This window comes from Streptomyces sp. NPDC041129, from assembly GCF_055592265.1.
On the sequence record NZ_JBVIYV010000002.1, the window covers coordinates 224,039 to 449,007 of the forward strand.

Below are 224,969 nucleotides of genomic sequence, written 5' to 3' on the forward strand. Positions count from 1 at the left end.
CAGGCGGCGCTCCCCGAGTTCAGCCCGTACCAGACGTGCCCCCAGCAGTACCTGGAGCTCTTCAACCGGGGCCGCACGCCCTTCGACTACCACGTGCGGACCTCCGCGCCCTGGCTGGTGGTCGAACGCCCGCGGCCGGGTGGAGCGGCAGGTCCGGCTGGAGGTGCGGGTCGACTGGTCCCGGGCACCGCACGGACGCGCCGAGGCGTCGCTGGATGTGAGCGGGGCGGGGGTGACGGTCACGGTGGGGTGCGTGGCGTTCCAGCCGCCGCGGCGCGGCCTGCGGGGCTTCGTCGAGGCGGGCGGATACGTGGCGATCGACGCCGAGCACCACGACCGGGAGGTCGGGCAGTGGCGGCGCCCGGAGGACATCGGCCGCACCGGCGCCGGAATGACCCCGTGGCCGGTCACCGCACCGCGCCGCACGCCCGGCTCCCCCTCGTCCCCGCGCCTGGAGTACGAGGTGACCGTGCTGTCACCGGCCGACGAGGTGACGGTCTGGGCCTGGCTCTCGCCCAGCAACCCGGCCCTGCCGACCGGTGGCCTGCGCTACGCGGTCTCCTTCGACGACGCCGAGCCGCAGTCCGTGGACATCAACGAGGGCGCCGACGACGGTCTCCTCAACACGGTCTGGGCCCGCAACACGTCGGACAACGTCAACCGCACGGCGACCAGGCACCGCATCGGCGGGCCCGGTGCGCACCGCCTGAAGTTCTGGATGGTCGACCCGACGGTGGTCCTGCAGAGGCTGCTGATCGACACGGGCGGTCTGACACCCACGTATCTGGGACCGCTGGAGAGCCGGCGGATCCGAGGGCGGGGGACGACGTCAACGCGACGCGCGTGAAACCCCCCGTGACGAAGATCGACGTCCAGCGGTTGAAGGAGCGGTGGTGGACGTCGATACGGCGAGGGGCGAGCGGTGGACGGTCCGGCAGGAGGCTACGGCGGTCACGGCCACGGCGCCGGCGCGGGGAGACTGGCGTCCACCCCCGCCGAGAAGCGGGCGGCGGCCAAGGCGCTGAACGACCACATCGAGCCGGACATCCGCAGGGCCGGCGAGTGGGCGGACGACGAGACCGGGGCGGCTGTGAAGGCCTTCGGCGCCCGCGACGGACACGGCTGGCTCACCTCGGCGGCGCTGCGCAGGGCCCACGCGACCTGGGGTGACCAGGTGAGGAACCTGATGGACCGGCTGGGTGCCGAGAAGGACGCGCTGCGCAGCACGAACGTGGTCCTGACCGGCTCGGATCTGGCAGCCGGTTCGGCACTGCGGCGTACGTCCGCGCTCGACCTGTACTGACGGGGGAACGGCCGGGCATGCCGACGTACCACGAGATCATGAGCACCGACCTCGCCGCACTCACCGGCGCCGCGGAGCGCTGGGAGGGCATGGCGGCCGAGTTCGCGAAGCAGGAGCGGGCGTACCGCCGGGACGTCCACCGCATCACCACCGCCCCCGCCTGGAGCGGAATGAGCGCGGAGGCGGCCCACGGCCGCTTCGGCGTCACGCTCAAGGAGTTGCAGTACGCCCAGACGGAGGCGAAGGCGATCGCCTCTCTGCTGCGGGACGCCCACGCCCAGTTCACGGAGCTGAAGGGCAGGCTCACGGCGGCGCGCGAGGAGGCCAGGGCGGCCGGGATGCGGGTCTCGGACCGGGGCCGCGTCAGCGCCGACCCCGCCCACGCGAAGGAGCCGGACGAGTCGTCCGTACGGTCCTGGCAGGACCGTGTCGACGCGGCGGTGCGGGCCGTGACGGACGCGGACACGGGTGTCGAGACCGCCCTGGCGGGCGTGGTCGTCGACTCGGACCCGTTGGTCGGCGGCCGCGGCTTCAACGGCCGGGCACTGGGGGACGTCGAGAAGTACGAGGCGCTCGCCGCGGAGGAGACGCTCAGCAGACTCAGCCGGGGCGAGCACCTGTCACCACGCCAACTGAGCGAACTGCAACGGACGTTCCGCGACAACTCCGACGACGAGGCGTTCTCCCGAACGCTCCTGGACGACCTGGGCGCGGCGGGCACGATCACCCTGACGAACGAGCTCAACGACCTGATCCATGTGCGCGGCGGCCCGGGGGCGGGCACGTACTCGACGATCGAGTCCGGCCTCGCGGACACACTGGCGACGGCGACGAGGGACACGGACTCGCCCTGGTACAAGGACTGGCGGGCCTCCATGCGGCACGCCGGCATCGAGCACTACGCCACGGACGCGCAGGGCGAACGCACCGACAAGGCGGTGGGCTACCAGTCCCTCGTCACCCTGATGAACCAGGGGCACGGCTACGCGCCGAAGATGCTCGAGAACCTGACCGACGACATGGTCGCGGCGGAGCGCCGGGACCCGGGCATCTGGCAGTTGAAGCACGAGTACAGCGGCAAGCACGGCGGCTGGTTCGCGAACGACCCGGTCGACGGCGCGCTGGACATCATGAGCCGCGACCCCCGCGCGGCCGCGGACTACCTCGGCTCGGACGCCCGCATGAAGTACCTGGTCAAGGACCGGGACTGGAACGTGGTCCTGCACGAGCACGGGGGAGACAAGACCGGCACCTACGCGGCCGGCCTCGACGCGGACGACCGCGCGGGCTTCGGCAGGGCCCTCCAGGCGGCGACCACGGGGATCGACCCGTCCGACAGGCACGCCCACTACGTGCCCCACACCAAGCAGAACGAGGCGATCCTACGGTCGGCTGTCGGCCACCTGTCCGACAGCGGCGACGCATTCCCACCGTCCCTGCGGCAGCCGATGGCATCGATCCTGGTCAACCACGGCGACACCGTGCACGCGTCGATGAGCGAGATCGACATCTCCAGGTCCCCCTTGCCCCAGGACCAGCTCTTCGAGGTCACCAAACAGGTGTCAAAGGACAAGGACGCCTACGGCACGCTCAACGGGGGCTTGAACCAGGCGATGGTCTCCGGCATCCACGACGACCACTCCAAGTCCACGGAACCCCTGCTCCGCGCAGGCCGCACCGTCGGCTTCCTCGAAGAGGCCCGAATCCAGGCCCAGGGCGACCCCAAAACAGCCTCCTTCGAAGCGAAGCCGGTGTTCGACAAGGCGATCAGCTACATCCCGGTCGTCAGTAATGACGTGCAGCAGGGGTTTGATTACGTCACGGGGAAGTGGATGGCGGACGAGCAGAGGCGGTTGGATGAGCAGCAGACCGAGCGCAATTCCGAGGCATATGAGGCAAGGAACGGGCAACTGATGGCTCTTTCGGACGAATGGCAAAGGTCCAAGTCGGAGAGCGGACACGCCAGCTTCGCTACCCAGGCGATGGTCACCGAGGCATCCGAGAGTGGTGCAGCCCACGCAGTCGGGGTTTCAGGGAGGCAGGCCAAGTGATCAGGGGCCTACGAGCCGCCCTTCTTGTCCCCGTGGCCTTTGCGGTGACGACCCTCGCCACATCCTGCACTGATTCCGCCGAGGCAGCGCCTCCGGTGATTTGCGGAACACATGTCGACCCGAATATTACGAATCGACTCATTGAGTCGGGAAGCTTTCACGAGCAGAACAGAGTGAACCGCTCGGAGGCCACTTCGGCGCCATGCACGCTTCTGTCCGGGAAAGACCCAGTCATTAGGTTTCACTTCTGGTGGGCGGACGGTCAGGTCGACTTGAAATATATGGCGGAGCGGACCGGGGGCGTATCACGTGTCGCGAATGCCCGAAAGATTGACTTCCCATACGACACGCTCATCGGAAATGATGGCGCGCTAGCTGCGACTCGGTGCAGCAGCAAGGCCGGTGATCATTTCGCGCTCACCGTCCAGTTCCCCGAAATCAACTTGACCGACCACTCCCACCGCAACGACATCGAAAAGTTCATGCGGGCCTACTTCCCGGCCACGGTCAAAACGCTCGGCTGCGCATGACACCGGGGCCGTTGCCGTTCCGTCTCGCCGGGCGTGCCCGGTCCTCCCTGCCAGAGGTGTCGCCATCTGTTCCTGGGGCGTCTGAGCCGCCTACGATTCCGGGGGAGCGGGTAACTGCTCGACTGCGCGAAGGGGGCACCGTGCAGAGCGAGGTCGTGGTGACGCTGATCAGCACCCTGGGGACCGTCTGGGTGGCCTTTCTGACGGTTCGCGGCAGTGCGAGGAGGGACCACCGCCCCTACATCGGACCGCTCATGGGGCTGAGTGAGTTCTGCGGTTACGCGACAGGTGTGGCCCGAGCGGCGATGGCGGAGTGCGAAAAGGCGTTCCAGGAGCTGTCGGAGGGCGACCATCACGCACCCGCTGCGGGCGGGGACCGAGTCTCCGCCTTTCGCGTGGAGGCCGGACTCGACGATCCGGCGCCCGTGGGAGCGGAGGCGCACGACCTCGTGCGCAGCGAACTGGACACTTACGCGAAGGCAACCCGCGCGTTCCAGCAGAAGCTCCGCGTCACGGGCCGGATCATCGACGACCTAACCGGCGCCGTCCCCCTCGCGCCCGTGCGGGTCGAACGGGAACTCGGCCGGCATCTTCCCGGGCTGCGGGTGTCGCTGCAGGCACTGGACGCGGCGTTCGAGAACAGCGTCGACGGCTACTTCCAGCGGCACGACTCGTTCATGTCCATCCGGGCGCGGCGCTCGCTGCGGAAGAAGGCGGAGAACCGGTACGCCCGGTCCGTCATCGCCGGACAGAACGCCGTGTTCGAGGAGGCGCAGCGCTCGGCCGCCGACGGTTCCCGGGAGGACCGCGTGGATCGGACGGGGGCGGACGGTGGCCGGCCCGTCTGCGGATACTGCATCTGGCGCTGTCCGCATGCACCGGACCTGTCGTCCCTTCCCGCGCCGGCGCGGGAAGCCGGTGACTCCGCCCCTTCCGCGGGGACTCCCGTGTCCGTCGGCCCGCGTGCGGTCGGCGGTGGCAGTCGGGGGGTGGCGCTGCCCGCGGCGAGAGGGGTGAGCCGGTGAACGGCCGCAGGGCTTCGGTTTGACCTGCGTCACCCCCCGGGTAATCTCTTCGGCCCGATTGGCCAGGCCCCCGCCCCATATGGCAGACTGTCCGAGTTGCTCGGTCGAGTGTTGATGCTGCGCGCCTCCCGCCGGGAGGACCGGAAGCGAGTCCCACAGTACTCGTCGCCCTAACTGCCTACGGGCAGCACTGGGGCGGACGTACGGGAATCTTCCGGGAAGTGTGGGCGCGGCACCGGCCAGGCGCCCGGTGGGCCCGAGGTCCCCGGTCCGCGGTTCCGGAAGGGCCGTCGCATTCCCCCGCAGGGATGTTCGAACAAGGGGCATCTGTGTCAGCGGGAGCGCGACACGCCCGACCGCGTGGGTCGGAGGAACGAAGGCAGCAGAAGGAATCCACCGGGTTCCAGAGCGTTGAAGAGACAGGACTACTGAGTAGCCATGGCGGGACAGAAGATCCGCATCCGGCTCAAGGCCTACGACCACGAGGTCATCGACTCCTCGGCGAAGAAGATCGTCGAGACGGTGACCCGCACTGGTGCGTCGGTCGCGGGCCCGGTGCCGCTGCCCACTGAGAAGAACGTGTACTGCGTCATCAAGTCGCCGCACAAGTACAAGGACTCGCGCGAGCACTTCGAGATGCGCACGCACAAGCGCCTGATCGACATTCTCGACCCCACCCCCAAGACCGTTGACTCTCTGATGCGACTCGACCTCCCGGCCGGTGTCGACATCGAGATCAAGCTCTGAGGGTCGGTGAGCTGAGAATGGCTAAGCAGATCAAGGGCATCCTGGGCGAGAAGCTCGGCATGACGCAGGTGTGGGACGAGAACAACCGTGTTGTTCCGGTCACCGTCGTCAAGGCCGGCCCCAACGTCGTCACCCAGGTCCGTACGAACGATGTCGACGGCTACGAGTCCGTCCAGATCGCTTTCGGCGAGATCGACCCGCGCAAGGTGAACAAGCCCCTCAAGGGTCACTTCGCCAAGGCCGACGTCACCCCCCGCCGCCACCTCGTCGAGATCCGCACCGCGGACGCCTCCGAGTACACGCTGGGCCAGGAGATCTCCGCGGAGGTCTTCGAGGCCGGCGTCAAGGTGGACGTGACCGGCAAGAGCAAGGGCAAGGGCTTCGCCGGTGTCATGAAGCGTCACAACTTCAAGGGCCTCGGCGCCGGACACGGCACCCAGCGCAAGCACCGCTCGCCCGGTTCCATCGGTGGCTGCGCCACCCCGGGCCGCGTGTTCAAGGGCCTCCGCATGGCGGGTCGCATGGGCAACGAGCGGGTCACCACCCAGAACCTGACCGTCCACGCCGTTGACGCGGAGAAGGGTCTGCTGCTCATCAAGGGCGCGGTTCCCGGTCCGAACGGCGGCCTCGTCCTGGTCCGCACCGCGGCCAAGGGGGCCTGAGGTAACCGATGAGCACTGTTGACATCCTTTCGCCGGCGGGCGACAAGGCCGGTTCCGTCGAGCTCCCCGCGGAGATCTTCGACGTGGAAAAGATCAGCATCCCGCTGATCCACCAGGTCGTCGTCGCGCAGCTGGCCGCTGCCCGCCAGGGTACCCACAAGACCAAGACGCGTGGCGAGGTCCGCGGCGGTGGCAAGAAGCCGTACCGCCAGAAGGGCACCGGTCGCGCCCGTCAGGGTTCGACCCGCGCCCCGCAGTTCGCCGGTGGTGGCGTCGTCCACGGCCCGCAGCCGCGTGACTACTCGCAGCGCACCCCGAAGAAGATGAAGGCCGCGGCCCTGCGCCACGCCCTCACCGACCGGGCGCGTCACAACCGCATCCACGTCGTCTCCGGCGTGGTCGAGGGCGCGAACCCCAGCACCAAGGCCGCCAAGAGCCTGTTCGGCAAGATCTCGGAGCGCAAGAACCTGCTCCTGGTCGTCGACCGCTCCGACGAGGCCGCGTGGCTGTCCGCCCGCAACCTGCCCCAGGTCCACATCCTGGAGCCGGGCCAGCTGAACACGTACGACGTTCTCGTCTCGGACGACGTGGTCTTCACCCAGGCCGCGTTCGAGTCCTTCGTGTCTGGCCCCAAGGCCGCTGACACCGAAGGGAGCGAGGCCTGATGGCTACGCGTCACCCGAGCATCGCCTCGAAGGCCGCCAAGGCCGCCAAGGCCGCGCGCGTCGCCAAGGCGAAGCGCCACGCCACCGAGGGCAAGAACACCGTCGAGACCCCGCTGAGCAAGTCGTACACGGACCCCCGTGACGTCCTGCTGAAGCCGGTCGTCTCGGAGAAGAGCTACGCGCTCATCGACGAGAACAAGTACACGTTCATCGTCGACCCGAACGCCAACAAGACCCAGATCAAGCAGGCCGTCCAGGCGGTCTTCGACGTCAAGGTCACCGGGGTCAACACGATCAACCGCGCCGGCAAGCGCAAGCGGACCCGCACGGGCTTCGGCCAGCGTGCCGCCACCAAGCGCGCGATCGTGACCCTCGCCGAGGGCGACCGTATCGACATCTTCGGCGGTCCGACCGCGTAAGCGGGTCGGATCGTCCGATATCGGACGAGGACTGAGAAATGGGAATCCGCAAGTACAAGCCGACTACGCCGGGCCGTCGTGGCGCCAGCGTCGCCGACTTCGTCGAGGTCACGCGGTCCACGCCGGAGAAGTCGCTGGTCCGCCCCCTGCACAGCAAGGGCGGCCGTAACAACGCCGGTCGTGTGACCGTTCGCCACCAGGGTGGCGGACACAAGCGCGCCTACCGTGTGATCGACTTCCGTCGTCACGACAAGGACGGCGTGCCGGCGAAGGTCGCGCACATCGAGTACGACCCCAACCGCACCGCGCGCATCGCGCTGCTGCACTACGCCGACGGCGAGAAGCGCTACATCCTCGCCCCGCGCAACCTGCAGCAGGGTGACCGCGTCGAGAACGGTCCCGGGGCCGACATCAAGCCGGGCAACAACCTGGCCCTCCGCAACATCCCGGTCGGTACCACGATCCACGCGATCGAGCTCCGTCCCGGTGGCGGTGCCAAGTTCGCCCGCTCCGCCGGTGCCTCCGTGCAGCTGCTCGCGAAGGAGGGCTCGATGGCCCACCTCCGCATGCCGTCCGGTGAGATCCGCCTGGTCGACGTCCGCTGCCGCGCCACCATCGGTGAGGTCGGCAACGCCGAGCAGAGCAACATCAACTGGGGTAAGGCCGGCCGTAAGCGGTGGCTGGGCGTTCGCCCGACCGTCCGTGGTGTCGTCATGAACCCGGTCGACCACCCGCACGGTGGTGGTGAGGGCCGGACCTCCGGTGGTCGCCACCCTGTGTCCCCGTGGGGCAAGAAGGAAGGCCGTACTCGTTCGCCCAAGAAGGCGTCGAACAAGTACATCGTCCGCCGCCGCAAGACGAACAAGAAGCGCTAAGGACGGGTTGAGATGCCTCGTAGCCTGAAGAAGGGGCCCTTCGTCGACGACCACCTGATCAAGAAGGTGGACGCCCAGAACGAAGCCGGCACCAAGAACGTCATCAAGACCTGGTCCCGTCGCTCCATGATCGTCCCGGCCATGCTCGGCCACACGCTCGCGGTGCACAACGGCAAGACCCACATCCCGGTGTTCGTCACCGAGTCGATGGTCGGCCACAAGCTCGGCGAGTTCTCGCCGACGCGCACCTTCCGGGGTCACGTCAAGGACGACCGGAAGTCGAAGCGCCGCTAAAAGCGGATCGCATTCAGACACGTAAGTAACTGAGAGGGACAACCATGGAAGCCAGGGCCCAGGCGCGGTACATCCGCGTTACGCCCATGAAGGCCCGCCGCGTGGTGGACCTTATCCGTGGCATGGACGCCACGGAGGCTCAGGCGGTCCTGCGATTCGCTCCGCAGGCCGCCTCAGTGCCCGTCGGCAAGGTGCTCGACAGCGCCATCGCCAACGCCGCGCACAACTACGACCACACCGACGCCGACAGCCTCTTCATCTCTGAGGCGTACGTCGACGAAGGCCCGACCCTGAAGCGGTTCCGCCCGCGTGCCCAGGGCCGTGCCTACCGGATCCGCAAGCGGACCAGCCACATCACCGTGGTCGTCAGCAGCAAGGAAGGAACCCGGTAATGGGCCAGAAGGTTAACCCGCATGGGTTCCGGCTCGGTGTCACGACCGACTTCAAGTCGCGTTGGTACGCCGACAAGCTGTACAAGGACTACGTCAAGGAAGACGTCGCCATCCGTCGGATGATGACGTCCGGCATGGAGCGCGCCGGCATCTCGAAGGTTGAGATCGAGCGCACCCGTGACCGCGTGCGTGTGGACATCCACACCGCTCGTCCGGGCATCGTCATCGGCCGCCGTGGCGCCGAGGCCGACCGCATTCGCGGTGACCTCGAGAAGCTCACCGGCAAGCAGGTCCAGCTGAACATCCTCGAGGTCAAGAACCCCGAGACCGACGCTCAGCTGGTTGCCCAGGCCGTCGCCGAGCAGCTCTCCTCCCGCGTCTCCTTCCGCCGCGCCATGCGTAAGAGCATGCAGTCGGCGATGAAGGCCGGCGCCAAGGGCATCAAGATCCAGTGCGGCGGCCGCCTCGGCGGCGCCGAGATGTCCCGCTCGGAGTTCTACCGCGAGGGCCGCGTGCCCCTGCACACGCTCCGTGCGAACGTGGACTACGGCTTCTTCGAGGCCAAGACGACCTTCGGCCGCATCGGTGTGAAGGTCTGGATCTACAAGGGCGACGTCAAGAACATCGCCGAGGTCCGCGCCGAGAACGCTGCGGCCCGTGCGGGTAACCGCCCGGCCCGTGGCGGTGCCGACCGCCCGGCCCGTGGTGGCCGTGGTGGCGAGCGGCGCGGTCGCAAGCCGCAGCAGGCTGCCGGTGCCGAGGCCCCCAAGGCCGAGGCCCCCGCCGCCGCTCCGGCTGAGAGCACCGGAACGGAGGCCTGACCGAAATGCTGATCCCCCGTAGGGTCAAGCACCGCAAGCAGCACCACCCGAAGCGCAGCGGCGCTGCCAAGGGCGGCACGCAGGTTGCGTTCGGCGAGTACGGCATCCAGGCGCTCACCCCGGCGTATGTGACGAACCGCCAGATCGAGGCCGCTCGTATCGCCATGACGCGTCACATCAAGCGTGGTGGCAAGGTCTGGATCAACATCTACCCGGACCGTCCCCTCACCAAGAAGCCTGCCGAGACCCGCATGGGTTCCGGTAAGGGTTCTCCGGAGTGGTGGATCGCCAACGTCAAGCCCGGACGCGTGATGTTCGAGCTGTCGTACCCCAACGAGAAGATCGCCCGTGAGGCGCTGCTTCGTGCGGCCCACAAGCTGCCGATGAAGTGCCGGATCGTCAAGCGCGAGGCAGGTGAAGCGTGATGTCGGCCGGTACCAAGGCGTCCGAGCTGCGCGAGCTGGGCAACGAGGAGCTTCTGGGCAAGCTCCGCGAGGCCAAGGAAGAGCTGTTCAATCTCCGCTTCCAGGCGGCGACCGGTCAGCTCGAGAACCACGGTCGGCTCAAGGCCGTCCGTAAGGACATCGCGCGGATCTACACCCTGATGCGTGAGCGCGAGCTGGGCATCGAGACGGTGGAGAGCGCCTGATGAGTGAGAGCAACGTGACTGAGCAGACTGCAGAGGCCCGCGGCTTCCGCAAGACCCGTGAGGGTCTCGTCGTCAGCGACAAGATGGACAAGACCGTCGTCGTCGCTGTCGAGGACCGCGTCAAGCACGCGCTGTACGGCAAGGTCATCCGCCGTACCAACAAGCTCAAGGCGCACGACGAGCAGAACGCCGCGGGTGTCGGCGACCGCGTCCTCCTCATGGAGACCCGGCCGCTGTCCGCGACGAAGCGCTGGCGCGTCGTCGAGATCCTCGAGAAGGCCAAGTAGGTAGTTCCCGCAAGGGAATTTCCAAAGAGTACGTTCCTGCGGGGCATCCCTCGCAGGACAGTTCCGCCAGGCTCCGGGAGCCGCTCCGCTGAGCGGCTCCCGGGGAACCGGCAGACACACAGGAGATAGACGTGATCCAGCAGGAGTCGCGACTGCGCGTCGCCGACAACACTGGTGCGAAGGAAATCCTTTGCATCCGTGTGCTCGGTGGCTCCGGTCGCCGCTACGCGGGCATCGGTGACGTCATCGTCGCCACCGTCAAGGACGCGATCCCCGGCGGCAACGTGAAGAAGGGTGACGTCGTCAAGGCGGTCATCGTTCGCACCGTCAAGGAGCGCCGCCGTCCGGACGGCTCGTACATCCGCTTCGACGAGAACGCCGCCGTCATTCTGAAGAACGACGGCGACCCTCGCGGCACCCGTATCTTCGGCCCGGTCGGCCGTGAGCTGCGCGAGAAGAAGTTCATGAAGATCATCTCGCTCGCGCCGGAGGTGCTGTAAGCATGAAGATCAAGAAGGGCGACCTGGTCCAGGTCATCACCGGTAAGGACAAGGGCAAGCAGGGCAAGGTCATTGCCGCTTACCCGCGCGACGAGCGCGTCCTGGTCGAGGGTGTCAACCGGGTCAAGAAGCACACCAAGGCCGGTCCGACCGCTGGCGGTTCGCAGGCCGGCGGCATCGTCACCACCGAGGCGCCGATCCACGTCTCCAACGTCCAGCTGGTCGTTGAGAAGGACGGCAACAAGGTCGTCACGCGTGTCGGTTACCGCTTCGACGACGAGGGCAACAAGATCCGCGTTGCCAAGCGGACGGGTGAGGACATCTGATGGCTACCACCACCACTCCGCGTCTGAAGCAGAAGTACCGCGAGGAGATCGCGGGCAAGCTGCGTGACGAGTTCAAGTACGAGAACGTCATGCAGGTTCCCGGCCTCGTCAAGATCGTGGTCAACATGGGTGTCGGCGACGCCGCCCGTGACTCGAAGCTGATCGAGGGCGCGATCCGCGACCTGACCACCATCACCGGTCAGAAGCCGGCCGTCACCAAGGCCCGCAAGTCCATCGCGCAGTTCAAGCTGCGTGAGGGCCAGCCGATCGGTGCCCACGTCACGCTCCGTGGCGACCGCATGTGGGAGTTCCTGGACCGCACCCTGTCGCTCGCGCTGCCGCGCATCCGCGACTTCCGCGGCCTGTCCCCCAAGCAGTTCGACGGCCGTGGCAACTACACCTTCGGTCTCACGGAGCAGGTCATGTTCCACGAGATCGACCAGGACAAGATCGACCGCACCCGGGGTATGGACATCACCGTGGTGACCACGGCGACCAACGACGCTGAGGGCCGTGCGCTCCTTCGTCACCTCGGCTTCCCGTTCAAGGAGGCGTGAGCGAGATGGCGAAGAAGGCTCTGATCGCTAAGGCTGCTCGCAAGCCCAAGTTCGGTGTGCGTGGCTACACCCGCTGCCAGCGCTGCGGCCGCCCGCACTCCGTGTACCGCAAGTTCGGCCTCTGCCGCGTGTGCCTTCGTGAGATGGCTCACCGTGGCGAGCTGCCGGGCGTGACCAAGAGCTCCTGGTAATCCCTGTAAATAGGGATTCCTGAAGCTCTCGGTAAGCATCTGGGTCGGCAGGGGCCCTTCTCCGCATGCCTTAGGCTTGTGGGGTTGGGCGTCTGCCGCGCCCGTACGACTTACTACGCCGTAGGTCCACCGCGCCGCACCCGTCCCGTCTCGGATCGGGGAGAGGGATGGCGCACCAGGAAACCCCGGCGAGAGAGGCCGAAGGCCAATTCATGACCATGACTGATCCGATCGCAGACATGCTTACGCGTCTGCGGAACGCGAACTCGGCATACCACGACTCCGTGACGATGCCGGCATCGAAGATCAAGTCTCACATCGCGGAGATCCTCCAGCAGGAGGGCTTCATCACGGGCTGGAAGGTCGAGGACGCCGAGGTCGGCAAGAACCTCGTTCTCGAGCTGAAGTTCGGCCCGAACCGTGAGCGCTCCATCGCGGGCATCAAGCGGATCTCCAAGCCCGGTCTCCGGGTTTACGCGAAGTCCACCAACCTGCCGAAGGTGCTCGGCGGCCTGGGCGTGGCGATCATCTCCACGTCGCACGGTCTCCTCACCGACAAGCAGGCCGGCAAGAAGGGCGTGGGTGGGGAAGTCCTCGCCTACGTCTGGTAGCGGAAGGGAACGGAGGAAACAGCTATGTCGCGTATTGGCAAGCTCCCCATCACGGTTCCCGCCGGCGTGGACGTCACCATCGACGGCCGTACGGTCTCGGTCAAGGGCCCCAAGGGCACGCTGACCCACACCGTCGTCGCGCCGATCGACATCGTCAAGGGTGAGGACGGCGTGCTCAACGTCACCCGTCCGAACGACGAGCGTCAGAACAAGGCCCTGCACGGCCTGTCCCGCACGCTGGTGGCGAACATGATCACCGGCGTGACCCAGGGTTACGTGAAGAAGCTCGAGATCAGCGGTGTCGGTTACCGCGTCGCGGCCAAGGGTTCGAACCTCGAGTTCGCGCTCGGCTACAGCCACCCGATCGTCGTCGAGGCGCCCGAGGGAATCACCTTCAAGGTGGACTCCCCGACCCGCTTCCAGGTCGAGGGCATCGACAAGCAGAAGGTCGGCGAGGTTGCGGCCAACATCCGCAAGCTGCGCAAGCCTGACCCGTACAAGGCCAAGGGCGTCAAGTACGAGGGCGAAGTCATCCGCCGCAAGGTCGGAAAGGCGGGTAAGTAAGCCATGGCATACGGACAGAAGATCCTCAAGGGCGACGCCTACAAGCGCGCCGCGATCAAGCGCCGCCACATCCGGATTCGCAAGAACCTCTCCGGTACGGCGGAGCGTCCGCGTCTGGTCGTGACCCGCTCCAACCGCCACATCGTGGCGCAGGTGATCGACGACCTCAAGGGCCACACCCTGGCGTCCGCGTCCACCCTGGACGCGTCCGTCCGTGGCGGCGAGGGCGACAAGTCCTCGCAGGCCAAGCAGGTCGGCGCCCTGGTCGCCGAGCGTGCCAAGGCCGCCGGTGTCGAGGCTGTCGTGTTCGACCGTGGTGGCAACCAGTACGCCGGGCGCATCGCCGCCCTGGCGGACGCCGCCCGCGAAGCCGGGCTCAAGTTCTGAGCCTGCCGTAGCTAGCGGAAACGAAGAGAGGTAATTCCAATGGCTGGACCCCAGCGCCGCGGTGGCGGTGCCGGTGGCGGCGAGCGGCGGGACCGGAAGGGCCGTGACGGCGGCGCTGCTGCCGCCGAGAAGACCGCGTACGTTGAGCGCGTCGTCGCGATCAACCGCGTCGCCAAGGTTGTGAAGGGTGGTCGTCGCTTCAGCTTCACCGCGCTGGTCGTGGTGGGCGACGGTGACGGCACCGTGGGTGTCGGATACGGCAAGGCCAAGGAGGTGCCGGCCGCCATCGCCAAGGGTGTTGAGGAGGCCAAGAAGCACTTCTTCAAGGTCCCCCGCATCCAGGGCACCATCCCCCACCCGATCCAGGGTGAGAAGGCTGCCGGCGTCGTGCTGCTCAAGCCCGCGTCCCCCGGTACCGGTGTTATCGCCGGTGGTCCGGTGCGCGCCGTGCTCGAGTGCGCCGGTATCCACGACATCCTGTCGAAGTCGCTCGGCTCCGACAACGCGATCAACATCGTGCACGCCACCGTGGCGGCCCTCAAGGGCCTGCAGCGTCCCGAGGAGGTCGCGGCCCGCCGTGGCCTGCCGCTCGAGGACGTCGCTCCCGCGGCCCTGCTGCGTGCGCGTGCCGGGGCGGGTGCGTGATGGCTCAGCTCAAGATCACGCAGGTCAAGTCCTACATCGGCAGCAAGCAGAACCACCGTGACACCCTGCGCTCCCTTGGTCTCAAGGGCATCAACACGCAGGTCGTCAAGGAGGACCGCCCCGAGTTCCGCGGCATGGTGCACACCGTCCGCCACCTCGTGACGGTCGAGGAGGTCGACTGATCATGGCGGAGCAGAACCCGCTCAAGATCCACAACCTCCGTCCCGCCCCGGGCGCCAAGACCGCCAAGACCCGTGTGGGTCGTGGTGAGGCGTCGAAGGGTAAGACGGCCGGTCGTGGTACCAAGGGCACCAAGGCCCGTTACCAGGTTCCGGAGCGCTTCGAGGGTGGCCAGATGCCGCTCCACATGCGCCTCCCGAAGCTGAAGGGCTTCAAGAACCCGTTCAAGACCGAGTTCCAGGTCGTGAACCTCGACAAGCTGGCCGCGCTCTACCCCGAGGGTGGCGAGGTCACCGTCGAGGGTCTGGTGGCCAAGGGTGCCGTTCGCAAGAACAGCCTCGTCAAGGTCCTCGGCCAGGGCGAGATCTCGGTGGCGCTGCAGGTGACGGTCGACGCCGTCTCCGGTTCCGCCAAGGAGAAGATCACCGCCGCCGGCGGTACGGTCACCGAGCTGGTCTGAGTCCCTCAGGCTCCTCGATGACGTGAACGACCCGACCGGGGATACTCCACAAAAGGGGTATCCCCGGTTGGTCGTTCCAAGGGCAGTGGTCTCGCCGGTAAGGTGGCCTGCACTGTCCACTTTCACTGGGTGCCTCCCATGGGGCACCCTGAGCGGCAGTTGACCGTTATTCATTCGTCGAACCTCAAGACCGTCACCCTTGACGCAGTTGCGCGGGGGTCGCAGGAGGCACCGTGCTCACCGCGTTCGCCCGGGCGTTCAGGACGCCCGACCTGCGCAAGAAGCTGCTCTTCACGCTGGCAATCATCGTGGTCTACCGGGTCGGTACCCACATCCCGATCCCCGGCGTCAACTACAAGGCCGTCCAGACGTGTGTGAAAGAGGCGTCCGGCAACCAGGGCCTCTTCGGTCTCGTCAACATGTTCAGTGGTGGCGCGCTGCTCCAGATCACGATCTTCGCGCTCGGCATCATGCCGTACATCACGGCGAGCATCATTCTGCAGCTGCTGACCGTGGTCATCCCGCGTCTGGAGGCCCTGAAGAAGGAGGGTCAGGCGGGTACCGCGAAGATCACGCAGTACACCCGCTACCTGACCGTGGCGCTCGCCATCCTGCAGGGCACCGGTCTCGTGGCCACCGCGCGCAGCGGCGCTCTGTTCGGCAGCTGCTCCGTGTCCAGCCAGATCGTTCCCGACCAGGCCATCTTCACCACCATCACGATGGTCATCTGCATGACCGCCGGCACGGCCGTCGTCATGTGGCTCGGTGAGCTGATCACCGACCGCGGCATCGGCAACGGCATGTCGATCCTGATGTTCATCTCGATCGCCGCGACCTTCCCGTCCGCGCTGTGGGCCATCAAGAAGCAGGGCACCCTGGCGGGCGGCTGGATCGAGTTCAGCACCGTCATCCTGGTCGGCCTGGTGATGGTCGCGCTGGTGGTCTTCGTCGAGCAGGCCCAGCGCCGTATCCCGGTGCAGTACGCGAAGCGCATGATCGGGCGCCGTTCCTACGGCGGTACGTCCACGTACATCCCGCTCAAGGTGAACCAGGCGGGTGTGATTCCCGTCATCTTCGCCTCGTCGCTGCTCTACATTCCGGCGCTGATCGCTCAGTTCGCGGGGGGCAAGTCGGGCTGGAAGACCTGGGTCGAGCAGAACCTGACCAAGGGCGACCACCCGATTTACATCGCTTCGTACTTCTTGCTCATCGTATTCTTCGCGTTCTTCTACGTGGCGATCTCCTTCAACCCCGAGGAAGTCGCCGACAACATGAAGAAGTATGGTGGCTTCATCCCGGGCATCCGGGCTGGCCGACCGACCGCTGAGTACCTCAGCTACGTGCTCAACCGGATCACCTGGCCGGGTTCGCTGTATCTGGGTCTGATCGCTCTCGTACCGACAATGGCGTTGGTGGGCTTCGGGGCAAGCCAGAACTTCCCGTTCGGCGGGACCAGCATCCTCATCATCGTGGGTGTCGGCCTCGAGACGGTGAAGCAGATCGAGAGCCAGCTTCAGCAGCGCAATTACGAAGGGTTCCTCCGCTGATGCGTATCGTCCTCGTCGGGCCGCCGGGTGCCGGTAAGGGAACGCAAGCCGTCCGACTCGCCGAGAAGCTGGGTATCCCGCACATCTCGACGGGCGACCTGTTCCGCGCCAACATCAGCCAGCAGACCGAGCTGGGCAAGCTCGCGAAGTCCTACATGGACGCGGGGAACCTCGTACCCGACGAGGTCACCATCGCGATGGCCAAGGACCGCATGGAGCAGCCCGACGCGGAGAACGGCTTCCTGCTGGACGGCTTCCCGCGGAACGTCTCGCAGGCCGAGGCGCTGGACACGCTGCTGGAGTCCGAGGGCATCAAGCTGGACGCCGTCCTGGACCTCGAGGTCCCGGAGGAGGAGGTCGTGAAGCGGATCGCCGGCCGGCGCATCTGCCGCAACGACTCGTCCCACGTCTTCCACGTGACGTACAGCCCGGCCAAGCAGGAGGGCGTCTGCGACGTCTGCGGCGGTGAGCTGTACCAGCGCGACGACGACTCCGAGGAGACCGTCCGCACGCGGCTGGAGGTCTACCACACGCAGACCGAGCCGATCATCGACTACTACAAGTCGCAGGGCCTGGTCCGCACGATCTCCTCGCTGGGTCCGGTGGACGAGATCACCGAGCGGGCGCTGGAGGCGCTGAAGCGCGAGAAGGCCGAGAACAAGTAGATCGCGGTCCTTTCCGGCCGCGGCGCCCTCACGGGCGTCGCGGCCGTAGTGTTGTGTTCGTAACCAAGCCGACGTGAGTGACGGAGAGCGCAGGCCCCCATGGTGCAGATCAAGAGCCCCGAGCAGATCGCCAAGATGCGTGCGGCGGGGTTGGTCGTCGCCGCCATCCACGCGGCCACCCGCGAGGCCGCGGTGCCCGGTGCCAGCACCAGGGATCTGGACGAGGTCGCCCGCAAGGTGCTCGCCGAACACGGCGCGAAGTCGAACTTCCTCGGCTACGGCGGTTTCCCCGCGACCATCTGCACCTCGGTGAACGACGTGGTCGTCCACGGCATCCCGTCCGACGACGTCGTCCTCAAGGACGGCGACATCATCTCCATCGACTGCGGCGCGATCGTCGACGGCTGGCACGGTGACGCCGCCTACACGGCCTTCGTGGGTTCCGGTCACGCCCCGGAGCTGATCGAGCTCTCCCGGGTGACCGAGGAGTCGATGTGGGCCGGCATCGCGGCCATGAAGCAGGGCAACCGGCTCGTCGACGTCTCCCGTGCCATCGAGACGTACATCCGCCGCCAGCCGAAGCCCGGCGGCGGCAAGTACGGGATCATCGAGGACTACGGCGGCCACGGCATCGGCACCGAGATGCACATGGACCCGCACCTGCTGAACTACGTCGACCGCCGTCGCGGCAAGGGCCCCAAGCTGGTCCCCGGCTTCTGCCTCGCGATCGAGCCCATGGTCTCCCTCGGCACCCCGCGCACGGAGGTCCTGTCGGACGACTGGACCGTCATCACCACGGACGGCACCTGGTCCTCCCACTGGGAGCACTCGGTCGCCCTGACCGAGCAGGGCCCGCTGGTCCTGACGGCCCCCGACGGCGGCAAGGCCAAGCTCGCCGAGTACGGCATCACGGCCGCGCCCGACCCGCTGGCCTGACCGGTGCCCGGGGCACGCGGCCGCCGGTTCCTCCGATCCACCGGCGTAGCGATCACCGGCACGGGGCAGAACTTCCTCGATTCGTGTTTCCGGGTGCGCTGACGTAGACTGACTCGTCGGCTCTCGTGCACCCGCATGTCCGCATGCGCTCGCCACTCGCCCCTCGGGGTGAAGGAGAGAGTCGATCAAGGTAGTCGATTCGAAGGGCGAAGCGTGGCCAAGAAGCAAGGTGCCATCGAGATCGAGGGCACTGTCGTCGAGTCTCTGCCGAACGCCATGTTCAAGGTCGAGCTCCAGAACGGCCACCAGGTTCTGGCACACATCAGCGGCAAGATGCGTATGCACTACATCCGCATCCTCCCTGACGACCGGGTCGTGGTGGAGCTGTCTCCGTACGACCTGACGCGTGGCCGGATCGTCTACCGGTACAAGTAGATCTTGCCCGCGCTTCGGGCCTCCCGGAGCGATGGCACTGACCCGGAGAACCTCACCAATGAAGGTCAAGCCGAGCGTCAAGAAGATCTGCGACAAGTGCAGGGTGATCCGCCGTCACGGTCGGGTCATGGTCATCTGCGAGAACCCGCGCCACAAGCAGCGCCAGGGCTGACGCACGACCGATCCCTCTGCATCCATCGCAGAGATTCGCGCGACGCAAGCTGAATTGTTCATACGCAGAACCCGAGTCCCCTGGGGCTCGACACCCCCGGTTCGGAGGCCGGGGACCCGGTCCGTACCTGGTACGGCGGGCGGGGAGCCGGTTCTGTGGAAGACCTCCGAAGATTCACCAGGAGCCATTGAATGGCACGCGTTTCCGGTGTTGACATCCCGCGCGAAAAGCGCGTGGAGGTCGCCCTCACCTACGTGTTCGGCATCGGCCGGACCCTCTCCCAGCAGACGCTGGCCGAGACCGGTATCGACCCGAACACTCGCGTCCGTGACCTGACCGAAGAGCAGCTGGTCGCGATCCGCGAGTACGTCGACAACAACATCAAGACCGAGGGTGACCTCCGTCGCGAGATCCAGGCCGACATCCGCCGCAAGGTCGAGATCGGTTGCTACCAGGGTCTCCGTCACCGTCGCGGTCTGCCCGTCCGCGGTCAGCGCACCAGCACGAACGCTCGTACCCGCAAGGGCCCGCGTCGCGCCATCGCCGGCAAGAAGAAGCCGGGCAAGAAGTAGTCCTCAGCGGACAACGCTTCATCAGCGGTCTTCGCTGTAGGACCGACCACCTCCCCGTAGGAGTTTGTAGATGCCCCCCAAGGGTCGTCAGGGCGCTGCCAAGAAGGTGCGCCGCAAGGAAAAGAAGAACGTCGCTCACGGCCACGCGCACATCAAGAGCACGTTCAACAACACGATCGTCTCGATCACGGACCCGTCCGGCAACGTGATCTCCTGGGCCTCCGCCGGCCACGTCGGCTTCAAGGGCTCGCGCAAGTCCACCCCCTTCGCCGCGCAGATGGCCGCCGAGTCGGCCGCCCGTCGCGCGCAGGAGCACGGCATGCGCAAGGTCGACGTCTTCGTGAAGGGCCCGGGCTCCGGTCGCGAGACCGCGATCCGCTCCCTCCAGGCCACCGGCCTCGAGGTCGGCTCCATCCAGGACGTCACCCCCACCCCGCACAACGGCTGCCGTCCGCCGAAGCGCCGCCGCGTCTGAGGCCAGGCTGCTTTCAGGGTCCGGGCGGTACTGCTCCGTAAGGGGCGTACCGCCCGTACCCTTGCAGTACCCGCGCTTTTCACGGGCGCGGTTTCCGTCGGGCGTCAAATAGCGGGCGTCCACGAATGAAGGATCTGATCCACACATGCTGATCGCTCAGCGTCCCTCGTTGACCGAAGAGGTCGTCGACGAATTCCGCTCCCGGTTCGTGATCGAGCCGCTGGAGCCGGGCTTCGGCTACACCCTCGGCAACTCGCTCCGCCGCACCCTCCTGTCGTCGATCCCCGGTGCCGCTGTCACCAGCATCCGCATCGACGGCGTCCTGCACGAGTTCACCACCGTGCCGGGCGTCAAGGAGGACGTCACCGACCTGATCCTCAACATCAAGCAGCTGGTCGTCTCCTCGGAGCACGACGAGCCGGTCGTGATGTACCTGCGCAAGCAGGGCCCGGGTCTGGTGACCGCCGCCGACATCGCGCCCCCGGCCGGTGTCGAGGTGCACAACCCCGACCTCGTCCTCGCCACGCTCAACGGCAAGGGCAAGCTGGAGATGGAGCTGACCGTCGAGCGCGGTCGCGGCTACGTCTCCGCCGTGCAGAACAAGCAGGTGGGCCAGGAGATCGGCCGTATCCCGGTCGACTCCATCTACTCGCCGGTGCTCAAGGTCACGTACAAGGTCGAGGCCACCCGTGTCGAGCAGCGCACCGACTTCGACAAACTGATCGTCGACGTCGAGACCAAGCAGGCGATGCGTCCCCGTGACGCCATGGCCTCCGCCGGCAAGACCCTGGTCGAGCTGTTCGGTCTCGCGCGCGAGCTGAACATCGACGCCGAGGGCATCGACATGGGCCCGTCCCCGACGGACGCCGCCCTGGCCGCCGACCTGGCCCTGCCGATCGAGGAGCTCGAGCTCACCGTTCGGTCGTACAACTGCCTCAAGCGTGAGGGCATCCACTCCGTGGGTGAGCTCGTCGCCCGCTCCGAGGCCGACCTCCTGGACATCCGCAACTTCGGTGCGAAGTCCATCGACGAGGTCAAGGCGAAGCTGGCCGGCATGGGCCTGGCCCTGAAGGACAGCCCGCCCGGATTCGACCCGACCGCCGCCGCCGACGCCTTCGGCGCCGACGACGACGCGGACGCCGGATTCGTGGAGACCGAGCAGTACTGAGCGCTCCGCGAGGAGGCCGGTTCTGCGACTGCGCGGCCTGCCGTGGCCGGCCGCGCAGTTCCCCGCGCCCCTCTGGGGCGCGGGGTCTCCGACAGACAACCGTCTGCTCGGATACTGACCCCGGTACCTGATACGGCCGGGGCAGACACACAGGAGAAGAACAATGCCGAAGCCCACCAAGGGTGCCCGTCTGGGCGGCAGCGCCGCGCACGAGAAGCTGCTCCTCGCGAACCTCGCGAAGGCGCTCTTCGAGCACGGCCGCATCACCACCACCGAGGCGAAGGCCCGCCGCCTGCGCCCGTACGCCGAGCGTCTGGTCACCAAGGCGAAGAAGGGCGACCTTCACAACCGCCGTCAGGTGCTCCAGGTGATCACGGACAAGAGCGTCGTCCACACGCTCTTCACCGAGATCGGCCCGCGCTACGAGAACCGTCCGGGTGGCTACACCCGCATCACCAAGATCGGTAACCGCCGGGGCGACAACGCGCCCATGGCCGTCATCGAGCTGGTCGAGGCGCTGACGGTGCAGCAGAAGGCCGTGGGTGAGGCCGAGGCCGCCACCAAGCGTGCGGTCAAGGAGTCGGACGAGGCCAAGGCGCAGGAGACCACCGAGGCTCCGGCCGAGGCTCCCGCCGAGGAGTCGAAGGACGCCTGAGGCTCTGCCTGACGCGGGAAGCGGGTTCGCCCTCCGGGGCGGGCCCGCTTTCGCGTACTTGAGAGGATTCCTGTGTGAGTGACGAAGTACAGCCCGGACACGTACGCATCCGCCTCGACCTCTCCTACGACGGCGCCGACTTCCACGGCTGGGCCAAGCAGGCCGGTGGCAGGCGGACCGTGCAGGGGGAGATCGAGGACGCCCTGCGGACCGTGACGCGGTCGAAGGAGACGTACGAACTGACGGTGGCCGGGCGGACGGACGCCGGGGTGCACGCGCGCGGCCAGGTCGCGCACGTCGACCTGCCCGCCGAGCTGTGGGCGGAGCACCGCGAGAAGCTGCTGAAGCGGCTCGCCGGACGGCTGTCCAAGGACGTCCGGGTGTGGCGGCTCAGCGAGGCCCCGGCCGGTTTCAACGCCCGTTTCTCGGCCGTCTGGCGGCGCTACGCCTACCGCGTCACCGACAATCCCGGGGGAGTGGACCCCCTGCTGCGGGGCCACGTCCTCTGGCACGACTGGCCGCTCGACGTGGACGCGATGAACGAGGCCGCCCGGGCGCTCGTCGGCGAGCACGACTTCGCCGCCTACTGCAAGCGGCGCGAGGGCGCGACCACGATCCGCACCCTCCAGGAGCTGAGCCTGGTGCGCGGCGGGGACGGGGTCGTCACGGCCACGGTCCGGGCCGACGCCTTCTGCCACAACATGGTGCGCTCGCTGATCGGCGCGCTGCTGTTCGTGGGGGACGGGCACCGGGGGCCGGAGTGGCCCGGGAAGGTGCTGGCCGCAGGGGTGCGGGACAGCGCCGTGCACGTCGTACGGCCGCACGGGCTGACCCTGGAGGAGGTCGGTTATCCCGCCGACGAGCTGCTGGCCGCCCGGAACAAGGAGGCCCGGAACAAGCGGTCGCTGCCGTCGGCGGGGTGCTGCTGAGCTACCGGTTCGCCGCCGCGGAGGCCTGTGCCTGGCCGCGGCGGTGGATCTGGTTGACGGTGAACTGGGCCAGGTCGTCACCGGTGCGGAACACCTTGGTGTCCTTGGTGGTGACGTTCTTGCCGCTGGTGAAGCCGCTGATCGTGAAGTAGGCGTAGCGGCCGTAGGCGTTCGTGGTCGTCCGGCAGACCGCGGAGTCGCAGAAGTTCTTGATGCCCTCGCCGGCCAGGGAGTTCACCAGGCTCTTCTTGCTGCCCGCCTGTGACTTGACCTTGGTGGCCTGTGCCTCGTCGTCGAAGACCGCGACACCGACCGTGACGGCGATGCCGCCGTCGACGTAGCTCACCCGCATCAGCCGGGTGCAGCCGCCCGCCGTGAGGATCTTCGGCAGGTTGCCGCCGGTGGCCGAGGCGCAGTTCCTCGTATCGGCGGTGGCGCCCTTCTTGTACACCGTCTCGCCCATGGTGAGCCGCGTGCCCGGGAAGAGTGTCTCCGGGCTCAGCGGGGCGGTGTCCTTCTTGGCGCTGGCTATGAAGTCCTTCGGGTCCAGCGGCGGCGGGGCGCTGGTGGGCGCGAAGGACGGCGCCGTGGCCGAGCCGCTGGGCAGGGAGGCGCTGGCGGGCAGCTTGGTGGGCGTGCCGGAGGCGCCGTTGTCGCCGTTCGCGGAGACCACGGCCATGGCGACGGCCGTGCCGACGCCGATCGTGGCGAGCGCGCCACCGCCGATGAACAGCAGCCGGCGGCGCTTGTTCCGCGTCTCGGACGCCTCGGCGAGCGCGGCCCAGTCGGGAGTTCCGTCGTCACCCCCGCTGTTCCACGGCTGCTGGGAATTCGGTTTCCAGGGATCCCACTGAGACTGGGGTCCCCCCTGCCCGTAACTCATGGGGCGCATCTTAGACGGGGGGCGGGCGTTACTGGAGCGCGAGCGGCGGCATGCCACCTTTGTCCGTCGGCATGCCTCGTTTTGACCCGTCCGGGGGCGTCCAGGTAATCTGCTTCTTCGTTGTGTATTGGCTTGCTCATTCTCACGGGACGGGCCCTTACACCGGTCCACCAAACCGATGACCAGCAACCCCACGTACGCGGTATGCGTCGCCGCAGTGGCTCAGGCTGTCGTGATCGTTTCGGTGACCTGTTCAGGACCATTCACTCGAAGCGAAGGCTACGAACCGTGCGTACGTACAGCCCCAAGCCCGGCGATGTGACGCGCCAGTGGCACGTCATCGACGCTCAGGACGTTGTTCTGGGCCGTCTCGCCACCACCGCAGCGACCCTTCTCCGGGGCAAGCACAAGCCGATCTACGCGCCGCACGTCGACGCTGGTGACTTCGTCATCATCATCAACGCCGACAAGGTGCACCTGTCCGGCAACAAGCGGACCCAGAAGATGGCGTACCGCCACTCCGGCTACCCGGGTGGTCTGCGCTCCGTCCGCTACGACGAGCTGCTCGACAAGAACCCCGAGAAGGCCATCGAGAAGGCCGTCAAGGGCATGCTTCCCAAGAACACGCTGGGCCGTCAGATGCTCTCGAAGCTGAAGGTCTACAAGGGTGACGTGCACCCCCACGCTGCGCAGCAGCCGGTGCCGTTCGAGATCACCCAGGTCGCGCAGTAAGTCCGGCCACCCCCTAAGACTGACAGAGAATCTGAGGAGAATCGTGGCCGAGACCACTGCCGAGCAGCCGCTCGAAGAGCTTGACATCGACAGCTACACCACCGAGTCCGAGGTCCCCGTCGAGGGTGAGTACACCTCGGAGTCCATGGCCTCCCGCTTCGGCGAGCCCCAGCCGGCCGCCGGCCTGGGCCGTCGCAAGAACGCCATCGCCCGCGTCCGGATCGTCCCGGGCACCGGCAAGTGGAAGATCAACGGTCGCACCCTCGAGGACTACTTCCCGAACAAGGTGCACCAGCAGGAAGTCAACGAGCCCTTCAAGGTGCTCGAGCTCGAGGGCCGCTACGACGTCATCGCCCGTATCGCGGGTGGCGGCGTCTCCGGTCAGGCCGGTGCGCTCCGTCTCGGTGTCGCCCGTGCGCTGAACGAGGCCGACGTCGACAACAACCGCGGCCCGCTGAAGAAGGCCGGCTTCCTCAAGCGCGACGACCGTGCGGTCGAGCGCAAGAAGGCCGGTCTGAAGAAGGCCCGCAAGGCCCCGCAGTACAGCAAGCGCTAATCACGGCGGTCTGCTCGTACTCCGAACGCCCCGGCGGCACGCCTCTGTGCCGCCGGGGCGTTCGTTTATCCCAGCCCAAGGGCGTATAACGACACAAGACGCTCAAAGGCTTGTGTGATCGGGTGTCGTGGCGTCTGCCATGATTCCCGGCAGCATGGACGCTTCCTCAGGAGGACAAGTGGGACGACTCTTCGGTACGGACGGCGTGCGCGGTGTCGCCAACGCGGACCTGACGGCCGAGATGGCGCTCGGCCTGTCCGTGGCGGCGGCGCACGTGCTGGCCGAGGTGGGCACCTTCGAGGGCCACAGGCCGACGGCCGTGGTCGGACGGGACCCGCGGGCGTCCGGGGAGTTCCTGGAGGCGGCCGTGGTCGCGGGCCTGGCCAGCGCGGGCGTGGACGTCCTGCGGGTCGGCGTGCTGCCGACGCCGGCGGTGGCGTTCCTGACCGGTGCCCTCGGCGCCGACCTCGGCGTGATGCTCTCCGCCAGCCACAACGCCATGCCGGACAACGGCATCAAGTTCTTCGCCCGCGGCGGCCACAAGCTCGCCGACGAGCTCGAGGACCGGATCGAGTCGGTGTACGAGTCCCACCGCCACGGCGAGCCCTGGGAGCGGCCCACCGGTGCCGGGGTCGGGCGGGCGCGTTCGTACGACGAGGGGTTCGAGAAGTACATCGGCCACCTCCTCGGCGCGCTGCCGAACCGGCTCGACGGCCTGAAGATCGTCCTGGACGAGGCGCACGGCGCGGCCTCGGGGGTCTCGCCGGAGGTGTTCTCGCGGGCCGGCGCCCAGGTCGTCACGATCGGCGCCGAGCCGGACGGGCTCAACATCAACGACGGCTGCGGCTCCACCCACCTGGAGAAGCTGAAGGCGGCCGTCGTCGAGCAGGGCGCCGACCTCGGCATCGCGCACGACGGTGACGCCGACCGCTGCCTCGCCGTGGACCACACCGGCGAAGAGGTCGACGGCGACCAGATCCTCGCCGTGCTCGCACTGGCGATGCGGGAACGTTCCGAGCTGCGCTCCGACACCGTCGTCGCGACGGTCATGTCGAACCTGGGCTTCAAGCTGGCGATGGAGCGGGAGGGCATCCACCTCGTGCAGACCGCCGTCGGTGACCGGTACGTGCTGGAGGAGATGAAGGAGAAGGACTACGCCCTCGGCGGCGAGCAGTCCGGACACGTGATCATCCTCGACCACGCCACGACCGGGGACGGCACGCTGACCGGGCTGCTGCTGGCGGCGCGGGTCGCGCAGACCGGCCGGACGCTGCGCGAGCTGGCGTCGGTGATGGAGCGCCTGCCGCAGGTCCTGGTCAACGTCCCGGACGTGGACAAGTCCCGGGTGAAGACGTCGGCCGACCTGGCCGCCGCCGTCGCCGAGGCGGAGCGCGAGCTGGGCGAGACCGGGCGCGTGCTGCTGCGTCCCTCGGGGACCGAGCCGCTGGTGCGGGTGATGGTCGAGGCGGCCGACATCGACCAGGCCAGGTCCGTCGCCGGACGCCTCGCCGACGCGGTGAAGTCGGCCCTGGGCTAGGCCTTTTCGGCCGAGCCCTTTCGGCTCGGCCCTGCCGGCCAGGCCCCTTCGACGTTCGGCCGCTGCCGTCGCTGCCTGGCCCAGAACCACTTCTGGGTCAGGAGGGTCGCGATGCCGGCCAGGACGATGCCCAGCAGGTTCAGCAGGAGCTGGTTCGTCGAGCCGACCGTCTGGCCGGTGTCGCCGTAGGCGAGGGCGACGGCCGCGTTGGCGGCGGCGGGCACGGTCGTCACCGAGATGGCCACGCCGACCAGCGCGCCCGACTTGGCGGAGGTCAGGGACAGGGTGCCGGCGATCCCGGCCAGCACCGCCACGACGAACGAGAAGGCGTCGGGGGCGTAGACGAACGCCGTGTTGGGGCGCTCCCCCTCCAGCTCGGACCGGTGGAACAGTCCGATGGCGTCCATGAACAGGCTGAAGCCGACCGTCACCGCCATCGCCGCCGCGAAGCCCACGAGCAGCGCGGTCACCGAGCGCAGCGCCAGGCGCGGGCGGCGCTGCACCAGGGCCGTGCAGATGCCGGCCAGCGGACCGAACTCCGGGCCGACCGCCATCGCGCCCACGATCAGGACCGCGTTGTCCAGCACCACGCCGCAGGCCGCGATCATGGTGGCCAGGGTGAGGAACGCGACGTAGGTGACCGAGAGGGTCGACTCCTCGTGCGTCGCCTCCGTCAGGTGCTCCCACAGCACCGCGTCAGCGGCCTCGCCGGGCGCCTCGTCCTCGGCCCGGTCGGCCCGCCGGGACAGCGACAGGTCGATGTTCTCGACCGCGATGGAGCCCGTCCGCTCCAGGTCCAACCGCTGCAGGGCGCTGAGGAGTTCGTCGCCCGCCTCGCGTGCCACGTCGCACTGGACGACGTCCCCTGCGGGGTTGCGGGCGGCCCCCGGAAGCACGACGAGGTGGGCCGTGCCGACCGTCGTCTCGATCAGCCGCACCACCTCGTCCGTCTTGTCGGCCGGGGTGATCAGGCGCAGATGCAGCATGGCGCCTTTCTAACAGGCTTCCACGCACACGCCACACCTAGGGCCTGTCCGGCGGACAGACCCTAGAGCTTGCGCAGCCGCAGCCGCTGCACCTTGTGGTCGGCGCCCTTGCGGACGACGAGGGTGGCGCGGCCGCGGGTGGGCGCGATGTTCTCGACCAGGTTGGGCTTGTTGATCGTGCGCCACAGGGTGCGGGCGTAGTCGAGGGCCTCCTCCTCGGACACCTGGGTGTACTTGCGGAAGTACGAGTCCGGGTTCTGGAAGGCGGTCCGGCGCAGCTTCCTGAAGCGGTTGAGGTACCAGCTCTCGATGTCCTCGGCGCTCGCGTCGACGTACACGCTGAAGTCGAAGTAGTCGGCGAGGCCGACCCTGGTGCGGCCGTCCTTGCCGGGGAGGGCCGGCTGCAGCACGTTGAGTCCCTCGACGATCAGGATGTCCGGGCGGCGCACGGTGAGCCGGCTGTCCGGGACGATGTCGTAGATCAGGTGCGAGTAGACGGGGGCCGTCACCTCGTCCTTGCCCGCCTTGATGTCGGCGACGAAGCGGGTCAGGGCCCGGCGGTCGTACGACTCGGGGAAGCCCTTGCGCGACATCAGGCCGCGGGACTCCAGCTCCCTGGTGGGCAGCAGGAACCCGTCGGTCGTCACCAGCTCGACGCGCGGGTGCTCGGGCCAGCGGGACAGCAGGGCCTGCAGCAGCCGGGCGACGGTGGACTTGCCGACCGCCACCGAACCGGCGACTCCTATCACGAACGGGGTGCCGGACTGGGAACCCTGTTCGCCGAGGAAGGTGTTGAGCGCGCTTCGCAGGCCGTCCGTGGCGCCGACGTAGAGGTTGAGCAGGCGCGACAGCGGGAGGTAGATGTCCCGCACCTCGTCGAGGTCGATGACGTCACCGAGTCCGCGGAGCTTCTCCACCTCCTCGGCGGTGAGCGGCAGCGGCGTCTTGTCCCGCAGCGCACTCCATTCGGCACGCGTGAGGTCGACGTAGGGAGTCGCCTCCGGCCTGGACCGGTGGGCGCTCCTGGGCATCGGGGAGACCGGTGAGATCACAGTCCATTGTTAACGGAGTTTGAACGGGGCTGCGGGGTGGGGTGCGTCACGTGCGCGCACCGGCGCGGACCCGGGCTTGGCGGGTTCCTCCTGCCGCGGTGGGAATTTCTGATTTCGGGCACGCGGCGGCTCTTTCGGGGGGCCGGTCGCCCGTAGGCTGCGGCACATGTGCGGAATCGTGGGATACGTGGGGTCGCAGTCGGCGCTCGATGTCGTGATGGCCGGGCTGAAGCGGCTGGAGTACCGGGGTTACGACTCGGCGGGTGTCGCCGTGCTCGCGGACGGCGGGCTGGCCGCGGGGAAGAAGGCCGGGAAGCTGGTGAACCTGGAGAAGGAGCTCGTCGACCGGCCACTGCCGGCGGGTACGACGGGTATCGGCCACACGCGCTGGGCCACCCACGGCGGTCCCACGGACGCGAACGCGCACCCGCACCTCGACAACGCGGGCCGGGTCGCCGTCGTGCACAACGGCATCATCGAGAACTTCGCGGCGCTGCGCGCCGAGCTGGCCGAGCGCGGGCACGAGCTCGCGTCCGAGACGGACACCGAGGTCGTCGCGCACCTGCTGGCGGAGGAGTTCTCGTCCTGCGCCGATCTCGCCGAGGCCATGCGGCTGGTGTGCCGGCGCCTGGACGGCGCCTTCACTCTGGTCGCGGTGCACGCCGACGCGCCGGACGTGGTCGTGGGCGCCCGCCGCAACTCGCCGCTGGTGGTGGGTGTCGGCGAGGGCGAGGTGTTCCTGGCCTCCGACGTCGCCGCGTTCATCGAGCACACCCGCTCGGCGATCGAGCTGGGCCAGGACCAGGTGGTGGAGCTGCGCCGGGACGGTGTCACGGTGACGGGCTTCGACGGCCGTCCCGCCGAGGTGCGTTCGTACCACGTGGACTGGGACGCGTCGGCCGCGGAGAAGGGCGGCTACGACTACTTCATGCTCAAGGAGATCGCCGAGCAGCCCAAGGCGGTCGCCGACACACTGCTCGGGCGCATCGACGCGGCCGGTTCGCTGACGCTGGACGAGGTCCGGATCACGCCGTCGGAGCTGCGCGAGGTGGACAAGGTCGTCATCGTCGCCTGCGGTACGGCCTTCCACGCCGGCCTGATCGCCAAGTACGCCATCGAGCACTGGACGCGCATCCCGTGCGAGGTGGAGCTGGCGAGCGAGTTCCGCTACCGCGACCCCATCCTCGACGGGCGCTCCCTGGTCATCGCCATCTCGCAGTCCGGCGAGACCATGGACACCCTGATGGCGCTGCGGCACGCACGCGAGCAGGGCTCCAAGGTGCTGGCGATCTGCAACACCAACGGCTCGACGATCCCGCGTGAGTCGGACGCGGTGCTGTACACCCACGCCGGGCCGGAGGTGGCCGTCGCCTCCACCAAGGCGTTCCTGACCCAGCTCGTGGCGTGCTACCTGGTGGCCCTGTACCTGGGCCAGGTGCGCGGCACCAAGTGGGGCGACGAGATCAGCGCCGTCATCAAGGACCTGTCCCACATCGCCGGCGCGGTCGAGCAGGTGCTGGAGACCATGGAGCCGGTACGGGCGCTCGCCCGGTCGCTGGCCGGCAAGAACACGGTGCTGTTCCTGGGCCGGCACGTGGGCTATCCGGTCGCCCTGGAGGGGGCGCTCAAGCTCAAGGAACTCGCCTACATGCACGCCGAGGGCTTCGCGGCGGGCGAGCTGAAGCACGGCCCGATCGCCCTGATCGAGGAGGACCTGCCCGTGGTGGTGGTCGTTCCGTCGCCGCGCGGCCGGTCGGTGCTCTACGACAAGATCGTCTCCAACATCCAGGAGATCCGGGCGCGCGGGGCACGGACCATCGTGATCGCCGAGGAGGGCGACGAGGCCGTGGTGCCCTACGCCGACCACCTGATCCGCATCCCGGCCACGCCCACCCTGCTGCAGCCGCTGGTGGCCACGGTGCCGCTCCAGGTCTTCGCCTGCGAGCTGGCCACGGCCCGGGGCAACGAGGTCGACCAGCCGCGGAACCTGGCGAAGTCCGTCACGGTGGAGTGACCTGCCCACGGCCGCGCACCCGCGCGCCATAGGGTCTGCCCATGAGCATCATCGGGGTCGGTATCGACGTCGCCGAGATCGATCGGTTCCGGGCGTCGCTGGATCGGACGCCTGGGCTGGCCGATCGGCTGTTCGTCGACAGTGAGTTGCTGCTGCCCAGCGGGGAGCGGCGCGGCATCGCGTCCCTCGCGGCACGGTTCGCCGCCAAGGAGGCGCTGGCCAAGGCGCTGGGCGCGCCGCCGGGGCTGCACTGGACCGACGCCGAGGTGTACGTCGAGGACAGCGGGCAGCCGCGGCTGCGGGTGAAGGGGACCGTCGCCGCGAAGGCGGCGGAACTCGGCGTGCGCTCCTGGCATGTGTCGCTCAGCCACGACGCCGGGATCGCCTCGGCCGTGGTGGTCGCCGAGGGCTGAGCGCCGCGGGTGGCTCCGCCAGGCCCCGGGTGTGGCGGGTGGCCTTTCCGGGGCAGACTCGAAGCCATGCGTACTGCGTACAGCGTGGAGACGGTGAGGGCGGCCGAGCGGGAGCTGATGGCGCGGCTTCCGGAGGGCGCGCTGATGCAGCGGGCCGCCGCGGGGCTGGCCGCCGCCTGCGCCGACCTGCTCGGGCGGGTCTACGGCCGTCGGGTGGTGCTGCTGGTCGGGAGCGGGGACAACGGCGGGGACGCGTTGTACGCGGGTGCCCGGCTGGCACGGCGGGGCGCCGGCGTCACGGCCGTACTGCTGGCGCCGCCCGAGCGAACCCACCCGGGCGGTCTCGCGGCGCTGCGCAGGGCGGGCGGCTCCGTCACGGTGCCCGGCCGCGCCGAGGGCCTCATCGCGCGGGCCGACCTCGTGGTGGACGGCATCGTCGGCATCGGTGGCAAGGGCGGGCTGCGGCCGGAGGCCGGGGCACTGGCCGACGCGGTCGAGCGGTCGGGGGCCGCCGTCGTCGCGGTGGACCTGCCGAGCGGTGTGGAGGCCGACACCGGGGAGGTGCGGGGCGCGGCGGTCCGGGCCGACCTCACCGTCACCTTCGGCACGCACAAGCCGGGGCTGCTGATCGACCCGGCGCGCGAGTACGCCGGAACCGTGCGGCTGGTCGGCATCGGGCTCGGCCTGCCGCCCGTCGCCGAGCTGGAGGCGCTGCAACACGCGGACGTGGCCCGGCTGTTGCCGCGCCCGGCGGCGGAGAGCGACAAGTACCGGCGGGGCGTGGTCGGGATCGCCGCAGGGTCGGCACGCTATCCGGGGGCCGCCGTGCTGGCCGTCTCCGGGGCGCTGCGCGGCGGGGCCGGTGCCGTGCGGTACGTCGGGCCCGCCGCGGACGCGGTGATCGCCCGGTTCCCGGAGACGCTCGTGTCCGACCGGGGCCCGGCGAAGGCGGGCCGGGTGCAGGCGTGGGTCGTCGGGCCCGGTGCCGGGGACGACGCGGCGACCGTGGCGGAGGTGCTGGACGCCGATGTGCCGGTGCTGCTCGACGCCGACGGGCTGCGGCTGGCGGAGCGGGACGCGGTGCGCGGGCGTACGGCGCCGACGCTCATGACCCCGCACGCGGGGGAGGCGGCGGCGCTGCTCGGGGTGCGCCGGGAGGAGGTCGAGGGAGCCCGGCTGGCCGCGGTGCGGGAGCTGGCGGCGGTGTACCGGGCGACCGTGCTGCTGAAGGGGTCGACGACGCTGGTCGCCGACCCGCGGGGCGGCGCGGTGCGGGTGAACGCCACGGGCACGGGCTGGCTGGCCACCGCCGGGAGCGGTGATGTGCTGTCGGGGCTCGCCGGGTCGCTGCTTGCCTCCGGGCTGTCCGCACTGGACGCGGGGAGCGCGGCGGCGTATCTGCACGGGCTGGCCGGGCGGTTCGCCGCCTCCGGGGCGCCGGCCGGGGCGCACGACATCGCGGAGCGGCTGCCCGAGGCGTGGCGGGACGTCCGCGACGCCCTGGGCTGAGCACAGCCGGGCGGACGAGGGTCCGGCACACCGTGGGGGAGGCGGGCCGGGCCCCTCGCCGGCTGTGGGTCAACGCACTGTGAAAGCGGGTGACTTACCGGTGATCGGGGTGATGGTGCCGAGCAGGTTCCGCGCGTCGCCGTGGTACACGATCCGGTACGTGCCGGGGGTGGTGCCCTGCGGGATGTCCCAGGTGATGGTGACCTTGGAGGCGGCGACGCCGTAGCGCTCCCAGTGGAACCTGGTCGCCCAGTCGCCGTCGTCGGCGATCCGGTGCCAGGTCCCGCCGGAGTCCTGCCGCTGGATCTCCAGGTACGTGTCGCCCCGGTGCAGGTCGTTGCCCGGGTGGGCGCCGGCGAAGACGACCCGGGCCCGGTCGCCGGCCTGGTAGCCGTCCTGGGGTGTCTCCAGCACGTCCCCGAACGACTTGAGGACCGGCGGCGCGTCCAGCACCACGCCGGGCTGCAGGGACAGGGCCTTGCCGGACAGGTCCGGTGCCTTGGGGCCGGCGGGCACCTGGGCGCCGTCGCGGAGCGCGGTGGCGAGAGCGGCCGCCGTCTGCTGGAGCGCCGGGAGCTGCCAGCGGCCGAACAGGGTGCTGCCGCCCTCGTACTGCTGGGAGTCGTACTCCTCGGGGGTGGTCAGGTAGTGGAAGTACGAGTTGGCGTATCCGGCGACCAGCACGTCCTCGAGGTCGGCGCCGACGATCGCGGCGACCGTGCGCCGCAGCCGCAGCCCCGCGCAGATGGTGACCTCGCCCGGGATGCCGACGAGGTACAGCCGGCCGATGCGCACCAGCATCACCGGCACCCGCTCCTGCACCCACGGGTAGACGCGGTTCATCTCACCGATGGGCACGAGGACGTCCTTCGGCGCCTGTGCCTCCTTCAGCTCCGGCGAGACGGTGTAGACGACGGAGTCGGACACCGCGTCCCAGAAGGGGTTCTCGCCCTCCTCGAATCCGGGGAAGGCCGGCCCGTCCTCCATGCTCCCGGCGGCCATGGAGGCGCCGATGCAGGGCTTCGAGGTCCGGTGGGTCCGCCCGTCACCGGTGAACTCGGGGCCCACCGTGACGTCGGAGAGGTCGATGTGGACCAGCCGGGAGTCCACCGGGCCGGACAGTCTGACGCCCGGCTGGTGCAACTGCGCCGCGGCGGCCTCGTACTGCCGGAGCCCGCTGGCGTGGGTGTGGGCGAAGTCCTCCGGCGTGGTCGGGGGCTCCAGGTCGAGGTTGGGGGACATGTCGCCGCTGTTGGTCTGGGCGAATGCCGAGACGAACGCCGGGGAGCCGTCGGCCAGGTAGTCGACGCCGTTGACCTCCCGCTCCCAGTGGTAGGCGGCGAACCCCTTGTTGTCCGCGCTGATCAGGCGGTTGTCCCCGGACATGCTGGTGCCGTGCACCGGGAACCAGTTGATGGCGCCCACCGCCCGGCCGGCCCGCTCCACCCGCAGCAGCGTGGTGTGCGGGTCGACGGCGTCCGGGAAGTGGTCACGGTCGGCCTTCGGGTTGCGGTCGAAGGCCACCCGGGAGCGGTTGGCGCTGGCTCCGGTCAGGGTCCCGTGGCTGAGGACCAGGCCGGACGGTGCCAGATCGTCGTGGGCGCGCCGGGCGGCCTCGACGAGACCGTCCGCCACGGCGTCGAAGGTCTTGCGGTGGAACCCGAACGTGGTCGCGTTGTACAGCAGATGGTGCGAGTAGCCGCCGGGGCCGGCGTGGGTGTGGGTGGCGGTGATGAGCACGTTCTGCTCGGTGTAGAGGTCGCCGTACCTCGCGGCGAGACGCCGCAGCACCTCCTGGTGCACGCTCTCGAAGATCATCGGCGAGTCCGCGACGATCAGCATGACGCGCCGGCCGGTGGCCCGGTCCACCACCACGAACCCGCGGGCCCGCAACCGGGTGTGCAGCCCGGCGGCCTGCTGGTCGAACCGGCCGTAGCCCATCATGCCGACCTCGGCGACCTCGCCGGTGGCGTCGGCGACGCCCCGCCCGACGAGGTAGGCGGTGTCACCGCCGGACGGGGTGTCACCCGCGGACGAGGTGCCGTCGGCGGTCGCGGCGCCGGCCGGGCTCGGGCCGGCCAACTGGGCGCCCGCCAGGCCGAGGCCGGTCAGGGCTCCGGCCGCGAGGACGGTACGCCGGCTGCGGGCAGGGCGTTCCGTGGTCATCTGCTGCTCCTCGGCTCGGTGGGGGGTACGAACGCGAAGTGACGAACACGCCAGGAACTTGAACAATGTTCAAGTTTTCCGTGCGCCATTGCTACACCTGCCGCCGAGGTCGCCGCAAGACTCGTGCGGCGACCTCCACGCGGCCGCCGTGTCTTCGCCGCGGCGTCCGCGCGGGCACCCTGCGACGGTCCTTCGGCCGGTGCGCCCGGGGGCCGCCGCGGTCCTCTGAGACACTGGGGGCGCCATGAGTGAGACTGTTGCTGAGCCGACCGCGCCTCTGCGGGCCCGGGCCGAGATCGATCTGGCCGCCCTGCGTGCCAATGTGCGGGCCCTGCGCGCCCGTGCGGAGGGCGCGGCCCTGATGGCCGTCGTCAAGTCCGACGCGTACGGCCACGGGGCGCTGCCGTGTGCCCGCGCCGCCGTCGAGGCGGGCGCGACCTGGCTCGGCACGGCCACGCCGGAGGAGGCGCTCGCGCTGCGCGCCGCCGGTCTGGACGTCCGCGTCCTGTGCTGGCTCTGGGTGCCCGGCGGGCCCTGGCGGCAGGCGGTCGAGGCGGACATCGACGTCTCCCTCAGCGGGATGTGGGCGCTGCGCGAGGTCACCGAGGCCGCCCGGCAGGCGGGCCGGCCCGCGCGTGTCCAGCTCAAGGCCGACACCGGGCTCGGGCGCAACGGCTGCCAGCCCGATGACTGGCCCGAGCTGGTCGGCGAGGCCCTGCGGGCCGAACGCGAGGGCCTGCTCCGGGTCACCGGTCTGTGGTCGCACTTCGCCTGCGCCGACGAGCCCGGGCATCCGTCCATCGCCGCCCAGCTCACCCGGTTCCGGGAGATGGTGGCGTACGCCGAGGAACGGGGCGTGCGGCCCGAGGTGCGGCACATCGCCAACTCCCCGGCCACGCTGACCCTTCCGGAGACCCACTTCGACCTCGTCCGTCCGGGCATCGCCATGTACGGCATCTCGCCCAGCCCGGAGATCGGCACCCCGGCGGACTTCGGCCTGCGCCCGGTGATGACGCTGAGCGCGTCGCTGGCGCTGGTCAAGCACGTCCCGGCCGGACACGGCGTCAGCTACGGCCACCACTACGTCACCCCGGGCGCGACCACCCTCGGCCTGGTCCCCGTCGGCTACGCGGACGGCATCCCCCGGCACGCCTCCGGCACCGGACCGGTGCTGGTGGACGGCAAGTGGCGGACCGTCGCGGGGCGGGTGGCCATGGACCAGTTCGTGGTGGACCTCGGCGGGGACGAGCCCGAGGCCGGGGCGGAGGCGGTGCTGTTCGGTCCCGGAGACCGCGGTGAGCCCACCGCCGAGGACTGGGCGCAGGCCTGCGGCACGATCGCGTACGAGATCGTCACCCGGATCGGAACGCGTGTTCCCCGCGTCCATGTGAACGGGCACCAGGAGGGGTAATCCCTTGAGGGGGGCGGACATTCATGCCCGGTTACACCTGCCGCCACTGGTAACACGGACAACACCGGCACCACCCGTACCATCCCGGCACCACCCGTTTCACCCACCCAGCGAACTGCAGTCCGGCGAAGAGGAGCGGAAGTGAGCGAGAGCAGTGCGGAGGCCCTGGTGGACGCCGTCGCCTCGGCGGCCGTCGCCGCCTCCGCCGCGGGGGCGGCCGGCAACTGGCGCCGGACGACCGGCATCGCCGGTGCCGCGATAGGCGTCCTGGCCGCGGGCGCGGCCGCCGGGGTGGCCGTCGAGCGGATGACCGTGGGCCGCGGGATGCGCCGCCGGGCCCGGCTCGTGCTGGACTCGGCCGGCCCCTACGGCACCCTGCGCGGCACCCCGGGCAAGGCCTACGCCGACGACGGCACCGAGCTGTACTACGAGGTCGACGACGTGGACCCCGACCCGGGCCCGAACGTCTCCCCGCGCCGTCGCAGGCTCTTCGGCCGCAAGGCCCCCGCCCCCGTCACCGTCGTCTTCTGCCACGGCTACTGCCTCAGCCAGGACTCCTGGCACTTCCAGCGGGCGGCCCTGCGCGGGGTCGTGCGCACCGTGCACTGGGACCAGCGCAGCCACGGCCGGTCCGGACGCGGGGTGGCCCAGAGCCAGGACGGCGTACCTCTCACCATCGACCAGCTCGGCCGCGATCTGAAGGCGGTCCTCGACGCGGCCGTGCCGGACGGGCCCATCGTGCTGGTCGGGCACTCCATGGGCGGGATGACCATCATGGCGCTGGCCGCCCACTTCCCGGAGCTGATCCGCGACCGGGTCGTGGCCACCGCCCTCATCGGCACCTCCTCCGGGCGGCTCGGCGAGGTCAACTTCGGGCTGCCCGTGGCCGGCGTCAACGCGGTGCGCCGGATACTCCCCGGGGTGCTGAGGGCGCTCGGGCAGCAGGCGGAACTGGTGGAGAAGGGGCGTCGGGCCACCGCCGACCTGTTCGCCGGGGTCATCAAGCGGTACTCGTTCGCCTCCCGGGACGTCGACCCCGCTGTGGAGCGGTTCGCCGAACGGATGATCGAGTCGACGCCGATCGACGTGGTTGCCGAGTTCTATCCGGCCTTCACCGAGCACGACAAGGCCGAGGCGCTGCTCTGCTTCCGGGACCTCCCGGTGCTGGTGCTGGCCGGTGTGCAGGACCTGGTCACGCCCAGCGAGCACAGCGAGGCCATCGCCGACCTCCTCCCGGACGCCGAACTGGTGCTCGTGCCGGACGCCGGGCACCTGGTGATGCTGGAGCACCCGGAAGTGGTCACCGACCGCCTGGCCGACCTGCTCACCCGCGCGGGTGCCGTGCCCGCAGGGGCTACCGTAAGTGGCTATGGAACAGCCAGCAGCACCAGCAGTACCGCACGACCCCGCTGAGATCCGGCTGACCGTCACCTCTCCCGAGCAGATGCGGGAGCTGGGCCGCCGCCTGGCCAAGCTGCTGCGCTCGGGTGACCTGGTGATGCTCAGCGGCGAGCTGGGCGCGGGCAAGACGACGCTGACCCGCGGGCTCGGTGAGGGGCTCGACGTGCGCGGCGCGGTCACCTCGCCGACCTTCGTGATCGCCCGGGTGCACCCCTCCCTCGGCGACGGGCCGCCGCTCGTCCACGTGGACGCCTACCGGCTCTCCGGCGGCCTCGACGAGATGGAGGACCTCGACCTCGACGTCTCCCTGCCCGACTCGGTGATCGTCGTGGAGTGGGGTGAGGGCAAGGTCGAGGAGCTGACCGAGGACCGGCTCCAGGTCGTCATCCACCGGGCCGTCGGCGACACGACCGACGAGGTCCGGCAGGTGACGGTCACCGGGCTCGGGGAGCGGTGGGCGAGCGCGGATCTGGGCACGCTGGCGGCCTGACCGAGGCCACTTTCCGACAAGGCGTCGGTAACATATTGCGCAGGATGTCCCGGGCGTGGTCACATGGTGTCCCGCTCGCGGTTAGGCATACCTAACCGCGCCCGCCCCCGCACTTCAGGAGGCGTCCATGTCCGCTTCTCGGCCCACGGAGCAGCCGGTCGAGCCGCCCGTGTTCGGCGGGGTGTCGATGCGTGAACTGCTGGCGTCGTGCGAGGCCGCCCGCGCGGTCTCCCGGCCGCCGGGCGAGCCGGCGCCGTCCAGGCCGGAACACCCGGTGGGGCCGGAGCGGCGCCAGGCCGCCTAGCGGCAGCCTGCGGCGCGGCTTCGGGCGGGTCCCCGCGGGCGCCGGGCCGCGTGTCTCCCGGCCTCGGTACCGGTCGCCCCCGGCGGCGCCGTCAGCGGATCACCACCACCGGTACGCCGATCGTGGCGAATTTCCACATCGCGTCGCCGTCCTCGCGCCGCTCCCGGATGCCGCCGGTCTTCACCCCGTCACCGGTGAAGGCGGCCCCGCCGCGCACCGCCGCGCTGAAGCCGATCACCACCCCGTCCACGCTGGTGAACCGCACGACGTGCTCGATGGGCAGGCCGTCCGTCCCGGTGACCGCGTTCGAGCGGGACGTGACCCAGTACCTGCCCGCCGGCGGGTCCACGGTGCCGGGGTTCACCCCGAAGCTGCGCTGCACCCGGTTGTGGTCGTCGACCAGCCAGACCCGGTCGTCGTCCACCGAGTACACCACCCGTTCACCCGTTCCGGAACCGCCCGGCAGGGCGCCCGGGTGGAGCCGGTCGCGGGGTGCCTTCCCGGCCGTCCCGGCGGACGCCGCGTTCGGCCCCGGCCTGCCGCTCAGCTTCGGCGGAACGGTCGCCTGTGCCTGGTAGGCGAGGAATCCGACGACACCGATGGCCGCCGCGGTGAGGCCGGCCACGATCCCCGAGCTGGTCCCTGCCACGCGCGCCCACCTCTGTTTCGTGCCATATGTCGTACTTCGTACGAACCGTAGCAGTCGGTCACCGCCGCACCGGGACGGCGATGCGAGCGGCGCGGGCGCCGTAGGCTGTTCGCGTGCTCTTGCTCGCTCTGGATACCGCCACCCCCGCCGTCACCGTCGCGCTGCACGACGGAACGGACGTCATCGCGTCGTCGAGCCAGGTGGACGCCCGCCGGCACGGAGAGCTGCTGCTGCCGGCCGTCGACCGGGTGCTCGCCGAGGCCGGGTTCAAGCTGGAGGCCGTCACCGGGATCGTCGTCGGTACCGGACCCGGCCCCTACACCGGTCTGCGGGTCGGCCTGATGACCGCCGACACCTTCGGTCTCGCGATCGGCGTCCCGGTGTACGGCGTGTGCACCCTGGACGGCCTCGCCTACGCCGCCGACATCGAGAAGGGCCCCTTCGTGGTGGCGACCGACGCCCGGCGCAAGGAGGTCTACTGGGCGACCTACGCCGACTCCCGCACCCGCCTGACCGGCCCGGCCGTCGACCGCCCCGCCGACATCGCCGAGCGGGTCGCCGGGCTGCCCGCGGTCGGCGCCGGCGCGCTGCTCTACCCGGACACGTTCCCGAGCGCCCACGAACCGGAGCACGTGTCCGCCGCCGCCCTCGCCGCGCTGGCCGCCGAGAAGCTGGCAGCGGGCGAGGAACTGCCGGCGCCGCGCCCGCTGTACCTGCGCCGTCCCGACGCGCAGGTCCCCAAGAACTACAAGGTGGTCACCCCGAAGTGACGGAGCCTCGACTGCGTGAGATGCGCTGGTGGGACATCGACCCGGTCCTCGGGCTGGAGCGGGACCTGTTCCCCGACGACGCCTGGTCGAGGGGCATGTTCTGGTCCGAGCTGGCCCACTCCCGGGGCGCCGAGGCCAACCGGCGGTACCTCGTGGCCGAGGAGGACGGCCGGATCGTCGGGTACGCGGGCCTCGCGGCCTCGGGCGATCTCGGCGACGTCCAGACCATCGCCGTCGCCCGCTCCCACCAGGGCACCGGCCTCGGCGGCCGGCTGCTGACCGAGCTGCTGAAGGCGGCCACCGCCTTCGAGTGCGCCGAGGTCCTGCTCGAGTGCCGGGTCGACAACGTCCCCGCCCAGAAGCTCTACGAGCGCTTCGGCTTCGTGCCCATCGGCTTCAGACGCGGCTACTACCAGCCGGGGAACGTCGACGCCCTGGTGATGCGCCTGACCACAGCATCCGACAGCGGCCCCGCCGCGGACTCCCCCCCAGTACAAGGAACCGAGATCAATGGCTGACGAACCTCTCGTCCTCGGCATCGAGACATCCTGCGACGAGACCGGCGTCGGCATCGTCCGCGGCACCACCCTGCTGGCGGACGCCGTCGCCTCCAGCGTCGACGAGCACGCCCGCTTCGGCGGCGTCGTGCCCGAGGTGGCGTCCCGGGCGCACCTGGAGGCGATGGTCCCGACCATCGACCGCGCGCTGAAGGAGGCGGGCGTCACCGCGAAGGACCTCGACGGCATCGCGGTCACCGCGGGCCCGGGGCTCGCCGGCGCCCTGCTCGTCGGCGTCTCGGCGGCCAAGGCCTACGCCTACGCCCTGGGCAAGCCCCTGTACGGCGTCAACCACCTGGCCTCGCACATCTGTGTGGACCAGTTGGAGCACGGCCCGCTGCCCGAGCCGACCATGGCCCTGCTGGTCTCCGGCGGCCACTCCTCCCTGCTGCTGTCCGAGGACATCACCTCCGACGTCCGCCCCATGGGCGCCACCATCGACGACGCGGCCGGTGAGGCCTTCGACAAGATCGCCCGAGTGCTGAACCTGGGCTTCCCCGGCGGCCCGGTCATCGACCGCTACGCCCGTGAGGGCGACCCGGCGGCGATCGCCTTCCCGCGCGGTCTGACCGGCCCGCGCGACCCCGCGTACGACTTCTCCTTCTCCGGACTGAAGACCGCCGTGGCCCGCTGGATCGAGGCCAGGCGCGCGGCCGGCGAGGAGGTCCCGGTCCGTGACGTGGCCGCGTCCTTCCAGGAGGCCGTGGTCGACGTGCTGACCCGCAAGGCCGTCCGCGCCTGCAAGGACCAGGGGGTCGACCACCTGATGATCGGCGGCGGTGTCGCGGCCAACTCCCGGCTGCGCGTCCTCGCCCAGGAGCGCTGTGAGGCGGCCGGGATCCGGCTGCGCGTCCCGCGTCCCAAGCTGTGCACGGACAACGGCGCGATGGTCGCGGCCCTCGGCGCCGAGATGGTCTCCCGCAATCGCGCCGCCTCCGACTGGGACCTGTCCGCCGACTCCTCGCTGCCGGTGACCGACCCGCACGTGCCGGGGCAGAGCCACGCCCATGCGCACGAGGCCGGCACGGAGAACCTGTACTCGTGACGGTCGCCCTGATGTGGGAGGCCCGGGCCGCCGGCGGCCGGGGCGCGGAACTGCTGGAGTGGGTACGTGCGCAGGACCTCGCGCGGGAGCCGCTGCGCCGGGAGACCTTCCGGGCCCCGCAGGACCGGGTACTGGTCATCACCTGGTGGGACGCGCCGTACGACGCCGAGCTCCCGGAACTGCCCGAACCGGACGGCACCCTGGTGACGCGGGCGGTCCACCGGTGGCGGTTCGAGCCGGTGGACGGGGAAGCGGAACGCTGAGGTGGCGCGCGGGCCGCTTCTCGCGCTATGATCATCACACGCGAACGGCCGGAAACCCGGTCCGGACGCAGTGCGTTGGTGGTCCAAGGAAAGACGCCCCACTTCCTGTGGGGAGATGCAGGTGCAAGGCCTGCCCGGCGCTCCATCCGACACCCCGCCACCGGTCATCCGGTGGCGGGGTGTTCGCGTTCACTGCGTGCCGTCCACCTCCACCTCGCAGCGCAGCATCCGCTCGGGCCCGACCACCCGCACCGGACCGGTCAGCCGCAGCCGGGCGGTGTGCCGTACCTCCGCGCTGGACGGTCCGAGCCGCAACTCCAGCGCGCCGGGCTCCACCACGCGGGCGCCCGTGCGGTCGGTGAAGGACGACAGGTCGGCGTGGAAGCGGAAGGTCAGCCTGCGGGACTCGCCGGGTGACAGCTCCAGCCGCCGGTAGCCGGTCAGCCGGACGTCCGGGCGGGTCACCGACGCCACCGGGTCGTGCAGATAGAGCTGGACGACCTCGGCTCCCGTGCGGTCACCGGTGTTGCGGACGGTCAGCGAGAGGTCGTACGAGCCGTCCGTGCCGATCTCCGCGACATCGTCTCCGGTGAAGTCCTCCCAGGCGAACGTCGTGTACGAGCGGCCGTGGCCGAAGGGGTACAGCGGGGTCGGGTCCAGGTTGCTGACCTCGCCGGCCAGGCCCAGCGGGGGCTGGAGATAGGTCCAGGGCTGGCCGCCGGGCGCGCGCGGGACGCTCACCGGGAGCCGCCCCGAGGGGTTCACCCGGCCGGACAGGACGCCCGCGAGGGCCGGGCCGCCCTCCTCGCCGGGGAAGAAGGCCTGGACGGCCGCGCCGACCCGGCCGTGCCAGCGGCCCAGCGCGTACGGGCGGCCGGTGAGCAGGACCAGGACGACGGGTACGCCGGTGGCGACCAACGCGTCCAGCAACTCGCCCTGGACACCCGGCAGCCGCAGGTCCGCCACGTCGCAGCCCTCGCCGGAGGTGCCTCGGCCGAACAGGCCCGCGCGGTCGCCGAGGACCGCCACGCACACATCCGCCTCCGCCGCCCGGGCCACCGCCTCCGCGAAGCCCGCGGTGTCCGGATCGGAGACCCCGCAGCCCTCGGCGAACGTCACCTTGGCGTCCGGGAGTTCGGCGCGCAGGGCGTCCAGGACCGTCGGGATCGAGACGCCGAGCGGGACCTCGGGGTGGTGGGGGAGCACATGGGAGGGGAAGGAGTAGCAGCCGAGCATGGCCAGGGCGTCCGCCGCGCGGGGGCCCACCACCGCGATCCGGGTGTCGGGGGCCAGTGGAAGCAGCCCGTCGGGGTTGTCGAGCAGGACCACCGACTCCTCCGCCAGCCGGCCGGCCAGGGCCCGGTTGCGGGCCGAGTCCAGGTCGACGGGGCCGTCCGGCTCCGGCCGCCAGTCCTCGTCCAGCAGGCCCAGCTCGCACTTCTGCAGCAGGACCCGGCGGGCCGCGCGGTCCACCAGCGACTCCGGGACCCGGCCCGCCCGTACGGCCGTGACGAGCGGGGTGCCGTAGCACTTCAGGGTCGGCAGTTCGACGTCGATGCCCGCCGCGAGGGCCAGGTGCGCCGCGCCGGCCTCGTCCTCCGCGACCCGGTGCTGGCTCCGCAGGAAGCCGATGCCGAAGTAGTCGGCGACCACCGTGCCGGTGAACCCCCATTCGCCTCGCAGGAGTTCGTCGAGCAGTTGGGGGTCGGCGGAGACCGGGACGCCGTCGGTCTCGGTGTAGGAGGCCATCACCGAGCGCGCCCCGCCCTCGCGCAGCGCCATCTCGAACGGCGGCAGGGTCACGTCCGCGAACTCCCGTACGCCCGCCCGTACGGGGGCGAGGTTGCGGGCGCCCACCGAGGAGGCGTACCCGGCGAAGTGCTTGAGTGTGGCGACCACCCCGGCCGACTCCAGGCCGCGCACATAGGCCGCGCCGACCGTACCGACCAGGTAGGGGTCCTCGCCGATCGTCTCCTCCACCCGGCCCCAGCGCGGGTCGCGGACCACGTCCAGCACGGGGGCGAGGCCCTGGTGGACGCCGACCGAGCGCAGGTCGCGGCCGATGTGCCGGCCCAGCTCGGCGACGAGCGCCGGGTCGAAGGACGCACCCCAGGCCAGCGGTACCGGGTACGCGGTCGCGCCCCAGGCCGTGAAGCCCGCCAGGCACTCCTCGTGGGCGACCGCCGGGATGCCGAAGCGGCTCGCCCCGGCGATGCGGCGCTGGGCACGGGCCAGTGCCTGCGCGCCCAGCGCCGGGTCCACGGGGGCGGTGCCGAAGGAGCGGGTCAACTGGCCGAGGCCACGGGTGATCAGCTCGTCCCAGTCGTAGTCGGCGGTCATCTCGCGCTGCAGCGGGGCGACCCCGTCGCCGTCCGTGGCGGCGCCCACCCACACCCCGTAGAGCTGGGCGGTCTTCTCCTCCAGGGTCATGCGGGAGAGCAGGTCGTCGACGCGCGCGGCGGCGGGCAGGGCGGGGTCGCGCCAAGGAGCGGTGGTCATGGAACTCCCGTCGGAAGGGTCGGGACGCCGGGCGGTACCCCGTTCGTCGGCACACTCTCGGGCTCTCGGGCGGTCGGACTCTTGACTCCGCTGCCGAATGTTTCGGGCAATGCTTCGAATGTTCCGGAAACCTATGGCGGGAGAACACCTTCGTCAAGAGGTCCCGCAGGGATACGATCGCGGGCATGAAGCCTTCGAAGCCCGCAGAAACGCAGACGGCGACCCTCGCCGAAATCGCCCGGGAGGCCGGGGTCTCCGCTCCGACTGTTTCGAAGGTCCTCAACGGCCGCGCCGACGTGGCCCCGGCGACCCGCACCCGTGTCGAGGAGCTGCTGCGCGCCTACGGCTACCGGCGCCGGCGCGCCGAGGCCTCCCGTTCCCCCCTGATCGACCTCGTCTTCCACGAGCTGGAGAGCGCCTGGGCGATGGAGGTCATCCGGGGTGTGGAGAACGTGGCCCGGGACGCGGGCCTGAGCGTGGTGCTGTCCGAGTCGGCGGGGCGGCTCACCCCGGGCCGCACCTGGGCCGACCAGGTGGCCGCCCGCCGTCCGCACGGCGTGGTCCTGGTGCTGTCCGGCCTCGACGAGTCCCAGCGCGCGCTGCTGACCAGCCGGTCCATCCCGTTCGTGGTGATGGACCCGGCGGGCGACCCGGGTCCGGACGTGCCCTCGATCGGCGCCACCAACTGGCAGGGCGGCCTCGCCGCCACGCGCCACCTGGTGGAGCTCGGCCACAGCCGGATCGGCGCCATCAGCGGCCCCTCCCGGATGATGTGCAGCCGGGCCCGCGTCGACGGCTACCGGGCCGCGCTGGAGACGGCGGGGCTGCCGGTCGACCCCTCGCTCGTCGTGACCGGCGACTTCCACCACGACGCCGGCTACCGGCTGGGCCTGGAGCTGCTGCGCCGCCCGGACCGGCCCACCGCCGTCTTCGCGGGCAACGACCTGCAGGCGCTCGGTCTGTTCGAGGCCGCGCGCGAGCTGGGGCTGCGCATCCCGGAGGACCTCAGTGTGGTGGGCTTCGACGATCTGCCGGTGGCCCGCTGGGTGGGGCCGCCGCTGACGACCGTGCGCCAGCCGCTGACCGAGATGGCCGAGGCCGCGGCCCGGCTGGTGCTGGAGCTGGGCCGCGCGGAGGGCGAGCGGGCGGCGACCCGGGTGGAGCTGGCGACCAGCCTGGTGGTGCGCAGCAGTACCGCGGCCCCGGCCACAGGGTGACGTGAGTGGCCGGAAGTTGACGTATTGACGGGTGGGGCGTGCGCCCCCACACTCCTCCGAAGTCAATCGGTTGCACGACCGAAACTTTCGGAGGCCCCCCGCCATGAGAACCTCCAGAACTCCCTTACGCGCCTGTCTGGCCGCCCTGGTCGCCGCCGCGGCCCTGTTCACGGCCGGTACCGGTACCGCCCGCGCCGCCGACCCGCCGCTGCGCGACCTCGCCGCGGCGAAGGGCAAGGTCATCGGCACCGCGGTCACCGGCTCCAAGCTCACCGGCGCCTACGCGGACATCACCGGGACGCAGTTCGGCTCGCTCACCCCGGGCAACGCCATGAAGTGGGGCTCTGTCGAGCCCTCCCGGGGCAGCTTCGACTGGAGCGAGGCCGACCGGATCGTGGCCTTCGCCCAGGCCCACGGCCAGCAGGTGCGCGGCCACACCCTGGTCTGGCACAGCCAGAACCCAAGCTGGCTGACCAGCGGGAGCTGGACCCCGGCCCAGCTCGGCACCCTGCTGCAGAACCACATCAGCACCGAGGTCGGCCGCTACAAGGGCAAGGTGTCCGTCTGGGACGTGGTCAACGAGCCCTTCGACGAGGACGGCGGCTACCGCTCGACGATCTGGTACGACGGCCTCGGCTCCGGCTACATCGCCAACGCCCTGACCTGGGCGCACGCGGCCGACCCGGACGCGAAGCTGTACGTCAACGACTACAACGTCGAGGGCGTGAACGCGAAGTCCACCGCCCTGTACAACCTGGTCAGGAGCCTCAAGCAGCAGGGCGTGCCGATCGACGGCGTCGGCCTCCAGGCCCATCTGATCCTCGGCCAGGTGCCGGCCACGCTCCAGCAGAACATCCAGCGCTTCGCCGACCTCGGCGTGGACGTGGCCGTCACCGAACTGGACGTCCGGATGTCCCTGCCCGCCGACAGCGCGAAACTGGCCCAGCAGGCGGCCGACTTCAAGTCCGTGGTGGCCGCCTGCGCGGCCGTGACCCGGTGCGTCAACGTCACGGCGTGGGGCTTCACCGACTCCGACTCGTGGGTGCCGAGCACCTTCCCCGGCTACGGGGCGGCGACGCCGTACGACGAGAACTACCGGCCGAAACCGGCGTACTACGGCATCGCCGAGGCGCTGGGCGGGGGCGGCGGCACGAGCGAACCGCCACCGGCCGGTGCCTGCTCGGCCGCCTACAGCGTGACCAGCCAGTGGGACAGCGGCTTCACCGGCCAGGTGAGGGTCTCCTGCTCCGGTGCCTCGCTGCCCTCCTGGAAGGTGAACTGGACCTACGGCGCGGGCCAGCGGATCACCCAGGCCTGGAACGCCACCTGCACCCAGTCCGGCACGGCGGTGTCGTGCGCGAACGCCTCGTACAACGGCTCGGTGCCGGACGGAGGTTCGGTGACCTTCGGGTTCAACGCCTCCTGGAGCGGGAGCAATCCGGTGCCCACGGTGAGCCTCGGATGAGAATTTCCCCGGAGAACCGACTCTCACGGTTTCCGCTGACAGTCCGCTGACAATCCGGATCTACGTTCCTTCCGTGACCGGACAGGACGAGAACGGCGACGAAGGCGGACGAAGGGGCCGGCGGCCCGGCGCACTGAGGGCCGCCGGCCTGCTCCTCGCCGGCGCCCTGGTGCTCGGCTCGGCCACCGCGGCCTGGGCCCACTGGCATCTGAACCACAACAGACGGCCGGGAAAAAATTCTCCGGGAAATTTCCGCGCGGCTGTCGATCCGGCCGGCTCCCGTTCGACGCATGGGTGAGCGGCGGGGAACGGCCCCGTCGCCCGACCCGAGGAGTCACCATGCCCCGCTACCTGTCGCTCGTGCGCATCGACGAGGCCTCCGCCCCCGCCGAGGGCCCCAGCGAGGAACTGATGCAGCGGATGGGTGAGCTGATCGAGGAGATCACCAAGGCCGGCGTGATGCTCGACACCGCCGGACTCACCCCCTCCGCCCAGGGCGCCCGGGTGCGCTGGGAGGGCGGGAAGATCTCCGTCACCGACGGGCCCTTCACCGAGTCCAAGGAGGTCGTCGGCGGCTACGCGCTCATGCAGTGCAAGGACATGGCCGAGGCCCTGGAGTGGACCAAGCGCTTCCTGAAGACCCACGAGGAGTTCTGGACCGTCACCTGCGAGGTCCGCGAGATCGCCGAGGGCTGAGCCCCTTCTTGGCCCCGGACGGCCCGGGGGTGTTGCATGGTGGGCTGTGGAAGCACAGCCCACCGCGGCACACGCCATCGAGACCGTCTTCCGGCTGGAGTCCCCGCGCGTCGTCGCCGGCGTCGCCCGGATCGTGCGGGACATCGGCATCGCCGAGGAGCTCGCGCAGGACGCGCTGGTTGCCGCCCTGGAGCGGTGGCCCCGGGACGGCGTGCCCGACAACCCCGGCGCCTGGCTCATGGCCACCGCCCGGCACCGCGCCGTCGACCTGGTCCGGCGCCGCGAGACCTACGCCCGCAAGCTCGCGGAGATCGGCCGGAACCTCCCGGACACGGCCCCGCCGCCCGAGCCCGCCGACCCGGACGACATCGACGACGACCTGCTGCGGCTCGTCTTCACCACCTGCCATCCGGTGCTGTCCCCCGAGGCCCGCATCGCCCTCACCCTGCGCCTGCTGGGCGGCCTCACCACGGCGGAGATCGCCCGCGCCCATCTGGTCCCGGAGGCGACGGTCGCCCAGCGGATCGTCCGCGCCAAACGCACCCTCGCGGCACGGAACGTCGCCTTCGAGGTGCCGTACGGGCCCGACCGCGAGGCCCGCCTCGGCTCGGTCCTGGACGTCATCTACCTGATCTTCAACGAGGGTTACGCGGCCACCGCCGGCGACGATCTGGTGCGCCCCGGGCTGTGCGAGGACGCCCTGCGGCTGGCCCGGCTGCTGTCCGGGCTCATGCCGAAGGAACCGGAGGTGCACGGCCTGACCGCGCTGCTGGAGTTCCAGGCCTCGCGCACCGCCGCCCGCACCGCCCCCGACGGCACCGCGGTCCTGCTGAAGGACCAGAACCGGCGCCGCTGGAACCGCATGCTCATCGCCCGCGGCATCAGGGCCCTCGCCCGCGCCGACGCCACCGCCACCGGCGCACCCGGCCCCTACGCCCTCCAGGCGGCCATCGCCGCCTGCCACGCGCACGCGTACTCCTACGCGGAGACCGACTGGCGGACCATCGCCACCCTCTACACCCTGCTCGCCGCCCGCGCCCCGTCGCCGGTCGTCGAACTGAACCGCGCCGTGGCCGTGTCGATGGCCGACGGGCCGGCCGAAGCGCTCGCACTCGTCGACGCCCTGGCCGCCGAACCCGCCCTGCGCGACTACCACTTGCTGCCCAGCGTCCGCGCCGACCTGCTGTCCCGCCTCGGCCGCACCGCCGAGGCCCGCGCGGAGTTCGAACGCGCGGCCTCCCTCACCCGCAACGAACGCGAACGCGCCCTGCTGTTGCGCCGGGCCGCCGAGGCCGGCTGAGGGCCCGGACGGCGTTCAGCGCGCCGGGTGGCCGACCAGCATCGTCGGCGCCCCCGCCACCCGGGTCAGGAAGACCGTGGCGGAGTGCGGGCCCTGGGGCTTGACCTTCCTGCGCAGTTCCTCGGGTTCGACCGCCGAGCCCCGCTTCTTCACGGTCAGGATGCCGACCTCGCGCTCGCGCAGCAGGGCCTTCAGCTTCTTGACGTTGAAGGGGAGCCGGTCGGTGATCTCGTAGGCGGTGGCGTACGGCGTCGGGTGCAGGGCGTCGGCCGTGATGTACGCGATGGTCGGGTCGACGAGGCCGCCGCCGACCTCCTCGGCCACCTCGGCGACCAGATGGGCGCGGATCACGGCGCCGTCGGGCTCGTACACGTACCGTCCCACCGGGCGCACCTCGGGGTCGGGCAGGCCCCGGCCGGGCAGTGTGCGCGGGCCAGGCAGCAGCGTGGCCCGTACGGTGCCCGGCGCCCCGGTGCCGAACCAGAGCACCGCCTCCTTCACGTCCCCGCCGTCCGAGATCCACTCGGCCTCCGCCTCGGCCGGGATCGCCTCGTGCGGGATGCCGGGCGCGATCTTCAGGGCGGCCCGTGGTGCCTTCAGGGCCGCTCCGACGGCCCAGGACAGCGGCGGCGAGTAGGCCTCGGGGTCGAAGATTCGGCCGCGGCCGCCGCGCCGGGCGGGGTCCACGAAGACGGCGTCGTAGCCGTCCGTGTCCACCTCGGTCACGTCCGCCTCCCGAACCTCGATCAGCCGGGCGAGCCCCAGGGCCTCGGCGTTGGCCCGGGCCGCGGCCGCCGTCAGCGGGTCGCGGTCCACCGCCAGTACCCGGATCCCGGCCCGCGCCAGCGCGATCGCGTCGCCGCCGATCCCGCAGCACAGATCGGCGACCGAGGTCACCCCCAGCCCCCTCATCCGCTCCGCGCGGTACGCGGCCACGCTCGCGCGGGTCGACTGCTCGACCCCGTTCGGGGTGAAGAACATCCGCGCCGCGTCCTCGGCCCCGAACTTCGCCGCCGCCCGCTGCCGCAGCCGTGCCTGTCCCAGCGCCGCCGACACCAGCTCGGCGGGGTGGTCCCGGCGCAGCCGGGTGGCGACGGCCAGCTCGTGCGCGGGGTCGGTGTCGCGCACCTCGTCGAGCAGGGCGCGGCCTTCGGGGGTGAGGAGGGGGTCGAGGTCGTTCACCGGGTCATTGTGGGCCAGTCGGTGGATGGTGCGCCTCCGGCGGCGGTGTCGGGCCGGGTTCGGCGCCGGGGCCTGCGAGGATCCGACGCCATGCGAGAAGTAGTACAAAATGACAAAAAGTGCTCACTCGGCAGGTGTTCGTCCCTTCCGGGGATCGCCCTGCGCTGCGGGGTGGCCGCACTCGTCTCGGCCGCCTTCGTCTCCGGCTGCGGCTCCCCGGACCAGGGCTCCGGCGCCCACTCCGGCCCCGGCCACAACTCCGGCCGGGGCGGCCCCGCCCAGGCGCTGAGCCCCGAGGCCCGCCGCGCCGCCGAACAGGCCCGGCTGGTCGCCGCCGCCCGGCGCTGGAACCTGGCCCGGGTGCCGCTGGCGGCCCCGGCGCCGCCCGCAGTCAAGCCGAAGATCACCCCGCGTGACGGCTTCGAGGTGGACGGTCAGGAGGAGGAGAACCTGCCCCCGGTCTTCACCACCGTCCCCACCGGCAAGAAGGTCGTCTTCCTCACCATCGACGACGGCGCCGAGAAGGACCCGGCGTTCCTGCGCATGATGAGCGACCTGAAGATCCCCTACTCGGCCTTCCTCAGCAACTACCTGGTGAAGGACGACTACGGCTACTTCCGCCGGATGCAGTCCGAGGGCCACACCCTCAACAACCACACCCTCACCCACCCGTACCTGCCCGGCCTCTCCTACGAACAGCAGCGGGACGAGATCTGCGGCATGCAGGACATCATGAAGAAGCAGTTCGGCAAGGCGCCCACCGTCTTCCGGCCGCCCTACGGCAACTACAACGGCGACACCCTGCGCGCCGCCAAGTCATGCGGCATCAAGTACGCGCCGATCTGGGACGAGGAGGTCTTCGTCGACCACTGGGAGTACCGCGACTGGGACCGCAGCCTGCACCCCGGTGACATCGTGCTCACCCACTTCCGCGGCCGCGACGACTGGGACGGCACGATGGTCGACGACATGCGCAGGTTCCTCGACAAGGTCACGCGCGAGGGATACGCCGTGGCGCGCCTGGAGGACTACCTGTGAGGCGCCGGGGGCAGCCGGCGGGCGGCCCGCTCCGGGTGCGGACCGCTCCGGCGGCCGCGTTCGCCGCGGCCCTCCTGCTCGCCGGCTGCGCCCAGTCCGTCGACCCCATCGAGCGCCTGGGCAAGCGGGCGGCCCAGGGGGCCCGGCCACCGAGCCCGGCCGCCGGCGCGGCGCACCGCCGCTGGGGCCTGACCGCCCCGCTCGCCGCCCCGCCGAGCCACCCGGCCCGGCCCCTCGGTACCCGCCGGCCGGACACCTCCCCGCCCCCGGTCGTGGACCGTGTCGACACCACCGACCGGGTCGTCTTCCTCACCTACGGCGACGGTGTCGAGCGGGACCCGCGGTTCGCCGACATGGTCCGAGAACTCCGTCTGCCGGTCAGCCTCTTCCTCACCGACAGCGTCGTGGGCCCCGGCTACGGCCGCTTCGCCCGACTGCGCGCGGTCGGCGCCGCGATCGAGAACCACACCCTCGACCACCCGGCGCTGCCCGGCCTGCCGTACGCCGGGCAGCGCGCCGAGATCTGCGGCCAGCGGGACAAGCTCGGCTCCCGCTTCGGTGTCCGCCCCCGCCTCCTGCGGCCGCCCCACGGCGCCTACGACGCCACCACCCTGCGCGCCGCCGCCGACTGCGGCGTCTCCGCCGTCGTCCTGTGGCGAGCCGCCCTCGGCTCCGGGGGCATCGACTACCGCAGGGGCCCACGGCACCTGGCCCCGGGCGACATCGTCCTTGTGGGCCCCGGCCAGGAGGCCGGCACCAGCCTGACGGAACGCACCTCGCGCCTGCTGCGCCACGCCCAGAGCCAGGGCCTGACGGTGGCCCGCCTCGAGGACTACCTGGCCTGACCGCACCCACCTGGGGGGCTCTCCACCGCCCCGGGCCGGCCGACGCGCCGCACCGCCATTGGCACTCCGCTTGACCGAGTGCTAATCGCGGTCATAGTCTCGGCTCTGGCACTCGGCAGATGAGAGTGCCAACTACGCGACGGGCAGGTCCGGCACCCGCGACGACGGATCCACCTGGTCGCCACCTCAGACAGTTAACCCCGTGAGATCTCCGAAGGGGGAGGTCGGACCGTGACGACCACCAGCTCCAAGGTTGCCATCAAGCCGCTCGAGGACCGCATCGTGGTCCAGCCGCTCGACGCCGAGCAGACCACCGCCTCTGGCCTGGTCATCCCGGACACCGCGAAGGAGAAGCCCCAGGAGGGCGCCGTCCTCGCCGTGGGCCCGGGCCGCTTCGAGAACGGCGAGCGCCTGCCGCTCGACGTCAAGGTCGGCGACGTCGTCCTGTACAGCAAGTACGGCGGCACCGAGGTGAAGTACAACGGCGAGGAGTACCTCGTCCTCTCGGCTCGCGACGTCCTCGCGATCATCGAGAAGTAAGTCACCTCGAGCACTTTTGATGCTTGACGCTGCGCCCCTGGCCCCCGCGACCACACAAGAAGCCGGGCGCCCGGGGCGCAGTGCCTTTTTCACCCACAGATTTCCGAGAGGGCTCCCGCTGTCATGGCGAAGATCCTGAAGTTCGACGAGGACGCCCGTCGCGCCCTCGAGCGCGGCGTCAACAAGCTGGCCGACACGGTGAAGGTGACGATCGGCCCCAAGGGCCGCAACGTCGTCATCGACAAGAAGTTCGGCGCGCCCACCATCACCAACGACGGTGTCACGATCGCCCGTGAGGTCGAGATCGAGGACCCGTACGAGAACCTCGGCGCCCAGCTGGTGAAGGAGGTGGCGACCAAGACCAACGACATCGCTGGTGACGGCACCACCACCGCCACCGTGCTGGCCCAGGCCCTGGTGCGCGAGGGTCTGCGCAACGTCGCCGCCGGTGCCTCCCCGGCGCTGCTCAAGAAGGGCATCGACGCCGCGGTCAAGGCCGTCTCCGACGACCTGCTCGCCTCGGCCCGCCCGATCGACGAGAAGTCCGACATCGCCGCCGTCGCCGCGCTGTCCGCCCAGGACCAGCAGGTCGGCGAGCTGATCGCCGAGGCCATGGACAAGGTCGGCAAGGACGGTGTCATCACCGTCGAGGAGTCCAACACCTTCGGTCTGGAGCTGGACTTCACCGAGGGCATGGCCTTCGACAAGGGCTACCTGTCGCCGTACTTCGTCACCGACCAGGAGCGTATGGAGGCCGTCCTCGACGACCCGTACATCCTGATCAACCAGGGCAAGATCAGCTCCATCCAGGACCTGCTGCCGCTGCTGGAGAAGGTCATCCAGTCGGGTGCCTCCAAGCCGCTGCTGATCATCGCCGAGGACGTCGACGGCGAGGCCCTGTCGACCCTGGTCGTCAACAAGATCCGCGGCACCTTCAACGCCGTCGCGGTGAAGGCCCCGGGCTTCGGCGACCGCCGCAAGGCCATGCTCCAGGACATCGCCACCCTCACCGGCGGCACCGTCATCTCCGAGGAGGTCGGCCTCAAGATCGACCAGGTCGGTCTGGACGTGCTCGGCTCCGCCCGCCGCGTGACCGTCACCAAGGACGACACCACGATCGTCGACGGCGGCGGCAACTCGGCGGACGTCGCGGGCCGCGTCGCGCAGATCAAGGCCGAGATCGAGAACACCGACTCCGACTGGGACCGCGAGAAGCTCCAGGAGCGCCTCGCGAAGCTGGCCGGCGGCGTGTGCGTGATCAAGGTCGGCGCCGCCACCGAGGTGGAGCTGAAGGAGAAGAAGCACCGTCTGGAGGACGCCATCTCCGCGACCCGCGCCGCGGTCGAGGAGGGCATCGTCTCCGGTGGTGGCTCCGCGCTGGTCCACGCCGTCAAGGTCCTCGAGGGCAACCTCGACAAGACCGGCGACGAGGCCACCGGTGTCGCGGTCGTCCGCCGCGCCGCCGTCGAGCCGCTGCGCTGGATCGCCGAGAACGCCGGCCTCGAGGGCTACGTCATCGTCTCCAAGGTGGCCGAGCTCGAGAAGGGCAGCGGCTACAACGCCGCCTCCGGCGAGTACGGCGACCTGATCAAGGCCGGCGTCATCGACCCGGTCAAGGTCACCCGCTCCGCCCTGGAGAACGCCGCCTCCATCGCCTCCCTCCTGCTCACGACCGAGACCCTGGTCGTCGAGAAGAAGGAAGAGGAGGAGCCGGCCGCGGCGGGCCACGGCCACGGCCACTCCCACTGAGGCACCTCAGCGACGAGGCCCGGCACCCTTCGGGGTGCCGGGCCTCCCGCGTTTCTCGTCCCCCGCGTTTCTCGTCCCCCGCGTTTTTCGTCCCGGCGTTATCCGCCCCTCGGAACCGCCTGCCGGTCAGCTCGACATGTTGTCGAACATCCCCGGCTCGTACGAACCCCCCGGGTGGTGCACGATCACGTTCATCCGGGTGGCCGCGTTGATCAGGGAGACCACGCAGACCAGCGCACCGACCTCGTCGTCGTCGAAGTGCTTGCGCACCTCGGCCCAGGTCTCGTCGGTCACACCCCGCTCGCCGAGTCGGGTGCCCTCCTCGGCGAGCGCCAGCGCGGCCCGCTCGGCCTCGGTGAACACGGTGGAGTGGCGCCAGGCGGCGACCAGGTTCAGCCGCAGCGCGGACTCACCGGCGGCCGCGGCCTCCTTGGTGTGGATGTCGACGCAGAAGCCGCAGCCGTTGAGCTGACCGACCCTCAGCTCCACCAGCTCCCGCAGGGCCTTCGGCAGCGTCGACTCCTCCAGGGCCAGCGAGGTGCCGTAGAACCGCTTCGCGACCTTCGCGGCGGTCGGGCTGTCGAGCAGGTTGAATCGGGGTTCCATGACCTTGTCCTCACTCGTGCGGGTACCGCCGCGCGAATCGTCCGCGGCGTCCTGACGACCACGAGACGCCGCCCGCCCGAGCCGTGTGACAGCCCTGGTGTGTGACGCAGCCCACTCGATGTGGTGTCACACACCGCCCGTCGCGGGCGTCTTGTGCGTGACACGAACGGGAGCCGACAGGGGGAGCCGGCCATGACCGAGCACAGCGCGCACACGGACGACACCACCGAGCCGTCCGCCGTCCTGGACCCCGCCACGGAGACCTTCGTCGCCCACCGCAACCTGCTGTTCACCGTCGCCTACGAGATGCTCGGCTCGGCCGCCGACGCCGAGGACGTCCTCCAGGAGACCTGGCTGCGCTGGGCCGACGTCGACCTGGACGCGGTGCGGGACCGGCGTGCCTATCTCGTCCGCATCACCACCCGCCAGGCGCTGACCCGCCTGCGCACGCTCCGCCTCCGCAAGGAGTCCTACGTCGGCCCCTGGCTCCCCGAGCCACTGCTGACCACGCCCGACGTGGCCGAGGACGTCGAGCTGGCCGACAGCGTCTCCATGGCGATGCTGCTGGTACTGGAGACCCTGGCACCGACCGAGCGCGCGGTGTTCGTCCTGCGCGAGGTGTTCGACCTGGGGTACGACGAGATCGCGGAGGCCGTCGACAAGACCCCGGCCGCCGTCCGCCAGATCGCCCACCGGGCACGGACCCACGTGGCGGCCCGCCGCCCCCGCGAGGCCGTCTCCCCGGCCCGGGCCCGCGACGCGCTCGCCGCGTTCCGGCGGGCCGTCGAAACGGGGGACCCGCGGGGCCTGCTCGACCTGATCGCACCGGACGTCGTCCTGCTGACCGACGGTGGCGGAGTCGTCCGGGCCGCCCTGCGGCCGGTGGTGGGCGCCGCCGAGGTCATCCAGGTCCTGAGCAGGATCGACACCACGGTCTCCCTGCGACCGGCCCACATCAACGGCCACCCGGCCCTGCTGCTCCACCGCGGCCACGAACTCGACACCGTCATCGCCCTCCGCCTCGACGCCGGCCTCATCACGGGCCTCTACGCGGTCCGCAACCCGGAGAAGCTGTCCCGGATCGGCAGGGAGACGGCGATGAGCCGGTGAGCGGTGCCGGGCCGGGGATGAGTGCGGCTGACACCACAGCGGTTCCGGTTTGCCGATGCCGGCGAAGGGGTCGCGCTTGGATCTCGCCGGCGCGTGGCGTCGGCGCTGAGCCGGTGCCGCACGCCCGCTGTCAGGTCGTGCCTCTGCCCAGGCGGTGCGTGATGATGCCCTGGACGTCGGTGAGCCACTGGCGCAGTGAGACGCCCGCAGGCGGGGGCTCGCCAAGGCCGAGTGCTGCTGCCGCCTCACGGAGCTCGTGCTCTGATGGGTTCAGAGCCAGGAATTCCGTGATGTCGGACGCGGCTTGCCTCACGTCCTCGGCCGGCTCGCCGGAAAGGTAGTCATCCACGGCCTCGGCATGGGACTGGTACTCGATGTCCAGGCTGTCCTGGTAGAAGTACCCTCCGAGCAGATGGGCCAGTGCCGGAAATCGCTCTCGCCATTCCCAAGCGATCGTGGGGCGCACCGACGGGCGGGGGGCCGCTGGAGAGGCGACGAAGCCCTCCAGATGGTGCAGGACGACGCGAAGGCAGTCCTCCACACCGACGCCCGGGGGTGGCGCGATGTGCGGGAGCAGATCAACATCGTCCGCGATCTCTTCGTTGAAGAGCCCGAGTGCCAGAAGTTCCTCGATCTCCCGCGCTGCTTCAGCCGCACGCTCCGGTGCGTAGGCAGCCGCACGGAGATACGCGCTCAGAGCCGTACCGGTTGCCTCCAACGTGTCGTCGAAGGCATGACCGGGCTGTTCGTACGCCCGAAGAAGCTCACGTAGTTCCTGAAAGCGGTCGTCCACCGGTGTCATCGTCGCTGTCGGCCTGTCTGGTTCTAGGGGACGGGGTAGGAGGTGAGGACGCGGTAGCCCATCTCGGCCGATGGGTCCCGTTTGAGGATCACTCTGGCACCCTTCACCCACTCCGGCGGAGCCCCCTGGACGAAGTTCGCACGAGACAGGCTCAGGCCGGTGTGGTCGTCGAAGTGGGTCTCCAACTCGAGCTTCCGGCTCTTGTTCTTGGCGAGCCACGCCTCGATGTCCTTCTGTCGAGCGAGCACCACGTTGTCGGTCGCCCGCTGCGCGGACGCCTCGTCCACGTATCGCGAGACCGTGTCCCTCTCCGGCTCCGCTCGCAGCCGCGCACGCAGATCTCGAGTGGTCACCTCCACGTGCTTGGCCAGGGTGTGGGATCCGTTCTTCCCCTCGTCACCGACGACGTCCGCCCGGTACTTCGGCTTGACCGCGCCCTTGCGTTTGCTGCGCGGCCAGGCGTTCGGCTCGCCGTCGCCCTTCATCAGCAGGCCGAGGTCGTCCGCCGACGCCGTCACGCCGCCAGGCAGTGCGAACTCGGGGGAGAGGCCGGGCAGCCGGACTCCGCCCAGGAGTTCGCTCCAGCCGCCTGCCCTGCTCGCGGCCCTGACGGCTGCGCCCCCACCGCCGAAGCCACCGCCCAGGAGCGCGCCGTAAGCGGCGGCGTCGCGGGCCTCGTCGAGGCTGAGCCCCTTCTGCTCACCCAGTGCGATGGACATGGGCTGGGCGACAGCGAGGTCCACGGTGACGGACTCGATGCCCGCGATCGCGGCGGTGGCCAGGGTGGTGCCCGCGATGGTGGCGACCTCGGCCGTGACCGTGACACCCAGCCCGGCGGCGAGTTCGGCGACGGTCGCGGCGGCCGCGACGGCCGCTCCTTCGGAGAGACCCGCGGTGAAGACGGCCAGGAGGGTGCCCGCCACGAGGGTGGCGCCGACGATCTCCAGTTCGTGTTCGAGTTTCTTCTTCGCGGCGTGTACGGCGTCGGCGTAGGCGTCCAGGGCCTTGGCCATGTCGCGGGCGCCGTCGGACAGGTCCTTCAGCCAGCCGTGCCTGTCGTGGTAGTACCGGCGCCAGAAGGGGTCGTCGAAGGCGGAGATGGCCTCGCCCCTGTTGTGCTCGATCAGGGAGCGGGCGGCCCTGTTGGCGGCGGCGGTGACGTCCTCGACGTCGTCGGCGAAGTCCCGCCACGCCTTCGCGGCGTCCCGCAACCCGTCGACGTCGGCCGCCGGCCACCACATGCCCGTCAGGTCCTGGACGACCTTGCGAGCCTTGTCGGCGGTGCTCACTTGCCGTGGCCCCCGGTGTCGTGAGGGACGTCGACCCGGCTGAACATCGAGCGGATCAGCTGTTCGTTGTCGATGTGGCCGTCGGCCATGTCGGCCATCGCCGTGTGGATACTGGCCAGGCCGTCGGCGAGGATCCGGGCGGACTGTTCGATCCGCTTGACCAGGGGCCCGTAGGACTCGTGGAACTTGGTGCCCTGCTCGTCGTCGCCCCAGGGCGCTCCGGCCGCCGACAGCCCGGTCCTCAGCTTGGTCAGTGCGTGTGCGAGCGCAACGCTTTCGTGGCTGAAACGAGGCGCCGTCCTCTTGATGTCGGCGATCTTGATGTCGAGTATCTCGCCCTGTTCACCCATGACTTGGTGTCCTCCCCCTCCGTCGGTCGCCCGGACCGTTTCGACTCTAACCCGGAGACTTCGTGTGCAAGTTCGATTACCGCAAAGGGGGAGCAAAGGGTGTCGTCGGGTTCTGGGCGGCGCCGGCGATGCGGCTCGGAGATCCGTTTCGCCGTTGAGCTGCACGCCCATCTGAATCACGTGGTCGAGGGCCTCTTGCAGACGGAGGAGTACGGCCGTGCTGGTCCGTGACGCCGAGCGGCCGGGGAAGCCCCGTCGCCCGCCCGGCGCCGGGGCTTCCGACCGACCTCGCCTACTGCTCCAGCTCGTCCAGCGCCCCCAGCTGCTGCATCAGCCCCAGCTGGTCGTGCTGCCACCAGGTTTCGGTGATCTTGCCGTGGGGGCCGAAGCGGAAGAGGGTCATGCCGGTCATGGTGACCTGGCGGCCGGTCGCCGGGATGCCCAGGAAGTCGGCCTTGTGGGTCGCGTGCCAGGTCCAGCGCGCGCAGGCCTGGTCGCCCTGGGCCAGCACGTCGTCGACCGTGAAGGCGAAGTCGAAGGCGGCGCGCCACATCCGGTACTCGCTGCGGACGCTGTCCAGCCCGATGGTGTCCTGCGGGTTCACCGGGTCGTGGCTGTGGATGTCCTCGTCCAGCAGGTCGTTGAGCGGCGGCAGCTCGCCCTCGCTCTCCAGGGCCGCGAAGAGCCGCCGTACGGCATCGAGGCCCAGCTGCTCGTCCCTGACGACGTCCAGGTCCGTGAACGTCGGCGTCTCGTCGCACAGGGCGACCATGTCCCGGAAGATCCTGCCGGTCTCCGGGAGGTCCGAGTTCCGCATCGCCTCCTCGTACGACGGGAACTCCACCACCTCGACGATGTGCGACGCGTCCGAGCGGTCCTTGCCGACCACCGCGTGCGTCGCCGTGCGCCGTCCCTTGCTCTGGGTGACCCAGTCGTCCATGAGCCGGTTCATCTCGTCCAGCCGGCTCGTCCTGCACTCGATGAGCTGTACGAAGGTCATGTCACCGCCTCCGGCCCCCCTGGTCCGGTACCGACCCGACCATCTTCCCACCGGAACGGCGGCGTCACCCGTGCTACTGGGGCCCGTACTTGCGGCCCGTCCGCGAGCTGATCCCGCCCAGCAGGCCGCGCGGGGTGACCTTCACCAGTCCCATCAGCGCCTTGTAGCGCGGGTCCGGGATGGACAGCGACTTCCCGCGCGCGAGGTCGGCCAGCGCCGCCGCGACCAGCTTGTCCGCGTCCAGCCACATCCAGCCGGGGATGTTGTCCGTGCCCATCCCGGCCCGCTCGTGGAACTCGGTGCGCACGAAGCCGGGGCACAGCGCCATCAGCCGGACCCCGCTGCCCGCCAGGTCCTTCGCCGCGCCCTGGGTGAACTGCACGACCCACGCCTTCGAGGCGCCGTAGGTGCCCCGGGGCACGAAGGCGGCCACCGACGCCACGTTGACCACACCGCCCCGGCCGCGCTCCCGCATCGCCCCGGTGGCCGCCGAGGTCAGCCGCAGCACCGCCTCGCAGTGCACCTTGAGCATCCTCAGCTCGTCGGCCATGGACACCTCGAGGAAGCGGCCCTTGTTGCCGAAGCCGGCGTTGTTGATCAGCAGGTCGACCGGGTTGCGCCGGTCGCCGAGCCGGTCGGCCACCGTGTCGATGCCCTTGTCCTCGGCGAGGTCGGCGGTGAGCACCTCCACCTCGACACCGTGCCGGTCGTGCAGCTCGGTCGCCTGCTCGCGCAGCCGCTTGGTGTCCCGCGCCACCAGGACGAGGTCATGCCCGTCAGCCGCCAGGCGCCGCGCGAACGCGGCGCCGATCCCCGCGGTCGATCCCGTAATCAGAGCCGTTGTCATGGCCCAAGGGTAGTGACCCGGAGCGAGCGCGTCCGCCGGCGGTGACGGCCTCTCAGCGGGCCTGAGCGGCGACGTACTTGCGGGCCGCGGCCAGGGCCTCCGGGTGCAGCGCCTCGCCGGCCGCGAGCAGCCCGGGCAGCAGTTCCCGCTCGGTGGTGACCGCGCGGAACTCCATCGCCGCCGTCACTCCGTGGTCCGGCCGGTGGACGATCTCGATGGAGTCGCCCGCACGTATCTCCCCCGGTTCGATCACCCGCAGGTAGGCGCCGGTCGCGCCCTTCCGGGTGAATCTCCTCACCCAGCCCCGTTCGGCCAGATGGCCCTGGAAGGTGCGGCACGGGATCCGGCCGGAGGTGACCTCCAGTACGACCTCGGAACCGATCCGCCAGCGCTCGCCGATCAGCGCCCCGGACACGTCGAGACCGTCCGTCGTGAGGTTCTCGCCGAAGCAGCCGTTGGCCAGCGTCCGGCCGAGCTCGCGCTCCCAGTCGTCGAGGTCCTCGCGCGCGAAGGCGTACACCGCCTGGTCGTCACCGCCGTGGTGGCGGGTGTCGCACACCGTGTCCCCCGCGACACCGCTCGCGCCGATCCCCTTGGGACCGGGCGCCGCCACCCGCACCGGGCCCTCGGTGGGCCGCTTGTCGATGCCCGTCACACCCTGCGGCTGGTCCGTGTACGGCACCGGCTGCGCGCTGCCCAGGTTGACCGAGAGAAGCTTCATGCCCGCAAGGTACGGGACCGGACCCCAAAGCGTCGACGCAATATTGGGCGCCGCATCCAAGCCCGGCTTATGCTTCATCGGTGATCGAGGCCCGTCATCTCCGCGTCCTGCGCGCCGTCGCCACCACCGGATCCTTCTCCGCCGCTGGGCGCGAGCTGGGCTGCACCCAGCCCGCCGTCAGCCAGCAGATGAAGGCCCTGGAGGCCTCGGTGGGCACCCCGCTGCTGGTCCGCAGCGGCCGCGAGATGCGGCTGACCGAGGCCGGCGAGGCCCTGGTCCGGCACGCCTCCGGCATCCTCGCAGGGCTCACCGCGGCCGAGGAGGAGGTCGCCGCGATCGCGGGGCTGCGCGCCGGCCGGGTGCGGCTCGTCTCCTTCCCCAGCGGCAGCTCCACCCTCGTGCCCACCGCCCTGGCCGCACTCCGCGCCGCCCACCCCGGCACCCGCGTCTCCCTCGAGGAGGCCGAGCCCCCGAGGTCCGTGGAGCTGCTGCGCGAGGGCGACTGCGACCTGGCGCTCGCCTTCCGTTACGAGGGCGCGGCCGTCGCCGAGGAGTGGGACGACCTCGTCGTACGGCCCCTGCTGACGGACCGCCTGGTCGCCCTGGTGCCCGAACGTCATCCGCTCGCGCGCGCGGAGTCCGTCGCCATCGGTGAGCTGGCCCGGGAGCCCTGGATCGCGGGCTGCCCGCGCTGCCGCGGCCAGTTGGTGGAGGTGTGCGAGAGCGCCGGCTTCACGCCCCGCATCGACTTCGCCACCGACGACTACCCGGCGGTGGTCGGCCTGGTGGGCGCGGGACTCGGGGTCGCCGTGCTGCCGCAGCTCGCGGTGGAGTCGGTACGGCCGAGAGGGGTGCGTACGGTGGATCTGGAACCGGTGGTCCGGCGGCAGATCGTCGCCCTCACCCTGCCCGACCTGGCACAGGTGCCGGCCGTGGCGGCGACGCTGGAGCAGCTCGCCCGAGCGGCCGGGCGGGAGTACCGGGAGTAGCGGCCCGACGGCCTGGTCGCGGCACGCGCGGTACTGCGGCGAGGCGGCGCGCCGGCTCCGGTGGCGACGCCGCGGGCAGGGTGCGCGGTGGCAGAGTCGCGGGCACGCGGTCGGCGTGCCCGGCGGGGGATGGGAAGCACCCGGTGGTCTGTGGGTGCAGAAACGTTTCCTTCAGTGATGAGGGGCGGTGTCGCCACTGGTGGTCGAGGCCGTCACCAGGCGGTTGCGTGCCCGACCCATCAACTCCTCACGCTCGTCCTCGGTCAAGCCGCCCCAGACTCCGTACGGCTCGCGCACCGCCAGCGCGTGCGCGGCGCACTCCGCACGGACCGGGCACCTCATGCAGACCTCCTTGGCCGAGTTCTCTCGAGCGCTCCGAGCCGCCCCGCGCTCGCCCTCGGGGTGAAAGAAGAGCGAGCTGTCCACTCCGCGGCAGGCAGCCAGCAGCTGCCAGTCCCATAGGTCCGCGTTCGGTCCGGGAAGGCGGGAGAAATCTGCCATTACGTGACCCCTTGTAGCCGTTCTGGGCGGATCCGGTGCCATCGACCGTACATCTCCGGTCTAAGGAGATGAAAATATGACTCATTGCGAATCTAGCCCTAGACACTAAGAAACGGGAGCAAAAGCGACTAAATGGGGCATGGGTTGTGATGAAAAGTTGAGAGTCTGTTGGGCATGTCTGCACCGTGTCGAGACCCTCACGTAGAGTGCCGAAGACGGTATGTAGCCCCGTAACTCTTTCGAGTGACCGTCGTTGAGAGTGCGGAGGCGGTTGAAAACACAAGCGCTCGGGCAGGCGTCCGAAGCGGTCGACCGCACAGGTGACGATTCCGTACCAGCCTGGAGGCTCAAGGTGACGCGCATCAGCTGTGGAGGGCGGTCATGACTTCCGTCCTCGTCTGCGACGACTCCCCGCTTGCCCGAGAGGCGCTCCGCCGCGCGGTGGCGACCGTGCCCGGCGTCGAGCGCGTGACGACGGCGGCCAACGGCGAGGAAGTCCTCCGCCGCTGGGGTGCCGACCGCTCCGACCTCATCCTGATGGACGTACGCATGCCCGGCCTGGGCGGCGTCGAGACCGTGCGCCGCCTGCTGTCCGCGGACCCGGGCGCGCGCATCATCATGCTGACCGTCGCCGAGGACCTCGACGGTGTGGCCCTCGCGGTGGCCGCCGGCGCCCGGGGCTACCTGCACAAGGACGCCTCGCGCGCGGAGCTGCGCGCCACGGTGACGCAGGCCCTCGCCGACCCCACTTGGCGGCTGGCCCCGCGCCGTCTGCGCTCGGCGGAGATGGGCGCCGCGCCCACCCTCACGGCGCGCGAGATCCAGGTCCTCGAGGGCATGAGCCACGGACGTTCCAACGCCGAGATCGGCCGCGAGCTGTTCCTCTCCGAGGACACCGTCAAGACGCACGCCCGCCGGCTGTTCAAGAAGCTCGGCGCCTCGGACCGGGCCCACGCGGTGGCACTCGGCTTCCGCTGGGGACTGGTCCGGTAGGACATGCGCCGCGGCGCACGGCCGTGGCCGGCCCCTGGTGTCCCCGTCTGCCGCGTGGCGGACGGGGACCAGCGTGGCCGGGGGCGAGGCGGTCCGGTCGTGGGACGACGGGCGGGCGCGGGTGCTGCCCGGCGGTCTGTCGGCAGGTGTCGGCGACCGTCGGCCGCGGCCCGGGGCGACGACCCGTGGCCATGCGGCCGATCGGTGTACGCGCGTTCGAGCGGAGCCGCGGGCCGGTGGCGCGCATGGTGACTGTGGGTGACGATTCCCGCCCGCCCGGGAGCTTCGGTCATCCGGCTCTCCCGGTCACCTCCCCGGTGGTCCGCCGGTCGGCCGACGTCCGCCGCGAGGGCTCGGCCGTTCGCCCGCGAACCCGTCCATCGGGGAGCGAGGCGCTGCGGCACGTGCTGCCGGTGGGCGGTGGGAGGCACGCGGACGGGGCCGGGCGGGGCGGACCGCGGACGCCCGCTGCTCGTTTCGGCGCGGATGCCGCATCCTTGAGTTGTGGAGTCTCTCGGGGACGAGTCGGTCGAGCGGAAGGGGAGGGCGCAGGGGATGAGTGCCGGCGCACCTACTCATAACGCTTCGGTGCACAACCACGGGCACGATGCGACGGACCGGACGGCCGCAGGGCACCATGGACCGATGCGCGACGACGAGGCGGGCACGGCCCATGGGGCGTTCGGCACGCTCGTGCACCGCGCCGTCGACGGCGACGCGCAGGCCACGCACGACCTGCTCGCCCATGTCCACCCCCTCGCGCTGCGCTACTGCCGCACCCGGCTGTCCCGGCTCCCGGGCGACGCGCGCCACTTCGTGGAGGACCTCGCCCAGGAGGTCTGCGTGGCGGTGCTGCTCGCCCTGCCCCGCTACCGGGACACCGGCCGCCCCTTCGAGGCCTTCGTCTTCGCCATCGCCTCGCACAAGGTGGCCGACCTCCAGCGCGCCGCGATGCGCCACCCGGGCTCCACGGCCATCCCCTCGGACGAGATGCCGGAGCGCCCCGACGACTCCCTCGGCCCCGAGGAGCGCGCCCTGCTCAGCAGCGACGCCGAGTGGGCCAAGAAACTGCTGGCCAACCTGCCCGAGAACCAGCGGGAGCTGCTCCTGCTGCGCATCGCCGTGGGCTTGACCGCGGAGGAGACGGGGCAGATGTTGGGAATGTCACCCGGCGCGGTCCGGGTCGCCCAGCACCGGGCGCTGAGCCGCCTGCGCGCACTGGCCGAGCAGTAACCCTGCTGGACGGAGCCTCCGGGGCTCCCTCCGCTGAACGGGCACACGGTCGTTCCCGTACGAACATACGAAGCCTGAAGCGGCGCCCTGACGTGGAATTTGCTAGCGAAGCTTGCCGTTAGCATGGACATCCGCACCGATCAAGGCCATTTGGGGAAGGTGTCATGACTGCAAACGTCGACGGAGTGCCCGGAAAATTCGCGACACTCGGGCTGACCTACGACGACGTGCTGCTGCTGCCGGGCGCATCCGAGGTGCTCCCCAACGCGGTCGACACCTCGTCCCGCATCTCCCGCAACGTACGGGTGAACATCCCGATGCTCTCGGCGGCGATGGACAAGGTGACCGAGTCCCGCATGGCCATCGCGATGGCCCGGCTGGGCGGCGTCGGCGTGCTGCACCGCAACCTCTCCGTCGAGGACCAGGTCAACCAGGTCGACCTGGTGAAGCGGTCCGAGTCCGGCATGGTCACCGACCCGATCACGGTGCACCCCGAGGCCACGCTCGGCGAGGCGGACGCGCTGTGCGCCAAGTTCCGCATCAGCGGTGTCCCGGTCACCAACCCCGCCGGCAAGCTGCTCGGCATCGTGACCAACCGCGACATGGCCTTCGAGAGCGACCGCAGCCGCCGCGTGCACGAGGTCATGACCCCGATGCCGCTGGTCACCGGCAAGGTCGGCATCTCCGGCCCCGAGGCCATGGAGCTGCTGCGGAAGCACAAGATCGAGAAGCTGCCGCTGGTGGACGACGAGGGCGTCCTCAAGGGCCTGATCACGGTCAAGGACTTCGTCAAGGCCGAGAAGTACCCCAACGCCGCGAAGGACGCCGAGGGTCGGCTGCTCGTCGGTGCCGCGGTCGGCGCCAGCCCCGAGGCGCTGGAGCGGGCCCAGGCGCTCGCCGGGGCCGGTGTGGACTTCCTGGTCGTCGACACCTCGCACGGCCACAACAGCAACGCCCTGAGCTGGATGTCCAAGATCAAGTCGAGCGTGAACGTCGACGTGGTCGGCGGCAACGTCGCCACGCGCGACGGCGCCCAGGCGCTGATCGACGCCGGCGTGGACGGCATCAAGGTGGGCGTGGGCCCTGGCTCCATCTGCACCACCCGCGTCGTCGCCGGCATCGGCGTCCCGCAGGTCACCGCGATCTACGAGGCGTCCCTCGCGGCCCGTTCCGCCGGTGTCCCGCTGATCGGCGACGGCGGCCTGCAGTACTCCGGCGACATCGGCAAGGCGCTGGCCGCCGGCGCCGACACGGTGATGCTGGGCAGCCTCCTCGCCGGCTGTGAGGAGTCCCCTGGCGAGCTGCTCTTCATCAACGGCAAGCAGTTCAAGTCGTACCGCGGCATGGGCTCGCTCGGCGCCATGCAGTCCCGCGGCCAGGGCAGGTCGTACTCCAAGGACCGCTACTTCCAGGCCGACGTCACGGCCGACGAGAAGCTCGTGCCCGAGGGCGTCGAGGGCCAGGTGCCCTACCGCGGCCCGCTCGCCAACGTGCTGCACCAGCTCGTCGGTGGTCTGCGCCAGACCATGGGTTACGTGGGCGCCGCCACCATCGAGGAGATGGAGTCCAAGGGCCGCTTCGTGCGGATCACCTCGGCGGGCCTGAAGGAGAGCCACCCGCACGACATCCAGATGACGGTCGAGGCGCCGAACTACAGCAACAAGAAGTGACGCACGCGCGCGCGTGACGGGCATCGGCGGCGGCCCCGGAACCTCCGGGGCCGCCGTTGCCGTGCCCGTCGGCGATACTGGAAGACGCTGAACGCATCAGGGAAAGGCCAAGACGTGACTGAGATCGAGATCGGGCGCGGCAAGCGCGGCCGCCGGGCGTACGCCTTCGACGACATCGCCGTCGTCCCCAGCCGCCGTACGCGGGACCCGAAGGAGGTCTCGATCGCCTGGCAGATCGACGCCTACCGGTTCGAGCTGCCGTTCCTGGCCGCCCCCATGGACTCGGTCGTCTCCCCGGCCACCGCGATCCGCATCGGCGAGCTGGGCGGCCTGGGCGTACTGAACCTCGAGGGCCTGTGGACGCGGCACGAGGACCCGCAGCCGCTGCTCGACGAGATCGCCGAGCTGCCCGCCGAGCAGGCGACCCGCCGCCTCCAGGAGATCTACGCGGCGCCCATCAAGGAGGAGCTGATCGGCGCCCGCATCAAGGAGGTGCGCGACTCCGGCGTGGTCACGGCGGCCGCGCTCTCCCCGCAGCGCACCGCCCAGTTCTCCAAGGCGGTCGTGGACGCGGGCGTGGACATCTTCGTCATCCGCGGTACGACGGTCTCCGCGGAGCACGTGTCGTCCTCGCACGAGCCGCTGAACCTCAAGCAGTTCATCTACGAGCTCGACGTGCCGGTGATCGTGGGCGGCTGCGCCACCTACACCGCGGCCCTGCACCTGATGCGCACCGGCGCGGCGGGCGTGCTGGTGGGCTTCGGCGGCGGCGCCGCGCACACCACGCGCAACGTGCTCGGCATCCAGGTCCCGATGGCGACGGCGGTCGCCGACGTGGCCGCGGCCCGCCGCGACTACATGGACGAGTCCGGCGGCCGGTACGTGCACGTGATCGCGGACGGCGGTGTCGGCTGGTCCGGCGACCTGCCCAAGGCGATCGCCTGCGGCGCCGACTCCGTCATGATGGGCTCCCCGCTGGCCCGCGGCACGGACGCGCCCGGCAAGGGCCACCACTGGGGCATGGAGGCCGTCAACGAGGAGCTGCCCCGCGGCCAGAAGGTCGACCTGGGCACGGTCGGCACCATCGAGGAGATCCTCACCGGCCCGTCCCACACCCCTGACGGCTCCATGAACTTCTTCGGCGCCCTGCGCCGCGCCATGGCCACCACCGGCTACAGCGAGCTGAAGGAGTTCCAGCGGGTCGAGGTGACGGTCGCGGACAGCCAGCACCGCCGCTGAGCCTTCGGGACCCGGAAAGGGCCGGTCATCCAGCAGGATGACCGGCCCTTTCCGCGTGGAGCGTTCACGCGCCCCACTTCACAACCGGTGCGCCGCCCCCGTGGGCGTGGCTCCCCGCGTGTCCAGCAGGAGCTGGGCCTTCACCGACAGGCCCTGCAGGTCGTATGTGCGGTGGTGCTGGAGCAGGATCGTCAGGTCGGCGTCGGCGACCGCCTCGTACAGGGCGTCGGCTCGGGGGACCGGGCGGTCGAGGACGCTCCACGCGTGCACATACGGGTCGTGGAAGCTCACGGACGCGCCCAGCTCGGTCAGCCGCACCGCGATCTCGCGCGCGGGCGTGCCCTGGAGGTCGGCGATGTCGGGCTTGTAGGTGACGCCGAGCAGCAGGACGCGGGCCCCGCGCGCGGACTTGCCGTGCTCGTTGAGGAGGGTGGCGGCGCGCCGGACGACGTACTCGGGCATGCGGTGGTTGACCTGCTGGGCGAGTTCCACCATGCGCAGGGTGCGGGTCGCGTGGCCGGTCAGGTCCTGGGGGAGGCCGTGGCCGCCGACGCCCGGGCCCGGCCGGAAGGCCTGGAAGCCGAACGGCTTGGTCTCCGCGCAGCGGACGACGTCCCACAGGTCGACGCCCAGTTCGTGGCAGAGCACGGCCATCTCGTTGACCAGCGCGATGTTCACGTGCCGGTAGTTCGTCTCCAGCAGCTGCACCGTCTCCGCCTCGCGCAGCCCGCGCGCGCGGACCACCTTGTCGGTCAGCCGCCCGTAGAAGGCGGCGGCCGACTCGGTGCAGGCCGGGGTGAGGCCCCCGATGACCTTGGGCGTGTTGGCGGGGGTGCGGTCGCGGTTGCCGGGGTCGACCCGGCTGGGCGAGTAGGCGAGGTGGAAGTCGCGCCCGGCGCGGAGTCCGGAGCCCTCCTCCAGCAGGGTGCGCAGGAACCCTTCTGTGGTCCCGGGCAGCACGGGTGACTCCAGGATGACCGTGGTGTGCGGGCGGAGCCGTTCGGCGAGGGTGCGGGCGGCCGCCTCCACCTGGCCGAGGTCGATCCCACCGTCGGCGCCGCGCGGCGTGGGCGCGCAGATCACCGCGGTGCGCACCCGGCCGAGCTGGGCCGGGTCGGTGCCGGGCAGGAAGCCGGTGGAGCGCATCCGGCGCAGCTCGGCGGGGCTGAGCGAGCCGGCCTCGGGGCCGGTGGCGTACCCGATGGTCGGGATGCCTGCGGCGACGGCGGCCTGGGCGAGCGGCAGGCCGTACGGACCGAGTCCGATCACGGCGAGGTCTGCGGGCATGGGGCGTGGGCCGTCCTTCCCAGTAGCCGAAGCGGGGCAGGTGCGCAACCGCTGTGGGCAGCATGTACGAGCGCACTGTCACACTAGGAGTAAATATGACCGTTATGTGGGATTGTGTTCGTGTGTCTCCCGGGTGGTTGCGCGGACGTCGTCCACAGGCCGCGGGCGCGTGGTCGCCGGCACAGGGCGAGCCGGTCAGAATTTGGGCATGAGGAGGGGATGAACGGGCTTCGCCCACCGCGGGTGCGGCCGACGCGAGCGACACGTTCGACAGCGGGAGGCAGCGGTGAGGACAGCGACTCTGGGCCCGGAGCAGCGCGCCGAGGCACTGGCGGCGATGGCGGAGCGCGAGCTGGACGTGCTGGTGGTCGGCGGCGGAGTGGTGGGCGCCGGCACCGCACTGGACGCCGTCACCCGCGGTCTGTCCACCGGTCTGGTCGAGGCCCGTGACTGGGCGTCCGGCACCTCCAGCAGGTCCAGCAAGCTCATCCACGGCGGCCTGCGCTACCTGGAGATGCTCGACTTCGCCCTCGTCCGCGAGGCGCTCAAGGAGCGCGGCCTGCTGCTGGAGCGGATCGCCCCGCACCTGGTCAAACCGGTGCCGTTCCTCTACCCGCTCCAGCACAAGGGCTGGGAGCGGTGGTACGCCGGGTCGGGCGTCGCGCTCTACGACGCGATGTCGATGGCCCGCGGGCACGGCCGGGGCCTGCCCCTGCACCGGCACCTGACCCGCCGTCACGCCCTGCGCGTCGCGCCCTGCCTGAAGAAGGACGCCCTGGTCGGCGCGCTCCAGTACTACGACGCCCAGGTGGACGACGCCCGCTTCGTCACCAACCTGGTGCGCACGGCGGTGTCCTACGGCGCGCGGGTCGCCAACCGGGCGCGTGTGACGGGGTTCCTGCGCGAGGGCGAGCGGGTCGTGGGCGCGCGGGTGCAGGACGTGGAGGGCGGCGGGGAGTACGAGATCCGTGCCAAGCAGGTCGTCAACGCCACCGGTGTGTGGACCGACGACACCCAGGCCATGGTGGGGGAGCGGGGCCAGTTCCACGTCCGTGCCTCCAAGGGCATCCACCTCGTCGTGCCCAAGGACCGCATCCACTCCACCACCGGCCTGATCCTGCGCACCGAGAAGTCGGTCCTGTTCGTCATCCCCTGGGGCCGGCACTGGATCGTCGGCACCACGGACACCGGCTGGGACCTCGACAAGGCCCACCCGGCCGCCTCCAGCGCCGACATCGACTACCTGCTGGAGCGCGTGAACTCGGTGCTCGCCGTGCCGCTCGGCCGCGACGACGTGGAGGGCGTGTACGCGGGACTGCGCCCGCTGCTGGCCGGTGAGTCGGACGCCACCAGCAAGCTGTCCCGCGAGCACACCGTGGCGCATCCGGCGCCGGGTCTGGTGGTCGTGGCGGGCGGCAAGTACACGACGTACCGGGTGATGGCCAAGGACGCCGTCGACGAGGCGGTGCACGGGCTCGACATGCGCGTCGCCGACTGCGTCACCGAGGAGATCCCGCTGCTCGGCGCCGAGGGCTACCGGGCGATGTGGAACGCCCGGGCGCGGATCGCCGCCCGCACCGGCCTGCACGTGGTCCGGGTGGAGCACCTGCTGAACCGGTACGGCTCCATGGCTGAGGAGATCCTGGACCTCATCGCCGCCGACCCGACGCTGGGCGAGCCCCTGCAGGCAGCCGACGACTACCTGCGCGCCGAGGTCGTGTACGCCGCCTCGCACGAGGGCGCCCGGCACCTGGACGACGTGCTCACCCGCCGCACCCGCATCTCCATCGAGACCTTCGACCGGGGCACCCGCAGCGCCCGCGAGGCCGCCGAGCTGATGGCGCCCGTCCTCGGCTGGGACAAGGGCCAGATCGAGCGCGAGGTGGAGCACTACGAGAAGCGGGTGGAGGCCGAGCGGGAGTCCCAGCTCCAGCCGGACGACCTGACGGCCGACGCGGCCCGGCTGGGGGCGCCGGACATCGTGCCGCTGTAGCCGGAACCACCCGGACGAGTGACCCGGGCCGGGATCTCCGCCGGGAGCCCGGCCGTTGTACCCGGTGCGAGGGCGAATCCGGCGACGGACGGGGCGGGTTCCGGGCGGCTCGGGAGCCGCGTCCGGCGGGTATGCCGAGGAGCTGCCGGGGCGGGCCAGGAGGGGGAGTGGGGCGCATGGTCTGACGCGGACTCAAGGGGACGGTGCGGCGGGTGTTCCGGTGTGTGCGGCCCCCGGCGCGGCAGGGGGCACCCTGGTCCTCGGCCACTTGTCGGGTGAGAGACAATGGAGGCTCTGTCAGGGCGGGTTGCATGAGGGGACGCATGTCGGAGGCGGAGCGGGCGGGAACATCCCGTCAGGAGACTCGTCAGGGCAAGAACGAGCGGCGTCTCCTCGCCGGGCGGTACCGGCTGGGAGACGTGCTGGGCCGCGGCGGCATGGGTACGGTGTGGCGCGCCGAGGACGAGACCCTCGGCCGCACGGTCGCCGTCAAGGAGCTGCGGTTCCCGTCGAACATCGACGAGGAGGAGAAGCGGCGCCTGATCACGCGCACCCTGCGCGAGGCGAAGGCGATCGCCCGGATCCGCAACAACAGCGCGGTGACGGTCTTCGACGTGGTCGAGGAGGACGACCGGCCCTGGATCGTCATGGAGCTGGTCGAGGGCAAGTCCCTGGCCGAGGTCATCCGTGAGGACGGCCTGCTGGAGCCCAAGCGTGCCGCCGAGGTGGGCCTCGCCGTCCTCGACGTGCTGCGCTCCGCGCACCGCGAAGGCATCCTGCACCGGGACGTGAAGCCGTCCAACGTGCTGATCGCCGAGGACGGCCGGGTCGTGCTCACCGACTTCGGCATCGCGCAGGTCGAGGGCGACCCGTCCATCACCTCCACCGGCATGCTGGTCGGCGCCCCCTCCTACATCTCCCCGGAGCGCGCCCGCGGGCACAAGCCGGGTCCCGCGGCCGACCTGTGGTCCCTGGGCGGTCTGCTCTACGCGTCGGTCGAGGGTCTGCCGCCGTACGACAAGGGCTCGGCGATCGCCACGCTGACCGCGGTGATGACCGAGCCCCTGGAGGAGCCCAAGAACGCGGGCCCGCTCAAGGACGTCATCTACGGCCTGCTCACCAAGGACCCGGCGCAGCGCCTCGACGACGCCGGCGCCCGGACCATGCTCAACGCGGTGATCCACACGCCCGAGCCGGAGCCGATGGACTCCACCCGTGTCGTCCCGCTGCCGGCGCAGCCCGGTGGGCCGGAGGGCAGGCGGGGCGAGGATGCCGGGGAGAAGCTGCGCGGGGCGCTGCGCTCGGTCCGCAAGGCGGCCGGGGCGGCCACCGCGGCGGCGGCCGTGCGGGCGAAGAACAATGGCGGAAAGGCCACTTCGGGCGGCGGTCCGGGCACCGAGGGCGGTACGGGCGCGGCGGCCACGGCCGGTGCCGGTTCGCGCGGAAGGCAGGCGGGTCCTGCCCAGGGCTCCCCGTCCGTGCCGAACTCCGCTTCGAGCAAGCCGAGTTCCGGGTGGCCCGTGGTGCCGCCGCCGGACCTGGACCTGCCGTCGCGGCCGGTGCCCAGGGCGCCACTCACCGACGTCGTGCCCAGGCGGACCCTGGTGATCATCGCGCTCGTGGTCGCGCTGGCGGTGATCGGCACCGTGCTGGCCCTGGTCCTCGGCGGCGACGACAGCAAGGACGACGACCGCGGCAGCGGTGCCAAGGCCGCGCCGAGCGCAAGTGCCTCCGTCAAGGAGGACAAGGACACGGGCGGCAAGAGCAGCCCCGACGACGGCACGCGGACCGACGGGGACGCCTCGGCCTCCGCCTCGACGGGCTCGTCTTCGAACGACACGGCGAGTGCGGGCGCCTCCGGCGACGAGGACTCCGGCTCGTCCGGCTCGAAGAGCGGCGGCAGCGCGCCCGTCGAGTCGACCCGCAAGGGCGGCCAGGGGTACTCGATCGGGCTGCCCAAGGGCTGGAAGTACCAGTCGAACGGCGCCGCCGGCGACCGCTACACCGGGCCCGACGGACAGAAACTGCTCGTCGCCTGGACCAGTACGCCCAAGAACGACCCGGTGGCGGACTGGAAGAACCAGGAGCGCTACATGGTGCGTTCCCAGTACCACAAGATCCGCATAGAGCAGGTCGACTACCGCGGCTGGAACACCGCCGACTGGGAGTTCACCTACTCCGAGGGCGGCACCGGGTACCGCACGATCGACCGCGGATTCGTGGTGAACGGGCATCTCGGTTACGCGCTCATGTACACCGCCAAGGCCGAGAAGTGGCACGGCGACCTGCGCAAGGACACCTGGCGGACGCTCACGAAGTCCTTCGAGCCCAAGTCGTGACATGACCGAGCCCGGTTCGGATCCGTGAGAATCCGGCATCCCTTCGATGCGGGTTGCCTCCGGCACGTATCGTGAATGGTTGCGGACCGTACGGAGCCGGATGCGGATGCGGAACGGACCGTAGGGGAACGGATCTGAACGACCAGGCGGCCGGGGGAGGCAACGTGGACGACTACGCGGGCCGAGTACTCGCGGACCGCTACCGCCTGCCGCTGCCGCCGTCCGACGAGTACGAGCTGACCGAGACCCGGGCGTTCGACACCTACAGCGGCCAGGAGGTGCTGGTCCGCCAGGTGCCGCTGCCCGAGGTCGTCGAGGCGGAGGTGCTCGACTCGGAGGGGCTGCCCGAGGGCTTCACCGCCCGGGAGCGCGGCGCCCACCGATCGCCCGCCGCCCGTACGGCCACCCGCCGCCCGTCGGATCCCGCGGTGCGGCGCGCCGTCGAGGCCGCGCAGGCGGCGGCCCGCATCCCCGACCATCCGCGTCTGGACCAGATCTTCGACGTGTTCGCCGAGGGCGGTTCGCTGTGGATCGTCAGCGAGTGGGTGGCCGCCCGGCCGCTGGCCGCGCTGCTGGCCGAGCAGCCGCTGGCTCCGTACCGGGCGGCCGAGGTCGCCTCCGACGTCCTCATGGCGCTGCGTGTGCTGCACGCCCACGGCTGGACGCACCGCAACATCACCGCCCGCACGGTCCTCGTCTGCGACGACGGCCGGGTGATGCTGACCGGACTCGCGGTCGGCGCGGCGGAGGAGGCGCTGTGCGGGTACGACCCGGTACCGGCCCAGGACGGGCCGCAGGACCCGCACGGACCGGCCGGTGACGGCGGCGGCACCGACGCCCGGGCCGCCGGTCGACAACTTCCCGGCGCCATCGGTGCTCCCGGCGGACCCGGCGGCCCAGGTACCCCCGGCAGCTCGGGGAGCCAGGGGTTCGGCGGCGCGCTCGGGCCCGCGGAGCCGGTCCCGTCCCCCGACGCCGATCCCGAGGCCGCGCGGCGGGCCGCGATCCAGGCGCGGGCGGCCGGCGGGCTGCCGGCGCCGGGTGGTGCTCCCCCCGGGACTGTGCAGGTTCCGCCGTCCGGGCGCCGGGGCCTGGAGAGCGGGGACGACGTCCGTGCCGCCCGCGCCGGGGCCATCGCCGCCTACCGTGCGGGAACGCGTGCCGCGGCCCGGGTCCAGGAAGCCCAGCAGAACGGCCGCGCCGCCCTGCCCGGAGCCCGTCCGCCCGCCGAGGGCGACACCGGGGCCGAGGGTGCGGCGCACCCGTCGTACTCCGCCGGCCGGACCCCCGTCCCGCCCGGCCGGACGGCCGACCCCCACGGCGCGCCCGGCACCGCTTGGCACGGCGCCGCACCCCGCACCGGCCCGGCCGGCGACCCGCCGCGACCGGGACTGCCGCCCGGCGGCGACGACACGACCTCCGGGTCAGGGCGCCTGCCCTTGCCCGGCCAGTCGCCCGCACCCGGATACGGCGCTTCCGGCTTCGGCCATGGCGCCGTGGCCCCGGGCCGGACGTCCACTCCCGGTCAAGCGCCCGCGCCGGCGTATGGCAGTGCCGGCCCCGGCCAGTCGCCCGCACCGGGACACGGCGCTTCCGGCTTCGGCCACGGTGCCGTGGTCCCGGGCCAGGCATCCGGCCTCGGCGCCGCCCCCGGTGCACCCGCCGACCCCTCCGCCGGGGGCTCCCGTTGGGACGACCCCGGAGCCGGGGGTGGTGCGGTGCGCCGAGGCCCCGGTACCGCGCTCGCCGCCGAGCGGGCCCGGCAGGTGCGGATGACCGTGGTGGGGCCGGTCACCGAGCGCTGGGCGCCGGAGCAGGCGGGCCCCGTGCACGAGAACTGGCAGCTGGCCGCGCCGATCGGGCCCGCCACCGACCTCTGGGCGCTGGGCGCGCTGCTCTTCCGCGCCGTCCAGGGTCACGCCCCCTACCCCGAGGAGTCCACGGCCGAGCTGGTGCAGCTCGTGTGCGCGGAGCCGCCCGCCTTCGCCGAGGAGTGCGGCCCGCTGCGCCCGGTCGTGGAGTCGCTGCTGCGTCAGGACCCCACCGACCGGCCGGACTTCGAGGAGCTGAGCGGCTGGCTGCGTTCCCTGGTGCGCTCGGCGCCCGAGCCGGACGCCGGCGCCCATGTGGTGCCCGTCCCGCCCGCCGACCCCACCCGGCTCCCCATCGTCCGCCGGCGCGGCGAGCTGGTACGGCGGCGGCGTGCCCGGGTGCCCGCCACCCATCCGCACGGCCGGCACAAGCGCGCCCCGGAACAGGCCCGTTCGCCTCGCAGCCTCGGCCGGCTGCTGCTCCTGCTGATCCTGCTCCTGCTGGCCGGCGCGGTGGCGTACGCGATGCTGTTCATGCCGAAGCAGGGCGAGAGCGGCGCGGCGGGCGGCGACCGCACCGGCAGCGCCGGGGAGGCGAGCTCCGCGCCCTCGCCCTCCGAGCGGCCTTCTTCGGGGCGGCCGTCCGAACCCGGCGCCTCGGCGTCCGGGCCCGCCGCCGAGACCCAGACCGGCGGCGACCCCTCCGTCGCCGACGGGTTCACCCTGCGCAAGGACCCGGACGGCTTCCGCATCGCCGTCGCCAAGGGCTGGGACCGCACACCGAAGAACGGCAGCGGCCAAGTCGTGTACGCGCACGGGAACTTCGAGCTGCTCGTCGTACCCGGAAGGGACGGCACCGGCACCTACGGCAGCGATCCGATGGTCTACCAGCGGGACAAGGAGCGCGAACTCCAGCCGTACCGGGACTCGAGCTGGGCCACGGCCACCGGCCTGCGGACCATCGAGGTGGGCGGCCGGACCATGGCCGAGGGCCAGTTCACCTGGACCGACGGACAGGGCCGTGACCGGTACGTGCGCAACATGGCGATCCTGCTGAACGGCCGCTACCACATCGTCCAGGTCCGGGGCCCGGAGGCCGAACGCGACGAGGTGACACGGCTCTACGAGCAAGCTACCGCGACGTACCGCTACACGGGTTGAGCGCCCCGTATACCGCCTGTGTGAAACAGGGTTGGGTGCCGCCCGCGCGCCGGATACGGCAACCGTCACAGGACTGTCACCTTGGTACCCCTCGTGTTCCCAGGGGGAGGGCCGGTCCTTAGTCTGACCCTGTCAATAGCATTGCGGGGCAACGTGAATCAGATGCAGGGCCTGCTCATAGCGGGCCGCTACCGGCTCGCCGATTCCATCGGCAGCGGCGGCATGGGCCGGGTGTGGCGCGCCCACGACGAGGTGCTGCACCGGCAGGTGGCCGTCAAGGAGTTGACCGCGGCGCTCTACGTCTCCGACAGCGACCGGGCCGTTCTGCTGGCCCGGACCCGGGCCGAGGCGCGGGCCGCCGCACGCATCAACCACTCCGCCGTCGTCACCGTCCACGACGTGCTGGAGCACGACGGCCGCCCGTGGATCGTGATGGAGCTGGTCGAGGGCCACTCGCTGGCCGACGCGGTCAAGGAGCGCGGCCGCCTCGAAGCCGCCGAGGCCGCGCGGATCGGCCTGTGGGTCCTGCGGGCCCTGCGCGCCGCGCACTCGGCCGGCGTACTGCACCGGGACGTCAAGCCCGGCAACGTCCTCCTCGGCCGGGACGGCCGGGTCCTGCTCACCGACTTCGGCATCGCCCAGATCGAGGGCGACTCCACCATCACCCGCACGGGCGAGGTCGTCGGCTCGGTCGACTACCTCGCGCCCGAGCGGGTGCGCGGCCACGACCCGGGCCCGTCCTCCGACCTGTGGGCGCTCGGGGCCACGCTGTACACGGCGGTCGAGGGACGTTCGCCGTTCCGCCGCACCTCGCCGCTGAGCACCATGCAGGCGGTCGTCGAGGAAGAGGTGGAGGAGCCCCGCAACGCCGGGCCGCTCGGCCCCGTCATCGCCGCCCTGCTGCGTAAGGACCCGGCCCAGCGGCCGGGCGCGGAGGACGCGGAGCACCTGCTCGCCGAGGCGGCGCAGGGCCGCAGGCCGCACACCCCGCAGGCGTTCGTACCGGCACAGGGCTCGGGCACGCACGGTGGAGTGATGGGCAACACGGGCCGCGTGACTGCCGGTTACCCCTCCGGAGGGACCACACGCGGTCACGTCCCCGGCGCACCGGCGGCCGGGGGCCGTTCCATGACCGGGTCGACGGCCGTGGCCCCCGCACCCGCGGGCAGGCCGGCCCGGCCCCGGCGCCGGCTGCGCACCCTCGCGCTGGTCGTAGCCGCCGCGGCCGTGCTCGGTGGCGGCGCGGCCGTCGTCTTCCAGCAGTGGGGCGGATCGAAGCGGGACAGCGGTACGAGCGGGGGCACGAACCAGGTCACGCCATCGCCCTCCGGCAGCGGCAGCAGCGCCACACCCCGACCCGGCGGAGTCGTGCCCGCCTCGTGGCAGCCGTACCGCGACCCGTGGGGCTTCACCGTCTACCTGCCCAAGGGCTGGTCGCGCAGGGTAGTTGAAGCGCAGAGCGGCGCGGCCGACCCCGACCTCCGGCAGGTCGACTACACGCCCGACGGCGGCAAGCACTTCCTGCGCATCGCCATCGACACCAGCTCGGACTTCGCCAGCGCCCTGGAGCACCAGAAGGACCTGGAGCAGCAGCTCAAGTTCCACTCGCTGGTCAACTACCGCAGGGTCACCATGAAAGCGAACACCTACCGCGACCGCGAGGGCGCGCTGTGGGAGATGACCTGGGACGCGCTGGCGAAGGACCCGCCCTATGTGGCCGGGCCCCGGCACGCCGTCGAGGAGACGTACTTCTCGCGCGAGGGCACCGAGTACGTGATCTACATGTCGACGCCCGAGGCCGACTGGCCCCGGACGAGCAAGCAGTTCCAGTGGGTGCTGCGGAGCTGGCAGCCGCCGAGCGGCGGCTGACCGGCTCGGGCGCGGCACTTGGCCGATCACCGACCCGAACGGGTGCGGCCGGTGCGGCATGATGGGCCTCATGGGATCCGACGGGGACGACTTCCGCGTGATCGCGGGCCGTTACCGCCTCCAGGAGCGGATCGGACGCGGCGGCATGGGCGTCGTATGGCGGGCGAGCGACCAGGTGCTGGGGCGGCTGGTGGCGGTCAAGGAGCTGGCGGCCGACGACTCCCTCCCGGACGACGACGCCCGCCGCCGCCGCGACCGCACCTTCCGTGAGGCGCGGGCGGTCGCTCAGTTGCGGCACCCGCACATCATCGTCGTGCACGACGTCATCGAGCAGGACGAGCGTCCGTACCTCGTCATGGAGTTGATCGACGGCGGCTCCCTCGCCGACCGCATCGCCAGGCACGGACCGGTCGACGCCGCCGAGGCCGCCCGGATAGGCGCCGACCTGCTGAGCGCGCTGCGCGTCGCGCACGAGGCCGGCGTGCTGCACCGCGACATCAAGCCCGCGAACGTGCTGCTGGAGTCCGGCACCGGCCGGGTGGTGCTCACCGACTTCGGCATCGCGCAGGTCGCGGGCGCCACCACGCTCACCGAGACCGGCTCCTTCGTCGGCTCGCCCGAGTACACCGCCCCGGAGCGGATGGCCGGCACCCGGACCGGGCCCGAGTCCGACCTGTGGTCGCTCGGCGCGCTGCTGTGCACGGTGCTCAGCGGTGAGTCCCCGTTCCGGCGGGACTCGCTCGGCGGCATCCTGCACGCCGTAGTCGCCGCCGAGATCCGGCCACCCGCGCAGGCCGAGCCGCTGCTGCCCGTCGTGCGGGGCCTGCTGGAGCGCGACCCCGACCGCCGGCTGGACGCGGCGGACGCCGAACGGATGCTGCGGACGTTCCTGGAGACGGGCCGTACACCGGCCGCCCCGGAACCGCCCACGACGGGCCGCACCCCCAGGATCGTCGCCCTCGCGGCCCGTGCGGCCGGAGCCGGTCACCCGCCGACCGAGCCCGATGTGCCGCGGGCGCCCGCCGACACCCCGACGCCCGAACAGCCCCCGCCCGCACGGCAGTCCTCGCGCGGGGTGCTGATCGCCGCCCTGCTGGTCGCCGCGGTGGCCGGGGCGGGCGTCTCGGCCGCGGCACTGCTGCTGCACCAGGGCGAGGGCGGCGGCACGCCCGGCGGCACGACGAGCAGCCCGGCGGCGCCCACCAGCCACTCCGTCTCCCCGCCGGCCGGCAGCGCCTCGCCGTCCCCCGCGGGCACCACGAGCGGCGCGCCCGCGGCGTCCCGCCCGCACACCGCTCCCTCCGGTTACCGCACCGCCCGGGACCCGAACGGCTTCTCGCTCGCCGTGCCGGAGGACTTCGACCGCGAACAGCAGGGCGAGCGCGTCTTCTACCTCTCCCCGGGGCAGACCTTCCGCCTCGGCGTGAAGGTCTCCCCGCCCGATGCCGGCGGCCCCGCCGCGGTGATGAGCCGGGCGGCGGCGGAGGGGGCCGGCACCAACCCGGGCTATCACGACGGCCGGGTCATCGGGACCACGCACTCCGGACACCCCGCCGCGCTCTGGGAGTTCACCTGGGACGGCTTCAGCGCCGCCGAGGGTCCGCGCCACACGTACGACCTGTGCTGGGAGGAGGACGGCCGGATGTACGACATGTGGGTGTCGGCGCCGGTCGGACGGGTGCGGGAGGCCCGGGAGTACTTCGACGTGGCCGTGGACACCTTCTCGGTCACGGCACGTTGATTCCCGGTCGGTCACGGCTTCGTGACCGGTTCGTGTTCCCTGTGGTGGCGGACGCCGATGGCGCGATATGGATGGTCCATGAGCAGTGACGGGGGAGCCGGCCGTACGGCCGACGACACGACGAGTTTTGTTCTGCAACCGCCGAATCCGGTGCCGAACCAGGTGCCGGCTGCGCGGCCCGGTGCGGCGCCCCGGCAGGCGGCCCAGCAGAGCCCGGACCCGGGCCCGACCCCCGCCGCTCAGGATCCGGGCACCGGGCGGCTGATCGCAGGCCGGTACCGGCTGCTCGCCAAGCTCGGGCACGGCGGCATGGGCACCGTGTGGCGGGCCAAGGACGAGATGGTGGACCGCGAGGTCGCGGTGAAGGAACCCCGCGTGCCGGATCACCTTCCCGAGCGTGAACGCGCCAACGCCTTCGAGCGGATGCGCCGCGAGGCCCGCGCGGCGGCCCGGCTCGACCATCCCGCCGTGGTCAACGTGTACGACGTCGCGGTGGTGGACGGCCGGCCCTGGATCGTGATGGAGCTGGTGCACGGCCGCTCGCTGGGCGGCGCGCTCCAGGAGGGCACGCTGGACGCGCGCGAGGCGGCGCGGATCGGCCTGGAGGTGCTCGGCGCGCTGGAGGCCGCGCACGCGGCGGGCGTCCTGCACCGGGACGTCAAGCCGGACAACGTGCTGCTCGGCCGGTACGACCGGGTCGTCCTCACGGACTTCGGCATCGCGCAGATCGAGGGCGAGACGAACCTGACCGACACCGGCGGCTTCGTCGGCTCGCCCGAGTACATCGCGCCGGAACGGGTGCTGGGGCAGCGCCCCGGGCCGTCGAGCGACCTGTGGTCCCTGGGCGTCGTGCTCTACACCGCCACCGAGGGCGTCTCCCCGTTCCGCCGCAGCAACACCCCGGCCACCCTGCAGTCCGTTCTCAACGCCACCCCGGCCGCGCCCGCCGCCGCGCGCGGCCCGCTGGCGGAGGCCGTCAACAGCCTGCTCCAGAAGGACCCTTCCCGCCGTCCGACGGCGGCCCAGGTCCGGGTGCTGCTGGAGGCGGCCGCCGATCCTCCGGCGCCGGAGCCCACCCAGCGCGTGGCGGTCGCAGGGCCCACCGCGCCCGCCGGCCGCGTCCCGCGACCGGGCCGCAAGGCCTGGCTGGGCGTGGGCGCAGCCGCGGTCGCGGCGGCGGTGGCCGGGTACCTCGTCCTCGCCGATCCCTTCGCGGGACCGCTGCCGGACGGCTGGACGAAGCACACCGACGCCGGGCTGGGCGCCACCGTCGCCGTCCCCGCGTACTACCAGCGCGCCCTCCCGGCCAAGACCGACTCCGACCAGAGCTGGGTGTCGTACACGGACCCGAGCGGTGCCATCTCGGTCGTGCTGGACCTGACCCGGAAGTCGGAGGACTCGCTCAACACGATCAAGAGCAACGCGGTGGCCCAGATGCACGCCGACGACGAGAAGTTCAAGAACGAGGGCGAGTACAGCCTCGACATGCCCAAGGGTGCGAAGACGCATCCGGACGACGGCACCAAGTACCACGGCAGACAGGCCGCCACGAACACCGTCGGGTACACGACCGACGACTCCCAGAACCCGCGCCCGCGCGAGCTGCGGATCTTCTACTACCGCACCGGCGCCGGTGACCTGTACCGACTCACCATCGGCTACCCGCGCGAGGGCGACTTCGCCGCCCGGGGCCGGGAGGTCGCCAGGACCGCCATCGCCAACCTGGAGATCAAGAAGCCCTGAGCGACGGCTGATCGGGGCCTGCCGGGCCCGCCCCGCTTCGACAAGGACGCGGTGCGCACGGTACTGATGTGACATGAGTGGAGACGGCGAACACCCGCACGGCGCACGGCTGATCGGTGGGCGCTACCTGCTTCTCGAGCGCCTGGGCGCCGGGCCGTCCGGGATCGTCTGGCGGGCCCGGGACGAGCAGGAGCGGCGGGACGTCGCCGTCAAGGAGCCCGTACTGCCCGGGTGTCCGGCCGACGACGAGGAGAGCCGCCGGATCGCGCACCGGCTCCACCGGGAGGCACGGACCGCCGCCCGGGTACGGCATCCCTCGGCCGTCGCCCTGCACGATGTCGTCCTGGACGGCGAACTGCCCTGGATCGTCATGGAGTTGGTGAAGGGTGAGTCGCTCAGGGAGGCCGTGCGGCGCGGGCCGCTGCCGCCCGCCGAGGCTGCCCGCGTGGGGCTCGCCGTCCTCGGGGCGCTCAGGGCCGCGCACGCCGTGGGGATCGTGCACCGGGACCTCAAGCCCGCCAACGTCCTGATCGAGTCCGGCACCGGGCGGGTCGTCGTCACCGACTTCGGCATCGGGGACGGACCCGCCGCGGACGTCCCCGCCGGGTTCGCCGCCCCGGAGCGGGCCTCGGGGCCCGGCGCCGGGCCCGCCTCCGACCTGTGGTCCCTCGGCGCGCTGCTCGCCACCGCCGTGGAGGGCGGCGACGCCGGCCCGCTGCGACCGCTCCTGACCCGCCTGCACATGCCGGACCCGACCGCGAGGCCGACCGCGCAGGAGGTCGCGGCGGCCCTGGAGGCCTGCGCGACCGTGCCCGCCGCCCGCCCGGCGCCCCCGGAGCCACCGCGAACCCTGGCACCCGGACCACACCCCTGACCCGAGCCGCGCCGTCCTCTCGCCGACTTCGGCCCTCCCCGCGCCGGAAAATCCCGGCCCGCGGTGATCGTCACCCGACAACGCGCTGATCAGCGCATTTGCTGCCAGTGATCACTGGCGTCATGTGAGCACTCGGTGAATCCCCGTTACCGACGGGTACCCAAAGCCTCCGCCGCGGCATACCCTGCGCGTCATGACGGACTCGCAGGCCCCGGACATCACCGGTACCAACCCGCTCGCGCCCGCCCCCGAGGGCGTCCGCACCGCCGCCGACGTGGTCACCCCGACGCTGGTGGCCCAGCTCACCAAGGGTGTCGTCGGCTCCGGCCGTACCGCCAACCACACCCCCTTCACCGGCGAGAAGCTGGCCGACCTGCCCGAGTCCACGCCCGAGGACGTGCGAAAGGCCTTCGAGGCCGCCCGCGCCGCCCAGGCCGTGTGGGAGAGGACCCCGGTGCGGCAGCGCGCCGCCGTGCTGCTCCGCTTCCACGACCTGGTGCTCGAGCGCCAGGCCGAGGTGCTCGACCTGATCCAGCTCGAGACCGGCAAGGCCCGGCTGCACGCGCACGAGGAGGTGCAGGCCGTCGCCGTCGCGGCCCGCCACTACGGCCGCAAGGCCCCCGGCTACCTGCGGCCCAAGCGGCACACCGGCGCCGTGCCGACCCTGACGAAGGTCACCGAACTGCGCCACCCGCGCGGGGTCGTCGGCCAGATCGCCCCCTGGAACTACCCCCTCGAGCTGTCCGTGGGCGACGCGCTGCCCGCCTTCGCCGCCGGCAACGCGGTCGTCATGAAGCCGGACACCGAGACCTGCCTGACCGCGCTCTGGGCCCGTGACCTGCTCATCGAGGCGGGGCTGCCCGAGGACGTCTTCCAGGTCGTGCTCGGCGAGGGCCCGGTCGTCGGACCCGAGCTGGTCAAGCACGCCGACTACGTCTCCTTCACCGGCTCCACCCGCACCGGCCGCGAGGTCGCGCAGGGCGCCGCCGCCCGCCTGGTCGGCGTCTCCCTCGAACTCGGCGGCAAGAACGCCATGCTGGTCCTGGAGGACGCCGACATCGAGAAGGCCGCCGCGGGCGCCGTCCGGGCCTGCTTCTCCTCGGCAGGCCAGCTCTGCATCTCCATCGAGCGGCTGTACGTCCACGAGTCGGTCGCCGACGCCTTCCTGGAGCGCTTCGCCGCCCGCACCCGGGCCATGCGGCTCGGCAACTCCCTCGCCTACGGCGCCGACATGGGCTCGCTGGTCGGGGAGCGGCAGCTCAAGACCGTCGAACGGCACGTCCAGGAGGCCGTCGCCAAGGGAGCCGAGGTGGTCACGGGCGGCGTGGCGCGTCCGGACATCGGCCCGTACTTCTTCGAGCCGACCATCCTCGACGGCGTCGAGGAGTCCATGGCCGTCTGCGAGGAGGAGACCTTCGGTCCCGTCGTCTCCCTGTACCGCTTCAAGTCCGAGGACGAGGCGGTCGAGCGCGCCAACTCCACGCCGTACGGCCTGAACGCGTCCGTGTGGACCAGGTCCGCCCGGCGTGGCCTGGACGTCGCCTCCCGGCTGCGCACCGGCACGGTCAACGTCAACGAGGGCTACGCGCCCGCCTACGGCAGCGTCCAGTCCCCGATGGGCGGCATGAAGGACTCCGGCCTCGGCCGCCGCCACGGCTCCGAGGGCATCCTCAAGTACACCGAGGCCCAGACGGTGGCACGGCAGCGGCTGCTGCCGATGGCGCCGTCGCTGGGGATGGACGACGCGCAGTACGCCCAGTTCATGAGCCGCAGCCTCCGCCTGATGAAGGCCTTCCGCTTCCGCTAGTCCACCGCCGACCCCACAGCCACCAACCCCCGTTCTCGACGAGGAGAGCACGTGTCGCAGGAGAAGTCTGTCCAGATCCGGGACGAGGACGGGTACGACTACGACGTCGTCGTGATCGGTTCGGGGTTCGGTGGCTCGGTCTCCGCCCTGCGCCTCACCGAGAAGGGCTACCGGGTGGGCGTGCTGGAGGCCGGCCGCCGCTTCACCCGCGACTCCCTGCCCAGGAACTCCTGGGACCTGAAGAACTACCTCTGGGCCCCGCGGCTCGGCATGTACGGCATCCAGCGCATCCACCTGCTGGGCAACGTGATGGTGCTGGCCGGCGCGGGTGTGGGCGGCGGTTCGCTGAACTACGCCAACACCCTCTACGTGCCGCCGAAGGCCTTCTTCGACGACCCCCAGTGGCGCGGCATCACCGACTGGCAGCAGGAGCTGAAGCCGTACTACGACCAGGCGCAGCGCATGCTCGGCGTGCGGCTCAACCCGACCATGACCCCGTCCGACGTGCACCTGAAGGCGGCGGCCGAGCGGATGGGCGTCGGCGACACCTTCCATCTGGCGCCGGTCGGCGTGTTCTTCGGTGACGGCGAGGACGCCGACGGCACGGCGCAGGGCAGGCCCGGCGAGCAGGTGGACGACCCGTACTTCGGCGGCGCCGGGCCCGCCCGCAACGCCTGCACCGAGTGCGGCGAGTGCATGACCGGCTGCCGGCACGGCGCGAAGAACACCCTCAACGAGAACTACCTGTACCTCGCCGAGAAGGCCGGTGCGGTGGTCCACCCGATGACGACGGTCGTGTCCGTGACGGACGACTCGCGCGGCGGGTACGCGATCGCGACGCTGCCGACGGACGAGAAGAAGAAGGGCCGGGGGCGGCTGTTCACCGCGCGGAAGGTCGTGGTCGCGGCCGGTACGTACGGCACCCAGACCCTGCTGCACCGCATGAAGGCCGGCGGTCAGCTGCCCCGTCTCTCCGCCCGGCTGGGCGACCTGACCCGCACCAACTCCGAGGCACTGGTCGGCGCGCAGACCGACAACCGCCGCTACCGCAAGGCGACCGGGGAGCAGAAGGCCGACTTCACGCGCGGGGTCGCCATCACGTCCTCGATCCACCCCGACGACAGCACCCACATCGAACCCGTCCGCTACGGCAAGGGCTCCAACTCGATGGGCGGTCTGTCCATCCTCCAGGTCCCCTACGCCGAGGGTTCCTCGCGCGTCCTGGCCTGGCTGGCCAACGCCGCTCGCCATCCCCTGCTCGTCGCCCGCTCGCTGTCCAACCGGCGCTGGTCGGAGCGGACCATCATCGGGCTGGTGATGCAGTCGCTGGACAACTCGCTGACGACCTATCTGAAGCCCGGCGGGGTCGGCAAGGGCCTGCTCACCGCCCGGCAGGGGCACGGCGCCCCGAACCCCAAGCAGATCAAGGCCGCGTCCGAGGCCGCCACCGTGCTCGCCGAGGAGATCAACGGCTTCCCGGGCAGCAATGTCGGCGAGCTGATGGGCACCCCGCTGACCGCGCACTTCCTCGGCGGCTGCCCCATCGGCGACTCCCCGGAGACGGGCGTGATCGACCCCTACCACCGGCTCTACGGCCACTCCGGCATCTCGGTGGTGGACGGCGCCGCCGTCTCGGCCAACCTGGGCGTCAACCCGTCGCTGACGATCACCGCGCAGGCCGAGCGGGCCATGTCGTACTGGCCGAACAAGGGCGAGGAGGACCCGCGCCCGGCGCAGGGGGCGGCGTACGAGCGGCTGAAGCCGGTGGAGCCGCGCGAGCCGGCGGTCCCGGCGGACGCGTTCGGCGCGCTCAGGCTGCCGTTCCTCGGCATCCCGGCGGTGCCGCCGAAGAAGTAGCCGGACCGAAGACGCCGAGGGACCTGCATCCCCCTCCGAACGCAGGTCCCTCGCCTCTTACCGTCTTCTTGATCCGGCAGCAGGTTTGATCCGCGAGGGCGGTGAATGGTTGCTTCCGTATTCACCGGAATTTGTGTGGCGTGTATCACACCCGGCGTGGGCCGGGGATCGGGCGCGACGAAGGGCCCCGCGGGACTCGAACCGCGGGGCCCTCTTTCGCCGGCACCGGCGCAAGGGCGCGCCGGTGCCCGGGAGCGGCGCCGGGGGGTCGCGCCGCCTGCTCTGTGGTCCTGGACTTGTGTTTCCGCCGGCCGGCCCCGGGCGTCCCCGGAGCCGGCCGTTCTCTTGGATGACCGGGCTGCTGTCCCCTGCCGTCCGGTCACTTCTCCGGAGCGAGGTCCCACGGCGTACGGCACGACCCGTACGCCTCATCGCTCCGGTGAGCCACGCGTGGTTCTGTCGGGCCCGCCCCTGGCTGGCACGGACAACGGGTTCAACGAAGCGGCCCGGGGACCGTCACGCGCCGTACGGGTGAGACCCGGACCGAACTCAGATACGACCCCGGCACAGCTCCAGCATGGTCATCGCCAGCGCGGTGCCCGGCTTGCCGAGCGCCTCGCGGTAGCGGCCAAGGATCTCCATCTCGCGGGAGAGGTTCACACGCCGGCCGCCGGACGCGATCCGGGCCTCCTGGACGACGGTGGACACGGCCATCCGCTCCTGGATGAGCCCGATGATCCGGTCGTCCAGGGCGTCGATGCGGGTACGGGCGTCGTCGATGGTCTGTTCCGCGGTCAGGGTGGTCATGTCGAGGGCTCCTCGTGAAGGTGGCTGGTGGAGGCCCCGGAACGGCAGAACCCGGAGAAACGACAGGCGCCCCGGGCCTTGTCGGCCCGGGGCGCCTGGTAAGTCGCTTGGCGGTTCGCTCAAGCAGCACGACCATGGCAGCCGGCGGGCCGGGTGCCATAGGTAAAGAGGAAGGTCGAGTGCGCGAGCATGCGGCCAGTATGCCACGGTCCCGGCCGGGGGAGGCGTGCCCGCCCGCACCGTTAGACTCGTTAGCACAGACCCCGCCCGACCACCAGAAGGCACCCCGTGTCATCAGCGACTTCATCTGCCGCCTCCCCCGACACCGTCCTGGTCGTCGACTTCGGCGCGCAGTACGCCCAGCTCATCGCCCGTCGCGTCCGCGAGGCGCGGGTCTACAGCGAGATCGTGCCGAGCACCATGCCGGTCCAGGAGATGCTCGCCAAGAACCCCGCGGCGATCATCCTCTCCGGCGGCCCCTCGTCCGTGTACGAGGAGGGCGCCCCCCGGCTCGACGGCGCGCTCTTCGAGGCCGGCGTCCCCGTCTTCGGCATGTGCTACGGCTTCCAGCTCATGGCGCAGGTCCTCGGCGGCACCGTCGACAACACCGGCGCCCGTGAGTACGGCCGCACCGACCTGCACGTCTCCAAGTCGGGCTCCACCCTCTTCGAGGGCACCCCGGACGAGCAGCAGGTGTGGATGTCGCACGGCGACGCCTGCTCCGCCGCCCCCGAGGGCTTCGCCGTCACCGCGTCCACGGACGTCGTCCCGGTCGCCGCCTTCGAGAACGACGAGAAGAAGCTGTACGGCGTCCAGTACCACCCCGAGGTCATGCACTCCACGCACGGCCAGCAGGTGCTGGAGCACTTCCTGTACCGGGGTGCGGGCCTGACCCCGTCCTGGACCACCGGCAACGTGATCGAGGAGCAGGTCACCGCGATCCGCGAGCAGGTCGGCGACAAGCGCGCCATCTGCGGCCTGTCCGGCGGCGTGGACTCCGCCGTCGCCGCCGCGCTCGTCGCGCGGGCCATCGGTGACCAGCTGACCTGCGTCTACGTCGACCACGGCCTGATGCGCAAGGGTGAGACCGAGCAGGTCGAGAAGGACTTCGTGGCCGCGACCGGCGTCAAGCTGGTCGTCGTGGACGCCGAGGAGCGCTTCCTGACCGCCCTCAAGGGCGTCTCCGACCCGGAGGAGAAGCGCAAGATCATCGGCCGCGAGTTCATCCGCGTCTTCGAGCAGGCGCAGGCCGAGATCATCGCCGACGAGGGCCCGGCCGTGGAGTTCCTGGTCCAGGGCACCCTGTACCCGGACGTCGTCGAGTCCGGCGGCGGCACCGGCACCGCCAACATCAAGTCGCACCACAACGTCGGCGGCCTCCCCGAGGACCTGGAGTTCAAGCTCATCGAGCCGCTCCGCAAGCTCTTCAAGGACGAGGTCCGCATGGTCGGCCAGGAGCTGGGCCTGCCGGAGGAGATCGTCCAGCGCCAGCCCTTCCCGGGCCCCGGCCTCGGCATCCGCATCGTCGGCGAGGTCACCAAGGAGCGCCTGGACCTGCTCCGGGACGCCGACGCCATCGCCCGCGAGGAGCTGACCGCGGCCGGTCTGGACCGGGACATCTGGCAGTGCCCGGTGGTCCTGCTCGCGGACGTCCGCAGCGTGGGCGTCCAGGGCGACGGCCGCACCTACGGTCACCCGATCGTGCTGCGCCCGGTCTCCTCCGAGGACGCCATGACGGCCGACTGGTCGCGGCTGCCGTACGACGTGCTCGCCCGCATCTCGACCCGGATCACCAACGAGGTCCGGGACGTCAACCGCGTGGTCCTCGACGTGACCTCCAAGCCCCCGGGCACCATCGAGTGGGAGTGATCCTCTCCCGCTGAGGATCAGGTTCGCCTGAGCGTGCGCACCGGCGCGCCGGGCCGCCAGACCTGGACGACCAGATACGTGTCGTCCTCGACGAAGGTCCGTACGACCTCCGTCAACTCGGTGCGGAAGAGGTGGAACGGCTGCGGCGGTTCCACCTCTTTCACGTACGCGGCCCTGGTCTCGCCCTCCTCGACCTCGTACGCCCGCCCGGCGATCCGCACGTCCCCGCCACCCATCCCGGTTCCCTCGCCCGGGTTCGCCTGCAGCGCGAAGCGCGGATCGCGGCGCAGGTCGAGGGCCTTCAGCGAGCCGGCCATCATGCCCAGCCACAGCTCACCGCCCCGGAAGTCGGCCTCCAGGCCCGAGGTGCGCGGGGAGCCGTCCCGGCGCAGGGTGGCGAGGACATGGTGACGGAAGGCGCCGAAGCGCCGCTCGGTGATCGCCGCCAGCTCGGGCGCGGCGGTGGTGAAGGCTGCCCAGTTCATGCCGGCCAGTCTCACCGGCAAACCGGACACCTGCTGTCGGATATCCGCTGCGCACGTCATCTTTACCAACCAGCGCTGCCCTTTTGCGCCGACCGGCGGTAACTTCCCGCCCGTACCGCAAACCCCCACGCTGGAGGACCCATGCACGGGCCCACGCCGCCCCCTCCGCTGCCCACCGACCAGCTGAAGTTCGCCATGCCCCCCATGCACGACTCGGTCGAGGACGAACGCCGGCACCGCAAGGAGCGGCTCGCGGGTGCCCTGCGGATCTTCGGGCGCACCGGACTCGAGGACGGGGTGTCCGGGCACATCACCGCGCGCGACCCGGAGTACAGCGGCTGCTTCTGGGTCAACCCGTTCGGGATGCCGTTCAAGCACGTCACCGTCGGCGACCTCGTGCTCGTCAACCAGGACGGCCAGGTCGTCGAGGGCCGCTACCACGTCAACCAGGCCGCGTTCACCGTGCACGCCCAGGTGCACGCCGCCCGGCCCGACGTCGTCGCCGTCGCGCACTGCCACTCCGTGCACGGCCGGGCCGTCGCCGCGCTCGGCGACCTCATCGACCCCATCACCCAGGAGAGCTGCGCCTTCTACGAGGACCTGGCGCTGTACGACGCCTACACCGGCGTCAACGTCGACGCCGAGGAGGGCCGCCGCATCGCCGGGACACTGGGGTCCCGCAAGGCGCTGGTGCTGCGCAACCACGGGCTGCTGACCGTGGGGAACTCGGTGGACGCGGCGGCCTGGTGGTTCCTGTCCCTGGAACGGTCCTGTCAGGTGCAGCTGATGGCCAAGGCGGCCGGCCGGCCGGTCCTCATCGACCACAAGCTGGCCGTGGCCACCCGCGAACAGCTCGGCGGCGACCTGGTGGCCTGGATCAACTACCAGCCCCTGTGGCAGGACATCAGCCGCAGCGAACCCGACCTGCTCGGCTAGCTCCCGGAACGCGCGGGGGGCGCCGGGAGCCGCGTCAACACGGTGGCCCGGAGTTCACCCGCCGTGACCCGGACCGGCGGGCCCTGGCCGCCCGGGGTAAGGCACAATTCGCTTTCGTCGCAGGGGAGTTCCGCGGCCGGAAATGCGCACTATGGGTGGCTTCGGTCGTATCGAGAGGTAGTGCGGAAGGCGGGCGTGGGGCGTGGCGGTGCAGGAGGCCAGACAGAGCACGGGTGCCGACGGCATCCATGAGGGCGGCTGTGCGTGCGGGGACTGCCCGCACGGGGCCCGCCAGGGGCACCGGCGGGCCGTCGCGGCGTTCCTGCGCGTCCGCGACGAGTTCGCGGCCGGACAGGGGCTGCCGCCGGCGGTGGCCCACTCGGCCTCCGCCTCCCGCCAGTGGGTCTCCGAGGAGCTGACCCAGCGGGCCGAGGAGGTCGCCGAGCGCGGCCGCGCCGAAGGCCAGGCGTGGCTCGCGCGGCTGTGGCTGCGGACGGTGTGCGCGGTGGGCGGCGCGGTCCTCGCCCTGCTGCTCGCCGAGTCGCTCACCGCGATCGGCGCGGGCTGGAGCAGTACCCGGACCGCCGCCCTGCTCGCCGCCTTCGCCGTCGGGGGCGTGCTTGCCGCCGCCTCCTGGTGGCACCGGGCGCGCGGAGGGGTGCTCGCTCCGCTCATCGGCGAGGACAACCGCATGTCCACCTCCCGCAGCGTGGCCGCGAGCTGGATCCTCCTGGTGACCTACGCCGTCCTGCTGCTTGCGGGCCGGCTGGCCGCCGCATCCGGTCACACCGAACGCGACGCGCTGCTCACCGGCCTGGATCTCGCGCGCGGCGCGGGCCTGGTGACCGTCCTCGGCGTGCTGTGCGGCATCGCCGTACTGGTCCGCCGGGTGGTCGGTCTGCGCATCCTCGCCCAGCGGCTGCAGAAGGTACCGGCCCACCGGCCGCGCGCGGCCGACCTGCTGACCGACGACTCCGGCAGAGGTGCCTTCGCCGACATCCAATACGTCGCCGTGAACGCCGTCGCCCTGCTGTTCGCCGCCGTCCGGCTGGCCCGCCGCCCCGACCAGCTCCCCGACCTGCCCTGGGGGCTCGCGGTCCTGGTGATGGTCTCCGCCGCGACCTACCTGGCCGGCAAGTACGCGGAGGGCGGCCGCCCGGTGATCCTGTCCGTGGTCCGTGCCCGCGAGCCCGGCGACCTGGACGGCCCGATCCGCACCGGCGACGACATCGAGATCCGCGGCTCCGGCTTCGTCCCTCCCGGCGCCCACAGTGCCGACCGCCTCTCCCGCACGGTCGTCCGTATCGGTGCCGTCGACGTCCACGTCCCCCTGGTCCCCGTCACCGGCGGCTTCCGCAACCCCACCGACACCATCCTGACCGTCCCGGTACCGGTCGAGGTGGAACCCGGCGCGGTGGAGGTGCAGGTGATCACCGCGGGCGGCGCGGCGACCAACCGGTGCGTCGTCCAGATCACCGAATGAGGGACGGGCCGAGTGAGAAGCGGACCGCCGGGCAGGTCACTTCGTCCGGTCCGGCCGTCCGCTCGAATCCGAAGGTCGGAAGTCGGTAAAAGCGGTGAAAGCGTCTCGCAGAGGGTTGAACGGTTCCCGCTCGTCATACGTATCGTCCATTGAGGGGTCCGGCACGGGTGAGAGGCGGCTGGCAGCGATGACTCAGGGTATTCGGACGGACACCTACACCTCCGATCTCAACGGTGTGCGCGGCTGGCGGGAGACGGCCACCCGATACGCCCTCCTTCCGCTTCGCATCTTCCTCGGCGTGACCTTCGTCTACGCCGGCCTGAACAAGATCACCGACAGTGCCTTCCTCAAGTCCGGTGGCGCCGGGTCGATCGGCGACACCATGCGTGCGGCCCGCGGCTCCGCCGCCCTTCCGGCCCTGATCGACCTGGCCCTCAAGAACCCCGTCGGCTTCGGCTTCGTCATCGCCCTCGGCGAGCTGGCCGTCGGCATCGGCACCCTGCTCGGACTGCTCGGCCGGCTGGCCGCCCTGGGCGGCGCGCTGATCTCGCTCAGCCTGTGGCTGACCGTGAGCTGGGCCTCGACGCCGTACTACTACGGCAACGACCTCGCCTACCTGATGGCCTGGCTGCCCCTCGTCCTGGCCGGAGCGCCCTATCTCTCCCTGGATGCGGCCCTCAGGTCGCGCCGACGGGCCCGAGCGGGCGGCTACCGCTGACCGCTGCGCGCGGCCTGCCGTCTGCGTATGCCCCGCCCCGCCGCAGTGCTGGCTCCGGCGAGGCAGAGGCCGCCCACCACCAGCGGGATCATCAGGAACCACGGGACGTCCCACAGCCCGGCCGCGTCGCCGGCGTAGACCGCGCCGGCGGCGGTGAGGAAGAGACCGGCGACCAGCTTGCCCGGCTGGAACTCATGACGCAGCACGGCTGACCTCCACCTGTCCGACGCCCACCCGGAGATCCAGGCTGAGCGTGCCGGCCTTCCTCCCGGACCCGGCGGGTGCCAGGGTCACCTCCTGGTGCCTGCCCGGCTTCACGTCCACGTCCTTCCTGCTGTCACCGGGCAACCGGATGTCGCCCACGCCCACGTCGATGCTCATCCGCACGGTCGCGTCCCGAGGCACGATCACCTTCAACTGCCCCGCGCCCACCTCCGCGCCGGTGGTCACCGTCCGCCCGCTGCCGGGGTGCACCCGTGTCAGGTCCAGGGTGCCTACGCCGGTGCCCACGGAGTAGGCGGGCCGCACGTCCGCCGTCGCGGCCGGTCTCCAGGACATCCGGTTCCAGTGGGTCGCTATGTCCTTCGGCAGGGCCGTGGTGCCCGCCAGCAGCCCCGCGGTGACGATCGCCAGGAACACCGACCCGGCCCCCGTCCGGCCCAGGAACGCGCTGACCGCGATGCCGAGACCGAAGGCCACGAGCGCCCAGGCCAGTCCGGTCTGGAGACTGGTGCCCAGCGGGTGCGTGTCCCAGGTCAGCCCGGTGCCCAGTCCGCCGGCCAGCAGGGCGAATAGGAACACCCAGCCGCCGATCCAACGCGGGCCACGCGGTCCCGGCGGCGCCGTCCGCGTCGACTGTGCGGCCCCGGGGTGGGTCCAGGGGAGGTCGATGCCGAGGTCGACGGCCGGGGCGAGGTCCCGGTCCCGGGCGTCGGGAGGGCCCCACAGATACCCGGTGCCGCTGACATGGGTGCCGTCCCTGACGATCGGATCACGCCACCAGGAGGGGTGGTGAATGGTGATGACCGGCGGCGCCTTGGCCTCCGGCGGGGCGTCCGCGGCGGCCTGCGCGGCGAGCGGATCGGGGTCGGGGGCACCGCGGTGCCGTGACCAGTACCCGGCGCCGGCCAGCAGCAGGGAGAGCACCACGGCGAAGGCGAGTACCCCGCCGTTCTTCAGCATGGTCAGGAAGATCCCGCAACCGACCAGGGCGAACAGCACGGCGGCCAGCGCCTGCCCGTCGACGCGCCCGGTCAGCAGCTTGCGGACCTCGTTCTCCTCTTCCTCCTCGTACGGCACGAGCAGCCAGGCGAAGCCGTAGAAGATCAGACCGATGCCGCCGGTCGCGGCCAGCACTGCCAGGGTGATCCGGAAGATCACCGGGTCCATGTCGGCCCGCCGTCCGAGCCCCGCGCACACGCCCGCGATCATCTTGTGCCGGCGGTCGCGCCGGAAGCGGCCGGGGGCCTCCGCGGTGTCCTGCTCGTCCGTCCGCCGCTCCGCCGTCGTCCGCCCCGCGGTGCCGGTGCTCGCGGCTCCCTCCGCTTCGGGCGCTCCTGTCCCGCCCGCCGCGGCGGGCGCGGCATCCGTCGGCCCGGTGCCCGGGGTGGGGCGCGGGCCGGGGCCGGGTCCCGGACCCGTCGCGGCGTGCTCGTGATCGGTCATGTGTCCATGGTGACGGCCCGTCCGCCGCGAGGGGAGTCGGGATGACCCTGGGCGAACCCTGAGATCGGCCCGGAGAGACGGCGGAGAGGCGTTCGGCACGGGCCGGCCGGCCGCTGCGGACCCCCGGCCCGGAGATCAGGGGAGTCTAGGGGGCGGACCCTGATGCTCCGCCCCCGTGGCCGTGTGACCATCGATGGCATGCCGGAAGCCGCAGCACTGCCCCTCGACGACCCGCGGCCGCCGCGCAAGCTCTACCGCAGCAGCGACGGCCGCTGGCTCGGCGGGGTGGCGCGGGGCCTCGCCGGGCACCTCGGCCTGCCCGTCATCTGGGTCCGGCTCGCCTTCGTCGGCCTGTTCATGGCCAACGGACTGGGCGCGCTGCTGTACGCCGCGTTCTGGTTCTTCGTCCCGCTCGGCGTGGGCGGCGTCGACGGCCACAAGCCGCCGCTGGTCGGCACCGGGACCTCGCCGGAGGGCCGGCGCAGACTGGTGGCCCGTAAGCCGGACAAGGGGCAGATGGTCGCCCTGCTCCTCATGGTGATCGTGTCCATGGTCTTCGTGGGCAGTGTCAACCTGACCAACGGGGCCAAGGCGTATCTGCTGCCCGCCGTGCTGGTCGCGGCCGGTGTCGCCCTCGTCTGGCGCCAGGCGGACAACGCCCGGCGGGCCCGCTGGGTCGAGGTCGGCAGCCGCCGGCGCACGCTCACTCTGCTGCGCGCGGGCGTCGGGGTCCTGCTGGTCACCGCAGGCGTCTCCGCCATCTTCGTCATGCAGGGCTCGGCCGCCCAGCTCGGCGCGGTTCTCCAGGCGGCGCTCGCCGTCCTCGTCGGCATCACCCTGCTCGCCGGCCCCTATCTGGTCCGGATGACCCAGGACCTGTCCGAGGAACGCCTGATGCGCATCCGCGCCCAGGAACGCGCCGAGGTCGCCGCCCACGTGCACGACTCCGTGCTGCACACCCTCACCCTGATCCAGCGCAACGCCGACAACGCCGGCGAGGTGCGCCGCCTGGCCCGGGCCCAGGAGCGGGACCTGCGCACCTGGCTGTACAAGCCCGAGGGCACGGGCAAGGAGGAGGCGGACGAGCCCGACACCGTCGCCGAGGCGGTGCGGCGCAGCGCCGCCGAGGTGGAGGACAAGCACGGCGTGCCCATCGAGGTGGTCGCGGTCGGCGACTGCCCGCTCGACGAACGGACCGGGGCGCAGATGCAGGCCGCGCGCGAGGCGATGGTCAACGCCGCCAAGTACGGTGGCGAGGGCGGTGCCGTACAGGTCTACGCCGAGGTCGAGGGGAGGACGGTGTTCGTGTCGGTCCGCGACCGCGGCCCGGGCTTCGACCTCGACTCGATACCCGCCGACCGCATGGGTGTCAGAGAATCGATCATCGGCCGCATGGAGCGCAACGGCGGCACGGCCCGGCTGCGGGCGGTGCCGGGTGGCGGCACGGAGGTCGAACTGGAGATGGAGAGGGCGGAGAAGACGTCATGAGCGACGCGACCGAGGCGAACGGCACGGCGGGAGCGGCGGAGCCGGCCGGGTCCGGCACGGCCGGGAAACGGCATGTGCGCGTGGTGCTCGTGGACGACCACCGTATGTTCCGCACCGGCGTGCAGGCCGAGATCGGGCAGACCGCCGAGACCGGGGTCGAGGTGGTCGGCGAGGCCGCGGACGTCGACCAGGCGGTCTCGGTCATCACCGCGACCCGGCCCGAGGTGGTCCTGCTCGACGTCCACCTGCCAGGTGGCGGCGGCGTAGAAGTACTGCGCCGGTGTGCCGCGTTGACGGCGGACGCGGAGCGGCCGGTCCGCTTCCTCGCCCTGTCCGTCTCCGACGCCGCGGAGGACGTGATCGGTGTGATCCGCGGCGGTGCCCGCGGCTACGTCACCAAGACCATCACCGGCACCGACCTGGTCGACTCGGTCTTCCGGGTCCAGGAGGGCGACGCCGTCTTCTCGCCGCGCCTGGCCGGGTTCGTCCTGGACGCCTTCGCCTCCACCGACGCCCCGCCGGTCGACGAGGACCTGGACCGCCTCACCCAGCGCGAACGGGAGGTGCTGCGCCTGATCGCCCGCGGCTACGCCTACAAGGAGATCGCCAAGCAGCTCTTCATCTCCGTCAAGACGGTCGAGTCCCATGTCTCGGCGGTCCTGCGCAAACTCCAGCTCTCCAACCGCCACGAGCTGACCCGCTGGGCCACGGCACGCCGGCTGGTCTGAGCCGCCGTCACGCCACCCGTGTCGCCCCCGCGAACGGCATCTCGTCGACGGGGGCCACCCGGACCGGCGCCGACGGGTTCGGGGCGTGGATCATCCGGCCGTTGCCGATGTAGATGCCGACATGGCTGATGCCCGAGTAGAAGAAGACCAGGTCGCCGGGTTGGAGCTGGGAGCGGGGCACCCGCCGGCCCGCGTTGATCTGGGCGTAGGTGGTGCGGGGCAGGGAGATGCCCGCGGAGCGGTAGGCGGCCTGCACCAGTCCCGAGCAGTCGAAGGCGCTGGGCCCGGTCGCGCCCCACACATAGGGACTGCCGAGCTTCTGGTAGGCGTAGGCGACGGCCGCGGCCGCCCGGGAGTCGGAGGCGGCGACGGACCCCGCCTGCTCCAGGGCCGCCCGGGTGTCCGAGGCGGAGCGCGAGGCGTGCCCGGCGGTGGTGCCGTCGCCGGCGATCCGTGACCGCTCCGGGGGAGTGAGCCGTGCCAGCAGCCTGCGCGCCTCGCCGAGTTTCGCGGTGACGGTCTGCTTGTGACCTCGTGCCTCCGCCTGCCGCGACCGCAGTGACTTCAGCTCGACACGTGAGGCGCCGCGCAACTGCTCGATCTCGCGGAGCTGTTCCCGCACCCGCGCCACCGTCCCGGCCTGCCGGTCGCCCGCCCGCTCCGCGAACGCGGCCCCGTCCAGGTAGCGGTCCGGATCGCTGGACAGCGCGAGCTGCCAGGAGGGGTCGATCGCGCCGTCACGGTACTGCGCCGCCGCCAGTGAACCGAGCGCGTCACGTGCCGTGTTGAGCTTCTGCTGCCTGCGGGCGGCCTCGTCCCGCAGCGAGTTCAGCCGCCGCTGGGCGGCGTCCGCCTTCTCCTTCGACCCGTTGTACTTCTCGGTGGCGGCCTCCGCCTCCTGGTACAGCTTGTCGACCTTGGCCTTCACCTCGGCCGGCGTCAGCTGCGGCTCGGCGTTGCCCGTGCCCTCCAAGGCCGTCGCGGTGGCCGCGCCCGCCAGGGCGAGGGTGACGGCCGTGCGGGCCGTGTTACCGCCGAGCGAGCGCTGTCGGGGCTTGCGGTGCGCTGCCACCTGGACCGTCACGTCCTTCCATGGGACCTCTGCGGCCGAGCGGTAGGGGTGTCCGGCGGCCGCCCGCACAGGGGAACGGGCCGCCGCTGGACCTTTCTCGGCGGAGGTGGCCGGCGGCCGCCCCTGGCCCGGGCGGCGGTGGGAAGCCGGTCACCTGGGGGAGGACGCTAGGCCGGACTGTGACAGGTTGGTAACGCACTGTACGGAAGTGGCCGAGGCGGACCGAGCTGCACCTGTGCGTGATCGCATTGCCGGGCCATGGCTGTCGCCTTCACGCTGCGTAGTGACCGAAGCGCGGATTGAGGGGCCCACGGGGACCGTGTGGTGCTATGCGGCGCATATATGCAAGATCCCTCGCGTGGAGAGCGGCCGTCGACGGGCCCGGTGACCGGCCGTCCGGGACCCCCTCATAGGCTCCGGGTCATGGACGTACTCATCCATCTCCTCGTCGGCCTGCACATCATCGGCATCGCCGCGCTGCTCGGCGGTTTCCTCACCCAGATGAAGGCGATGGGCCGGGGCACGGCCCGGTTCGTCCCCGGGATGCTGCACGGCGCGTTCACCATGCTGGTCACCGGCGTGGCCCTGGTCGGGCTCAACGAGGCCGACGGCCACCACGTCAACACCTTCAAGATCGGGGTGAAGCTGGCCCTGCTGATCGTGATCCTCGGGCTGGTCTACGTCCAGCGCGACGAGGAGCAGGTGGACAAGCGCGTCTTCGGGCTCGTAGGCCTGCTGACCATGGCGAACATCTTCATCGCCGTGCTGTGGACGTGAGCCTCAGCGCGCCTTGACGAGGCCGGCGCGGGCGGCGAGCACCGCGCCGGCCGCGACCGCCAGCCACACCGCCACTGCCAGCCACAACAGCGCCTCGCCCAACCCCCGCAGCCACTCGATGCCCAGGACCGCCGCGACCGACAGGACCGACGCCGCCGTCATGCCCAGCGGGAAGACGGTCGACCACCGCCGCACGTCGAAGCGCAGCCGCGGCCGGGCCACCTCGGCGGCCAGCAGGACCAGGCAGCAGGCGAGGTCCAGGACCAGCAGCGCGGCGGTGACATTGCGCAGCACGCCCCGGTCGTCGTCGTTCCACAGGTACAGCCGCGCACTGTCGGCGGCCAGCAGCTTCGCCCCGGCCAGCGCCGAGATGGCGAGCGCCCCGCCCGCGATCCAGTGGTCGCCGGCACCCTCCAGCACCTGCCGCGGGTCGAAGCGCGCCAGCGCCAGGCCGTAGAGGACCAGGCCCAGCCAGAACAGCACCAGCGCGGCGTGCGCGAGCCATGCCGTGGTCTCGGCCGCGGCCAGTGTGGCCGCCAGCACCGCGAGCCCCTGTGTGGCCACACAACACAGGAAGACCGCACCCGGCATGCGCCGTCCCCAGTGCCGTACGACGAGAAGCAGCAGCGCCGGCCACATCAGTACCGCCAGCGCCAGGGCGGCCTCGGCCAGGGTCTGCCAACCGAGCAGCGAGAGCCGGGTGCCGAGCACCGCCGTGGCGGCGACGGCGGTGAGCGCGCCCGGGCTCTTCGCCTCGGCCAGCCACAGCGGCCGCTGCGTCACCAGCCGTACGGCGAAGTCGGCGGCGAGCGCCACCCAGGCGAGGCAGGCCAGCCACAGGAAGACCAGCGACACCGCCTCGGGACCGGTCAGGTGCAGACCCACCGACACGATGCCGCTCGCCATGACGGCGGCCCCCGCCGCCGGCGGTCGCCCCGCCCACCACGTACGCAGACAAGAGAAGCCGGGCATGGGCATGCGCCCGATGCTAGGGAGCGGCGACGCCCGCGCCCGCGGGGCACGCGCGCGCAGGGCCCGAAAAGAGCACCGTCAGGCCGGACGCACCACCCGGTGGACGACCGACTCGCCCGCAAGGTGGACCGGCTCCTCGCGCACGTACGCACCGGGGCGCGGGGCGTGGATCATCGTTCCGTCGCCCGTGCACAGACCCACATGGCTGTTGTCGTTGTGGAAGAAGACCAGATCACCGGGGCGCGCGTCGGCGAGCGGGACGGCGGTGCCCATGGCGGCCTGGTCACGCGCGGCACGCGGCAGGGTCACGCCGGCGGCCTTCCATGCGGCCTGGGTGAGGCCCGAGCAGTCGTAGGAGCCGGGCCCGCTGGCACCTGAGACGTACGGCTTGCCGATCTGGGCGCGGGCGAAGGCGATCGCCTTCTCGGCCTTGGTGACGGGGGCCGGCGGGGTGACGGCCGGCACGCTCACCGGCCGCGCCGCGGACCGCGGCCGCTCCGGGGCACGGACCGGGACCGAAGGCGGAGCCAGGACCGAGGTGAGAGCCGGATCCGGAGCGGGGATCGAGCCGAGAGCGGGGTCCGGAGCCGGGACCGCAGGAGGAGCCGGAGCCGGGACCGCAGGAGGAGCTGGAGCCGGTTCCGGGACCGGAGCCGTCCGCCGGGACAGCAACTCGCGCGCGGTGGCGAGCTTGTGCTGGACGGCCGCCTTGGCCGCCTTCACGTCGTACGGCGCGGTGACCGGCGCCTCGGGGGCCCTGGGGGCCTTCCCGCGCTCGGCCGCGCCCTTCACCCGGGAGGCCAGCCGGTTCATCAGCCGGCTCTGGGCGAAATGGTCCTCCGGGTACTCCGCGAGCAGCGAGCCGGCCGCCTCGGGAGCCGCGGCGAACGGAGCCAGCCCCTCGCGGGCCTTCGTGAACAGGCCCGGCCGCCGGACGGTCTCCCCGCGTGGAGCCTCGGCGCGAGCCCGCTGCACGGCCGCGGGTTCCTCCTCCGGGTCCGCCCTGCGGTACAGCTCGTCGATCTTCTTCTCGATCTCCTCCACACTCGGCCTGCCGTCGCCCGTGGAGGAGGCGGAGGCCGAAGCGGCCCCGGCCGTCTGGGACAGGACGGCCACGGAGGTGAGGGCGGCGGTGGCCAGGACGGGGGTGCGGATGCCCGTCCCGCGGGTTCCCGGGGGACCCGGCTTGCGGTGCGACGCCAAGGGTGGCGACTCCTTCCAACGTGCCGCCTACCGGGTTAGCTGTCGGGTTCGGGCGGGTGGTTCGGAAGGGTTGCCCTACGGCGTCGTCCCGGGCGGGAGTCGGCCGATTCACCCCAGGATCGGTGGGTCCCCGGCTCCGGCCGCCGCGAAGGGGGGGCACCGGACTCGGCGGAGGCCGCGCGGCCCGGCGAGGTTCGCCGGTGGGGGTCGTGCGGCCTGACGGCAACCTAGCCAACTCGTGTGACTCCTGTGAAGGTTGCTGTGCCATATGTCCGATACATTTCCGTGACCCGGGGCCGGTTTCATACGCGCGTGACAAGGCGCTTTCGCTGTGTGAGGAGTTCGGCAGCCCCCTTCGCGCGATGGCCGACGCGCCGGCACGGCGTGCTGTCGCGGACCTCACGGGCTCCGACTTTCCGGTGCCGGGACCGGTTGTCGGTGCGGCCCCCTAGACTCGTAGAGCGATGAGCAGCCTCTTTGACGACAGCTTCCTGGCGGACCTCCAGGCCCCTCGCGGGCACGCGGAGGAGCCCCCGCCGCCGCCCGAGGACGATCACGCTCCGGAGCCCCTTCCGGACGATCTGTTCGGCGGGAAGTTCGACGTGCCGCCGGACCGGGACACCCACTACCGCGACGGCGCCCCGCGTCCCGTGATCGACCCGGACGCGCTGCTGCGGGGGCTGAACGACAACCAGCGCGCCGCGGTCGTACACGCCGGCTCGCCGCTGCTCATCGTGGCCGGCGCGGGCTCCGGCAAGACCCGTGTGCTCACCCACCGCATCGCGCATCTGCTCGCCGCGCGGAACGTGCACCCGGGCCAGATCCTCGCGATCACCTTCACCAACAAGGCCGCCGGCGAGATGAAGGAGCGGGTCGAGCAGCTCGTCGGCCCGCGCGCCGGCGCGATGTGGGTGATGACCTTCCACAGCGCGTGCGTGCGCATCCTGCGGCGCGAGTCGAAGAGGCTCGGCTTCACATCGTCCTTCTCGATCTACGACGCCGCCGACTCCAAGCGCCTGATGGCCCTGGTCTGCCGCGACCTCGACCTCGACCCCAAGCGCTACCCGCCGAAGTCCTTCAGCGCCAAGATCAGCAACCTGAAGAACGAGCTGATCGACGAGGAGGACTTCGCCGCCCAGGCCACCGACGGCTTCGAGAAGACCCTCGCCCAGGCCTACGCGCTCTACCAGTCACGGCTGCGCGAGGCCAACGCGCTGGACTTCGACGACCTGATCATGACGACGGTCAACCTGCTGCGCGCCTTCCCGGACGTCGCCGAGCACTACCGCCGCCGCTTCCGGCACGTCATGGTCGACGAGTACCAGGACACCAACCACGCCCAGTACGCCCTCGTACGGGAGCTGGTGGGCACCGGGCAGCACGACGAGGACGTACCGCCCGGCGAGTTCGACCTGCCGCCCGCCGAACTCTGCGTGGTGGGCGACGCGGACCAGTCGATCTACGCCTTCCGGGGTGCGACGATCCGCAACATCCTCCAGTTCGAGGAGGACTACCCGGACGCGACGACGATCCTGCTGGAGCAGAACTACCGCTCCACGCAGACCATCCTGTCCGCCGCCAACGCGGTCATCGAGCGCAACGAGTCCCGCCGCCCGAAGAACCTGTGGACCAACGCCGGCCAGGGCGCGCGGATCACCGGCTACGTCGCCGACACCGAGCACGACGAGGCCCAGTTCGTCGCCGACGAGATAGACCGCCTCACCGACGCGGGCGAGGCGAAGGCCGGGGACGTCGCCGTCTTCTACCGCACCAACGCCCAGTCCCGTGTCTTCGAAGAGGTCTTCATCCGCGTCGGCCTGCCCTACAAGGTCGTCGGCGGCGTCCGCTTCTACGAGCGCAAGGAGGTCCGGGACGTCCTCGCCTACCTGCGTGTCCTCGCCAACCCCGAGGACTCGGTGCCGCTGCGCCGCATCCTCAACGTGCCCAAGCGCGGCATCGGCGAGCGGGCCGAGGCGATGATCGACGCCCTCTCCCAGCGCGAGAAGATCAGCTTCCCGCAGGCGCTCAAGCGGGTGGACGAGGCCTACGGCATGGCCGCGCGCTCCACCAACGCGGTCAAGCGGTTCAACACGCTGATGGAGGACCTGCGGACCGTCGTGGAGTCCGGCGCCGGACCGGCGACCGTGCTGGAGGCCATACTCGAACGCACCGGCTACCTGGCCGAGTTGCAGAGCTCCACCGACCCGCAGGACGAGACCCGTATCGAGAACCTCCAGGAACTCGCGGCGGTGGCCCTGGAGTTCGAGCAGGAGCACGCCGAGGGAGAGACGGGCACGCTCGCCGACTTCCTGGAGCGGGTCGCGCTGGTCGCCGACTCGGACCAGATCCCGGACGAGGAGGACGGCGACGGCGTCATCACCCTGATGACCCTGCACACCGCCAAGGGCCTGGAGTTCCCGGTCGTCTTCCTGACCGGCATGGAGGACGGCGTCTTCCCGCACATGCGCGCCCTCGGCCAGACCAAGGAACTGGAGGAGGAACGGCGCCTGGCGTACGTGGGCATCACCCGCGCGCGGGAGCGGCTGTACCTCACCCGGTCGGCAGTGCGCAGCGCCTGGGGCCAGCCGTCGTACAACCCGCCCTCCCGCTTCCTGGAGGAGATTCCGGCCGCCCACATGGAGTGGAAGCGGACCGGAGGGGCCTCACCGGTGTCCTCCGGTCCTGCCGCCGGGGTCGCCGCGTCGCTGTCCTCCTCCCGTTCCCGCTCCTCGGCGTCGGGCGCGTCCGGGTTCGCCACCCGGCGGTCGGCCGAGAAGCCGGTGGTCGCCCTGGCCGTCGGGGACCGGGTCACGCACGACCAGTTCGGTCTGGGCACGGTCGTCGGGGTCAAGGGCACCGGTGGCAACGCCGAGGCGACGATCGACTTCGGGGACACCAAGCCGAAGCGGCTGCTGCTGCGGTACGCGCCCGTCGAGAAGCTCTAGACGACCCGTCGGGCAGCGCCGGACGACAGGAGCCCCGCCGGTCGGCGGGGCTCACGTCATTCGTCCGTCTCTCCGAGGCTCGGCCCGGACGTCTCTCCGAGGCTCAGCTCGGGTCAAGTCCGTGGCTCCGCAGCCACGGCAGCGGGTCTATGGCCGCCCCGCCGGCCGGCCGGACCTCGAAGTGCAGGTGCGGGCCGGTGGAGTTGCCGGAGTTGCCGGAGTAGGCGACCGGCTGGCCGGCCTTGACGGCCGTACCGGAGGCGACGCGGTAGCTGGAGAGGTGGCAGTACCAGGTCTCCGTGCCGTCCTTCGCCGTCACGATCATCATGTTGCCGTAGGCGCTGTTCCACTTGGTGGAGACGACGCCGTCGGTCGCGGCCATCACCGTCGTGCCGTACGAGACCGGGAAGTCGATGCCCGTGTGCACGGACATCCAGTTCACACCGGCCTGGCCGAAGTAGGCGCTGAGCCCCTTCTGGGTGACCGGGATCGCGAACTTGGGCCGCAGCCGCTCCTTGAGCGCGGCCTCGGCGGCGGCCTTCTTCTTCTGCAGTTCCTGCTGGTTCTTGAGGTCGATGCGTTCCTGCGTACGGCTGGCCCGGTCGGCGAAGTCGTCCGCGCCGGCGGAGAGCGTCCGGAGCTGGGTGTCCAGCTTGCTGTTGGCGACGGACGGCTTCACCGACTGCGCGTCCGAGGCGGTGGCGGAGGTTTCCTTGCCGTCGTCGGTCAGGCCGCCGACGGAGGCGGCGGCGATGCCGGCGACCCCCATCACACAGGCCGAGGGGACGGCGATGGTCAGCAGCGCGGAGCGCTTGGGAGGAGTGCGGCGACGGGAACGCCCCGCGCCGCGGGAGGCCGCCCGGGGGGCCGGGACCGGAGCGGACTCCTCCTGGTCGTCGAGCAGCACCGGTACGGCGGGCAGCTCGCCCGTGTCGCCCGGCTCGCCGTCCCCGGCGGCCGCTTCCCCGAACTCGCCGGCCTCGGCGTATTCACCGAACTCGGCGGCGCCGGTGTACTCCCCGGTGTCCGCGTACTCGCCGGCCTCGGTGTAATCGACACCCTCGGCGTACTCGCCGAACTCGCCCGTCTCGGCGACCTGGTCGAACGGCTCGGCAAGCTGGTCGTGCGGTGCCCTGAACTGATCGTGCGGAGCTGCGAGCCGGTCGTGCTGCACGGGTGTGCCGTCGGAGTTCCACTGGGTGGCGTCGTACACGCCGGTGTCATAGGTCTGGGTGCCCCACTGCCACTGCTGGGTGGGGTCGGCGCCGGCGGACTGGTCGTGCTGCAGCCAGGTGTTCGCGTCCCACTGGCCGCTGACGTCGTTGCCCGTGGCCTGCCCCGGGATCGTCCAGGCGGTGGTGTCGTACGCGCCCGTCTCGTAGGCCGTGTGGTGCTGGGCCGCATACGGGTCGTACTGCGTGAACTGGCCCGTACCGGTCTGCCACTGCGTGCTGTCGTAGGCGCCCGTGTGCTGCTCGTCGCCCGGGAGGCTGCCGAAGAGCGGGTCGGCCGCGAAGGCGCCGGTACCGCCGTTGCCGGCCGCGAAACCGGTGGCGTCGTAGCCGCCGTACGTGGTGAGGTCGTCGTACTGGGCTTCCTGCGTTCCGTACGCGTAGTGCCCTGTGGAGGCGTCGGAAGCCGGGGTCGGGGTGGTCATGGTCCCCGACGGGTGACGGTCGTTCACCAACTTCTCTTTCGCCTCGACAACGGTGGCTGCCAGAGCAGTGCGGCGACTGTACCCGGCGGTACGCGGGCGCGACAATCGTCGGCCGGTTTCGGGTGGGCCGGAAACGGGCATTCGGCCGTGATTCGGGGGACTGTGAACGCGAGTTTGGCTTTGTGTTCGAGAAACGTTCGATGCTGGATGACGCTCTGTCACCTGTGGACCGGCTGTGTCACGCCCGTGCGCGGCCCCCGCTCACCCCTCCGGGGGCCTCCCTCACGCCACCGTCACACCGCCGGCGACCGGGCTTTCGGCGGGCGTCTCCTCGAGGGCCTCGCGTATCCCGGACGCCACGGCGGGGTGCACCGGCAGGGCGAGATGCCCGATGCCCGTCACCCGGACGTTGCGCACCTCCAGGTCGGGGTGGTCGATACAGGCCGATTCCAGGGGGTCCATCACGGAGTCCAGGTCGCTCCAGAAGCTGACGAACCGCGTACGGCAGCCGGGCGCCGGCCTGGTCAGTTCCTCGATCACCTCGGAGCCGGGCCGCATCTGCCGCACGATCGGGTGCGCGCTCGCCAGGGGTACCGCCCGGGTTCCGGAGTGCGGGGTGCCGAGGGTGACGAGGGTGCGTACCCTGATGTCACCGCCCAGGCACTGTGTGTAGTAGCGAGCGATGAGGCCGCCGAGGCTGTGGCCCACGATGTCCACCTGGGTGCTGCCGGTGCGCTCGCAGATCTCCTCGACATGCCGGCCCAGCAGTTCGGCGGCGATGCGTATGTCGCAGGTCAACGGAGAGTAGTTGAGTGACTCCACGCGCAGCCTGCCGCTGCGCGCGAGGCTGCGGCGCAGCAGGACGAAGACCGAGCGGTTGTCGATGAAGCCGTGCAGCAACACGACCGGGGGGCCGGGCCGGTCCGGCAGCCGGGTGGTGCCGTCCTGGCCCTGCGAGGGCGCGGGGCCGCGACGCTCCTGGGTGAGGCCGGTCGGGTACAGCAGCAGATGCCCGGCCAGGATCGCCGCTTCCAGCGCTGTCGCCTTGAGCAGGGTGATAGAGAGATCGACCAGTCTGCCGGGCCACAGGCGCCGGTAGAGCGGGAGGACGAGCGGCAGTACCCCGGTGACCTTCATTGGCCGACCTCCAGTCGGCACGTGGGGGGCGGCTCCGTCCCCCGCGTACCCTCATGTCCCACCATGTGATTTCCCCCTCCCCGCGTGCCGTAAAACTGCCGGCTGCGGGATGCTGGAGATAACGTTCGTTCACTTCGCGACGGGTGGCGGAACGCGCCAAAAGTGCGGTACTTGTCGTTTACGGACGGAAGCGATCGCTTCCGGGGTCGTCTGATGGAGGCAGTGATGGGTGTGGCAGCCGGTCCGATCCGCGTGGTTGTGGCCAAGCCGGGGCTCGACGGCCACGATCGCGGGGCCAAGGTCATCGCGCGTGCGCTGCGCGACGCCGGCATGGAGGTCATCTACACCGGACTCCACCAGACGCCGGAGCAGATCGTCGACACCGCGATCCAGGAGGACGCCGACGCGATCGGCCTGTCGATCCTCTCGGGCGCCCACAACACCCTCTTCGCCGCCGTCATCGACCTCCTCAGGGAGCGCGACGCCGAGGACATCATCGTCTTCGGCGGCGGCATCATCCCGGAGGAGGACATCGCGCCGCTGAAGGAGAAGGGCGTCGCGGGGATCTTCACGCCGGGAGCGACCACCGGGGCGATCGTGGAGTGGGTACGGGAGAACGTGCGACAGCCGGCCGCTTCCTGAGCCCGAGCCGCCGCGGACGCGGGTGCCGCAGGGTTCGGGGGCGCCGTCTCCGCGGCCTTTCGCACATGAACGGCTCCTTGTCTCAGACCCCCGAGGGGCCGGGGGTTTCGTCCGGTGCCAGTTCCGCGGCCATCGCCGCCCGCAGCCGCAGGGTGGTGACGAGCCGCTGGAACGCCTCCGCCCAGTACCCCCCGGCGCCCGGTGAGGCGTCCTCCCGCTCGTCGGGCATCGCCAGCAGGCCGTCGAGGCGGGTGGCCTCCGCCGGGTCCAGGCACCGCTCGGCCAGCCCCATCACCCCGCTGAAACTCCAGGGGTAACTGCCCGCGTCCCGTGCGATGTCGAGGGCGTCCACCACGGCCCGGCCGAGCGGGGCGGCCCAGGGGACCGCGCACACCCCGAGCAGCTGGAACGCCTCCGACAGTCCGTGCGTCGCGATGAAACCCGCCACCCACTCGGCCCGTTCACCGGCGTCGAGCGCGGCCAGCAGCTTCGCCCGCTCCGCCAGGGACACCGCCCCGGGCCCGCCGGCCTCGGGCGCCGACGGCGAGCCGAGCAATACCCTCGACCACTCGGCGTCCCGCTGCCGCACCGCCGCCCGGCACCACGCGGCGTGCAGCTCGCCCTGCCAGCCGTCGGCCACCGGCAGCGCCACGATCTGCTCCGGGGTGCGGTCGCCGAGCCGTCTCGGCCAGGTCCCCAGCGGTGCCGCCTCCACCAGCTGCGCCAGCCACCACGACCGTTCCCCTCTGCCGGTGGGGGGCTTGGCCGCCACGCCGTCCCGCTCCATGCCCGGATCGCACTCGGGCGGCGCCTCCACGACGAGCGTGGGCGAGGCCGCCGTGCGGTCCACGGCCACACATGCCGTGGCGCGCGCCGCCATGCGCCCGGCGAGCGCCGAACCGGGCAGTGACGACAGCAGTTCGGCCGCCGTCGCCCGGACGTTGCGGCTGCGGTCGCCCAACGCCTGTTCGAGGAAAGGCTCGTCATCGGCCGACAGGCCCGCGCGCAGCGAGTCGAGGAACATCAGACGGTCCTCCGCCCGCTCCGTCGCCCAGGTCCCCTCCAGCAGTTCCCGTGCGACGGCGGGCGTACCGGCCCGCAGCGCGCCCAGCAGCGCGACCCGCTCGGCGAACAGCCCCTCCTGCCACAGCCGTCGTACCGCCTCGCCGTCCCCGGCGTCGGGCAGCGCCGTCCCACCGCCCGGCGCCGCGCGCAGGGCGAACCGCCAGTCGGGATTGAGCCGGGCCAGCCACAGCGCCCGCGGCCCGGCGAACGCCAGCGCCGCCGGCCGCAGGTCGGTACGGCCCCGGGCGGCGTCCAGCAGCGCGGGCAGCACCTGGGCGGGGGCCGCGTAGCCGTGGGCGCCCGCCGTCGCCAGCCACTGCGGGAGCAGTTCCATGAGGTCCGGCGAGCTGCCCCGCCGGCCGACGCCCGCGCCTCCTGAGCGGTCGGCCAGCAGCGTGGCGAGCCTGCGGGCCGCGGCCGCGGGCAGCGCCGGACGCGGGTCCTCCGGGGCGGGATCCGGCCGCCGCGCGGCCCGTCCGGGCCGCAGGCCCGCCCGCCGCCGCACGGTCGCCGCGGCGGCGGCGTCCAGGAGAGCCATGGGGGCCTCCCGACCGGCGGCTGCCGCCGGGGGGCGCCGGTCGGTGCCGAGCAGGGCGTTGGTGACCAGTTCCTCCCAGGGGGCCTCGCCGTTCCGCGTGTCCGGTGTTCCGTCCATGACGTTCCCTTCCCCTTCCATCGCTGAGGGCGCTGGCCCGTTCCTCCGCCGGCGGCCGGGTCCGGTCAGCACAGCATCACCGGGTCGCCCGGGCCCTCCGGCCACGCCGTCAGCGGGGTGAAGCCGCGGTGGCCGCACTCGCCGAAGACCCGCACGGGGGAGCCGCCGGACAGGGCGACCAGGCGCCACAGGCCCGGGCGGGAACGGAACGCCTCGGTGAGCGGCAGCGCCGAGTCCGCCTCCGCGTCGGCCAGTTGCCAGGCACCGCCAGCCTCCGCGTCCTGGGCGGGTACGACCCGGTCCAGCGTGACCGGGACGGAGTCCAGCCAGGGGTCCCCGCGCAGGGCCTCGCCGTAGCGCGCCGCGGCCTCGGTGGTGGTCCCGCCGGGCGGGCGCAGCGCGGCGGGCGCGGGCGGGGCGTACTGCTCGCCCAGGGCTGCCCGTACCCGACCGGTGCCGGGGAACACGGACAGGTCCGCGTCCAGCGCGAGACCGACCGGCAGCGACAGCTCCGGTGCCCGGCCGGCCGCGCCGTAGGAGAGGAGCAGCCGGGTCAGGCCCGAATCGGCGCCGTGCAGCCATATCCGGCGCGTCGTCAGTTTCGCGTCGGACGTGTCGTGCTGGGCGAGGACCAGCCAGCGGTCGCGCAGCGGCGGGCCGTCCGGCACTGCGGGCAGGCCGAGCCGGGAGCGGACCGTGGCCGCGAGGCCGTCGGGGAGCCGGTCGCGGCGCAGCCAGCCCTGGTCGAGGAGGTGCAGAAGGGCGATCTCCTCCAGCAGCCGCGCCGGCCAGCCCGGACCGGACGCCGGTATCGCGCCCAACTCCCGTACGCGCGCCGCGAGTCCCGGAGTCTGCGCGTCGACCATGCGGGCCGCCGTCTCGTCCCACAGGCCGTACCCCGCCTGTTCGGCCGCGGCCAGACCGGCGCGCAGCAGGTCCGCCAGGCGCTGCTCCAGCTCCGTCGCGCCCGCCGTGACCCGCTCCGCGCGGCGCTCCGCCCGCCGCCGCGCCGCCTCGGCACCGGCTGCCCCGGGCGCGGCGCTGCCGTCGCCCCCGGCGCGCCTGCTCTCCGCGCGCTCGCGCCGGGCCGAGAGCCACTGCCCGGCCCAGTCCGGCGGCTCGGCCGCCACCGGCACCGAGCCGTCCCCCTCCGCCCACAGCAGGAGCAGTCCGAGGGCGTGCTTGCACGGGAACTTACGGCTCGGACAACTGCACCTGTATCCGGGGCCGGTGACGTCCGCGAGGTCCACCACCGTCTGGTACGGCCTGCTGCCGCTGCCCTTGCACAGCCCCCACACCGTCCCCTCTCCGCTCCCCGCACCGGACCACGGCCCGGCCGTGCCGAGCCTGCTTCCCGCCTTGCGTGACGCGGCGTCAGGCGCCAGAGCCAGCACCTGGTCCGCGGTCCAGCGCACCCCCTGCTCAGTCATGGAAACGACGGTAGGTCCCACCACTGACAATCGGCCTCGCGGGCACGTTCGCGCAGGTCAGCGCGATTGTCAGTGGTGTGGTGCACGGTGGGTGCCAGATCCGAACCGGCCGAGCTGGAGGGGGCGTCAGCCATGTCTGTGTCCGTGGAACCGAAGTCCGTCGACGCGAGCGGGGACCAGGACGCGCAGGCGTTGCGACCGCACGCCGAGCACGCCTTCGCCGCCGAACTCGCCGCGCTCGCCGCGCAGGACGACCGCCCGCGCCCGGCCCGCTGGAAACTGTCGCCGTGGGCGGTGGCGACCTACCTGCTCGGCGGCACCCTGCCGGACGGCACGGTCATCACACCGAAGTACGTGGGTCCGCGGCGCATCGTCGAGGTCGCCGTCACCACCCTCGCCACCGACCGCGCCCTGCTCCTGCTCGGCGTGCCCGGCACGGCCAAGACCTGGGTGTCGGAACATCTGGCGGCGGCCGTGAGCGGCGACTCGACCCTCCTGGTGCAGGGCACGGCGGGCACGCCCGAGGAGGCGATCCGCTACGGCTGGAACTACGCGCGGCTCCTCGCCCACGGCCCCAGCCGGGACGCCCTCGTGCCCAGCCCCGTCATGCGGGCCATGGCCGAGGGCATGACGGCCCGGGTGGAGGAGCTGACCCGTATCCCGGCCGACGTCCAGGACACCCTGATCACCATCCTTTCCGAGAAGACGCTGCCGATCCCGGAGCTGGGCCAGGAGGTCCAGGCGGTCCGCGGCTTCAACCTCATCGCCACCGCCAACGACCGCGACCGCGGTGTCAACGACCTCTCGAGCGCCCTGCGCCGCCGCTTCAACACCGTGGTGCTGCCGCTGCCGGAGAGCGCCGACGCCGAGGTCGACATCGTCACCCGGCGCGTGGAGCAGATCGGCCGCTCTCTCGACCTGCCCGCGGCGCCCGACGGCATCGACGAGATCCGCCGGGTGGTGACCGTCTTCCGTGAGCTGCGCGACGGCCTGACCGCCGACGGCCGCACGAAGCTGAAGTCGCCGAGCGGCACGCTGTCCACGGCCGAGGCGATCTCCGTCGTGACCAACGGCCTGGCTCTGGCGGCCCACTTCGGTGACGGCGCGCTGCGCGCGGGCGATGTCGCCGCCGGCATCCTCGGCGCCGTGGTCCGCGACCCGGCGGCCGACCGAGTGATCTGGCAGGAGTACCTGGAGACGGTCGTGCGCGAGCGTGACGGCTGGAAGGACTTCTACCGGGCCTGCCGGGAGGTGAGCGCGTGAGCGACGCCTCCGTCCGGGACGGCGCGTACGGCTCCGGGCCGCTGCTGCTGGGCGTGCGGCACCACGGGCCCGGCTCGGCGCGCGCGGTGCGGGCCGCCCTGGACGCCGCCCGGCCCGGCGCGGTACTCGTCGAGGGGCCGCCCGAGGCCGACCCGCTGATCCCGCTGGCCGCCGACCCGGACATGCGGCCCCCGGTCGCCCTGCTCGCCCACGCCGTGGACGAGCCCGGCCGCTCGGCGTTCTGGCCCATGGCCGAGTTCAGCCCCGAATGGGTGGCGATCCGCTGGGCCGTCGAGCACGACGTACCGGTCCGCTTCATCGACCTGCCGGCCGCGCACACGCTGGCCTGGGACGCCGAGACGGAGACCCCGTCCGGCGCCGGGGACGGGGAGGGCCCGGGGCACGATCCGCGGGTCGACCCGCTCGCGGTGCTCGCCGGGGCCGCCGGCCACGACGATCCCGAGCGCTGGTGGGAGGACGTCGTCGAGCACCGGGGCGCCGGACCCCGGGACCCCTTCGCGCCGTTCGCCGCGCTGGAGGAGGCGATGGCCGCGCTGCGGGAGCGGTACGGCGCCGGGGGCAGACCGCGTGACCTGGTGCGGGAGGCCCATATGCGGCTCCAGGTGCGGGCCGCGCGCAGGGAGTCCGGCTCCGCGGTCGCCGTCGTGTGCGGCGCGTGGCACGTGCCCGCGCTGCGGGAGCGGACCACCGTCGCCGCCGACCGGGCGCTGCTCAAGGGGCTGCCCAGGGTCAGGGCAGACCTGACCTGGGTGCCGTGGACGCACCGCCGGCTGGGCAGGTCGAGCGGCTACGGCGCCGGGATCGACTCGCCGGGCTGGTACGGGCATCTGTTCCGGGCGCCGGACCGGCCGGTCGAGCGCTGGCTGACCAAGGTGGCCAGGCTGCTGCGCGAGGAGGACCGGATGGTGTCCTCCGCGCACGTCATCGAAGCGGTACGGCTCGCCGGCACCCTCGCGGCGATGCGCGGCCGCCCGCTGCCCGGCCTGAGCGAGACCACCGACGCCGTGCGCGCGGTGATGTGCGACGGGTCCGACGTACCGCTGGCGCTGGTGCACGACCGGCTGGTGGTCGGCGATCTGCTGGGCGAGGTGCCGGAGGCGGCGCCCGCGGTGCCCCTGCAGCGCGACCTGGCCCGGGAGCAGCGCCGGCTGCGGCTGAAGCCGGAGGCGCTGGAGCGGGAGCTGGAGCTCGACCTGCGCAAGGACACCGACGCCGGCCGCGGCAGGCTGCTGCACCGGCTGCGGCTGCTCGGCGTCGGCTGGGGCGAGCCGGCCGAGTCCCGGGGGAGCACCGGCACCTTCCGGGAGACCTGGCGGCTGCGCTGGGAGCCGGAGCTGTCGGTGCGGGTCGCCGAGGCGGGAGTGTGGGGGACGACCGTGCTCGCCGCGGCCACGGCGAAGGCAGAGGGGGACGCGCTCGCCGCGCGGGCCCTCGCCGACGTCACCGCCCTCGCCGAGCACTGCCTGCTCGCCGGGCTGCCGGACGCGCTGCCCGTGGTGATGCGGGTGCTCGCCGACCGGGCGGCCCTCGACACGGACGTCGGCCACCTCGCCCAGGCCCTGCCGGCCCTGGTCCGCTCCCTGCGCTACGGCGATGTGCGCGGCACCGGCACCGGAGCCCTGGCCGACGTCGCCGCGGGACTGGCAGAGCGGGTCTTCGTCGGCCTGCCACCGGCCTGCGCCGCCCTGGACGCGGACGCGGCGCGGGAGATGCGCGGCCATGTGGACGCCGTGCACACGGCCGTGGGCCTCCTCGCGGAGACCCTGGCCGGCGACCCGGCCGCCGGGCACGGGGACCTGCGCGGCCGGTGGCGCGCCGTGCAGCGGATCCTGGCCACGCGGGACACCGTGCCCGGCATCGTCCGCGGGCGGGCCGCGCGGCTGCTGCTGGACGACGGCGGGCTGGAGCCCGGGGAGGCGGCCCGGCTGATGGGCCTGATGCTCTCCCCGGGCACCCCGCCCGCCGACGCGGCGGCCTGGATCGAGGGCTTCGCCGGGGGCGGGGGAGGCATGCTGCTGGTCCACGACGAACGGCTGCTCGGTCTGGTCGACGCCTGGCTGACCGGGGTCCCCGCGGACGCCTTCACCGACGTACTCCCGCTGCTGCGGCGCACGTTCTCGGCGTACGAGCCCGGCGTGCGCAGAACCCTCGGGGAACTGGTGCGCCGCGGACCCGGTGCGGACACCGCGCGCACGGCCCGGACGGCGGCCGTCCCCGGCTTCGCCGCCGAGCCGGACACCGCGCGTGCCGACGCCGTGCTGCCGGTGCTGAGGCTGCTGCTCGGCCCGGCCCCGGACGGCGGCACCACGACGACCGACGACGACTGCCTGACGGGAGTGGGCGCATGACCGGCGAACCCCTGCTGACGGAATCCGCCGACCCGGCACGGGAGCGGCTGCGGCGCTGGCGGCTGGTGCTCGGCGGCGACCAGGCCGACGGCACCGGATGCGCGCTGTCCGGCCGGGACGCGGCGATGGACGGGACGCTCGCCGCGCTGTACGGCAAGGGCGACAAACCGCAGGGAGGGCGGGACCGTTCGGCGGGGCTGGGCGCCTCGGCGCCCTCCGTGGCCCGCTGGCTGGGCGACATCCGCACCTACTTCCCCTCCTCCGTCGTCCAGGTCATGCAACGTGACGCCATCGACCGGCTGGGGCTCGCGTCCCTGCTGCTGGAGCCGGAGATGCTGGAGGCGGTCGAGGCCGACGTGCATCTGGTCGGGACGCTGCTCTCGCTCAACAAGGCCATGCCGGAGACGACCAAGGAGACGGCACGGGCGGTGGTGCGCAAGGTGGTCGAGGATCTGGAGAAGCGGCTCGCCGCCCGGACCCGGGCCACCCTCACCGGCGCCCTCGACCGCAGCGCGCGCGTCAGCCGCCCGCGCCACCACGACATCGACTGGAACCGCACCATCGCGGCCAATCTCAAGCACTACCTGCCCGAGCACCGCACGATCGTGCCGGAACGGCTCATCGGATACGGGCGGGCCGCGCGGTCCGTGAAGAAGGAGGTCGTCCTCTGCATCGACCAGTCGGGCTCGATGGCGGCGTCCGTGGTCTACGCGTCCGTCTTCGGCGCGGTGCTGGCCTCGATGCGGTCGATCGACACCCGGCTCGTCGTGTTCGACACGGCGGTCGTGGACCTCACCGACCAGCTGGACGACCCGGTCGACGTGCTCTTCGGCACCCAGCTCGGCGGCGGAACGGACATCAACCGGGCGCTCGCGTACTGCCAGGAGCGGATCACCCGGCCCGCCGAGACGGTGGTGGTGCTGATCAGCGATCTGTACGAGGGCGGCATACGCGACGAGATGCTCAAGCGGGTCGCCGCGATGAAGGCGTCCGGGGTGCAGTTCGTCACCCTGCTCGCGCTGTCGGACGAGGGAGCGCCGGCGTACGACCGGGACCACGCCGCGGCGCTGGCGGCGCTCGGCGCACCGGCGTTCGCCTGCACGCCCGACCTGTTCCCCGAGGTCATGGCGGCCGCGATCGAGAAGCGGCCGCTGCCGATACCGGAAACTGCCTGACGTGGCGGGGAAAAAGGGACATGGCTACTCATTGGTAACAGGGGGCTTGCGCTACCTCGGGCCGTGCGTGCGAGTATCTACGCCGCCTTCTCCCCACCGACCCGAGGAAGCTCTCGCCTCTTGACCCTGACAGCAGCTCCGTTCGGGACGGCTGTGCGCGCGCTGCGTGCCACGGCCGGGCGGCGTGCGCTCCAACTGGCGCTGCTGCTCGGCGGACTGCTCGCACTCGGCTTCCTCTGCGGGGAGCAGGCCCACGCGGCCGAGGGCACGCCCGCGACCCCGGTGAGTTCGGTACTGCCGCGGACCGGGCACGAGGACGCGTCGACCACGCGGACGGGAACCGCCACCGAACGGGTCGTCACCTCCGTGCGAGGGGTCACCGACGGCGCCGTCGTCGAACGGGCCGTCACCTCGGCGGAGGCGGTCACCGAACGCGTCGTCACCCCCGTGCGCACCGTCGTGCGCGAGACGGCCGGCACCCTCGACAAGACACGGGCCACGGCGCTGCCCGGACCGTCCTCCCTGCCGGTGCCGGAACTCCCCGGAGTCTCCGAGCGGCTGCCCGAGCACCGGTCGCCCGCGCCGGTCACCCCCGAACCCCGGCCCGACCGGCACGTCGGTGCGGCACCGGCCGCCGGACAGGACGACCGGCCCGGCGCCGGGAACGCCAAGGACACCGGCGACCGAGCCGCGGCCACCGCGCGCCCGTCGGCGGCCACGTACGGACCTGACGCCGTGCCCGCCACCGCGCAGGCCCCGGTGCGCACCCCGGCCGGCCGTGTCACCGCCCCCGCCCAGCAGCCCACGCCGCCCGGAGACCCGGACGGCGCCCTCGGCAAGCAGGCGGCCGACGGCACCGCGTCCCGGCACGGCGACGCGCACGCCATCGCCCTCGACGGCCGGGCGCCCCTGCGGCTGCTGCCCGGCTCCACCGCGCGCGTCGACGCGCCAGGGACCCGGGAACGGCACCGGGACATCCCTCTCTTCCCCGGCTAGGCCCAGAGGCCGACCTCCCCGCCACCGACCTGTCGCGCGGGGCGCAACAGGTCTGCCCGCCCGTCCGGGCCCCCTTTCCCGATCCCCTCGGCGAACCCCGGACGGAACCCCTAGCCGTTTCCGAAGGACTGACGCACGCAATGAACAAGAACATCCGCCGCTCCATCGTGATCGCCGCCGGTGTCACCGGCGCCTGGGCCCTGGGCTCGGCCGCCGCCAGCGCCGACGAACTGTCCTCCCCCTCGGTCTCCGTACCGGACACCGGAAGCAGCACCGGCACCCTGACCGGCACGCTCACCGACACGGTCGACGGTGTCCTCACCGACGTCACCGATGTCGCCGGCGCCACCGGCGTCACCGGCACCGTCTCCCGGCTGACGGACACGGCCACCGACACCGCCCCGGGCACGGCGGCGGGGGCGCGGGGGCCGGCCGGGACCGCCACCGGCACCGCCGACCGGGCCCGCCACCACGCCGCCACCAGCACCCCGGCCGCCGAGCGGATCAAGGGCGACCAGGCCGTCGAGGGCGCGCAGGCCGCCCGTGCCGGCCGGCCCGGGGCCGAGGCGCACGCGCGGGCCGCACAGCACCCGCAGCACCTGAGGCAGGCGGGCGACGGGCTCCTCGGTGGGACCACCGCGCGGGCCGCCAGGGTGACCGAGGTGGTCACCCCCCTCTCGGCCCCCCGCCCCCAGGGCGAGATCGACTACCTCTTCGGCCCGCTCTCCTCCTTCGCCCCCGAGGTGGAGGAGGCGCTGGCCGCCGCCCGGACCGGGCTCCGGACCACGACGTCGGACGCCCGTCTGAGGGCCGAGACCACCGTCGCCGGCGTGCCCGCGCACGTCACCGGGACGGTCGCCGGTGCCCAGCGGCGGGTCGCGGGCACCGTGGGGGCGGTGCCGGGCACGGCCGCCCCGGTCGTGGACGAGACGACCGCCGCCGCGGTCCCGCCGGTGGCCACCGCCGCCGTGGACGGCGTGCTGCCGGTCGCCGGACAGGCCGTGGCGGGGGTCGTACCGGCCGCCGGGCACGCGGCCGAGGGCGTGCACGGCACCGCCTGGGGCGCGGTGACGGGCGTCCAGGGCACCGCCACGGGCGCGGTCTCGGGCGTACTGCCCACCGCCGGGTACGCGGTCGCCGGCGTCGGGGGCACCGCCGCGGACGCCGTGGCGCACGTACCCGGACTCGCCGCAGACGCCACGGCCGACGTGCACGGCGTCACCGGCGGTGCCGTGACCGGCGTCGACGGCACCGCCTCGGGCGCGGTGGGCGGCGTGCACGGTGCCGCCTGGTCCGCCGTCGCCGGAGCGGACCGCACCGCCACCGGTGGCCTGGCCGATGTGCTCCCCGTCGCCGGCGGTGCCGTCGAAGGCGTGCCGCCGTACGCCACCGGGCTGGCCGGCGAGGTCGTCCACGACACCGTGGACGCCGTGCTGCCGCCGGTCGCCGGGGCCGCCGTGCACGGCGTCGTGCCGGTCGCCGGGCAGGCCGTCACGGACGCGGGGACGCTCGCGTACGGAGTGACCGGTGCCGTGGCGCCCTTCGCGGCCGGTGTCGTGGGCGCCGTACCGCCGGCCGCCCAGCAGGTGACCGGGCAGGCGGGCGCCTTCGCGCAGGGCGTGACCGGTCAGGTCCCGCCGTTCGCGGCCGCAGTCACCGGGTCCGTGCGGCCGGTCGTAGACCAGGTCACCGGGACGGTACGGCCGGTCGTGGACGGTGTCGGCGGCAGCGCGAGCGGGCTGGCGTACGGCGTGGCCGGCGAGGCGGTGCCGTTCGCGGACGGCGTCGTCGGCGCGACCGGCCCCGTCACGCGGCAGGCGGGCCCCTTCGCCCAGGACCTCGGCTGGACCGCGCGGGTCACCGCCGGGCCGCTGGCCGCCCACGCCGTGGACGGTGCCGTGCAGGCCGCTGAGACCGTCACTCCGGGGTATGCGCACGGCCTGACGGACCAGTACGGCGTGCGGGCCTGACGGTCCGCGAACGACTCCGCGGAGCGGACCGGACCCGAACGGCCGAATCCCGTCGGCCCGTCCGGCCGGCCCTCCGCGGCACGGGGCGGGTGGTTCCCATTGGGGTGGGGGTCACCCGTCCAGGGCCCAAGCGGCCCGTTCGGGGGCCTCACCGGGTTCACCCCGGCCCGGTGAGGCCGCGCACATCCCCCCATCGTCGGCACGCCGTGCCAGCAAAACCGGCATCATGTGACAGGTATCACCGCTGAGGTGTGACCCTCGATTTAGGGACCCCCGGCAAGCGGCGATAACCTGCGAGACGGACATGCCGCGCGCTCGGACACCGTGTGCGCCCCCCTAGTGACAAGCGGACGTCACGTTGCCCTTCGCGGCACGCCCACGCATCCAACGAACCGCGAGATCACTGATAGGGACGGAAGCGCGTGGACCTGTTCGAGTACCAGGCGAGGGACCTCTTCGCCAAGCACGATGTACCGGTGCTGGCCGGTGAAGTCATCGACACGCCTGAGGCGGCGCGCGAGATCACCGAGCGGCTGGGCGGCAAGTCCGTCGTCAAGGCGCAGGTGAAGGTCGGTGGTCGCGGCAAGGCCGGTGGCGTCAAGCTGGCCGCCTCCGCGGACGAGGCCGTCGCCCGGGCGACGGACATTCTCGGCATGGACATCAAGGGCCACACGGTCCACAAGGTCATGATCGCCGAGACGGCTCCGGAGATCGTCGAGGAGTACTACGTCTCCTTCCTCCTCGACCGTGCCAACCGCACCTTCCTCTCCATCGCCTCCGTCGAGGGCGGCATGGAGATCGAGGAGGTCGCGGCCACCCGCCCGGAGGCCGTCGCCAAGATCGCGATCGACGCCATCGACGGCGTGGACGAGGCCAAGGCCCGCGAGATCGTCGAGGCCGCCAAGTTCCCGGCCGAGGTCGCGGACAAGGTCGTCAACGTCCTGATCAAGCTGTGGGACACCTTCATCAAGTCGGACGCCCTCCTGGTCGAGGTCAACCCCCTGGCGAAGGTCGCCTCCGGCGAGGTCATCGCCCTCGACGGCAAGGTGTCGCTCGACGAGAACGCCGAGTTCCGCCACCCCGAGTACGAGGAGCTCCACGACAAGGCCGCGGCCAACCCGCTCGAGGCCGCCGCCAAGGAGAAGAACCTCAACTACGTCAAGCTCGAGGGCGAGGTCGGCATCATCGGCAACGGCGCGGGTCTCGTCATGAGCACCCTGGACGTCGTCGCGTACGCCGGTGAGAAGCACGGCAACGTCAAGCCCGCCAACTTCCTGGACATCGGCGGTGGCGCCTCCGCCCAGGTGATGGCGAACGGCCTGGAGATCATCCTCGGCGACCCCGACGTCAAGTCGGTCTTCGTCAACGTCTTCGGCGGCATCACCGCCTGCGACGAGGTCGCCAACGGCATCGTGCAGGCCCTGAAGCTCCTCGAGGACCGCGGCGAGAACGTCAGCAAGCCGCTCGTCGTCCGTCTGGACGGCAACAACGCCGAGCTGGGCCGGCAGATCCTCACCGACGCCAACCACCCGCTGGTGCAGCGCGTCGACACCATGGACGGCGCGGCCGACAAGGCCGCCGAGCTGGCCCACGCCGCCAAGTAAGCACTCAGGACGAGGACACAACACACCATGGCTATCTGGCTCAACAAGGACAGCAAGGTCATCGTCCAGGGCATGACCGGCTCCACCGGCATGAAGCACACCAAGCTCATGCTCGGTGACGGCACCAACGTCGTGGGCGGCGTGAACCCGCGCAAGGCGGGTCAGTCCGTGGACTTCGAAGGCACCGAGGTACCGGTCTTCGGCACCGTAAAGGAAGCCATCGAGAAGACCGGCGCCAACGTCTCCGTCATCTTCGTGCCGGAGAAGTTCACCAAGGACGCGGTCGTCGAGGCCATCGACGCCGAGATCCCGCTGGCCGTCGTGATCACCGAGGGCATCGCCGTGCACGACACGGCCGCCTTCTGGGCGTACGCCGGCAAGAAGGGCAACAAGACCCGCATCATCGGCCCGAACTGCCCCGGCATCATCACCCCGGGCCAGTCGAACGTCGGCATCATCCCGGGCGACATCACCAAGCCGGGCCGCATCGGCCTGGTCTCGAAGTCCGGCACGCTGACGTACCAGATGATGTACGAGCTGCGTGACATCGGCTTCTCGACGGCCGTCGGCATCGGTGGCGACCCGATCATCGGCACCACCCACATCGACGCCCTGGCCGCGTTCCAGGACGACCCCGACACCGACCTGATCGTGATGATCGGTGAGATCGGTGGCGACGCCGAGGAGCGCGCGGCCGCGTTCATCGCGAAGAACGTGACCAAGCCGGTCGTCGGCTACGTCGCGGGCTTCACCGCGCCCGAGGGCAAGACCATGGGCCACGCCGGCGCCATCGTCTCCGGTTCGTCCGGCACCGCCCAGGCGAAGAAGGAGGCCCTCGAGGCCGCCGGCGTCAAGGTCGGCAAGACGCCGACCGAGACGGCGAAGCTGGCCCGGGAGATCCTGAGCGCCTGAGCTTCGTAGCCGCGTGCCGGTGGGCCCGTCCCCGTGTGGGGGCGGGCCCACCGCTTTTTCGCTCGCCATGCCGGTGGGCGCGACGGTGTCAGCGAGCCACGGGCGTCAGACGTTCCGGGCCGCTCGTCTGCGAGCGGCGGAGTTTGTCGCGCAGGGCCTGTTCCGCGCGGGACAGGGGGCCCATGGCGGCCGGTGGCGGCACCCCCTGCACCGCCTGGGCGGGGGAGATGGGCGGCTCGTAGTGGGTCGGTGCCGTGCGCAGGGTCAGTGCCGTGGAGCCGATGATCGCGACCGTGAAGGCGATGGCCGCGCGCGTCCAGAACACGTTCCGGCGTTCACCGGTCGTCCGCACCGTCGTCGGTCTCGGTGGCTGCAGCCGCTCCGTGGAGGCGAGCTCGGCCAGCCGCCGGTGCAGTGCGGCGGGGTCGGCCAGGTGCGGGACCTGCGCGGCCACGGCCTCCCGGGCGCGGGTCAGCCGGCCGGCCGTGGCGGGCGTGCTGGCCTCCGTCTCCGCCGCCGTCTCCGGCAGGTCGAGGCCGACGCCGTCGTACAGCACGAGGGTGCGCCGGTAGGAGGGCGGCAGCTCGAGCAGGGCGTTCAGCAGCGCGCGGTCGGCGGGGTCGGCGGGCGGGGGTTCGGGGGAGCGGTAACGGGGGCGGAAGCGGTGCCAGGGGGAGAGGGCCCACTCGTACGCCACCGCCCGCACCCAGCCCGCCGGGTCCCGGTCCTGGGCCACTTCCGGCCAGCGCTGCCAGGCGACCTGGAAGGCGTGCTCCACGGCCTCCCGGGCCAGTTCGCGGCGACCGGCGAGCAGGTAGGTCTGCCGGACGAGGGCGGGAGCACAGAACGCGTACAGCGCGTCGAAGGCCTGAGCGGGCGTCAGCGCGGGCGGTGACCCCGCCCGGCCGCCCGGGTCCGTCCGGCCGGCCGCGGCTTCGGCGAGGTCGGCCAGCAGACGGGCGTACGCCTCGCCCTCACGGCCGCCGGGAGTGCCGCGGCCGCGCTCCCAGGCGCGGACCGTGGCACGGCCGACGCCGATCCGCGCGGCGACCTGAGCCTGGGTCAGCGCCGCGGCCTCCCGCAGGCGTCGGCGTTCCTTCGGTGGTGGCAACTGGCTGGCCGGGCTTTCCGTCACAGAACACTCCTTCGGCCGAAAAAGTACATAAACATATATTGAGCGACACATCGGAGGTTCTGCTGTTACGACGGGAAAGCGCGTGTCGTTGGGAGCATGGCGGGCGTGACCCTGATGACCGATCGCCGACCGTCGTTGCCGCCCCTGCTGCACGGAATGCGCGACCGATCGCCCGGACTGGGCGCCGGCCTGCTGGGCGGCGCGGTCGCCGCCGCGCTCGGGCTCGGCTCCCTCGCCGTCCTCGTGCTGGGGCTGTGGATCAGCTCGCCGTACCCCGACAGCGGACCGGACGGCGCTCTGCACGTCGCCGCCGCGCTGTGGCTGCTGGGACACGGCGTCGAGCTGGTCCGCACCGACACGCTGTCCGGCGCGCCCCAACCGGTGGGCGTGACCCCGCTGCTCCTCCTCGCGCTGCCGGTGTGGCTCGTGTACCGGGCGGCGCGGGACGCCACCGACGCCTCCCCCGAGCCCGACGGGCCGCCACCCGTCCCGGCGCGTACGGCGTGGACGGGCGTGGTCCTCGGCTACCTCGGCGTCGGCGGCGCCGCCGCGCTGTACTGCTCCGGCGGCGCACTGCGACCCCAGTGGGGCTGGGTGACGGTGTGCCTGCCGCTGGCCGCCGCGGTGCCCGCGGCGGCCGGGGTGTGGACGGCGCACGGCTGCCCGCGCGGGCCCCTGCGCGCCCTGCTGCCCCGGCTGCCCGGCCCGGTGCGGCGGCTGCTGACCGGGCCGGACGCGTGGGCCCGGCTGGCCGCGGCGGTACGGGCCGCCGCGGCCGGGACGGCGGTGCTCGTCGGGGGCGGGGCGCTGCTGCTCGGGGTGTCGCTGGTGCTGCACGGCGATGTGGCGCGCGCGTCGTTCCTCCAGCTCACGGCGGGCTGGACCGGCCGGTTCGCCGTGCTGCTGCTCGGTGTCGCGCTGATCCCGAACGCCGCGGTGTGGTCGGCGTCCTACGCCCTCGGCCCCGGTTTCGTCCTGGGCACCGGGCACCTGGTGCACCCCTTCGCCTCCGGCCCCGCCCCGCTCCTGCCCCCGTTCCCGCTGCTCGCGGCGGTGCCGGACGCGGGCCCCGGGACCCGGCTGAACTGGGCCGCGGGTCTGGTGCCGGTGGCGGCCGGGGTGACGGTGGCCTGGTTCCTGGCGCGGGCGGCCGCCGGCGTGCGGGGAGGCGCGGGGGCCGGGGAGACCGGGCGGCGGGCGGCACCCTGGTCCGCCGTGCGGACGGCCGCGGCGCTGGTCCTGGCGGCGCTGCTGTGCGGGGCGTCCGTGGCGCTCCTCGCCGCGCTGTCCGGCGGCCGCCTGGGCGTGGCCGCGCTGGCGGACTTCGGCCCGGTGTGGTGGCAGAGCGGTCCGGTGGCCGCGCTGTGGATCACGGTGACCGGTCTGCCGGTGACGCTGACCTCGCGGGCCTGGCGGCTGTGGAGGGGCCCGGCGCGGGACGCGGAACCGGCCGGGCGGGCGGTGAAGGACACGGGGGCCGGGTTGACGGCACCCGGGACCGCCGCCCGAGAGGGCGCCGAGGAGGCGGCGCCGAAGCCGGGGAGGACCGGGCAGGCCGTGCGGACGACGAAGGTGCAGGGTGGGGGGCAGCTCGAGGACGAGCTGTACGACTTCCTGCCCACCGGAGACCCGTACCCCCCGGCCTGGCAGCACGACGACCTCTCCCGGGCCTCCCGCTGGGAAGCCCTGCGCGCGGCCGCCGCGCCCCCGAAGGCCCAGGAACAGCCCCCCCTGCCGCCCCCGTCACCGGCTACGGACTCGCCTCGGCCCACCGGCGGCCCGGCTCCCGCCGACCCGTCCGCTCAGGACGACGGGCCCGACCCGGCCTCGGCACCGGACGCCGGGACACCCACCCTGCCCGCCCGGCCACCCCTGCCGCATCCGGCGGACCCGACGGACGCCCCCGGCCCCTCCGAGCCGCCGGCCGACGCGTAGCCGCGTACCGCACCGCGAAGAGCGCCTCAGCCGTCGCCGACCCCGAGCACCCCGCGCAGCTCCTTCGGCAGGTGCTGCTCGCAGGACTGCTTGGCCTGGTGGGTCAGGGCGTCGCTGACACAGGTGTAGTAGTCGCTGTAGACGAGCTGGACCGTGAAGGTCGCGCCCACCAGGAGCAGGGCCAGGCCGGCCGTGACCAGGCCGCTGATCGCAGCCGTGGTCTGCGGGCGGGCGCCCGGCGCCGGGGCGGGGGTGTCCGGGCCCGGGTTGCGGGGCTTGGCGCGCAGGGCGCTGATGCCCCAGTACACGGCCAGCGCGCCCAGCAGCAGCGCCACGTACGGCCAGCTGAACAGCGCGAAGAAGACGGCCCACATGCCGGACAGCAGTGCGTAGCGCGCGCGGCGCTGGGCCGGGTCCGCCGGGTCCCAGCGCGTGCCGGGGCCGGTAGGGCCGCCCGGTCCGGGGCCCTCGGGCCGGCTGCCGGGACGCTCACCGAAGCCGCCGGCGGAGCGGCCGGGCTGGCGGTCGCTCCACTGGCTGCCCCACGGGGGCTCGTCCTGCGGGCCCGGGGAACCCTCGGGGTGACGTGGCCGCCACGGCTGGTCCGGGGTGCCCTCCGGCGGTGGCGCGAACGGGTTGTCGTCCTTCCGCTCGCCACCCTGCCCGTCGCCGTCCCGGCCGCCCGACGGTGCCTCGGGCGGCGAGGCCGGCCGCTCCCGGAGCAGCACGCCGGCACGCTCGCCTCGCTGGGCCCCGAGGGGCGGGAACGTGAGGAGTCGCAGGCTGCGATCGGGCATCAGAAGAGCGTCTTCCCCTAGGTGAGCGCGGCTGTCCGCGTTGAGCTTCCACCCCGTGAACGCGCCGCATGGCGACCGCGTTCCCGGGGCTGCTCCTTCGTGATTCCCTCCGAACGCTACCTTCCGGCCACGCCCCCGTCCCGAGGGGGCCTTCCGGAGTGCCGGTATCGTTGCTGACGGTCGGCCGCTTCGTAGACTTCCCCGTATCCCGGGGCGCGAAGCATTGGTACGAACGTACAAACCGCCGGCCGGACATGTCGCTCACCGAGAAAGGGCCCCGCCGTGGCCGCCACCCCCGCTGGCCGAGCGGTCAAGCGCCTCGTCGTGCTGGTCTCCGGATCCGGCACCAACCTCCAGGCGCTCCTGGACGAGATCGAGCGCACCGGAGCCGAGGAGTACGGCGCGCGGATCGTCGCCGTCGGGGCCGACCGCGCCGGTGTCGAGGGGCTCGCCCGCGCCGAGCGGGCCGGACTGCCGACCTTCGTGTGCCGGGTGAAGGACCACGCGACCAGGGAGGGGTGGGACGCGGCCCTCGCCGAGGCCGTGGCCGCGCACCGGCCCGACCTCGTGGTCTCCGCCGGCTTCATGAAGATCGTCGGCAAGGAGTTCCTCACGCGGTTCGGCGGGCGGTTCGTCAACACCCACCCGGCCCTGCTGCCCAGTTTTCCCGGGGCCCACGGCGTGCGCGACGCACTCGCGTACGGCGCCAGGGTCACCGGCTGCACCGTCCACTTCGTCGACGACGGCGTCGACACCGGGCCGATCATCGCCCAGGGCGTGGTCGAGGTCCGGGACGAGGACGACGAGAGCGCGCTGCACGAGCGCATCAAGGAAGTCGAGCGAAGGCTGCTCGTCGAGGTCGTGGGGCGGCTCGCCCGCAACGGCTATCGCATTGAGGGACGAAAGGTAGTTATCCAGTGACCGCCACCGCCGAGAGCACCAAGCGGCCCATTCGCCGGGCGCTCGTCAGCGTCTACGACAAGACCGGCCTGGAAGACCTCGCGCGCGGCCTGCACGAGGCCGGTGTCGAGCTGGTCTCCACCGGCTCCACGGCCGGCCGAATCGCCGCCGCCGGTGTCCCCGTCACCAAGGTCGAGGAGCTGACCGGGTTCCCCGAGTGCCTGGACGGCCGGGTCAAGACGCTGCACCCCAGGGTGCACGCGGGCATCCTCGCCGACCTGCGGCTGGACAGCCACCGCGAGCAGCTCGCCGAGCTGGGCGTGGAGCCGTTCGACCTGGTCGTCGTCAACCTCTACCCCTTCCGCGAGACCGTCGCCTCAGGTGCCTCGGACGACGAGTGCGTGGAGCAGATCGACATCGGCGGCCCGTCGATGGTCCGCGCCGCCGCCAAGAACCACCCGTCGGTGGCCGTGGTGACCAGCCCGGAGCGGTACGCCGACGTCCTCGCCGCCGCGGCGGCCGGCGGCTTCGACCTCGCCACCCGCAAGCGGCTCGCCGCCGAGGCCTTCCAGCACACGGCCGCCTACGACGTGGCCGTCGCCTCCTGGTTCGCCTCCTCCTACGCCCCCGTCGACGAGTCGTCGTTCCCGGACTTCCTCGGCGCGACCTGGGAGCGCGCGCACACCCTGCGCTACGGCGAGAACCCGCACCAGCCGGCCGCCCTCTACGTCGAGGCCGGCGGCGCCGGCCTCGCGCAGGCCGAGCAGCTCCACGGCAAGGAGATGTCGTACAACAACTACACGGACACGGACGCCGCCCGCCGTGCCGCGTACGACCACGACGAGCCCTGCGTCGCGATCATCAAGCACGCCAACCCCTGCGGCATCGCGGTCGGCGCGGACGTCGCCGAGGCGCACCGCAAGGCGCACGCCTGCGACCCGGTCTCCGCGTACGGCGGCGTCATCGCCGTGAACCGCCCGGTCAGCAAGGAGATGGCCGAGCAGGTCGCGGAGATCTTCACCGAGGTCATCGTCGCGCCCGGGTACGAGGAGGGGGCCCTGGAGGCCCTCGCCAAGAAGAAGAACATCCGGGTCCTGAAGGCCCCGAACGGCCCGGCCGACCCGGTCGAGGTCAAGGCGGTCGACGGCGGCGTGCTGCTGCAGGTGACCGACCGGCTGCAGGCCGAGGGCGACGACCCGGCCAACTGGACGCTCGCCAGCGGCGAGGCCCTGGGCGAGGCCGAGCTGGCCGAGCTGGCCTTCGCCTGGAAGGCCTGCCGCGCGGTGAAGTCCAACGCGATCCTGCTCGCCAGGGACGGCGCCTCGGTCGGCGTCGGCATGGGCCAGGTCAACCGCGTCGACTCCTGCAAGCTGGCGGTCGAGCGGGCCGGCGAGGAGCGGGCCCGCGGCGCCTACGCGGCCTCCGACGCCTTCTTCCCCTTCCCCGACGGCCCCGAGATCCTCATCGGCGCCGGTGTCCGGGCGATCGTCCAGCCGGGCGGCTCGATCCGTGACGAGCAGGTCGTGGAGGCGGCCAAGAAGGCGGGCGTGACCATGTACTTCACCGGTACGCGCCACTTCTTCCACTGAGCCCGCGGGGCGAACGCCGAAGCGGCCTCCGGCCCCCCTTGGTGGGGGCCGGAGGCCGCTTCGGCGTTCGGGGCCTCAGCTCACTTGACGCGGATCACGACCGAGCCGCAGACCTTGTCGGAGAACGTCTGGCTCTTGGCGTCCCACGCGGGCCAGAGGTAGCCGAGGTAGCAGGGCAGGCCGTCCAGGATGTGGGCGAGCTGGCGCACGAACGCCATGCCGCCGCCGAGCGGCTGGCCGGTCTCCTCCTTGAGCGTGCGGATGCCGACCGCCTTCTTGCCGACGGTCTGGCCGGTCCTGCCCTCCTGTATCACCTGCCAGACGAACAGGCCGGCCAGGCCGAGGAAGCCGATGATCGCCAGGACCGGGGTGTTCTTGCCCGCGAGCATGACGGCGTACGGCACCGCGTACAGCAGCGTGTCGAGCAGCCTGCTGAGGAACCGCTGACCCCAGTTCGCGTACTGCGGCTGCATCCCGTACCCGCCCTGCTGGGGGTAACCCGGGTAACCCGGCTGCTGGGGGTAGCCGTAGCCCTGCTGCGGCGGGACACCCTGCGGAGCCTGCGGGTAACCGGGCTGCTGGGGGTAGCCGTAGCCCTGCTGCGGCGGCACGCCCTGCGGAGCCTGCGGGTACCCGGGCTGCTGCGGTTGACCGTAACCCTGCTGCGGGTCCTGCGGCTGACCATAGGGGTTGGGCGAGCCGAAACTCATGGCGGATTTCCTCCGTTGAATCTGCGGGGACGACGCGGAAGGAACGGAGGTACGTCAGGATCTGAGCGGTTTTGCCCCCCAACCGGACCGCGATACTGCGCCGTTCATCGTCGTCGGGGAGACGAGTTCTTGTCCAGCCGGATTCGCGATGCGTTGTGCAAGTGCAACATCGTCGATCATGTCCGGACATCCGGGACCGGCACCAGGAGCCGTCCCAGGTGCCGGACGGCGGGGACCCGGATTGGATCCGGGAGCCGGTCATCCGCGAGGATGGGTGCATGACCGCCCAGATTCTCGATGGCAAGGCCACCGCAGCCGCGATCAAGTCCGATCTGACCGTCCGCGTGGCGGCGCTGAAGGAGAGGGGCGTCACGCCCGGCCTCGGCACGATCCTGGTCGGGGAGGACCCCGGCAGCCAGAAGTACGTCGCCGGCAAGCACCGCGACTGCGCCCAGGTCGGCATCGCCTCCATCCAGCGCGAGCTGCCCGCCACGGCCACCCAGGAGGAGATCGAGGCGGTCGTCCGGGAGCTGAACGAGGACCCGGCCTGCACCGGCTACATCGTGCAACTCCCGCTGCCCAAGGGCATCGACGAGAACCGCGTCCTGGAGCTGATGGACCCGGCCAAGGACGCCGACGGCCTGCACCCGATGAACCTCGGCCGTCTCGTGCTGAACGAGCCGGCGCCGCTGCCCTGCACCCCCAACGGCATCATCAGCCTGCTGCGGGCCCACGGCGTCGAGATCAAGGGCGCCGAGGTCGTGGTCGTCGGCCGCGGCGTCACCATCGGCCGCCCGATGCCGCTGCTGCTCACCCGGCGCAGCGAGAACGCCACCGTGACCCAGTGCCACACCGGCACCCGTGATCTGTCCGCCCACCTCAAGCGGGCCGACATCATCATCGCGGCGGCCGGCTTCCCGCACCTGATCCGCGCCGAGGACGTCAAGCCGGGCGCGGCCGTGCTGGACGTCGGCGTCTCGCGCAACGCCGAGGGCAAGATCGTCGGAGACGTCCACCCGGACGTGACCGGGGTGGCCGCCTGGATCTCCCCGAACCCGGGCGGTGTGGGCCCCATGACCCGGGCGCAGCTGCTGGTCAACGTGGTCGAGGCGGCGGAGCGCAGTGCCGGCTGAGGACGACCGCACGGTGGCCGGGCCGACGGCTCGCGACGCGATCAGCGCCCCCGACGCCGAGGGGCGCCCGCGGCGCGTCACGCGCCGCTTCCCGCTGTTCACCAGGGACACCGCGCGCCCCGAGGGCGGCGGCCGGGCCGCCCCGGGCGACGCCCCGGCGCCCGCCCGGCAGTGGCCGATGCTCGTCGTGCTGTCCACCGTCGCGCTCGGCCTGCTGCTGACCGCGCTCGACGTGTTCCGCTACGGCACCCTGCTGATCGGCGCCGCCCTGCTGGCCGGCGCCGCCCTGCGCTGGGCGCTGCCGAGCGTCGGCATGCTCGCCGTCCGCTCGCGGTTCACGGACATCGTCACCTACGGCGTCCTGGGTCTCGCGATCGTGCTGCTGGCGATGACGGTCCAGCCCAACCCCTGGCTGAGCATTCCGTTCCTCAAGGACGTACTGCACTTCACGCTGACCAAGTAGTGCCACCGGCGGGGCCCTTGACGGGCCGCCCGGCGGCCGGCGCCGTGGAACGGCGGCCCGTCCCCTCCCCCGAGCAAGGACGGACCGCCGTCAGGACGTAAGCCTTCCCTGCCGTGAACGGCCAGTTCAACGGCTGTCCGCACGCTGTGGCACGGAAGTGACCGTTCCGCTACGGTGTCCGCGCACTGCCACATGTGGGCGGGCCGTGTCGCTGTCCCGGTGAATCGGCGCTACGTTACGAAGGCTCCGTGGAGGCGGGTGCCCGGCCGGTGGAACCGGTGCTCCCGTGCGACCCCCCCTCCGGGAACTGGGATCCTTGGTCGGCGCATCCCTGTGGGTAGGCCAGAACGATGTCGCGCCGGGAACGGACCGGACCGGCGCGAGGGCCCCGCGCGGGGAACGGCGCGGGGAACCAACAGCACCAACCGGGGGGAAGAGGGGGAAGCACGATGCCTCGATGGAAAGCCTTGCCGGACGAGCTGGATCCGCAGATCAAGGAGTTCACGAGCCAGTTGCGGGCGCTCGTGGACCGCAGCGGCCTGAGCATCGCGGCGCTGGCGGACCGGACCGGCTACAGCAAGACGTCCTGGGAGCGTTATCTGGGCGGCCGGCTCCTCGCGCCCAAGGGCGCGATCGTGGCGCTCGCCGAGGTCACCGGCACCCACCCGGTCCACCTCACCACGATGTGGGAGCTGGCCGAGCGGGCCTGGAGCCGTGCGGAGATGCGGCACGACCGGACCATGGAGCAGATTCGTATCTCCCAGGCACGCGCCGCGCTCGGGGAGTTCGGGGCGGCCGAGGCGGAGGCCCAGGGGGCGGGCGGTACGCGGACGGCCCACCGGGGCGCCGGCACCACCGCGGTCCCGGGTGCCGCCGCCCCCGCCGGCACGCCGCCGCGGGTTCCGGCCCAGCCGACGGCGTCCGACGCCGACGACCGCGAGCGGGCGGGCCACGGCCCGGCCCCCGAGGTCAACTCCTGGGGTCTGGCGGGCTACGAGGGCCCGTCGCGGGCGAGCGGCCGCCCGGGTACGCGTCCCGTGCCCACGCCGGACGGCGCGGGCCAGCCGCCGGTTGCGCCGCCCCCGTACGGCGGGCAGCAGCCGCCGAGCCCCGCGGGCAATCGTTCCGCCAACGGGTCCGGCGGCAAGCGGCGGCTGACGATGTTCCTCGCGGGTGCCGGCGTCGTCCTCGTCGTCGTCGCGGCCGTGTCCCTGCTCACGCACCGGGGCGGCGCCAAGGGCGAGAGCGCCACGAAGTCGCCCTCCCCGACCGCCAGCACCCGCCCCAGCCTGCCCGCCGGGGTCAAGTGCGCCGGCTCGGCCTGCACCGGCAAGGACGCGGAGGCGATGGGCTGCAGCGGCAGCCTGGTGACCACCGCGAAGACGGCCACCGTCGGCACCACCACCCTCGAGGTCCGCTACAGCCGGACCTGCGGCGCGGCCTGGGGGCGGATAACCGGCGGCGTCCAGGGCGACCAGGTCCAGGTCTCGGCCGGCAAGGCGCGCCAGAAGGGCGACATCACCACCGCCGGGGACACCATCGCCTACACGCCGATGGTCGCCGTGAAGGACACGACCGAGGCCGAGGCCTGCGCGACCCTCGCCTCCGGGCAGACGGGCTGCACGAAGTAGCGGCTGCGCGAAGCGGCGGTCCGGCGGGCGGGACGGAAGCGGGGCCGGCGGGCGGGAGGTAAGCGGAAGGGCCCGTTCGGGTGGATTTCCCGGGCGGGGCGCATGAGCCCCGGGAACCTGGGCACGCGAACCGTACCCCCACGGGAGTCCGGCAGTCCGGTACCCCCACCGGCGGCCGCCCCCGTCCCCTCTCCCGGACGGGCGGCCGCCGCCCCGCGCCCCCCGTGACCCGCTCCCGCGACCCGGCGGCACGACTTGTGGGCTGGGCCACAGGGCCCCGGACGTCTCGCATGGCGGATGCGCGATAGCCTGACCGCTGGATTCTCTTGACGCCAAGAGATCGATCATCCGGGGCCGTGCCGCCCCACCGCCAGCTGTCATACGGAGAACGCCATGACCCGCACTCCCGTGAACGTCACCGTCACCGGCGCGGCCGGCCAGATCGGTTACGCCCTGCTCTTCCGCATCGCCTCCGGCCAGCTGCTCGGCGCGGACGTGCCGGTCAAGCTGCGCCTCCTGGAGATCACGCCGGCGCTGAAGGCCGCCGAGGGCACGGCCATGGAGCTGGACGACTGCGCCTTCCCGCTCCTTCAGGGCATCGAGATCAGCGACGACCCGAACGTCGCCTTCGACGGTGCCAACGTGGCCCTGCTCGTCGGCGCCCGCCCCCGCACCAAGGGCATGGAGCGCGGCGACCTGCTCGAGGCCAACGGCGGCATCTTCAAGCCGCAGGGCAAGGCCATCAACGACCATGCCGCGGACGACATCAAGGTCCTGGTCGTCGGCAACCCGGCCAACACCAACGCGCTGATCGCCCAGGCCGCCGCGCCGGACGTACCGGCCGAGCGCTTCACCGCGATGACCCGCCTCGACCACAACCGCGCGCTGACCCAGCTCGCGAAGAAGACGGGCTCGACGGTCGCCGACATCAAGCGCCTGACCATCTGGGGCAACCACTCCGCCACCCAGTACCCGGACATCTTCCACGCCACGGTCGCCGGCAAGAACGCCGCCGAGGTCGTGAACGACGAGAAGTGGCTGGCCGAGGACTTCATCCCGACCGTCGCCAAGCGCGGCGCCGCGATCATCGAGGCCCGTGGCGCCTCGTCCGCCGCCTCCGCCGCCAACGCCGCCATCGACCACGTGCACACGTGGGTCAACGGCACCGCCGAGGGCGACTGGACCTCCATGGGCATCCCGTCGGACGGCTCCTACGGCGTCCCGGAGGGCCTGATCTCCTCCTTCCCGGTCACCACCAAGGACGGCAAGTACGAGATCGTCCAGGGCCTGGACGTCAACGAGTTCTCCCGCGCCCGCATCGAGGCCTCCGTCAAGGAGCTCGAGGAGGAGCGCGAGGCGGTCCGCGGTCTCGGCCTCATCTGAGAACGGCCGCGGCGGTGACGCCGTGCACATGAGCGGGCCCCGCTCCGGTTCCTCCGGAGCGGGGCCCGCTCGTACGTGAACGCGGCCCGCCCGGTGTCACACCGTTGCCCTATGCTGATGGTTCGTCAACTCGTCTCTTCACTGAGTGACTCACCACGCCTCGGGGGAATCGCGTGAACACCGCATTCGTGCCGCAGCAACCGCAGCCGACGCCTGCGGCGGCACCGTCCGCAGCGCCGCCCACCCCACCGCACGCCAGCGAGGCCACCCGGCTGCTGTGCGCGGGCACGTACCTGGACCCCGGTTACCGGGACCGGGTGATCGACGAACTGCACCTCAACGAGCAGCGGTTCGTGGCGCCCTCGCTCGGTCACGACGCCGCCCGCGTCCTCGCGCACGCCCTGCGCGCCCGCCGGCAGGAACTCCAGTGGGCCGCGGCGGCCCTCGGCCTCTGGCTGGTGGGAGCGGCCCTGACCCAGGGTCTGCTGGCCCTCTATCTGCTGCCCAGCCTGTATCTCGCGATCGGCGTCTGGATCAGGGGCCGCTCGCCGGTGGCCCCTCTGTACCGCGTGCTGCCCGCCTTCCTCTTCCGCTGGTGGGGCCGCATCCTGTTCGCGCTGCTGCTGGGGTTCACCCTGATCACGGCGTTCGGCGGCGGGGACGACGGCACGTCGTACGACTCCTACGGCAGCTCGTACGACTCGTACGGCTCCTACGGGAGCTCCGACTCGGCGAGCCTGAGCGACATGTTCCTTCCGGGCTCCGGTGGTTCCGGTACCCATTTCAAGCCCTGGCAGGCCTGGGCCACCTTGGTCGTCCTCGCGCTCGTCGCCCTGTGTCTGGCGGGTCAGCGCGGCCAGTTCGCCCGTGTCCTGACCGCCGAGCTGTCCCCGCAGCGCTTCCCCGACGCCGCCGACGACCCCGCCGAGCAGGGCGAGAACCGTCGGTTCCAGTGGCTCAAACACCGCATCCGGACGGAGCAGCACGCACCGCTGATCATGTACCACGAGGCCCGTCCGTTCTGCGGGGCCGGGGAAGCACAGCCGGACTGGGTGCTGGCCGTCGAGCTGAAGCCCGACGCGCTGAAGAAGCGGCAGCAGCCGATCAGCAACCGGCTGGTGCTGGAGAAGATCCGGCCGCTGGTGGAGCGGCTCCGGCTGCCCGCCGAGCACGCGGGGGCCGGGGTGCGCGACCGTCTGCGCTGGCTGGAGATCGACGAGTGCGTGTTCCTGCCCGCGGAGGGCCTGCTGCGCCGCGAGGACGCGCCGTACCAGCCGCAGGCCTTCGAGGAGCACCGGGCGCACGCGGTCGAGGAGGGCGCCGAGAAGCGCCGGCACTTCCTGCGCATCCGCGTCGGCGGCTGGGAGGAGGAACTGGTCGTCACGGTGTTCGTGCGCGTCCACACCCAGGGCCGCATGCTCATGCTGGAGATCGCCCCGCACGTGCTGCCACCGGTGCGCCAGGTCTTCAAGGAGGCCGACCGTACGGCCCACCGGTACCGGCACAACAACCTGCTGGGCAAGGCGGTCTGGGCCATGACCCGGGTGCCGGGCTCGCCGGCCGGGTCGCTGATCGTCCTCGGCCGGGCCGTGGCGTACGGCTGGCGGCTGCTGACGGGCGGGTACGCGAACGCGTTGCCGGACGGGCCCGCGCTGTCCGTCCGGGAGCTGGGCTCGGCCGAGGCCGGTTCGCAGTTCCAGGAGATGGACGCCTCCCGCTACCTCACGAGCATCCAGGACCGGGTGGCGAACGGGGTGCGCGCCGCGCTCGCCGAAGCCGGCTACCAGACCGGTGAGTTCGTCCAGCAGGTCAACAACATCAGCAACGGAGGCGTGCACATCGGCAGTGTCGAGGGCAGCACCTTCGCCGTCGGTGACAACTCCTCCGCCTCCACGACGAACGGCGGCGGCGAGCCGCGGAAGGGAGCCGAAGCCCATGGCGACGAATGAGCCGAGGGTCAGCATCGGCGATGTCTCGCACAGCACCTTCGCCATCGGCGACCGCGCGCACGCCGAGAGCCACCACGGCACGGCCGCGCCACGCGACGCGGCGGCCGAGGAGCTGCTGCTGGCCGTGCGTGAGCTGCGCGCCGATCTGGCACGGGTACGGGCCGACGACCGGACGGCGGAACTCGACGCCGCCCTCGCGGACACGGAGGACGAGATCACTCGCACCGGCCAGGCCACCCCCTCCCGCCGCGAGCGCCTGCGCCGGCTGCTCGACGACTCCCAGGCGCTGGTCGGTCTGCTCGCCTCGGCGGGCACGCTGGCCGGCCTGGTGGGGCTGTGAGGCGGACGCCATGAGCGGGGGAGCGCGGTACTGGAACGAGGAGACGCAGCGCTGGGAGGACGGCGAGCGAGGTCAGGCCGGCGCACCGGTGACCTCGCCGCCGCCGGCCATGCCGGACCGGGCGCCCGTGTGGCCCCCGGCCGGACCTCCGACGGCCGCCGAGGGCGTGGCCGTCCCGCCGGACTCCGTCCGTCGGGAGTCCGCCCCTGCGGCGCCCGCGATGCCCGAGACGGCGCCGCCCGTGCCGCCGTCGCCCTGGCCGGACTCGCCCGCCGCCCCGCACGGCCCCTGGCCGGGCGCCTCCGCCGGCGCCCCGGGCGCACCGAGCGGCCCTGAGGCGGGCGGCGGCGGGGCGGGCTGGTCCTCGCCCGAGTGGCCCGTGCCGCCCGGGCCGGCGCCCGCGCGCACCGGTGGGCCGAGCCGGAGAACGGTCTGGACCGTCGTCGTGGGCGCCGCCGTGGTCGGTGTCGCCGCGAGCCTCGTGCTGACCCTCGTGGTCGGGTCCGGTGATCACGACCGGCGCGCACCGGCGGCCGGCTCGCCGAGCGCCTCCGCGGTCACGGACTCCCCGGAGCCGTCCGGCGACCCGTCCGGCTCCGCGTCCTCGACGGAGGACGTGGCCACGCCCGCCGCCTCCGCGAGCCCGCTGCCCGCCGACTGGGAGTCGTACGACGACGACGAGGGCTTCCGGATCGCACGCCCCAAGGGATGGTCGCGGTCCACGCTGCCCTCCTCGTACGGCATCAGGATCGTCAACTACCGCAGCCCGGACCAGAAGCACCGGCTGCAGATCTACCAGGTGGCGGAGGCGTCCCCGGACGAGTCGTTCGAGATCTACCTGTCCGACGGAACCGCCAAGCCGCCGGGGTTCCAGAAGCTCTCCCTGCTGAATCTCGACGAAGGCGACTTCATCGGCTCACGCATGGAGTACCTGGCCGACAGCATCAAGGGCGAACCGGACGTCGGCGCCTGGCACGTCTACGACGAGCGCTTCATGGCGGTGGACGGGCGGATCTACGCCGTCGCCGCCTACGGGCCCGACAAGGACGGCGGCGACGACGAGCTGAAGCTGCTCGACACCGCCCTGAGCGGGTTCTGCCCGCCCGATACGGGCTGTGACGCGCCTATGGACTGAGCGCACCGCGCTAAATAGCCTGTTTCTGTCCGTTTTCGCATGACTTTTCAGTGACGCCGCGCACTGCGCGCCACTGTTTTGGCATGCATGCCCGGGTTGCGGGAAGGCGGCGACGGTCTCTGAGCACGCCGCCTGCGTGACACATGGGAACCGAACAGGAACGGAAGGCAACACCGATCATGGCGGACACAACGGAACGACAGGACCAGGCGACCATCCACGCGGGAGGGGAATGGCTGGCAGCGGCCTCCGGCGCGACGCGCGAAATCCTCGACCCCGCGGACGCCCGGCGGTTCGCCCTGGTCGCGGAGGGTGACGAGAAGGACGCGGAACGGGCGGTGGCCGCCGCCCGGCAGGCCTTCGACCACGGCCCCTGGCCCGGCACGCCGGTCGCCGAGCGCGCCGCGCTCCTGCGCCGCGTCGCCGACCTCCTCGTGCGCGACCGCGAGGAGCTCGGCCTGCTGGAGAGCCGGGACGCCGGCAAGACCGTCGAGGAGGGCCGCGTCGACATCGACTGCGTCGCCGACGCCTTCCGCTACTTCGCCGACCTGGTCGCGGGCGAGGCGCCCGGCCGGGTGGTCGACGCCGGCTCGCCCGACATCCACAGCGTCGTCGTCCACGAACCGGTCGGCGTCTGCGCGCTCATCACCCCCTGGAACTACCCGCTGCTCCAGGCGAGCTGGAAGATCGCCCCCGCGCTCGCGGCCGGCAACACCTTCGTGATCAAGCCCAGCGAGATCACCCCGATGACGACCATCGCACTGATCGACCTGCTCCGCGAGGCCGGTCTGCCCGCCGGTGTCGCCAACCTGGTCACCGGCCCCGGCCACACCGTGGGCGCCCGGCTGGCCGAGCACCCCGACGTCGACCTGGTCTCCTTCACCGGTGGCCTGGTCAGCGGCACCAAGGTCGCCCAGGCCGCCGCCCCCACCGTCAAGAAGGTCGCCCTCGAACTCGGCGGCAAGAACCCCAACGTGGTCTTCGCCGACGCCTGCGCCACCGAGGAGGGCTTCGACACCGCCGTCGACCAGGCCCTCAACGCCGCCTTCATCCACAGCGGCCAGGTCTGCTCGGCGGGCGGCCGGCTGATCGTCGAGGAGTCCGTCCGGGACCGCTTCGTCGCCGAACTCGCCCGCCGCGCCCAGCGGATCAGGCTCGGCCGGGGCACCGAGGACGGCGTCGAGTGCGGCCCGCTCGTCTCCGCGCAGCAGCGCGCCAAGGTCGAGGCGTACGTCGCCTCCGCGCTCGAGGAGGGCGCGGTGCTGCGCTGCGGCGGCAAGCGTCCCGAGCCGTCCGAGACCCGGCCGGAGAGCGGCTACTTCTACGAGCCGACCGTCCTCGACGCCTGCCACCGCGAGATGCGGGTCGTCCGCGAGGAGGTCTTCGGCCCGGTCCTCACCGTCGAGACCTTCCGCACCGAGGACGACGCGGTGTTCCTCGCCAACGACACCGAGTACGGCCTCGCGGGAGCCGTCTGGACCGCCGACGCGGGCCGCGCCCGGCGCGTCGCGGGACGGCTGCGCCACGGCACCGTCTGGATCAACGACTTCCACCCCTACCTGCCGCAGGCGGAGTGGGGCGGCTTCGGCAAGAGCGGCACCGGACGTGAACTCGGCCCCGCCGGCCTCGCCGAGTACCGCGAGACCAAGCACGTCTACCAGAACCTGGCGCCGAAGCCGGTGCGCTGGTTCGCCGGCTGAGCCCCCACCAGCCCCGCCGGCGAACCGCATTCCGCACCCTGAACTTCCCACCCCCCAGGAGTAACCACCCGATGCCCGATCACACCCACGAATTCGACTACGTCGTCATCGGCGGCGGAACGGCCGGTTCCGTCATCGCCTCACGGCTGACAGAGAACCCGGACGTGACCGTCGCCGTCATCGAGGGCGGCCCGAGCGACGTCGGCCGCGACGACGTGCTGACGCTGCGCCGCTGGATGGGCCTGCTCGGCGGTGAACTCGACTACGACTACCCGACCACCGAACAGCCCCGCGGAAACTCGCACATCCGGCACAGCCGGGCCCGGGTGCTGGGCGGCTGCTCCTCCCACAACACCCTCATCTCCTTCAAGCCGCTCCCGTCCGACTGGGACGAGTGGGAGGAGGCCGGCGCCAAGGGCTGGGGGGCCGTACCCATGGAGGCGTACTTCGCCCGCCTGAAGAACAACATCGTCTCCGTCGACGAGAAGGACCGCAACGCCATCGCCCGCGACTTCGTCGACGCCGCGCAGACCGCGCTCGACGTCCCGCGCGTCGAGGGCTTCAACAAGAAGCCGTTCACCGAGGGCGTCGGCTTCTTCGACCTCGCCTACCACCCCGAGAACAACAAGCGCTCCTCCGCGTCGGTGGCGTATCTGCACCCCGTCATGGACGAACGCCCCAACCTCCACATCCTGCTGGAGACCTGGGCGTACCGGCTGGAGCTGGACGGCACCCGCGCCGAAGGCGTGCACGTGCGGACCAAGGACGGCGAGGAACTGCTGATACGGGCCCGCAACGAGGTCGTGCTGTGCGCGGGCGCCGTCGACTCGCCCCGCCTGCTGATGCACTCCGGCATCGGGCCGCGCGAGGACCTGGAGGCGCTCGGCATCCCCGTCGCGCACGACCTGCCCGGCGTCGGCGAGAACCTGCTCGACCACCCCGAGTCGGTGATCGTCTGGGAGACGAACGGGCCGATCCCGGAGAACTCCGCGATGGACTCGGACGCGGGCCTGTTCGTGCGCCGCGACCCCGAACACCAGGGCCCGGACCTGATGTTCCACTTCTACCAGATCCCGTTCACCGACAACCCGGAGCGACTGGGCTACCAGCGGCCGGAGTTCGGCGTCTCGATGACCCCGAACATCCCCAAGCCGAAGAGTCGCGGCCGCCTCTACCTCACCAGCGCCGACCCGTCCGTGAAGCCCGCACTGGACTTCCGCTACTTCACCGACGAGGACGACTACGACGCGCGGACCCTGGTCGACGGCATCCGCATCGCCCGTGAGATCGCCAAGGCCGAGCCGCTGGCCGGCTGGCTCAAGCGCGAGGTCTGCCCCGGCCCGGAGGTGCAGGACGACGCCGAACTGAGCGAGTACGCCCGCAAGGTCGCGCACACCGTCTACCACCCGGCCGGTACCTGCCGCATGGGCGCGGCCGAGGACCCGCTCGCCGTCGTCGACCCGGAGCTGCGCGTCCGCGGCCTCGACGGCATCCGTATCGCCGACGCCTCCGTCTTCCCGACCATGACGGCGGTCAATCCGATGATCGGGGTGCTCATGGTCGGGGAGAAGGCCGTCGATCTGATCGGAGGTGACGCGCGATGACGCTCACCGTTCCCACCCGTAAGCCGCCCACCACCGACGCCCCCGTCTTCTCGGTCGACGGACTGTGGAAGGTGTTCGGCGCCAAGGCCGGCCGCGTCCCGGGCGACCCGGAGCTGAACAACCTCAGCCCCGCCGACCTGCGCTCCCGCACCGGCTGCACGGCCGCCGTCCGGGACGTCTCCTTCGACGTGCGCCGGGGCGAGGTCTTCGTGGTGATGGGCCTGTCCGGCTCCGGCAAGTCCACCCTCGTGCGCTGTCTGACCCGGCTCATCGAGCCAACCGCCGGAACCATAGCCATCGACGGCGAGGACGTGCGCGCCATGGACCGGACGCGCCTGCGCGAACTGCGCCGCCACCGGGCCGCGATGGTCTTCCAGCACTTCGGCCTGCTCCCGCACCGCACGGTCCTCGACAACGTCGCCTACGGCCTGGAGATCCAGGGCGTCGGCCGGGCCGAGCGGCGCGAGCGGGCCGCCGAGGTGGTCGCCAAGGTCGGCCTCGAAGGCATGGAGAAGCGCCGCCCCGCCCAGCTCTCCGGGGGCCAGCGCCAGCGCGTCGGACTCGCCCGCGCGCTCGCCGTCGACCCCGAGGTCCTCCTCTTCGACGAGCCGTTCAGCGCCCTCGACCCGCTGATCCGGCGCGACATGCAGGAGGAGGTGGCCCGCCTGCACAGCGAGGAGGGCCGCACGATGGTCTTCATCACCCACGACCTCTCCGAGGCGCTGAAGCTCGGCGACCGCATCGCCCTGATGCGCGACGGCCGTGTCGTCCAGCTCGGCACCCCCGAGGAGATCGTCTCCGCCCCGGCCGACGACTACGTCCGCGAGTTCGTCCGGGACGTGCCGCGCGAGCAGGTGGTGACCTGCCGCAGCGCCATGCGCCCCGCATCCCTGGAGGAGGCGGGCAACGGCCCAGCCGTCCGCCCGGAGGCCACCGTCGCCGAGGCCATCGAGGCGGTGGCCCGTGCCGGCGCCCCGGCCCGCGTGATGGACGAGGGCAAGTGCGTCGGAGTGGTCGGCCACGAGCAACTGCTGAGCGTGGTCGCGGGCACCGGGTCCACGCCGGCCGCCGGCGACGGCGCGGACGCCGCCGCACCCTTCCCGGGCGGGGAGGCGTCCCCGCCCGCCCTGAGCACCGGCACGGAGGGCGTCTGATGGCAACGGTCACCGCGACAGCCCCCCGCACGCACCTCCCCGGCTTCCTGAGACACCGCGCGGCGGCCAAGCTCCTCCTGCTGGCCGTAGCCGCGGCGGTCCTCGTGCCCCTGGTCAACAGTCGCTGGGGCAGCGCGTCCTGGCCCGGCGCCCTCACCGTCGACCTCTCCAAGCCCCTGGCCGATGCCAGCGACTGGGTGATCGACAACCGCGACAGCCACCCGCTGTTCCTCTACTTCTTCGGCTACATCAGCAACGCGGTCGTCCTGTCCGTACGCGCCGTCTACCTCACCCTGCTCGCCGCGGGCTGGGCCGGCGTCACCGCCTTCGGGGCCCTGGTCGCCTGGCGCGTCGCCGGTGTCCGGCTGGCCGCAGGTACGGCCGCCGCCCTGCTGGCCTGCGGAGTGCTCGGCATGTGGGTGCCGACCATGCAGACCCTGGCCCTCATGGTGGTCGCGGTCCTCGCCTCCGTGGCCGTCGGCGCCCTGCTCGGTCTGGCCGCCGGCCTCTCCGACCGGATGAACCGCGCGCTGCGCCCGGTGCTGGACACCATGCAGGTGCTCCCGGCGTTCGCCTACCTCCTCCCCGTCGTCCTGGTCTTCGGCATCGGCGTGCCCGCGGCCGTGCTCGCCACCGTCGTCTACGCCGCCCCGCCGATGGCCCGGCTCACCGCGCTCGGTCTGCGCGGAGCCGACCCCGAGGTCCTGGAGGCCGTGGAGTCGCTCGGAGCCACCGCCCGCCAGCGGCTGCTGACGGCCCGTATCCCGCTGGCCCGCAAGGAACTCCTGCTCGGCCTCAACCAGACGATCATGATGGCCCTGTCCATGGCCGTCATCGCCTCCGTCATCGGCGCCGGCGGCCTCGGCGACCGCGTCTACCAGGCCCTCGCCTCCGTCGACGTGGGCGCGGCCCTCGCCGCGGGCATCCCGATCGTGCTGCTGGCGGTCGTCCTGGACCGCGTCACCGCGGCGGCCGGCAAGGGCACCACGGGGGCAGGCCGCCCCCGCACCATCGGCTGGCCCTACGCCCTCGCCGTCACCGTGGCCGTCGCCCTGGCCGCCCGGCTCCTCGGCGCCCTCGACTGGCCCGGCGGCTGGACCCTGCCGATCGCCGAGCCGGTCAACCGCGCCGTCGACTGGATGACGGCCCACCTGTACTCAGGTGTCCCGGTGGTCGGCGGCACCGCCGACTGGGCGGGCCACTTCACCACCTGGGTGCTCGACCCGGTCCGCGACGGACTGCAGTGGCTGCCCTGGTGGGCCGTGCTGCTGATCGTCGCCGCGCTGGCCTGGCTGATCGGCACCTGGCGCACCGCCCTGACCGCCGTCCTCGCCATGGCCGCGATCGGTGTGCTCGGGGTGTGGAAGCCGTCCCTCGACACCCTCTCCCAGGTGCTCGCCGCCGTCGCCGTCACCCTCGTCCTGGGCTTCGCCACCGGCATCGCCGCTGCCCGCAGCGACCGCGTGGAACGGGCGCTGCGTCCCGTGCTGGACGTCTTCCAGACGATGCCGCAGTTCGTGTACCTGATCCCGGTCGTCGCCCTGTTCGGCGTCGGCCGCGCCCCGGCCGTCGCCGCTGCCGTCGTGTACGCCCTGCCGGCCGTCGTCCGGATCACCGCCCAGGGTCTGCGCCAGGTCGATCCGGCCGCCCTGGAGTCCGCGCGCTCGCTCGGCGCGACCGGCCGCCAGCAGCTCTGGCAGGTGCAGTTGCCGCTGGCCCGCCGCTCGCTGCTGCTCGCCGTCAACCAGGGCGTGGTCCTGGTCCTCGCCGTCGTCATCATCGGCGGCCTGGTCGGCGGTGGCGCCCTCGGCTACGACGTCGCCTTCGGCCTCGCCCAGGGCGACCTGGCGACCGGTCTGGTGGCCGGCGCTGCCATCGTCTGCCTGGGCCTCATGCTCGACCGGGTGACCCAGCCCACCGAACGGCGCGCGAAGAAGGGAGCGTGACATGCGATTCCGTACGACTCTGACGGTGACCGCGGGTGTGTCCGCCCTCGCGCTGCTCACCGGGTGCGGTGCCGCCGACATGACCAAGCAGGCCAGCCCCTTCGCCAACGCGCGGGGCTCGAAGACGGTCACCCTGTCCGTGCAGTCCTGGGTGGGAGCCCAGTCCAACGTGGCCGTCGCCCAGTACCTGCTGGAGCACAAGCTGGGCTACCGCGTCGACACCGTCCAGGTCGACGAGGTGCCCGCCTGGGACGCGCTCAGCCAGGGCCGGGTCGACGCGATCCTGGAGGACTGGGGCCACCCGGACCAGGAGAAGCGGTACGTCGAGGAGAAGAAGACGATCGCCCCCGGCGGCGGCCTCGGGGTGACCGGGCACATCGGCTGGTACGTCCCCACCTACCTGGCCAAGCAGCACCCGGACATCACCGACTGGCACAACCTGAACAAGTACGCCCCCCTCTTCCGCACCGCGGAGAGCGGCGGCAAGGGCCAGCTCATGGACGGCTCCCCGTCCTACGTCACCAACGACAAGGCGCTGGTGCAGAACCTGAAGCTCGACTACCAGGTCGTCTTCGCCGGTTCCGAGGCGGCGCAGATCACCCAGATGAAACAGTTCGCCAAGGACAAGAAGCCCTTCCTGACGTACTGGTACGCGCCGCAGTGGCTGTTCAAGAAGGTCCCCATGACGGAGGTGAAGCTGCCGCCGTACAAGGAGGGCTGCGACGCGGACACGGCCAAGATCACCTGCGCCTACCCGCACACCCCGCTGCAGAAGTACCTCAACTCCGGCTTCGCGAAGACCGGTGGCGAGGCGGCGGCCTTCCTGAAGAAGTTCAAGTGGACGACCGAGGACCAGAACGAGGTCTCCCTGATGATCGCCGACCAGAAGCTGAGCCCGCAGGAGGCGGCGAAGAAGTGGGTGGACAGCCACCCGTCCGTCTGGAAGAAGTGGCTGTCCTGAGCCGGCTCAACGCAGTCCGGCGACGATCTCGCCCAGCGCGGCCGCGGCCCGTCGCTGGAGTCCCGGACCGAACGTGACGCGCGTGGCCCCGAGTTCGCCGAGCACGGCGGGCGAGGGGCCCTCGCCGTCCAGCCGGGCCACCATGTTGAGCGGGCCCTGGATGCCCGACCGCAGCAGCGGCAGCACATCGGCCGGCGCGAGGATCGGGTACACGCAGTCCGCGCCCGCCGCCACGTACAGCGCGGCACGGGCGATGGTCTGTTCGGGATCGCCGTCGCCGTGGACGAAGGTGTCGACCCGGGCGTTGACGAACAGCCGGTCGGCGGCGGCGGAGCGGACCTCGGCGAGGTACTCGGCGTGCTCGTGCGGGTCCTTGAGGACACCCCCCGCTCCCGAGTCCTCGATGTTGCAGCCCACCGCGCCCGCCTCCAGCAGCCGCTCCACCAGTTCCTTCGGCGCGAGCCCGTACCCGCCCTCGACGTCCGCCGACACCGGCACGTCCACCGCCCGGGTGATCCGGGCCACCGCCGCGAACATCTCGTCGGCGGGGGTGTCGCCGTCCTCGTAGCCGAGCGAGGCGGCGACCCCGGCACTGGGAGTGGCCAGCGCCGGGAACCCGGCCTCGACGCAACTGCGGGCGCTCGCCGCGTCCCACGGGCCGGGGAGCACCAGCGGGTCGCCCTGGGGGCGCCGGCGGTGCAGCGCGCGGAACAGGTCCGCCCCGCTCACGGCCGGCGACTGTTCGGCGGGGCGGCTCACGCGTGCTGTCCGGGCTGGTAGTGGCCCGGGGCCATCCGGGTCGTCACGCCGAAGCGGTTCCACGCGTTGATCACCGTGATCGCGGCGATCAGCCGCGCCAGCTCGCCCTCCTCGAACCGCTTGGCGGCCCGGTCGTACACCTCGTCCGGCACGAATCCCTCGGTCAGCACGGTGACCGCCTCGGTCAGCTCGATCGCTGCCAGCTCCTTCTCCGTGTAGAAGTGCCGGGACTCCTCCCAGGCGCTGAGCTGCACGATCCGCTCCACGCTCTCGCCCGCCGCGAGCGCGTCCTTGGTGTGCATGTCGAGGCAGAAGGCGCAGTGGTTGAGCTGTGAGGCGCGGATCTTCACCAGCTCGTACAGCTTGGGGTCCAGGCCCTGCCTGGCGGCGGTGTCCAGGCGGACCATCGCCTTGTAGACCTCGGGCGCGTGCCGGGCCCACTCCAGGCGCGGGGCGTGTTCGGTGGCGTACTCCACGGTTTCCTGTGCGCTGCTCATGGTTCGACCCTAGGAGCGGGGCAGCCCAGGAGTATGGTCCATTTACATGGCGAATTCCTGGGCCAATCTGGGCGTGGACCTCCATCTCGAACCGGCCGGGACCGGCGGGCTGCGCCGCGGTCTCACCGACGCGCTGCGGGACGCGGTCCGCACCGGCCGCCTCGCCCCCGGCACCCGGCTGCCGGCCTCCCGGTCCCTCGCCGGTGACCTCGGCATCGCCCGCAACACCGTCGCCGAGGCCTACGCCGACCTGGTCGCCGAGGGCTGGCTCACCGCCCGCCAGGGCTCCGGCACCCGGGTGGCGGAGCGGGCGGTGGTCCCGCCCGCGGCGCAGGCGCCCCGGCGCCGACCGCCGGGCCGCCCGGCGTACAGCCTCGTCCCCGGCACCCCCGACCTCGCCGCCTTCCCGCGCACCGAGTGGCTCAAGGCCGCCCGCCGCGCCCTGGCCACCGCCCCCTTCGACGCCCTCGGCTACGGCGACCCGCGCGGCCGCCCCGAACTGCGCGCCGCGCTCGCCGGTTACCTCGCCCGCGTCCGGGGCGTCCGCGCCGAGCCCGGGACGATCCTGATCACCGCCGGCTTCTCGCACGCCCTGCGCGTCCTCGGCACGCTGCTGCGGGCCCGCGGGGTGCGCTCGGTGGCGGTGGAGTCCTACGGGCTCGAGGCACACTGGGCCCTGCTGCGCGACGCGGGTCTCGCCACGCCCGCCCTGCCGTACGACGAACTGGGCACCGACACGGGCGCGTTGACCGGTGAGGGAGCCGTACTCCTCACGCCGGCCCACCAGTTCCCCATGGGCACGGCCCTGCACCCTGACCGGCGGACGGCGGTGGTGGAGTGGGCGCGGCGCACCGGCGCCCTGGTCCTGGAGGACGACTACGACGGCGAGTTCCGCTACGACCGCCAGCCCGTCGGCGCCCTCCAGGGCCTGGACCCCGGCCGGGTCGTCCACCTCGGCACCACCAGCAAGTCCCTCGCTCCCGGCCTCAGGCTGGGCTGGATGGTGCTGCCGCCCTCGCTGGTGGAGGAGGCGGCCGCGGCCAAGGGCCGGATCGACACCGTGGGCGTGCTGGACCAGCTCACCCTGGCCGAGTTCCTCACCTCCGGTGCCTACGACCGTCACGTCCGCTCCGCCCGGCTGCGCTACCGGCGCCGCCGTGACGCCCTCGCCGCCGCCGTCGCCGAGCGAGCGCCCGGCGTCCGGGTCACCGGGATCCCGGCCGGGCTGCACGCGGTGCTGCGGCTGCCGCCGGGCAGCGAACAGTCGGTGGTGCAGGCCGCGACGTGGCAGGGCCTGGCCCTGCACGGCCTGGCCTTCCACCGGCACCCCGAAGCCGTGGCCGAACCGGCCGACGCGCTGGTCGTCGGGTACGGAACGCCGCCGGACAGCGCCTGGGCGGGCGCGCTGGAGGCACTGTGCCGGGCACTGCCGTGAGGCGAGGACCTCTCCCTCCTCGGCGGGCTCACTCCGCTCCTGCTTGTGCTCCTGCTCCTGATCCGGAGCGGGCTCACCCCTCCTCCACCGCCACGGCCGGCGCCTCCCCGAACCGCGCCAGTGCCAGCGCCCCCGCCACCGCCACCGCGAACCCGAGCGCCGCCAGCCAGCCCAGGCCCTCCCGGGTGCGGTCGCCGAGCCAGACGACGCCCACCGCCGCCGGGCCGATCGTCTCGCCGATCACCATGCCCGCCGTCGCGGTCGTCACCGAGCCGCGTTGCAGGGCCGAGGTCAGCAGCACGAAGGCGGCGGCGCCGCCGATCAGCAGGGCGTAGAAGGCCGGATTCGTGAGCAGACCGGCCGGCCGCAGCGAGTCGATCAGCCGGACCGACACCTCCACCACCCCGAACCCGAAACCCGCGCCCAGACCCAGCACGAGGGCCCGCATCCGCCCCGAAAGACGCCCGCCCAGCAGGGCCAGCACCGCCATGCCCGCCGCCGTCGCGAGCATCGCCCACTTCAGGGCCTGCGAACCGCCCTCCTCGCCCTCCGGCCCGGACGCCAGGCCCAGCATCGCGAGCCCGGCGCACACCACGCCCACCGCGCCCCACTCGGTGCCGCTGAGCCGCACCCGCAGCAGGCGCGCCGCGACCACCGCCGTCACCGCCAGGCTGGAGGCCAGCGCCGCGCTCACCGCGTAGATCGGGATCGAGCGCAGCGCCGCGATCTGGAACAGGAAGCCCAGTCCGTCCAGCGCGAGACCGGCGAGGTACCGCCACTGCCGCAGGGCCCGCAGCAGCAGGGCGACCTCGCCGCCCCCGCCCGTACCGGCCTCCCGCGCGGCCATCGCCTGCAACACCGTCGCGGTACCGAAGCAGACCGCCGCGCCAAGGGCGCACACCATTCCAAACAGCACGAACCGACTCTAGGCGACGGGGAGATCGCGGGGCCCCTCGCGGGAGCCCGCGCATCCCCGCCTAGGCTGACCGCCGCACACCGCACAGCACACGGGGAGACACCACATGGCGAACACGCGCGCGCGACTGCGCTCCACCACGGTCGTCCTCGGCGGCATGGGACTGCTCGCCGCCGCCCTCACCGCCTGCTCCTCCGCCCCGGACAAGCGCTGCGTGGACCGGGACAGCTACCGCCTCGCCAAGGGCTACAAGGTGGTCTCCGACAAGAACTGCAAGTCCGCCAAGGCCCCGGTGAACGGTTCCTGGTACTACGGCGGCAAGAAGAAGGGCTCCTACGTCACCGGCGGCTCCTTCACCAAGCCGAGCAAGGGCTCGGGCGGCTCCTCGGGCGGCTCCTCAGGGGACGGCGGAGTGCACCGCGGCGGCTTCGGCGGCGGCAAGGGCGGCTCCGGCGGCTGACCGGCACACACCCATGGAACGCCGAACCATCACCCCCCGCCCCGACTGGCAGCGGACCGTCGAGGAACAGGGGCTCGTGTACCCGCTCACCCGCCACCCCGACGGCTCCCTGCGCCCCTACTGGGACGAGAGCGCCTACTACGTCCTCACCCTGGACGAGGTCGAGGCGCTGGAGGAGACCGTCGGGGAACTGCACCGCATGTGCCTGGCCGCCGCCGGGCACATCGTGGCGAAGGACCGATTCGCCGACCTCGGCATCACCGACCCGCGGGTCGTCGCGGCCGTCACCGAGGCCTGGCACCGCCGCGCCGAACTCCCCACGGTCTACGGCCGGTTCGACCTCCGCTACGACGGCACCGGCCCGGCGAAACTGCTGGAGTACAACGCGGACACCCCCACCTCGCTGGTGGAGGCCGCGTCCGCCCAGTGGTTCTGGATGGAGGAGCGCTTCCCCGGCGCCGACCAGTGGAACTCCCTGCACGAGCGTCTGGTCGACGCCTGGCGTGAGCAGGCCGCGCTGCTCCCGCCGGGCCGCCCGCTGCACTTCGCGCACTCCTCGGCCGACGAACTCGGCGAGGACCTGATGACGGTCGCCTATCTGAAGGAGACCGCCGAGCAGGCCGGACTCGCCACCGACTGGATCTCCATGGAGGAGATCGGCTGGGACACCCTCTCCGGCCGGTTCGTGGACAACGGACTGCGGTTCATCCGCGCCGTTTTCAAGCTCTACCCCTGGGAGTGGCTCACCACCGACGCGTTCGCCGGGCACGTCCTCGACACCCTCGACAACGGCGGCGGCAGCGGCACCACCCTGTGGATCGAGCCCGCCTGGAAGATGCTGCTGAGCAACAAGGCCCTGCTGGCCGTCCTCTGGGAGCTGTACCCCGGCCACCCGAACCTGCTCCCCGCCCGTCTCGACGGCCCGCGCGAACTGGCCCGGACCACCGGCTACGTGGCCAAGCCCCTGCTGGGCCGCGAGGGCGAGGGCGTCACCGTGCACGAGGCGGGCGCGCCGGCGGCCGTACGCGACGAGCCCTGCTGCTACCAGCAGCTGGCCCCGCTGCCCGCCTTCGACGGCAACCATGTCGTCCTCGGCGCCTGGACCGTCCGGGACGAACCGGCCGGTCTCGGCATCCGCGAGTCCTCGGGCCTGATCACCGACGGGTACGCCCGCTTCGTGCCCCACGTGGTCCTCTAGGGGCGGTCCCGGACGTTCCGCCGGACGGCCCCTAGCCTCCCAGCACGGCCTCCAGCTGTTCGACACCCCAGTCCAGGTCCTCCTCGGTGATGACCAGCGGCGGCGCGATCCGGACGGTCGAGCCGTGGGTGTCCTTCACCAGCACACCCCGCTCCATCAGCCGCTCCGAGACCTGACGCGCGGTGCCGGCCCGCGGCGCGATGTCCACGCCCGCCCACAGCCCGCGCCCCCGCACCGCCGTCACCGGGCCCGCGCCGAGCAGCCCGCGCAGCCGCCGGTGCAGCCGCTCGCCCAACTCGGCCGCCCGCGCCTGGTACTCGCCGGTCCGCAGCATCGCGATCACCTCCAGCGCCACCGCGCAGGCCAGCGGGTTCCCGCCGAACGTCGACCCGTGCTCGCCCGGCCGGAACACACCGAGCACCTCAGCGCTCGACACCACCGCCGACACCGGCAGGATCCCGCCGCCCAGCGCCTTGCCCAGCACGTACACGTCCGGCACCACCCCCTCGTGCTCGCACGCGAAGGTCCGCCCGGTCCGCCCGAGACCCGACTGGATCTCGTCGGCGACGAAGAGCACGTTCCGCTCCCGGGTCAGCTCCCGCACCCCGGCCAGATAGCCGGCCGGCGGCACGATCACCCCCGACTCGCCCTGGATCGGCTCCAGCAGCACGGCGACGGTGTTCTCGGTGAGTGCCCGCCGCATCGCGGTCAGGTCCCCGTATGGCACGATCTCGAACCCCGGCGTGTACGGCCCGAAGTCCGCCCGGGCCTCCGGATCGGTCGAGAAGCTGATCACCGTCGTCGTACGCCCGTGGAAGTTGCCGCCCGCGACCACCACCTTCGCCATCTCCGCGGGCACCCCCTTCACCCGGTAGCCCCACTTCCGGGCCGTCTTCACCGCGCTCTCCACGGCCTCCGTGCCGGTGTTCATGGGCAGCACCATCTCCATGCCGCACAGCTCGGCCAGCTCGGTGCAGAAGGCCGCGAACCGGTCGTGGTGGAAGGCGCGGGACGTCAGCGTCACCCGCGCGAGCTGCCGCTCGGCCGCCTCGACGAGGCGGCGGTTGCCGTGCCCGAAGTTCAGCGCGGAGTACCCGGCCAGCAGGTCCAGATACCGGCGCCCCGCCACGTCCGTCAGCCACGCACCCTCGGCCGTGGCCACGACGACCGGCAGCGGATGGTAGGTGGGCGCACTGTGCGCGTCGGCGGCGGCGATGAGGTCTTCAGCAGTGGGCACGGCCTCTCCCGGATACGACGGTGACTCTCCCGGACACGACGGTGGCCCCCTTCCTATCCTCGCTCGCATGGTGGACGCGGGATCTCCCCGTTCCGGCGCGCCCGGTAGGCTGATCAGCGGGTCGTGACTGGCGCGCAGGGATGGGACGGACCATCGGGGAGCGACCCGAACGGGAAAACAGTGCCGTGCGCCTGGGCCGAACGTGAACGCTGAACGCACGCCGTCCGGAGGTCCCCATGCCAGAGCAGAAGTCCCTCTCCACCGAGTCCACGGCCTTCCGCGCCGCACTCGACGTCATCCGCACGGTCGAACCCCGGGTCGCCGACGCGATCGGCCAGGAGGTCACCGACCAGCGCGCGATGCTCAAGCTGATCGCCTCCGAGAACTACGCCTCCCCGGCCACCCTGCTGGCGATGGGCAACTGGTTCAGCGACAAGTACGCCGAGGGCACCGTCGGCCGCCGCTTCTACGCCGGCTGCCGCAACGTCGACACCGTCGAGTCGCTGGCCGCCGAGCACGCCCGCGAGCTGTTCGGCGCCCGGCACGCCTACGTCCAGCCGCACTCCGGCATCGACGCCAACCTCGTCGCCTTCTGGGCCGTCCTCGCCGCGCGGGTCGAGGTGCCGTTCCTGGAGAAGACCGGCGCCCGCCAAGTCAACGACCTCACCGAGGCCGACTGGGCCGAGCTGCGCCAGGCCTTCGGCAACCAGCGCATGCTCGGCATGTCCCTGGACGCCGGCGGCCACCTCACCCACGGCTTCCGCCCGAACATCTCCGGCAAGATGTTCGACCAGCGCTCCTACGGCACCGACCCGGCCACCGGTCTCATCGACTACGAGGCGCTGCGCGCCCAGGCCCGCGAGTTCAAGCCGCTGATCATCGTGGCCGGCTACTCCGCCTACCCGCGCCTGGTGAACTTCCGGATCATGCGGGAGATCGCCGACGAGGTCGGGGCGACCCTCATGGTCGACATGGCGCACTTCGCGGGCCTCGTCGCCGGCAAGGTCCTGACCGGCGACTTCGACCCGGTCCCGCACGCCCAGATCGTCACCACGACCACCCACAAGTCCCTGCGCGGTCCGCGCGGCGGCATGGTCCTGTGCGACGACTCCCTCAAGGACCAGGTCGACCGCGGCTGCCCGATGGTGCTCGGCGGCCCGCTGCCGCACGTGATGGCCGCCAAGGCCGTCGCCCTCGCCGAGGCCAGGCAGCCCTCCTTCCAGGACTACGCCCGGCGCATCGTCGACAACTCCCGCGCCCTGGCCGAGGGCCTGACACGCCGCGGCGCCACCCTGGTGACCGGCGGCACGGACAACCACCTCAACCTGATCGACGTGGCCGGCTCCTACGGCCTCACCGGCCGCCAGGCCGAGGCGGCCCTGCTGGACTCCGGCATCGTCACCAACCGCAACGCCATCCCGGCCGACCCGAACGGCGCCTGGTACACCTCCGGCATCCGCATCGGCACCCCCGCCCTGACCACCCGGGGCCTCGGCACCGCCGAGATGGACGAGGTCGCCGGCCTCATCGACCGGGTGCTCACCACCACCGAGCCCGGCACCACCAAGTCCGGCGCCCCCTCCAAGGCCCAGCACGTCCTCGACCCCAAGATCGCGGACGAGATCTCCCACCGGGCGACCGACCTGGTCGCGGGCTTCCCGCTGTACCCGGAGGTCGACCTCGGCTGACCCCCACGGGTCGGTCAGCTCCTGACGAGGCTCCCCGCGCGGTCCGGCCGGCCGCGGACGTCCCGCCACGCCCGGTGCCCGGGTGGCGGCGTGCGCCCCCGCGGCCGCCCTCATCCCGGGGTGGCCGCTCCCGCCGGCGCCATGGCCCCGGCGCGCCCATCGACGCCCGCTCCCGGGGCTCACCCTCCGCCACACCTCGCGGAACGGATCTCGCCCCACCTGTTCCCCACCCGTACCGGATCGCCACCCGTTACCTGAGAGAATGGTGAACATGGCCATTGACCGACCTCGCGTGCTCTCCGGAATCCAGCCCACCGCGGGCTCGTTCCACCTCGGCAACTACCTCGGTGCCGTCCGCCAGTGGGTGGCCCTGCAGGAGACCCACGACGCGTTCTACATGGTCGTCGACCTGCACGCGATCACCGTTCCGCAGGACCCGGCCCAGCTGCGGGCCAACACCCGGCTGGCCGCCGCGCAGTTGCTGGCCGCCGGTCTCGACCCGGACCGGTGCACCCTCTTCGTGCAGAGCCACGTTCCCGAGCACGCCCAGCTCGCCTGGGTCATGAACTGCCTCACCGGCTTCGGCGAGGCCTCGCGCATGACCCAGTTCAAGGACAAGTCCGCCAAGCAGGGCGCCGACCGTGCCTCGGTCGGCCTGTTCACGTACCCGGTCCTGCAGGTCGCGGACATCCTGCTGTACCAGGCCAACGAGGTGCCGGTCGGCGAGGACCAGCGCCAGCACATCGAGCTGACCCGCGACCTCGCCGAGCGGTTCAACGGGCGGTTCGGCCAGACCTTCACCGTCCCGAGGCCGTACATCCTCAAGGAGACGGCGAAGATCTACGACCTGCAGGACCCGACGGTCAAGATGAGCAAGTCGGCCTCCACCCCCAAGGGCCTGATCAACCTGCTCGACGAGCCGAGGGCGACGGCGAAGAAGGTCAAGAGCGCGGTCACCGACACCGACACGGTGATCCGCTACGACACCGAGAACAAGCCGGGCGTCTCCAACCTCCTCACCATCTTCTCGACCCTCACCGGCCGCTCGATCGACGAGCTCGAGGAGGACTACGAGGGCAAGATGTACGGCGCGCTCAAGACGGACCTCGCCGACGCCATGGTGGAGTTCGTGACGCCGTTCCGGGAGCGCACCCAGCAGTACCTGGAGGACCCCGAGACGCTCGACTCGGTCCTGGCCAAGGGCGCGGAGAAGGCGCGGGCCGTGGCCGCGGAGACGCTCGCGCAGGCGTACGACCGCGTGGGCTTCCTGCCGGCGAAGCACTGAGCGGCAGCGAGGCGCACGACCGCACGCACACCCGAGCGGGCGGAGCGCTGCACATCACTGCCGCCGCGCCTGCCCACGGGACACCCGTGGCCGTACAGTCGATAACCGACGGGTGAGAAGAAAACAGACACGACGAGGGGAGACGACGTGGGGACCGTAACGATCGGCGTGTCGATCGCGGTCCCGGAGCCTCACGGCAGCCTGCTCCAGGAGCGGCGCGCGGGCTTCGGCGACGCCGCGGCTCACGGCATCCCCTCGCATGTCACCCTGCTGCCGCCGACCGAGGTGGCCGAGGCCGACCTGCCGGTGGTGGACGCCCACCTGAGGGTGGTCGCGGCGGCCGGGCGGCCGTTCCCGATGAGGCTGTCCGGGACCGGGACCTTCCGGCCGCTGTCGCCGGTCGTCTACGTGCGCGTCGTCCAGGGCGCCGAGGACTGCTCCTGGCTGCAGCAGCGGGTCCGCGACGCCTCCGGGCCCGTGCCGCGCGAGCTGCAGTTCCCTTACCACCCGCACGTCACGGTCGCGCACGGCATCGACGAGGCGGCGATGGACCGCGCCTTCGCCGAGCTGGCCGGCTTCGAGGCCGAGTGGCCGTGCACCGGGTTCGCGCTGCACGAGCAGGGCGCCGACGGTGTGTGGCGCAAGCTCCGGGAGTACCCGTTCGGCGGATCCGTGGTGCCGCCGCAGGCGGGCCACATGGACCGCGGCACGATCGCCAGCCGGTAGCCGCCGCCTCCTCCTTCCTCAGAGGGGCAGTCTGCGGAACACCGTCCGCGGCGTGTGCCGTAGCACCGCCATCACCAGGCGCAGGAAGCCCGGCACCCACACCGTCTCCGAGCGGCGGCGCAGGCCCAGTTCGACGGCCGTGGCGACCGCCTCGGGGGTGGTGGCGAACGGCGCCCTGGGCAGGCCGGCCGTCCTGCGTGTGACGACGAAGCCGGGGCGTACGACCATGACGTGCACGCCGGTGCCGTACAGCGCGTCGCCGAGGCCCTGCGCGAAGGTGTCGAGCCCGGCCTTGCTGGAGCCGTAGATGAAGTCCACCCGGCGGGCGCGTTCGCCTGCGACGGAGGAGAGGACCACCAGCGAGCCGTGGCCCTGGGTCTGCAGCGCTCGGGCCGCCACCAGGCCCGCCGACACGGCTCCGGTGTAGTTGGTCTGCGCGACCTGGACGGCGCGCAGCGGGTCGCGTTCGTCGTGGGCCTGGTCGCCGAGGACGCCGAAGGCCAGCAGCACCAGGTCGATGTCGCCCTCGGCGAACACCTTGCCGAGGACCGGCTCGTGGGACTCGGGGTCGAGGGCGTCGAAGGCGAGGGTGTGGACGTCGGCGCCCAGCGCGCGCAGGCTCTCGGCCGCCTGCTCCAGACCGGGCGAGGGGCGGCCCGCCAGCCGGACGGTCCGGGCGCCGCGGGCGATCAGGCGGCGCACGGTGGCCAGCGCGATCTCGGAGGTGCCGCCGAGGACGAGCAGGGACCGGGGGAGGGGTTCGAGGTCGGGCATGCCGGTGACCGTATCGTCCATTTATGGGCGATCGACCGGAGAACATAACTCCGCTCGCCGGAACGGGTGATTAATGGGATGTCACTCAATAGTGTCGCTGTCACCCGCACATCGGGTCCTGGAGGCGCGGGCAGAGACGCACCATGGACTGGCTGAAGAAGCTCCCCGGGATCGGGCCGATCGTCGCCCGGCTGATGACCACGCACGCCTGGCGTTCCTACGAGCGGCTGGACCGGGTGAAGTGGACGCGCCTGGCCGCCGCGATGACCTTCGTCAGCTTCGTCGCGCTGTTCCCGCTGCTGACGCTGGCCGCCACCGTCGCCGCCGCCACCCTCAGCCAGTCGCAGCAGAGGAACGTGCAGGACAAGATCGCCGAGCAGATCCCCGGCATCTCCGACCAGCTCGACATCAACTCCCTGGTGGAGAACGCCGGCACCGTCGGGGTCATCGCCGGAGCCCTGCTGCTGTTCACCGGCATGGGCTGGGTCGGCCAGGTGCGCGACTGCCTGCGCGCGGTGTGGGAGCTGCCCGACAGCGAGGAGAACCCGTTCCTCGCCAAGGCCAAGGACGCGGGCGTCCTGGTCGGTCTCGGCGGCGCCGTCGTCGCCACCCTGGCCATCTCCACCGTGGCCTCGGCGATGGTGGGCCGGCTCAGCGACAGCCTCGGCCTCGACCGGGCGGGCTGGGGGCACGTGCTGCTGCAGATCATCGCGTTCGCCGTGGCCGTGCTCGCCGACTTCCTGCTGCTGCTCTACGTGCTGACGCTGCTTCCCGGAGTCGAACCCTCGCGCCGCCGCCTGCTGGTGGCCGCGCTCACCGGCGCCGTCGGCTTCGAACTGCTGAAGTTGCTGCTCAGCGGCTACATCCAGGGAGTCGCCTCGAAGAGCATGTACGGCGCGTTCGGCGTGCCCGTGGCCCTGCTGCTGTGGATCAACTTCACCGCGAAACTCGTCCTGTTCTGCGCCGCCTGGACGGCGACGCCGAGCAAGGACGCCGAGATCACGAACGCGTCCGACGGCGCATCAGATCCGGCAGCGGCCAACGGCGGTTGATCAGGAACACCCCGGCCCCGAGCAGCACCAGCAGCCCGCCGGCGACGGCCAGGGCGGTCCCGACGCCGGTGGAGCCGATCCCACCGGAGGCGCTCGCCACCGGCCGCGTGCCGGACCCGCCGGTCCGGTGCGCCGGCCCCGCGGAGGCGGTGGTGCCCGGCTGGGCGGTGGACCGCACGCTCCTCGGAGGGACCAGCTCGCCCACCGGCCGCACCTTTCCGGCCGCCTTGAAGCCCCAGTCGAACAGCTTCGCGGTCTCCTTGTAGACCTCGTTGTGCTCGCGCTTCTGCGGATTCATCACCGTGACCAGCAGCACCCTGCCGTCGCGTTCGGCGACGCCGGTGAAGGTGGCGCCCGCCTCCGTGGTGTTGCCGTTCTTCACCCCGGCGATGCCCGGATAGACGGGCACGTCCGTGTCACCGCTCAGCAGCCGGTTGGTGTTGCGGATCTCGCCGGACCCGAACTTCGCCGACACGGTGGAGCAGTACTCGCGGAAGTCCTTCTTCTGCAGCCCGGACCGGGCGAACAGCGTCAGGTCGTACGCCGACGACCGCTGCTCCGGCGCGTCGTATCCGTCCGGGCTGGCCACGTGCGTGTCCAGGGCCTGCAGTTCGTCGGCGTGGTCCTGCATGTCCGCGACGGTCCGCTCGACCCCGCCGTTCATCGCGGACAGCACGTGCACGGCGTCATTGCCCGAGCGCAGGAAGACCCCGAGCCACAGGTCGTGCACGGAGTAGGTCTGGCTCTCCTTTATCCCGACCACGCTCGAACCGGCGCCCATGCCCGCGAGGTCGGACGGGACCACCTTGTGCTCCATCGTCTTCGGGAGCCGGGGCAGCAGGGTGTCCGCGAACAGCATCTTCAGGGTGCTCGCCGGGGGCAGCGGCCAGTGCGCGTCGTGCGCGGCGAGGACCTCGCCGGACTCCGCGTCGGAGACGATCCAGGACCGCGCGGTGAGGTCCTCGGGGAGCACGGGCACGCCGGCCGCGAGGTTCACCTGGGTCCCGGGCCGCCCGAGCCGGGCGCCGCCCACCTGCGACATGGCCGCCGGGGGAGTGGCCGCCGGGCTCGTGGAGGGCGTGGGGGCGGCGAGCGCAGCGGGCGCGGCGGCGGAGAGGGACAGCAGCGTGGCGGAGGTGACCAGCAGGGATCGCCGGAGGGCCTTGTTGGGAGCGGGCACGGTCGGAAACGTACCTGCCATGGACAGCGAAGTCCCGCCCGGCACCCCACCCCGGCCGGGGAACGGAACCCCGGACAGCGATACTGAACGCATGCCGTGCTCATCCGGGGGACAGCCCCCGGACCCCCGGCCGGTCGCCCGGGCCCGGCGTCGTGTCGAAAGGTCAGTCTCCGTGAAACTCAGCCGCCCGGTCTCCTGGTTCCTGCTCGCCTTCGGGGTGTGGAGCTGGGTCATCTGGATCACTTTCGTCAAGAACCTGGCCGCGGACGGCAGCGGACTCGCCTTCGACGACGGCCACCCGACCGCGTACTTCTGGGTGCATCTGCTGCTGGCGATCGTCTCCTTCGTATTGGGGACGGTCATCGGGGTCATCGGGTTGCGCGGACTGCGCGCTCTGCGCCGGAAGTCATAGCGGGAGACACTGCAGCGTGGTCATCGTCCTCGTCCTCCTCGCGGCGGCCGTCCTGGCCGTGCTGGTGCTCGGGCACTGGTACGTGTGGCGCCGTCTGGTCCGCGACACCACCCGCGGCCCGGGCCCGGCCCGCCGCGCCGGCACGGCGGTGTTCGTCGCCGGCCCGCTGCTGATGGTCGGCGCCCTGGTCGCCGAACGCTCCGGCGCCCCCTTCTGGCTCCAGCGCACCCTCGCCTGGCCCGGCTTCCTGTGGATGGCGCTGGCGCTGTACCTGCTGGTGGCGGTGGTGGCCGGCGAGGTCGTACGGCCACTGACGGCACTGCTCCTGGCGCGTCGGGCGCGGACCACCGAGACCCCCGTACGGGAGCCGGAGACCGTGCCTGCGGCACCGCGGCCGGTGCCGGAGGAGCCGGACGTGCCGGACGAGCCGGAGCCCGCCGGGCGGGCGCCGCGCGGGACGAGCGCCCCCTCCCGGCGGCTGTTCGTCTCCCGGGTCGTGGGTGGGGCCGCCGCGGCCGCCGCCGTCGGAACCGTCGGCCACGGCACCTACGGCGTGCTGCGCGGGCCGCGGGTCAAGCGCGTCACGGTGCCGCTCACCCGGCTGCCGCGCGCAGCGCACGGGTTCCGGATCGCCGTCGTCAGCGACATCCACCTCGGGCCCGTCCTCGGCCGCGGCTTCGCGCAGCGGGTCGTCGACACCGTGAACGCCACCCAGCCCGACCTGATCGCGGTCGTCGGCGACCTGGTGGACGGCAGCGTGAAGGACCTCGGGCCGGCCGCCGCGCCGCTGGCCCGGCTCAGGGCACGGCACGGGGCGTACTTCGTCACCGGCAACCACGAGTACTTCTCCGGTGCCGAGCAGTGGGTCGCCGAGGTGCGCACCCTCGGCCTGCACCCGCTGGAGAACGCCCGCACCGAGCTGCCGTACTTCGACCTGGCCGGGGTGAACGACCTCCAGGGCGAGAGCGAGGGCCGGGGCCCGGACTTCGCGAAGGCGCTCGGGGACCGGGACCCGGCCCGCGCCTGTGTGCTGCTCGCCCACCAGCCGGTGCAGATCCACGAGGCGGTCCGGCACGGCGTCGACCTCCAGCTCTCCGGCCACACCCACGGCGGCCAGCTCTGGCCCGGCAACCTGATCGCGGCCGCCGCCAACCCCACCGTGGCCGGCCTCGAACGCTACGGCGACACGCAGTTGTACGTCAGCCGGGGCGCCGGTGCCTGGGGACCGCCCACCCGGGTCGACGCGCCCTCGGACGTGACCGTGATCGAGCTGGCCGCCACGCGCGCCTGACCCGCCCTGCGGCACCCGTGGCGGAAACCGCTTCCACCTCCCTGTGAAGAGGCTGTGGAATTCGGCCGAAACAACGCCTCGGTAAGTTCTCTCTCATTCGGGCCGATAGCTCTTCCCCCCGCTGAAACAGGTGTGATTAGGTGAGCCGCGCCACTAGGGGAGTGGCCATTTTTTTGTGCTGGGCCAGGGGTAGGGCCCTGGCAGGCCTGGGAGGGGCACCACCATGCGATCTGTTCGCATGCGCATTCTCGTGACGCTGCTCGTGCTCGCCGTCGTGGGAATCGGCGGTTGGCAGTTGCTGCCGTCGCAGGGAGACAAGAACCGGACGATCACCGTCGGCACGACCGACGCCGTCACCTCACTGGACCCGGCCGGCGCCTACGACGCCGGTTCCTGGGCCTTGTTCAGCAATGTCTTCCAGACTCTGCTGACCTTCGAGCCGGGCGGGGTCGAACCCGTCCCCGACGCGGCGAAGAGCTGCACCTTCGAGGGCGGCGGGCTGAAGACGTACCGGTGCTCGCTGCGTGACGACATCACCTTCCCGAGCGGCCGCAAGCTCACCGCCGCGGACGTGAAGTACTCCTTCGAGCGGGTCAAGAAGATCAACTCGGATGTCGGCCCGGCGTCCCTGTTCTCCACCCTCGGCTCGGTGACCGCCGACAGCACGACGACCGTCACCTTCCATCTGTCGTCCCCGGACGCCACCTTCCCGCTGAAGGTGGCCACCGGTGCCGGCTCGATCGTGGACAAGGACGCGTACCCGGCCAAGGCGCTGCGCACCGACACCGGTGTCGACGGCACCGGCCCGTACACGCTGACCTCGTACACCAAGGACCAGAAAGCCGTCCTCGCGCCCTACGGGAACTACCAGGGCTACCTCGGCGGCACCGGCCGCCCCATCGAGCTGCGCTACTACGCCAACTCCCAGAAGCTGCAGAGCGCCTGGCGGCACAAGCAGGTCGACGTCGCCACCCGGACGCTGCCGCCGCAGGTGCTGTCCGAGCTGAACCCGAGCGACCCCACCCAGCGCGTCACCGAGTCCGACAGCTCCGAGACCCGCAACCTCTACCTCAACACCCGCGCCGGCTCACCGCTGCACGACGCCCGGGTGCGCCGCGCCATGGCCTGGCTGGTCAACCGCGAGCAACTGGCCGCCAAGGTGTACGACGGCACGGTCGACCCGCTGTACTCGCTGATCCCGACCGGCATCATCGGCCACACCACGTCCTTCTTCGACACCTACCCGACGCAGAGCACCGCGAAGGCGCGGGAGCTGCTCACCCAGGCCGGGGTGACCCTGCCGGTGCGCTTCACCTTCGGCTACGGCAAGGGCCGGGGCGCGGGCGCGGAGGAGGCCGCGGAGCTGAAGCAGCAGCTCGAGAAGGGCGGCCTGTTCAAGGTGGACGTCCGCGGTTACGAGTGGACCGACTTCCAGAAGCGCTGGGCCGCCGGGAAGATGGACGCCTGGGCTGTCGGCTGGGTGGCCGACTACCCCGACCCGGACACCTTCGGCTCCCCGCTGGTCGGCACCGGCTCCACCATGAGCACCGGCTACAGCAACAAGGCCGTCGACGCCCTCATCCGCAACAGCCAGCAGTACGCCGACCGCTCGCGGGCCTCGAACGACTTCCGCGACATCCAGGGGGACGTGGCGGCCGACGTGCCGCTGATCCCGCTGTGGCAGCGCAAGGAGTACGTGGTCAGCACCGAGGACGTCGGCGGCGGCCAGTACCTCTCGGACGGCACGGGCGTGTTCCGCCTGTGGCGCCTGCAGTGGATCTGACGCCCCGCGGGTGAGGGGTCAGCCCTCGGGCCCCTCCTCGTCCGTGCGGGCGCCCTCGCGTGCGGCCCTGGCCGCCGGGTCCGGCAGTGCCCTCGTCATCCCCGGCAGGAAGTCCGTGAACAGCTCGTGGACCTCCAGCACCAGGGGGCGCAGCACCCGGAACCGGGCCAGGGCCACCCCGCGGGCGGTCAGCCGTGCCCCGCGCCGCGCGAGCCGGTAGCTGCGCTCGCGGCCCTCGGTCCGGTCGAAGATCCAGTACAGGACGAGACCCATCTGGGACAGCCACATCAGCTCCGGCAGCACGTCCCGCAGTTCCGGCGCCACCTTGGACTTCGAGCCGGCCAGCAGCTCCCGGTGGACGCTCATGGCCTGCTCCCGCGCGTGCTCGCTCTCCGGGGAGAACGGGCTGAGCGGGCTGTCGGGGTCGGCGGCGTTCTTGAAGAACTGGACCGCGAACTCGTGGTAGGGCCTGGCGATGTCCAGCCATGCGGTCAGCACACCCGCGAGCCGGGCCTCCAGATCGGTCTCCCGGTCCAGGACCTCCCGGACCGCCACCTGGTGCTCGGCGGCGATCCGGTCGTAGAAGCCCTGGATCAGGTGCTCCTTGCCCTCGAAGTAGTAGTAGGCGTTGCCGACGGAGACGCCGGCCTCCTTGGCGATGGCCCGCATGGTCGTCTTGTCGTAGCCGCGCTCCTGGAAGAGCCGCATCGCGGTCTCCAGGATGAGCGCGCGGGTCTGCTCGGACTTGGTCTGGGGGCCGGCCTCGTCGGGGCCTTCGTTCTTCGCGGGCACGACAGGAGCCTAACCAGTGGCGCAGGCGCCGCCGGCACAGGTCGCCGGGTTGTGGGTCCAGCCCGCGCGCGGGTCGTACGACCAACCGTCGGCCCGCGGGTACGCCTGGCCGCCCCACTGCGCGCCCCGCCACTTGGCGGCCGCCAGCACCGCGCCCCGGGCCAGCCTGGCCCCGGCCGGGGTGCTCAGCCGGTGGGCGAGCGGGCGGTGTTCGCGCAGCGCCCACAGGACGACGATCCAGGCGCGGGAGGCCTGGTAGACCTGCCCGGAGTCGCCGATCACGGTGACCTCCTCAAGGGTGGCTGCGTGGTCGAGCCCCGGGTAGCGCCGGCGGGCCTCGTCCGAGCCGGCCGGGACCAGCTCCAGCGGCACCAGCTTCGGCTGCCGTACGAGCCAGTCGCGCAGGTGCGTGCACAGGGCGCACTCGGCGTCGTAGAGGACGGTGAGCCCGCGGACCGGGACGGATGCGGCGCCCCGGTCCCACGCGGAGGTCACCGCGCTCACACCCCGGCCGTCGGCGGGATCCAGGCCTGCGGGGAGACCGGGGGCTGCTGCTCCTGCTCCATCAGCCCGCGCCGCCGGATCTTGTTGAGCACGTACACGTTGCCCAGGTGCATCACGCCGAGCACCAGCAGCACCACGCCGAGCTTGGCCGACAGGGCCTCGAAGATGCCCCGGGTGTCGTCTATGTCGCCGCTGTCGTGCAGGTACAGCGCCACGAAGCCGAGGTTGACCAGGTAGAAGCCCACCACCAGGAGGTGGTTGACGGCGTCGGCGAGCTTCTCGTTGCCGCGCAGCACGTCGGAGAGGAAGACCCGGCCGTTGCGGCTGAGCGTGCGGGCCACCCAGACGGTCAGCGCGATGCTGACCACCAGGTAGATGACGTAGGCGATGACGGTGCGGTCCATGCCCCACCCCTTCTTGAACGCGTTCAAAACGCTGACAGGGATGACTCTAGACCTGCTTTTGAACATGTTCAACTCAATGGGTGCGACGGATCGCGCCGGCTCCGCGCGTCAGCTCCGGCGGCCCAGCTCCGGGCGCTTGCTGTAGTCGGTGAACCCGAGGACGTTCCCCCACGGGTCGGCGATCTCGACGGTCCAGCCGGTGGCGCCAGGGAACGGCTCGTCGAGCGGCACGATCCCGGCGGCGGCCAGCTCCCGTGCCGCGGCCCGCGCGTCCGGCACCTCGAGCCACAGCCGCGGCGAGGGCCACGGCGGCGGCCGGTGCCCCAGCGCCTCATCGGCGCGCAACAGGATCCCGGGCATCTCGCCCCCGACCTTCAGCTGGGCGATGCCCGCCTCGTCGAGCCGGAACCCGACGGTGAACCCGGCCCGTTCGTAGAAGCCGACGGCCTCGCCGAGGTCGCCGACGGGAAACAGCGCGTTGTCGAACCCGAGCAGTTCGTACGACCCTTTGTCTGACATGTCGTCACATTAAGGCTCAAACCCGACCATACGCGAGAAGCCCCACCGGAGCGGATCCGGCGGGGCTCCTTCTCCCTCACGCCCGAGGGCCCCGTTCCCAGTGGGAACGGGGCCCTCGGAGGGGTACTTCGGACGACCTCAGTAGCGGCGCGTGATCAGCGCGCGCTTGACCTCCTGGATCGCCTTGGTGACCTCGATACCGCGCGGGCAGGCGTCCGTGCAGTTGAAGGTCGTACGGCAGCGCCACACGCCGTCGCGGTCGTTGAGGATCTCCAGGCGCTGCTCGCCCGCCTCGTCACGGCTGTCGAAGATGAAGCGGTGGGCGTTCACGATCGCGGCCGGGCCGAAGTACTGGCCGTCGTTCCAGAACACCGGGCAGGACGACGTGCACGCGGCGCAGAGGATGCACTTCGTGGTGTCGTCGAAGCGCTCGCGGTCCTCGGCGGACTGCAGACGCTCGCGCGTGGGCTCGTTCGTGTCCTTCGTGACGAGGAAGGGCATGACGTCCCGGTACGCCTGGAAGAACGGCTCCATGTCCACGACCAGGTCCTTCAGGACCGTGAGGCCCTTGATGGGCTCGACCGTGATCGGCTTCTCGGGGTTGATGTCCTTGATCAGCGTCTTGCACGCCAGGCGGTTCTTGCCGTTGATCCGCATGGCGTCGGAGCCGCAGATGCCGTGGGCGCAGGAACGGCGGAAGGTCAGGGTGCCGTCGATGTCCCACTTGATCTTGTGCAGACCGTCGAGGACGCGCTCCTTGGGGTCGATCTCCAGCTGGAAGTCTTCCCAGGTCGCCTCCGCCGAGACCTCCGGGTTGAAGCGGCGGATCCGGAAGGTGACGGTGATGTAGGGGGAGTCGGCGAAGCCGGGCTCGGGCTGGCCGGCCGCGTCCGCCTTGTCCAGAACAGGGGTAGCCATCAGTACTTACGCTCCATCGGCTGGTAGCGGGTCTGGACGACCGGCTTGTAGTCGAGACGGACGGTTTCCGAGCCGTCGGCGCCGACCTCGCGGTACGCCATGGTGTGCCGCATGAAGTTGACGTCGTCGCGGTTCGGGTAGTCCTCGCGGTAGTGACCGCCGCGGGACTCCTTGCGGGCGAGCGCCGAGACCGCCATGACCTCGGCCAGCTCGAGCAGGTTGCCCAGCTCGATCGCCTCGAGGAGGTCCGTGTTGAACCGCTTGCCCTTGTCCTGGATCGCCACGTTGTTGTAGCGCTCGCGCAGCTCGGCGATCTTCTCGACGGCCGTCTTGATCGTCTGCTCGGTGCGGAACACCATGACGTTGGCGTCCATGGTCTCCTGCAGCTCACGACGGATGGTGGCCACCCGCTCGTTTCCGGTGGAGTTGCGCAGCCGCTCGATCTGCTCGACGACGAGCGACTCCGGGTTCTCCGGCAGCTCGACGAAGTCGACCTTGGCGGAGTACTCGGCGGCGGCGATGCCCGCGCGGCGGCCGAACACGTTGATGTCCAGCAGCGAGTTGGTGCCCAGGCGGTTGGCGCCGTGCACCGACACGCAGGCCACCTCGCCGGCCGCGTAGAGGCCCGGGACGACAGTGGTGTTGTCCGCCAGGACCTCGCCCTCGACGTTCGTCGGGATGCCGCCCATGGCGTAGTGCGCGGTCGGCTGGATCGGGATCGGGTCCGTGTAGGGCTCGATGCCGAGGTACGTCCGCGCGAACTCGGTGATGTCCGGGAGCTTGGCGTCGAGCTGCTCCGGCGGCAGGTGGGTGAGGTCCAGGTAGACGTGGTCGCCCTCGGGACCGCAGCCGCGGCCCTCACGGATCTCCGTGTAGATGGAGCGGGAGACGACGTCACGGGACGCGAGGTCCTTCATGACCGGCGCGTACTTCTCCATGAAGCGCTCGCCGTCCTTGTTGCGGAGGATGCCGCCCTCGCCGCGCGCACCCTCGGTGAGGAGGATGCCCATGCGCCAGATGCCGGTCGGGTGGAACTGGAAGAACTCCATGTCCTCCAGCGGCAGGCCCCGGCGGTAGACGGCGGCCTGGCCGTCACCGGTGAGGGTGTGCGCGTTGGAGGTCACCCGGAAGAACTTGCCGGTGCCGCCGGAGGCGTAGATCACGGCCTTCGCCTGGAAGATGTGGATCTCGCCGGTCGCCAGCTCGTACGCCACCACGCCGGCCGACTTCTTGACGCCTTCGACCTCGGTGATGAGCTGGTCCAGGACGTAGAACTCGTTGAAGAACTCCACGCCCTCCTTGACGCAGTTCTGGTACAGCGTCTGGAGGATCATGTGGCCGGTGCGGTCCGCGGCGTAGCAGGACCGGCGGACCGGGGCCTCGCCGTGGTTGCGGGAGTGACCGCCGAAGCGGCGCTGGTCGATCGTCCCCTCGGGCGTCCGGTTGAACGGCAGGCCCATCTTCTCCAGGTCGAGGACGGCGTCGATGGCCTCCTTCGCCAGGATCTCCGCGGCGTCCTGGTCGACCAGGTAGTCACCGCCCTTGACCGTGTCGAAGGTGTGCCACTCCCAGTTGTCCTCCTCCACGTTGGCCAGCGCGGCGGCCATGCCGCCCTGCGCGGCGCCCGTGTGGGAGCGGGTGGGGTAGAGCTTGGTGAGGACCGCGGTGCGGCTGCGCTTCGTCGACTCGATGGCCGCGCGCATGCCGGCGCCGCCGGCGCCGACGATGACTGTGTCGTACTTGTGGATCTTCATGATTCTCGCAGCCCCGTGCCTAGCGGATGTTCGGGTCGAAGGTGAAGATCACCAGCGTGCCGAGCAGGATGGTGAACACCGTGGCGGTGTAGAGCAGAGCCTTCAGCCACAGCCGGGTGTTCGGGCGCTCGGCGTAGTCGTTGATGACCGTGCGCAGGCCGTTGGCGCCGTGCAGCATCGCGAGCCACAGCATCAGCAGGTCCCAGACCTGCCAGAACGGGGACGCCCAGCGGCCGGCCACGAAGGCGAAGCCGATCTTGGAGACGCCGCCGTCCAGGACGAGCTGGATCAGCAGGTGGCCGATGACCAGGACGACCAGCACGATGCCGGACAGGCGCATGAACAGCCAGGCGGCCAGCTCGAAGTTGCCCCGGGTGGACTTGGGGCTCTTCTTGGTCCGCCTGCGCGGCGCCTCGATCAGCGGGGCCGGGTTGTCGGCGGAGTACACCGGGGCGCCCTCGACGGGGCCGACTCCGGACGCGGGGGTTTCAGTCGTGGACATGAGTGTCAGCTCCCGAACAGGGCACGAACGGCGTGGCCGAGGACCGGGTAGAGCGCGCCGATCATCAGGACGATCCAGACGCCCATCACGGTCCAGAACATCTGCTTCTGGTAGCGCGGGCCCTTCGACCAGAAGTCGACGGCGATGACGCGCAGGCCGTTGAGCGCGTGGAAGAGGATGGCGGCGACGAGGCCGTATTCCAGCAGCGCGACGATCGGCGTCTTGTAGGTCGCCACGACCTTGTCGTAGGCCTCGGGGGAGACACGGACGAGTGCGGTGTCCAGCACATGCACGAACAGGAAGAAGAAGATGAGGACGCCGGTGACTCGGTGAGCCACCCAGGACCACATTCCTTCCCGTCCGCGGTACAGCGTTCCAGCCGGCACGGAAGAACCCTCCGGGAGCGGGGACTAGGGCCGCGCCGGCTTCACGGTCGGTCGGGCCCGGCCGGGTACGGTCCACCGGCCCTCAGCATCGTATCCATGCGGCGCGGCGAGGCTTACGGGGGGCCTACTTGTGTGATCAAAGTGGCACCGGACGGGCTAGGGGTGCGGCATTCGGGTGGTGCGTGCGGTCATATCCCGGAAGCGGGCGTGTTGTGGCTGGTCGCGCCGCTCGGCGGGCCCGCCGGGCTGTGGGGTGCCGGGCCCGCCAGGAACGCTGCGAGCCGGTACCTCGCCAGGCGCCGCAGCTCCTCCGCCGCCATGACCCGCTCCTCCTCCGGATCGTTCGCCAATCGTGACCGGATGCCCTCGAGGATGCGGTCGATGACCTCGTACGCCGGGGTGTCGCCCAGATAGATGACGAACGTGTGCCCGAATTTCGCCTCGTAGGCCGCGTGTGCCGCGCTCAGCGCCATGTGCGCCGCCTGGTAGGTGTCCTCCGGCAGCTCGGGCAGCGGCTCGCCCGCCAGGGCCCGGGCGAGATCGGCCGCGGGCAGGTCGTACGTCGCCTCGTCCGCCGCCGCCAGCAGGGCATCCAGGTCGGGGTAGGGGCGGTGTTCGGCGATGCGCCCGGACCAGCGCGGATTGCGCAGGCAGCGCAGCAGCATCGCACCCGCCTCGGCGGCGGGGGCGGCGTTGAAGGCGTCCAGCGGTGTAGGGAGGTACGGGAGACGGTGCGCAGGCAGCGTGGGTCCTCGCGTCACGGGTGGTGTGGCAGGGGATCTTGTGAAGGCTGTGTCGCTACGTTATCGAGAGTGGTCACAGTGTGTCCGACGGGTATCTGAATTTCACCCGTACGGAAGAGTTTCGGAACACCTCGATGGCGGATGACGGGCCGATCGGTCGTACGTTGGCTGGGTGACCCAGCACAGGCGCCGGGCGTCGGCGCAGCAGGTGAGGCGGAAGCGGGCGGTGGTGGCCGCGGCTTTCGCGGGAACCGTCGCGCTCGGTGTGGGCGTCGGCATGTGGGCCTCGGCGGACAGCGGCGGAAGACCGGCCGAGGACGTGGCGCAGGCCCCGTCGGGCCGGGCGCCGAGCAGTCCGTCGCCCAGCCGCTCGTATCCGCTCTCCCGGGCGCCGCGCACCATACCGGCGGTCAGCTCCCACACCGCGGCGCACGGCCCCGGCTGGCGCCCGAAGAAGGGCGAGCGGGTGGTGGTGAGCGATCCGTCGCTGGCCGACGAGGGCCGGCTGACGGCCGGTGAGCTGGGGCTGACGTACGCCGGCGAGAAGAACGACAAGCGGGCCGGGGACGTCCGGCTCACGCTGGGCAAGCGCGGCGGCAACCCGGAGTCGTACACCATGACCGTCCGCGACGGCCGGGTCGACATCAGCGGGCCGGCCGAGAGCGGCGTGTTCTACGGCACCCGCACCCTCAAGCAGGAGGTCCACGGCGGCGGTACGGCACCGGAGGGCGTCGTGCGCGACCAGCCCGCCAAGCCGGTGCGCGGCTTCAACCTGGACATAGCCCGCAAGCCGTACAGCGCGTCCTGGATCGAGGACCGGATACGCGAACTGGGCGACCTGAAGTACAACGAGCTCGGACTGCACTTCTCCGACGACCAGGCCTTCCGGATCGAGTCCAGCAGCCATCCCGAGATCGTCTCCAAGGACCACCTGACCAAGGCTCAGGTCAAGCGGATCGTGGACCTGGCGAAGAGCCGCCACATCACCGTGGTGCCCGAGATCGACTCACCGGGCCACCTCGGCGCCGTCATCGCCGCCCACCCCGACCTGCAGCTCCGCAATGCCAACGGGGTGGCCACGCGGGGTGCGATCGACATCTCCAAGGACGGCTCCGCGAAGATCGTCGACGACCTGCTGAACGAGTACGCCGGGGTCTTCCCGGGCAACCAGTGGCACCTCGGCGGTGACGAGTACCAGGCGCTGACGGTGTCGGACCCGCAGGCCTCCTACCCGCAGCTCGCGGCCGCCGCCCGGCGCAAGTACGGCTCCGGCGCGACCGTCGCCGACCTCGCCACCGGCTGGCTCAACGATCGCGCCGCCACCGTCCGCGCCCACCACCGGACCATGCGGGCCTGGAACGACGGCTTCTTCCGGAACACCACCGTGCGGCCCGCGGGGGACCTCCAGGTCGCCTACTGGACCGGCAAGGAGATCGGCGCCCGGCAACCGGTGGAGTACCTGCGCGACGGCCGCAAGGTCCTCAACTACAACGACGAGTTCATGTACTACGTCCTCGGCCAGCCGCAGACCTTCGTCTACCCGACCGGGCAGCGGATCTACGAGCAGTGGAACCCGCGCGTGCTGCGCGGCACCACCGCCGTCCCGTCGAGCTACGACGGGCAGATCCCCGGCGGCTCGTTCGCCGTGTGGAGCGACATCCCGGGCGCCCAGACCGAGGCGCAGGTCGCCGCCGGCATCCGGATGCCGCTGCGGGCCACCGTGCAGAAGCTGTGGGACCCGGGGAAGCCGGCGCTGTCCTGGGCCGAGTTCAAGGCGCTGGCCGACCGGCTGGGCTGAGCGGCCGCCGGGCAGGATATCTTCCGGGTGCCGCATCACACGGGGACACGGGGGTCTTGATCATGTCCGCAGCGCGCCTGCGCTCACCGCTGGGCCTGGGCCGGGCCACCGTCGCCCTGCTCTGGCTGGTCGTCGCCGCCGACCTGTTCGCCATGTGGGCCGGCGTGCAGCAGATCCACGTCGCCGGCGAGATCCTCAACGGCATCAACGACGACGCCGCGATCCGCCGCGGCGAGCGGGCCGAGCTCCTGTACGACCTGTCCGGCATCGCCCAGGCCCTCACGCTGCTCGCGACGGCGGTCGTGTTCCTGTGCTGGTTCCACCGCGTGCGGGTCAACGCGGAGGTCTTCGACCCCTCCAGGCACACCAGGGCGCGCGGCTGGGCGATCTGGGGCTGGTTCTGCCCGGTCGTGAACCTGTGGTTCCCCCGCCGCGTCACCCTCGACGTCTGGGACGCCAGCGCGTCCTGGGCCGACCGGCCCGGCCACGGTCTGGTCAACTCCTGGTGGACCCTGTGGATCGTCGCGCTCTTCGCCGACCGGGCGGCGGAGTGGCGGCACGACACGGCCCGAGGGGTGGTGGGCTGGCGGAGCGCCCTCCGCCAGATGCTGGTCGCCGACGCCCTCGACGCAGCGGCCGCCGTCCTCGCCGTGCTGGTCGTCCTCAAGCTGACCCGCATGCAGCGGGACAGGGCCCTCGCCGGTCCCGTCTTCGTCCCGGCTCTTGGCTGAAAAGCTTCGGCTGTGACACCCTCGGCCCGTTGCACGCAGTAAGGGGAAGTGCGGGCTCCGTAAAGGCGGCGCCCTGGCGAGGGAGGCTTCCATGAGCCTGGTGGAACTGATCGCGCAAGCCGGCGAACGGGGGCTGGCCGTGAGCGGGCTGGCTTGTTTGGACCGGTGCGTGCCCCTGCTGGGCGGTGATGACGAGGTGCTCCGCCCGCTGTGGGCGAGCGTCGCCGAGGGCTCGGACTGGGCCGGCGGCCTGGAGAAGGCGCGCGGCGCGCTCGGCCCGGAGGACTCCGACGAGGACGAGGCCGCGCGGCTCGCCCACCGCATGCTGGACGAGGCCCCGGCCGAGCGCACCCCCGAGGCGGTACGGGCCTGGGCGGACGCCTGCTCGGTCGCCTCCCTGCGCATCCACCGGCTCCTCGACCCCGCCGCCGACGGCACGGACGACACCGGCGCCGTGGAGGCCGGCCGCACCGGTGACGCCGAGGACCTGCCCCCGCTCGTCGCCGCCGAACTGCGCCGCCAGACCGTCGTCCTGGAACTCCTGGCCGAGCACGGCACGAACGGCCTGCGCCGGGCCCTGGACGTGTCGGTGGAGGGCCGCCGGGTGCTGAGCGCCGTGGTGTCCCGCCGGGCCCGCGGCCGCGGCTGAACCGGCCCGCACCGGACGGGCGGGCCCCCGCCCCCGTCGAAACCGCCCGATACCGGACCGGCGGATTCCAAACCTCGCTGCTGGGCGAGTCCTGTGTCCGTCCTGCGGTGACGGTGGGGCGGTCCTGCGCCGGGTCGCGGAAACCGGCCGGATCCGTGTGACGGATGCCCCGCGCGGACCGCTTTTCCCTATGTGACAGCGCACTACGTGACAGCACAGCAGGAGACCCGGCCGCATGCCGCGGCCAAGCCCGCACGCTGGGCCGCGGACACGGTGGCGGCCATGCGCGAGGGCGCGCGGCTCAGGCTCGACTACTCGGTGCAGAGCCTGTGGCGGGTGGACCGGATGATCGACGGCATACGCCGCGAGGGGCCGCCGTACGCGGCGGTCGAGCACGCGTTGCGCGGCTTCGGCGCCTACGCCGGCGAGGTGGTCGTCCGCCGGACCGGCGCCGAGTGGTGGTCGTCCGGCGGCGAGCACTGGATCCGCACGCCCGACGGCCGCCTGTGGGACCCCATCGACGAGGCCCGCCGCGCCTACGCCGGCCACGGCTCCCTGCGCCTGTTGTGCCGGGACGCCGCGAGCGGGCCGGCCGACTGACACCGGCGCGCGGCGTAACGGAGCGGCCCCGGACGCGCACCGGCCGGGACCCGCCGCGTGGCGGAATCCCGGCCGGCGCGCCGCACGGGTGTTACGGCGTCAGCGTCACGCCCAGCCCGGCGCCCGCCGGGGTGCCGAGGATCGTCCTGCTCAGCACGAGCGTCCGGGTGTAGCCGAGGCCCGAGCTGTTGCTCGGCAGGTACATCAGGATGCCGTTGCCGCTGTCCTCGCCCGCCACGCCGAGCGTCGGGTCGGCGCGCCCGTACCCGGACAGGTCGGTCAGGGACACCGACGAGCCGGCCTTGTCACCGCTCTCGGTGTTGCCCGGCACACCCGAGGTGTCCTGCGAGACCGCGACCGCGCCGGAGCCGGTGAGGCCCGAGGCGCCGCCCTTGATGAGGAGCGCCGAGCCCGCCTCGGCCTGGTTGACGCCGTCGCGCGTGACGTCCTCGCCGGGCAGGCCGGTCAGGACGTCCGGGTAGCCGTCGCCGTTGTAGTCGCCGGCCGAGACGGAGGCGCCCATCGCGTCACCGGACTCGTTGCCGCCGGGGACGCCCGTGGTGTCCTGGTGGACGGTGACCATGCCGGTGGTGGTGAAGCCGCCCGAGGAGCCCGGCACCAGGGTGACCTGGCCGCCCGACCTGCCCCCGGACTCGCTCGTGTACGGCTGGCCGATGACGATGTCGTCGTAGCCGTTGCCGTTCACGTCGGCCGCGGCGATCGACCGGCCGCCCTTGACCGAGATGACGCCCGCCTTCGTCAGGCCCGTCGCCGAGCCCGCGAAGCGCACGACACGGCCGATGCCCCCGCCGTCCCGGTAGTTGAGGGCGACGTCGGCGTATCCGTCCCGGTTGAAGTCGCCGGTCGCGGCGTCCAGGTAGGCGACGGAGCCGGTGGCGGTGGTCAGCGAGCCGGAGGTGGTGGCGCCGCCGGTCAGCCGGACGTTCCAGTTGCCGCCCGTGCCGGTACCCGCCGAGAAGACGTCCGCCCTGCCGTCGGCGTTGAAGTCGCCGATCGCGACGGTGGAGCCGAGCTTGGCGCCGGCCGACGTGACGCTGCCCGCCGTGGCGTACGAGAAGCCCGAGTCGAGGCCGGGCCCGTACATCACGGTGACCGCGCCCCGGTCGGCGTGGCCGGTGGTGTCGTCCTCGCCGGGCGCGCCGATCGCGAGGTCGGCGTAGCCGTCACCGTTGACGTCGCCCCAGGCGGTGGCGGCGCCGAAGCCGTCACCGGACTCGGAGGAGCCGGGGACGCCCGGGCTGCTCTGGGTGAGGGTGAGCTTCTTCGCGGAGACCGGACCGTCCACCCCGCCCGGCACCACCGTCACCGAGTTCGCCTTCGGGGTGCCGGCCACCAGGTCGGCCAGACCGTCCCGGTCGCGGTCGGAGGTCGGCAGCGCGTGCGAGATGCCCGGGGTCTTCGCCAGCGCGGCGATCAGGGACAGCTTGCTGTACAGGTTGTCGCCGGGGCAGGCGGTGCCGTTGGTGTCACGGTGCCCGAAGACCCGCGGCAGGGTGATGTCCTGGCCCTTGTCGATCAGGTTGCCGTCCTGGCCCTTGGGGCTGCCGGAGGTCAGCGTGACCTTGCCGGTCGGGTCGATGCCGTACATCCCGAACTTCCACGCCACGATCCGGGCGATCGAGTCGAGCGCGGCCCGGGACGGCTTCGCCGACATGTAGTTGCCGATGTAGGAGATGCCGACCGTGTTCGTGTTGAACCCGATGTCGTGCGCACCCACCACCGGCAGGTCCATGCCGCCGCTGCGGCCTTCGAAGATCTGGCCGCAGCGGTCGACGACGAAGTTGTAGCCGATGTCGAAGTAGCCGCGGGAGAAGTGCTCCTGCTGGATCGTGCGCATCCGGGCCCGCGAGTCGGCGCAGGACACCGTGTTGTCGCTGTCGACACCGGTGTGGTGGATGACGGCGGCCTTGATCTCCGTGCCGAAGCTCGGCGTGCCGTCGTAGTCCGTGGAGGCGCCCCACTCGGCCTGCGTGACGACCGGCGGCTTGACGACCGTGGAGGTCCGCGGCTCCGGGACGGTGCTCGACGGGGACGGGGAGACCGAGTCGGACACCGACGGCGAGGCGGACGCGCCGGTGGAGTCGGACACCGAGGGAGACGGGGACGACGTGTCCGGGGCCGACGCGGAGTCACTGGGCGCCGGTGAGTCCGTGGGTGACGACGGGTCGGACGGCGCCGGTGACGTGGTGTCCGCGGCGAACGCGGCCGGCTGCGGGCTGCCCGCCGGGTCCGTGCCCGGGTCGAGCAGCTTGACGTCCATCCCGGCCGGGAGCCCGGACGTCGTGGTGCCGTCGGCGTCGACCACCCGGACCGCGACGCCGTCCGCGTCGCCCGTCCACATGGACCCCGTGCCGCCGCGCGCCTCGGCCCGCGCGCCCTCGGCGCCGTCGGCGGAGAACGGGTCGTCGGGCAGCCTCGCCCAGTCCGACCACTTCCCGGTCTCCCGCGAGCGGTAGCGGAGCTCCGGTGTGCCCTTGAGCCCGGCCCACTCGTTGTCCCAGGTGAGCAGCGCGGCGCTGAACCGCTCGGTGTCCCGCTTGCCCAGCCCGCGGCGGCCCCCGCCCTGGTCCGCCAGCTTCACTGTGTGCACGGAGGCCCTGCGGCCCGCACCCTTGCCGTCGTTGTGCGCACCCGGGTCCGCGACCGCGTAGGTGACGGCCCCGGCACCGCCCAGTACCACGGCGCCGAGCGTCAGCCACGCCCGCCGCTTGAGACTGAGCGGTCTGTACGCATGGGTCCTGCGAGGACTCAACTGCCCCACCCCTAGAGAATGAACACGGTGACATCACCTGCCACACAGGTGACACCTGTTCAGCGCCCGTACGCCACCGAACGTCACCCGCCCCCGGCCGTCGGGTCCGGCCCCGGCCACCGAACGGCCGCTCGCGATACGGTCGGCCCTGGACGGCCGCCCGGGCACCCGGCGACATCAGGGCCGGGCATCGACGTGCGGATCGGGCGGTCGGCAGTGGGACACATACGCGTACTCGCCGCGGGGCTCGCGGTCTTCGCCTCGCTCGCCCCGCTCACCTCGTGCGCCTCGCCGGACGACGGCGCGGACGAACAGGGCCGGTGTTCCGTACGGTCCGACCCGGCGCCGATCGAGAAGCGCTTCCCCGTCTTCGGGACGCCGGAGCGGGTGCGCTGGTGTGGTGTGGTGCTGAACGCCGGCGACGGACGCGTGCCCGGGCCTACGGACGTGCGGCTCGTCGGTGTCGTCGAACTCGCGCCCGCGGCCTTCCGCGGGATCGTCGAGGACCTGGGGGCGAACCCGGTCGCGCAGGCTCCGCAGGGGCTGCCCGACGAGATCGTGAACCTCCTTCCCGGTGACGCCCGATGGCGGCGCAGCGACCGGCTGGACCGGTCCGTCACCCAGGGGCGCTACACCGGTTCGTTCCACGTCGACACGGCACACCGCGCGGTGCTCGTGTACTGCGTCGATCCCGTCCCGCCGACGCACTGACCCCCTCCGCGAGCCGGGCGCGACGCGCGAGCGGCCGGGTGTGGAACCCGCTCGGCAAGGTCGTCAACCGCTTCTAGGCAGGCGGCCCCGAGGAGCCCCTGCAGACCTTCTGCCTGACCCTGCGCGGCCGGGTGCGCGGGGTGGCCGCCTGACGGGCTTTCAGTGAAGGCGCCGTGAGGCTGTGACAAATCCGTGAGCTGCGGCGCTGATGACCTTGGGGCTCGGGGACGGCCCGTGCCCGGTACGGACGAGGACGGTTCTTGGGCCAGCGAGGCGAACCCCGCCGCGTACAGGCGTACGACGGGGAACTGGGCGCTGCCGTCGCGCGGGCCCAGGACGGGGACGAGGCGGCGTTCGCGGCGGCGTACCGGATGGTGCAACCGGGCTTGCTGGGCTACCTGCGCGGTCTGGTCGGCGAGGACGCGGAGGACGTGGCCTCCGACGCCTGGCTGGAGATCGCCCGCGACCTCGGACGGTTCAAGGGCGACGGCGCCGGGTTCCGCGGCTGGACCGCGACCATCGCCCGCCACCGGGCACTGGACCACCTGCGCAGACAGCGGGTACGGCCCCGGGCGGCGGCGGTGCCCGAACAGGACGTCCTGGAACTGCCCGGACCGCACAGCACGCACGACCAGGCGCTGGAGTCCATCTCCACCCAGCGGGCCCTCGAACTGGTCCGCGCCCTGCCCCGCGACCAGGCCGAGGCCGTCCTGCTCCGGGTGGTCGTCGGCCTCGACGGCCCCTCCGTGGCGCGGGTCCTCGGCAAGCGCCCCGGAGCGGTCCGCACCGCCGCGTACCGCGGGCTCAAACGGCTCGCCCGTCAGCTCGGCGGGCCGGGCGCGGCGGACGAGGGTGTGACGGATGGCGGCCCCCGGACGCTGGGGGAGTCGAAATGAACGGCGACGGCCTGCGGCCGTACAGGTAAGGCAGAAGCGGCATCAGCAGCGGAATCAGCAGACGCAGTGGCACGAGGCTCCCCGGGCGATCCGGCGATCCGGCGGGCCGGACCAGGGACGGGAACAGGGATGGGTGAACGGCTGAGCGGCGAGGGGCTGCCCGCCCGCCGGCGCGGGCACCCCGGCGGTACCGTCCTGGGCTCGGCGCCGGCCGGTCCGGACAACGGGTTCGAGGCCCGCATCGCCGCCGCGCTCCGCGGGGACGGCATGGACGGCGTCGACCCCGAGGCCGAGCGGCGCGCCGTGGCCGCCTTCCGCACCGCCCGGGACTCCGGGCAGCGGCCGGCGCGGACCCGCCGCCGGGACGACTGGCGGCCGGGGCGGCCGCGCCGCGCGAGGCTCTCGGTGCGGACCACGCTCTCCGTGTTCCTCGCGAGCCTCACGCTGGGCGGCGTCGCCTTCGCGGCGATGGGTTCCCCCGGCCTCTCCGGGCACGACGACGGCGGCACCGGCCCGCGCCGCAGGCCGCCGGCGAGCACCGCACCACGGCAGCAGGCCGCCGGGCAGGCCGGCACCGCGTCCGCGGTCCCGTCGGCTCGTCCGCACCACCCCGCCACCGCCCAGGACCTGCGCGCGCACTGCCGCGCCTACGAGCAGGTGCGGGGCCGGGGCAAGGCGCTGGACTCGACGGCCCGGCAACGGCTCGTCCTCGCCGCGGGCGGTGAGGACGACGTCGCCGGTTACTGCGCGGCGCTGACCGCGCGCCCCGGGCGGGCGGCGTCACCCGCGCAGCCGAGCCACCCTGACAACGGCACGGGCGACGGCTCGGACGACAAGGGGCGCAACAGGGGCAGTTCGGACCAGAAGGCGGCCGGCCTCAAGAAGGCCGACGAGAAGAAGTGACGCCCGCCCGGGCGGAAGCCCGGGGCCAGGGCAACGGCCGGGGCCGCCACCCCCCACAGGAGAGGCCCCGGCCGTCGCGCTTCACGGGCCGCGCGGCGGCCCGTACCTTCTTCAGCGCCAAGAGTGCGGTTTCTGTCACACCCCGTCGCGCCCCGACGTGTCACGAGTTAGTTGCATCTTCTACAGACATGGACGTGGGCGGGTTTCTCGCCGTAACGTGCCTTTCGCGCCGGACCGAAGACATGGGCGTAAAGGGAGTGCGGTGCTGGGGGACGACGCGGAGCTGACCGCCGCGGTACGTGCGGCACAGGACGGGGACGAGACCGCGTTCCGGACGGTGTACCGCGCGGTGCAGCCGAGACTGCTGGGTTACGTACGCACGCTGGTCGGCGATCCGGACGCGGAGGACGTCGCGTCCGAGGCATGGCTCCAGATCGCCCGGGACCTCGACCGGTTCAGCGGCGACGCCGACCGCTTCCGCGGCTGGGCCGCCCGGATCGCCCGCAACCGCGCGCTGGATCACATACGGATGCGCGGCCGCCGCCCCGCCATCGGCGGCGACGAAACGGAACTGGCCGGCAGGGCCGCCGACTCCGACACGGCCGGTGAGGCCATCGAGGCCCTGGCCACCGACGGCACCCTCTCGCTCATCGCGCGGCTCCCGCAGGACCAGGCCGAAGCGGTCGTGCTGCGGGTGGTGATGGGCCTCGACGCCAAGTCCGCGGCCGAGACGCTCGGCAAACGCGCGGGCGCCGTGCGCACCGCCGCGCACCGGGGGCTGAAACGGCTCGCGGAGCTGCTCGGCGGCGATCCGGAATCGGCGGGAGTGCTCGACGCGCTGCCCCCCCAGCGAGAACCGCGTGGCCGCGCGGTGACGTCCGCCACTGTGACGCATACGCGTCCGCGGACGCAGAAGGACATGTGATGGCCGACGAGCGCTGTGTTTCTCCGGGGGAAGACCCCCGGGCCCCTGGCGAGTGGCTCACCAGGGAAACGGCGGAACGTCTGCTGCGCGGCGAGTCACCGGCATCCCTCGACCCCGCGGTCCGTGACCAGGCCGAACGGCTCGCCGAAGCGCTGAGCGCGCTCTCCGTCCCGGCGGCCGACGCCAGTGGTGAACTGCGGGGCGAGGAGGCCGCGCTGGCCGCGTTCCGCAAGACCCGCGAGGCGGCCGAAGCCGAGCGTACCGCCGCCGCCTTCGGCGACGGTGCCCCCGGCAGGGGAGCCGCGTCCCTCGCGGCCGGCACCGGCGTGGGCCTGGTCCGCATCGGTGCCCCGGCCCGTTCCGGAAGGCGCTCGCGCCGCCCGCGCTGGGCCCGGCCGGTCCGCCTGACGCTCGCCGCGGCCATGGCCGCCGGCACGCTCGGCGGGGTCGCCATGGCCGCCGGCAGCGGTGTGCTGCCCATCCCGTTCCACGAGGACCGCCCGGCTCCCGCCGCCTCCGTCTCCGCGGGCGAGACGCACGGACGGCCGCGCGTCTCACCCTCCGCGCAGGTCCCGCAGAGCCCCGGCAACGGCACCGGCACCCCCGGCGGCGGCCCGGGCGCGTCAGCCGGCGGTGCCCCCTCGGGCGGGGCCACCACCGGCACCGACAAGGGCGGCACGCCCGGCCCCGGGGCGTCCGGCGGGACCGCCGGAAGCTGGTGGCGGGACGCCACCGCGGCCTGCCGTGACATCCGGGACGGCAAGGATTTGGGCAACAGCCGCAAGCGGGCCCTGGAGGGCCTGGCGGGCGGTGCCGCGCGGGTCGGCAAGTACTGCGACGCCGTCCTGACGGGCCGGCCCCCCACCGGCGGCGACGACAACGCCGGCGACGAATCGGGCGACGACTCGGGCAAGGGCGAGAAGGGCGGCAAGGGCAAGGGCGGCAAGGGCAAGGGTGACGAGAACGGCCAGGGCGGCGACGAGGACGGCCGAGGGCGCGGTCATCACGGCCGCCGGCACCGGGGCGCGGCGGCGTCCCCCTTCCCGTCAGACCGCACACACCTGGCCCCCGGCCGGCGCAGCGCCGCTCCGGTTCCCTCGCCGAGCCCCACGTACTCCGCCCTCTGACCGCTCGCCCTCGGCTGCATTCACGACTGTGACCTGCGGATTTATCGAGCGCGAAATTTTTTCGCGAGAGGTGTGACGTTTCTGGCCCTCCCGACGCAGTAATGAGTGAGCCGACTGGTCATCGGCCGTCGCACTGAGCCGGGGTTCCCCCCGTACCTACGGCTCGTGCATATGGCGCGGGCGGGACACGTTCCCCCGGTCCCGCCCGCGCCCCGAATCCCTCACCAGTGGACGACGACCTTGTCGCCCACCCGCACCTGAGCGAACAGCGCGGCGATCGCCGCCTCGTCCCGTACGTTGACGCATCCGTGCGAGCCGCCCGCGTAGCCCCGGGCCGCGAAGTCGTACGAGTAGTGCACCGCCTGGCCGCCGCTGAAGAACAGCGCGTACGGCATGGGGGAGTCATAGAGCGTCGACACATGGTGCCGTGACTTCCAGTAGACGTGGAACACGCCCTCGCGGGTCGGCGTGTACTGGCTGCCGAAGCGGACCGACATCGTCTCGAGCGTGCGCCCGTCGACCATCCAGCGCAGGGTCCGGCTGGTCTTGCTGACGCACAGCACCCGCCCGGTCAGACAGCGCGGGTCGGGCGCGTCGGCCGGCTGACCGCCCATCAGGTACAGCTCCCACTTGCCGGGCCGGTGGGTCATGCCCAGCAGCCGCCGCCAGGTGACGGTGTCCAGCTCGCCGGTCCGCGGCAGCCCGCGCTTGCCCTGGAAGCCGCTGACGGCCCGCTCGGTCAGATCGTCGTACGTCCCGGTCGGCCCGTCGAGCAGCCAGTCGGCCTGGCGCAGCCGTGCCTGCAGTTCACGCACGCCCGTACCGCTGTCGCCGCGCGACCACAGCACCCGGGGCGCGGGCCGGGCGGGTCTGGCGGCGGGGGTCGGGGCGGCCCGCCCGCCGGACCCCACCGTCCCGCCGGACTCGGCCGACCGGGTGGCGGTGGGAGCGTGGCTGGACGGCAGCTCGATGCGCACCGGCAGGTGGTGCTTGCCGTCGGCGTCGGCGTGCTGCACGGTGCAGCCGCTGAGCGCGGCGAGTGCGGCGGCCGAGACGAGTGCGGCGAGTACGGCGGCAGATCTCCCCGGGATCCTCATGCCGGAGATGCTTCCCCGCGTGACCGCCGCCGAACTACGGGGCATGGTGAGGTGGTGTCGGAACGTACTGCGGAGGCATCCATGGCACGTGAGTCGGAGTCGGGGCTGCCGATCGAGCCGGTCTACGGACCCGGCGACCTGACCGGCTGGGACCCCGCCGGAAAGCTCGGTGAGCCGGGCGGATACCCCTACACGCGCGGGGTGTACCCGACGATGTACACCGGCCGCCCCTGGACCATGCGCCAGTACGCGGGCTTCGGCACGGCGGCGGAGTCCAACACCCGCTACCGGCAGCTCATCGCCCACGGCACCACCGGCCTCTCCGTCGCCTTCGACCTGCCCACCCAGATGGGCCACGACTCCGACGCCCCCCTCGCGCACGGCGAGGTCGGAAAGGTCGGCGTGGCCATCGACTCGATCGAGGACATGCGGGAGCTGTTCGACGGCATCCCGCTGGACCAGGTCTCCACGTCGATGACGATCAACGCCCCGGCGGCCCTGCTGCTGCTCCTCTACCAACTGGTGGCGGAGGAGCAGGGCGTACCGGCGGACCGGCTGACCGGCACCATCCAGAACGACGTCCTGAAGGAGTACATCGCCCGCGGGACGTACATCTTCCCGCCGAAGCCCTCGCTGCGCCTGACGGCGGACATCTTCAAGTACTGCGGTGCCGAGATTCCCAGGTGGAACACCATCTCCATCTCCGGCTACCACATGGCCGAGGCGGGTGCCTCGCCCGCGCAGGAGATCGCCTTCACCCTCGCCGACGGCATCGAGTACGTCCGCACGGCCGTCGCGGCGGGCATGGACGTGGACGACTTCGCGCCCCGGCTCTCCTTCTTCTTCGTGGCCCGCACGACGCTGCTGGAGGAGGTCGCCAAGTTCCGCGCGGCGCGCCGGATCTGGGCGCGGGTGATGAGGGAGGAGTTCGGCGCGCGCAACCCCAAGTCCCTGATGCTGCGCTTCCACACCCAGACGGCGGGCGTCCAGCTGACCGCCCAGCAGCCGGAGGTGAACCTGGTCCGGGTCGCGGTGCAGGCCCTCGGGGCGGTCCTCGGCGGCACCCAGTCCCTGCACACCAACTCCTTCGACGAGGCGATCGCCCTGCCGACGGACAAGAGCGCCCGCCTGGCCCTGCGCACCCAGCAGGTGCTGGCGCACGAGACGGACGTGACGGCGACGGTCGACCCCTTCGCCGGCTCCTACGCGGTGGAGCGGCTGACCGACGACGTGGAGGCCGCCGCGCTGGACCTGATGCGCAGGGTCGAGGACCTGGGCGGCGCGGAGGCGGCGATCGAGCAGGGCTTCCAGAAGGCCGAGATCGAGCGGAACGCGTACCGCATCGCCCAGGAGACCGATTCCGGTGAGCGCGTGGTGGTCGGCGTCAACCGCTTCCGGCTCGACGAGGAGGAGCCCTACGAGCCGCTGCGCGTGGATCCGGCGATCGAGGCCCGGCAGGCGGAGCGGCTGGCCCGGCTGCGGGCCGGGCGGGACGGGGGCGCGGTGGACGCGGCGCTGACCGCGTTGAAGAAGGCGGCGGCGGGCGAGGACAACGTGCTGTACCCGATGCGGGAGGCGCTGCGGGCGCGGGCGACGGTGGGCGAGGTGTGCGGCGCCCTCCGGTCGGTCTGGGGCAGCCACGTGCCCTCGGACGCCTTCTGAGCCCGGGCACGTCCTGCCCTCCGAAATCCCCGGCCGGACTGTCGTACCCCCGTGCGACACTCCTTGCCATGTTCGGCGTCATCGATCTCCCCACCTATCTGGCAGGGCTCGTCCTCATCGTGCTGCTGCCCGGTCCCAACTCGCTCTACGTCCTCTCCGTCGCCGCCCGGCGCGGCGTCCGGTCCGGCTATACCGCCGCCGCCGGCGTGTGGTGCGGGGACACCGTGCTGATGACGCTGTCCGCCGCCGGGGTCGCCTCGCTGCTGCAGGCCAACGCCGTGCTGTTCGGCATCGTCAAGTACGCCGGCGCAGGCTATCTGACCTGGCTGGCGATCGGGATGATGCGGGCCGCGTGGCAGATGTGGCGGACCCGGCGGGAGAAGGCCGTCGAGGAGACCGCCGAGGTCGTGGCGGCCGAGGAGCGGCCGTTCCGCCGCGCCCTCGTCGTCAGCCTCTTCAACCCCAAGGCGATCCTGTTCTTCGTCGCCTTCTTCGTGCAGTTCGTGGACCCGGGCTACGCCTACCCGGCCCTCTCCTTCGTCGTCCTCGGCGCCTTCGCGCAGGCGGCCAGCTTCCTGTACCTGAGCGCGCTGATATTCGGCGGCACCCGGCTCGCCGCCGCCTTCCGCCGCCGCAAGCGGCTGTCGGCCACGGCCACCTCGGCGGCGGGCGCCCTGTTCCTCGGCTTCGCGGTCAAGCTGTCGCTGGCCAGCGCGTAGGACGCGGGCCCGCCGGGCCGCCCGGACGTCCGGGCGGCCCGGCGGGCACCGGGGCGGTGGGGCGGTCGCGTCGTTTCCTGAGTGGTGGCCAGGGGGCGGATGCACACCCTCGATAGGCAGTCTGTGAGATCCCTGCGAAAGCCTGTGGGGGGCGGCAAGGCATCACGGTGTCTGCCCGGAGGGGCGGTGCGGAAGCCAAGGAAAGGGGAACGGATTACCAACGTCCGGATCTTCCGCCGGGCCGGCCGTTTCGCTTTCTTTATTTCGGCAGGGTGAACGACGCCGGAATTCCAGGTGTACGGGATTTCTTCAGCGCCCTCTTCAGACGCGGGCCGAATGGTTTCTCCACGAACCGGTGCATCAGCCACGCAAGCAGCAGCATGCCCAGCACGGTCACCGCGAGCGTCGCATACGCGGGCAGCCCGAGGCCCCGGCGCAGCACCCGGATGACGAACCAGCCCAGGTGCTCGTGGACCAGGTAGAACGGGTAGGTCAGCGCGCCGGCCGTGGCCAGCCAGGGCCAGTTCGCGCGCCGCGTCCAGCCCAGCGCCACGGCCGCCACGGCGGCGAAGGCGAGGGTGACGATCAGCAGGATCACGAACGGGCCGCGGACGAAGTCGCCGTGCGCCCCCGGGTGCCACAGCCCGCTCGTCGCGGTGCTCTGCCCGAGCAGCCAGGAGACGGCCACGATGCCCCACAGCAGCAGGTCGCTGCCGAAGCGGTGGATCAGATAGAGGGCGAGACCGCCGATGAAGAAGGGCGCGTACTCCGGCATGACGAGCTGGTCCGTCAGCGCGTTGCCGCTGGTGCGGCACACCACCGCCGCCAGCGTCCACACGGAGGCGAAGAGCACCACCCGGCGGTAGGTGACCCCGCGCACGACGACGAACAGGGCGAACAGCGCGTAGAAGCGCACCTCGACCCAGAGCGTCCAGCACACGCCCAGCACCCGCGGCGCGCCCATGGGCTGCTGCAGCATCGTCAGGTTGACCAGGAACTGGTCCGGCCGGACCGCGTGCACCACGGCCGGCAGCACCAGGGCGGCGCCGGTGACCAGCACCAGGGCCACCCAGTATGCGGGGTAGAGGCGGGCCACCCGGGACCGGAAGAAGTCGCCGAGGCTGCGGCCCCAGCTGCTCATGCAGATGACGAAACCGCTGATGACGAAGAAGAACTGGACGCCCAGACAGCCGTACGTCGCCACCTGGGACAGGGTCGGGAAGACGCGTGACGGGCTCTGGTGCCAGGACTCCGAGACCGTGCCGCCGCGTCCGGCGTAGTGGTAGAGGCAGACCATCAGCGCGGCCACGAGCCGCAGACCGTCGAGGGCGTGCAGCCGGCCCCGCCGTCCGGTGCGGGCGGCGGGGGCCGAGCCCGCCTCGGGCACCGGGGGAGCGGGAACGGCGGCGAGGGGAGGCGAAGAAGCAGGCATGGTGCCCCAGAACCTAGTCGATAAACCGCTGATAATCCCGATCCCTTTTGTGAAAGTCCCTGGTACGGAGACACCGGATCACTGTCACCTGGGCGAATCACGGAAACGACTTGGTTGACAGCCCAACCATTCGCCGTGCCGTCCGAATTCGTTAACCCGGACGTCGTTTTGGCTTCCTAGTTTCTCCATCAACCCCCACGTTTCGGCAAACCCATGGCATGCCGCCGTATACACAGTCTTTGCTTGGCACACATCAGGAGAGCTATGACGAGGGTCCAGAACCGGCGGACGCCCGCTCGTGGACGGGGTCTGGAGGACTGCCTGCACGCCTGTGCCGTTCACAGCGGCAAACTCGTGGGCAGCCTCGACCGCCGGCGCACGGAACTGGCCGAGCAGCTGCGCAGGCTGCTCGTGGTGGCCAGCACCACCGGCACCACCACCCCCGCGCCCGCCCCGGCCGGCGGCGCGACCGCGCTGCTCAAGCGGGCCGTCAAGGGCGCCACCGCGCCCGCCGGCGGCCTGACCGACGACCTGCTGGACGCTCTGCTGGCCGTCGCGGGCAAGGCCCTGGAATGCGGTTACGACGACGAGCTGCGCCTCGCCCTGCGGATCAGCGACACCGTGCTCGACCGGCGCCGCAACTCCCGGGCCGGCTGGCGGCTGCGCGCCCGCGTCCTGGAGGCGTTCGGCGAGGAGCGCGAGGCCGTCGAGGCGTACGAGCGCTATCTGGAGCTGACCGAGGAGGACGGCTTCGGCGTGGCCGCCCGGATCACCGGGCTGCGCCGGGCAGCCGAGCGCGAGCGCGAGCTGCTCACCCTGCTGGAGAGGCAGTGCCCGCGCGCCGCCGGCTTCGCCGACGGGCCCGCCACCGACGTCTGGGCCGAGGGCCTCGCGCTGCACGCCGGCGGCGACTGGGAGGCGGCCGAACCCCGCCTGGTGGGCGCTCTGCTGGCGCTCGCCGCCGAGCGGGCCCCGGTCGCCGACCGGCAGGAACTGCTCGGCCAGTACCTCGAACTGCGCACCGGCATCCCCGGCGGCGACCTCACCGAGGCCGTCGCCCTCTACGCCGAACAGCGCCGGGTCCGTATGCGCGGCCCGGTCGCCGACCCCACCGTCGGCGGAGTGAACTGGATCGGCCTCGGTGAGTTCCGCAACCTGATCGCCGGCAGGTCCGTGTGCCTGATCGCCAACTCCGGCCGCGTGGGCGAGAGCGGCCTGGGCGACCGGATCGACGACTACGACCTCGTCGTGCGCTTCAACTCCTACCGGATCGACCCGAAGCACACCGGCGGCCGCACCGACATCCACGCCACCATCCACAAGCACGGCTTCAACTGGGACAAGCCGGTGACCACCCGGCTCGTCTTCGGCGGGGTCTCCGGCGACTGGAAGCACTCGCTGCGCAACCGCCTGGTGCCCGGCGCCCAGCGGTACCTCGGCGACGAGTCGCTCAGGTGGCCCGTACGCAACATCGGCCGGCTCGGCAACGACGTCTGGTCCGGCATCCCCACCACCGGCTTCAACATGCTGTGGCTGCTGGACTTCCTGGACGTCAGCCCCACCCTCGACCTGATCGGCTTCGACTTCTACGAGAGCGGCGCCTACCGCGTGCCGGGGGCCATGAAGCTCGCGATCACGTCCGTGCACGAATACACCAGCGAGAAGGCATGGGTCATGGAGCGGGCCCAGAGCGTGACCGACATGAGGATATCCCTGCGATGACCACCGCCACCCCGGTAACACCGGAGACCTCCGCACACGCGCTGACCGGCAGGCGGCGCATCGCCTTCGCGAGCTTCGTCGACGAAAACTACCTGCCCGGCTTTCTCGTCCTGCTGCGCAGCCTCGCCCTGTCCAACCCGGGCGTCTGCGAGGACTTCGTCGTCCTCCACGACGACCTCAAGCCCTCCTCCGTCGCCCGCATCCGCGCCCTGCACCCGAGGATCGTGCTGCGCCGCGTCGACGCCGCCCACTACGACTCCTACGTCAAGGGCGACCAGGACAACTACCTCGTCCGCAAGGCGTACTTCATCCTCGACGTCTTCCGGCTGCGCGACTACGACACGGTCATCACCCTGGACACCGACATGGTCGTCCTCGGCGATCTGGGCGAACTGCTCGCCCTGCGCGAGGGACTCGCGGCCGTCCCGCAGTTCTTCTACGGGCAGCACAAGCTCAACTCCGGGCTGCTGGTCATCCAGCGCGAGTACCTCTCCGACGCGTTCTGCGCGCGGCTCGACGCGGTCGGGCGCGGTGGCGGCTACGAACTCGACAAGCACGACCAGGGCATCCTCAACGCCGTCCTCGACGGTGACTTCGTCCGCCTGGACACCCGCTACAACTTCGTCAAGCGGCGCCTCTCGGGTGACCTGCCGGTCCCGGACGACACCGCGATCCTGCACTTCACCGGCCGGCACAAACCCTGGCAGGGCGGCGAGGCCGGATACCAGCAGGCCGAGGAGCGCTGGCGGGAGTTCGAGCTGTCCGACGCCGACTTCCACGCGGCCTACCTGGGCAGCGGCGGCACCCTCCACCACGACCTGCTGGTGCACTACGGCACCCCGCACGTGCGGCGCACCGGGGACGTGGAGGCCGCCCGCAAGGTCGCCGCCGCGCACATCGGGGCCGGCGAGTACCAGGACGCCGTCGACATCATGAGCAGTGTGCGCATCCCGCTGGACGAGGCCTGGCCGCACGAGGTGTTCGGGCACGCCCTGATGAGCGTCTCCCGCCACGCGGAGGCGAAGACCCAGCTCCTGCTGGCGACCGCCGCCCCCAACCGGGCCGCCACCGCCTACGCCCGCCTCGCCCAGATGGCCTGGGTGCAGGGCGACAACGCCCAGGCGCTCACGTACGCCACCGCCGGCCTGACCGTCGACCCCACCCACCGCTCCAGCCGGCTGTGGGCCCAGCGCGCCGCCGCCGTCCCGGCCCAGGAACAGGGCGCCGCCGAGGACCAGCTCGCCCATGTCGCCTTCTACATGGACCGGCAGGGCAACGCGGGCGACAAACTGCTGCCCGAGACCGTACGGCTCGCGTTCGGCCCCGACACCACCTCCCGCCGCTGGACTTCCGTCCACGCCCACCGGCTGTTCGACAAGGCCGCCCTGGACCGGGTCAACGCCCGGCGCGGCCTGGTCATCGGCGGCGGCGGACTGTTCATCCCCGACACCATGCCCAACGGCAACAGCGCCTGGCAGTGGAACGTCCCGGACGAGCACCTGCGCGCCGTCGACGTGCCGATCATGGTGTTCGCGGTCGGCTTCAACGCCTTCGACGGGCAGTCGTACCGCGCCCGGCGGTTCAACGAGAGCCTGCGGCTGCTGGTGGAGAAGTCCGCCTTCTTCGGGCTGCGCAACCACGGCTCCATCGCCAGGGTCCGTTCCCTGCTCCCGCCCGAGCTGCACGACCGGGTCGTCTTCCAGCCCTGCCCGACCACGGTCATGCGCCAGTTGGTGGCCGGCTGGTCCGACCCGGCGTACCGCGAGGACACCGTCCTGCTGAACGCCGCCTACGATCGCGCCGGCCTGCGCTTCGGGCACGACTACGGACACTTCCTCGCCGAGATGGCGAAGGCCGTGCGCGCGATCGGCGCGCACACCGAGGTCCGCTGCGTCGCCCACTCGCTGGACGACGAGCGCATCGCCTTCGACCTGCGCCGTGAACACGGGATCTCGCTGCCGGTGATCCCGATGTACGACTTCGACAACGACGCCATCCGCGAGACGTACGCGAGGACGAAGCTGGTCATCGGCATGCGCGGGCACGCCGGGATGATCCCCTTCGGGGTCGGCACGCCCATCGTCAGTCTGATCTCGCACCCGAAGATGGCGTACTTCCTCAGCGACATCGAGCGCCCCGAGTGGGGTGTCTCGGTGCACGAGCGCAACCTGGGCGAAGTGCTCACCGAGCGCGCGCTCGACATCCTGGACCACCACGACCGGACCGTCGCCGACGTGCACGACCGGCAGGAACTGCTCTGGAAGGTCACGCAGGAGAACACGGCCCGGATCCGCACCGTCCTCGGCCGCTGAACGCCGCGAGGGGCGGGCCCGGAAAGGGGCCCGCCCTGGCGAGGAAGGGGGAATCAGCGTCGTACGACCCGGCGCAGACCGCGCGCCTTGCGCGCCATCCGGCGGACCGTGGCGTTGCGCGGGATGAACGCGAGCTGGGACGGCACCCCGCCGGGCAGCGCCAGCGAGGTCAGCCGCCTGCGCTTGAAGTAGCGCAGGGTCCGCTCGTCCAGGTTGCCCGCGAGGTACCGCTCGGTCTCGTCGCGCAGCCCGGGCAGGATCTTCGGCTGCATGGCGAAGCCCACCGCGCGGATCAGCGCGCCCAGCGCCGCCACGTCCATGCCCGGCCGCCGCTCGCCCACCGCGGCGTGGTCGCCGAGGTCCGGCAGCAGCGCGTCGACCACGGTGACCGGGATCCGGTTGCTGTTCTCGAACGGCGTCAGCCGCTCCAGCAGCATCTCGGTGCCGATCCGGGCCACCGGCAGACCGTACAGCGCGGAGGCGGTGAGCAGGGCGGTGGAGAAGCAGCCGACGACCAGCGCGGGACGCATCCGCTGGTACAGCACCTCGGCGAGGACCGGCGTGTCCAGCACGGTCAGGTCCACCCCGAGCCGCTCCGCCTCCTCCTCCAGGGTGCGGGTGAAGCGCGCGGGAGCGGTGGGGTGCGGCTTGAACACCACCGTGCCGTGCCCGAGCCGATGGGCACCCCTCAGCATCCGCACATGCAGCTCCTCCTCCTGCTCGGGAGTGAGGATGCCCAGTGCGGACAGGTACTGGCCGAGCAGCAGCGCGGGCTCCTCCACCCCGGGCAGCTCGTCGGCCGGCGGCGCGAGTTCGGCCAGGACCTTGGTGAAGGCGGGCGTCGGCACGATCTCCGCCGGGACACCGAACTCGGTGAGCAGCAGCGGCGTAAGGCCCGGCACCAGGTCGAGGTGGAGCACCCGGTCCACCCGGGTGCCGACCAGCGGGTCGATCTTGTTCCGGGTGGGGCCGTAGCTCATCAGGCCGTCCGCGTAGACGGTGACCGGGGCGCCGGTGAAGATCTGGGCGAGCGAGAGCGACGGGTTGACCTGGATCGACTCCACGGCCAGCTCCACGTCCTCGTCCCCGAGCCGCCACTCGTGGCGCAGATACCGCTCCCAGAGCGGCAGGTCCTCCGGCCGGGGCGCCCAGCCGCCGGGGTGGAAGGGGAAGATCGCCTCGTTGTACGACAGCACGTCGTCGAAGCGCTCACGAAGCCGCTCGAAGCCGGGCATCCGGTCCGGTCCCGGCGTGGTCTCGGGCGTGGCCGCGTTGTTGCAGACCAGCAGGATCCGCCGGTCGGCGGGGCGGAAGCAGCCGGAGTCCAGGGCGGCGGCCAGCGTGGCCGTGCCGTACAGCGTCGACACCTGGAAGATCTGGGTGGTCACGCGGCGGCTCCCGTGGGGGCGGGGCGGCGGCGCAGCCGGCGCAGCTTGGTGGCGCGCTCCAGGTCCATGGAGTCCAGCGCGTCGGCCAGGACGTCCTGCGGCATGCGCCGCAGCGCCGCCGAACTCATGGATTTCAGTTTTCTCGCCACCGCCGGCTCGAACCTTTCGATGGATCCCAGGTGATGGGAAATGATGGCGCAATACGTGCGGACGGCCTTCGGCAGCAACGCACCGGCTTCCCGGTCCTCGGCTGTTTCCGCCACGACCTGGTCGAAAGCGCGAATGAAATCGAGCTGACGTACATCACCGATCTGGGTGAGCGAGGAGGCGACCCCGCGCCGGTAGAACACCCCGAGCAGGCCGACCGCGGCGAACGACTCCGCCTCCCGGTGCAGCTTCCAGATCCACGGCCGGTCCTCGGCCGTGCGCAGCCCGTCGGTGAAGTGCAGCAGCCCCTTGTCCACGAGCCGGCGGTGGTAGACGCCCGCCCAGGCGTAGGCGTAGTCCACGGAGGTCGACCGGTCGGCGGGCAGGATCGCCTCGCGCGGGTCCAGCACCACGTTCCGCCGCCCGACCGGCACCCGGTGCACCGTGCGGGCCCGCGCCGTGCACTGGACATGGTCGGTGCGCAGGAAGTCGCAGCCCAGTTCCTCGATGGCGGCGACCAGCTTCGGGTAGTAGCCGGGGGCGAGCCAGTCGTCCCCGTCCAGGAAGGTCAGATACTCGCCGCGCGCCCGGTCGATGCCGGTGTTGCGGGCGGTCGCCAGCCCCCCGTTCCGCTCGTGCCGGACGAGGACCGCGCCCGGCAGCTCGCGCTCCGCGCGCGCGAGGATCTCTGGTGTCCCGTCGCGGGAACAGTCGTCGACGAGAATGAATTCGAAGTCCTCACGCGCGTTCGCACCGAGGCTCCTCAGGGTGTCGGGCGCGTATTGCTGCACGTTGTAGAACGGCACGATGACGGAGAGCTTGACCACGTCACGGACGTTAGGGCGAAGCCCGTCATTCGTCTTGACCGTCGGCTTGATGCCGGGTGAACGACGCGTGGCGAAGCTGTGAACCGGGTCTTTTTCCGCGCCGATCGCGACCCGATTCGCCATTCGGCGATGTGCTGTTAACCGTTTGTTGCATTCGGGTTGGGCGGAACCTCGGAATGCCTTCCTAGCGTCTTCGGCGTGCCAGCAAGTGCAACGAAGTCCCTGCGGATCGCCGTCCTGGCGGACTCCGACACCCGGTGGAAGTGGGGCGCGCTCACCGCGCGACGCCTCACCCCGACCGGTGCCGACGTCCGGCTCGACGGCTACCTCCTGCGCGGACGAGCCACCCCCACCGCCCGCCAGCTCCGGGAGGTCGGCGTCCGCGCCGACTCCCTCAGCGAGGTCACCGGCGTCCAGTTCCTGCGCGCGATGAGCGAAAGCGCCGAGGAACCGTACGACATCCTCGTCCTCGCCCTGGTCGGCGGCGGTGTGCAGGCGATGCTGCACGGGCTGCGCAACGCCTGGGCCTCCGGCAGGCGTCCCGTCGTCGTCACCGGATACGTCGGTGTCGTCTACGAGAAGCTCGCCGACGGCCTGCTGCTGCGCCACGGAGCCGATCTCGTCCTCGCCAACTCGGCCCACGACGCGGACCGCTTCCGGGCCGTATACGAAGGGGTCGGCGCCGACGCCGCCGCGGTCACCGAGGTCGCGCTGCCCTTCCTCGGCGGGGAGCCCTACGCCGGCGAACACGACCCGTACTCCGTGGTGTTCGCGGCCCAGCCCTCCGTCCCGGACAGCCGCCGGGACCGCGCCTACCTGCTGAACCGGCTCATCGAGCACGCCCGCCGGCACCCCGAGCGCGAGGTGCTGCTGAAGCTGCGCTCCAAGCCCGGCGAACACACCACCCACATCGAGGAACTGCCGTACCAGAAGCTGGTCCAGGGCATGGAGACACCCGTCAACTTCCGCCTGGTGTACGGCCACATGGGCGAGGTGCTGGACCGCACCGACCTGCTGGTCACGGTCAGCTCCACGGCCGCCCTCGAAGCCCTGCACCGGCGCATCCCCACGGTCGTCCTGACCGACCTGGGCGTGCGCGAGGTGCTCGGCAACCACCACTTCACCGGCTCCGGCTGCCTCGCCTCCTGGGACCAGCTCGACGCCGGCCACCGCCCGGCCGCCGACCCGGAGTGGCTGGCCCGGCAGGGCGTCTGCGCTGGGGGCTCCTACGGCACCGCCTTCGACACCGCCCGGGAACGCATCACCACGCTGCTGGACCGGCCGGGCGGCCTGCCGCCCCTGAACCCCTACTACACACCCGAGACCGCGCCCGGCTACCTGCCCGGCATCCTCGCCCGCCACCACCTCGGCCCCGACGGCGCCCCGCTGCCCGGCGCGCCCGCCGCCGACAAGGAGCCCGGCCCCGTCCGCCAGATCGTGCGCCGGGCCGCCCGCGGCGCCTACCGCCACGGCGTGCAGCGGGTCGCCCCCGTGATCCGACGGATGGGGGAGCTGTGACCGCCCGGATCCCACGTCAAGGAGAGAACCCCATGCCCCACACGGAAGCGGAACCGGGCGCCACGGTGCCCCGGGTGCTCGCGGTGATCCCCGCCCGCGGCGGCTCCAAGGGCGTGCCCGCGAAGAACCTCGCCCCGGTCGGCGGGATCCCGCTGGTCACCCGCGCGGTGCGCGAGTGCCGGGCGACCCGGCTGGTCACCGACGTCGTGGTCTCCACCGACGACCAGGCCATCGCCGCCGCGGCCCGCCAGGCCGGCGCCGAGGTCGTACTCCGCCCCGCCGCCATAGCCGGGGACACGGCGACCTCGGAGGCCGCCGTCCTGCACGCCATGGACGCGCACGAGGCCCTGCACGGCGCCCCCGTCGACGTCGTCCTGCTGGTGCAGTGCACCAGCCCCTTCCTGGTCCGCGAGGACGTGGACGCGGTCGCCGCCGCCGTCGTCGAGAACGGCGCCGACACCGCCGTGACCGTCGCCGCCTTCCACGGCTTCGTCTGGCGGGACGCGGCCGACGACCCGGTGACCGCCGACACGGACCCGGCCGCGGCCATCGGCGCCTCCCTGACGGCCGTCGACACCACGACGGTCTCCAACACGCCTACGGCAGGCGGCGGTTACGGAGTCAACCACGACAAGTCCTTCCGCCCCCGCCGCCAGGACCGCCCCCAGGACCTGCTGGAGACCGGCGCCGCCTACGCGATGGACGCGGCCGGCTTCCGCGAGCACCGGCACCGCTTCTTCGGCCACACCGAGCTGGTCCGCACCGACCCGGCCCGGGTGCTGGAGATCGACGACCCGCACGACCTGGCCCGCGCCCGGGCCCTCGCCCCGCTCTTCGACGCGGACCGGCCCGGCGCCCTCCCCGCCTACGACGACATCGACGCCGTAGTCCTCGACTTCGACGGCACCCAGACCGACGACCGGGTGCTGATCGACTCCGAGGGACGGGAGTTCGTCTCCGTGCACCGCGGCGACGGACTCGGCATCGCGGCCCTCCGCCGGAGCGGCCTGAAGATGCTGATCCTGTCCACGGAACAGAACCCGGTGGTCGCCGCCCGCGCCCGGAAGCTCAGGCTCCCGGTGCTGCACGGCATCGACCGCAAGGACCTCGCCCTCAAGCAGTGGTGCGAGGAGCAGGGCATCGCGCCGGAGCGCGTGCTCTACGTCGGCAACGACGTCAACGACCTCCCGTGCTTCGCCCTCGTCGGCTGGCCCGTGGCGGTCGGAAGCGCCCACGACGTCGTACGCGGCGCCGCACGCGCGGTCACCACCGTCCCCGGCGGTGACGGCGCGATCCGAGAGATCGCCAGCTGGATCCTCGGCCCCTCTCTCGATTCCCTCCCCAAGTAAGGACACCTCCTGCCATGAGCACCAACTCCCGCATCCGCACCTTCGGTACGCGCGAGGCCGGCCCGGGCCGCCCCGTCTACATCTGCGGTGAGATCGGCATCAACCACAACGGTGAGCTGGAGAACGCCTTCAAGCTCATCGACGTGGCCGCCGAGGCCGGCTGCGACGCCGTGAAGTTCCAGAAGCGCACCCCCGAGATCTGCACCCCGCGCGACCAGTGGGACATCGAGCGCGACACCCCCTGGGGCCGGATGACCTACATCGACTACCGCCACCGGGTCGAGTTCGGCGAGGACGAGTACCGCCAGATCGACGAGTACTGCAAGACCAAGAACATCGACTGGTTCGCCTCCCCGTGGGACACCGAGGCCGTCGCCTTCCTGGAGAAGTTCGACGTCCCCGCCCACAAGGTGGCCTCCGCCTCCCTGACGGACGACGAGCTGCTGCGCGCCCTGCGCGCCACGGGCCGCACGGTCATCCTGTCCTCCGGCATGTCGACGCCGAAGCAGATCCGCCACGCGGTCGAGGTCCTGGGCAGCGACAACATCCTTCTCTGCCACGCCACCTCGACGTACCCGGCGAAGGCCGAGGAGCTCAACCTCCGCGTCATCAACACCCTGCAGGACGAGTACCCGAACGTCCCGATCGGCTACTCCGGCCACGAGACCGGCCTGCAGACCACGCTGGCCGCCGTCGCCCTCGGCGCCACCTTCGTGGAGCGCCACATCACCCTCGACCGCGCCATGTGGGGCTCCGACCAGGCCGCCTCCGTCGAGCCGCAGGGCCTCACGCGCCTCGTCCGCGACATCCGCACCATCGAGGCCTCCCTCGGCGACGGCGTCAAGAAGGTCTACGACTCCGAGATGGGCCCGATGAAGAAGCTGCGCCGCGTCACCGGCGTCGTCGCCGAGGCGGAGATCGCGGCGGCCGCGGGCGAGCCGGTAGCGGTCTGAGCACCCCGATCGCCCAACGGTTGCCCTGAGACGGGACGGTCGCACGCCGATGAGCCCCCGCGCCGGTCACACCGGCCACCCTGCCCGCACGCTCGCCTTCGTGGAGAGCCCGGTACAGCTGCTGAACGTACTGGAGTGGGCGCACCTGCACGGCCTGCAGGGCGCGCAACCGGACGGCCCGCCGTCGGTGCCCGCGCAGATACGCCGGTCACCGGCCGGTGCTGTGCCACCGGCCGGCGCGGAGCTCACCCTCGTCGTGCTGTCCCCGACCGACCCCATGACCCGGGGCCAGCTCCGCCGCATGGCGGACCTGGCCCGGGACGAGGGGTACCGGGTGCGCTGGGAGGAGGCGCGGGGCGGCACGACCGCGCCCTTCCACACCATCGGCGGCCTGGCCGGCCCGCTGCGCCGCGCCGACCGCATCGTCATGGGAGACCCCTTCTCCCGCTACGTGCAACTGCTCCTGACCATCACCCGGGCCCGCGACCTGGTCGTCGTCGACGACGGCACCGCGACCATGGAGTTCGTCGCCCAACTGGCCCGCGGCGAACGCCTGGTCCGCTGGCACCGCAAGGGGGGCCGCCCCGGCCCCCGCGACCTGCTCTTCGCCCCGGTCTCCTCCTCGGCCCGCCGCCGCCTCACCCCGAGCGAGGACCGCCGCGTCGAGGTCTTCTCCTCCATGCCGGTGACCGAGACCCCGGACGGCGTCACGGTCACCGCCAACGACTTCGCCTGGACCCGCGCCCGATTCGGCCCGCCGCGCATCACGACGAGCGCCGACATGGTCGGCACGTCCCTGGTCGAGACCGGCGTGGTGGACGGCGACCGCTACCTGGCCGCCGTCCAGTCCCTGGCCGGGGCCCACGGAGCCACCCGCTACTTCGCACACCGCCGCGAGAGCACCGACAAACTCCACCGCCTGGCCAGAGAGACGGGCCTGGAGATCGTCCGCCCCGACCTCCCGCTCGAACTCATCGCCCGCCGAGGCCCCATCGGCCGCACCATCCTCAGCTTCCCCTCCACCGTCGTCCACACCCTGCCGCTGGCCCTGGCCGGCACCGGCGTCCGCGTGGCGGTCTGCGACATCGACCCCACCTGGCTCACGGAGACCGCCTCACCCCGTGCGCAGGGGTTCCTGTCGGGGGTCACGGGGACGGCGCGGGATGTGCACCGCCTGGCGGCGGTGGGGTTGGCCTGACAGCGGGGCGTGCCTCTCCCCGCCTTGCGGTCGCTGTCACCGATCGGTCACGGCGGGATGAACGCCGACTGATGCGGCACTAAAGTCTTCCCGTTACAACTGGTTGTGGGGGCAACCAGAATGCCTTTCGGCTGCCGACGGCCTGGGGAGGGTTTGCAGCGCATGAGTCGTCGCTCTACTGGTTTTGTCGGTGCCTGGGCCGAGATGCAACGGCAGCAGCAGCGCCAACTCGAGGCAGAAGCCCGACGGCGCAGACAGCAGGAACAGCAGGCACGGGCCTACCAGCGACGAGCCGCCCAGAGTCACCGCGAGTACCGGCAGGCGGAGGCCCTCCGGCGGACGGAGGAACTGGACGCACAGGTCGCCTCGCTGCAGGGACTTCTCGTCTCGGGCTGCCGGGCACCGGCCTTCCGGGCCTCCTCGCTCATGCGGCCCGAGGAGGTTCAGCCCTTCTCTCCAGGGCCGTTGGCCCAGCCGGTGCCGATGCCGGACTTCAGCCGCTATGAGACGCAGAGCGGCTGGACGGCGGGCCGCCGGGCCCAGGCGCAGGCCGAAGCGCGGGCGCGCTTCGAACGCGATTGGCACGCCGCCCAGGCAGCGGAGGCTCACCGGCGGCAACAGCTGGCGGCGTACCAGTGGCAGTACCAGCAGTGGGCCGATGCCCAGCTGGCCGATGTACGGAGGCACAACGCCGGCATCGTCGCGCTGACCGAAGGTGTGGGACGCCACGATCCCGATGCCGTGATCGAGTATTTCTCCGCCGCTCTCTACGCCTCGACGGCATGGCCGGAGGATCTCCCGCGTCAGGTGGCGGCGGCCTACGACCCGGCGGCCCGGCAGCTCGTTCTGGACTGGGAGTTGCCCGCCTACGTCATCGTGCCGGAGGTCAAGTCGGTCCGGTACATGTCCGGGACCGACCAGGACAAGGAGACACCGCGGCCGGTGGGCCGGCGCCGTGCTCTGTACCGGGAGGTTCTCGCCCAGTGCATGCTGCTCGTCCTGCACGAGCTGTTCGCCGCAGACGAGTTGGGCGCGCTCGAGTCGGTGGCCCTCAACGGCTTCGTCGACGGGCACGACCCCACGACGGGCCGGGCCGGCCAGATCTTCCTCGCGACGGTCATGGCTTCCCGCTCCGCGTTCCGTGAGCTGCACCTGGCACAGGTGGACGCGTGCAGTTGCCTGGCCGACGCGCTGCGCGGGCAGCTCTCGGCCCGGCCGGACCAGCTCGCGGCGGTACGGCCGGGCAGGCGGCCGCAGGACGTCGGGAACCGGGTGGTCGCCCACGGCGGCGACGAGGAGCCCGACCTGTTCACCATGGACCCCGTCGCCTTCGAGGATCTCGTCGCGGATCTCTTCCGTGCCATGGGGATGCAGGCGGTCACCACCCGGCGTTCCAACGACGGAGGGGTCGACGTCGACGCACTGGATCCGGCACCGATCCGCGGCGGCAAGATCGTCGTGCAGGTGAAGCGCTACCGGAACACGGTGCCGCCCACCGCCGTGCGTGATCTGTACGGAACCGTGCAGGACGTCGGCGCCAACAAGGGTGTCCTCGTGACGACGTCGAGGTTCGGCCCCGGCTCGCACACCTTCGCCAACGGCAAGCCGCTGGAACTCGTCTCGGGCCCCGAACTCGTCGACCTGCTGCACCGCCACGGGCTCGGTGGGCGGCTCGGCGACGGTGGAGGCCGATCCGCGGCACAGCCGACGGCTTCCGGGCCGGATACTCCGCTGCCCGACGACTACAACGTCCTGGGCATGTCGTGGACCGGCAGCGTCGCCCTGGACGTGTGCGCTCTCGTCTGCCAGGGCAACCGCGCCCTCAGCGACGATCACTTCGTCTTCTTCAACAACCCGCGAACGCCGGACGGCTCGGTACGCGCTCTTACCGCCACCGCACCCGACAAGGCCGCGCTCTGCGTCTCCTTCGACGGGCTGCCGAGTGAGGCCGACCGGCTCGTACTCGTGGCCGCCATCGATCCGGAGGCCGACCCGGCAGCCGACCTCTCCGGCTTCACGGATGCCCGCATCAGGCTTCTCGACCCGGGAATGACCGAGCTGGGCCGTCTGGAGGTCTCGGACGGCCGGCCGCACGAGACCGCCCTGGTCCTCGGCTCGTTCCGGCGCAGGCCCAGCGGTGACTGGGACTTCGTCCTGGGCGGCAGGGGCTACCCGGGCGGCCTGGAGGAGCTCGTGCGGGATTTCGGTATCGACGTGGAGTAGACGGAGGCGCGGGACGGAAGGCGGGCCCCGACCGGTGATCCGGACCTCCCCGAGCGGATCCGCTCGTGGCCCGCCTACCCTGGAACCGAGGCGCAGGCCGCGACCTGGCCGGGGTGATGGAGATGCTCGACCTTTCCTCCGCGCTGTCCGATGTCCCGCCCCGTCGGGGCCGGGCTTCCTGGCCCCGTCACGAGTACGTCAAGAGCTGGGGTGTCTTCGGGCTGCCCTTCGACTCCGGACACGTCCTCGCCCTGCGCGTCTTCCCGGAGAACTGCTTCGGCCCCTACCGCACGCTGTGGCACCGCCCCTCTACGAGAAGTACCGCTGTGAGCCGGTGCTCATCGTCGTCACGCAGAACAGCGCCACCGCCAAGTGGGCCTCGCGTCCGATCCGGCTGGGGTTCCGGGACTGGCACTCGCTGACGGTACGGCCGCTCGTGCTGGGCCCGGACAACGTGCCGGTGATCGCGGACGAGCAGTCGGCCGCGAGGGACGTGCCCATTGCGGTGCTTTCGGCCATGACACACGGGCGTGGCCCGCAGGCCCCCGCCATACTGGGATCCCTGGCCACCGCCCTACGGACCATCGATGACGAAACCGCCGCGGTCTTCGTGCAGTTCGTCGACTCCTGCCTGGCCGACCCCCAGGCGAAGCAGATGTGGAGGGACCTGATGACAGCGACTCAGTACTTCTGGCGACACCCGCTGGCGGAGCAGGTGCGCGAAGAAGGTCGGGAAGAAGGTCGGGAAGAAGGACGGCTCGAGGCAAAGGCCGAGATGATCCTGCACATGCTGCAGTGGCGCGGTATCGAAGTGCCCGACACCGCCCGCGAGCGGGTGACCGCCTGCACCGACCTGAACCAGCTCGAAGTGTGGGCCCAGCGCGCGATGCATGCCAAGGACACGGCAGAGTTGTTCGCCGGGGAGTGAGCGGGCGGCGCGGGCCCGGGGCAGGATAGGCGGCATGAGCGTAGTGAAGATCAACGTGCTGTCCGTGCCGGCCGAGCAGCGGGAGACGCTTGAGAAGCGGTTCGCTTCGCGGGCCCACGCCGTGGAGAACTCCGACGGGTTCGAGTGGTTCGAGCTGCTGCGGCCGGTCGAAGGCACCGACCAGTACCTCGTCTACACCCGCTGGCGGGACGAGGCGTCGTTCCAGGCATGGATGGAGGGGCCGATGAAGTCCGCCCACCAGGGCGGCGGCCAGGGCGCCGAGCGGCCGAAGCCCGCCGCCTCCGGATCCACCCTGTGGTCCTTCGAGGTCGTCCAGCAGGCGGAGCCCAAGGGCGCCTGATCCTCAGGGGGATTCGGTCGCCGCCGTCGGGGGTTCCTCCCGCGGCGGCGCTCCTCTGCCGATCGTCATCGACCAGCGCACGGAGGACGGGGCCTCGACGGAGGCGACGCCGCTGTCTTCCGCGCCGCCGACGTTCACCTGGTTGTAGGTGGTGCTGGGCCGGTCGGCACGGCACTTCAGCGGGAAGGAGACGTGGTCGGGCCGCACAGCGACCCGGACCCGGCCCGCGCCCTGGCAGCGCACCGCGAGGATCAGGGCGTCGCCCTTCCTGCCCCTGCCGAAGGGGATGCTCGCGTTCCCCTTGGTCACCCCAAGACGGCCGGCCAGGGTCTCGTCGGCGTCCAGTTCCGGGGGCCTCTGGAGCGCCGGGACCGCGCTGCTTCGCGGTGCAGCCGCTGCCGCTGACGGGCCCTGCCCGGACCTGTGACCGTGATCCACGGTGCAGCCCGTGAGCGGGACGAGCAGCGCGGTGCACGCGACGCTCAGGCCCGTGAAGGTCCGGACGGACATGTCAGCTCCCCAGGTAGCGGCCAGGTAGCGGCCGGCGACTGACGGGAGCATGGCAGCGGTGAGGGGCGGACCGGGGGCTTCCGGGGGTTCTCTGAGCAACATGTGAGGTTCGTCGGGCGGCCGGCCCCCACGCGGTGCTGACGAGCCCAGCGGCCTCACTCCGGCCGGCGTGCCAGCAGGAAGGCCCGCGGCCTCGTCTCCTCGTCCTGGGGTTCGCGGACCACCGTCGCCACCAGGTCCAGGCCCGCCCCCGTGAGCATGGACGTCATCCGCTCCGGCGTACGCCAGTAGTACCGCAGGTCGATCTCGTGGCCGAAGCGTTCGGTCAGGTGGAGGCCGCCGGGCTCGGTGCCGGTCTGGAAGGCGAGCAGGACGTGGCCGCCGGGGACCAGGGCGCGGTGGAAGCCGGCGAACGCGGCCGGGAGGTGGTCGTCCGGGACGTGGATCGTGGAGTAGAGGGCGAGGATGCCGCCCAGCGTGGCGTCCGGGAGGTCCAGGGACGTCATCGAGCCCACGTGGAAGCGCAGCTCCGGGTAAGCCTCGCGGGCCAGGGACACCATCGCGGGGGAGAGGTCCACGCCGAAGACGGGCACGCCCAGGCCGTGCAGGAGGGCGGTGACGCCGCCGGGGCCGCTGCCGAGGTCGGCGACGGGGGCGGGGCCGTTCGCCGTGACCAGCTCGGCGAAGGCGTCGATCAGCGTGCGTTCGAGAGGGTGGGACAGACCGTGCGGATAGCGGGACGCGTAGTCCTTGGCGATCGCGTCGTAGGAGGAGCCGGTGGTCTGCAGGAAGTCCGCGTTCGAGTCGCTCACGGCGCCGCACCCTACCGGCCGGCACTGCGTCCGCTCAGCGGACTGGGAGAGCGTGAGGGGGGTGATGCGTGGTATGCGTGGAGGAAGGAAACAGAGGTTTTACCCACCGAAGTCCGCCGCCATGCGTCCGCCGGTCAGATTTTCTTCCCCTAACGGGCTGAACTTTTGTTGATCGGGGGTCAGTTGGCCGGTCGGGCGTCCTACCCTTCAGAGGGTGAAGCAATTGATGTCCCGAGAGTCCGAGGCCGAACTGCCCGGGGACGTGCTCCCCGGCGTGCTCAGCGAGTCCCTGCACGCCGAACTGGTCGCCTTCCGCCGTGACCTGCACATGCACCCCGAGCTGGGCAACCAGGAGTTCCGCACGACCGCCGCGATCAAGGAGCGGCTGGAGCAGGCCGGGCTGCGGCCCCGCGTCCTCGCCACCGGAACCGGACTGATCTGTGACATCGGGATCGCCGAGGGGCACGAGGCGGAACGGCCCGCCCCGCCGCTGCTCGCCCTGCGCGCCGACATCGACGCCCTGCCCATCCCCGACACCAAGGCCGACTGCCCGTACCGGTCCACCGTGCCCGACCGGGCCCACGCCTGCGGCCACGACGTGCACACCACCGTCGTGCTCGGCGCCGGCCTCGTCCTCGCCGACCTGCACGCCAAGGGGCTGCTGTCCCGCCCGGTGCGGCTGGTCTTCCAGCCCGCCGAGGAGGTGCTGCCCGGCGGCGCGCTCGGCGCGATCGCGGACGGGGCGCTCGACGGGGTGGGCCGGATGCTCGCCGTGCACTGCGACCCCAAGGTCGAGGCCGGCCGGATCGGTCTGCGGCACGGGCCCATCACCAGCGCCTGCGACCGGCTGGAAGTCGCCCTCGACGGGCCCGGCGGGCACACCGCCAGGCCGCACCTGACCACCGACCTGGTGACGGCGGCCGCCCGCGTCGCCGTCGACGTGCCCGCACTGGTCGCCCGGCGCGTCGACACCCGCGCCGGTCTCGCCCTGACCTGGGGCCGGATCGAGTCGGGCCATGCCCCGAACGTCGTACCGCAGCACGCCGAACTGTCCGGCACCGTGCGCTGCCTGGACCTGGACGCCTGGCGGGACGCGCCGGACATCGTGCACGCGGCCATCGACGAGATCGCCACGCTGCACCGCGCCAAGTCGGAGATCAACTACGTGCGGGGCGTGCCGCCGGTGGTCAACGACCGGGAGTCCACCGAGCTGCTGCGCCGGTCGATGGTGGCCCGGCGCGGTATGGAGTCGGTCGAGAGCACGGAGCAGAGCCTCGGCGGCGAGGACTTCTCCTGGTACCTGGAGAACGTGCCCGGCGCCATGGCCCGGCTGGGCGTGCGCGCCCCCGGGGACCGCATGGTCCGGGACCTGCACCAGGGCGACTTCGACGCCGACGAGTACGCCATCACGGTCGGCGTGGAGTTGTTCACGGCCGCCGCGCTGCTCGACGACGTGTAGCCGGCCCCCCGGCTCCGAAGGGCGGCCCGGAACGGCCGGGCCGCCCCGGGGCAACACACTCGTAAGCCAACTGTGCACTGTGCGCAACAGGGGTGTGAGAGGTCCGGTACGCCGAGTTCAGGCGGTGTTTGCCTCGAATAGATAACGGCTTCGCGAGGGGGTTTTTTGCGACATCTACGCGCGTTACGATGCCGCGAAGCCGACGCCGTCGGGGCGTCTCGGCTCGAGCACCGATCCGGTGCTCACATCAAGCGCCGACAGGCGCTCAGGTCAGGTGAAGGAGCCTTCCCGTGCGCCGGGTAGCCAAGCTTTCCGCTGCGTGTGTCGCCACCGCAGCTCTCGCCCTCACTGCCACCGCGTGTGGCAGTACCTCCTCCGACAACGACACCTCGTCGTCCTCCTCCGGTGACGGCAAGGGCGTCAAGATCGGTCTCGCCTTCGACGTCGGCGGCCGTGGTGACCGCTCCTTCAACGACTCCGCCGCGCGCGGTGCCGACAAGGCGAAGAAGGAGTTCGGCGGCGAGATCAAGGAGCTGACCGCGAAGACCTCGGACACCGAGGCCGACCGCGAGCAGCGCCTGTCCGACATGGCCGAGGCCGGGTACAGCCCGATCATCGGTGTCGGTTACGCGTACGCCGCCTCGATGACCAAGGTCGCGGCGAAGTACCCGAAGACCAGCTTCGGCATCGTCGACTCGGTGGTCGACGCCAAGAACGTCGACAGCATCACCTTCACCGAGGAGCAGGGCTCCTACCTGGCCGGTGTCGCCGCCGCGCTGAAGACGAAGAAGGACCACGTCGGCTTCATCGGTGGTGTCGACGTCCCGCTGATCAAGAAGTTCGAGGCGGGTTACGTCCAGGGCGTCAAGGACACCAACTCCAAGATCAAGGTCGACACCCAGTACCTGAGCCACGGCTCGGACACCTCCGGCTTCGCCAGCCCCGACAAGGGCAAGGAAGCCGCGCAGGGCATGCTGGACAACGGCGCCGACGTGATCTACTCGGCGGCCGGCTCCTCCGGCAACGGCGCGATCGAGGCCGTCAACGGCGTCAAGGGCGCCTGGGCGATCGGCGTGGACTCGGACCAGTACAGCATCCCGGGTCTGGCCAAGTACAAGAACTCGATCCTGACCTCGATGGTCAAGAACGTCGACCTCGGTGTCTACGACTTCGTCAAGTCCGTCCACGACGCCAAGCCGCTGACCGGCACCAACACCTACTCGCTGAGCAAGGACGGCGTCTCGCTGTCCACCAGCGGTGGCTTCATCGACGACATCCAGGCGAAGCTGGACGCGGCGAAGAAGAAGATCGTCGACGGCTCCGTCAAGGTCAAGACCACCCCGTGACCTGACGGGTCCCGTGGGACCTCGGCTCGGCGCGGGGGCGGCTTCCGCAGCCCCCCGCCGAGCCATAACAATGTGTCAACTCTACGCGTGTAGCATTGAGTTGCCGCGCTAGCGTCGCCGACGCCTGCCCTCCCCCCGCAGCCCCTTTCCCCGAGGAGAGTGCGCCATCAACGCGTCCAGCCCTCCCGCTGCCGTCGAACTGCGCGGCATCACCAAGCGTTTCCCCGGCGTCGTCGCCAACCGCGACATCGACATCACGGTCCGCACGGGCACCGTACACGCCCTCTGCGGTGAGAACGGCGCCGGCAAGTCCACCCTGATGAAGATCCTCTACGGCATGCAGCAGCCGGACGAGGGCACCATCAAAATCAACGGTGAACCGGTCACCTTCAGCAACCCCGGCGACGCCATCGCCCGCGGCATCGGCATGGTGCACCAGCACTTCATGCTCGCCGACAACCTCACCGTCCTCGAGAACGTCGTCCTCGGCGCGGAGAAGCTGCACGGCATCGGCGGCAAGGCGCGTACGAAGATCAAGGAGATCTCCGACGCGTACGGCCTGGGCGTGCGGCCCGACGTCCTGGTGGAGGCGCTCGGCGTCGCCGACCGCCAGCGCGTGGAGATCCTCAAGGTCCTCTACCGCGGCGCCCGGACCCTCATCCTGGACGAGCCGACCGCCGTGCTCGTGCCGCAGGAGGTCGACGCCCTCTTCGACAACCTCCGCGAGCTGAAGGCCGAGGGCCTCACGGTCATCTTCATCTCCCACAAGCTGGGCGAGGTGCTCTCCGTCGCCGATGAGATCACCGTCATCCGGCGCGGCACCACGGTCGGCACGGCCGAGCCGCGCAGCACCACCTCCAAGCAGCTCGCCGAGATGATGGTCGGCAGCGAGCTGCCCACGCCGGAGACGGAGGAGTCCACCGTCACGGACGTCCCCATGCTCACGGTGGACAAGCTGCACCTGTCCCAGACCGACCTGGACGGCGTCGAGCGGATCATCCTCGACGAGATCTCCTTCACCATCCACAAGGGCGAGGTCCTCGGCATCGCCGGCGTGGAGGGCAACGGCCAGTCCGAGCTGGTCGAGGCGATCATGGGCATGCGGAACCCGGACGCCGGCGTCGTCACGTTGGACGCCGACGACATCTCCCACACCCCCACCCGCCGCCGCCGTGAGGCCGGCATCGGCTACATCCCCGAGGACCGCCACCGCCACGGCCTGCTCCTCGAGGCGCCGCTGTGGGAGAACCGCATCCTCGGCCATGTCACCGAGCGCCCCAACTCGCGCGGCGGACTGCTCGACACGAAGGCCGCCCGGACCGACACCGAGCGCATCGTCCGTGACTACGACGTCCGTACGCCCGGAATCGAGGTGACCGCCGCCTCGCTGTCCGGCGGCAACCAGCAGAAGCTGATCGTCGGCCGCGAGATGAGCCACAACCCGAAGCTGCTCATCGCCGCCCACCCCACCCGCGGTGTGGACGTCGGCGCGCAGGCGGCGATCTGGGACTACATCCGCGAGGCCCGCCGCGAAGGCATGGCCGTGCTGCTGATCTCCGCCGACCTGGACGAGCTCATCGGGCTCTCCGACACCCTGCGGGTGATGTACCGGGGCCGTCTGGTCGCCGACGCCGACCCCGCCACCATCACCCCCGAGGAGCTGGGCTCCGCCATGACGGGTGCGGCCTCCGGCCACCTGGAGCACACAGAGGACGACGAGCGATGAAGAAGCTGACCTCACGGATCGACAAGGAGCGGCTGCTCCTCGGGATCGCGGCGCCGCTGCTGGCGATCGTCGCCGCGCTCGTCGTCACCACCCTGGTGATCCTCGCCACCGGCAAGAACCCGGGCGACGCCTTCAGCGACATGGTGACCTACGGCTTCGCCAGCGACAGCCAGGTCTACATCCTTAACAAGGCGACGACCTACTACCTCGCCGGTGTCGCGGTGGCCATCGGCTTCCGCATGAACCTGTTCAACATCGGTGTCGACGGCCAGTACCGGCTCGCCGCGTTCATCGCGGCCGTCCTCGGCGGGGCGCTGACCGTGCCCGGCTGGATCGCCATCCCCCTGATCATCATCTGCGCGATGGCGACCGGTGCCCTGTGGGCGGCCATCGCCGGCGTGCTGAAGGTGACCCGCGGCGTCAGCGAGGTCATCTCGACGATCATGCTCAACTCGATCGCCACCGCGATCATCGCCTACCTGCTGCAGCCCGGGAAGCTCGGCCAGCTCGACCAGGCGGGCACGCTCGTCTCCACCAAGCCGCTGCCGTCGTCCTCGTACTTCTTCAGCATCGACACCGGGCCGGCCGGTGTCCTGTGGGGCTTCGTCGTCATCGCCGTGGTCGTCGGCGTCGGCTACTGGTTCGTGCTCGGCCGCACCCGGTTCGGCTTCGACCTGCGCACCGTCGGCCAGTCCGACACCGCCGCCGCCGCGAGCGGCGTCGGGGTGAAGAAGATGATCGCGACCAGCATGATCATCTCGGGTGCGGTGGCCGGTCTGATCGGCATGCCGACCCTGCTCAACGACAGCCACCAGTTCAGCAACGACTTCCCGGCGGGCATCGGCTTCACCGGCATCGCCATCGCGCTGCTCGGCCGCAACAGCCCGATCGGCATCGCGCTCGGCGCCCTCCTGTGGGGCTTCCTGGAGCGCACCACCAACCACCTGGAGTTCCAGGGTTACGACAAGGAGATCCTCGGCGTGATCCAGGGCGTCATCGTCCTGTGCGTCGTGATCGCCTACGAGGTCGTCCGCCGCTACGGCCTCAAGCGCCAGCAGCAACGGGTCGGCGCCGAACTCGCCGCCCAGGCCGCCGCCCCGACGAAGAAGCAGGAGGTGGCGTGATGACTGCCACGATGACCGACGCGCCGCCGCCCGCGGCGCCCAAGGCGGAGGGCGCGGCCGGCAAGCGCTCGGGCCGTTCGCTCGGCCAGATCCTCATGATCGTCGCGGGTGCGCTGCTCCTCGTGGCCGCCGTCCGCGTCATCACCGGCGCCGACCAGCTCACCTCCGAAGGACAGGTCGGAGCCGCCCTCGGACTCGCCGTGCCCATCGGTCTCGCCGGTCTGGCCGGTCTGTGGTCCGAGCGGGCCGGTGTGGTCAACATCGGCCTCGAGGGCATGATGATCCTCGGCACCTTCGGCGCCGGCTGGGTCGGCTGGCAGACCAACCCCTGGCTGGGCCTGCTGTGCGGCATCGGCTTCGGTGTCCTCGGCGGCCTGGTGCACGCCGTCGCCACCATCACCTTCGGTGTCGACCACATCGTCTCCGGTGTCGCGGTCAACCTGCTCGCGCTCGGCGCCACCCAGTACCTCGCCAAGCTCTTCTTCGCCGAGGGCAAGCCGGCGGAGGCGGGCGGCAACCCCAAGCAGTCCCCGCCCGTCGACTCGCTGCCCCACGTCACCGTGCCGGGTCTGTCCGACGCCCTGGAGTCGGTCCAGAACCACCACTGGTTCCTGCTCTCCGACCTCGCGGGCATCGTCGGCGGTCTGATCACCGACCTGTCGGTGGTGACGATCCTGGCCGTGCTGCTGTTCGTCGGAAGCTGGTGGCTGCTGTGGCGCACCTCGTTCGGCCTGCGGCTGCGCTCCTGCGGTGAGAACCCGGTCGCCGCCGAGTCGCTGGGCGTCAACGTCTACCAGTACAAGTACGTGGCCGTGGCCGTCTCCGGCGGTCTCGCCGGCCTCGGCGGCGCGTTCCTCGCCCTGGTCACCTCCCACACCTACCTGGAGGGCCAGACCGGCGGGCGCGGCTACATCGGCCTCGCGGCGATGATCTTCGGCAACTGGCGGCCGGGCGGTCTGGCCATGGGCGCCGGCCTGTTCGGCTACTCCGACGCGCTGCAGCTCCGCAACGGCGGCACGACCGTCCACGCGCTGCTGCTCCTGCTGGTCGTCCTGCTCGTGGTCCTGGCCGGCTGGAAGCTGTACCGCTCCGCCGTCTGGCAGGGCGCCATCAGCCTCATCGTGGGCGGGCTCGTCCTTGCCTGGTACCTGCTCACCGACGAGGTCCCGAGCGACTTCGTGGGCGCCACCCCGTACGTCGTGACGCTGCTGGTGCTCTCGCTCTCCGCCCAGCGGCTGCGCATGCCCAAGGCGGACGGCATGCGGTACCGGAAGGGACAGGGCAAGTGACGGCCGCGCAGGACGCCGGCTTCGACTGGGAGCCGCTGCGCGCCGAGGCGCGCGAGGCCATGACCCACGCCTACGTCCCCTACTCGGGCTACCCGGTCGGCGTCGCCGCCCTGGTCGACGACGGGCGCACGGTCAGCGGCTGCAACGTCGAGAACGCCTCCTACGGGCTCGGCCTGTGCGCCGAGTGCGGGCTCGTCTCGCAGCTCCAGCGCACGGGCGGCGGCCGCCTCACGCACTTCACCTGCGTGGACGGCGAAGGCGCCCTGCTGGTGCCGTGCGGCCGCTGCCGCCAGCTCCTCCACGAGTTCGGCGGCCCCGGCCTGCTGCTGGACACTCCCGAGGGCGTCCTACCGCTCTCCGAGATGCTGCCCCAGGCCTTCGGCCCGGGCCATCTCTCCAAGTAACTCCCGTACGGCCCCCCTGACCAGATCAGGGGGGCCGTGCACTTCGCACCTCCCGGAAGGAAGCCATAGCCATGGCCATGGACGCCATCTCCGTCATCCGCGCCAAGCGCGACCGCGGTGAGCTGACCGACGAGCAGATCGACTGGGTCATCGACGCGTACACCCGCGGCGAGGTCGCCGACGAGCAGATGTCGTCGCTCGCGATGGCGATCCTGCTGAACGGGATGAACCGCCGGGAGATCGCCCGCTGGACCGCGGCCATGATCGCCTCCGGCGAGCGCATGGACTTCTCCTCGCTGTCCCGTCCGACGGCGGACAAGCACTCCACCGGCGGCGTCGGCGATAAGATCACGCTCCCGCTGGCCCCGCTCGTCGCGGCCTGCGGCGCGGCCGTCCCGCAGCTCTCCGGCCGGGGCCTCGGCCACACCGGCGGCACGCTGGACAAGCTGGAGTCGATCCCCGGCTGGCGCGCGCTGCTGTCCAACGAGGAGATGCTGAACGTCCTCGACACCACCGGCGCGGTGATCTGCGCGGCCGGCGACGGCCTGGCCCCGGCCGACAAGAAGCTGTACGCCCTGCGGGACGTCACCGGCACGGTCGAGGCGATCCCGCTGATCGCGTCCTCGATCATGTCCAAGAAGATCGCCGAGGGCACCGGCTCCCTGGTCCTGGACGTGAAGGTGGGCTCCGGCGCCTTCATGAAGACCATCGAGGACGCCCGTGAGCTGGCCTCCACGATGGTAGGCCTCGGCACCGACCACGGGGTGCGGACGGTCGCGCTGCTGACGGACATGTCCACCCCGCTCGGCCTCACCGCCGGCAACGCCCTCGAGGTCCGCGAGTCGGTCGAGGTCCTGGCGGGCGGCGGCCCGGCGGACGTGGTCGAGCTGACGGTCGCCCTGGCCCGCGAGATGCTCGACGCGGCCGGCATCAAGGACGCCGACCCCGCGAAGGCACTGGCCGACGGCTCGGCGATGGACGTGTGGCGCCGGATGATCGCGGCTCAGGGCGGCGACCCGGACGCCGTGCTGCCCACGTCCAAGGAGCAGCACGTCATCAGGGCGTCCGCGTCCGGCGTCCTGACCCGGCTGGACGCCTACGGCATCGGTGTCGCCGCCTGGCGCCTCGGCGCGGGCCGCGCCCGCAAGGAGGACCCGGTGCAGGCGGCGGCGGGCGTGGAGATGCACGCCAAGCCGGGCGACACGGTGACCGAGGGCCAGCCGCTGCTGACCCTGCACACGGACACCCCCGAGCGCTTCGAGTACGCGCTCCAGGCGGTCGAGGGCTCGTACGACATCGCGGCCCCGGGCACGCCCTTCACGCCGTCGCCGGTGGTGCTGGAGCGCATCGCCTGACCAGGGCGCGCGGCCGGGGCTACTGATGCAGGGCTCTTTTCGGGTGAACGGGATCGGTGGACCTCCGCCGGTCCCGTTCGGCATGCTGGGATCGGTGACGCACCGATCTACCAGACACTGGCCATCGCCGTGTCGTCTCGACTGGGGATGCTCATCCCGGACCTCGTGGTCGCCCCGTTGCCTGAGTGCATGGAATCGGAAACCCACATTCCGGCCGCTCTGGCGGAACTGGTCGTAGAAGTGACATCCAAGTCCAACGCACGTCACGACCGCATCAGCAGGCCTGCCGCGTACGCGTCCGCAGGCATCCCGCTGTACCTCCTCGTCGACCGCTGGGCACCCGGCGGTCCGACGGCGACGCTCTACGGAGAACCGAAGGGCGAGGTCTACCGAGTCCTCGCAGCCGTGAAGTTCGGCGATCCCATCAAGCTGCCGGAGCCGTTCGGCATCACCATCGACACCGGAGAGTTCCCCGTCGACTGACACGCCCTCACCCCAGTACCGTCGCCACCCCCACCAGGACCGGCACCGAGACCACCGTCGACAGCAGGACCGACTCGCGGGCCAGGGTCTCGGCGACCCGGTAGCGGCTGGCGTAGGTGAACAGGTTCTGGGCGGCCGGCAGGGCCGAGGTGACGACCACGTCCAGCAGGGGCGCGCCGTGCAGGCCGAAGACGCCGCGCGCCAGTACCCAGGCCACCAGCGGCTGGCCCACCGACTTCAGCGCCACCGACAGCAGGACCAGCCGGCGGTCGAGCCCCCGGCCGGGAGCCGCGCTGCCGCGCAGGGACATGCCGAAGACCAGCAGGGCCGCCGGGACCGACATGTTGCCGATCATGGTCAGCGGCTCCATGACCGGGCCCGGGACCTTCCAGCCCGCCGCGGACACCACCACACCGGTGAGCGAGCCCACCGCGATCGGATTGCGCAGCGGGGTCAGCAGCCGCCGCCACAGGGTGCCCTTCTCACCCGTGCCGGTCAGGTCCAGGACGGTCAGGGCGACGGGCGTGACGATGACGACCTGGAACAGCAGCACCGGGGCCACCAGGGACGCATCGCCCAGGACGTAGGCGGCGATCGGGATGCCGAGGTTGCCCGAGTTGACGTACCCCGCGCACAGGGCGCCGATCGTCGTACGGCCCACGCCCCAGTGCCGCAGCGCGCCCACCGCCACGAAGGCCGCCGAGACCGCGGCCGTGCTCAGAGCCGTCACCAGCAGGCGGCTGGAGAACAGGACGGAGAGGTCGGCCCGGGCCAGCGTGTGGAACAGCAGGGCCGGTCCGGCCACCGAGAAGGCGAGCCGGGTCAGCACGTCACGGCCCGGCTCACCGAGGGTGCCGCGCCACCCGAGCACATAGCCCACCCCGATGACGACCGCGATCACCGCGAACCCGCTCAGCACCCCCGTCACGGCCCCAACCCTCCGCCGGGGCGCGACGGCTGGTCAATGTGATCTCCGCCCGGGCGTGTCCGGCGGGCGGTCCGCGATGAGTTGTGCCCTGGCCGCCGGTCTACCGCACGTGGACGCCTACACACCCGCCGTGCTCGTACTGCCCGGACCCGTCACCCGTGCCGAGGTGGCCGGGCTCTGCGCCGATGTGCGGGCGCTGCTGGAGGGCGGCGGGGCCGCGGTCGTGGTGTGCGACGTGGCCGGTCTCGGGCCGCCGGGGCTCCAGACCGTGGACCTGCTGGCCCGGCTGGAGCTCGCAGCCCGCCGGGCCGGCGGGCGGATACGGCTGCGCGACCCCGCCCCCGCGCTACACGCCCTGCTCGACCTGGTCGGACTCCGCTTCCAGGTGGAGGGGCAGACCGAAGAGCGGGAACCAGCGCGCGGTGTCGAGGAAGCAGTGGAAACCGGTGATCCGGCCGTCTGACACCTCCAGCACCTGCACCGCCCAGGGAGTGAACCCGCCCTTCTCCTCGTCCGGCTTGTAGTGCGCGAAGCCCGGCAGGCCGTTCGCACGCACCGGCAGCAGCCGGGAGCCCGCGCAGGACGCGCCCAGGGTGGCCATGAAGCCGGTGATGTCGGCCGGGCCGCGCAGCCACAGGTCGAACGGCGGCATCGTCATGACGGCGTCCTCGTGCAGCAGCGCGGTCAGCGCCGTCATGTCGTAGCCCTCGAAGGCCTTCACATAGCGGTCGAGCAGTCTCTGCTGCTCCTCGTCCAGCGGGTCGGACACCGCCCCCGCGGCGGCCCCGGAGTCCCGCTCGGCGAGCGTCGCCCGGGCCCGCTGCAGGGCGCTGTTGACGGAGGCGACCGTGGTGCCCAGCAGCTCGGCGACCTCGCTCGCCCGCCAGGCCAGCACCTCGCGCAGGATCAGCACCGCCCGCTGCTTGGGCGGAAGCTGCTGCAGGGCCGCCATGAACGCCAGCCGGACCGACTCCTTGGCGACGGCCGCCTCCGCCGGGTCCTCCACCGTCGGCAGCACGCGGGCGTCCGGCATCGGCTCCAGCCAGGTGTTGTCGGGACGGGGGGAGAGCGCCGCCCGCGCGAGCGGCGTCGCGTCGGTGAGGTCCATCGGGCGGGCCCGCTTGTTGCCCGCCGTCAGCATGTCCAGGCACACGTTCGTCGCGATCCGGTACAGCCACGAGCGCAGGGAGGAGCGGCCCTCGAACTTGTCGTAGCTCCGCCAGGCCCGCACCAGGGTGTCCTGCACCGCGTCCTCGGCCTCGAAGGAGGACCCGAGCATCCGGTAGCAGTACCCGGTCAGCTCGGTGCGGTGCTTCTCCAGCGCTGTGTCGAGGTCCGTCGTCGCCGTTCCGCTGCCCATCGTGCCCACCCCTGTGGCCGTCCGTCCCCGTAGCGCCCCTTCGCGCCCCAGCACTTCGGAAGCTACCGCAGCCCACTGACAATGGCGCCCGGAGAGCGAAAAAGCCCGGCCGGGACCGGTTCCTTCACACAACTGGGCGGACACCGCGGCCGGTGCCCGCCCAGTGGTACGCGCGTCGCCTCAGTACGCCGGGACCGGCTCCCGCCGGGCCGCCCGGGACCCGAGGACGGTGATGGCCACGACGCCGAGGACCGCGAGGACACCGACGCCGACCGTGCCCGCCCAGCCGCCGGCGTGGAACGCCGTCGCGCCCACCGTGCTGCCCGCGCTGGAGCCGATGTAGTACGCGGACTGGTACAGGGCGGAGGCCTGGGCGCGGCCGTGCTCGGCCGTCCTGCTGACCGCCGAGGAGGCGACCGCGTGGCCCGCGAAGAAGCCCGCCGTGATGAGCACCAGGCCCAGCAGGACCAGCGGGAGGGAGGGCGCCAGGGACAGCAGCAGGCCCGCCGCCGTCGTACCGCCCGCCAGGTACAGCGCGCCCCGGCGGCCGAGTCGGCCCACCAGACGGCCCGCCGTCGACGCGGACACCGTACCGACGAGGTACACCAGGAAGATCGAGCCGACGATGCCCTGCGGCAGGGAGAACGGCGCCTCCGTCAGCCGGTAGCCGATCACCGTGTACACGCCGCCGAACACCGTCATGAACAGCGCGCCGATCGCGTACAGCCGGCGCAGCAGCGGGTCGGCGAGATGGCCGCGCACCGTGCCCAGCAGCACCCGCGGGCGCAGCGAGCCCGCGGAGAAGTGCCTCGGGGCCGGCAGCAGCAGCCGGAACGCCACCGCGCAGGCCACCGCGACCGCGCCGATCACACCGACGGCGACCCGCCAGCCCCACTCCTGCGCGACCCAGCCGGTGATCACCCGGCCGCTCATCCCGCCGACGCTGTTGCCCGCCACGAACAGCCCGATAGCCGTGACCAGCGCCTTCGGCCGGACCTCCTCGGCCAGATACGCCGTCGCCGAGGCCGGCAGACCCGCCAGCGCCGCGCCCTGCACGGCCCGCAGCACCACCAGCGCGCCGATCGACGGCGCGAAGGGCACCAGCAGGCCCACGCCCACCGCGACCGCCAGGGAGGCCGTCATCACCGTACGGCGGCCGAAGCGCTCCGACAGGGCACTCATCGGCAGCACGAACAGCGCCAGGCCGCCGGTCGCGGCCGCCACCGTCCAGCTCGCCTCGCTCGCCGCCACTCCGAACTCACCGGAGATCAGCGGCAGCAGGGCCTGGGTGGAGTAGAGCAGGGCGAAGGTCGCGACCCCGGCGAGGAAGAGGGCGAAGCTCATCCGGCGGTAGCCGGGGCCGCCCGGAGCCATCCGGGAGTCGGTCGCGGAGTCGGAGGAGGGGACGGGCGTGACGGCGTCCAGGGTGGCGGACGCCCCGGTACTGGCGGGAGACATGCTTCGACGCTATGCACGGCCCACTGATCCGTCCAATGCATGGAATCGCCATAATCGTTCCCGTGAAGCATGAGCAGAGGTCACAGGGTCAGCTGTCATCGTTCAGTGACATGGAAGACATGGCGCTGTTGCTCGCGCCGCGCCTCGCGTACTTCGCCGGAGTCGCCCGCACCGAGCACGTCACCCGGGCCGCCCACGAGATGAACGTCCCCCAGTCCACGCTCTCCCGGGCCATGGTCCGGCTGGAGCAGGACCTCGGTGTCGGTCTGTTCGCCCGCCACGGCCGCACGGTCTCCCTCACCACCGCGGGCCGCACCTTCCTCGCCTCCGTCGAGCGCGCCCTCGCCGAGATCGAGCGTGCCGCCGATGAGGTCCGCGCCGACGCCGACCCGGCCACCGGCAAGGTCGCCTTCGGCTTCCTGCACACCATGGGCGCCGAGACCGTACCCGGCCTGCTGCACGCCTTCCGCGCCGACCACCCGCGCGTCCGCTTCAGCCTCTTCCAGAACTACGGGGAGGCGATGCTGGAGCGGCTGCGCGCGGGCGAACTGGACCTCTGCCTGACCTCCCCGGTGCCGGACGCCCCCGACCTGGTCGCCCGCCGCCTGGACGAGCAGAAACTGCGCCTGGTCGTGCCGGCCGACCACCGCCTGGCCGGCCGCCGCCGTATCCGGCTGGCCGAGGCGGCCGAGGAAACCTTCGTCACCCTGGAGCCGGGGTACGGCCTGCGCCGTATCACCGACGACCTGTGCCGCGAGGCAGGCTTCAAGCCCCGTATCGCCTTCGAGGGCGAGGAGGCGGAAACCCTGAGGGGCCTGGTGGCGGCCGGCCTCGGCGTCGCCCTGCTGCCGCCCCCGACGGTGCCGCGCCCGGGAGTGGTGGAACTGACGGTCACGGCGCCGCGGGCGGCCCGGGAGATCGGTGTCGCCTGGCTGGCCGACCGCCCGGACACCCCACCGGTGGCGGCCTTCAAGAAGTTCCTGCTCTCCAGGAGGGGGAGCCTGCTTCCCTAGGGATCCGTGGATCTCCGGGGGAGTCCCGCCCTACCTCCGCAGCGACTTGCCGAACCCCGCGGCCAGTGGCATCCGCAGTCCGATCGGTGGCGGAGCGGCCAGCGCGTCCTCCACCGGCCGTGACACAGAGTGCCCGAACAGGGCCCCCATGACGAAGTCCACGGCGAGCGAGCGCACTTCGTCGCGGTACTGGTGCAAGGTGTGGCCGTCGGTGTGCACTTCGAACCGGCACACGTTCCGGTTCGCCTTCTTCGCCCGCTCCGCCAGCCGGAACGACAGCTCCGGGTCGGTGCGTTCGTCGTTCGTGCCGTGCACGATCAGCACCCGCCGCCCCGCGAGCTGCTTCACCGGCTCGGCGGGTGCGGCCACGTCCTCCTCGGGCAGCCAAGGGGCGAGCGCGACGACGGAGTTCACCGCCTCGTGGCCGCCCGCCCGCAGCGCCGCCCGGCCGCCCATGTCCAGGCCCACCAGGCACACCGGCACATCCCCGTACCGGCGTACGACCTCGTCGGCTGCCCACTCCGCGTCCGCCGCCAGATGCGCCTCGCTGCCGTTCCAGCCGCGGTACCGGTAGTGCACGGCGTGCACGGCCAGCCCCTCCTCCCGGCCCGCCCGGGCGAACCGGCGGCCCAGGGAACGAACGAAGGCCGTCGCCCATACGGGGGACGGCCTGCGGTCGGAGGTCTCCTCCCCGCCGGGGAGCAGCAGCACCGCTCCGCTCACCGCCGTCGGCTCCGCCCCGACCGCCTTTCCCAGTCCGGCCGTTCGGACCGGCGTCGCTTGCTGTCCCATGACGCAACAGTGTCAGAAGCCGTGGTGTACGAAACCCGTCCGGGCGGTCACCGTTGCGTATCGGCGGAAAACCTGCTGTGTCTCCTGGGATACCGGGGGTGCTCTACGCGCGTAGGAGTTAGAGTGCGGAAATGACGAGCCAGACTGCACCGACTGGGACCGTCCCGGCCCACGTTCCGGCGCCGGACCAGATCCGACGGGCGCCCAAGGTTCTGCTGCACGACCATCTCGACGGCGGGCTGCGCCCCGGCACCGTCGTCGAACTCGCCCAGGAGATCGGGTACTCCCAACTGCCCGAGACCGACCCCGGCAAGCTGGGCCTCTGGTTCCGTGAGGCAGCCGACTCCGGCTCGCTGGAACGGTACCTGGAGACCTTCTCGCACACCGTCGGCGTGATGCAGACCCGGGACGCGCTGGTCCGGGTCGCCCGCGAGTGCGCCGAGGACCTGGCCGAGGACGGGGTCGTCTACGCCGAGGTGCGCTACGCGCCCGAGCAGCACCTCGCCGCCGGGCTGAGCCTCGAAGAGGTCGTCGAGGCGGTCGACGAGGGCTTCCGGCAGGGGGAGCGGCTCGCCCGGGAGAACGGCCATCGCATCCGGGTCGGCGCCCTGCTGACCGCCATGCGGCACGCCGCCCGCGCCCTGGAGATCGCCGAACTCGCCAACCGCTACCGGGACATGGGTGTCGTCGGCTTCGACATCGCCGGTGCCGAGGCCGGCTACCCGCCCACCCGGCACCTCGACGCCTTCGAGTACCTCAAGCGGGAGAACAACCACTTCACCATCCACGCCGGCGAGGCCTTCGGACTGCCCTCCATCTGGCAGGCGCTGCAGTGGTGCGGAGCCGACCGGCTCGGGCACGGGGTGCGGATCATCGACGACATCGAGGTCCGGGCGGACGGCTCGGTGCGGCTCGGCCGGCTGGCCTCCTACGTCCGCGACAAGCGCATCCCGCTGGAGCTGTGCCCCAGCTCCAACCTGCAGACCGGGGCCGCCTCCTCCTACGCCGAGCACCCGATCGGGCTGCTGCGGCGGCTGCACTTCAGGGCGACCGTGAACACGGACAACAGGCTGATGTCGCACACCAGCATGAGCCGGGAATTCGAGCATCTCGTCGAGGCGTTCGGTTACACGCTCGACGACCTCCAGTGGTTCTCCGTCAATGCGATGAAATCAGCGTTCATTCCTTTCGATGAACGACTCGCGATGATCAATGACGTGATCAAGCCTGGATATGCAGAGCTGAAGTCCGAATGGCTGTTCCAGCAGACCGCCTCCACCAGTGGTTCTTCCGATTCGGAAGGGTGACGGCGGGTAAATCCGCTGCCGAAATGCGAACGCCGCTTCACAAGTCGTACGCATTTCGGTGTTTGCGGCGGGCCGCGCGGGGTGTCTACGGTCGTGGGACCGCTCAGAGCTTTTGTGATCACCCGTCTCCGTATTCAAGGACGCATTTAACATGAAGCAGTCTGCTGCCAAGACCCTCGGTGTCGCCGCCCTCGGTGCCGCTTTCGCGGCCGTGGGTGCGGGCGCCGCCGAGGCGGCCCCGGCCGCTCCGGTCGCCCCGCAGGCCCTGGACTCCGTCACCACCGCACTGCCGGCCCAGAACGTCGGCCAGACGCTCGCCCAGGGGCAGGGCGCTCTCGGCACCGGGGGCACCGTCGCGCAGCCGGTCGTCGGGAACGTCCTCGCCGGGGGGCCGACCGCGCCGCTCGCCGGGCTGCTCGGCGGACTGCCGCTCCAGGGCATGCCCACCCAGGGCGTCGCGGTGAACGGCCTGCCGCTCGGCTGACACCCCGCCGTACGACGCGTCGGCGCGCCCCGGAACCTTCCCGGGACGCGCCGACGGCGTTCACGTGCGCGGGGACCGGCCCGCATGGGCTCACCAGGTCGCGGCGCGGGCCTTGTTCTCGGCCGGGAGCAGGATCCACAGCGCTATGTAGAGCAGGAACTGCGGGCCGGGCAGCAGGCAGGACACCAGGAAGACGACCCGCATCGTCGTCGCCGAGGTGCCGAAGCGCCGGGCCAGCGCGGCGCACACGCCGCCGATCACGCGGCCGTGGGTGGGGCGGACGAGGCTGGACATCTGCGGCTCCTTCGGGACGTCGGACGAGGCGGTCCGGTCGGCTGCCTCAACGATGTCCACGGTACGGAGACGAAGGGGGCGAAGCGTCGCTCTACGGGGCGATCCCGACCCTGGGAATCGTCGGGGTACGACCCTGAGCCAGGTCCTCCTGGACGGTGACCTGCCCGGTGGCGCCGGGCGCCTGCCCGGCCCGCCGGCGCAGCCGGGCCCGGCCGGCCGGGACCACGGCCAGGTGGGCCAGGGCCACGCCCACGGTGTTCAGCAGCAGCGAGTCGACGTCCACGACCCGGCCGGGCACGCCGGTCTGCAGCAGGGCGATGCCGGTGGAGACCAGGGCGCCCGCGGCGGTCGTACGGACCAGGGAGGCGAGCGGCGACACGGCGAGCCTGCCGTGTGCCGCGGGCAGCAGCACACCCAGCGGCGCGAGCAGCGCCAGCCCCTCGGCGATGCGTCTGGCCGCCTGGGCCCCGCCCAGCGCCAGATCGGCCCGGATGCCGGCCAGCGGACGTAGATTGGCGGGCATCACCCAGGGCACGTCCAGGGGCCGCAGCATCAGCCAGGCGACGAGCCCGAGATGGGCGACGAGGAGGACACCCCCCGCCAGACGGATACGGATCGCGGCGCTGCCGCCGATGGAGCCTTGACGCTGCACGCCCCCCAAGACGCACCTCTGTGCACAATCGGTTCCGCAGCGGTCACGGGGACGCGCGTGAGGCGTCCGCCACACGCGGGCGGTGCCCGGCCCGTCAGGCCGCGGTGACCTCGCTCGACGGCGGGTCCTCGCTGCCCGGGCGGTTGCGGACGGTGTCGGTGCACTCGTAGCGGCGCAGCGGAGCGGGGGCCGGGCCGCCGAGGATCACCGAGCCGTCGCCCTCCGTCGCCGCCGAGTCGGACAGCGTGCACACGATCTGGGCGAGGGCGTAGGAGGTGAGCCGGGCCGGGACGGTGCTCAGCCGCAGTGTGTCCTCCGGGTCCTTGCGGCCGGGCCCCGCCACGCCCAGGCCGCCGGGCACGTACGTGGTGTAGCGCGCCGACTTCTCCGCGGCCGTGGGGGACGCGGCGAGCTGGTCCAGCAGGCCCTGGGCCACGATGACCCGGCGCCGCGCGTCCGGGGTGCCCTCCGGGACGCGCACGGTGCGGTCGACCGCGACCAGGGAGGACCCGCACAGCAGGAACACCTGGACCGGCACGCCGTGCGCGGACTGGGTCGTCACATCGGGCGCGGACAGCGAGCACGGCACCCGGGAGGGCGCCGCGCCGAAGTCCGTCGGCACCTCGGTGGGCCGGATCCCGCACCCGGCGACCACCGTGGTCAGGAGGGAGGCCGCGAGCAGACGTCGTGCGGTCCGGGCCGTCGGGGCGGTCCGTTCGGTCCGTGCGGTCATGATCCCTCCTTCCCGGTGGTGTTCCCGGCCTTGTCGTCCTGGGTGCCCTCGTCGTCCTCCGCCGTCAGCCGGGAGGCGTCCCGTGGCAGCCGCAGTGTGAACACCGCGCCGCCCTCCGGCGAGTTGGCGGCGGTGATGCCGCCGCCGTGGATGTGGGCGTTCTCCATGGCGATGGACAGGCCCAGGCCGCTGCCCTCGGAGCGCGGCCGGGAGGCACTGGCCTTGTAGAAGCGGTCGAAGACGTGCGGCAGGACGTCCTCGGGGATGCCCGGCCCGTGGTCGCGCACCGCGATGACGAGGTCGTCGCCGTCGATCCGCACCGACACCCTGACCGGCGAGCCGCCGTGCTTGAGGGCGTTGCCGATCAGGTTGGCCAGTATGACGTCCAGGCGGCGCGGGTCCAGCCGGGCGTGGCGTCCGCGCTCGGCGTCCAGCTCGACCGCGTCCAGCCAGGCGCGGGCGTCGATGCAGGCGGTGATCTGGTCGGCGATGTCCACGTCGTCCAGGACCAGCCGGGCGGTGCCCGCGTCGAAGCGGGTCACCTCCATCAGGTTCTCGACCAGGTCGTTCAGCCGCCGGGTCTCGCTGACCACGAGCCGTACGGCGGGCTCGATCATCGGGTCGATGCTCCCGGCCTCCGCGTCCAGCTCCTCCTCCAGCACCTCCGTCACGGCGGTGATGGCGGTCAGTGGGGTCCGCAGCTCATGGCTCATGTCCGCCACGAAGCGGCGCGAGGACTCGTCCCGGGCGGCCATGTCGGCGACCCGTTTCTCCAGCGCCTCGGCGGCGTTGTTGAACGTCCGGGACAGATCGGCCAGTTCGTCGGTGCCGGACACGCTGAGCCGGGTGTCCAGCCGGCCCTCGCCGAGCCGCCGGGCGGCCACCCCGAGCCGGTGCACCGGCTTCAGTACGGTGGTGGCGGCGGCCTGCGCGAGCAGCGCGGAGCCGATCAGGGCCAGGCCGGTCGCGATCCCCAGCGACCAGGCCAGCGAGTTCAGGTCCTTGGCCTCCGGCTCCAGCGACTTGGCCAGATAGCCCGTCGGGCCACCGCCGGCCAGCCGCGCGCCCGCCACCAGGTAGGGCGTGCCGTGGTCGTCGACCCGCTGCCAGTACAGGTGGTACGGCGCCTTGTTGCCGTCGGTCACCTTCTGCCGCTTGTTCACGGCCGCGCGCAGCGACGCCGGCACGTCCTCCAGCGAGAAGCCGTTGATCCCGCCCGAGGTGCCGTACACCGTCTTGCCGTCCGCGTCCTCGGCGACCAGCAGCACGCTGAACCGCTGGCTGCTGCCGGCCATCTGGCCCGCCGCGCGCTGGAGTTCGTCCTGGGTGGGACGTGTGGGCAGCGCGCCCGCGCGGTTCTGCATCTCCTGCTGGAAGTCGCGCAGCACCGCGTCCTGCGCGCGCGTCAGCACCGCCTCGCGGTTCAGCCAGTACGCGATGGCCGACGCCGACACCGCGGCGGTGAGCGCGACCAGCGCGAAGACCACGACCAGCCGCAGCCTGAGGCTGGTGAACCGCAGCCGCGACACACTTCCCTTGCGCCCCGCGGCCCAGCCGCGCGGTCCCCCTCGCGTATCGGTCACTGAGGCGTGTCCAGGCGGTAGCCGACACCACGCACGGTTCGGATCAGGGTCGGGGAGGAGGGCACGTCCTCCACCTTGGCGCGCAGCCGCTGCACACACGCGTCCACCAGACGCGAGTCGCCCAGGTAGTCGTGCTCCCACACCAGCCGCAGCAACTGCTGCCGGGAGAGCGCCTGACCGGGCCGCCGGCTCAGCTCCAGCAGCAGCCGCAGCTCGGTCGGCGTGAGCTGCAGGTCCTCGCCGTTCTTGGTCACGGTCATCGCGGAGCGGTCGATGACGAGGCTGCCGAAGGTCGCCGAGTCGCTGGACTCGCGCTCCCCGCGCCGCAGCACGGCCCGGATCCGGGCGTCCAGCACCCGGCCCTGGACGGGCTTCACGACGTAGTCGTCGGCACCGGACTCCAGTCCGACCACCACGTCGATGTCATCGCTGCGGGCGGTCAGCAGGATGATCGGCAACTGGTCGGTGCGCCGGATGCGCCGGCACACCTCGAACCCGTCGATGCCGGGCAGCATCACGTCCAGCACGATCAGATCCGGCCGCTGCTCGCGCAGCAGCTTCAGACCGTCCTCACCGCTGGCAGCGGTCGCCACCCGGTGTCCCTGGCGCGTCAGGGAGAGCTCCAGGGCCGTGCGGATGGCGTCGTCGTCCTCGATCAGCAACAGGGAAGGCACGGGCTCATTCTGGCCCATGGACGGGGTGCGGATCGACCGGTGGGACGTAGATCGCGGCAGCGGGGCCCCACGGCGGCCCGGGCGCGCCCCGGCGGACTGCTCCGCCCGGGACCGGCGAGACCGTGTCGCCCCCTCCCGGGCGGACCCTCTGACACGCCCCGGCCCCGACCCCTGTGACAGGTCTGTGACAGTCGGCGGACACGGCCATGAAGGTCACTCGGCAAGCTTTTCGGCACAGGCAAGGAAGCACGCCGAGCAGGCCGGGGCACCGGAAGTCCACGACGGGGAGCGCGAGATGAACACGCTGCACAGCATCAGCACCAGCGCAGTGGTCACGCGTCTGCACGACGTGCACCGGGGCCCGGAGAAGTCCGGTGCCGTGAGCGGGCGGGGGTGCGCTCGCGGCATCGGGCGTCAGCACACCGGTTACATGACGGTGGTTGACGCGCACACGGGGGAGACGCACGGGGGATCCGCGTACGGGGAGGAATCGGGGGAGCGTCGCTCGCTGACCGAGGCGGAGTTCACCGCCTACGTCCAGGAGCGCCGCGCCTCCCTGTACGCCACCGCCTACCACCTGACCGGCGACCGTTTCGAGGCCGAGGACCTGCTGCAGAGCGCGCTGTTCTCGACGTACCGGGCGTGGGAGCGGATCAGCGACAAGGCGGCGGTCGGCGGCTATCTGCGCCGCACCATGACCAACCTGCACATCAGCGCCTGGCGGCGCCGCAAGCTCAACGAGTACCCCACCGAGGAACTGCCGGAGACGCCCGGCGACACGGACGCGATGCGCGGCACCGAACTGCGCGCGGTCCTGTGGCAGGCGCTGGCCCGGCTGCCCGAACTCCAGCGCACCATGCTGGTCCTGCGCTACTACGAGGGCCGTACGGACCCGGAGATCGCGGAGATCCTCGGCATCAGTGTCGGCACGGTGAAGTCCAGCATCTGGCGGTCCCTGCGCCGGCTGCGCGAGGACGAAGTCCTCAGCTTCGGCCGTGACGAGGAGAGCGCCTTCGGCGAGCTGGTCGCCTGAGGTCAGGGGGGGAGCAACGGGGGAACGGGGGACCACTGGGGGGTGGAACCCACGGGGGAACACGGGGGAGCACGGGGGAGTGAAAAGGAGCGGGACTGGCGGGCCTCGGGCCCGTCCAGTCCCGCCTCGCGTTCGGCGCGCCGCGCGCCCCTCCTACGCCACCGTGCGCTGCGGAGCCGGCCGGACGGCCGCGGTCATCCGGTCCAGTGCCTCGTCCCGGTCGCAGGGATGGGCGCCCAGGGACACCTGCCGGGCCACGATCGACCGCTCGGAGCGCATCAGCCGCCAGCCCCGCCGCAGCAGGAACGGCACCGACTTGCGGCCCTCCCTGAGGTCCCGCAGGAAGCGCCGGCGGAAGGTGGTGACCGAACCCCGGCTCAGGCACAGCGCGTCGGCCAGCACACCCCGTTCCCGGCAGCGCGCCACGATCTCGGCCGCGAAGATGCCCTCCGCGATGAACAGCGGCGCGGTTCCTATGCTCAGCGTCTCCTCGCCGGTGCGGGCGCTCAGCGCGAGGTCGTACACCGGGACGGGCGTCGCTCCCGTGGCGCACAGCCGGACGATGGCCTCGACCGCGACGTCCGCGTCCCACGACGCGGGGTGGTCCCAGTCGATGTCCGAACTCCCGTCCACCAGCGGCAGGGTCGGGTCGCCGGCCTCCTTGTAGAAGTCGTCGAGGCGCAGCACGGGAAGCCCGGAACGGGCGGCGACGAGGGACTTGCCCGAACCCGAGGGGCCGCAGAGCAGCACGACGCGGGCGGGGGACGGCGGATGAAGGCTCACGGAACACCAGTTTGACGTATGGCGGCGCTCCTGCCGACCCCGCGGGTCGGCTTTGGAGCGCGCGTCACATCTCAACTACCCTACGTGCTGATCTGTTTACCCTGCGCACCAGAAGGCGGCACCGGCGATGGCCCGACACACTTCCTCCCAGCACCCCACCGTGCAGCGCGCCCTGATCGCCCTCGCGGCCGCCGGAGCGGCGCTGGGAGCGGGCGCGGCGTCCGCGCACGCGGACGGCGGCACCCGGCTAGCCGACGCGCCCGCCTCGCTCGGCGACCTCGACCCGGCCGCGGGTCTGACGTCCGTCACCGGCACGGTCGGCTACGCCACCGGCCCGGTCTCCGGCCTCAAGCCCAACCCGCTCGCGGGCACCGGCGTCGACCCGCTGGACAACGGCGTCGGCACCCAGATCGCCGACTTCAAGCCGGTCAGCTCCCGCGATCTGACCCGGCCGGTCGCCGAGGCGGATTCGTTCGGGAGCCTGCCGGTGCTGGGTCAGGTGCTGGGCCCGCAGGGCTGACCGGCGCCGCCCCGGTACGACGAAGAGCCGCGCCACCCCCGGACGGAGGGGTGACGCGGCTCGCTCGTGCGGGCGTGGGCAGGCTCAGTACGACGAGCCGGACGCGCCCAGGGAACCCGTCGGGTGCCAGACCGTCTTGGTCTCCAGGAACGCCGTCATGCGGTCGGTGCCCGGCGTCTCGAAGTAATCCACAGGCTGTGGACGCAGGACGCGCTTCAGGTTGTCCGCCGCCGCGATCTCCAGCTCCTTGGCCAGCACCTCGTCGGCGCCCGCGAGGTCGATCGCGTTGACGTCCTGGTGCGCGGCCAGCGGCGTGGCGATCTCCGCCGTACGGCCCGACAGGACGTTGACGACACCGCCGGGGACGTCGGAGGTGGCCAGCACCTCGCCCAGGGACAGGGCGGGCAGCGGGGCCTTCTCGGAGGCGATCACGACCGCCGTGTTGCCGGTGGCGATCACCGGGGCCACGACCGAGACCAGGCCGAGGAACGACGACTCCTGCGGGGCCAGGACGGTGACCACGCCGGTCGGCTCCGGGGAGGAGAGGTTGAAGAACGGGCCCGCGACCGGGTTGGCGCCACCCACCACCTGGGCGATCTTGTCGGTCCAGCCCGCGTACCAGACCCAGCGGTCGATCGCGGCGTCCACGACCGCCGCCGCCTTGGACTTCGACAGGCCCTCGGCGTCCGCGACCTCCCGGACGAACTGTTCCCGGCGGCCCTCCAGCATCTCCGCGACGCGGTAGAGGACCTGGCCGCGGTTGTAGGCGGTCGCGCCGGACCAGCCGCCGAACGCCTTGCGCGCGGCGACCACCGCGTCACGGGCGTCCTTGCGGGAGGACTGCGGAGCGTTGGCCAGCCACTTGCCCTTCGAGTCGGTCACCTCGTACACCCGGCCGCTCTCGGATCGCGGGAACTTCCCGCCGACGTACAGCTTGTAGGTCTTGAAGACAGTGAGCCGATCAGACATCGAGGTACGCCTCCAGGCCGTGGCGGCCGCCCTCGCGGCCGAAGCCCGACTCCTTGAAGCCGCCGAACGGCGAGGTCGGGTCGAACTTGTTGAACGTGTTGGACCAGACGACACCGGCGCGCAGCTTGCCCGCCACGGCCAGGATGCGGGAGCCCTTCTCGGTCCAGATGCCCGCCGACAGGCCGTACGCGGTGTTGTTGGCCTTGGCGACCGCCTCGTCGGGCGTGCGGAAGGTCAGGACCGACAGCACCGGGCCGAAGATCTCGTCGCGGGCGATGGTGTGCGCCTGGGTGACGTTCGTGAAGAGCGTCGGCGCGAACCAGTAGCCGGAGCCCGGCAGTTCGCAGGCGGGGGACCAGCGCTGGGCGCCCTCCGCCTCACCCTGCTCGGCCAGCGCGGTGATCCGGGCGAGCTGCTCGGCGGAGTTGATGGCGCCGATGTCGGTGTTCTTGTCGAGCGGGTCGCCCAGCCGCAGCGTGGACAGCCGGCGCTTGAGGGAGTCGAGCAGCTCGTCGTGGATCGACTCCTGGACCAGCAGCCTGGAGCCCGCGCAGCAGACCTGGCCCTGGTTGAAGAAGATGCCGTTCACGATGCCCTCGACGGCCTGGTCGATGGGCGCGTCGTCGAAGACGATGTTGGCGCCCTTGCCGCCCAGCTCGAGGGTGAGCTTCTTGCGGGTGCCGGCGACGGTCCGCGCGATCTCCTTGCCGACGTTCGTCGACCCGGTGAACGCGACCTTGTTCACGTCCGGGTGCGCGACGAGCGCGGCACCCGTGTCGCCGTAGCCCGGGAGGATGTTGACGACGCCCTTGGGCAGGCCCGCCTGGCGGCAGATGTCCGCGAAGAACAGGGCCGACAGCGGCGTGGTCTCGGCCGGCTTCAGCACGACCGTGTTGCCGGTCGCCAGCGCCGGGGCGATCTTCCACGCCAGCATCAGCAGCGGGAAGTTCCACGGGATCACCTGGCCGGCGACGCCGAGGGGCTTCGGGTCCGTGCCGAAGCCGGCGTGGCCGAGCTTGTCGGCCCAGCCCGCGTAGTAGAAGAAGTGCGCGGCGACCAGCGGGAGGTCCGCGTCGCGGGTCTCCTTGATCGGCTTGCCGTTGTCCAGCGTCTCCAGGACCGCCAGCTCGCGGCTGCGCTCCTGGATGATGCGGGCGATGCGGAACAGGTACTTGGCGCGCTCGGAGCCGGGCAGCGCCGACCACTTCTCGAAGGCCTTGCGGGCGGCCTTCACGGCGCGGTCGACGTCCTCGGCGCCGGCCTGGGCGACCTCGGAGAGCACCTCCTCCGTCGACGGCGAGACCGTCTTGAAGACCTTGCCGGCGGCGGCCTCGGTGAACTCGCCGTCGATGAACAGGCCGTAGGAGGGGGCGATGTCGACGACCGCGCGGGACTCGGGCGCCGGTGCGTAGTCGAATGCGGATGCCATGGTGATCAGTCCACCGTCACGTAGTCGGGGCCGGAGTAACGGCCGGTGGCCAGCTTCTGACGCTGCATCAGCAGGTCGTTCAGGAGCGAGGAGGCGCCGAAGCGGAACCAGTGGTTGTCCAGCCAGTCCTCGCCCGCGGTCTCGTTGACCAGGACCAGGAACTTGATGGCGTCCTTGGTGGTCCGGATGCCGCCGGCCGGCTTCACGCCGATCTGGACGCCGGTCTGGGCGCGGAAGTCGCGGACGGCCTCCAGCATGAGCAGGGTGTTGGCGGGCGTGGCGTTCACCGCCACCTTGCCGGTCGACGTCTTGATGAAGTCGGCCCCCGCGATCATGCCCAGCCAGCTCGCCCGGCGGATGTTGTCGTACGTCGACAGCTCGCCGGTCTCGAAGATGACCTTCAGCCGGGCACTCGTGCCGCAGGCCTCCTTCACGGCGACGATCTCGTCGTGCACCTTGAGGTAGTCGCCCGAGAGGAACGCGCCACGGTCGATGACCATGTCGATCTCGTCGGCGCCCGCGGCGACGGCGTCCCGGACGTCGGCCAGCTTCACCCCGAGGGCGGCCCGGCCGGCCGGGAAGGCGGTGGCGACCGAGGCGACCTTCACGCCGGAACCGGCGACGGCCTCCTTGGCGGTGGTCACCATGTCGGGGTAGACGCAGACGGCCGCGGTCGCGGGGGTGGTGCGGTCCGTCGGGTCGGGATGGACCGCCTTGGCGCCGAGCGCCCGGACCTTGCCCGGGGTGTCCGCGCCTTCCAGCGTCGTCAGGTCGACCATCGAGATGGCCAGATCGATGGCGTACGCCTTCGCGGTGGTCTTGATGGAACGGGTGCCGAGAGACGCGGCGCGCGCCTCCAGGCCGACCGCGTCGACGCCGGGCAGCCCGTGGAGGAAGCGGCGCAGCGTGCTGTCGGACGCGGTGACGTCAGCGAAAGGCTGTGCGGGGGATGCAGTGGTGGGCATGGTCACCAGACGAGCATATCTACGCGCGTAGCGGATGTGAAGCCCCGGGTGCTCACCACCTGCCCGGCGATCACGGACGAGCGCTCGCGCCGGGGTGCGCGGGAACGGTTCGCCGCCGTCGGGCAGAATCGGCACCATGACGACCCCGGACCACCAGTCACCCGAGCCACGGCCCACCGCCAAGGACGTGATCTACCGCTCGCCCCTGGCACTCGTGGCCGGTGTGCTGCTGCTGGTGCTCGCCTGCTGGCTCGGCTTCGACGCGCTGGTCCGCGGGCACGGGCGCACCCCCTGGCTGGCGCTCGCCGCGCTGATCCTCGCCGTACCGCTGGTGGTCGCGTTCACGCTGCGCCCGGCGGTGTTCTCGGGCGAGGACCGGCTCAGGGTCCGCAACCCCTTCCGGTCGGTCACCCTGCCCTGGGGCGAGGTCGCCTCCCTGCGCTCCGGCTACACCAACGAGGTCGTCGCCAACTCCGGCGACAAGTACCAGCTCTGGGCCATCCCCGTCTCGCTGCGCGCCCGCAAGAAGGCGGCACGCCGGCAGGCCCGCGCGGACGCGGCGGCCCGGGGCGGCCGGTCCGGCACCTTCGGCCTCGGCGGCGCCCTCGGGGGCCTCGTCGACCACGACGGGCCGACCCGCGCGGAGAGCGACCAGATCATCGACGACCTGCGGGCGACCGTGGAGCGCAGGGGTCCGGCCAAGACGGCCCAGGGCGAGGTGACGGTGCGCTGGGCCTACGAGGTGATCGCCCCCGCGGTCGCCGGCGCCGTGCTGCTCGCGGTGCTGCTGGCGGTGGGCTGAGGCCGGCCGGGGACGCGGGGCGGGAAGCCGGCCCGCGCGGACGGGAGGAGCGTGAGGCAGGGGCCGCCGGTGTTCCCGGGGTCGCGGACGCGGTCCGCCCCGGTCCTTGGGCGATCCGCCTGCCCGGCGGCCGCGGTGCCGCCGCCCCGGGCCCGGCCCCGCTCCGTGACGCCGTGCGTGTGCTGGGTCATCGGTCACGGTGGCGGGGCGGGGCCTGGAGGCGTGCGGTGATCG

At 71.9% G+C, this 224,969-nt stretch carries 212 protein-coding genes, 3 pseudogenes and 2 riboswitches (1 of these 217 cut by a window edge); of the genes and pseudogenes, 150 read left to right on the forward strand and 65 right to left on the reverse strand.

Going from position 1 to position 224,969, the window contains the following annotated elements; genetic code table 11:
• From ACZ6B1_RS09210 to truA, 36 genes and pseudogenes are all read left to right on the forward strand, one after another.
• Positions 1–847, forward strand: a pseudogene (locus ACZ6B1_RS09210) (glycosyl hydrolase 115 family protein) (its annotated part extends 90 nt beyond the left edge of the window); the annotation flags it as partial.
• Between the two features lie 75 nt (positions 848–922).
• Complete coding sequence (locus ACZ6B1_RS09215) at positions 923–1,303, forward strand: hypothetical protein (RefSeq protein ID WP_468776407.1); 381 nt, start codon at positions 923–925, stop codon at positions 1,301–1,303.
• Between the two features lie 17 nt (positions 1,304–1,320).
• Positions 1,321–3,354 carry a hypothetical protein gene (locus ACZ6B1_RS09220; RefSeq protein WP_468776408.1) on the forward strand — a complete coding sequence of 678 codons (2,034 nt, stop codon included), beginning with the start codon at positions 1,321–1,323 and terminating at the stop codon, positions 3,352–3,354.
• Positions 3,355–3,386: 32 nt separating this feature from the next.
• Positions 3,387–3,884 (forward strand): hypothetical protein, encoded by a 498-nt coding sequence (locus ACZ6B1_RS09225; protein ID WP_468776409.1) that lies wholly within the window; start codon positions 3,387–3,389, stop codon positions 3,882–3,884.
• 140 nt (positions 3,885–4,024) lie between these two features.
• Positions 4,025–4,909 carry a hypothetical protein gene (locus ACZ6B1_RS09230; RefSeq protein WP_468776410.1) on the forward strand — a complete coding sequence of 295 codons (885 nt, stop codon included), beginning with the start codon at positions 4,025–4,027 and terminating at the stop codon, positions 4,907–4,909.
• 438 nt (positions 4,910–5,347) lie between these two features.
• Positions 5,348–5,656 carry a 30S ribosomal protein S10 gene (gene rpsJ, locus ACZ6B1_RS09235; RefSeq protein WP_003948644.1) on the forward strand — a complete coding sequence of 103 codons (309 nt, stop codon included), beginning with the start codon at positions 5,348–5,350 and terminating at the stop codon, positions 5,654–5,656.
• A gap of 17 nt (positions 5,657–5,673) precedes the next feature.
• Positions 5,674–6,318, forward strand: a complete 645-nt coding sequence (rplC, locus tag ACZ6B1_RS09240; RefSeq protein WP_005481233.1) for a 50S ribosomal protein L3 — start codon at positions 5,674–5,676, stop codon at positions 6,316–6,318.
• Between the two features lie 8 nt (positions 6,319–6,326).
• Entirely contained in the window at positions 6,327–6,983 is a 657-nt protein-coding gene (gene rplD / locus ACZ6B1_RS09245) for a 50S ribosomal protein L4 (RefSeq protein WP_468776412.1), read from the forward strand.
• Positions 6,983–7,402, forward strand: coding sequence for a 50S ribosomal protein L23 (gene rplW, locus ACZ6B1_RS09250; protein ID WP_199211605.1), 420 nt, complete (start codon positions 6,983–6,985; stop codon positions 7,400–7,402). Before rplD ends, rplW begins: the two co-directional genes overlap by 1 nt.
• Positions 7,403–7,440: 38 nt before the next feature.
• The gene (gene rplB, locus ACZ6B1_RS09255) at positions 7,441–8,277 is read left to right on the forward strand and encodes a 50S ribosomal protein L2 (RefSeq protein ID WP_031167077.1); all 837 of its coding nucleotides are present in this window, start codon (positions 7,441–7,443) and stop codon (positions 8,275–8,277) included.
• Positions 8,278–8,289: 12 nt separating this feature from the next.
• Positions 8,290–8,571: a 30S ribosomal protein S19 gene (rpsS, locus tag ACZ6B1_RS09260; RefSeq protein ID WP_003992359.1), complete on the forward strand. Its 282-nt coding sequence runs from the start codon at positions 8,290–8,292 to the stop codon at positions 8,569–8,571.
• A gap of 44 nt (positions 8,572–8,615) precedes the next feature.
• A complete protein-coding gene (gene rplV / locus ACZ6B1_RS09265; protein WP_003974262.1) occupies positions 8,616–8,963 on the forward strand; it encodes a 50S ribosomal protein L22 in 348 nt (115 codons plus the stop codon).
• On the forward strand, positions 8,963–9,784 hold the full coding sequence (rpsC, locus tag ACZ6B1_RS09270) for a 30S ribosomal protein S3 (RefSeq protein WP_014674374.1): 822 nt from the start codon (positions 8,963–8,965) through the stop codon (positions 9,782–9,784). Before rplV ends, rpsC begins: the two co-directional genes overlap by 1 nt.
• Before the next feature lie 5 nt (positions 9,785–9,789).
• On the forward strand, positions 9,790–10,209 hold the full coding sequence (rplP, locus tag ACZ6B1_RS09275) for a 50S ribosomal protein L16 (RefSeq protein ID WP_143627890.1): 420 nt from the start codon (positions 9,790–9,792) through the stop codon (positions 10,207–10,209).
• Positions 10,209–10,433, forward strand: a complete 225-nt coding sequence (rpmC, locus tag ACZ6B1_RS09280; RefSeq protein WP_030174543.1) for a 50S ribosomal protein L29 — start codon at positions 10,209–10,211, stop codon at positions 10,431–10,433. Before rplP ends, rpmC begins: the two co-directional genes overlap by 1 nt.
• Positions 10,433–10,720 (forward strand): 30S ribosomal protein S17, encoded by a 288-nt coding sequence (gene rpsQ, locus ACZ6B1_RS09285; RefSeq protein ID WP_003992363.1) that lies wholly within the window; start codon positions 10,433–10,435, stop codon positions 10,718–10,720. Before rpmC ends, rpsQ begins: the two co-directional genes overlap by 1 nt.
• Before the next feature lie 131 nt (positions 10,721–10,851).
• The gene (rplN, locus tag ACZ6B1_RS09290; protein WP_003998823.1) at positions 10,852–11,220 is read left to right on the forward strand and encodes a 50S ribosomal protein L14; all 369 of its coding nucleotides are present in this window, start codon (positions 10,852–10,854) and stop codon (positions 11,218–11,220) included.
• 2 nt (positions 11,221–11,222) lie between these two features.
• Entirely contained in the window at positions 11,223–11,546 is a 324-nt protein-coding gene (rplX, locus tag ACZ6B1_RS09295) for a 50S ribosomal protein L24 (protein ID WP_468776415.1), read from the forward strand.
• Positions 11,546–12,103 carry a 50S ribosomal protein L5 gene (rplE, locus tag ACZ6B1_RS09300; protein WP_061920719.1) on the forward strand — a complete coding sequence of 186 codons (558 nt, stop codon included), beginning with the start codon at positions 11,546–11,548 and terminating at the stop codon, positions 12,101–12,103. The genes rplX and rplE overlap by 1 nt, the downstream gene beginning before the upstream one ends.
• A gap of 5 nt (positions 12,104–12,108) precedes the next feature.
• Complete coding sequence (locus tag ACZ6B1_RS09305; protein WP_003948630.1) at positions 12,109–12,294, forward strand: type Z 30S ribosomal protein S14; 186 nt, start codon at positions 12,109–12,111, stop codon at positions 12,292–12,294.
• Between the two features lie 212 nt (positions 12,295–12,506).
• Positions 12,507–12,905 (forward strand): 30S ribosomal protein S8, encoded by a 399-nt coding sequence (gene rpsH, locus ACZ6B1_RS09310; protein WP_007384075.1) that lies wholly within the window; start codon positions 12,507–12,509, stop codon positions 12,903–12,905.
• A gap of 24 nt (positions 12,906–12,929) precedes the next feature.
• Positions 12,930–13,469, forward strand: coding sequence for a 50S ribosomal protein L6 (gene rplF, locus ACZ6B1_RS09315; RefSeq protein WP_468776417.1), 540 nt, complete (start codon positions 12,930–12,932; stop codon positions 13,467–13,469).
• A 3-nt stretch (positions 13,470–13,472) separates the two neighbouring features.
• Entirely contained in the window at positions 13,473–13,856 is a 384-nt protein-coding gene (gene rplR / locus ACZ6B1_RS09320; RefSeq protein WP_073901437.1) for a 50S ribosomal protein L18, read from the forward strand.
• 39 nt (positions 13,857–13,895) lie between these two features.
• Complete coding sequence (gene rpsE / locus ACZ6B1_RS09325; protein ID WP_007494753.1) at positions 13,896–14,501, forward strand: 30S ribosomal protein S5; 606 nt, start codon at positions 13,896–13,898, stop codon at positions 14,499–14,501.
• Positions 14,501–14,683 (forward strand): 50S ribosomal protein L30, encoded by a 183-nt coding sequence (rpmD, locus tag ACZ6B1_RS09330; protein ID WP_003974250.1) that lies wholly within the window; start codon positions 14,501–14,503, stop codon positions 14,681–14,683. The genes rpsE and rpmD overlap by 1 nt, the downstream gene beginning before the upstream one ends.
• A 2-nt stretch (positions 14,684–14,685) precedes the next feature.
• Positions 14,686–15,141 carry a 50S ribosomal protein L15 gene (gene rplO, locus ACZ6B1_RS09335; RefSeq protein ID WP_023547373.1) on the forward strand — a complete coding sequence of 152 codons (456 nt, stop codon included), beginning with the start codon at positions 14,686–14,688 and terminating at the stop codon, positions 15,139–15,141.
• 233 nt (positions 15,142–15,374) lie between these two features.
• Positions 15,375–16,688 (forward strand): preprotein translocase subunit SecY, encoded by a 1,314-nt coding sequence (gene secY / locus ACZ6B1_RS09340; protein WP_468776419.1) that lies wholly within the window; start codon positions 15,375–15,377, stop codon positions 16,686–16,688.
• Entirely contained in the window at positions 16,688–17,353 is a 666-nt protein-coding gene (locus ACZ6B1_RS09345; protein ID WP_468776420.1) for an adenylate kinase, read from the forward strand. Before secY ends, ACZ6B1_RS09345 begins: the two co-directional genes overlap by 1 nt.
• Positions 17,354–17,452: 99 nt before the next feature.
• Positions 17,453–18,289: a type I methionyl aminopeptidase gene (map, locus tag ACZ6B1_RS09350; protein ID WP_468776422.1), complete on the forward strand. Its 837-nt coding sequence runs from the start codon at positions 17,453–17,455 to the stop codon at positions 18,287–18,289.
• A 213-nt stretch (positions 18,290–18,502) separates the two neighbouring features.
• Positions 18,503–18,724 carry a translation initiation factor IF-1 gene (gene infA, locus ACZ6B1_RS09355; protein WP_003948620.1) on the forward strand — a complete coding sequence of 74 codons (222 nt, stop codon included), beginning with the start codon at positions 18,503–18,505 and terminating at the stop codon, positions 18,722–18,724.
• 58 nt (positions 18,725–18,782) lie between these two features.
• Positions 18,783–18,896, forward strand: coding sequence for a 50S ribosomal protein L36 (rpmJ, locus tag ACZ6B1_RS09360; protein ID WP_003998809.1), 114 nt, complete (start codon positions 18,783–18,785; stop codon positions 18,894–18,896).
• A gap of 191 nt (positions 18,897–19,087) precedes the next feature.
• Positions 19,088–19,468 carry a 30S ribosomal protein S13 gene (rpsM, locus tag ACZ6B1_RS09365; protein WP_031167100.1) on the forward strand — a complete coding sequence of 127 codons (381 nt, stop codon included), beginning with the start codon at positions 19,088–19,090 and terminating at the stop codon, positions 19,466–19,468.
• Positions 19,469–19,538: 70 nt separating this feature from the next.
• Positions 19,539–19,943: a 30S ribosomal protein S11 gene (gene rpsK, locus ACZ6B1_RS09370; RefSeq protein ID WP_003956432.1), complete on the forward strand. Its 405-nt coding sequence runs from the start codon at positions 19,539–19,541 to the stop codon at positions 19,941–19,943.
• Positions 19,944–20,088: 145 nt separating this feature from the next.
• Complete coding sequence (locus tag ACZ6B1_RS09375) at positions 20,089–21,111, forward strand: DNA-directed RNA polymerase subunit alpha (RefSeq protein WP_003966937.1); 1,023 nt, start codon at positions 20,089–20,091, stop codon at positions 21,109–21,111.
• Positions 21,112–21,274: 163 nt separating this feature from the next.
• Positions 21,275–21,766: a 50S ribosomal protein L17 gene (gene rplQ / locus ACZ6B1_RS09380; RefSeq protein WP_468776425.1), complete on the forward strand. Its 492-nt coding sequence runs from the start codon at positions 21,275–21,277 to the stop codon at positions 21,764–21,766.
• Between the two features lie 74 nt (positions 21,767–21,840).
• Positions 21,841–22,695 (forward strand): tRNA pseudouridine(38-40) synthase TruA, encoded by an 855-nt coding sequence (gene truA / locus ACZ6B1_RS09385; protein ID WP_468776427.1) that lies wholly within the window; start codon positions 21,841–21,843, stop codon positions 22,693–22,695.
• Position 22,696: 1 nt separating this feature from the next.
• On the opposite strand, the gene ACZ6B1_RS09390 is transcribed toward truA, so the two are convergent.
• Positions 22,697–23,578: a hypothetical protein gene (locus ACZ6B1_RS09390; RefSeq protein WP_468776428.1), complete on the reverse strand. Its 882-nt coding sequence runs from the start codon at positions 23,576–23,578 to the stop codon at positions 22,697–22,699.
• A gap of 288 nt (positions 23,579–23,866) precedes the next feature.
• On the opposite strand from ACZ6B1_RS09390, the gene rplM reads away from it, so the two are divergent.
• From rplM to glmM, 3 genes are all read left to right on the forward strand, one after another.
• The gene (rplM, locus tag ACZ6B1_RS09395) at positions 23,867–24,310 is read left to right on the forward strand and encodes a 50S ribosomal protein L13 (RefSeq protein WP_145879484.1); all 444 of its coding nucleotides are present in this window, start codon (positions 23,867–23,869) and stop codon (positions 24,308–24,310) included.
• 43 nt (positions 24,311–24,353) lie between these two features.
• Positions 24,354–24,866, forward strand: a complete 513-nt coding sequence (gene rpsI, locus ACZ6B1_RS09400; RefSeq protein WP_004927169.1) for a 30S ribosomal protein S9 — start codon at positions 24,354–24,356, stop codon at positions 24,864–24,866.
• A 178-nt stretch (positions 24,867–25,044) separates the two neighbouring features.
• A complete protein-coding gene (gene glmM / locus ACZ6B1_RS09405) occupies positions 25,045–26,403 on the forward strand; it encodes a phosphoglucosamine mutase (RefSeq protein ID WP_468776430.1) in 1,359 nt (452 codons plus the stop codon).
• Here the strand turns inward: glmM and ACZ6B1_RS09410 are convergent.
• Positions 26,400–27,389: a DUF389 domain-containing protein gene (locus ACZ6B1_RS09410; protein WP_468776431.1), complete on the reverse strand. Its 990-nt coding sequence runs from the start codon at positions 27,387–27,389 to the stop codon at positions 26,400–26,402. The two genes, glmM and ACZ6B1_RS09410, sit on opposite strands and share 4 nt — an antisense overlap.
• A 62-nt stretch (positions 27,390–27,451) precedes the next feature.
• Positions 27,452–28,420, reverse strand: a complete 969-nt coding sequence (gene coaA, locus ACZ6B1_RS09415; RefSeq protein ID WP_468777453.1) for a type I pantothenate kinase — start codon at positions 28,418–28,420, stop codon at positions 27,452–27,454.
• Between the two features lie 187 nt (positions 28,421–28,607).
• Here coaA and glmS point away from each other — a divergent pair, with 187 nt between their 5' ends.
• The 3 genes from glmS (at position 28,608) to ACZ6B1_RS09430 (ending at position 32,377) form a co-directional block, all read left to right on the forward strand.
• Entirely contained in the window at positions 28,608–30,455 is a 1,848-nt protein-coding gene (gene glmS / locus ACZ6B1_RS09420; RefSeq protein ID WP_468776433.1) for a glutamine--fructose-6-phosphate transaminase (isomerizing), read from the forward strand.
• A 41-nt stretch (positions 30,456–30,496) separates the two neighbouring features.
• Positions 30,497–30,868 (forward strand): holo-ACP synthase, encoded by a 372-nt coding sequence (locus tag ACZ6B1_RS09425; protein WP_143627861.1) that lies wholly within the window; start codon positions 30,497–30,499, stop codon positions 30,866–30,868.
• 66 nt (positions 30,869–30,934) lie between these two features.
• Positions 30,935–32,377: an NAD(P)H-hydrate dehydratase gene (locus tag ACZ6B1_RS09430; RefSeq protein WP_468776434.1), complete on the forward strand. Its 1,443-nt coding sequence runs from the start codon at positions 30,935–30,937 to the stop codon at positions 32,375–32,377.
• Positions 32,378–32,446: 69 nt separating this feature from the next.
• On the opposite strand, the gene ACZ6B1_RS09435 is transcribed toward ACZ6B1_RS09430, so the two are convergent.
• A complete protein-coding gene (locus ACZ6B1_RS09435; RefSeq protein WP_468776435.1) occupies positions 32,447–34,543 on the reverse strand; it encodes a neutral/alkaline ceramidase in 2,097 nt (698 codons plus the stop codon).
• 244 nt (positions 34,544–34,787) lie between these two features.
• Here ACZ6B1_RS09435 and alr point away from each other — a divergent pair, with 244 nt between their 5' ends.
• The 4 genes from alr (at position 34,788) to ACZ6B1_RS09455 (ending at position 38,149) form a co-directional block, all read left to right on the forward strand.
• Positions 34,788–35,954 (forward strand): alanine racemase, encoded by a 1,167-nt coding sequence (alr, locus tag ACZ6B1_RS09440; protein WP_468776437.1) that lies wholly within the window; start codon positions 34,788–34,790, stop codon positions 35,952–35,954.
• A 141-nt stretch (positions 35,955–36,095) separates the two neighbouring features.
• Positions 36,096–37,367 (forward strand): alpha/beta fold hydrolase, encoded by a 1,272-nt coding sequence (locus tag ACZ6B1_RS09445; RefSeq protein ID WP_468776439.1) that lies wholly within the window; start codon positions 36,096–36,098, stop codon positions 37,365–37,367.
• Complete coding sequence (gene tsaE, locus ACZ6B1_RS09450; protein ID WP_468776441.1) at positions 37,324–37,845, forward strand: tRNA (adenosine(37)-N6)-threonylcarbamoyltransferase complex ATPase subunit type 1 TsaE; 522 nt, start codon at positions 37,324–37,326, stop codon at positions 37,843–37,845. Before ACZ6B1_RS09445 ends, tsaE begins: the two co-directional genes overlap by 44 nt.
• Positions 37,846–37,972: 127 nt before the next feature.
• Positions 37,973–38,149, forward strand: a complete 177-nt coding sequence (locus tag ACZ6B1_RS09455; protein ID WP_468776443.1) for a hypothetical protein — start codon at positions 37,973–37,975, stop codon at positions 38,147–38,149.
• 91 nt (positions 38,150–38,240) lie between these two features.
• On the opposite strand, the gene ACZ6B1_RS09460 is transcribed toward ACZ6B1_RS09455, so the two are convergent.
• The gene (locus ACZ6B1_RS09460) at positions 38,241–38,798 is read right to left on the reverse strand and encodes a hypothetical protein (protein WP_468776445.1); all 558 of its coding nucleotides are present in this window, start codon (positions 38,796–38,798) and stop codon (positions 38,241–38,243) included.
• 113 nt (positions 38,799–38,911) lie between these two features.
• On the opposite strand from ACZ6B1_RS09460, the gene tsaB reads away from it, so the two are divergent.
• The 4 genes from tsaB to ACZ6B1_RS09480 are packed head-to-tail and all read left to right on the forward strand — an operon-like array spanning position 38,912 to position 41,433.
• Entirely contained in the window at positions 38,912–39,568 is a 657-nt protein-coding gene (gene tsaB / locus ACZ6B1_RS09465) for a tRNA (adenosine(37)-N6)-threonylcarbamoyltransferase complex dimerization subunit type 1 TsaB (RefSeq protein ID WP_468776446.1), read from the forward strand.
• 20 nt (positions 39,569–39,588) lie between these two features.
• Entirely contained in the window at positions 39,589–40,086 is a 498-nt protein-coding gene (rimI, locus tag ACZ6B1_RS09470) for a ribosomal protein S18-alanine N-acetyltransferase (protein WP_468777456.1), read from the forward strand.
• Positions 40,079–41,170 carry a tRNA (adenosine(37)-N6)-threonylcarbamoyltransferase complex transferase subunit TsaD gene (gene tsaD / locus ACZ6B1_RS09475; protein ID WP_451208090.1) on the forward strand — a complete coding sequence of 364 codons (1,092 nt, stop codon included), beginning with the start codon at positions 40,079–40,081 and terminating at the stop codon, positions 41,168–41,170. The genes rimI and tsaD overlap by 8 nt, the downstream gene beginning before the upstream one ends.
• A complete protein-coding gene (locus ACZ6B1_RS09480; protein ID WP_468776448.1) occupies positions 41,167–41,433 on the forward strand; it encodes a hypothetical protein in 267 nt (88 codons plus the stop codon). The genes tsaD and ACZ6B1_RS09480 overlap by 4 nt, the downstream gene beginning before the upstream one ends.
• 189 nt (positions 41,434–41,622) lie before the next feature.
• On the opposite strand, the gene ACZ6B1_RS09485 is transcribed toward ACZ6B1_RS09480, so the two are convergent.
• Positions 41,623–43,932, reverse strand: a complete 2,310-nt coding sequence (locus tag ACZ6B1_RS09485) for a beta-xylosidase/alpha-l-arabinosidase (RefSeq protein WP_468776449.1) — start codon at positions 43,930–43,932, stop codon at positions 41,623–41,625.
• Positions 43,933–44,117: 185 nt separating this feature from the next.
• Between ACZ6B1_RS09485 and ACZ6B1_RS09490 the strand changes: the two genes are divergently transcribed.
• From ACZ6B1_RS09490 to ACZ6B1_RS09510, 5 genes are all read left to right on the forward strand, one after another.
• Entirely contained in the window at positions 44,118–45,149 is a 1,032-nt protein-coding gene (locus tag ACZ6B1_RS09490) for a LacI family DNA-binding transcriptional regulator (RefSeq protein ID WP_468776451.1), read from the forward strand.
• A gap of 103 nt (positions 45,150–45,252) precedes the next feature.
• Positions 45,253–46,614 carry a glycoside hydrolase family 10 protein gene (locus tag ACZ6B1_RS09495; protein WP_468776453.1) on the forward strand — a complete coding sequence of 454 codons (1,362 nt, stop codon included), beginning with the start codon at positions 45,253–45,255 and terminating at the stop codon, positions 46,612–46,614.
• Positions 46,615–46,687: 73 nt separating this feature from the next.
• Complete coding sequence (locus ACZ6B1_RS09500; protein WP_468776455.1) at positions 46,688–46,912, forward strand: hypothetical protein; 225 nt, start codon at positions 46,688–46,690, stop codon at positions 46,910–46,912.
• Between the two features lie 41 nt (positions 46,913–46,953).
• Positions 46,954–47,310: a YciI family protein gene (locus ACZ6B1_RS09505; RefSeq protein WP_358935446.1), complete on the forward strand. Its 357-nt coding sequence runs from the start codon at positions 46,954–46,956 to the stop codon at positions 47,308–47,310.
• A 46-nt stretch (positions 47,311–47,356) separates the two neighbouring features.
• The gene (locus ACZ6B1_RS09510; RefSeq protein ID WP_468776457.1) at positions 47,357–48,610 is read left to right on the forward strand and encodes an RNA polymerase sigma factor; all 1,254 of its coding nucleotides are present in this window, start codon (positions 47,357–47,359) and stop codon (positions 48,608–48,610) included.
• A 15-nt stretch (positions 48,611–48,625) separates the two neighbouring features.
• Here ACZ6B1_RS09510 and ACZ6B1_RS09515 read toward each other — a convergent pair whose 3' ends face one another.
• Entirely contained in the window at positions 48,626–49,792 is a 1,167-nt protein-coding gene (locus tag ACZ6B1_RS09515; protein ID WP_468776458.1) for a class I SAM-dependent methyltransferase, read from the reverse strand.
• Between the two features lie 90 nt (positions 49,793–49,882).
• Between ACZ6B1_RS09515 and ACZ6B1_RS09520 the strand changes: the two genes are divergently transcribed.
• The 4 genes from ACZ6B1_RS09520 to groL all read left to right on the forward strand — a co-directional run bounded on the left by ACZ6B1_RS09520 (position 49,883) and on the right by groL (position 53,964).
• Positions 49,883–50,830 (forward strand): polysaccharide deacetylase family protein, encoded by a 948-nt coding sequence (locus ACZ6B1_RS09520; RefSeq protein WP_468776460.1) that lies wholly within the window; start codon positions 49,883–49,885, stop codon positions 50,828–50,830.
• Entirely contained in the window at positions 50,827–51,675 is an 849-nt protein-coding gene (locus tag ACZ6B1_RS09525) for a polysaccharide deacetylase family protein (protein WP_468776462.1), read from the forward strand. The genes ACZ6B1_RS09520 and ACZ6B1_RS09525 overlap by 4 nt, the downstream gene beginning before the upstream one ends.
• Positions 51,676–51,906: 231 nt before the next feature.
• Entirely contained in the window at positions 51,907–52,215 is a 309-nt protein-coding gene (groES, locus tag ACZ6B1_RS09530) for a co-chaperone GroES (protein ID WP_020132158.1), read from the forward strand.
• A gap of 123 nt (positions 52,216–52,338) precedes the next feature.
• Positions 52,339–53,964: a chaperonin GroEL gene (groL, locus tag ACZ6B1_RS09535; protein ID WP_468776464.1), complete on the forward strand. Its 1,626-nt coding sequence runs from the start codon at positions 52,339–52,341 to the stop codon at positions 53,962–53,964.
• 126 nt (positions 53,965–54,090) lie between these two features.
• On the opposite strand, the gene ACZ6B1_RS09540 is transcribed toward groL, so the two are convergent.
• A complete protein-coding gene (locus ACZ6B1_RS09540) occupies positions 54,091–54,570 on the reverse strand; it encodes a carboxymuconolactone decarboxylase family protein (protein ID WP_468776466.1) in 480 nt (159 codons plus the stop codon).
• A gap of 192 nt (positions 54,571–54,762) precedes the next feature.
• On the opposite strand from ACZ6B1_RS09540, the gene ACZ6B1_RS09545 reads away from it, so the two are divergent.
• Positions 54,763–55,680 carry an RNA polymerase sigma-70 factor gene (locus ACZ6B1_RS09545; RefSeq protein ID WP_468776467.1) on the forward strand — a complete coding sequence of 306 codons (918 nt, stop codon included), beginning with the start codon at positions 54,763–54,765 and terminating at the stop codon, positions 55,678–55,680.
• A 130-nt stretch (positions 55,681–55,810) separates the two neighbouring features.
• Here ACZ6B1_RS09545 and ACZ6B1_RS09550 read toward each other — a convergent pair whose 3' ends face one another.
• From ACZ6B1_RS09550 to ACZ6B1_RS09575, 6 genes are all read right to left on the reverse strand, one after another.
• Positions 55,811–56,482 carry a contact-dependent growth inhibition system immunity protein gene (locus ACZ6B1_RS09550; RefSeq protein WP_468776469.1) on the reverse strand — a complete coding sequence of 224 codons (672 nt, stop codon included), beginning with the start codon at positions 56,480–56,482 and terminating at the stop codon, positions 55,811–55,813.
• A gap of 23 nt (positions 56,483–56,505) precedes the next feature.
• Positions 56,506–57,771, reverse strand: a complete 1,266-nt coding sequence (locus ACZ6B1_RS09555; RefSeq protein ID WP_468776471.1) for an RNase A-like domain-containing protein — start codon at positions 57,769–57,771, stop codon at positions 56,506–56,508.
• Entirely contained in the window at positions 57,768–58,121 is a 354-nt protein-coding gene (locus ACZ6B1_RS09560) for a hypothetical protein (protein ID WP_468776472.1), read from the reverse strand. The genes ACZ6B1_RS09555 and ACZ6B1_RS09560 overlap by 4 nt, the downstream gene beginning before the upstream one ends.
• 292 nt (positions 58,122–58,413) lie before the next feature.
• Entirely contained in the window at positions 58,414–59,121 is a 708-nt protein-coding gene (locus ACZ6B1_RS09565) for an ester cyclase (RefSeq protein WP_468776474.1), read from the reverse strand.
• A 73-nt stretch (positions 59,122–59,194) separates the two neighbouring features.
• Positions 59,195–59,968 carry an SDR family NAD(P)-dependent oxidoreductase gene (locus ACZ6B1_RS09570; protein ID WP_468776476.1) on the reverse strand — a complete coding sequence of 258 codons (774 nt, stop codon included), beginning with the start codon at positions 59,966–59,968 and terminating at the stop codon, positions 59,195–59,197.
• Between the two features lie 52 nt (positions 59,969–60,020).
• Entirely contained in the window at positions 60,021–60,689 is a 669-nt protein-coding gene (locus tag ACZ6B1_RS09575; protein WP_468776478.1) for an MOSC domain-containing protein, read from the reverse strand.
• Between the two features lie 80 nt (positions 60,690–60,769).
• Here ACZ6B1_RS09575 and ACZ6B1_RS09580 point away from each other — a divergent pair, with 80 nt between their 5' ends.
• On the forward strand, positions 60,770–61,678 hold the full coding sequence (locus ACZ6B1_RS09580) for a LysR family transcriptional regulator (RefSeq protein WP_468776480.1): 909 nt from the start codon (positions 60,770–60,772) through the stop codon (positions 61,676–61,678).
• A 171-nt stretch (positions 61,679–61,849) separates the two neighbouring features.
• Here ACZ6B1_RS09580 and ACZ6B1_RS09585 read toward each other — a convergent pair whose 3' ends face one another.
• The gene (locus ACZ6B1_RS09585; protein WP_393441341.1) at positions 61,850–62,179 is read right to left on the reverse strand and encodes a WhiB family transcriptional regulator; all 330 of its coding nucleotides are present in this window, start codon (positions 62,177–62,179) and stop codon (positions 61,850–61,852) included.
• Between the two features lie 381 nt (positions 62,180–62,560).
• On the opposite strand from ACZ6B1_RS09585, the gene ACZ6B1_RS09590 reads away from it, so the two are divergent.
• The 4 genes from ACZ6B1_RS09590 to ACZ6B1_RS09605 all read left to right on the forward strand — a co-directional run bounded on the left by ACZ6B1_RS09590 (position 62,561) and on the right by ACZ6B1_RS09605 (position 67,314).
• Positions 62,561–63,172 (forward strand): response regulator transcription factor, encoded by a 612-nt coding sequence (locus ACZ6B1_RS09590; protein ID WP_003948568.1) that lies wholly within the window; start codon positions 62,561–62,563, stop codon positions 63,170–63,172.
• Positions 63,173–63,817: 645 nt separating this feature from the next.
• Complete coding sequence (locus tag ACZ6B1_RS09595; protein ID WP_468776481.1) at positions 63,818–64,405, forward strand: sigma-70 family RNA polymerase sigma factor; 588 nt, start codon at positions 63,818–63,820, stop codon at positions 64,403–64,405.
• Between the two features lie 164 nt (positions 64,406–64,569).
• Positions 64,570–66,075, forward strand: coding sequence for an IMP dehydrogenase (guaB, locus tag ACZ6B1_RS09600; RefSeq protein ID WP_468776483.1), 1,506 nt, complete (start codon positions 64,570–64,572; stop codon positions 66,073–66,075).
• A gap of 114 nt (positions 66,076–66,189) precedes the next feature.
• Positions 66,190–67,314 (forward strand): GuaB3 family IMP dehydrogenase-related protein, encoded by a 1,125-nt coding sequence (locus ACZ6B1_RS09605; protein WP_143627805.1) that lies wholly within the window; start codon positions 66,190–66,192, stop codon positions 67,312–67,314.
• A 78-nt stretch (positions 67,315–67,392) separates the two neighbouring features.
• On the opposite strand, the gene ACZ6B1_RS09610 is transcribed toward ACZ6B1_RS09605, so the two are convergent.
• Complete coding sequence (locus ACZ6B1_RS09610; protein WP_468776485.1) at positions 67,393–68,601, reverse strand: nucleotide sugar dehydrogenase; 1,209 nt, start codon at positions 68,599–68,601, stop codon at positions 67,393–67,395.
• 286 nt (positions 68,602–68,887) lie between these two features.
• Between ACZ6B1_RS09610 and ACZ6B1_RS09615 the strand changes: the two genes are divergently transcribed.
• The 9 genes from ACZ6B1_RS09615 to ACZ6B1_RS09655 all read left to right on the forward strand — a co-directional run bounded on the left by ACZ6B1_RS09615 (position 68,888) and on the right by ACZ6B1_RS09655 (position 85,796).
• Complete coding sequence (locus tag ACZ6B1_RS09615) at positions 68,888–70,594, forward strand: glycerol-3-phosphate dehydrogenase/oxidase (RefSeq protein ID WP_468776486.1); 1,707 nt, start codon at positions 68,888–68,890, stop codon at positions 70,592–70,594.
• Positions 70,595–70,917: 323 nt separating this feature from the next.
• On the forward strand, positions 70,918–72,933 hold the full coding sequence (locus ACZ6B1_RS09620; protein WP_468776488.1) for a serine/threonine-protein kinase: 2,016 nt from the start codon (positions 70,918–70,920) through the stop codon (positions 72,931–72,933).
• A gap of 164 nt (positions 72,934–73,097) precedes the next feature.
• Complete coding sequence (locus ACZ6B1_RS09625; RefSeq protein WP_468776489.1) at positions 73,098–75,905, forward strand: protein kinase; 2,808 nt, start codon at positions 73,098–73,100, stop codon at positions 75,903–75,905.
• A 162-nt stretch (positions 75,906–76,067) separates the two neighbouring features.
• Entirely contained in the window at positions 76,068–77,774 is a 1,707-nt protein-coding gene (locus ACZ6B1_RS09630) for a serine/threonine-protein kinase (RefSeq protein ID WP_468777459.1), read from the forward strand.
• 70 nt (positions 77,775–77,844) lie between these two features.
• Positions 77,845–79,515, forward strand: coding sequence for a serine/threonine-protein kinase (locus ACZ6B1_RS09635; RefSeq protein ID WP_468776491.1), 1,671 nt, complete (start codon positions 77,845–77,847; stop codon positions 79,513–79,515).
• A 78-nt stretch (positions 79,516–79,593) separates the two neighbouring features.
• A complete protein-coding gene (locus tag ACZ6B1_RS09640; RefSeq protein WP_468776493.1) occupies positions 79,594–81,258 on the forward strand; it encodes a serine/threonine-protein kinase in 1,665 nt (554 codons plus the stop codon).
• 73 nt (positions 81,259–81,331) lie between these two features.
• Positions 81,332–82,132, forward strand: coding sequence for a serine/threonine-protein kinase (locus tag ACZ6B1_RS09645; RefSeq protein ID WP_468776494.1), 801 nt, complete (start codon positions 81,332–81,334; stop codon positions 82,130–82,132).
• A 193-nt stretch (positions 82,133–82,325) separates the two neighbouring features.
• Positions 82,326–83,939 (forward strand): succinic semialdehyde dehydrogenase, encoded by a 1,614-nt coding sequence (locus ACZ6B1_RS09650; RefSeq protein WP_468776496.1) that lies wholly within the window; start codon positions 82,326–82,328, stop codon positions 83,937–83,939.
• A gap of 51 nt (positions 83,940–83,990) precedes the next feature.
• Entirely contained in the window at positions 83,991–85,796 is a 1,806-nt protein-coding gene (locus ACZ6B1_RS09655; protein WP_468776497.1) for a GMC family oxidoreductase N-terminal domain-containing protein, read from the forward strand.
• A 549-nt stretch (positions 85,797–86,345) separates the two neighbouring features.
• On the opposite strand, the gene ACZ6B1_RS09660 is transcribed toward ACZ6B1_RS09655, so the two are convergent.
• Positions 86,346–86,603, reverse strand: coding sequence for a chorismate mutase (locus ACZ6B1_RS09660; RefSeq protein WP_468776499.1), 258 nt, complete (start codon positions 86,601–86,603; stop codon positions 86,346–86,348).
• 288 nt (positions 86,604–86,891) lie between these two features.
• On the opposite strand from ACZ6B1_RS09660, the gene guaA reads away from it, so the two are divergent.
• Positions 86,892–88,472 (forward strand): glutamine-hydrolyzing GMP synthase, encoded by a 1,581-nt coding sequence (gene guaA, locus ACZ6B1_RS09665; protein ID WP_468776501.1) that lies wholly within the window; start codon positions 86,892–86,894, stop codon positions 88,470–88,472.
• 17 nt (positions 88,473–88,489) lie between these two features.
• Here guaA and ACZ6B1_RS09670 read toward each other — a convergent pair whose 3' ends face one another.
• Positions 88,490–88,957 (reverse strand): pyridoxamine 5'-phosphate oxidase family protein, encoded by a 468-nt coding sequence (locus ACZ6B1_RS09670; protein WP_468776502.1) that lies wholly within the window; start codon positions 88,955–88,957, stop codon positions 88,490–88,492.
• Positions 88,958–89,098: 141 nt separating this feature from the next.
• Here ACZ6B1_RS09670 and ACZ6B1_RS09675 point away from each other — a divergent pair, with 141 nt between their 5' ends.
• From ACZ6B1_RS09675 to ACZ6B1_RS09685, 3 genes are all read left to right on the forward strand, one after another.
• A complete protein-coding gene (locus ACZ6B1_RS09675; RefSeq protein WP_468776504.1) occupies positions 89,099–89,893 on the forward strand; it encodes a class II aldolase/adducin family protein in 795 nt (264 codons plus the stop codon).
• Between the two features lie 202 nt (positions 89,894–90,095).
• Positions 90,096–91,376 carry a hypothetical protein gene (locus tag ACZ6B1_RS09680; RefSeq protein ID WP_468776506.1) on the forward strand — a complete coding sequence of 427 codons (1,281 nt, stop codon included), beginning with the start codon at positions 90,096–90,098 and terminating at the stop codon, positions 91,374–91,376.
• 187 nt (positions 91,377–91,563) lie between these two features.
• Positions 91,564–92,094, forward strand: coding sequence for a TQO small subunit DoxD (locus ACZ6B1_RS09685; protein ID WP_468776507.1), 531 nt, complete (start codon positions 91,564–91,566; stop codon positions 92,092–92,094).
• On the opposite strand, the gene ACZ6B1_RS09690 is transcribed toward ACZ6B1_RS09685, so the two are convergent.
• Both ACZ6B1_RS09690 and ACZ6B1_RS09695 read right to left on the reverse strand, forming a co-directional pair.
• Positions 92,085–92,300 (reverse strand): hypothetical protein, encoded by a 216-nt coding sequence (locus ACZ6B1_RS09690; RefSeq protein WP_468776508.1) that lies wholly within the window; start codon positions 92,298–92,300, stop codon positions 92,085–92,087. The two genes, ACZ6B1_RS09685 and ACZ6B1_RS09690, sit on opposite strands and share 10 nt — an antisense overlap.
• Positions 92,287–93,759: a PspC domain-containing protein gene (locus tag ACZ6B1_RS09695; protein ID WP_468776510.1), complete on the reverse strand. Its 1,473-nt coding sequence runs from the start codon at positions 93,757–93,759 to the stop codon at positions 92,287–92,289. Before ACZ6B1_RS09695 ends, ACZ6B1_RS09690 begins: the two co-directional genes overlap by 14 nt.
• A gap of 162 nt (positions 93,760–93,921) precedes the next feature.
• Between ACZ6B1_RS09695 and ACZ6B1_RS09700 the strand changes: the two genes are divergently transcribed.
• Together ACZ6B1_RS09700 and ACZ6B1_RS09705 are read left to right on the forward strand one after the other, a co-directional pair.
• The gene (locus ACZ6B1_RS09700; RefSeq protein WP_468776511.1) at positions 93,922–95,247 is read left to right on the forward strand and encodes an ATP-binding protein; all 1,326 of its coding nucleotides are present in this window, start codon (positions 93,922–93,924) and stop codon (positions 95,245–95,247) included.
• Entirely contained in the window at positions 95,244–95,975 is a 732-nt protein-coding gene (locus ACZ6B1_RS09705) for a LuxR C-terminal-related transcriptional regulator (protein WP_468776513.1), read from the forward strand. The genes ACZ6B1_RS09700 and ACZ6B1_RS09705 overlap by 4 nt, the downstream gene beginning before the upstream one ends.
• A 7-nt stretch (positions 95,976–95,982) precedes the next feature.
• Here ACZ6B1_RS09705 and ACZ6B1_RS09710 read toward each other — a convergent pair whose 3' ends face one another.
• Complete coding sequence (locus tag ACZ6B1_RS09710; protein ID WP_468777461.1) at positions 95,983–97,047, reverse strand: C40 family peptidase; 1,065 nt, start codon at positions 97,045–97,047, stop codon at positions 95,983–95,985.
• 423 nt (positions 97,048–97,470) lie between these two features.
• Between ACZ6B1_RS09710 and ACZ6B1_RS09715 the strand changes: the two genes are divergently transcribed.
• On the forward strand, positions 97,471–97,824 hold the full coding sequence (locus ACZ6B1_RS09715) for a hypothetical protein (protein WP_468776514.1): 354 nt from the start codon (positions 97,471–97,473) through the stop codon (positions 97,822–97,824).
• 3 nt (positions 97,825–97,827) lie between these two features.
• On the opposite strand, the gene ACZ6B1_RS09720 is transcribed toward ACZ6B1_RS09715, so the two are convergent.
• Positions 97,828–98,802, reverse strand: coding sequence for a tellurite resistance/C4-dicarboxylate transporter family protein (locus ACZ6B1_RS09720; RefSeq protein WP_468776515.1), 975 nt, complete (start codon positions 98,800–98,802; stop codon positions 97,828–97,830).
• Positions 98,803–98,874: 72 nt separating this feature from the next.
• Positions 98,875–99,999 (reverse strand): C40 family peptidase, encoded by a 1,125-nt coding sequence (locus ACZ6B1_RS09725; protein ID WP_468776516.1) that lies wholly within the window; start codon positions 99,997–99,999, stop codon positions 98,875–98,877.
• A gap of 8 nt (positions 100,000–100,007) precedes the next feature.
• Positions 100,008–100,180: riboswitch (cyclic di-AMP (ydaO/yuaA leader) on the reverse strand.
• Between the two features lie 283 nt (positions 100,181–100,463).
• Here ACZ6B1_RS09725 and pcrA point away from each other — a divergent pair.
• The gene (gene pcrA, locus ACZ6B1_RS09730) at positions 100,464–102,944 is read left to right on the forward strand and encodes a DNA helicase PcrA (protein ID WP_468776518.1); all 2,481 of its coding nucleotides are present in this window, start codon (positions 100,464–100,466) and stop codon (positions 102,942–102,944) included.
• A gap of 103 nt (positions 102,945–103,047) precedes the next feature.
• Here the strand turns inward: pcrA and ACZ6B1_RS09735 are convergent, their stop codons facing one another.
• Positions 103,048–104,628, reverse strand: coding sequence for a M23 family metallopeptidase (locus tag ACZ6B1_RS09735; RefSeq protein WP_468776519.1), 1,581 nt, complete (start codon positions 104,626–104,628; stop codon positions 103,048–103,050).
• A 255-nt stretch (positions 104,629–104,883) separates the two neighbouring features.
• Positions 104,884–105,738: an esterase/lipase family protein gene (locus tag ACZ6B1_RS09740; protein ID WP_468776521.1), complete on the reverse strand. Its 855-nt coding sequence runs from the start codon at positions 105,736–105,738 to the stop codon at positions 104,884–104,886.
• Positions 105,739–105,963: 225 nt separating this feature from the next.
• Between ACZ6B1_RS09740 and ACZ6B1_RS09745 the strand changes: the two genes are divergently transcribed.
• Positions 105,964–106,380 carry a cobalamin B12-binding domain-containing protein gene (locus tag ACZ6B1_RS09745; RefSeq protein WP_468776523.1) on the forward strand — a complete coding sequence of 139 codons (417 nt, stop codon included), beginning with the start codon at positions 105,964–105,966 and terminating at the stop codon, positions 106,378–106,380.
• 82 nt (positions 106,381–106,462) lie between these two features.
• Here the strand turns inward: ACZ6B1_RS09745 and ACZ6B1_RS09750 are convergent, their stop codons facing one another.
• Together ACZ6B1_RS09750 and ACZ6B1_RS09755 are read right to left on the reverse strand one after the other, a co-directional pair.
• Positions 106,463–108,100, reverse strand: a complete 1,638-nt coding sequence (locus tag ACZ6B1_RS09750; RefSeq protein WP_468776525.1) for a DUF5691 domain-containing protein — start codon at positions 108,098–108,100, stop codon at positions 106,463–106,465.
• Between the two features lie 65 nt (positions 108,101–108,165).
• Positions 108,166–109,530 carry an SWIM zinc finger family protein gene (locus tag ACZ6B1_RS09755; RefSeq protein WP_468776526.1) on the reverse strand — a complete coding sequence of 455 codons (1,365 nt, stop codon included), beginning with the start codon at positions 109,528–109,530 and terminating at the stop codon, positions 108,166–108,168.
• Positions 109,531–109,662: 132 nt separating this feature from the next.
• Between ACZ6B1_RS09755 and ACZ6B1_RS09760 the strand changes: the two genes are divergently transcribed.
• The 7 genes from ACZ6B1_RS09760 (at position 109,663) to sucD (ending at position 119,819) form a co-directional block, all read left to right on the forward strand.
• Positions 109,663–110,793, forward strand: coding sequence for an ATP-binding protein (locus tag ACZ6B1_RS09760; RefSeq protein ID WP_468776528.1), 1,131 nt, complete (start codon positions 109,663–109,665; stop codon positions 110,791–110,793).
• Entirely contained in the window at positions 110,790–113,162 is a 2,373-nt protein-coding gene (locus tag ACZ6B1_RS09765) for a DUF5682 family protein (protein WP_468776530.1), read from the forward strand. The genes ACZ6B1_RS09760 and ACZ6B1_RS09765 overlap by 4 nt, the downstream gene beginning before the upstream one ends.
• Positions 113,159–114,337: a VWA domain-containing protein gene (locus ACZ6B1_RS09770; protein WP_468776531.1), complete on the forward strand. Its 1,179-nt coding sequence runs from the start codon at positions 113,159–113,161 to the stop codon at positions 114,335–114,337. Before ACZ6B1_RS09765 ends, ACZ6B1_RS09770 begins: the two co-directional genes overlap by 4 nt.
• Positions 114,338–114,457: 120 nt before the next feature.
• Positions 114,458–115,333: a hypothetical protein gene (locus tag ACZ6B1_RS09775; protein ID WP_468776533.1), complete on the forward strand. Its 876-nt coding sequence runs from the start codon at positions 114,458–114,460 to the stop codon at positions 115,331–115,333.
• A 140-nt stretch (positions 115,334–115,473) separates the two neighbouring features.
• The gene (locus ACZ6B1_RS09780; protein WP_468776534.1) at positions 115,474–117,303 is read left to right on the forward strand and encodes a hypothetical protein; all 1,830 of its coding nucleotides are present in this window, start codon (positions 115,474–115,476) and stop codon (positions 117,301–117,303) included.
• A 422-nt stretch (positions 117,304–117,725) separates the two neighbouring features.
• Positions 117,726–118,907 carry an ADP-forming succinate--CoA ligase subunit beta gene (gene sucC / locus ACZ6B1_RS09785; RefSeq protein ID WP_351670291.1) on the forward strand — a complete coding sequence of 394 codons (1,182 nt, stop codon included), beginning with the start codon at positions 117,726–117,728 and terminating at the stop codon, positions 118,905–118,907.
• 27 nt (positions 118,908–118,934) lie between these two features.
• Positions 118,935–119,819 carry a succinate--CoA ligase subunit alpha gene (gene sucD, locus ACZ6B1_RS09790; RefSeq protein WP_468776536.1) on the forward strand — a complete coding sequence of 295 codons (885 nt, stop codon included), beginning with the start codon at positions 118,935–118,937 and terminating at the stop codon, positions 119,817–119,819.
• Positions 119,820–119,907: 88 nt separating this feature from the next.
• Here sucD and ACZ6B1_RS09795 read toward each other — a convergent pair whose 3' ends face one another.
• Positions 119,908–120,954: a helix-turn-helix domain-containing protein gene (locus ACZ6B1_RS09795; RefSeq protein WP_468776538.1), complete on the reverse strand. Its 1,047-nt coding sequence runs from the start codon at positions 120,952–120,954 to the stop codon at positions 119,908–119,910.
• 96 nt (positions 120,955–121,050) lie between these two features.
• Here ACZ6B1_RS09795 and ACZ6B1_RS09800 point away from each other — a divergent pair, with 96 nt between their 5' ends.
• Positions 121,051–122,889: a cell division protein PerM gene (locus ACZ6B1_RS09800; RefSeq protein ID WP_468776540.1), complete on the forward strand. Its 1,839-nt coding sequence runs from the start codon at positions 121,051–121,053 to the stop codon at positions 122,887–122,889.
• A gap of 26 nt (positions 122,890–122,915) precedes the next feature.
• Here ACZ6B1_RS09800 and ACZ6B1_RS09805 read toward each other — a convergent pair whose 3' ends face one another.
• Positions 122,916–123,686, reverse strand: a complete 771-nt coding sequence (locus ACZ6B1_RS09805) for a hypothetical protein (protein WP_468776541.1) — start codon at positions 123,684–123,686, stop codon at positions 122,916–122,918.
• Positions 123,687–123,968: 282 nt separating this feature from the next.
• On the opposite strand from ACZ6B1_RS09805, the gene purN reads away from it, so the two are divergent.
• Positions 123,969–124,607 (forward strand): phosphoribosylglycinamide formyltransferase, encoded by a 639-nt coding sequence (purN, locus tag ACZ6B1_RS09810; protein ID WP_468776543.1) that lies wholly within the window; start codon positions 123,969–123,971, stop codon positions 124,605–124,607.
• Complete coding sequence (gene purH, locus ACZ6B1_RS09815; protein WP_468776544.1) at positions 124,604–126,175, forward strand: bifunctional phosphoribosylaminoimidazolecarboxamide formyltransferase/IMP cyclohydrolase; 1,572 nt, start codon at positions 124,604–124,606, stop codon at positions 126,173–126,175. The genes purN and purH overlap by 4 nt, the downstream gene beginning before the upstream one ends.
• Before the next feature lie 80 nt (positions 126,176–126,255).
• Here the strand turns inward: purH and ACZ6B1_RS09820 are convergent, their stop codons facing one another.
• The gene (locus tag ACZ6B1_RS09820; RefSeq protein WP_468776546.1) at positions 126,256–126,885 is read right to left on the reverse strand and encodes an RDD family protein; all 630 of its coding nucleotides are present in this window, start codon (positions 126,883–126,885) and stop codon (positions 126,256–126,258) included.
• Between the two features lie 278 nt (positions 126,886–127,163).
• On the opposite strand from ACZ6B1_RS09820, the gene ACZ6B1_RS09825 reads away from it, so the two are divergent.
• The 12 genes from ACZ6B1_RS09825 (at position 127,164) to ACZ6B1_RS09880 (ending at position 142,284) form a co-directional block, all read left to right on the forward strand.
• Positions 127,164–128,018: a bifunctional methylenetetrahydrofolate dehydrogenase/methenyltetrahydrofolate cyclohydrolase gene (locus ACZ6B1_RS09825; protein ID WP_468776548.1), complete on the forward strand. Its 855-nt coding sequence runs from the start codon at positions 127,164–127,166 to the stop codon at positions 128,016–128,018.
• Entirely contained in the window at positions 128,008–128,481 is a 474-nt protein-coding gene (locus ACZ6B1_RS09830) for a DUF3017 domain-containing protein (protein WP_468776550.1), read from the forward strand. The genes ACZ6B1_RS09825 and ACZ6B1_RS09830 overlap by 11 nt, the downstream gene beginning before the upstream one ends.
• A gap of 449 nt (positions 128,482–128,930) precedes the next feature.
• On the forward strand, positions 128,931–130,112 hold the full coding sequence (locus ACZ6B1_RS09835; RefSeq protein ID WP_468776551.1) for a helix-turn-helix domain-containing protein: 1,182 nt from the start codon (positions 128,931–128,933) through the stop codon (positions 130,110–130,112).
• A 393-nt stretch (positions 130,113–130,505) separates the two neighbouring features.
• A complete protein-coding gene (locus tag ACZ6B1_RS09840; protein ID WP_468776553.1) occupies positions 130,506–131,495 on the forward strand; it encodes a malate dehydrogenase in 990 nt (329 codons plus the stop codon).
• Between the two features lie 173 nt (positions 131,496–131,668).
• Positions 131,669–133,444, forward strand: a complete 1,776-nt coding sequence (locus tag ACZ6B1_RS09845; RefSeq protein WP_468776554.1) for a hypothetical protein — start codon at positions 131,669–131,671, stop codon at positions 133,442–133,444.
• A complete protein-coding gene (locus ACZ6B1_RS09850; protein WP_468776556.1) occupies positions 133,431–133,784 on the forward strand; it encodes a hypothetical protein in 354 nt (117 codons plus the stop codon). Before ACZ6B1_RS09845 ends, ACZ6B1_RS09850 begins: the two co-directional genes overlap by 14 nt.
• Positions 133,785–133,794: 10 nt before the next feature.
• Positions 133,795–134,919 carry a hypothetical protein gene (locus tag ACZ6B1_RS09855; protein WP_468776557.1) on the forward strand — a complete coding sequence of 375 codons (1,125 nt, stop codon included), beginning with the start codon at positions 133,795–133,797 and terminating at the stop codon, positions 134,917–134,919.
• Positions 134,920–135,098: 179 nt separating this feature from the next.
• Positions 135,099–136,619, forward strand: coding sequence for an aldehyde dehydrogenase family protein (locus ACZ6B1_RS09860; RefSeq protein WP_468776559.1), 1,521 nt, complete (start codon positions 135,099–135,101; stop codon positions 136,617–136,619).
• Between the two features lie 71 nt (positions 136,620–136,690).
• Positions 136,691–138,223 carry a GMC family oxidoreductase gene (locus ACZ6B1_RS09865; RefSeq protein WP_468776561.1) on the forward strand — a complete coding sequence of 511 codons (1,533 nt, stop codon included), beginning with the start codon at positions 136,691–136,693 and terminating at the stop codon, positions 138,221–138,223.
• Positions 138,220–139,377, forward strand: coding sequence for a quaternary amine ABC transporter ATP-binding protein (locus ACZ6B1_RS09870; RefSeq protein ID WP_468776562.1), 1,158 nt, complete (start codon positions 138,220–138,222; stop codon positions 139,375–139,377). Before ACZ6B1_RS09865 ends, ACZ6B1_RS09870 begins: the two co-directional genes overlap by 4 nt.
• Entirely contained in the window at positions 139,377–141,323 is a 1,947-nt protein-coding gene (locus ACZ6B1_RS09875) for an ABC transporter permease (protein WP_468776564.1), read from the forward strand. Before ACZ6B1_RS09870 ends, ACZ6B1_RS09875 begins: the two co-directional genes overlap by 1 nt.
• A 1-nt stretch (position 141,324) precedes the next feature.
• Positions 141,325–142,284 carry an ABC transporter substrate-binding protein gene (locus ACZ6B1_RS09880; RefSeq protein ID WP_468776566.1) on the forward strand — a complete coding sequence of 320 codons (960 nt, stop codon included), beginning with the start codon at positions 141,325–141,327 and terminating at the stop codon, positions 142,282–142,284.
• A 6-nt stretch (positions 142,285–142,290) separates the two neighbouring features.
• Here ACZ6B1_RS09880 and ACZ6B1_RS09885 read toward each other — a convergent pair whose 3' ends face one another.
• Both ACZ6B1_RS09885 and ACZ6B1_RS09890 read right to left on the reverse strand, forming a co-directional pair.
• A complete protein-coding gene (locus tag ACZ6B1_RS09885) occupies positions 142,291–143,013 on the reverse strand; it encodes an isocitrate lyase/PEP mutase family protein (RefSeq protein WP_468776567.1) in 723 nt (240 codons plus the stop codon).
• 26 nt (positions 143,014–143,039) lie between these two features.
• Positions 143,040–143,540 carry a carboxymuconolactone decarboxylase family protein gene (locus ACZ6B1_RS09890; protein ID WP_468776569.1) on the reverse strand — a complete coding sequence of 167 codons (501 nt, stop codon included), beginning with the start codon at positions 143,538–143,540 and terminating at the stop codon, positions 143,040–143,042.
• A gap of 46 nt (positions 143,541–143,586) precedes the next feature.
• On the opposite strand from ACZ6B1_RS09890, the gene pdxR reads away from it, so the two are divergent.
• Entirely contained in the window at positions 143,587–144,975 is a 1,389-nt protein-coding gene (gene pdxR / locus ACZ6B1_RS09895) for a MocR-like pyridoxine biosynthesis transcription factor PdxR (protein WP_468776571.1), read from the forward strand.
• A gap of 73 nt (positions 144,976–145,048) precedes the next feature.
• On the opposite strand, the gene ACZ6B1_RS09900 is transcribed toward pdxR, so the two are convergent.
• Positions 145,049–145,879: a DMT family transporter gene (locus ACZ6B1_RS09900; RefSeq protein WP_468777464.1), complete on the reverse strand. Its 831-nt coding sequence runs from the start codon at positions 145,877–145,879 to the stop codon at positions 145,049–145,051.
• Positions 145,880–145,997: 118 nt separating this feature from the next.
• On the opposite strand from ACZ6B1_RS09900, the gene ACZ6B1_RS09905 reads away from it, so the two are divergent.
• Positions 145,998–146,351: a hypothetical protein gene (locus tag ACZ6B1_RS09905; protein WP_468776573.1), complete on the forward strand. Its 354-nt coding sequence runs from the start codon at positions 145,998–146,000 to the stop codon at positions 146,349–146,351.
• 13 nt (positions 146,352–146,364) lie between these two features.
• A complete protein-coding gene (locus ACZ6B1_RS09910; protein ID WP_468776575.1) occupies positions 146,365–147,549 on the forward strand; it encodes a glutathionylspermidine synthase family protein in 1,185 nt (394 codons plus the stop codon).
• A gap of 31 nt (positions 147,550–147,580) precedes the next feature.
• Here the strand turns inward: ACZ6B1_RS09910 and rocD are convergent, their stop codons facing one another.
• Entirely contained in the window at positions 147,581–148,786 is a 1,206-nt protein-coding gene (rocD, locus tag ACZ6B1_RS09915) for an ornithine--oxo-acid transaminase (protein WP_468776577.1), read from the reverse strand.
• 113 nt (positions 148,787–148,899) lie between these two features.
• Positions 148,900–148,990: riboswitch (ZMP/ZTP riboswitch) on the forward strand.
• 32 nt (positions 148,991–149,022) lie between these two features.
• Here rocD and ACZ6B1_RS09920 point away from each other — a divergent pair.
• From ACZ6B1_RS09920 to ACZ6B1_RS09930, 3 genes are all read left to right on the forward strand, one after another.
• A complete protein-coding gene (locus ACZ6B1_RS09920) occupies positions 149,023–150,474 on the forward strand; it encodes a glycine hydroxymethyltransferase (RefSeq protein WP_468776579.1) in 1,452 nt (483 codons plus the stop codon).
• 271 nt (positions 150,475–150,745) lie between these two features.
• Positions 150,746–151,759 (forward strand): tryptophan--tRNA ligase, encoded by a 1,014-nt coding sequence (gene trpS, locus ACZ6B1_RS09925; protein WP_468776581.1) that lies wholly within the window; start codon positions 150,746–150,748, stop codon positions 151,757–151,759.
• 147 nt (positions 151,760–151,906) lie between these two features.
• Positions 151,907–152,485 (forward strand): 2'-5' RNA ligase family protein, encoded by a 579-nt coding sequence (locus ACZ6B1_RS09930; protein WP_468776583.1) that lies wholly within the window; start codon positions 151,907–151,909, stop codon positions 152,483–152,485.
• Positions 152,486–152,503: 18 nt separating this feature from the next.
• On the opposite strand, the gene ACZ6B1_RS09935 is transcribed toward ACZ6B1_RS09930, so the two are convergent.
• Entirely contained in the window at positions 152,504–153,259 is a 756-nt protein-coding gene (locus ACZ6B1_RS09935; protein ID WP_468776585.1) for a decaprenylphospho-beta-D-erythro-pentofuranosid-2-ulose 2-reductase, read from the reverse strand.
• Between the two features lie 143 nt (positions 153,260–153,402).
• Here ACZ6B1_RS09935 and ACZ6B1_RS09940 point away from each other — a divergent pair, with 143 nt between their 5' ends.
• Positions 153,403–154,311, forward strand: a complete 909-nt coding sequence (locus tag ACZ6B1_RS09940) for a YihY/virulence factor BrkB family protein (RefSeq protein WP_468776586.1) — start codon at positions 153,403–153,405, stop codon at positions 154,309–154,311.
• Here ACZ6B1_RS09940 and ACZ6B1_RS09945 read toward each other — a convergent pair.
• A complete protein-coding gene (locus tag ACZ6B1_RS09945) occupies positions 154,259–155,491 on the reverse strand; it encodes a D-alanyl-D-alanine carboxypeptidase family protein (protein ID WP_468776588.1) in 1,233 nt (410 codons plus the stop codon). The genes ACZ6B1_RS09940 and ACZ6B1_RS09945 overlap by 53 nt on opposite strands.
• A gap of 172 nt (positions 155,492–155,663) precedes the next feature.
• Between ACZ6B1_RS09945 and ACZ6B1_RS09950 the strand changes: the two genes are divergently transcribed.
• The 3 genes from ACZ6B1_RS09950 (at position 155,664) to ACZ6B1_RS09960 (ending at position 158,977) form a co-directional block, all read left to right on the forward strand.
• Entirely contained in the window at positions 155,664–155,903 is a 240-nt protein-coding gene (locus ACZ6B1_RS09950) for an SCO4848 family membrane protein (protein WP_199213805.1), read from the forward strand.
• Between the two features lie 16 nt (positions 155,904–155,919).
• A complete protein-coding gene (locus tag ACZ6B1_RS09955; protein ID WP_468776591.1) occupies positions 155,920–157,194 on the forward strand; it encodes a metallophosphoesterase in 1,275 nt (424 codons plus the stop codon).
• Between the two features lie 238 nt (positions 157,195–157,432).
• Positions 157,433–158,977, forward strand: coding sequence for an ABC transporter substrate-binding protein (locus tag ACZ6B1_RS09960; protein ID WP_468776593.1), 1,545 nt, complete (start codon positions 157,433–157,435; stop codon positions 158,975–158,977).
• Positions 158,978–158,995: 18 nt separating this feature from the next.
• Here ACZ6B1_RS09960 and ACZ6B1_RS09965 read toward each other — a convergent pair whose 3' ends face one another.
• The 9 genes from ACZ6B1_RS09965 to ACZ6B1_RS10005 all read right to left on the reverse strand — a co-directional run bounded on the left by ACZ6B1_RS09965 (position 158,996) and on the right by ACZ6B1_RS10005 (position 165,517).
• On the reverse strand, positions 158,996–159,769 hold the full coding sequence (locus ACZ6B1_RS09965; protein ID WP_468776595.1) for a TetR/AcrR family transcriptional regulator: 774 nt from the start codon (positions 159,767–159,769) through the stop codon (positions 158,996–158,998).
• A 9-nt stretch (positions 159,770–159,778) separates the two neighbouring features.
• Positions 159,779–160,264 (reverse strand): thiol-disulfide oxidoreductase DCC family protein, encoded by a 486-nt coding sequence (locus ACZ6B1_RS09970; RefSeq protein ID WP_468776597.1) that lies wholly within the window; start codon positions 160,262–160,264, stop codon positions 159,779–159,781.
• A gap of 5 nt (positions 160,265–160,269) precedes the next feature.
• A complete protein-coding gene (locus ACZ6B1_RS09975) occupies positions 160,270–160,677 on the reverse strand; it encodes a hypothetical protein (RefSeq protein ID WP_468776599.1) in 408 nt (135 codons plus the stop codon).
• A 108-nt stretch (positions 160,678–160,785) separates the two neighbouring features.
• On the reverse strand, positions 160,786–161,196 hold the full coding sequence (locus ACZ6B1_RS09980; RefSeq protein ID WP_468776602.1) for a VOC family protein: 411 nt from the start codon (positions 161,194–161,196) through the stop codon (positions 160,786–160,788).
• Between the two features lie 138 nt (positions 161,197–161,334).
• The gene (locus ACZ6B1_RS09985) at positions 161,335–162,114 is read right to left on the reverse strand and encodes a succinate dehydrogenase iron-sulfur subunit (protein ID WP_359545208.1); all 780 of its coding nucleotides are present in this window, start codon (positions 162,112–162,114) and stop codon (positions 161,335–161,337) included.
• The gene (sdhA, locus tag ACZ6B1_RS09990; protein WP_468776605.1) at positions 162,114–163,868 is read right to left on the reverse strand and encodes a succinate dehydrogenase flavoprotein subunit; all 1,755 of its coding nucleotides are present in this window, start codon (positions 163,866–163,868) and stop codon (positions 162,114–162,116) included. The genes ACZ6B1_RS09985 and sdhA overlap by 1 nt, the downstream gene beginning before the upstream one ends.
• Before the next feature lie 19 nt (positions 163,869–163,887).
• Positions 163,888–164,370: a succinate dehydrogenase hydrophobic membrane anchor subunit gene (locus tag ACZ6B1_RS09995; RefSeq protein ID WP_392292043.1), complete on the reverse strand. Its 483-nt coding sequence runs from the start codon at positions 164,368–164,370 to the stop codon at positions 163,888–163,890.
• 5 nt (positions 164,371–164,375) lie between these two features.
• Complete coding sequence (gene sdhC / locus ACZ6B1_RS10000) at positions 164,376–164,756, reverse strand: succinate dehydrogenase, cytochrome b556 subunit (RefSeq protein WP_358937993.1); 381 nt, start codon at positions 164,754–164,756, stop codon at positions 164,376–164,378.
• A gap of 188 nt (positions 164,757–164,944) precedes the next feature.
• The gene (locus tag ACZ6B1_RS10005; protein ID WP_468776607.1) at positions 164,945–165,517 is read right to left on the reverse strand and encodes a 2-oxo-4-hydroxy-4-carboxy-5-ureidoimidazoline decarboxylase; all 573 of its coding nucleotides are present in this window, start codon (positions 165,515–165,517) and stop codon (positions 164,945–164,947) included.
• A 259-nt stretch (positions 165,518–165,776) separates the two neighbouring features.
• On the opposite strand from ACZ6B1_RS10005, the gene ACZ6B1_RS10010 reads away from it, so the two are divergent.
• The 4 genes from ACZ6B1_RS10010 (at position 165,777) to ACZ6B1_RS10025 (ending at position 169,277) form a co-directional block, all read left to right on the forward strand.
• The gene (locus tag ACZ6B1_RS10010) at positions 165,777–167,297 is read left to right on the forward strand and encodes a beta-N-acetylhexosaminidase (RefSeq protein WP_468777466.1); all 1,521 of its coding nucleotides are present in this window, start codon (positions 165,777–165,779) and stop codon (positions 167,295–167,297) included.
• A gap of 62 nt (positions 167,298–167,359) precedes the next feature.
• Entirely contained in the window at positions 167,360–168,028 is a 669-nt protein-coding gene (locus ACZ6B1_RS10015; RefSeq protein WP_468776609.1) for a DUF4328 domain-containing protein, read from the forward strand.
• 91 nt (positions 168,029–168,119) lie between these two features.
• Positions 168,120–168,677, forward strand: coding sequence for a hypothetical protein (locus ACZ6B1_RS10020; protein ID WP_468776612.1), 558 nt, complete (start codon positions 168,120–168,122; stop codon positions 168,675–168,677).
• A 207-nt stretch (positions 168,678–168,884) separates the two neighbouring features.
• Positions 168,885–169,277, forward strand: coding sequence for a hypothetical protein (locus tag ACZ6B1_RS10025; protein WP_468776614.1), 393 nt, complete (start codon positions 168,885–168,887; stop codon positions 169,275–169,277).
• A gap of 91 nt (positions 169,278–169,368) precedes the next feature.
• On the opposite strand, the gene ACZ6B1_RS10030 is transcribed toward ACZ6B1_RS10025, so the two are convergent.
• Positions 169,369–172,050 (reverse strand): FG-GAP-like repeat-containing protein, encoded by a 2,682-nt coding sequence (locus ACZ6B1_RS10030; RefSeq protein ID WP_468776617.1) that lies wholly within the window; start codon positions 172,048–172,050, stop codon positions 169,369–169,371.
• Between the two features lie 216 nt (positions 172,051–172,266).
• Between ACZ6B1_RS10030 and ACZ6B1_RS10035 the strand changes: the two genes are divergently transcribed.
• The 5 genes from ACZ6B1_RS10035 (at position 172,267) to ACZ6B1_RS10055 (ending at position 176,612) form a co-directional block, all read left to right on the forward strand.
• Positions 172,267–172,761, forward strand: coding sequence for a hypothetical protein (locus ACZ6B1_RS10035; protein WP_468776619.1), 495 nt, complete (start codon positions 172,267–172,269; stop codon positions 172,759–172,761).
• A gap of 260 nt (positions 172,762–173,021) precedes the next feature.
• Positions 173,022–173,657, forward strand: coding sequence for an RNA polymerase sigma factor (locus ACZ6B1_RS10040; protein WP_468776621.1), 636 nt, complete (start codon positions 173,022–173,024; stop codon positions 173,655–173,657).
• Positions 173,658–173,786: 129 nt separating this feature from the next.
• Entirely contained in the window at positions 173,787–174,560 is a 774-nt protein-coding gene (locus ACZ6B1_RS10045) for a hypothetical protein (RefSeq protein ID WP_468776622.1), read from the forward strand.
• Between the two features lie 262 nt (positions 174,561–174,822).
• Positions 174,823–175,485, forward strand: coding sequence for an RNA polymerase sigma factor (locus ACZ6B1_RS10050; protein WP_468776624.1), 663 nt, complete (start codon positions 174,823–174,825; stop codon positions 175,483–175,485).
• Positions 175,485–176,612 carry a hypothetical protein gene (locus tag ACZ6B1_RS10055; RefSeq protein WP_468776625.1) on the forward strand — a complete coding sequence of 376 codons (1,128 nt, stop codon included), beginning with the start codon at positions 175,485–175,487 and terminating at the stop codon, positions 176,610–176,612. Before ACZ6B1_RS10050 ends, ACZ6B1_RS10055 begins: the two co-directional genes overlap by 1 nt.
• A 221-nt stretch (positions 176,613–176,833) precedes the next feature.
• Here the strand turns inward: ACZ6B1_RS10055 and ACZ6B1_RS10060 are convergent, their stop codons facing one another.
• A complete protein-coding gene (locus tag ACZ6B1_RS10060) occupies positions 176,834–177,709 on the reverse strand; it encodes a L,D-transpeptidase family protein (protein ID WP_468776628.1) in 876 nt (291 codons plus the stop codon).
• 81 nt (positions 177,710–177,790) lie between these two features.
• On the opposite strand from ACZ6B1_RS10060, the gene ACZ6B1_RS10065 reads away from it, so the two are divergent.
• Together ACZ6B1_RS10065 and leuE are read left to right on the forward strand one after the other, a co-directional pair.
• Positions 177,791–179,371 (forward strand): acyl-CoA mutase large subunit family protein, encoded by a 1,581-nt coding sequence (locus ACZ6B1_RS10065; protein WP_468776630.1) that lies wholly within the window; start codon positions 177,791–177,793, stop codon positions 179,369–179,371.
• 68 nt (positions 179,372–179,439) lie between these two features.
• A complete protein-coding gene (leuE, locus tag ACZ6B1_RS10070) occupies positions 179,440–180,090 on the forward strand; it encodes a leucine efflux protein LeuE (RefSeq protein WP_468776633.1) in 651 nt (216 codons plus the stop codon).
• Positions 180,091–180,349: 259 nt separating this feature from the next.
• Here leuE and ACZ6B1_RS10075 read toward each other — a convergent pair whose 3' ends face one another.
• Positions 180,350–181,522 (reverse strand): acyltransferase family protein, encoded by a 1,173-nt coding sequence (locus ACZ6B1_RS10075; RefSeq protein ID WP_468776635.1) that lies wholly within the window; start codon positions 181,520–181,522, stop codon positions 180,350–180,352.
• Between the two features lie 264 nt (positions 181,523–181,786).
• Here ACZ6B1_RS10075 and ACZ6B1_RS10080 point away from each other — a divergent pair, with 264 nt between their 5' ends.
• Positions 181,787–183,244, forward strand: a complete 1,458-nt coding sequence (locus ACZ6B1_RS10080) for a glycosyltransferase family 29 protein (RefSeq protein WP_468776637.1) — start codon at positions 181,787–181,789, stop codon at positions 183,242–183,244.
• Entirely contained in the window at positions 183,241–185,556 is a 2,316-nt protein-coding gene (locus ACZ6B1_RS10085; protein ID WP_468776640.1) for a glycosyltransferase, read from the forward strand. The genes ACZ6B1_RS10080 and ACZ6B1_RS10085 overlap by 4 nt, the downstream gene beginning before the upstream one ends.
• Positions 185,557–185,609: 53 nt before the next feature.
• Here the strand turns inward: ACZ6B1_RS10085 and ACZ6B1_RS10090 are convergent, their stop codons facing one another.
• Positions 185,610–186,944, reverse strand: a complete 1,335-nt coding sequence (locus tag ACZ6B1_RS10090) for an alpha-2,8-polysialyltransferase family protein (RefSeq protein WP_468776642.1) — start codon at positions 186,942–186,944, stop codon at positions 185,610–185,612.
• Positions 186,941–187,918, reverse strand: a complete 978-nt coding sequence (locus tag ACZ6B1_RS10095; protein WP_468776644.1) for a glycosyltransferase family 2 protein — start codon at positions 187,916–187,918, stop codon at positions 186,941–186,943. Before ACZ6B1_RS10095 ends, ACZ6B1_RS10090 begins: the two co-directional genes overlap by 4 nt.
• Before the next feature lie 198 nt (positions 187,919–188,116).
• Between ACZ6B1_RS10095 and ACZ6B1_RS10100 the strand changes: the two genes are divergently transcribed.
• The 7 genes and pseudogenes from ACZ6B1_RS10100 to ACZ6B1_RS10130 all read left to right on the forward strand — a co-directional run bounded on the left by ACZ6B1_RS10100 (position 188,117) and on the right by ACZ6B1_RS10130 (position 196,448).
• The gene (locus ACZ6B1_RS10100) at positions 188,117–189,436 is read left to right on the forward strand and encodes a DUF6716 putative glycosyltransferase (RefSeq protein ID WP_468776646.1); all 1,320 of its coding nucleotides are present in this window, start codon (positions 188,117–188,119) and stop codon (positions 189,434–189,436) included.
• Between the two features lie 32 nt (positions 189,437–189,468).
• Positions 189,469–190,785 carry a cytidylyltransferase domain-containing protein gene (locus ACZ6B1_RS10105; protein ID WP_468776648.1) on the forward strand — a complete coding sequence of 439 codons (1,317 nt, stop codon included), beginning with the start codon at positions 189,469–189,471 and terminating at the stop codon, positions 190,783–190,785.
• A 14-nt stretch (positions 190,786–190,799) separates the two neighbouring features.
• Positions 190,800–191,738: an N-acetylneuraminate synthase family protein gene (locus ACZ6B1_RS10110; protein ID WP_468776650.1), complete on the forward strand. Its 939-nt coding sequence runs from the start codon at positions 190,800–190,802 to the stop codon at positions 191,736–191,738.
• Between the two features lie 49 nt (positions 191,739–191,787).
• The gene (locus tag ACZ6B1_RS10115; RefSeq protein ID WP_468776652.1) at positions 191,788–192,936 is read left to right on the forward strand and encodes a hypothetical protein; all 1,149 of its coding nucleotides are present in this window, start codon (positions 191,788–191,790) and stop codon (positions 192,934–192,936) included.
• Positions 192,937–193,098: 162 nt separating this feature from the next.
• The gene (locus ACZ6B1_RS10120) at positions 193,099–195,159 is read left to right on the forward strand and encodes a restriction endonuclease (protein ID WP_468776654.1); all 2,061 of its coding nucleotides are present in this window, start codon (positions 193,099–193,101) and stop codon (positions 195,157–195,159) included.
• A 307-nt stretch (positions 195,160–195,466) separates the two neighbouring features.
• Positions 195,467–196,087: pseudogene (locus ACZ6B1_RS10125) on the forward strand (hypothetical protein); the annotation flags it as partial.
• Positions 196,088–196,121: 34 nt separating this feature from the next.
• A complete protein-coding gene (locus ACZ6B1_RS10130; protein WP_468776656.1) occupies positions 196,122–196,448 on the forward strand; it encodes an antibiotic biosynthesis monooxygenase family protein in 327 nt (108 codons plus the stop codon).
• Positions 196,449–196,451: 3 nt separating this feature from the next.
• Here the strand turns inward: ACZ6B1_RS10130 and ACZ6B1_RS10135 are convergent, their stop codons facing one another.
• Both ACZ6B1_RS10135 and ACZ6B1_RS10140 read right to left on the reverse strand, forming a co-directional pair.
• Positions 196,452–196,958, reverse strand: a complete 507-nt coding sequence (locus tag ACZ6B1_RS10135; RefSeq protein WP_468776658.1) for a hypothetical protein — start codon at positions 196,956–196,958, stop codon at positions 196,452–196,454.
• Positions 196,959–197,113: 155 nt separating this feature from the next.
• Complete coding sequence (locus ACZ6B1_RS10140) at positions 197,114–197,770, reverse strand: class I SAM-dependent DNA methyltransferase (RefSeq protein ID WP_468776660.1); 657 nt, start codon at positions 197,768–197,770, stop codon at positions 197,114–197,116.
• Positions 197,771–197,996: 226 nt separating this feature from the next.
• Here ACZ6B1_RS10140 and ACZ6B1_RS10145 point away from each other — a divergent pair, with 226 nt between their 5' ends.
• The 8 genes and pseudogenes from ACZ6B1_RS10145 to ACZ6B1_RS10180 all read left to right on the forward strand — a co-directional run.
• Positions 197,997–199,229: an amidohydrolase gene (locus ACZ6B1_RS10145; protein WP_468776662.1), complete on the forward strand. Its 1,233-nt coding sequence runs from the start codon at positions 197,997–197,999 to the stop codon at positions 199,227–199,229.
• 290 nt (positions 199,230–199,519) lie between these two features.
• Positions 199,520–200,575 (forward strand): BMP family lipoprotein, encoded by a 1,056-nt coding sequence (locus tag ACZ6B1_RS10150; protein WP_468776664.1) that lies wholly within the window; start codon positions 199,520–199,522, stop codon positions 200,573–200,575.
• Between the two features lie 199 nt (positions 200,576–200,774).
• Positions 200,775–202,301: an ABC transporter ATP-binding protein gene (locus tag ACZ6B1_RS10155; RefSeq protein WP_468777468.1), complete on the forward strand. Its 1,527-nt coding sequence runs from the start codon at positions 200,775–200,777 to the stop codon at positions 202,299–202,301.
• Positions 202,298–203,425, forward strand: a complete 1,128-nt coding sequence (locus ACZ6B1_RS10160) for an ABC transporter permease (RefSeq protein WP_468776665.1) — start codon at positions 202,298–202,300, stop codon at positions 203,423–203,425. The genes ACZ6B1_RS10155 and ACZ6B1_RS10160 overlap by 4 nt, the downstream gene beginning before the upstream one ends.
• The gene (locus tag ACZ6B1_RS10165; RefSeq protein WP_468776667.1) at positions 203,425–204,714 is read left to right on the forward strand and encodes an ABC transporter permease; all 1,290 of its coding nucleotides are present in this window, start codon (positions 203,425–203,427) and stop codon (positions 204,712–204,714) included. The genes ACZ6B1_RS10160 and ACZ6B1_RS10165 overlap by 1 nt, the downstream gene beginning before the upstream one ends.
• Positions 204,711–205,118: a cytidine deaminase gene (locus ACZ6B1_RS10170; RefSeq protein ID WP_468776669.1), complete on the forward strand. Its 408-nt coding sequence runs from the start codon at positions 204,711–204,713 to the stop codon at positions 205,116–205,118. The genes ACZ6B1_RS10165 and ACZ6B1_RS10170 overlap by 4 nt, the downstream gene beginning before the upstream one ends.
• A gap of 77 nt (positions 205,119–205,195) precedes the next feature.
• A complete protein-coding gene (locus ACZ6B1_RS10175; protein WP_468777470.1) occupies positions 205,196–206,473 on the forward strand; it encodes a thymidine phosphorylase in 1,278 nt (425 codons plus the stop codon).
• A 105-nt stretch (positions 206,474–206,578) separates the two neighbouring features.
• Positions 206,579–206,956 (forward strand): annotated as a pseudogene (locus ACZ6B1_RS10180) (Uma2 family endonuclease); the annotation flags it as partial.
• 7 nt (positions 206,957–206,963) lie between these two features.
• Here ACZ6B1_RS10180 and ACZ6B1_RS10185 read toward each other — a convergent pair.
• Positions 206,964–207,884, reverse strand: a complete 921-nt coding sequence (locus ACZ6B1_RS10185) for an AEC family transporter (RefSeq protein ID WP_468776671.1) — start codon at positions 207,882–207,884, stop codon at positions 206,964–206,966.
• 76 nt (positions 207,885–207,960) lie between these two features.
• Here ACZ6B1_RS10185 and ACZ6B1_RS10190 point away from each other — a divergent pair, with 76 nt between their 5' ends.
• Positions 207,961–208,347 carry an STAS domain-containing protein gene (locus tag ACZ6B1_RS10190; RefSeq protein WP_468776672.1) on the forward strand — a complete coding sequence of 129 codons (387 nt, stop codon included), beginning with the start codon at positions 207,961–207,963 and terminating at the stop codon, positions 208,345–208,347.
• On the opposite strand, the gene ACZ6B1_RS10195 is transcribed toward ACZ6B1_RS10190, so the two are convergent.
• On the reverse strand, positions 208,231–209,244 hold the full coding sequence (locus ACZ6B1_RS10195; protein ID WP_468776674.1) for a sigma-70 family RNA polymerase sigma factor: 1,014 nt from the start codon (positions 209,242–209,244) through the stop codon (positions 208,231–208,233). The genes ACZ6B1_RS10190 and ACZ6B1_RS10195 overlap by 117 nt on opposite strands.
• Before the next feature lie 180 nt (positions 209,245–209,424).
• Positions 209,425–210,702 (reverse strand): MFS transporter, encoded by a 1,278-nt coding sequence (locus tag ACZ6B1_RS10200; RefSeq protein ID WP_468776676.1) that lies wholly within the window; start codon positions 210,700–210,702, stop codon positions 209,425–209,427.
• 119 nt (positions 210,703–210,821) lie between these two features.
• Between ACZ6B1_RS10200 and ACZ6B1_RS10205 the strand changes: the two genes are divergently transcribed.
• Positions 210,822–211,715, forward strand: coding sequence for a LysR family transcriptional regulator (locus ACZ6B1_RS10205; protein WP_468777472.1), 894 nt, complete (start codon positions 210,822–210,824; stop codon positions 211,713–211,715).
• Positions 211,716–211,745: 30 nt separating this feature from the next.
• On the opposite strand, the gene ACZ6B1_RS10210 is transcribed toward ACZ6B1_RS10205, so the two are convergent.
• Positions 211,746–212,507 (reverse strand): alpha/beta hydrolase, encoded by a 762-nt coding sequence (locus tag ACZ6B1_RS10210; protein ID WP_468776677.1) that lies wholly within the window; start codon positions 212,505–212,507, stop codon positions 211,746–211,748.
• Between the two features lie 131 nt (positions 212,508–212,638).
• Between ACZ6B1_RS10210 and ACZ6B1_RS10215 the strand changes: the two genes are divergently transcribed.
• Together ACZ6B1_RS10215 and ACZ6B1_RS10220 are read left to right on the forward strand one after the other, a co-directional pair.
• Positions 212,639–213,814, forward strand: coding sequence for an adenosine deaminase (locus ACZ6B1_RS10215; RefSeq protein WP_468776679.1), 1,176 nt, complete (start codon positions 212,639–212,641; stop codon positions 213,812–213,814).
• Between the two features lie 151 nt (positions 213,815–213,965).
• Entirely contained in the window at positions 213,966–214,298 is a 333-nt protein-coding gene (locus tag ACZ6B1_RS10220) for an ATP-binding protein (protein ID WP_468776681.1), read from the forward strand.
• Between the two features lie 90 nt (positions 214,299–214,388).
• Here the strand turns inward: ACZ6B1_RS10220 and ACZ6B1_RS10225 are convergent, their stop codons facing one another.
• The 5 genes from ACZ6B1_RS10225 to afsQ1 all read right to left on the reverse strand — a co-directional run bounded on the left by ACZ6B1_RS10225 (position 214,389) and on the right by afsQ1 (position 218,234).
• Positions 214,389–214,592, reverse strand: coding sequence for a PspC domain-containing protein (locus ACZ6B1_RS10225; RefSeq protein ID WP_468776682.1), 204 nt, complete (start codon positions 214,590–214,592; stop codon positions 214,389–214,391).
• 91 nt (positions 214,593–214,683) lie between these two features.
• Positions 214,684–215,244 (reverse strand): VanZ family protein, encoded by a 561-nt coding sequence (locus ACZ6B1_RS10230; RefSeq protein WP_468776683.1) that lies wholly within the window; start codon positions 215,242–215,244, stop codon positions 214,684–214,686.
• Positions 215,245–215,338: 94 nt separating this feature from the next.
• Positions 215,339–215,977: a hypothetical protein gene (locus ACZ6B1_RS10235; RefSeq protein ID WP_468776685.1), complete on the reverse strand. Its 639-nt coding sequence runs from the start codon at positions 215,975–215,977 to the stop codon at positions 215,339–215,341.
• Complete coding sequence (locus ACZ6B1_RS10240) at positions 215,974–217,560, reverse strand: ATP-binding protein (protein WP_468776687.1); 1,587 nt, start codon at positions 217,558–217,560, stop codon at positions 215,974–215,976. The genes ACZ6B1_RS10235 and ACZ6B1_RS10240 overlap by 4 nt, the downstream gene beginning before the upstream one ends.
• Positions 217,557–218,234, reverse strand: coding sequence for a two-component system response regulator AfsQ1 (afsQ1, locus tag ACZ6B1_RS10245; protein WP_190012869.1), 678 nt, complete (start codon positions 218,232–218,234; stop codon positions 217,557–217,559). The genes ACZ6B1_RS10240 and afsQ1 overlap by 4 nt, the downstream gene beginning before the upstream one ends.
• Before the next feature lie 295 nt (positions 218,235–218,529).
• Here afsQ1 and ACZ6B1_RS10250 point away from each other — a divergent pair, with 295 nt between their 5' ends.
• Positions 218,530–219,267: a SigE family RNA polymerase sigma factor gene (locus ACZ6B1_RS10250; protein WP_468776688.1), complete on the forward strand. Its 738-nt coding sequence runs from the start codon at positions 218,530–218,532 to the stop codon at positions 219,265–219,267.
• Positions 219,268–219,420: 153 nt separating this feature from the next.
• Here ACZ6B1_RS10250 and ACZ6B1_RS10255 read toward each other — a convergent pair whose 3' ends face one another.
• Positions 219,421–220,017, reverse strand: a complete 597-nt coding sequence (locus tag ACZ6B1_RS10255; RefSeq protein ID WP_468777474.1) for a uridine kinase family protein — start codon at positions 220,015–220,017, stop codon at positions 219,421–219,423.
• Between the two features lie 160 nt (positions 220,018–220,177).
• On the opposite strand from ACZ6B1_RS10255, the gene ACZ6B1_RS10260 reads away from it, so the two are divergent.
• Positions 220,178–220,570: a hypothetical protein gene (locus tag ACZ6B1_RS10260; RefSeq protein ID WP_468776690.1), complete on the forward strand. Its 393-nt coding sequence runs from the start codon at positions 220,178–220,180 to the stop codon at positions 220,568–220,570.
• Between the two features lie 84 nt (positions 220,571–220,654).
• On the opposite strand, the gene ACZ6B1_RS10265 is transcribed toward ACZ6B1_RS10260, so the two are convergent.
• Genes ACZ6B1_RS10265 through deoC form a run of 3 tightly spaced genes read right to left on the reverse strand, consistent with a single transcriptional unit; the run spans position 220,655 to position 223,933 of the window.
• Positions 220,655–221,539, reverse strand: a complete 885-nt coding sequence (locus ACZ6B1_RS10265; protein ID WP_468776692.1) for an aldehyde dehydrogenase family protein — start codon at positions 221,537–221,539, stop codon at positions 220,655–220,657.
• Complete coding sequence (locus tag ACZ6B1_RS10270; protein WP_468776693.1) at positions 221,532–222,968, reverse strand: aldehyde dehydrogenase family protein; 1,437 nt, start codon at positions 222,966–222,968, stop codon at positions 221,532–221,534. The genes ACZ6B1_RS10265 and ACZ6B1_RS10270 overlap by 8 nt, the downstream gene beginning before the upstream one ends.
• A 5-nt stretch (positions 222,969–222,973) precedes the next feature.
• The gene (gene deoC, locus ACZ6B1_RS10275) at positions 222,974–223,933 is read right to left on the reverse strand and encodes a deoxyribose-phosphate aldolase (RefSeq protein ID WP_468776695.1); all 960 of its coding nucleotides are present in this window, start codon (positions 223,931–223,933) and stop codon (positions 222,974–222,976) included.
• 136 nt (positions 223,934–224,069) lie between these two features.
• On the opposite strand from deoC, the gene ACZ6B1_RS10280 reads away from it, so the two are divergent.
• Complete coding sequence (locus tag ACZ6B1_RS10280) at positions 224,070–224,735, forward strand: PH domain-containing protein (protein WP_468776696.1); 666 nt, start codon at positions 224,070–224,072, stop codon at positions 224,733–224,735.
• The last annotated feature ends 234 nt before the right edge of the window (positions 224,736–224,969 follow it).

Excerpts from the sequence above, each read along its gene's own strand:
- ACZ6B1_RS09220 (WP_468776408.1), top strand. The coding sequence starts at position 1,321 with ATGCCGACGTACCACGAGATCATGAGCACCGACCTCGCCGCACTCACC.
- rpsJ (WP_003948644.1), top strand. The coding sequence starts at position 5,348 with ATGGCGGGACAGAAGATCCGCATCCGGCTCAAGGCCTACGACCACGAG.
- rplC (WP_005481233.1), top strand. The coding sequence starts at position 5,674 with ATGGCTAAGCAGATCAAGGGCATCCTGGGCGAGAAGCTCGGCATGACG.
- rplD (WP_468776412.1), top strand. The coding sequence starts at position 6,327 with ATGAGCACTGTTGACATCCTTTCGCCGGCGGGCGACAAGGCCGGTTCC.
- rplW (WP_199211605.1), top strand. The coding sequence starts at position 6,983 with ATGGCTACGCGTCACCCGAGCATCGCCTCGAAGGCCGCCAAGGCCGCC.
- rplB (WP_031167077.1), top strand. The coding sequence starts at position 7,441 with ATGGGAATCCGCAAGTACAAGCCGACTACGCCGGGCCGTCGTGGCGCC.
- rpsS (WP_003992359.1), top strand. The coding sequence starts at position 8,290 with ATGCCTCGTAGCCTGAAGAAGGGGCCCTTCGTCGACGACCACCTGATC.
- rplV (WP_003974262.1), top strand. The coding sequence starts at position 8,616 with ATGGAAGCCAGGGCCCAGGCGCGGTACATCCGCGTTACGCCCATGAAG.
- rpsC (WP_014674374.1), top strand. The coding sequence starts at position 8,963 with ATGGGCCAGAAGGTTAACCCGCATGGGTTCCGGCTCGGTGTCACGACC.
- rplP (WP_143627890.1), top strand. The coding sequence starts at position 9,790 with ATGCTGATCCCCCGTAGGGTCAAGCACCGCAAGCAGCACCACCCGAAG.
- rpmC (WP_030174543.1), top strand. The coding sequence starts at position 10,209 with ATGTCGGCCGGTACCAAGGCGTCCGAGCTGCGCGAGCTGGGCAACGAG.
- rpsQ (WP_003992363.1), top strand. The coding sequence starts at position 10,433 with ATGAGTGAGAGCAACGTGACTGAGCAGACTGCAGAGGCCCGCGGCTTC.
- rplX (WP_468776415.1), top strand. The coding sequence starts at position 11,223 with ATGAAGATCAAGAAGGGCGACCTGGTCCAGGTCATCACCGGTAAGGAC.
- rplE (WP_061920719.1), top strand. The coding sequence starts at position 11,546 with ATGGCTACCACCACCACTCCGCGTCTGAAGCAGAAGTACCGCGAGGAG.
- ACZ6B1_RS09305 (WP_003948630.1), top strand. The coding sequence starts at position 12,109 with ATGGCGAAGAAGGCTCTGATCGCTAAGGCTGCTCGCAAGCCCAAGTTC.
- rpsH (WP_007384075.1), top strand. The coding sequence starts at position 12,507 with ATGACCATGACTGATCCGATCGCAGACATGCTTACGCGTCTGCGGAAC.
- rplF (WP_468776417.1), top strand. The coding sequence starts at position 12,930 with ATGTCGCGTATTGGCAAGCTCCCCATCACGGTTCCCGCCGGCGTGGAC.
- rplR (WP_073901437.1), top strand. The coding sequence starts at position 13,473 with ATGGCATACGGACAGAAGATCCTCAAGGGCGACGCCTACAAGCGCGCC.
- rpsE (WP_007494753.1), top strand. The coding sequence starts at position 13,896 with ATGGCTGGACCCCAGCGCCGCGGTGGCGGTGCCGGTGGCGGCGAGCGG.
- rpmD (WP_003974250.1), top strand. The coding sequence starts at position 14,501 with ATGGCTCAGCTCAAGATCACGCAGGTCAAGTCCTACATCGGCAGCAAG.
- rplO (WP_023547373.1), top strand. The coding sequence starts at position 14,686 with ATGGCGGAGCAGAACCCGCTCAAGATCCACAACCTCCGTCCCGCCCCG.
- ACZ6B1_RS09345 (WP_468776420.1), top strand. The coding sequence starts at position 16,688 with ATGCGTATCGTCCTCGTCGGGCCGCCGGGTGCCGGTAAGGGAACGCAA.
- map (WP_468776422.1), top strand. The coding sequence starts at position 17,453 with ATGGTGCAGATCAAGAGCCCCGAGCAGATCGCCAAGATGCGTGCGGCG.
- rpmJ (WP_003998809.1), top strand. The coding sequence starts at position 18,783 with ATGAAGGTCAAGCCGAGCGTCAAGAAGATCTGCGACAAGTGCAGGGTG.
- rpsM (WP_031167100.1), top strand. The coding sequence starts at position 19,088 with ATGGCACGCGTTTCCGGTGTTGACATCCCGCGCGAAAAGCGCGTGGAG.
- rpsK (WP_003956432.1), top strand. The coding sequence starts at position 19,539 with ATGCCCCCCAAGGGTCGTCAGGGCGCTGCCAAGAAGGTGCGCCGCAAG.
- ACZ6B1_RS09375 (WP_003966937.1), top strand. The coding sequence starts at position 20,089 with ATGCTGATCGCTCAGCGTCCCTCGTTGACCGAAGAGGTCGTCGACGAA.
- rplQ (WP_468776425.1), top strand. The coding sequence starts at position 21,275 with ATGCCGAAGCCCACCAAGGGTGCCCGTCTGGGCGGCAGCGCCGCGCAC.
- ACZ6B1_RS09390 (WP_468776428.1), bottom strand. The coding sequence starts at position 23,578 with ATGAGTTACGGGCAGGGGGGACCCCAGTCTCAGTGGGATCCCTGGAAA.
- ACZ6B1_RS09410 (WP_468776431.1), bottom strand. The coding sequence starts at position 27,389 with ATGCTGCATCTGCGCCTGATCACCCCGGCCGACAAGACGGACGAGGTG.
- coaA (WP_468777453.1), bottom strand. The coding sequence starts at position 28,420 with ATGCCCAGGAGCGCCCACCGGTCCAGGCCGGAGGCGACTCCCTACGTC.
- glmS (WP_468776433.1), top strand. The coding sequence starts at position 28,608 with ATGTGCGGAATCGTGGGATACGTGGGGTCGCAGTCGGCGCTCGATGTC.
- ACZ6B1_RS09425 (WP_143627861.1), top strand. The coding sequence starts at position 30,497 with ATGAGCATCATCGGGGTCGGTATCGACGTCGCCGAGATCGATCGGTTC.
- ACZ6B1_RS09430 (WP_468776434.1), top strand. The coding sequence starts at position 30,935 with ATGCGTACTGCGTACAGCGTGGAGACGGTGAGGGCGGCCGAGCGGGAG.
- ACZ6B1_RS09435 (WP_468776435.1), bottom strand. The coding sequence starts at position 34,543 with ATGACCACGGAACGCCCTGCCCGCAGCCGGCGTACCGTCCTCGCGGCC.
- alr (WP_468776437.1), top strand. The coding sequence starts at position 34,788 with ATGAGTGAGACTGTTGCTGAGCCGACCGCGCCTCTGCGGGCCCGGGCC.
- tsaE (WP_468776441.1), top strand. The coding sequence starts at position 37,324 with ATGGAACAGCCAGCAGCACCAGCAGTACCGCACGACCCCGCTGAGATC.
- ACZ6B1_RS09455 (WP_468776443.1), top strand. The coding sequence starts at position 37,973 with ATGTCCGCTTCTCGGCCCACGGAGCAGCCGGTCGAGCCGCCCGTGTTC.
- rimI (WP_468777456.1), top strand. The coding sequence starts at position 39,589 with ATGCGCTGGTGGGACATCGACCCGGTCCTCGGGCTGGAGCGGGACCTG.
- tsaD (WP_451208090.1), top strand. The coding sequence starts at position 40,079 with ATGGCTGACGAACCTCTCGTCCTCGGCATCGAGACATCCTGCGACGAG.
- ACZ6B1_RS09485 (WP_468776449.1), bottom strand. The coding sequence starts at position 43,932 with ATGACCACCGCTCCTTGGCGCGACCCCGCCCTGCCCGCCGCCGCGCGC.
- ACZ6B1_RS09490 (WP_468776451.1), top strand. The coding sequence starts at position 44,118 with ATGAAGCCTTCGAAGCCCGCAGAAACGCAGACGGCGACCCTCGCCGAA.
- ACZ6B1_RS09495 (WP_468776453.1), top strand. The coding sequence starts at position 45,253 with ATGAGAACCTCCAGAACTCCCTTACGCGCCTGTCTGGCCGCCCTGGTC.
- ACZ6B1_RS09505 (WP_358935446.1), top strand. The coding sequence starts at position 46,954 with ATGCCCCGCTACCTGTCGCTCGTGCGCATCGACGAGGCCTCCGCCCCC.
- ACZ6B1_RS09520 (WP_468776460.1), top strand. The coding sequence starts at position 49,883 with ATGCGAGAAGTAGTACAAAATGACAAAAAGTGCTCACTCGGCAGGTGT.
- groL (WP_468776464.1), top strand. The coding sequence starts at position 52,339 with ATGGCGAAGATCCTGAAGTTCGACGAGGACGCCCGTCGCGCCCTCGAG.
- ACZ6B1_RS09540 (WP_468776466.1), bottom strand. The coding sequence starts at position 54,570 with ATGGAACCCCGATTCAACCTGCTCGACAGCCCGACCGCCGCGAAGGTC.
- ACZ6B1_RS09545 (WP_468776467.1), top strand. The coding sequence starts at position 54,763 with ATGACCGAGCACAGCGCGCACACGGACGACACCACCGAGCCGTCCGCC.
- ACZ6B1_RS09550 (WP_468776469.1), bottom strand. The coding sequence starts at position 56,482 with ATGACACCGGTGGACGACCGCTTTCAGGAACTACGTGAGCTTCTTCGG.
- ACZ6B1_RS09560 (WP_468776472.1), bottom strand. The coding sequence starts at position 58,121 with ATGGGTGAACAGGGCGAGATACTCGACATCAAGATCGCCGACATCAAG.
- ACZ6B1_RS09565 (WP_468776474.1), bottom strand. The coding sequence starts at position 59,121 with ATGACCTTCGTACAGCTCATCGAGTGCAGGACGAGCCGGCTGGACGAG.
- ACZ6B1_RS09570 (WP_468776476.1), bottom strand. The coding sequence starts at position 59,968 with ATGACAACGGCTCTGATTACGGGATCGACCGCGGGGATCGGCGCCGCG.
- ACZ6B1_RS09575 (WP_468776478.1), bottom strand. The coding sequence starts at position 60,689 with ATGAAGCTTCTCTCGGTCAACCTGGGCAGCGCGCAGCCGGTGCCGTAC.
- ACZ6B1_RS09585 (WP_393441341.1), bottom strand. The coding sequence starts at position 62,179 with ATGGCAGATTTCTCCCGCCTTCCCGGACCGAACGCGGACCTATGGGAC.
- ACZ6B1_RS09590 (WP_003948568.1), top strand. The coding sequence starts at position 62,561 with ATGACTTCCGTCCTCGTCTGCGACGACTCCCCGCTTGCCCGAGAGGCG.
- ACZ6B1_RS09595 (WP_468776481.1), top strand. The coding sequence starts at position 63,818 with ATGCGCGACGACGAGGCGGGCACGGCCCATGGGGCGTTCGGCACGCTC.
- guaB (WP_468776483.1), top strand. The coding sequence starts at position 64,570 with ATGACTGCAAACGTCGACGGAGTGCCCGGAAAATTCGCGACACTCGGG.
- ACZ6B1_RS09610 (WP_468776485.1), bottom strand. The coding sequence starts at position 68,601 with ATGCCCGCAGACCTCGCCGTGATCGGACTCGGTCCGTACGGCCTGCCG.
- ACZ6B1_RS09620 (WP_468776488.1), top strand. The coding sequence starts at position 70,918 with ATGTCGGAGGCGGAGCGGGCGGGAACATCCCGTCAGGAGACTCGTCAG.
- ACZ6B1_RS09630 (WP_468777459.1), top strand. The coding sequence starts at position 76,068 with ATGCAGGGCCTGCTCATAGCGGGCCGCTACCGGCTCGCCGATTCCATC.
- ACZ6B1_RS09635 (WP_468776491.1), top strand. The coding sequence starts at position 77,845 with ATGGGATCCGACGGGGACGACTTCCGCGTGATCGCGGGCCGTTACCGC.
- ACZ6B1_RS09640 (WP_468776493.1), top strand. The coding sequence starts at position 79,594 with ATGAGCAGTGACGGGGGAGCCGGCCGTACGGCCGACGACACGACGAGT.
- ACZ6B1_RS09645 (WP_468776494.1), top strand. The coding sequence starts at position 81,332 with ATGAGTGGAGACGGCGAACACCCGCACGGCGCACGGCTGATCGGTGGG.
- ACZ6B1_RS09650 (WP_468776496.1), top strand. The coding sequence starts at position 82,326 with ATGACGGACTCGCAGGCCCCGGACATCACCGGTACCAACCCGCTCGCG.
- ACZ6B1_RS09660 (WP_468776499.1), bottom strand. The coding sequence starts at position 86,603 with ATGACCACCCTGACCGCGGAACAGACCATCGACGACGCCCGTACCCGC.
- ACZ6B1_RS09670 (WP_468776502.1), bottom strand. The coding sequence starts at position 88,957 with ATGAACTGGGCAGCCTTCACCACCGCCGCGCCCGAGCTGGCGGCGATC.
- ACZ6B1_RS09675 (WP_468776504.1), top strand. The coding sequence starts at position 89,099 with ATGCACGGGCCCACGCCGCCCCCTCCGCTGCCCACCGACCAGCTGAAG.
- ACZ6B1_RS09685 (WP_468776507.1), top strand. The coding sequence starts at position 91,564 with ATGACTCAGGGTATTCGGACGGACACCTACACCTCCGATCTCAACGGT.
- ACZ6B1_RS09695 (WP_468776510.1), bottom strand. The coding sequence starts at position 93,759 with ATGACCGATCACGAGCACGCCGCGACGGGTCCGGGACCCGGCCCCGGC.
- ACZ6B1_RS09700 (WP_468776511.1), top strand. The coding sequence starts at position 93,922 with ATGCTCCGCCCCCGTGGCCGTGTGACCATCGATGGCATGCCGGAAGCC.
- ACZ6B1_RS09705 (WP_468776513.1), top strand. The coding sequence starts at position 95,244 with ATGAGCGACGCGACCGAGGCGAACGGCACGGCGGGAGCGGCGGAGCCG.
- ACZ6B1_RS09715 (WP_468776514.1), top strand. The coding sequence starts at position 97,471 with ATGGACGTACTCATCCATCTCCTCGTCGGCCTGCACATCATCGGCATC.
- ACZ6B1_RS09720 (WP_468776515.1), bottom strand. The coding sequence starts at position 98,802 with ATGCCCATGCCCGGCTTCTCTTGTCTGCGTACGTGGTGGGCGGGGCGA.
- pcrA (WP_468776518.1), top strand. The coding sequence starts at position 100,464 with ATGAGCAGCCTCTTTGACGACAGCTTCCTGGCGGACCTCCAGGCCCCT.
- ACZ6B1_RS09740 (WP_468776521.1), bottom strand. The coding sequence starts at position 105,738 with ATGAAGGTCACCGGGGTACTGCCGCTCGTCCTCCCGCTCTACCGGCGC.
- ACZ6B1_RS09745 (WP_468776523.1), top strand. The coding sequence starts at position 105,964 with ATGGGTGTGGCAGCCGGTCCGATCCGCGTGGTTGTGGCCAAGCCGGGG.
- ACZ6B1_RS09750 (WP_468776525.1), bottom strand. The coding sequence starts at position 108,100 with ATGGACGGAACACCGGACACGCGGAACGGCGAGGCCCCCTGGGAGGAA.
- ACZ6B1_RS09755 (WP_468776526.1), bottom strand. The coding sequence starts at position 109,530 with ATGACTGAGCAGGGGGTGCGCTGGACCGCGGACCAGGTGCTGGCTCTG.
- ACZ6B1_RS09760 (WP_468776528.1), top strand. The coding sequence starts at position 109,663 with ATGTCTGTGTCCGTGGAACCGAAGTCCGTCGACGCGAGCGGGGACCAG.
- ACZ6B1_RS09770 (WP_468776531.1), top strand. The coding sequence starts at position 113,159 with ATGACCGGCGAACCCCTGCTGACGGAATCCGCCGACCCGGCACGGGAG.
- ACZ6B1_RS09780 (WP_468776534.1), top strand. The coding sequence starts at position 115,474 with ATGAACAAGAACATCCGCCGCTCCATCGTGATCGCCGCCGGTGTCACC.
- sucD (WP_468776536.1), top strand. The coding sequence starts at position 118,935 with ATGGCTATCTGGCTCAACAAGGACAGCAAGGTCATCGTCCAGGGCATG.
- ACZ6B1_RS09800 (WP_468776540.1), top strand. The coding sequence starts at position 121,051 with ATGGCGGGCGTGACCCTGATGACCGATCGCCGACCGTCGTTGCCGCCC.
- ACZ6B1_RS09805 (WP_468776541.1), bottom strand. The coding sequence starts at position 123,686 with ATGCCCGATCGCAGCCTGCGACTCCTCACGTTCCCGCCCCTCGGGGCC.
- ACZ6B1_RS09820 (WP_468776546.1), bottom strand. The coding sequence starts at position 126,885 with ATGAGTTTCGGCTCGCCCAACCCCTATGGTCAGCCGCAGGACCCGCAG.
- ACZ6B1_RS09825 (WP_468776548.1), top strand. The coding sequence starts at position 127,164 with ATGACCGCCCAGATTCTCGATGGCAAGGCCACCGCAGCCGCGATCAAG.
- ACZ6B1_RS09835 (WP_468776551.1), top strand. The coding sequence starts at position 128,931 with ATGCCTCGATGGAAAGCCTTGCCGGACGAGCTGGATCCGCAGATCAAG.
- ACZ6B1_RS09840 (WP_468776553.1), top strand. The coding sequence starts at position 130,506 with ATGACCCGCACTCCCGTGAACGTCACCGTCACCGGCGCGGCCGGCCAG.
- ACZ6B1_RS09850 (WP_468776556.1), top strand. The coding sequence starts at position 133,431 with ATGGCGACGAATGAGCCGAGGGTCAGCATCGGCGATGTCTCGCACAGC.
- ACZ6B1_RS09855 (WP_468776557.1), top strand. The coding sequence starts at position 133,795 with ATGAGCGGGGGAGCGCGGTACTGGAACGAGGAGACGCAGCGCTGGGAG.
- ACZ6B1_RS09860 (WP_468776559.1), top strand. The coding sequence starts at position 135,099 with ATGGCGGACACAACGGAACGACAGGACCAGGCGACCATCCACGCGGGA.
- ACZ6B1_RS09865 (WP_468776561.1), top strand. The coding sequence starts at position 136,691 with ATGCCCGATCACACCCACGAATTCGACTACGTCGTCATCGGCGGCGGA.
- ACZ6B1_RS09870 (WP_468776562.1), top strand. The coding sequence starts at position 138,220 with ATGACGCTCACCGTTCCCACCCGTAAGCCGCCCACCACCGACGCCCCC.
- ACZ6B1_RS09875 (WP_468776564.1), top strand. The coding sequence starts at position 139,377 with ATGGCAACGGTCACCGCGACAGCCCCCCGCACGCACCTCCCCGGCTTC.
- ACZ6B1_RS09880 (WP_468776566.1), top strand. The coding sequence starts at position 141,325 with ATGCGATTCCGTACGACTCTGACGGTGACCGCGGGTGTGTCCGCCCTC.
- ACZ6B1_RS09890 (WP_468776569.1), bottom strand. The coding sequence starts at position 143,540 with ATGAGCAGCGCACAGGAAACCGTGGAGTACGCCACCGAACACGCCCCG.
- pdxR (WP_468776571.1), top strand. The coding sequence starts at position 143,587 with ATGGCGAATTCCTGGGCCAATCTGGGCGTGGACCTCCATCTCGAACCG.
- ACZ6B1_RS09900 (WP_468777464.1), bottom strand. The coding sequence starts at position 145,879 with ATGGTGTGCGCCCTTGGCGCGGCGGTCTGCTTCGGTACCGCGACGGTG.
- ACZ6B1_RS09905 (WP_468776573.1), top strand. The coding sequence starts at position 145,998 with ATGGCGAACACGCGCGCGCGACTGCGCTCCACCACGGTCGTCCTCGGC.
- ACZ6B1_RS09910 (WP_468776575.1), top strand. The coding sequence starts at position 146,365 with ATGGAACGCCGAACCATCACCCCCCGCCCCGACTGGCAGCGGACCGTC.
- ACZ6B1_RS09920 (WP_468776579.1), top strand. The coding sequence starts at position 149,023 with ATGCCAGAGCAGAAGTCCCTCTCCACCGAGTCCACGGCCTTCCGCGCC.
- trpS (WP_468776581.1), top strand. The coding sequence starts at position 150,746 with ATGGCCATTGACCGACCTCGCGTGCTCTCCGGAATCCAGCCCACCGCG.
- ACZ6B1_RS09935 (WP_468776585.1), bottom strand. The coding sequence starts at position 153,259 with ATGCCCGACCTCGAACCCCTCCCCCGGTCCCTGCTCGTCCTCGGCGGC.
- ACZ6B1_RS09940 (WP_468776586.1), top strand. The coding sequence starts at position 153,403 with ATGGACTGGCTGAAGAAGCTCCCCGGGATCGGGCCGATCGTCGCCCGG.
- ACZ6B1_RS09960 (WP_468776593.1), top strand. The coding sequence starts at position 157,433 with ATGCGCATTCTCGTGACGCTGCTCGTGCTCGCCGTCGTGGGAATCGGC.
- ACZ6B1_RS09975 (WP_468776599.1), bottom strand. The coding sequence starts at position 160,677 with ATGGACCGCACCGTCATCGCCTACGTCATCTACCTGGTGGTCAGCATC.
- ACZ6B1_RS09980 (WP_468776602.1), bottom strand. The coding sequence starts at position 161,196 with ATGTCAGACAAAGGGTCGTACGAACTGCTCGGGTTCGACAACGCGCTG.
- ACZ6B1_RS09985 (WP_359545208.1), bottom strand. The coding sequence starts at position 162,114 with ATGGCTACCCCTGTTCTGGACAAGGCGGACGCGGCCGGCCAGCCCGAG.
- sdhA (WP_468776605.1), bottom strand. The coding sequence starts at position 163,868 with ATGAAGATCCACAAGTACGACACAGTCATCGTCGGCGCCGGCGGCGCC.
- ACZ6B1_RS09995 (WP_392292043.1), bottom strand. The coding sequence starts at position 164,370 with ATGTCCACGACTGAAACCCCCGCGTCCGGAGTCGGCCCCGTCGAGGGC.
- ACZ6B1_RS10010 (WP_468777466.1), top strand. The coding sequence starts at position 165,777 with ATGTGGGCCTCGGCGGACAGCGGCGGAAGACCGGCCGAGGACGTGGCG.
- ACZ6B1_RS10015 (WP_468776609.1), top strand. The coding sequence starts at position 167,360 with ATGTCCGCAGCGCGCCTGCGCTCACCGCTGGGCCTGGGCCGGGCCACC.
- ACZ6B1_RS10020 (WP_468776612.1), top strand. The coding sequence starts at position 168,120 with ATGAGCCTGGTGGAACTGATCGCGCAAGCCGGCGAACGGGGGCTGGCC.
- ACZ6B1_RS10045 (WP_468776622.1), top strand. The coding sequence starts at position 173,787 with ATGGGTGAACGGCTGAGCGGCGAGGGGCTGCCCGCCCGCCGGCGCGGG.
- ACZ6B1_RS10055 (WP_468776625.1), top strand. The coding sequence starts at position 175,485 with ATGGCCGACGAGCGCTGTGTTTCTCCGGGGGAAGACCCCCGGGCCCCT.
- ACZ6B1_RS10060 (WP_468776628.1), bottom strand. The coding sequence starts at position 177,709 with ATGAGGATCCCGGGGAGATCTGCCGCCGTACTCGCCGCACTCGTCTCG.
- ACZ6B1_RS10065 (WP_468776630.1), top strand. The coding sequence starts at position 177,791 with ATGGCACGTGAGTCGGAGTCGGGGCTGCCGATCGAGCCGGTCTACGGA.
- leuE (WP_468776633.1), top strand. The coding sequence starts at position 179,440 with ATGTTCGGCGTCATCGATCTCCCCACCTATCTGGCAGGGCTCGTCCTC.
- ACZ6B1_RS10075 (WP_468776635.1), bottom strand. The coding sequence starts at position 181,522 with ATGCCTGCTTCTTCGCCTCCCCTCGCCGCCGTTCCCGCTCCCCCGGTG.
- ACZ6B1_RS10080 (WP_468776637.1), top strand. The coding sequence starts at position 181,787 with ATGACGAGGGTCCAGAACCGGCGGACGCCCGCTCGTGGACGGGGTCTG.
- ACZ6B1_RS10085 (WP_468776640.1), top strand. The coding sequence starts at position 183,241 with ATGACCACCGCCACCCCGGTAACACCGGAGACCTCCGCACACGCGCTG.
- ACZ6B1_RS10105 (WP_468776648.1), top strand. The coding sequence starts at position 189,469 with ATGCCCCACACGGAAGCGGAACCGGGCGCCACGGTGCCCCGGGTGCTC.
- ACZ6B1_RS10110 (WP_468776650.1), top strand. The coding sequence starts at position 190,800 with ATGAGCACCAACTCCCGCATCCGCACCTTCGGTACGCGCGAGGCCGGC.
- ACZ6B1_RS10115 (WP_468776652.1), top strand. The coding sequence starts at position 191,788 with ATGAGCCCCCGCGCCGGTCACACCGGCCACCCTGCCCGCACGCTCGCC.
- ACZ6B1_RS10120 (WP_468776654.1), top strand. The coding sequence starts at position 193,099 with ATGAGTCGTCGCTCTACTGGTTTTGTCGGTGCCTGGGCCGAGATGCAA.
- ACZ6B1_RS10130 (WP_468776656.1), top strand. The coding sequence starts at position 196,122 with ATGAGCGTAGTGAAGATCAACGTGCTGTCCGTGCCGGCCGAGCAGCGG.
- ACZ6B1_RS10135 (WP_468776658.1), bottom strand. The coding sequence starts at position 196,958 with ATGTCCGTCCGGACCTTCACGGGCCTGAGCGTCGCGTGCACCGCGCTG.
- ACZ6B1_RS10145 (WP_468776662.1), top strand. The coding sequence starts at position 197,997 with ATGTCCCGAGAGTCCGAGGCCGAACTGCCCGGGGACGTGCTCCCCGGC.
- ACZ6B1_RS10160 (WP_468776665.1), top strand. The coding sequence starts at position 202,298 with ATGAAGAAGCTGACCTCACGGATCGACAAGGAGCGGCTGCTCCTCGGG.
- ACZ6B1_RS10165 (WP_468776667.1), top strand. The coding sequence starts at position 203,425 with ATGACTGCCACGATGACCGACGCGCCGCCGCCCGCGGCGCCCAAGGCG.
- ACZ6B1_RS10175 (WP_468777470.1), top strand. The coding sequence starts at position 205,196 with ATGGACGCCATCTCCGTCATCCGCGCCAAGCGCGACCGCGGTGAGCTG.
- ACZ6B1_RS10190 (WP_468776672.1), top strand. The coding sequence starts at position 207,961 with ATGAGTTGTGCCCTGGCCGCCGGTCTACCGCACGTGGACGCCTACACA.
- ACZ6B1_RS10195 (WP_468776674.1), bottom strand. The coding sequence starts at position 209,244 with ATGGGCAGCGGAACGGCGACGACGGACCTCGACACAGCGCTGGAGAAG.
- ACZ6B1_RS10200 (WP_468776676.1), bottom strand. The coding sequence starts at position 210,702 with ATGTCTCCCGCCAGTACCGGGGCGTCCGCCACCCTGGACGCCGTCACG.
- ACZ6B1_RS10205 (WP_468777472.1), top strand. The coding sequence starts at position 210,822 with ATGGCGCTGTTGCTCGCGCCGCGCCTCGCGTACTTCGCCGGAGTCGCC.
- ACZ6B1_RS10210 (WP_468776677.1), bottom strand. The coding sequence starts at position 212,507 with ATGGGACAGCAAGCGACGCCGGTCCGAACGGCCGGACTGGGAAAGGCG.
- ACZ6B1_RS10215 (WP_468776679.1), top strand. The coding sequence starts at position 212,639 with ATGACGAGCCAGACTGCACCGACTGGGACCGTCCCGGCCCACGTTCCG.
- ACZ6B1_RS10220 (WP_468776681.1), top strand. The coding sequence starts at position 213,966 with ATGAAGCAGTCTGCTGCCAAGACCCTCGGTGTCGCCGCCCTCGGTGCC.
- ACZ6B1_RS10225 (WP_468776682.1), bottom strand. The coding sequence starts at position 214,592 with ATGTCCAGCCTCGTCCGCCCCACCCACGGCCGCGTGATCGGCGGCGTG.
- ACZ6B1_RS10235 (WP_468776685.1), bottom strand. The coding sequence starts at position 215,977 with ATGACCGCACGGACCGAACGGACCGCCCCGACGGCCCGGACCGCACGA.
- ACZ6B1_RS10250 (WP_468776688.1), top strand. The coding sequence starts at position 218,530 with ATGAACACGCTGCACAGCATCAGCACCAGCGCAGTGGTCACGCGTCTG.
- ACZ6B1_RS10260 (WP_468776690.1), top strand. The coding sequence starts at position 220,178 with ATGGCCCGACACACTTCCTCCCAGCACCCCACCGTGCAGCGCGCCCTG.
- ACZ6B1_RS10265 (WP_468776692.1), bottom strand. The coding sequence starts at position 221,539 with ATGTCTGATCGGCTCACTGTCTTCAAGACCTACAAGCTGTACGTCGGC.
- ACZ6B1_RS10270 (WP_468776693.1), bottom strand. The coding sequence starts at position 222,968 with ATGGCATCCGCATTCGACTACGCACCGGCGCCCGAGTCCCGCGCGGTC.
- deoC (WP_468776695.1), bottom strand. The coding sequence starts at position 223,933 with ATGCCCACCACTGCATCCCCCGCACAGCCTTTCGCTGACGTCACCGCG.
- ACZ6B1_RS10280 (WP_468776696.1), top strand. The coding sequence starts at position 224,070 with ATGACGACCCCGGACCACCAGTCACCCGAGCCACGGCCCACCGCCAAG.